This is a genomic window from Tenacibaculum maritimum NCIMB 2154, from assembly GCF_900119795.1.
GTDB classification, from domain to species: Bacteria; Bacteroidota; Bacteroidia; order Flavobacteriales; family Flavobacteriaceae; genus Polaribacter; species Polaribacter maritimus.
Map to the genome: position 1 here is coordinate 3,005,687 of NZ_LT634361.1, position 230,686 is coordinate 3,236,372.

Consider the following 230,686-nt stretch of genomic DNA (forward strand, 5'->3'; position numbering starts at 1 on the left):
TTAAACGAAGTGGTGCTGGTACAATTAATATTCGCGTTGATGAAAGTTATGTAAAAAAACTATTAGGCTATTTCAAGCATAAAGGATAAAACCCTATCCATTACAACTCCAATTAACCTAGCAGTAAAAAATGAAAAAACAAATAATATACATATTCTTATTAATCACTAGCATGGGTTTTTCACAAACCCCAATAATAAAAGCTAAAATTGATACTACAAACATCCGAATAGGAGAACAATTTTTATATCAAATTTCTGTTGACAAAACGAAGCATGTAATTCTTCCTAAATTAGAAAACTTAAAAGGACTAGAAGTTGTTTCTGAAAGTAAAACAGATACCATCAAAAATAGTCTTATCAAAAAGTATATTTTAACAGGATTTGACAGCGGTGCTTTTTATATTCCTCAACAACAAGTATTTGTTAAGAACCAAGCATACTTAACCGATTCTCTATTAATTAATATAGCAACCATACCTATTGATACTACTAAAATTAAAAAATTCCCTATAAAAGGTATCAAGGGAGAACCTTATGAGTTTATTGACTTTCAGCAATATTTATGGTGGCTTATTTTTGCTATTATTTGCATTGGAGGTATTTTATACTATTTCATTATCAAAAAGAAAAAAGGTGCTGAAGAAATCGTTATTGAACCGAGTATCCCTCCTTATGAAGAAGCTATCCAAAAACTGCATCAACTAGATCAAAAACTTTTATGGCAAAATAATAAAGTTAAAAGATATTATAGTGAGTTAACAGAAATCGTTAGGGCTTATATTGAAAGAGAACTTAAAATACCTGCTTTAGAAAGTACTACTGATGAGCTAATTAATGTTTTAATAGATTTTAATACAACTAAATCAATTGAAACAACTGAAGAAACCATCCAAAAGCTCAAAAAATTACTACAAGAAGCTGACTTAGTGAAGTTTGCAAAATCAAAACCGCTAGCTCATGAAATTGAAGATGATCGAAAAAATGCAGAAAATATTGTAAATTATTTAAAACCTAAACCTATTGTAGTAGAAGATGAAGTGGAATAATTTTGAATTTTATAGTCCAGAGTTTTTATGGTTATTAATACTAATTCCTTTATTAGGGACTTGGTTTTTCTTTACTCGTAAAAAAGACACTGCTACCTTAACGGTTCCTAGTATTAAAGGCTTTACTCCCGCTAATGCAATCTTACCAAAGCTAAAACCTCTTTTATATTTGCTACGATTACTTGCTTTAAGTTTGCTGATTGTGGCTTTAGCACGCCCTAGAAACGTGGCTGTAAGTAAAAAGACAAAAAGTAACAGAGGAATTGACATTGTTATGGCTATAGATGTTTCTGCGAGTATGCTTGCCAAAGATTTAAAACCAAATCGTTTAGAAGCGTTAAAAAAAGTTGCCAATAATTTTGTAAACCGTCGCCCCAATGATAGAATTGGAGTTGTTGTTTATGCAGGAGAAAGTTTTACACAAACTCCTATTACAAGTGATAAATCTATCGTAAAAAGAACAATATCAGAAATTAAATGGGGACAGCTAGAAGGAGGAACTGCTATTGGAATGGGCTTGGGCTCTGCTGTAAATAGATTAAAAGGTAGTAAAGCAAAAAGCAAAGTTATTATCTTATTAACAGATGGGGTAAACAACGCTGGATTCATTGATCCTAAAACGGCAACAGAACTTGCTAAGGAACTAGATATTAAAGTATATACTATTGGGATAGGTACAAATGGAATGGCTCCTTTTCCTTGGGCAAAAGATCCTAGAACAGGTAAATTATCTTTTAGAAATCAGCAAGTAGAAATTGATGAAAACTTGCTAAAGCACATTGCTAAAGAAACCCAAGGAAAATACTTTAGAGCCACTAACAATAGTAAATTGGAGGCTATTTACAACGAGATTGACAAATTGGAAAAAACAAAAATAGAAGAATTTAAATACTATAACTATCAAGAAAAATACCGCTTCCTAGTAATGTTAGCTGGCTTATTATTATTGATTGAATTTTTATTAAAAAACACCCTTTTTAGAAGCTTTATATAAATGTACAAATTAGAAGAACCAATATATTTTTACCTTTTCACAATTATACCAGTAGTAGTTGTTGTTTTCCTATTGGTTTTATGGTGGAAAAAAAGTATTCAGAAAAAGTTTGCGGCTCCTGAATTATTAGCCAAATTAGCTCCAGATGCCTCTACTTTTAAACCCATATTAAAGCTCGTTGTTTTTTTACTCGGACTTTCCTTTCTGATTATTTCACTTATAAATCCCAAAATGGGAACAAAATTAAAAACAGTAAAACGCGAGGGAGTTGATGTCGTTTTTGCTTTGGATGTTTCTAAAAGTATGCTTGCTGAAGATGTTGCTCCTACTCGATTAGAGAAAGCGAAACAAATTATTTCTAAAATCATAGATAAACTAGGAAGTGACCGTGTAGGTATCATCATTTACGCAGGAAATGCGTATCCTTTGCTCCCTATTACTACCGATCATGCGTCTGCTAAAATGTTTTTGCAAAATGCTAATCCTGATATGGTTTCAAGTCAAGGAACAGCTATAACGGAAGCTTTAAATCTTGCCAAAACATATTACAACAACGATGAGCAAACCAATCGGTTTTTAATTATGATCTCTGATGGAGAAGATCATCAAGAAGAAACCAAACAAATTGCTCAAAACTTATCTAATGATGGGGTTAAGGTATATACCATTGGTATTGGTACCGAGAAAGGAGCCCCAATACCGATTAAATTAAATGGGGCTTTAATTGGTTATAAAAAAAATAGAAAGGGAGAAACAGTAATCACTCAACGTAAACCCGAAGTTTTACAGGCAATCGCGGATGCTTCTAACGGAAGTTATATTGATGGAAACAAAACAAACAAGCCCGTAAATACCATTGAGAACATTATTGCTAACGCCCAAAAGAGTGAATTTGAAACAACACAGTTTTCTGATTATAAAGATCAATTCCAATGGTTTGTTGGTTTTGGTTTGCTGTTTTTAATCTTAGATATTTTTCTTTTTGATAAGAAAACTAAATGGCTTAAAAAAGTAGATTTGTTTAATGAAGAAAATAAATAATATGAAAGTGCTACAAAAAATACTATTACTATGTTTATTTTTTGCCGCTGCAACGATAAATGCACAGCAAGATACGCTTCAACTACAACGTGAATCTAGAGCATTGCTTCGAGAGGGTAACAAACTCTACAATTTACAGAAATACACAGATGCTTCCGTTGCTTATAAAAAGGCACTAGGAAAAAACAGCAAATATGATAAAGCTAGTTATAACCTCGGAAATGCTTTTTACCAAGAAAAAAACTACAAAGAAGCCATTCCTCAATTTGAACTAACTGCTAAAACAGCCAAAGATAAATTCACAAAAGCAGAGGCTTATCATAATATTGGAAATGCGATGCTAGAGCAAAAAAAGTATCAAGAAGCAGTAGATGCTTATAAAAATGCATTACGAAATAATCCAAATGATGACGAAACCCGCTATAACTTAGCTGTTGCCCAAAAATCTTTGAAAAAAGAAAATCAAAAAAATAAAAACAAGAACAAAGATCAGCAGGATAAACAAGATAAAAATAAAAAAGACAACCAGCAAAAAGAGGAGCAGAAAGATAAAAAAGACCAGCAAAAAGGAGGAAAAGATAAAGATCAACAAAACCAAGACAAAAAAGATGACCAGCAAAAAGAGAATCAGAAAAATAAGAAAGACGAACAGCAACAAAAACCTCAACAGGGAAAAATGTCTCCAGAACAAGTAAAGCAATTGCTAGAAAGTCTTAATAATGAAGAGAAAAAGACCCAGAAAAAAATGAATGTTAAAAAATCAAAAGGTAAAAAAATCAAACAAGAGAAAGATTGGTAGTTTTGACTTTTCTTAAATCTAATTATTTTCACAAACTTTGAAAGCCAATATGACGTTGAAATTTTACATATGCTTATTTATAAGCCTACTTACTTTATCTATACAAGCGCAAGATGCTCAATTAACAGCTACTGTTAGTAAAAACAAATTAGGGTTAAACCAACGATTACGAGTAGAGTTTGCTATTAACAAACAAGGAGCTGATAATTTTACAGCTCCAAATTTCCAAAATTTTAAAGTTGTTGGAGGGCCAAGCCAGTCTGTAAGCCAATCTTGGATTAACGGAAAAGTAAGTTTTTCTCAGTCTTATACTTATATTATTCAGCCTAAAAGAAAGGGAGAACTTAATATTCCTCCCGCTAGTATTGATATAGATGGTAAAACAATTACATCTAAACACATAAAAATTATTGTGCTTGATGCAGTTGAGCTTCCTAAAGACCCTAATGACCCCGAATATGTTGCTCAACAAAACATCCATCTAGTAGCAGAAATTTCAAAAAGAGCTCCATACGTAGGAGAAGGTATTTATGTAGAGTATCGCTTATATTTTAGTAAAAATGTAGGGATTTATGATAATGCCATTACGGAATCACCTCAATACAATGGCTTTTGGAACCAAGAGATTAAAAGAAATGGGACTCCTGTTAAAAAAGGGACTTATAACGGAGAATCTTATCGATATGCAGTATTACATAAAGCTTTATTGATTCCAACAAAATCAGGAAAACTAACTATTGATCCAATGAAAATGGACATTGTGGTAGCAGTACCCACTGGGCGCGGAGATTTCTTTGGAAACCCTATCACAAAACAGGTTCGGAAAGAATTTTCCTCTGCCAAAAAAACAATCAATGTCAAAGCCCTCCCATTGCAAAATAAACCGGAAGGGTTTGCTGGGGCAGTGGGCGAATTTTCATTTGAAGTTACAGCCAATAAGCACACATTAAAAGCAAATGAGTCGGCACAAATTAAAGTAAACATTCATGGAAAAGGTAATTTAAAATTATTTGAATTACCTAAAATTGAAACTCCTAAAGCATTAGAAGTATATCAACCTGAAAGAAAAGAAAAAGTGCAAATTACTTCTACAGGCTTAAAAGGAAGTGTGTATGACCAATATACCATTGTACCTGAATACCAAGGAAAATATAAAATACCTAAACTTTCCTTTTCTTATTTCAACCCTAAAGAAGAACAGTACCAAACAATTAGCAGTGAAGACCTCTATATTGAGGTGTTAGAAGGTAAAAAATTACCCTCTAACTCTGATAAAAATACCGTTATAAAAGAAACTGTATCTAGCACAGGTAAAAACTTCAGGTACATACAAACAACCAGTAATTTTACACCGATAAAAACAACTCCTTTTTTCAAATCTAATTTATTTTACGCATTGCTAATATTACCGTTAATCTCTATTCCTATAGGAATATTTATTGCGAAGAAAAAAGAAGAAATAGCTGGAGATATCAATAGTAACAAAGCTAAAAAAGCTGATAAACTAGCTAAGAAATATTTATCTGAAGCTCAAAAACAATTAGGAAAAAAAGAAGCTTTCTATGAATCTTTGGAACGTGCTCTTCACAATTACCTAAAAGCCAAATTAGGCATAGAAACCTCGGATATTTCTAGAGAAAAAATTACAACTATTTTAGAAAGCAAAAAGGTTAAAACCAATACAATCACCCAATTTATCGAAGTTTTAAAAGATTGTGACTTTGCTAGATATACCCCTATAACCAATGTTGAAATGGAAGAAGAATACGAAAAAGCAAAACAAATAATTACCAAATTGGATAAGCAATTATAATATGAAAAAACTATTTTTCTTTTTATGTATCATCTCACAGACTCTTCTTGCTCAAAGTAGTAATGAGCTATTTAACGATGCTAATATTTTATATAAGCAAGGAAATTATGAAGAAGCTATTGATCTCTATAAAAAAATAGAAAGCCAAAAAGAAATTTCTTCTGCTTTATACTATAACCTAGGAAACTGCTATTACAAACTTAATAAAGTAGCACCTACTATTTATAACTACGAAAAAGCATTACAACTAGATCCTTTAAATGAAGATGCTTTAAACAATTTGGCTTTTGCCAAACGCTTAACATTAGATAAAATAGAACGGCTTCCTAAATCTTTCTTCCAAAGATTTAATAAAAATTATTTACAAAAACTAACCTATGACCAATGGGCTATTTTTTCAGTGCTTTTCTCTATCTTGACATCTTTGCTTTTCTTTTTCTTCTTTTTTGCACAACAATCAAGTAAGAAAAGGCTTTTTTTCACGACTTCTATGACCAGTTTATTACTATTAACAATTACACTAGCAATTAGCTACAATCAGTATAATTTTTTCAAAAGTAATAAAGAAGCCATCATTTACAGTGAAAAGGTAGCTATTAAAAATGCTCCCACGTTAAACTCAAATGATGTTTTTACCTTACATGAAGGCACAAAAGTAAATGTTCTTGATAGTGTTGATAACTGGAAAAAGATTAAATTAGCTGATGGAAAAATTGGGTGGATAACCACCAATGATTTAAAAGAATTATAATACCGTTGATTACACCATTGAAACATATCATTTTTAAATACCTACTTCTAGTGTTTTTATCACTAAAGGTAGGTATTTTAATTTCTGATAATATTACCTGCTTTAATAACTGTACTCACGAAACCAGTGTCTGCTGTGAAACTGATTTAGACGATTTCGAAAATGAAAATGACAAAAAGGAGTTTGATGAAAACCAACAAATCTATCAAATGGTTACATTACCTCTTTTTTATAAATCTGATATCCCTTTGAAAAACCATTTTTCAATTGTAAAAAACTATCGAGATTTTCATTTTGAATTCACCCCTCCTCCTCCTCAGGTAGTGTAGATATTCCCCTAAATCAAAACCTATTATTATTATCATACATTTCTCTCATTTAACTATAAATGAGACCCAATTAAACACATCTATATGAAAAATTTATTTAGTAATCTTAAAGGAGATTTATTCGGTGGTATTACCGCCGGAATAGTAGCTTTGCCGCTAGCACTTGCTTTTGGTGTTTCTTCTGGACTAGGACCTAGTGCAGGACTATATGGAGCTATTTTTATTAGCTTTTTTGCTGCTTTGTTTGGAGGAACAAGCACTCAAATATCGGGCCCCACTGCTCCTATGACCGCAGTAAGTATGGTTGTTATCGCATCTATCATAGCTACTAATGATGGAGATGTATCTAAAGCATTACCTGCTATTTTAACTGTTTTTTTACTTGCTGGATTCTTCCAAATTGGACTTGGAGTTATTGGACTTGGTAAATACATTCGCTATATTCCATACCCTGTTGTTTCTGGATTTATGACTGCTATTGGTGTGATCATCTTAATCACTCAAGTATTACCTTCTTTAGGTTATTACCCAAAAGAGGATACGGATTTTGTTGCTAATTTTAAGCCACAGGCAGAAGAGGTAATTCTTGAGAATATTTTAAAAGAAGAAGCTGGAGAAGGTATTTTAGTTTTAGAAAACTTTAAAGAAACAATTAATAGAGCTGAAAAAATTACTGATGCCGATATTTTAAAAGAATCTAAAACATTGGCTGGAAAAGAAGCTTCTGGAGTTTTAGGAGCTATAAAAGTATTGCCTAGAGCTTTAAAAAACATCAATCTTTTAGAACTTCTTTTAGCCTTAGGTACTATCATCATCATTTATGGTTTTAAACGAATTACAACTGCTATCCCTAGTACTTTAGTGGCATTGGTAGTGATGACTGGAATAGCACTGGGCTTTGGCTTAAATTACCGACCTATTGAAGAAATTCCTGGAGGATTGCCAATACCTAATATGGGTATTTTTGCAAACTTCAGCATTAGCGGACTTACTCCCTATATTTTTACTGCTTTAACATTGGCTTTATTAGGAGCTATTGACTCTTTATTAACATCTGTTGTGGCAGATAATATGACAAAAACAAAACACAAACCTAATCAAGAGTTAATTGGTCAAGGAATTGGGAATAGTATTGCTGCTTTATTTGGAGGAATTCCTGGAGCGGGAGCTACAATTCGTACTGTTGTAAATATCAATTCTGGGGGAAAAACAAAACTTTCAGGTATGATTGCAGGTATCATGTTATTGGTTATTCTATTAGGCTTAGGACCTATCGCTTCTAAAATACCCGCTGCTGTTTTGGCTGGAATTTTAATTACTGTTGGTATTGGAGTAATGGATTATAAAGGGCTACGTGCAATACCTAGTTTGCCTCGCGATATAAAATTAGGTCCTATTAAGTTAAGCTCTGAAGTATTAATCATGCTTGTTGTTTTATTTCTTTCTACTTTTTGGAATTTAGTATATGCCGTTGGTATTGGATTGGTTATTGCTTCTTTAATGTTTATGAAAAAAATAGGAGATTTAACTGCTACAAACTCAAATGTAAAGCCTCTAAATGAAGAAGCATGGCCTGATGAAATCAATTTTCCTAAAAATCTTGTAGAGGAAGTTTTTATTAAACATATTAAGGGACCTCTATTTTTTGGATCAACTAGCGATTTCCAACAAATTATAAAACAAATTCCTAATACTGCTTCAACCATCATCATCCGTATGGATAGAATGCAGTACATAGATCAATCAGGGTTATATGCCTTAGAGGATACTCTTGTTGATTTAAAAAAGGAAAACAAAAATGTATTATTAGTAGATGTACAGCAACAACCTCGCTATATGATGGAACGTATTGATATTATTCCTGATTTAATAGAAGAAAAGTTTATTTTTAATACCTTTAATGAGTGCCTAACTTGGGTACAACAAAACGTAAAAGAAAATCTTTAAAATTATACAAAATGAGAAACACAGCTATTACAAAAGATATACAAACAGCATTAACTCCTAATGCTGTATTGCAAGACTTATTAGCAGGAAATACTCGTTATACGAGTAATAACCTAACGGCTTCTAATGTGAATGATTTAGTAACGCAAACTACGGGAGGACAATTTCCTAAAGCAGTAATATTATCATGTATTGACTCACGTGTGCCTGTAGAAATGGTGTTTGACCAAACTATTGGCGATGTTTTTGTAGCACGTGTGGCAGGAAATTTTGAAAATGTAGATATTTTAGGTAGTATGGAATATTCTTGCGCTGTTGCTGGAAGTAAATTAGTACTTGTTTTAGGACATGAAAGCTGCGGTGCTGTTAAAGCTGCTTGCGATGGCGTAGAACTAGGCAATATTACTTCTATGTTAAATAATATTACTCCTGCTGTAAAATTAGCTTCAGAGCAGGTAGCTGGAGAAAACAATTCTTCTAACAGCGATTTTGTTGCTAAAACTGTTGAAAACAATGTAAAATTAACCATAGATCGGATTCGCGAAAAAAGTAAAATCTTACAAGAAATGGAAGACAATGGTGAAATTGCTATTGTTGGCGGAGTTTACTCTTTAAAAACAGGACAGGTAACTATGTTATAGATACTTAATATTTGTAAAAGATAAAAACCGAGTTTGTATAACTTCGGTTTTTATCTTTTATATCCATTATAATTCAAAAAAGAATGCACTAATTAGTAAACGACCTTACATCAATTACTGTTTTATAAGACTCTGTTAAACCTGAAAATTCTCCTTCTAAAAAAACCTCCCAATAAATAGATACATCTCCTTTTGAAAAAGGCGTTAAGTTTTTAGCATTGGGATACTCAAAATAAACTTCCTCTTCATTATTTTTTGATAACTTGGTAATCGGAGACTTATATAGTTCCTCTGTATAATGACTTCTAGAAGAGCCTCTGGTATCTATAACACTCTCTGTAATTTTATAATATATTTTTGGGTTTTTCAGCTTAAAGTCTTTTTTATAAACTTTACAAATAAAGCCTTTTTCAGCCTCCACTAGCTTAACACTAACCTTTCCTATTAACTTACCTTTATAAAAAGTTATAATAGCTACTATAAAAATTAAAAAAATAACGCATATGAATATATGAAAAAACTGAAGCTCAAAATTAAATATCTTAAAGAGAATTAAATAAATAAAACCTACTAAAAAAAAAGAAGAAATTCCCGTTACACTATTTCCTTCTAAGGTTAAAAAACTTGTTTGGCTAACAACTTTATATCTTTTATTTATATTCTCTTTTAAAAAATACGCTGATTTTTTCACAGAATGCATTGAGTTCATAGTAGATTTCAACCTAGAAAAAAAACTTCTCTCTAACTTTTCTACCTCATTACTAGCAATTCTCAAATCAGCCTCAAAACTATATAGCACCTCAAAGTTTTTTCCCTTATAAGATTCAATACTATTCTTCGGAACTTCAAACCAAAAAGGAATTGTATGCAACGTATTTTTTAAGGCTACCACATTTTCATCAATATTAAAAAAAAACATTTCTTCTTTAAATCCCCCCATTCTACCTCTCAGTTCCATATATACAGTTCCTACAACTTGGGCTATTTTTATAGTCGTAGTGGTGGCTATAGTTATATGCCCTTTTATACAATTATTTTTACGTTCTTCTAAATGTATATTTAATACTAATGTTGACTTTTCCATTGAAATTTTTCATATAAATGATTTATAATACCTCTATAATCATCTCCAAATTTTTTTATTAAGAGGCTTATTTCTCTTTGGGTAAATACTCTTTCATAGCTCCCTTTTTCTCTTTCTGCTACTTTTAGTCTATTTTTTACTATATTTTCAAGAATTTCTATTGAAATTCCCTTAAAATAAATTGTGTGTAATTTTTTCTTAGCAAGCATACATTCTATTTTTTTACTAAAATGAGTTGTATAAATAACTACTTTCTTTTCCTTAAATAATTTATGCCTTTCGCTAAAACTCAAATGCGCAATACCATCTATAAAAACAACCTCCGAATCATCTTCTAAGACACTATTTACCGACACCTTATTTTCCAATAAGAAAATAGGAAATTCAGGTACTTTTTGTTGAAGTGCTATTAAATGAGTGGTCTTTCCTCTCCCCTTTTTACCACTAAACTCAATAGCTAGAGACTCCTTCGTTTTAATTTTGAGAAGTAATTTTTCAAAATTAAATATCGGAACTAAAACATCGTCTAAATCTTCTTCAAAAACACCCGAAAACGGATTGAATTTAAATGCATCTTTCAATAGCTTTATTTTTTTATATTATTATTTATTTTTTTCTACCTCTTCCTCACTTTTTATAATAGAAGGAAAAATAATAGGCGCTATTTTTTTTACTGGTTTATAAAGGATAGATTCTTCCAAATTTTCTTCTGCAACAAATGGAATTGCATCATTCATTTTTCCAAAAAAAATAAAAACCACGCTTAATATCAATCCTATTTTCAATGCACCAAAAACCCCTCCTAAAATCTTATTTAAAATCCCTAATGATGCAAAATCTGCTAATTTTGTAAAAATTTTACCTAGCAAAGCTATTACTAAAATAATAATCACAAAAGTAGCTGCAAAAGCTGCCAAGGAAATATATTTTTCATTCCAGCTTACACTATTTTTTAACCAATCTCCTATAAAATAAGAAAAATGAATCGCTCCATACACCCCGGCAACTAGAGCTACTAAAGAAGCTACCTCTACAAACAATCCTTTCATCAAACCACGGATAAAACCAAATAGCAATAATGCTGCTATTATAATATCAAATGTATTCATTCTTTTAATTTTAGAAACCAAATATACACAACTCATTCGTATCTTTGTTGCTTCGAAAGAGACTTCATATGACTAAAAATACTGAACTAAGAGAAAAATGGACCCTTATAGTAAATCAGCTTTCTAAGCAATTTGCAGATGGTGATGAGCTAAATGTTGACGGAATTATTTATTTAGTTGGCGTACAAGAATTGGGGCAAGGGCATCGAAAATTTAAAAAAGACGAAAAAGTTAATTTGATGCATATTGCTATTTGCAAGCTACTAGAACCTTATGGATATTACGAGTTTGATTTTTTTGATAATGATGGTTGGCCTCATTATAAAATATTAAATGAACTCCCTAGTTTAAAACCAGGAGAGCAATCAGTATTAATCAAAGAAGCCATTATAAATTATTTTGAGTCTATTTCTTTCTTTGATTAAAGTGTTTACCCTGTATAACATTTTTAATTATCATTCATTTTAACTGCTGTAAACATCTAGCTAACCTCTCTCCTATTACCACGCTAAAAAACTCTTTATTAAATACATATAATTATTCAGAGTATATATTTCTTTAACTATTGATTAGCGGATAATTTTCTAATTATTTAGAAAAAAATCTATATGATACCCTCCTTAGAAAGCCTTATTACGAGTCATTCATTCGTATCAGGGGAATCCATCGTTCTCAAATTTATCTTATTTTTAAAATTCATTATTAATAAAATTTGCTACAATGTACTTAAATTAAATAAGAAACATTAATTTTGGTATGTTTCTTGGAATAGACAGGAAAACGATTCGTTTTTGGGTAATAAAAACAATAAAATAAAAACTTATTTAAAATATTATGTTGAAAAAATTACTTTCTTTATTAGTGTTCACAACATCAATGGTTAATGCACAATACATTGTAAAAGGAACCATGACTCCCCCAGGAAAAGGAGATTGGGCAATTTTATATAAATTAGAGGGGGCTAAACAAAAATTCATTACAAACACTACTGTAAAAGTTGACACAGTTAATATCAATGGGGAAACAGAAATCTTAGGCAAATTTCTCTTTACGCTACCTGAGGATGCAAAAACTGGAGCATATCGAGTAAGTTATAGAAATAAAGGAGCTGGATTTGTTGATTTCTTATTCAATAAAGAAAATGTAGAGTTCATTTTCAATCCTCTTTATCCTGATCAATCTGTGGTATTTACCAGCTCTAGAGAAAACAAATTATACAGCCAGTATTTAGAAGCTATTGGACTAAGTCAAAAAAAGGTAGATGAAATTCAAGCTAACTACATAAAAAGCCCTACTAAAGATGCCAAAAAAGCTTATAAAAAGGCCTATAAAGATTTAGAGGATGTTCAAGATATCTATGAAAATAAATCGGAAGGAATGTTGGTTAGTCATTTTATCAAAGCCTCTAAGCGTTATAACACTTCTAATCCTACTGAAGATATTCAAGATTATTTAAACTCAATAGGAAAAAACTTTTTTAATAATATCGATTTTAAAAGTAACGAACTTTACAACTCTTCATTTTTAATAGATAGAGTGACAGATTATATTTTTGGTTTTAACTTTTCAGATGACCAAGTATTACAACAAAAATTGTATAAAGAAGCTATTATCACAGTAATGGATAAAGTTTCTAAAGATAATTTAAGGAAAGAAGTTACCGAATACTTAATTACTACTTTTACAGATAAAAGAAACTCAGAAATTGTGGATTGGGTTTTTGCTGAATATTATAAAAAACTACCTAAGGAGCTTCAAGATTCAAAATTCAAACAGAGTAAATTAGACTTATTAAGAGCTACAGTAGGAAGAGTTGCTCCTGACTTTTCTTGGAAAGAATATGGCACAAGATATGGAAGAACTTATGAAAAAGATTATAAACTTTCTACCCTTAATGATGGCGAAAATTATTTGCTTATATTCTGGAGTACGGGGTGTTCTCACTGCTTAAAAGAAATTCCTGTTTTATACAAGTTCATGAAAAACCACAAAAAAACTTCTGTAGTTGCTTTCGGTATTGAAAATGATGATTTGGATTGGAATGAATATATCAAAAAATTACATGGTTGGCACAATGCAATGGGAACGCATCCAGAAAACAAATGGGACAATAGAATTGTACGCACTTACCAATTAATAGCTACTCCTGCTTATTTTGTACTTGATGCTAATAAAAAGATAATTGCAATGCCAAATACGATTGAAGATGTTGAGAAATATTTCAATAAACTGAACACAAAGAAAAAGGCAAACAAAAAACAAAAAAAATAATTCAATGTAATTCTTAGTGGTTTTTCTACGGTGAATAACCTTGATTGAGAAATATCACTAGCATTTAAATTACAACAATAAAACTCATTTGAACTTTACGGTTTAAATGAGTTTTTTTCTAAAAAGAAAAGTCTTTGTTTATTAGAAAAATAAAAAGGCATCTTTCAAATGCGCTATCTTAAAACCTCCTTGATGTTTAGTAATTGCAACAATATCAAACCGAACATCAACCTCTAAATCTTGCTGAACCACATAAGCATCCATAGCTATTACTAGCAATGCTATTTTTTTAGCGTTTACGAATTCTTGAGGGGCTCCAAAGTAAGTTGTTGTTCTGGTTTTCACCTCTACAGCTATTAAAGTAGCTCCTTTTCTTGCTATAATATCGATCTCAGACTTTTGAAACCGATAATTCTTTTCAAGAATTTTATATCCTTTTTCTAATAAGTATGCTACTGCTAAACCTTCTCCTTCTTTCCCTAATTTATTATGATCTGCCATTACTTCTAAAAATTAATGCAATTAAAAAACCCCTTATGCTTATTGCGATTTGAAATTACCCTAAAAGAAAATAGTAGTTTTTTTCTTACAAATTATAGAAATAAAGCATTCCCTTTATTTTCTTTTTCTTATTAAAAGAATCCTTTTACATGCACCTCAAAGAATTATTACTCTTCAAAGAGTAACAATGCTTTATTTTCTTCAACTTCTAACACAACCTTTCTCCCTAAAATCAATGCCCTATTATCAGAATCATGACCTGCTGGAAAATTGAACATTACAGGTATATTTTCAGGAATGATATCTAAAATTAATTGTTCTATACTACTTCCCCAAGGGGTCGTATTTTTTTTTATTTTAGTCATACCACCAACAATTACTCCTTTTAATTTTCTAAAATACCCTGCTCTTCGCAAACTCTGCAACATTCTATCAATACTATACTTATATTCCCCTATTTCTTCTATAAATAAAATTTTCCCATCGGTATCTAATTGACTTTCTGAACCTAACATAGAAGCCAAAACAGCTATATTTCCTCCTACTAACTCTCCTGATACTTTTCCTTTTCTATTGTATCTAGAAGCTCCCACCTCATATTTTAATTGCTCTCCAAATAATGCCTTTTTAAAAGTAGCTATTGTTTCAGTAATCATCGCAGCTTTATCCTCCAAGCTAACTCCCATCATAGCGTGTAATGTTTCTACCCCTACATTATTTATATGGTTATGAAAGGCTGTAAGGTCTGAATATCCTATGATCCATTTAGGTTGTTTCTTAAAAATAGTAAAATCTAACCTGTCTAAAATACGTACTGAGCCATACCCTCCTCTTGCACTCCATATTGCTTTTATTGTTGGATCGTCCAATGCTTTTTGAAAGTCTTCACACCGTTGCTCATCTGTACCTGCAAAATGATTTCCTTGCTCAAACATATGCTTTCCATACAAAACTTTTAAGCCCCATTTTTCAGCTAGTATCTTTGCTTTATCAATAACCAATGCCCTATTTTTCAAAATTCCTGCCGGCGCAAGAATGATAATAGTATCTCCTTTTTGTAAATAAGGCGGCTTTATTTTTTTTAAAGAAATAGACTGTCCGAGTAATGATGAAGCTATCATAAATAAAATAAGTACTAGTATGTTTTTATTTGTATTCAAAATACTGTTTTTTATTTTAGTAAAGTACTAAAAATATAGATTAAAATAAATATACTTTTGGCTTGTTTAAAAAAACGTCCTTTATTTGCTTTTTAGTATTTTTGCAAGTCAAAAATTAGTCCAAAACTAATAATTAAAAAGAAATTAATGAGTACTCCTAAAAGATATACGATTACTGCAGCATTACCCTACACTAACGGCCCCGTACATATTGGCCATTTGGCAGGTGTATATGTTCCTGCTGATATTTATGCACGCTATTTACGTTTAAAAGGTGAAGATGTTGTTTTTGTTTGTGGTTCTGATGAGCACGGAGTACCAATTACTATCAAAGCTAAGAAGGAGGGAGTTACCCCTCAAGAAATTGTAGATAAATACAACGAAATTATTAAAAATTCATTTGTTGATTTCGGAATTACTTTTGATAATTACTCACGTACCTCTGCTAAAATTCATCATGATACTGCTGCTGATTTTTTCACCAAATTATATAACGACGGTGAATTTGTAGAAGAAGTAACGGCACAGTTATATGATGAAGAAGCCAATCAATATTTAGCCGATCGCTTTGTAATAGGTACCTGTCCGAAATGTGGTAATGAAGAGAGTTACGGAGATCAATGCGAAAAATGTGGTACTAGCCATAACGCAACTGATTTGATCAATCCTAAATCGGCTATCACAGGAAATGTTCCTACTTTAAAAGAAACAAAACATTGGTTTCTTCCCTTAGACAAACACGAAGCTTTTTTAAAAGAATGGATTCTAGAAGGTCATAAAAATGACTGGAAACCCAATGTGTTAGGACAAGTAAAATCTTGGATTGATGATGGTTTAAGACCAAGAGCTGTTACACGTGATTTGAACTGGGGGATTCCTGTTCCTGTTGCAGGTGCAGACGGAAAAGTTTTATACGTTTGGTTTGATGCTCCTATCGGATATATTTCTGCTACCAAGGAATGGGCTGAAAAAACAGGAAAAAACTGGGAACCATATTGGAAAGATAAAAACACTAAATTGATACACTTTATTGGAAAAGATAATATTGTTTTCCACTGTATTATTTTTCCTGCAATGCTAAAAGCTCATGGAAATTATATTTTACCTGAAAATGTACCTGCTAATGAATTTTTAAACTTGGAAGGAAATAAACTATCTACTTCTAAAAATTGGGCTGTTTGGTTACATGAGTACTTGCAAGATTTTCCTAACCAACAAGATGTACTCCGTTATACATTAACAGCCAATGCTCCCGAAACAAAGGATAACGATTTTACTTGGAATGATTTTCAAGCAAAAAACAACAATGAATTGGTTGCTATTTTCGGAAACTTTATCAATAGAGTTGTAGTCTTAACTAATAAATATTATTCAGGTATAGTGCCCCAGCCTAATGAGTTTTCTGAAGTTGATGAAGATACGCTAGCTGCACTTAAGGAGTATCCCAATATCATTGGTAAATCAATAGAACGTTATCGTTTTAGAGAAGCCTCTCAAGAATTAATGAATTTAGCCCGTTTAGGAAACAAATACTTAGCAGATGAGGAGCCTTGGAAAGTGATTAAGCAAAATGAAGAGCGTGTACAAACCATCATGTATGTTGCTTTACAAATAGCCGCAGGGTTATCTGTACTATGTGAACCTTTCTTACCTTTTACTGCTCGTAAATTAAAAGCTATCTTACATATTGACGCCGATTTGAGCTGGGGAGAAATTGCTTCAAAAGAAGTTTTACTACCAGCTGCACATCCAATAAATAAAGCTGCATTACTGTTTGCTAAAATTGAAGATCAAGAAATCACAGCGCAATTAGAAAAACTACAAGCTACCAAACAAGCAAATGAAGCTGAAAACAAAGTTATAGAACCTCAAAAAGAAACTATTGATTTTGAAGATTTCACAAAATTAGACATGAGAGTTGGTACAATCTTAGAGGCTACTAAAGTACCTAAAACTAAAAAACTTTTACAACTAAAAGTTGATGTTGGTATTGATGTACGTACAATTGTTTCTGGTATTGCTGAAACGTTTAAACCAGAAGATATCATAGGGCAACAAGTAACTGTACTTTGTAATTTAGCTCCTCGTAAATTAAGAGGAATTGAAAGTCAAGGAATGATTTTAATGACAGATACGCCTGATGGAAAATTAGCATTTGTAGAGCCTGCACAGCCTGTAAAAAATGGAGAAGCAATCGCTTAAATAAAGAATTTCTTTTATACAATACAAAAGCCTCACAAAATGAAATGTGAGGCTTTTTAGGTTTGTTGTCATAATTTCTTTTGATCTCATTAAAATTCAACAACTAAAAGCTAAACATACTTAAAGTCTATTATTATATTTGAAACCTCATGTAAAAGTGAGGTTTTTCATTTCAAAAATATCCTATGCAACTCATACCTTATATCATTTCTCAAACATCAATTGCAGAAAAATCAATTAAACATACTATTGAACTACTTAATGAAGACTGCACAATTCCTTTTATAGCTCGCTATAGAAAAGAAAAAACAGGAAATTTAGATGAAATTGAAATTGGTCAAATTGTGCAACTAAAAGAACAATTTGAAGCGCTTGAAAAAAGAAAGCTTGCTGTTTTAAAAGCTATTGAAGAGCAAAACCTTTTAACCAAAGATTTAAAAGACAAAATAGAAAAAGTAGAAGATCTTACTGTTTTGGAAGATGTGTACCTTCCTTATAAAAAGAAACGTAAAACCAAGGCTGAAACGGCTCGTAAAAACGGACTGGAACCTTTGGCTAAAATGATAATGAGTCAACGTATGAATGATTTGGAGCATACCGCTTCTAAATACCTTCATAATGGTATTGATTCTAAAGAGAAAGCCTTGGAAGGTGCTCGTTTTATTATTGCAGAGTGGATCAACGAACGTACTGATATTCGCAACTATATACGCCATCAACTAGAGCGTTTTTCATCAATTAACACCAAAGTTGTCAAAACAAAAATAGCTGAAGAAAAAGCGCAGAAATTTAAAGATTATTTTGATTGGTCTGAAAGTCTAAACAACATTCCTTCTCATAGGTTATTAGCCATACTCAGAGCCGAAAAAGAAGGGTTTATTCGTATTAAAATTGAATTAGATAATGAAAGAGTCTTGCAAAGAATGGAAAGTAAGATCATTCGTTCTCATAATGCATGCGCTGACCAAATTACCTTGGCTATAGCTGATGCCTATAAACGATTGCTTTTTCCTTCTTTATCTAATGAAGCTTTAGCCATTGCAAAAGAAAAAGCCGACGCATCGGCTACTAAAGTATTTGCTAAAAACTTACAACAATTACTCTTAGGTGCTCCTTTAGGTGAAAAACGAATTTTAGCAATTGATCCTGGTTTTAGAACTGGCTGTAAAATAGTTTGTTTAAACGAACAAGGTGATTTAATGCATAATGAAACCATATTTCCACATGCTCCACAGAACAAAACTACTGAAGCTATAAAGAAAATTAGTTCTTTAACCGATGCGTATCACATTGAAGCTATTGCCATAGGAAACGGAACTGCTTCTAGAGAAACAGCACAATTTATAAAACGTATCACTTTTAAAAATAAGATTGAAGTTTTTATTGTAAGTGAAGCTGGAGCCTCTATATATTCTGCATCAAAAATAGCGAGAGAGGAGTTTCCTAATTATGATGTAACCGTTCGTGGAGCTATTTCTATTGGCCGTCGTTTGGCTGACCCTCTCGCTGAACTTGTAAAGATTGACCCTAAATCTATTGGAGTAGGACAATACCAACATGATGTAGATCAATCTAAATTAAAAAAATCACTCGATACTACTGTTGCTCACTGTGTAAACAAAGTTGGTGTTAACATCAATACTGCTAGCCCTTCTTTACTTAGTTATGTTTCTGGAATTGGACCTAAATTGGCGGAAAATATTGTTGCTTATAGAAACGAACATGGTGCTTTTCTTAATAGAACTGCTATAAAAAATGTAGCTCGTTTAGGGGGAAAAGCTTTTGAACAAGCTGCTGGTTTTTTACGTATTAAAAATGGCGACAATCCTTTAGACGATTCGGCTGTTCATCCAGAACGCTATAATCTTGTTAAAAAAATAGCGAAAGACCTTCATAAAAATGTTTCTGATTTAATTAACAATGCTGCTCTCATACAACAAATAAACCTGCAAAATTATGTTACAGATACTTTTGGGTTACCTACCTTAAAAGATATCGTAAAAGAATTAGAAAAACCAGGTTTGGATCCTAGAGAAAAAGCAAAGGTATTTACTTTTAATCAAGCTATAAAAACAATCAACGATTTGCATGAAGGGCAACTGTTACCTGGAATTGTAAATAATATTACCAATTTCGGGTGCTTTGTTGATATTGGTATTAAAGAAAGTGGTTTGGTGCATGTTTCTAATTTATCCAATACTTTTGTAAAAGATATTAATGAACATGTTCGTTTACATCAACAAGTTATAGTACAAGTTTTAGAGGTAGATGTTTCAAGAAAACGCATTCAATTAAGTATGAATTTTAATTAAAATTCATACTATTTTTTTTGGATAATATTGCTATTAAGCTTTATTTTAGTTGTGTTATTGCGCTTTTAGTTTTGACTTCCTTTTTATAAATGGCACGGTCATATATTTTTAGCCAATAGTATCGTTATATAAAATTGCTTTGATATGAGTTTAAACACATTAAGTTTTAAAGAGTGTACTACTAACCGAATTAAAAATAGAGCAGGAAGGAGTTTTCTGGATGTGCATACAATGCTTGAACATTTTTGTATTATTTCTTATAAAGTTCCTGTAAAGAAAATAGCGCATTTTATTCCAGAACCTTTTAAACTTTGGACATATATTGACAATGGTGAGGAGTATGCTTTGGTGAGTGCAGTTCCATTTATGGATCAAGATTTTTGTTTTTACAAGATATCAAAACGGCTTACTTTTAGTTTTTTTCAGACTAATTTTAGAACTTATATTATTGACAAGCGCACTCATAATCATGCTGCTTGGTTTTTTGGAACCACATTGGGCTCTATGAGCTCTATTATTCCTAAAAGAATATGGAATATGCCTTGGCAGTATGCTACTTATAATTTTGAATTTGATAGGAAAAATGGGCTATACACAAAATATCAAATGTACTTTACCTCAAAAATGGGTAACGGAACTATTGCTATTAAAAACACAGGAAACAACTCTCCTTTATTAGAGGGTTTTAATACCATTGATGAACAAATTCATATTTTAACTCATCCTGTTATTGGCTACTACAATATATCTGACACAAAATTAGGTACTTATGAAATTTGGCACCCAAAAATGGACTTAAAGGAAGCTTGTTCAGAAAACTTATATTTTGAATTGTTCGAAAAATTAGGCTTCCTAACAAAACAAGAAATGAATAGCCCTCATTCTATTTTAACAACTCCTTTTATTGAGTTTGACATACTACTCCCTCCTAAAACATTAAAAAGGTCTTTGCTAAAAACACCTAATTGAAAACCATTTTACTCCATAAATCATTCTTATAAAATTAATTAACATAAGCTTTATGTTTTACTTAATGGAAGTGGCCATTAAAAGGATCTCTTTATTAATTATATCAGCATTTGCTTTTTCTGTAATGATAGTTCCATGGCTAGCATCCATAATAAACTGTTTTCCTCTAGTGGATAATTCTTTAAGTTCTTTTTGCATTTGCAACCACAATTTAACTTGTGCTTCTGGATCAATACCTTCTCTTCTATATTTTTCCTTTTGAAATGTACTGTACTGCTCTGTAGCCGTAAAAACCAAAACAGGTAATGAATCTAAGTCACTAGCTTGCCCCGATCTAAAAAGAATCTTATCATTGATATCGTTTTCTTTTAAATATCTAGCGTATCCTCTTCCTGAGTAAGAATTTATAGCCCTAGAACGGATATGGCAATCTTTAGGCAAACCGTCATTTCTAAATTTCGAATTAAACATTTTATTATAAATTCCAACAATTCCTACATCAGCAAGTATTGAATTCAATCTTATTGAGTTTATGTATTCCTTAGGAATCAATTCTTTTTGCGCCAATCGTTTCCATTGCTCAGGATGACTAGCATCTAAGAAAACCATTCCTATTACTTCAGTTGGGAATAGCTCTCTAAATATTCTATGGTATGGTCCTCCCATGGAATGTCCTACTAAAATATAAGGGGGTTTCTCTCCATTTCTTTCAAGTAACTCATGTAGCTGGCGCGCATAAAACTCTGGTGTAATACGCTCGCCGCTTGATTCACTAAACCCTTTTCCTTCTCTATCATAACGCACCACTCTCATTTGTGCCTTCAACCCTTCTGCAATCCAATGAAACATATCAGTAGAACCCCCTGCACCTGCTTCTAGTACAAGCGTTGGTAAATTATTTCTTTCTCCCTCTGCTCTTATATGAAGTTTAGTTCCATTAACATCAACAAGCTTACCTGGCGGAATTGGTTTTGAATTTAACAGTCGGTAGCATATTCCAGCTACTAACAATAAAGTAGCAACTCCCGCCAAAAACAGTCCAATCCACTTACATATTTTTATGATTAATTTCATCATAGCCTTCATCAACCCAATGCAATTTTAAATTATTACCAATGTTTTCATTATGAAAAAAATATTTTCAAAAATAACTTTTTTACAATAAAACACATCAAAATACTTTCGTTTTATTTGAAGTAATCCTCCTTTAAACCAGCCTGTTTTTACCTAAAAAAGTTCTTCTCTATATTTTTCTTTAGGATATACCTTCCTTAAAAATAGAGGTTCAGTATTGCATGAAAATTAAAAAAGTCCTTTAAATAAATAGTCTCCAATTTATTAGGTAGTCCACTAATTACCATACTAACATTTTAGTACAATAGCTTCAATAAAAACATGGTATTCCAACCATGCTATCTTTCACTAGCTGATACTTTTACTTTCTGTAAAGGCTCGTTAATTTTTTCATAATCTCCTGCAAGGCTACCTCCTCCTGAGCAGTAGTAATTCAGTATAAATCTATCCTCAAACTTTTCTGTCGTTATTGAAATCCCGTTGCTTTTGAAAGTAAACAAAATTGTTTTTCCATCTACCACGGTTGCAAATGTATTGGCTTTCATTTTTTCTGCAATAGCATCAAACGTACAAGTTTGTTTTTTTATATCAGCACGTGAACAAACGGAAACGGCAATCTCTTTTTCTGAGTTTTGCTTTACAGAAACAGCTATCCAGTCATAACCTTCATTACGTTTCTTATAAGATGCTGTTACATAGTTTCCTGAGAAATCTGTAATAACTACTGGTTCTTTTTCTTGAACAGTATTTTCTTTATCTTTCGGATTATTTTTACATCCTATAACTACCAAGCTCATTATACTTAACAAGGCGATTGCTTTCATTAATTTCATTTTTTGATCTTTTTTAGATTTATTAAAATAGTTTTACATATAATTGTCTGCATAAAGAAACAACTATTTTTTAGTATTCATATCCTATCACCTAGTACTATTTTTTAATTTCTCAACCTCCTTCGTTACCGAAGTTAATTTTGACCTCCAGTACTATAAATATTCACTAAGCTCAGTTTTTTCTTTATTACGTTCACTTAATCATTTTTCATACTCCTCCTTATTTTTCTTGATGCAATTTAAATAATCAACAGAATTTTGTAGCATATACCCTGGTCCACTACCCCACAAGTATGGAATGTTTTTCCTAAAATATGCATACCCTTTACAATATTCCATGCTTTTATCTTCTCTTTCTGAAAAGCTCTAAATTCAATGCCAATCGTATTCATTTCAGCATTACAATCAGAACACTTATATTTTTTTGTTCAGGTACCGCTGTTCAAAACGAGCAATTCGCATTGGGTGATCAGCCTTAAACTTCACCGCTTTTTCAGCATCATAATTTAAATATGTCTTTTTATAAACATCCCAATCGCTATTTTTTACTATAATCGCTTCAAAAGTAAGTTGCTTGAACGTTTTTCTACAATTAAAACAAACATAATGATATATATGTTTTAAGTCCATATCTACACATATTTCCTAATTATAAGATCGTACACTAACAAGAGCTTTGCCTTATTTTTTTTTGACCTTTAAATTTAAAAAAAATTATTACACTAGCTTAAATAGACCTGTTACCTAGAAAAAAGTTTTGCTATTTGCCTTCTATTTTTTTCCACTCTTAATATTCACAACTAATAACCTAGATTTTTTTGATTTTGGCAATTTGCAAAGTTATAGAAGCGCACTAAACTGTTGCAATAACAACGTAGTATTGAATTTAAAAAAGGCAGGTTCCGCTCTAGTTACACTGAGATCCCCCTGATTAACAATACTTATTTTAGAAAAATTCGATGGTAGTTTTTCAATTTACTCAAAAAAAAATAGTTTGAAACTATAGCGTTTCAAACTATTCTAAAGTACAGGCGGAGAGACTCGAACTCTCACACCTCGCGGCACTAGATCCTAAGTCTAGCGTGTCTACCAATTCCACCACGCCTGCAAAACGAGTGCAAATATAAGCAATCTTTCTAAATAGCAAAGAAGTTCTTTATAATTTTTTAGTATTTTTGAATTTTATCAAAAACAACCTAATGCAAAACGTTAAACAATACATACAAAATAATAAAGATCGTTTTATAAACGAGCTTATCAATTTATTAAAAATCCCATCAGTTAGCGCCGACCCTGCCTATAATCAAGACGTATTAAATACTGCTGATGCTATTAAAGAGAGCTTAGAAAAAGCTGGTTGCGATAAGGTGGAACTTTGCGAAACTCCTGGATATCCTATTGTATATGGAGAAAAAATAATTGACCCAAAACTTCCTACAGTTTTAGTGTACGGGCATTATGACGTGCAACCCGCAGATCCTATTCATTTATGGGACGCTCCTCCTTTTGAGCCTGTTATTAAAACAACTCCTATTCATCCTGAAGGTGCCATCTTTGCAAGAGGTGCTTGTGATGATAAGGGACAAATGTATATGCATGTAAAAGCATTAGAATATATGACCACTACAGGAAACTTACCTTGCAATGTAAAATTTATGATTGAAGGTGAAGAAGAAGTTGGTTCCGAAAGCCTTGCTTGGTTTGTTCCTAGAAATAAAGAGAAATTAGCCAATGATGTCATTTTAATTTCTGATACTGGAATGATTGCTAATGATATTCCTTCTATTACTACAGGCTTACGTGGACTAAGTTATGTAGAAGTAGAAGTTACAGGACCTAATAGAGACTTGCACTCTGGTTTATATGGAGGTGCTGTTGCAAACCCTATTAATGTACTAACAAAAATGATTGCTTCTTTACATGATGAAAACAATCGTATTACCATTCCTGGGTTTTATGATAATGTTGAAGAATTATCTCGTGAAGAACGTGATGAAATGGGCAAAGCTCCTTTTTCATTAGAAGCTTATAAAAATGCCTTAGACATAGACGATGTATATGGAGAAGAAGGATATACCACAAATGAGCGAAACGCAATTAGACCTACCTTAGACGTAAATGGTATTTGGGGAGGTTATACTGGAGAGGGTGCAAAAACAGTAATTGCCTCTAAAGCATACGCAAAAATATCTATGCGTTTGGTACCTAACCAAAAATGGGAAGAAATCACAGCCTTATTTAAAAAACACTTTGAAAGTATTGCACCAAAATCAGTAAAAGTAAAAGTCACGCCACATCATGGAGGACAAGGTTATGTTACACCAATAGACCATATAGGTTATAAGGCCGCTAGCAAAGCTTATAACGAAACTTTTGGTGTTACTCCAATACCTCAAAGAAGTGGAGGGAGTATTCCTATCGTAGCTTTATTTGAACAAGAATTAAAAAGTAAAACTATTTTAATGGGATTTGGATTGGATTCGGATGCAATACACTCTCCAAATGAGCATTTTGGAGTTTGGAATTATTTAAAAGGTATTGAAACCATCCCTCATTTTTATCAGTATTTTACAGAGTTATCTAAATGATAATACAACTTATAGTTTAACTATTAAAATCCGTTCCTTCTGAACGGATTTTTTTGTTTATCTCTCAAAAATACTTTTTTAAAAATTCAACTCCGATCCATTTCCTGTATAAACTTTTCAACCACCTCCAAAAAGTTGGTACAAGTTTTCTACCCTTTTTTCTGTACAAACTTTTTAACCACCTCCAAAAAGTTGGTACAAGTTTTCTACCCTTTTTTCTGTACAAACTTTTCAACCACCTCTAAAAAGTTTGTACAAGTTTTCTACCTTTTTTCCTGTACAAACTTTTCAACCACCTCTAAAAAGTTTGTACAAGTTTTCTACCTTTTTTCCTGTACAAACTTTTCAACCACCTCCAAAAAGTTTGTACAAATTTTCTACTCTTTTTTCTGTACAAACTTTTCAACAAATGTAGACACTCCATACTTGGAGAGTATAAAAACTTAAATTTCTATTGAGCTAAACTTAAAAACATTTGATATAGTTCTTCTATTTTTTTATTAACTTCTGGTTGTTTATATGCTTTTAAAACTGGTATTCTATTAGGTTTTATTCTTTGAGTATAACTCTTAAAAGCTTTTTCAACTTCCTCTTTAGATGGAAACGTAACTTTACGTTTGTATGGAGATGAGTCTATAGTTTCTAATTGCTCCTCACAAAAACTTAACAAATCTTCTGTAAGATGTTTTTTTTCCATATTTATCTTATAGCTAACAGCCATTGCATAAGGAATAACCTCCCTGATTTTTGAATATAGATTAATTTCGTTTAATTGGTCTGTAACATCTTTATTTTGTTCTCTTGATTTCGTTAAATTCAAAATTCTTTCGCTCTGTTTCTCGCTTGGCGATAAAATTTGATATTCAATTTTCTCTACTAATTGGCGATAAACAGATTCTTCTATAGATAAATGTTTTTTATAGTCATTATCATAATTTGACTTATCTTCAGAACGAATAGTTTCGATTCTTTTTTTTAGAACTTCCAGTTCCTTTAAAAGGCTATTCATATTAAGGTATATATGTTAATTTGATTACTCTAACTATTGGATCACTTTCAGTAAATCTAGGCTGAAAAGTAAGTTCGTCAACCCTAAATTTAGAGCCTGATTTAAAAAATATTTCGGCTTCATTTGGAGAACAGGATATGTCACAGATATTATACCCTTTAGGGTTTGATATTTCATAAATAACATCACCTCCTCCAGAATTCATAAAACCTTCAGCTATTCCTTCATTAACACTTGAAGATTTGAAATCTTTAAAAGTAATTTCATCTCCAACATTCCAAGTCTTTGCTAATTGAGATTCTGCTTGACCACAACCTCTAAAAACTAAATCGCCATTATGTTGAGTCATTTTACCTAAACCATCATTCAAAAGATGATTAAGACCTTGATTATAATCATCTAAACTACTCGATCTTAATTGACTATTTAATTCTGAGTAAATCTTTACACCATTTCTAACTTCATCACTTGTATAAACCTTTATTGCGGTTAATTCATCTATTGATAAGCTTGGAAACTGAGAAGGTAAAGTTGAATTAACCACTTCTGCTCTCTTGGATAATACAAAAGCATCATCTAAGAAGTGAGATAAATCCTCCCTCTTATTAACCAAATCCTTCCACTTAGCAAACCCACCAGCCTTCTCAATTTCTTCTACAACTGATTCTGGTATTTTTTGAAATTCTTTTAAATGAATACTTAAATATTGTAATTCATCAACATTTGTTCTTAAGGCTGTTTCTCCAACCTCATCCATGATCCACCAACTAGTAATTATATCTGAATTCTCATCGATAGCACTCACTAAAGCTTTACTTGTATCTGTAATTCCATTTACATCTTTGCTAAAACGATCCCAACGAAGTTCACAAGCTGTTTGACCATAAGAAAAAATGGTACTAAATATAGTTAGTAATACTATTAACTTTATTTTTATTTTATTCATTTTCATCTAAACAAATTTTATTATTTCTCAAGAATTCTTTCAAGTATCAAATAACCTTCTTCATTTACAAAACTTTTAATACTTACATCTTTTAAGAATTTCACAAATCTTTCTTGTATTTCATCACTCTTAAAATGAAGTCTAATAATTTCCCTTTCATATTTATCATCATAAAATATATTGCCAAAATTAAATATAGGGGCATCAATTCCTCCATAGAATATTTCTACAACATTAAGTATATCAAATCTATTTATAAACTTTCTCTTCTTTACCCCTTTTTTAATACCCTCTATTGTTGGAGGTGCTTTTTTAGGCAACAATTCTTGCGGAAAAAACAAAGGATGTATCTCTTCAAACCGCTTTGTTTCTTTTTCTATACGAAAAATAGCATGTCTTTCTGGTACAACACGATCATCATGTCCGTTTTCTTATAATTCTTTTGTTGCTCTTATAACATATAAATACTTTTTATATTGGTAAGTATTTCCTATTATATCCCCTTCTATAAAAAAGTCTTTTAATAATATTTTAATTTCTTTATTTGTCATTTTTATCTTTAAGACTGCTCAGGGACTCTTGTTATAACTAACCAACCATCATCTTCTACCTTACATTTTACATTAAGAACTTCTAAAAAGTTTATCATTTTATCTCTAAGCTCATTCTTTTTAAATCGTAAGCTAAGAATCTCTAAATCCTTTTCTAAATCATAAAGTACTTCTCCAAAAGTAAACTTTTCATTTCCTCTATAATTTAACTTTAAAAAATTATATACATCACTTTCATTTACATATTGTCTTTTTTTAATCCCTTTAGCAATATCATCGATGGTAGGTTCAACATAATGTTTTTTATGTAATTCCGAAGGAACATCCATATAATGAACTCTTCTAAACTCTTTCGTTTGTTTGTCAACTACTATTGGACCTGGTCCCCCTAAGATTGCATATCTATCATCATGATCTATACCTCTTAATTTTTCTAACTTGGTAAATACATAGATATAGGTTTCATCTTCAAAGGTTTTATAAATATATTTACCTTCTTCCATGATATCTTTTAATAAGATTTCTAATTCCTCAATGGTCATATTATTTCTTTAAGACTGCTCTGGGACTCTTGTTATAACTAACCAACCATCTTCTTCTACTTTACATTTTACATTAAGAATATCAAAAAAGTTTATCATTTTATCTCTAAGCTCATTATTTCTAAATTGTAAACTTAGAACCTCTTTATCTTCTTTATAATCATAAATAGCTTTCCCGAAATTAAATTCTGAGAAATCACTATTTTCTTCAAATTTTAATTTACAGAAGTTATAAGTATCATTAAAGTTTACATATTGTCTTTTTTTAATCCCTTTAGCAATACTATCTACTGTTCTTTTTTTAGAGTTTCTTTTTCGTAATTCCGAAGGAACATCCATATAATGAACTCTTTTAAACTCTTTCGTTTGTTTGTCAACTACTATAGGACCTGGTCCTCCAACTCTTCCGTATCTATCATCATGATCTATACCTCTTAATTTTTCTAGCTTGGTAAATACATAGATATAGGTTTCATCTTCAAAGGTTTTATAAATATATTTACCTTCTTCCATGATATCTCTTAATAATATTTCTAATTTCTCAATGGTCATATTATTTCTTTAAGACTGCTCCGGGACTCTTGTTATAACTAACCAACCATCTTCTTCTACCTTACATTTTACATTAAGAATATTAAAAAAGTTTATCATCTTATCTCTAAGCTCATTCTTTTTAAACCGTAAGCTAAGAATCTCTAGATCCTTTTCTAAATCATAAAGTACTTTTCCAAAAGTAAACTTTTCATTTCCTCTATAATTTAACTTTAAAAAATTATATACATCACCTTCATTTACATATTGTCTTTTTTTAATCCCTTTAGCAATACTATCTACTGTTCTTTTTTTAGAGTTTCTTTTTCGTAATTCCGAAGGAACATCCATATAATGAACTCTTTTAAACTCTTTCGTTTGCTTGTCAACTACTATTGGACCTAGTCCTCCCAATCTTCCATACCTATCATCATGATCTATACCTCTTAATTTTTCTAACTTGGTAAATACATAGATATAGGTTTCATCTTCAAAGGTTTTATAAATATATTTACCTTCTTCCATGATATCTTTTAATAAGATTTCTAATTTCTCAATGGTCATAATCAAAACTTATTTATTTACATATTACACGTTTTGCATTTTGCAAATTGGTTATTTTAGTTCTAATACTTACAGGTATATTTGGACTTCTTTCCATAGCTTCCCATACCTTAAATAAAAGTGGATCTTTATTAAACTCTGATAATATTACTACTTTATTATCGAACTCTCGTACAAATTGCTGTAATTTTGTATATGGTACTTCTTCTAAAGTATTAAGAAACTCTTTGGGCATTTTATCTACCCATACATGTACCTCTTTAGGTAAATCTCTTTTTAAATTGTTTCTAGAAATGTATGTATGGTCTTTATACAAAACTTCGAACACTTCAATGGAAGTAAACTTATCATCTATATAAGTTTTATCATATTTTGCTCCGTTTTGTATATCGATAATTTCCCACTCTCTATTTGCCACTCTTCTTGCATTAAAAGCATGATGTGATGTAAAGTCTTCTATAAAATCTTCTTCATACTTTCCAACAAGTATAACACTTTCTTGATGAATACCATCTAATTTAATAGTTAAGTTATCAAAATCAAGAGCATTATGAATTTTTACATTATCAAACCCAAATACATCATAAATTAATTTATTTATCTCTTCTGGAGCAACACCTGCATGGTATTTTTTGGCTATTTTTTCAATAACTTCATTCGTCCCTTTTGTAAATTCATTTTGATATTTAATAGCACAGGTAAAACAATTGTGATTAAGTTTATTGGGATTATGAATATTCCTCAACTCCAATAATTCATCTACTTGTAGTTTTATAATGTCTTCTCTAAGTCCTCCGACTAAACTAAGATATATATTCCCATTAGATGAGCTTTCTAAAATTCTAATATCTGAAGCTTTATTTACACCGCTAACATTAGTTATTACGTTAGGAATGATAGCGATTTCTGTAACATCTTCTACTCCTTCTGGTAACCATTTTGAAGATTCTACAAGACTTACAGTTTTATCTTCATTTAATATTATTTTACCTAAACCTAGTCTTTTGTTATTGTAATCTATTGCTAAGGATACTTTATACGGTGTATTTGTTGCATTAACAACGATATTAAACTGTTTTGGTGTACTAAAAATGATATTACATTCCATTTTTAATTCAACCAAAGTTCTATAAAGAATACGTTTCCCTAAATTACTGAGTTCAGCTTCTTTCTTTACCGCTAATGCCAAATCATCCAATCGGAAAATTACATCAAGTTTTTGCTCAACACTTAATTTTTTAAAAGCTTCTAAAAAGTTAGCCTTATTTGTTGGATCAATTATTAATTTTTTAAAATGAGTTTTTGTACCAACTAAATCCGTGGCATATTTAAAAATAGTTTTACTTCTACTACCAACAGTAGAAATCAAAGATGGCAAATGTCTTAAATTATAAACTCCATATATAGCTGTCCAGGTATTGAAAAACTTTTCATTGCCTAAAAGACTTTGATTATCCACATTATTGGCGATGGTAAATACAATATCTGCTGTAGCTAAAGTAGCATCTATTGTTAGAAGTATTGATGATGCTCCTCCTGTTAATGGTATTGCTGCAACTGCTATTACTTCTGTAAATACTCGTAAAAAAGCTTCGTTGTTTTTACCATTAATATTGGTAGCTAACCAATGAACAAATATACTTGGAACTAATAATTGTCCCTTCTTTATTTCTTTTCCATTTATTATAAACCCTTCATTTACATCTAAAACTACACAGTCATAAGGTGAATAAATATTTTTAAATGTTGTACCTGTTATGCTTCCTCCTGACTCGGTTCCTGTCCTAACTGTTATATTAACTAAACCTTCTTTTAAAGAGGTTTTCATTTCATATGGTAAACTATTAGATCCTGCAAAGCCAAACATATTGTTCATTGCTGTAGGAACTACATTGAGTTTGCTATAATTTTCATAATTAAAAGGAATTTCTCTCCATGACTTATATTTTTTTATGGTTTCTATATAAAATTCTTTTGAACTCCTTTTTATTAACCATTTAGAAATATAAGCTATTATCTCTTTAAATTGAGGATTATTATTATCCGCCCAATCATTAGTTATATTAACTACTTTATTTAATAGTCTATAGTTTTCAACTTTTAATATATCTAGAATCTTTTGCTCTCTTTCATAATTACCGTCTGCTAATTTGAAAATTTTCATTAATAAATTTTCGGTCTCATTACCCCAATCGTCAGCATTCGAAAGACTTTTTAAAACTATTTTTAATTTTTCAAAACCTATCTTATCAAAAAAACAGTCCCAATTATCCGAGGTAACATTTTGATAACTAATATTCATTATACTTCTAAATGCCTCTATCAGATCATCATGGTCAGCGTCATCTAATATCTCAAAGTTTTTAACTTGTTCTGCTACTATAGGATAATAATTAAGATCATATTGTTTCCAATGATTAATCAAACTTTTAGCATTATTTGTAAAAGGCACCTCTTCATGTCCTTCATCAAATTGGGGTGTGGTATATGAGGCAGCTCCAGTTCTTTGATTAAAATGAGTTTTTACAATAAGTTTTAATAAGCCCCCTGGAATTCCTCTTTTAAAACACCCTTTTAAAATCCCATGTTTTTCAAGTTGCGTAGCATGTATAAATACATAGGCATCATTATCATATTCCTTTTTACCATCGAAACCACTCTTATCAATATTATCTATTATGAATTGTTGCACCTCTTGACTTAATGAGGGTTCAAAAGTTGCTACGGAAACTTCATTGAACTTTGTTACCTCTTTAAGACGTTGCGATAAAAAATCATATTCTTGATAATCTCCCTGAGAAGTGTAATTGTTCCCTCCCTCCTCAGGAGTTATAGAAAGTTTTCCAACCTTAAATATTATTGCACTATTAGCTACTGCCGGAAATCCAACAATAGCACTATCAATTGATTTATTAGTTTTAGTATCAATATAAGGTTCATCTTCGGAAGTCATGTATCCCATAAATTTCTTTGAAACACATTTCCATGCAGCAGTATAGGTTTTATCCTTTAATTTAAATCTAGTTAGGGTTCCAAATGGTTTAATTCTAAAAGGATCTTTTGTATCCGCGGAACATATTTCAGAATCACCTGTGCTAAAAATAACCTCTGTAATATCTCCAGAAACTGTAATAGGTTTTCCTGATCTCGATATAAAAGTATAAGTACCATCAGCATTAGCGAATTCTTTTAACTCACTTATATCAGTTATTGTAACTTGCTCCCCCTCCTGATCACCATCAAAAATCCCTATACGTAATTTAGGGTTATGTATAGCTTGCCAGTGTACAAAAGGAAGTTTTGTTCCTTCTTTATAATCTAACAACCAATTGGTCGCTTTTTCAGGATACTGGTAACTATGGGTAGAAAATGGATGCTTTAACTGGAAAACTCCATGTCCTAACTCGTGAGCAGCTGTAAGTGGTATGCAATTAGCAGTATTACAGTTGGCAGTGTATATGTATCCAAACTGCCTACCAAGTGGCATGAGTCCTCTTTCTGCTGTCGAAGTAGGTTGCTTATTTGTTAAAATAAGGTAATATGCATCATTTTTATATTGTGGATGTTCTTTTAACTTATTGTTTATAGCTCTTTGTTGCTCAGTATATTGTGCTGCAAAGCCACTTTCTTCACTTTGTATAACTGCATCAGGAACTATAACATCTAAATCCTCCTTAAAATCGTTAATTTCGGTAATGGTAAGATTTACCATTGCCTGTTTATAGATGTCTTGTAGTTCTTCTTTTATTTTATCAGTGTTAGTTTCAGCCGTATTTACTAAAACTACGTTTACATTTTTTGGACTGGCTTGGTATTGTATAAATGCCCCCGCAACTTCATATTTAGCTCCTTGTTTTACTAAGGCTTGGGTTTCTATTGCTGCATCATCAAAAACTCCTTTTAATTGTAGGGTATATGAAGTAGCTGTACTGTCTATTTTAGTAATTGCTATTCCGTCTTTTGTTTTAAAAACTAAATCTTGCGGCTTAATCTCACTATCTGTAATAGACAAATTAGCTACTATGGTTTCAGTATCATGTTTAGCAACAGCCTTGTAAGATATGTAATAATCCTTTCCTAGTTTTCTGTATAAGTTTTTGGTAGCACTATAACTATTTTCATAAGTATCAAATCCATATTTACTATTAGACGCTTTCTTAAAAGTTACCTCTACTCCTTTTGCCGATATCGCAGTAGCTTCACCTTGGCTGTTTACTCCATTCGTATTTTCTGAATTACTAGCCCCACCTTCAGCTACTGCTCCTTCGTTGCTAACATTTCCTTCTTCATCAACTGTCCAAACCTGTCCATTACTGTCCGTAATTACCATATCTTCTCCTCCTGGCAATTCTAGTACCTCTCCGTTTTCTCCTACTACCAGAACATCTCCATTAGAATCTATTTGTACCTCTGAAACCACAAAATCCACATTCGAAGATGCTGTATTTCCAACACCTCCATGTGTCCAATCATTGACATCTTCCACATCACCCCAAGTAGTATCATACGTCGTACTTACTACCCCCTCTATCAATTGATAATCTGTATTGATACGAATATTAGTAAAACTTACCGCTAATTTTGTATCTGCTAAATAAGGCACTACAATATAACCAACTCCTCTAAAACGACCATTACTCCCTGATACTTGCTTGATCGTTACTGGAAAATCACCCGCTGTAAAAGTTTCATTAATCCCTATATTTTGCAAAGGCTGGGTATTGCTTATTTCTATTTCTGGTACAATACCACAAGTATAGCTGCTACTCTTTTCATTTTTAGCGGGCAGACTAAACTCATTAATGGCACTATAAGCATACAAAGGGTTAAAATCATTCAGCTCATTACAACTACCTCCGACTCGAAAAACATAGGTTTTGCCTGCTCGTAAATTGCTAATTTGCACCTGTGTATTGTAAGTATATACCTCAAACCATTCCGCATCAGGAATGTCTGCTCTTTTATACTGAACATGGTATCTTTTATGTTCAGGCATCCCTTGCCAACGTATTTGAACACGCGCTTTACCTACTGCTTCTGAAAGTACATATCTAGGTGGGTAACAAGCCGTATTATAGGTAAAATAATAGATCTCACTATACCCATCATTTTTAAAAACCGAGTTCTTACTTAGCCCTGTTCTTGATACCGCTCTTACCCGCCAACCATATCGTTTGTTCGGCAATAATGTTGGCTTACCAATATGGTATAATAGTGTAGTAGTAGCTGTGGTTTCTGTATAATAATTAGGGGACGTTAAAAAAGCTGCTTCCGGAGCTATTTGAGTGTCCCATAATTCTCGTAATTCAAATTCATATGATACATTGCTCGCATTGGCATGTCTGGGTGTCCATTGAAAAATAATATTCATTGGATCTTGTGCCACGACTTGGTCGCCTTTATAAGGAACGTTTAAAAAAGGAGGATCGTTTAAAAGCAAATAAATATTAGAACAGCCTAATGTTGGGTGATTCAATTGTTCGTTGGTAAACGCATCATATACTTCCCAACAAAAGGTATATACTCCCTCGGGCAAAGATTTCTGGTATTGCCGTGGGGTGATTCCTATTAAATTATTGGGTTCAAAATAGGAACTTAAATCGATGTTTGTATATTGATTTGAAACACCTCCATTTAAAAATATAGGACTTGCACCATGTACAAAATCTACAGAACGTATATCAAGTCCATTACCTTGGATACGTAATTTTAGACGTACTTGCTTATTATTGGCTACCACATCGGTTAACAATAGATGTAAGCGTAGTTTGACATCGCTGGCACTGGTGTAATCACTCAGTTTGGTCGTATAAGGAGGAATGATTGTTTGCGTTACTTGTACTGGATAGCGTTGGGCATGGGTCAGCGATATGCATAGTAAAAAGTAAACCGTAAGCAATAGGCTATTTTGTAGAAAGTGCCTTTTTAAGAATTGATCGATGGTACCTTGTCTTTTTGCCATGAAATTACCTATGGTTTCTTTGCATACTGCGTATGGCTTCTCAACACACCATACCATGGCCATCATATATTGAATCCTCTTTTTCATCTTTATTTATTTTTTTTTAGAAGGTTATATCATTGAAGTGATTTAAACCTTCCTTATCTGATTAATGTTGGATATACTTCTTTTTTGATTGCTGGATCACCTAGCAAATTTGACAATCCATTAGCTCCCAAAATACCACCATCAATACCTGCTGCTAAGGTAAATTAATTATTCCTATTTTAAAAAGAATCGTTTGTTTTTTGCTTCCTCTTTCCTGTACAAACTTTTCCATCACCTCTAAATAGTTTGTACAAGTTTTCTACTCTTTTTTCTGTACAAACTTTTCAACCACCTCCAAAAAGTTTGTACAAGTTTTCTATCCATTTTCCTGTACAAACTTTTCAACCACCTCTAAAAAGTTTGTACAAGTTTTCTACTCTTTTTCCTGTACAAACTTTTCAACCACCTCTAAAAAGCTTGTACATATTATCACTGTATATCAATAGGTTATGTTTTTTTAACTAAAATAATTCTCTCTTTTTTTTATAAGAAGTTTTTGGAGTTTTATAGAGGGATTCGAATTTAATCATGGATTTTTTAGATTGATAAGATGAATTTCTCTGCATTTTTTTGAGAATAAAAATGGAGGAAGTATGGTCTATTTTAACCAACAGTTTTTTACCAAACTTACCAAAGCCAACTATCGCCTTTTATAATGTTGCTAGTATTTTCTGCAATGCTTTAAAAGTAGCGGAGGTGATTTTTCCTGTTTTTAAAAATCGTCACAACAAAACTAGACATTCCACAAACTTTTCAACCACTCCTAAAAAGTTTGTACAAGGGTTAGTGATTAAATAGCGATTATTACTGAAAAATGCGGGTAATATAGTAAGTAAATAGGCTTGCTAGGCAGTTTATAAATACTCTTTCTTTAGCTTCTCAAGAATCTCTTTATACACTTGCTCAAACTCCATTTTATCATCTTTTACATAGTTATTTAAATAATCATAAACTATTTTTGATTTTTTCGGTTGATGATTTATTTCATCTTCACCAACTCTTTGCCCATAGTTTAATTCCAATATTTTGGCTGTAATTCCACGAACCATAATTTCATCAATATCACAATATTCATTTTTAAACTTCTCCTGATGTATCAAAGAGTCAAACTCCTTATCATAATACTTTTTAAACAATTCACCTGTATAAATATGACTATTCTCGTGAATAACAATTCTTCTATAATCTTCATTCCATTCCAACTTTAAAGGCTTTATAGCATCATTAGCTCCTTCACATAAATAAGTCATCAGAAACAATCTTTCATTTTTAGGGGTATCGGTAAATGTTATCGCTTTATTAGTAATTCTATTCAATGGGTCAAACAATATCTTCAAGCTTGTTTTTTTATTCGTTCTATAAAATTGATTCAGTTTTTCTGAAATTCGACTTGAATTTATAGCTTCTAAAAAAGGTTTAAAATTCACATGATAGTCATTTTTAAATTGAATTGTTTTCTTGAAATCAATTAATAGTTTTGAAAGAGTATCAATATTTTTTCCATACCAGCCAAACTGCTTAGAAATTTCTTTCTCATTTAAATTTTCTTTGGGTTTTAAATTTTCATCAAAACAAAGTGCAATAGTTGGTAAGTCAGCATTCCATTCATCTCCACTTCCAATTTTTTGAACCAATGGATGATTTTTGAATTTTTTATAGCCCTCAAAATTTGCTTTATAGAAATCCGTCTTACAAGGTTTTAGAGATACCTCAATACTATCTTCAAGCGCCAAAAAGTACGCTACTCTCAATAACTCTATCCGATCATCTATTCCTATTGAAATGGTATTTTTACTTTTTTCAATCTGAGGCTTATTTGGGTTACAACTTAGTAAACAAAAACCTAAAACTAATACTATATATATTTTCACCTCTGTAATTAGCTTAATCATAAAAAATAACACTATAACTTAATGACTGTAGCATTTTTAACTTCACCAATTGTAAAGATACTATGCGTACTTCCAATATGCTTTAATGCCGTTAATTTATCAACCATAAACTCTCTATAAGCTGTCATGTCTTTCATATAAATTTTTAAAATATAATCATAATCACCACTCACATGAAAACACTCCGTCACCTCCTCTAATCTATTAATTTCTTTTTCAAAAACAGCAATATACTCTTTAGTATGCTTTTCTAACTTTATATGGCAAAAAACCAAAAAAGATCTTTCAATCTTATCCTTATTAACCAAAGCCACATAATCTTTTATAATTTTTTCTTTCTCTAATTTTTTAATTCGCTCATAAACAGCAGTTACTGAAAGCCCTAATTGTAAAGACAATTGCTTTGTTGTTTGCTTACTATTTATTTGAAGTAAATTAATGAGTCTTTTATCGAGTGCATCTAATTTCATTACTTAAAAAATATTATATTCCTTTCATTCTTCTCCAAAGTTGTTGCATAACCTCTAAATACGTTACCTCTCTTACCATATCATCTACATATTTACGATTTTCCCATCGTGTTCCTTTTTTTTCCAATTCAAAACTAAATACAGAAGAATTTACATTTTTTGGATCTAATAAAGGATACCTCAAGTCATTATATCTAATATTTTTTGAAGCATGTATAGGCATTAAATTATAATACCCATTACTAAACCATGCTAATTTTTTTAAATCAGGAGCTTGCATATTTAATAAATCATGATTTTTAGGCAAAACCACAAGCTGCTCAGCCCTATTCTCTCTATCAAATAGCGAATAAAAAGCAACTTGATACGTTTCCTCTGTTTCTGCAATCCCATACCATAAAATATTATTTAATAACGTAGGTTGTACACTAAATCTATGAAAAGGAACGCCTGCTTTTTGAAACGATTTTTCAAAAACACTATCCATATACAACTTATTTCCAATTGTAAATACTATATAAATACTACTCATATAAATACCCATCTTAGTCCACCAAACTCTCTTTACATTACTTCTATTATAAAAAAGTGTCGCTATTAAACACACTAAAAAAGGCAGTGTATATAGAGGATCAACTACTGAAATAGTATTCAATGCAATTCTATGGTTAGAAAAAGGCAATAACATTTGCGTTCCGTAAGGCGTAAAGCTATCCAATATAGGATGCGTAAAAATAGACCAGAAAAATAACCAAGTCCAATCGTTCCGCGTTGTAGTTCCTCTCCTTCTCTTAGTATCATACAGTTTGTACACCAAAGCACCTATAACAAATGAAGCCAAAATAGCAAAAACAATAGAATGCATAAATCCTCTATGAAAAGCCAGCCTATCAATTCCATTTGAATAAAAAAGGGTTCCTAAAATCACATCTAAATCAGGAATTGTTCCTCCAATAGCACCAAAAAGCATTGCTTTATTTCCAATTTTCTTTCCAAGAACTACCTCTCCACAAGCAGCTCCTAAAACAATCTGTGTTAATGAATCCATAAATAATGCAACAGTATGTTTTAAAAAATTAATGAATATGCGAACTTAAGTGAAATAAAATGAATAATCAAAAGTCATACAAAAAATCAAATTTGCATAAAACTTACTAAAATCGTAACATTACAAACCGAAAAATACCATAAAATGCAAAACGACAACAATTTAACCGAAATAGAAATTGAAGATCAGAAAATAATAAACAATAGTGAATTAAATATATGGGAAGCTTTAATTCCTGTATTCATTTTAATGTCTTTATTAGCTTATAATATTTTCGTTGCCAAAGGCGAATGGTTCGGAACTTACTCTAACCAATATATTTTATTATTAGGAGGAGTAGCAGCCGGAATCATTGGTTTTGTAAATAATGTACCTCTCAAAAAGATGGTTGCTGAGGTATGGGAAAATTGGAAGAGCGTTTTTATTCCTATTACTATTTTATTTTTAGTAGGAGCTTTAGCAGGTACATGGTTAGTAAGCGGTATTATTCCAGCCATGGTATATTATGGACTACAAGTATTAAGTCCTGAAATATTTTTACCTGCTTCCGTAATTATTGCTGCTATTATTTCATTAGCTACAGGAAGTTCTTGGACTACCTCAGCAACAGTAGGAATTGCTTTAGTGGGGATTGGTAGTGCATTAGGTATTCCTACTGGAATGATTGCTGGGGCTGTTATTTCAGGGGCTTATTTTGGTGATAAAATGTCTCCTCTTTCAGATACTACTAATTTAGCACCTGCAATGGCTGGAACAGATTTATTTACACATATAAAATACATGACATACACTACAGTGCCTAGCATTATTGTTACACTAATTATTTTTACCCTTTTAAGTAGTACCATAGACACTTCTGGAACGGCTGATATCAGCAATTTACTCGCTTCTATAAAAAAAACATTTCATATTTCTCCATGGCTATTCATTGTTCCTGGAGTTGTAATTGCTATGATTTTAATGAAAACTAAACCTTTAATAGCTTTAAGTATAGGTGTTTTTTTAGCAGCTATCTTTGCCTTTATTTTTCAAGGTGATGTTTTACAAGGTTTATCGGAATCAAACTTTAAATCAATTATTACCGCTGTTTTAACCGATACTCAAATTAAAACAGATAATGAAAAACTAACCAAACTTTTTAGTGCTGGTGGAATGAATGGAATGATTTGGACCATTTTATTAATTGTTTGTGCTATGGTATTTGGTGGTATCATGGATGCAATTGGCGCTTTATCTAAAATTACAAAGTCATTACTATCTATAGCTACTTCTGTATTTGGTTTATTTGCTAGTACTGTAATTAGTTGCCTTGGACTAAATGCAATAGCTTCTGACCAATACTTAGCATTGGTAATTCCTGGAAAAATGTTTAAGAAAGCTTTTGAAGATAAAAATTTAGCTCCTGAAAACTTAAGTAGAACCCTAGAAGATAGTGGAACTGTTACTTCTGTTTTAATTCCATGGAATACTTGTGGAGCGTACCAATCAGGTGTTTTAGGAGTTAGTGTTAGTGAATACGCTATTTACGCAATCTTTAATTATTTAAGCCCATTTACAACCTTGTTATTTGCTGCTTTTAGCATCAAAATCAGAACATTAGTAAAAAAGCAATAAAAGAGAAAGCAAGTTAGTTCGTTAACCATTGTCAATGGTACTTTATATCATTTGGAACTACCGAAATAAAAAATTATGTTTTTTGTTTCGGTAATTTATATGTAGTTACATAATATTTTTTTATAGACATCTATTTTTCTAGCAATGAAAAATGACACCATGCTTTTAGTAAGTACATAAAAGAATTACGTGCTCAAAAACTATAGCATTACTCTCACACCCTCTATTAAATAAACCAATTCCACACCAAGCCAAAACGAATTACAAAATCACGATATGGGTAATTAGGCGCTGAAAAATAGTTCTTCTTAGTAAGGCGAGAAGTAGCGTTATCCACCTTAAAATAAATACGTGTTCTACGCACCCTAGCATTAAAAAATAAATCAACCGTCGGATATCCTATTTCAGTAGTATCTTGTAAAGTAAACTCCGCCAATAATGGATTATAAGCATTTGCCTTATACTTCGTAAAATACTTAAAAGTTGCTCCTATTTGAACATACACAGGATCTCCTTTAAACCAACTGTCGGCATAATACAATGTGTTTCTAGTTACGAATTCAGGAACCCTCAAAACAGTACTATTTTTTACCTTTTGATACATCAATGTATTGTCTAACGAAAACTTTCCGAAAGTAAATTCTTTTGCTATTTTAGCTTTCAAGTAAGTTAAATTTGACGAAGCCTGCTTAGCAATACCTGCTGTATCAAAATAAGTATAGTTATCAATATTAGCTAAATCAACAGAAGCACTTCCCCATTTAGAGGTTATTGTTCCTCCTATATTACGAGTATCTATTGTTTTAAAATCATGCTGCCAATTGTATTTATCATAGGTACTTTGATGTAACAAAAAGTTAAAATTAGGCGATTTAGAACTAATGGCAAGCCTTCCTTTAATAGTAAATAAGCTGTCTTTTTTATAAAATGCTTCTCCATAAAAATCATTTCCAGACAAACGCCCACTTCCTGGGGTTAAATTAGCCGCTGCATTAATGTGGAAATTTCCAATTCTTCCATTCCAATCAGCTCCCATAGAAACTGCCTGTCCTTTTAATTTACTTTTAGAAACCGCAGCAACCGCATTTATATTTAATAAATTATCATACCCATAATTATATGTTGTATAATTTGCTTTTACACGAAAACGCCCCAGTATATATTTTGAATTAAAATCTAAAAACAGTTGATTATTATATAGCAGGTATGTTGTTTTATCATTGATGCTATTATTTTCATTTGCACTTCCAAAAATAGCTGTTGTAAATGTTGATTGATTAAATCGATAAAATTTTGAGTTTCTTAAAAAAGAATGACCTAATTTTAAATTTGAAAAGTCCTTTTGATGCAAACTATCTTTTGATCCGACAATTTTAAAAGTATGCTCAAAAAACAATCGCTTCCCTTCTAAATTATTCTCTGCATCATTCAACGCAACATCCAACCTTCCTCTATCATTAGAAAAATTAGGATTATCATTTATAAAATTAGCCAATGAAATTTCACTAAGCCCTCCGTTTTCTTGGTTAAATATATCTTGATTTACAATTTGTCCTCTGATACCATACTGTCCTTTTGGAGATTCGTAATGAAAACTCATTCTAAAATTTCCACTGCTCGCTAAAGCTCTACGATATTTCCCTAATGATCGAATTCCTTTATAAGCAATACCTACATTAAATCGTTTCGAAAAATTCAATGTAAAAAAAACATCCAATACTTGACCTTGCTCTAAACCTGTACGATACATTATTTCGGTAGTAGGTGTCGGAACCTGATAATAATTGACATCCTCCAATCTATAATAATTAAATTGCTTTGCTCTAAATCCCATATCAGGAAATGGAGATATGCCACTGAAATCGTACCCTAAATTATTAAATGTTTGTCCTTGATTATGAAAAGCTAACAATTCAAAATTATCTTTTCTTAAAAAATTGAATTGATATTGCTTTTGAATTGTTAAGGTAGTATCTACAACAGTGGTATCATTCTTAAAAGAAATAATTTTATAATCAGTGTACTTTGTTTTTCCACTTAGCTTAACATTTATTTCATTAGTAGGTAAAGAGTCTACATGTTGATTACCTCTAGTGCCAAGCCTTTCAAAACCATTACCAAGTCCTTTAATTTGAGCAAACGTAATTGGAGTTCCAAGCAACAAATAAAAACTTATCAAAATAAATTTCTTCATAACGACAAATGTAAATAATTAAACAAGAAAAAAGAGGATTAATTTATTTGAAAACTGTTAATTTGTGCCATGTTGAAATTGAATTACAGTGGCTTTTCCTTAGAAGCAGGAACCGATGAAGCTGGCAGAGGGTGTTTAGCCGGCCCCGTAGTTGCCGCAGCAGTTATTTTACCAAAAAACTTCTACCACAACATTTTAAATGACTCCAAGCAACTTTCTGAAAAAAAAAGAAAAGAATTGCGTCCTTTTATAGAAAAAGAAGCAATTGCCTTTGCCGTTTCTTTTATTCATGAAAAAGAAGTAGATTCTTTAAACGTACTCCAAGCTTCTATTACAGGAATGCATCGTGCCATTAGTGACTTACAAATCTCTCCTGAGTTTATTATTGTTGATGGAAATAAGTTCAAGCCCTATAAAGAAATCCCACACGAAACCATTGTTAAAGGAGATGCTAAATACCTAAGCATAGCTGCCGCTTCTATCTTAGCAAAAACATATAGAGATGACTATATGGAGCAACTTCATGAAGAATTTCCTCAGTATAACTGGAAACAAAATAAAGGTTACCCTACAAAGCAGCATCGAAACGCTATTCGAGAATTTGGAATTACCCAATACCATAGAAAAACCTTTAAACTACTACCAGAGCAACTAAATTTAAAACTATAATGAAAAAAAATGTTGTTTTAAATGAATGCTTAAAAACAACATTTTTTTCCATAAACTTATTTAGATTTCTCTCCCACAAAATTATCTGACTTTAACTTAAACAGTACGTTAAACGTAGTCAAACTTCCATAAATACGCGTTATATATTGCTGTAAATCTATTTTATCTTGATCGTCAATTTTCTTATTCGAATTTATCTTTTGCTCCATAACACGAATACGATCACGTACCATTACTATTTTATGAAAAAAGGTATCAATAGGAATTTCTTTTGATGCTAAATTAGCATCCGCTGGAGCTATTATCAACTTTCCTCCTTTAAATTTATCTGCTATGGGAACCACCTCACTAACATCACTCCATTGTTTTAAAATTTTTCTTAAAGAACTCTCTATTTCATAAAAACTTACTGAATCAACTTCTTGATCAACTGCTTCAATAATTTCAAAAGTATCATTTAACGCAATCGTTTCTAAACCTTTTTCCTGAAAAGTAACCCAATAATGCCTGCTATCTACATTGGTTACAACACCAAATCCTAATTCTGGATGATTAATTCTTGATCCAATTCCTAATAATTTCATCTTCTATTATTTTTAACGATACTAAAATACTTATTTTTGTGAACCAAAATTTATAAAATGATTAAAAGAACACGCGCTGAACTTAATAAATGTATTATTCATAAAGTTGCTAATAAATACAATAGTGGACAAAATACGTTATCAGAAAATTTAGTTCGTTTTGATGAAGAAAGCTACGAACTACTAATGCCTTTCTTGTTAAAACCTTTTGCTAATGTAACACAGAGTTACCGTTTTAATCATCATGCTGACGTTCGATTAAATGAAATAAATAATTATACTTCTGAAATTTTTGAAGACGAAGCGTCATTTATAGAGCATTCTAAAAATATTGTCAATCATTTATATGAACAATCAAACTCCGCTCAAATAAAAAAAGGGGATGTGCTGGTTGCTTATTTCGAAGGACTTGAGTATAAAGATGTACTTACAGAGGCCGTTGGTATTTTTAAAATTGAAAGTAAAGTAGATTTTTTTCAAACCTATTTGGAAGATGATAGCTTTGATGTGGTTGTTCAAAAAGGAATCAGTACCAAAAAACTAGACAAAGGCTGTCTTATCTTAAACTCTTCTGACACTGAAGGGCCTGTTATTTTAAGCGTTGATAATAATAATTACGATGCGCAATATTGGATTAAAAATTTCTTAAATGTAAAGTATGCAGATGATCGAAATTTACACACGCAACATTATTTAGAAATGTGTAAAGATTTTTCCGAAAACATCATACAACCAGAATTCGGAAAGCAAGAGCAAAGTAATTTTTTAGCCAATACCGTTGATTATTTTAAAGAACATGAAAGTGTAGATTATCATGATTTTAAACAGGAAGTTTTTCAAGAAGATAAACATAAAGATTTATTTGAAGATTATAAAAAACACTTTGAAAAATTAAATGATGTATTAATACGAAATAATTTTGATGTATCTGATGCTGTTTTAAAGAAAGAAAAAAGTAAATTTAAAACAGAAATTAAATTAGACACCAATATCCAAATTAAAATAGATATTGACGCACCTGATGCTTCTTCTGAATATCTTGAAAAAGGATATGATGAGGATAAAAAAATGAAATTTTACAAGGTCTATTTTAACGATGAAAAATAAGTAAAAAAGGTTCCGTAGTTAATTACGGAACCTTTTTTATTAAATTTATTCCTTTTCTGCCATTTTCTTTACATAATCCGTAACAATCACAATTTGCGTAGCACCTACCTTTCCTTCAATATATTTTGCATTCTCACGATCTAAAGATATTCTACGAACTGCGGTTCCTTGCTTTGCCACCATACTAGAACCTTTTACCTTTAAATCTTTAATTAGCACAACCGAATCTCCTGCTTGCAAAATAGCTCCATTAGCATCTCTATGAATTACCTTCTCGCTTTCATCCAGCCCTTCTCCTGTAGCAGCTGCAAAACGCAAATCAGCATCTTCTAAATACAACATATCTAACAAGTCTTGTGGCCACCCTTCCTTTTTTAATCGAGATAGCATCCTCCAAGCAATAATCTTTACGGCTCTAAATTCACTCCACATACTATCATTTAAACACCTCCAATGATTTGCATCTGTTTTATCTGCATCATTAATTTGCGCCACGCATACCTCACAAGCTAATAAACTGCCATCTACCCCTCCTGTCGAAATTGGAGGAACTTCATATATATTCAAATTCGTAGTAGCAGCACATAATTCACACTTTTTACCGCTTCTATCTTGCAATTCTTCTAGTAAACTCATTTCTTAAAATTTAAGTCTTACAAAAATACCATTTTAAATTGACCTACTTATTCCTATAAAATTATTTTGTAAAGAAAACAACAGCTTAATTAATACCAACGGTCATTTGTAAATTTCACGATATAAAATAAGTCTTCCTATTTTTTACACTGGTTGTAAAAAACAAATACAGCCTTTTGCAAGCTCAAACGGAAAGCTTCCAAGTTTCTTTTTACAATGTTAATTTTAAATAAGTTACGAACACAAGAAAAATCTTATGCTCTTAAAAAAGTAAGAGATAGCCTTATAAAGTTACACCTATTCTTGCATGTATAAATCTATCAATCCTTCGGGAGTTTCTACTTCAATAATACGACGATCTCTATCAACTTTCTTAATAAAGTTATCTATCATTGGTATAAAAATTTCATGATTCCCCTTTTCTATTTCAAATAAAGGTTGTGCTGCTTTATCATTAATATGAACTATTGTTCCTACCTCTCCGTAAGCAACATCTATAATAGTAAAACCAATAACTTCATGGTAATAAAATTTATTTCCTGTTAACTTTGGCAATAAAGACATCGGTAAATACACTCCTGCTTTCAATATCGCTTCTGCGTCTTCTTCTGTAGAAACATCATCAAACTTAACACGTAATAAAGTTCCTTTACTCAAAGAACTCTTTGTAATAAAAAATGGAATCAGATTATTGCCTAAATCGACAAAAACTGATTCCATATTTCTATAGAGTTCAGGCTCGTCAGTATCTAACTTGATAACGACTTCCCCTTTAAAACTGTGTTTTTTAACGATGTTGCCTAAATAAAAACAATCTTCTTTACGCATAATCGTTATATTTTTTACTCCTCGCTTTTAGCTGCTGCTTCAGGAGCTTCCTCTGTAGTAGCTTCGCTTTCTTCTTCTACAGCAGGAACAGCCGCTGCAATTCTAGCTTCATTAACTGCTTTTTCAGCTTCTAATGCTTTTGCTTTAGCTGCTTCTTTGGCTTTAGCTAAATCAGCTTCTTTAGTTGATACCTTACCTTCTTTTTCTTCTAACCAAGCTTCAAATTTAGCTGCTGCTTGCTCTTCAGTTAAAGCGCCTTTTCTTACTCCTCCAGCTAAGTGGTTTTTCAATAAAGCTCCTTTGTAAGATAATAATGCTCTTGCCGTATCAGTAGGCTGAGCTCCGTTTTGCAACCATTTCACAGCACTATCCACATCTAACTCAATAGTTGCAGGATTAGTGTTTGGGTTATAAGTTCCAATCTTTTCTAAAAAACGACCGTCTCTTTTAGCTCTTGAATCAGCAGCTACTACCCAATAAAATGGTTTTCCTTTTTTACCGTGTCTTTGTAATCTAATTTTTACAGGCATAATTCTTAATTTTTAAGGTTCGCGACCTTGATTATTAATATAAGGCTGCAAATGTATTAAAAAATTCCTTATCACACAGGAATAATGCACACAAAAAAAGAGCTTGATAATCAAGCTCTTTCTTAAAATTAAATGATGTTGTATATTAAATTACTCTAACGTCTACAGCGTTTAATCCTTTTCTTCCTTCTTTTAAGTCAAATTCAACAGTATCACCTTCTCTAACCTCATCGATTAGTCCTGATACGTGCACAAAGTATTCTGTGTTTGATCCTGACTCAGTAACGAATCCAAAACCTTTAGATTCATTAAAGAACTTTATTGTTCCTTGTTTCATTGTAAAAAATATTATATTAAAACACAAATGTAGCTTATATATTCGAGTTACCTCCTCTAAAAAAAATATATTTTACACCTAGTTTTATTTTTATTTCAAGAAGCGCTAAAGCCGTTAATATCTTTTCACCAGACATCCACCTTATTTTTGTAATTTTACCTCCAATTTTTGACACTTTTTTTCACGAAAACTGCTTATTATGTATTTGATTTTTGACACGGAAACAACTGGTTTACCAAAAAGTTGGAATGCTCCTATTACTGATACAGACAACTGGCCTAGATGTATTCAAATAGCATGGCAATTGCATGATGAATTAGGAAATTTAATTGAGCATAATGATTTTTTAATTCGCCCAGATGGATTTAATATTCCTTTTGATGCAGAACGTATTCATGGTATTTCTACAAATCTAGCAGAAGAACAGGGTATTTCTTTAACAGAAGGGCTAGAATTATTCAACGCGGTTTTAAAAAAAGCGAAATTTATTGTAGGGCAAAATGTAGGCTTTGATGTAAACATTATGGGCTGTGAATTTCATCGTTTAGGAGTTTCTAATAACTTAACGGAACTACCTGTATTGGATACTTGTACGGAACATACCGCTCAAATGTGTCAAATACCTGGAGGACGTGGAGGAAAATTTAAGCTTCCTACACTTACGGAATTACATCATCATCTTTTTGGCGTAGGGTTTGGAGAGGCACATAATGCCACAGCAGATGTTGAAGCTACTACAAGGTGTTTCCTTGAACTTATTCGTTTAAGACAATATACAGAAGAAGCACTAGATGTTCCTTCTGATTATTTCGAGAAATACACTGAAGCAAACCCCATGCCTATTAAGGTTATTGGTTTAAAGCACCTGAATTTAAAAAAGGAGAGTGAAAAAATTCGCCAAAGGATAACTCAAGAAAAAGGTGGAGAAACTACTATTAATACTTCTGAAGGACTTGCTAAACTAAAAGATGTTCAGTTTGCCCACCTGCACAACCATACACAATATTCAGTATTACAATCTACCATACAAATAGGAAACATTGTAAAAGCAGCTGCCAAAGATCATATGTCCGCTGTTGCTATGACAGATACTGGAAATATGATGGCTGCCTTCCATTTCGTACAAGAAGTATTGAGTCATAATAAAGCTGCAGAAGCTGCCAATAAAGAAGCTATTGAAAAAGGAGAAACTCCTAATGCTCAAATTTTAAAACCTATTATTGGTTGCGAACTAAATGTTTGTCAAAATCATACTGATAAAAGTCAAAAAGATAATGGATATCAAATTGTTTTATTAGCTAAAAATAAAAATGGATACCACAACTTAGCAAAAATGTCTTCTATTGCGTTTGTTGATGGATTTTATTACATCCCTAGAATTGATAAAGAAATTATAAAAAAATATAAAGAAGATATTATTGTTTTAACAGGAAATTTATACGGAGAAATTCCTAGTAAAATATTAAATGTAGGAGAAACGCAAGCAGAAGAAGCACTTCTTTGGTGGAAACAAGAATTTGGCGATGATCTGTATATTGAATTAATGCGTCATGATCAAGAAGATGAAAGGGTCGTAAATGAAACGCTCTTAAAGTTTGCAACAAAACACAAGATAAAAACCGTTGCTACAAACAATACCTTTTATCTTGAAAAAGAAGATGCTAATGCGCATGATATTTTACTTTGCGTTAAAGATGGTGAAAAACAAGCAACTCCAAAAGGAAGAGGAAGGGGATACCGATACGGACTTCCTAATGATGAGTATTATTTCAAATCTTCAGAAGAAATGAAAACACTCTTTGCCGACCTTCCTGAAGCAATCATCAATATTCAAGAAATTGTAGATAAAATAGCACCTTTCACATTAGCTCGCGACGTACTATTGCCTGCTTTTGATATCCCACAAGAATTTAGAGATGAAAAAGATAATGAAGATGGCGGTAAGCGGGGAGAGAACAACTTCTTACGCCATCTAACTTATGAAGGTGCTAAAAAACGCTATGGAGAAATTACGGAAAGTATTAGAGAACGTTTGGACTTTGAACTTGAAGTAATTGAAAAAACAGGATATCCGGGATATTTCTTAATTGTAGAAGATTTTATTCGCGAAGCACGAAATATGGATGTTTCTGTGGGACCAGGAAGGGGATCTGCTGCTGGTAGTGTAGTAGCATACTGCTTATGGATTACGAATATTGATCCTATTAAATATGATCTTCTTTTTGAGCGCTTCCTAAACCCTGAACGTGTATCCATGCCCGATATTGATATTGATTTTGATGATGAAGGACGTGGACGTGTTATGGATTATGTAATTAAAAAGTATGGAGCCAATCAGGTAGCACAAATTATTACTTATGGTACTATGGCTGCTAAATCTTCTATTAGAGATACTGCGCGTGTATTAGACCTTCCTCTTTTTGAGGCTGATCGAATTGCTAAATTAATTCCTGGGATGAAATTAAAAAAGATTTTTTCTCTGGATGAAAGCGGCCTAAAAGAAAAGCTTCGTTCTGAAGAAATTGAGCTCGTTAATGAACTTAAACGCCTATCTAGCGGAGCTGACTTAACAGCAGAAACAATTAATAAAGCTAGAATATTAGAAGGGTCTGTTAGAAACACAGGAATTCATGCTTGTGGGGTTATTATTACTCCTGATGATATTACTAAATTCGTACCTGTTTCTCTTGCCAAAGACTCTGATATGTATGTTACTCAGTTTGACAATTCTGTTGTAGAAAGCGCTGGGTTATTAAAAATGGATTTCTTAGGATTAAAAACATTAACCCTAATTAAAGATACCGTTAAAATTGTCAAAGCAAGACATAATATTGATTTAGACCCTGAGAATTTCCCTATTGATGATCTTAAAACGTATGAGTTGTTCCAGAGAGGAGAAACCGTTGGTATATTTCAATATGAATCTCCAGGAATGCAAAAATATATGCGAGAACTAAAACCTACTGTTTTCGCTGATTTAATCGCCATGAATGCTTTATATAGACCTGGTCCTTTAGAATACATTCCTTCATTTATTAGAAGAAAGCATGGAGATGAAGAAATTGAGTATGACTTACCTGCTATGGAGGAATACTTAAAAGAAACCTATGGCATTACAGTATATCAAGAGCAAGTAATGCTTCTGTCTCAAAAACTAGCTGATTTTACTAAGGGAGAAGCCGATGTATTGCGTAAAGCTATGGGTAAAAAGCAAATTGCAGTCTTGGCTAAAATGAAACCTAAATTTGTAGATCAAGCAAGTGCTAATGGGCATGATCCTGAAAAATTAGAAAAAATATGGACAGACTGGGAAGCTTTTGCTTCATATGCCTTTAATAAGTCTCACTCTACTTGTTATGCTTGGATTGCTTATCAAACAGCCTATTTAAAGGCGCACTATCCTGCTGAATATATGGCTGCTGTTCTTTCTAATAATATGAATGACATTAAATCTGTTTCGTTTTTTATGGAAGAATCAAAACGCATGGGACTCGATGTATTGGGCCCAGATGTGAATGAATCTTATTTAAAATTTTCAGTAAATGACCAAGGAGCTGTTCGCTTTGGAATGGCAGCTATTAAAGGAGTAGGGTCTGGAGCTGTAAAGGCAATTATTGATGAACGACAAGAAAATGGCCCCTATAAATCTATCTTTGATGTTGCAAAACGTATTGATCTACGAGCTGCTAATAAAAAAGCTTTCGAAGGACTCGTACTTGCCGGAGGGTTTGATTCGTTTACAAATACACATCGAGCACAATATTATGTAACTGATGAAAAAGGACAAACTTTCCTGGAAAAAGCAATTCGTTATGGTAACAAATTCCAAGAAAGTCAAAATTCATCACAGGTTTCTTTATTTGGAGAAGCTTCTGAAATAGAATTGCCTGAACCTATAATTCCTGTTTGTGATACTTGGGGTACAATGGAACTACTTGGTAAAGAAAAGGAAGTAATTGGAATGTATATCTCTGCACATCCTTTAGATGATTTTAAAAATGAACTAAAATTTTGCAATGCTGTCATCTCCAATTTTAAAGATGATTTAAAAAAGTATGAAGGACTAAACCTCTCTTTTGCTGGTATTTTATCAGATGTACAACACCGCGTATCTAAAATGGGAAAAGGCTGGGCCATGTTTACTATAGAAGACTATAATGATAGCTACGAGTTTAGAGTGTTTGGAGAAGATTACTTAAAATTTAAGCACTATTTGGTTCCAAATTCTTTCTTATTTATAAAAACTACCGTACAACCAGGGTGGGTTAATAAAGATGGGGTACGGGGAGAACCTCGATTAAAATTTACTGATTTTAAGTTATTACATGACATCATGGATGAAATGTGTAAAAAACTAACCCTAAAAATTCCACTGCACCAATTGAAAGAAAATTTTATCAAAGACTTGCAGCACTTAATTGTTTTAAACAGAGGAACTCAAAACTTGTATTTTACCATTTGGGATGCTGACGAAAAAATTGAATTGAACCTCCCCAGTAGAAATACTAAAGTTAAAATTTCAAATGAATTTTTAAAAGCCCTAGATGAGCAGTTTATTAATTATAAATTAAATTAACTTTTAACAATGAACCTATAAAGAAAAGTAAGTGGCGTCTAAATTGCTTTTATTTGCTTAAAAAAATACCAAAAGCCTTAAGAAAACTTATTTTCCTAAGGCTTTTCTCATACTATTTACTTATTTCAGAATACTTTGAAGTTAAAATTTCCCTTTTAAACTATCTATTTTCCCTCTTATTAAACATTTATCTTCCTAAACAACTACATAGTGCTTTATTTGTGTTCAAATTTATAACTTAATAAAATCAAGTATTATGAAAAAAAAAATTTCTACAATCCGTTTTTTTATTGTAACCCTTCTAATTACATTAACAATTAGCTGCTCTTCATCTGATGAAGATATCAATAACAACACCCATGAAATGAACCATGAACTTTTAGAAGGAAAAATAAGGCATATTGTATTATTTAAATTCAAAGAAAGCATTACCACTTCTGAGCGAAATGAAGTTATAAAAAGATTTACAGATTTAAGAAATGCTACCAAGAATGGAAAGAAATACATCCATTCCATTGAATATGGAAATCAAAATAGTAAGGAAGGCGTTGATAAAGACTATGAAATTGCTTTTCTTGTGACTTTTAATTCTCTTGCAGATAGAGATTATTATGTAGGGAAGCCTTTTTTAACAGCTCCTGGTACCTTTGACCCTCAACATGACGCTTTTAAAAATTTCGTGGGACCATTTTTAGATCTTGAAAATGCCAATGGAGGTGTCTTAGTTTTTGACTATGTTTTAAAATATTAATCAGGTATAGCTATTCATTTTTAAGAACTCTAACAGTTAAGAATAATATATAGCGCTGATTTGCAATAACACTATTAAAAACACCCCCGAACAAGTTCGGGGGTTTGTAAAAGTTCGGTTAGTTAGAACTTTAATGTTGCACTTAATAAAAAGTTTCTTGTTGCCTGTGGGTAATAACCAGCTCCATCACCTGTTGCTTCCCCTATAATATTTCCTAAGTCGTCTTCAACATCGTATTCGTAGGTATAATAATACCCTCTATCAACATATTTCTTATTAAAAATATTATTAACTAGCCCCGTTAATACAATAGATTTAAAAATTTTATTCGTTTTAATTTCATAAACGATATTAAAATCACTTGTAAAATAATCTTCAAGCTTGTCTGAATCAGAAATTCTGCCTTGCAAATTCCCCATATATTGATCTCCTACATATTTAGATAAAAAAGCCAATTGTAAATTAGAAGTTGGTTGATATACAAACGTATTTCCAAAAACCATACTAGGCGAATTTGAAATAGTAGTGTTCCCTAAATTTTCCAAAGTTCCATTTACAAGAGCGTAGAAGTTTCTATTTTTATTCTGACTAAATGCAATATTAGGTTGCATTTTTACTTGTGTTGATAGCATAATATCTGCATCAACCTCTAGCCCTAAGCGATAACTCTCACCACTAGTTGCCCTAATAAACCCTCCCACATCATCAATAGCTCCAGTTAAAACCAATTGATTCTGATAATCCATCAAATAAACATTGGTACTTAATTTAACAACATCATTCTTCAATCTCCAACCTAACTCATAATCATGTAAACTTTCATGTTGTGTAGTTCCTCCTTCAAAATCATTTCTATTAGGCTCTCTATTAGCCCTAGCATAAGAAAGGTAAAAGCTATTTTGATTATCTAAGTCATACGTAATTCCTGCTTTGGGATTGAAAAAATTAAAATTAGTATCCACATTAATTGGCTTTCGCTTAGAGGTCAATCCAACAGTTTTATAATTAACAAATCTCCCTTGCATATCTATATATGCTTTTACACGATCTGAAAGGTTAAAAATAACCTTCGAAAAAATATTCCAATCTGTTTTTTTTGAACTACTTTCATAATAGCGATCCCTAATCCTTGTATTAGCAGCCAAATCACTTCCCCAGATTACCTCTCCATAATGATCGTTCTTATAATTACTATACGAGAGTCCTGATACAAATTCAACCTTCTCACTTTTATAGGTTGAAGTTCCATTAGCAACATAAAAATGATTATCTAGCCAACGGTTCACAATAACATCACTATCATCAACAATTAAATTATTAAAAGTTTCAGCCTTTTCTTTTTCCTTAAACTGCTCGAAGTAGCCTTTTCCTCTAGTATAATTCAAACTGACATTAGTACTCCATTTGCTATTCAATTTTTCATTCCAATGCACTTGATAATGATCTTGCTGATAATTATCTGTTTCGTTCTCATACGTATAAGGATTCTGGCGACGATTTTCTTTCAATTGAGTAGCGTTTAATCCAGCCCAAGCTTGGTAAGTTTGCTCTTTCCCTCCAAAAACCAGTGCTTTAACTAAGGTATTATCATCCGTATAATTTCCCTGCAAGAAGTACGATTTCAAATCAGTAAAAGCCCTATCCACATAACCATCAGAATAAATATTAGAAAACCTTCCTGATAATTCGAAATGATCATTCAGTTTACCTGTAGTGTATTTTACAGTATGTTTTCGAGTACCATACGAACCAAAAGCATTTGAAATTTCTCCACCAGATTTTTCAGAAATAGCATCTGTTAGTATATTTAAACTAGCCCCGAAAGCTCCTGAGCCATTAGTAGAAGTACCTACCCCCCTTTGCAATTGTAAGCTTTGCGTAGAGGAAGCAAAATCTCCCATATTTACCCAAAAAGTTCCTTGACTTTCGGCATCATTATAAGGAATTCCATTTACAGTAACATTTATTCTAGAGGCATCAGATCCACGCACACGCATATATGTATAACCAATACCCGCCCCAGCGTCTGAAGACGAAATAACATTGGGCAAGTATTTCATCAAAATAGGAATATCCTGTCCCAAGTTACGCTTAGCTATTTCTTTTTTTGTGAGATTGGAATGACTAACAGGGGCATCAGCCTTTACACGAACAGCAGAAACCAAAACTTCATCTAAAAAATTTTGATTAGGAGCTAACACAATATTTATTCGCATATCTCGACTCACAGTTACTATTTTATCAATTGTCTTAAAGCCTATATAAGACACTTTTAGCGCATAAGTTCCTTTATGAAGCGCTAATTGAAAATTACCATCAAAACCCGTTGCACCTCCTCTACCTAAATCTTCAATAAGTATAGAAGCTCCTACTAAAGGTGTTCCTGATTCATTAACGACTTTTCCTGAGAGCATAAAAGTTTGCGCATTGACTTCCAATACAGCAAATAATAAAACTAAAAAAGTTACTATCTTCACTTTTTTAATAAAAGACATCGGTCTCATTTCTAATAAAATAAAAGCGAATAAAAAGAGGTAATTATCCTATTGTTTGAATAATTAGTTTTTACAACTGATTAAAAACACCTATGTATGGTATTTATAAACGTTTACATTCCCTTGGCAGCATTACTTGCCCAGGTTCATTGGGTATGATCTCAGCCTTGTCTAAATAGTATATTTATAAAAGCACCCCTTTATGAGAACGCAGCAAATGTATAACGGATTTTTGATATAATAAGCAAAGAAACCATAAATTTAATCAATTCTTGGTTTTTGACGCAACTGCTTTTTTAAAGAAGTGGTTTGCTTCTTTTGTAATCTTTTTCTTACAGAAGCTTTAGTTGGCTTGGTTGCTTTTCTTCTTTTTGTTGCAGTAAGTGCTATTTTTATAAGCGCTATAAAACGTTGTATAACAATTTCTTTATTTCGATACTGACTGCGGGTTTCACCACATTCCAACACAATACAACTACTTTTAGTAAGTCTATTTTTTAAGCGCCTTGATATTAATTCTTTTTCCTCTGACGATAATGACAGACTACTGTGCAAATCAAAAGACAGTACTACTTTAGAAGATACCTTGTTAACATGCTGCCCCCCTGCTCCAGAGCTTCTAACAGCTTTGAATTGAAGTTCTCTTATAAGGTTCTCAATATTCATTATACTCTTTATATGTTAGTGCTCACAAAAATACCTTTAATAATCTAAATTAAAAGGATTTATCCCCTGATGCAAGAAATGCATATCTACATCTATTAGCGTATCAGAAAATGAATGCAGGTTTTTAGAAGACTCCAAAATAACATCAATAGCCTTTGTTGCTTTTTTTAAACGAGTTTCCTTATCTCCTTTTAACAGAATATAATTTTTATGATGTTTCTTTAAGGCTGTTTCAAAAGCCTCAAACATTTCCAATCGTTGTTCAGGTCTATCTCGCAAATCATCTTCTTCCCAAGGAGTATCTATATAAGTTAATAAATACAAATCATATTCATTTTCTCGGGCTGCTTCATCCAGTCTAGGATCAACGAATCCGCCATAAAATTCTTCCGAATACACTTTAGTTTCTAGTAGATCCGTATCACAAATCAAAATTTTATCAGCTTTTTCTGCTAGCTCATTTTCTAATCTCATTTGCCCTTCAGCAATAGGAATCAAATCATCTTGCTCACATGTTTTCCGTTCATTATTCCATTTATTTTGTAAATACTCCCGAGCATATTCAGGAGCCCAAACAGTATTGTAATAGCGAGCTAATTGCCTAGATAATGTTGTTTTTCCAGTTGATTCTGGACCAAATAAAACAACTTTTATAATATGGACTGGTTTTTGTTTAAGATTTTTCTCCATGATAAATATCCTGAAATTGCTATGAACGTAAATATTAAATATTGAAAGCTTGTAAATGTAAACCCTTTGTAAAAATAAAGAGGAATGGAAATAAGATCACCTATGATCCAGTAAGTCCAATTTTCTATTTTTCGCTTTGCCATCAACCACATTCCTACAAAAAATATAGCAGTAGTAACGGTATCTATATAAGCTATTAAACCATTCCATTTATCAAAAAAACGATAGATCATGAATACAAAAAACAAGGTTCCTATAAAAATCAAAATACTCATTTTTTGCTCTCTAACAGTCGTTCTACTTATTGGGGTTACGTGAGTTTCATCTACTTTTTGGGTCCAAATATACCATCCATAAATACTCATTATAAAATAGTACGCATTAATCATCATATCTCCTAAAAGCCCCCATTTTAACAATAAATAAACGAAAATAGAAGTGCTAATTAGCCCCGTAGGAAACACCCAAATCTTGTTTTTTTTAGAAAACCAAACAGATAAAAGTCCGAAGATAATTGCAATAACTTCCAAAGAAATATCAATTACCGAAGAACTTGCATACTGGGCAAATAAGTAATTAAAAATCGAGTTCATATAATTTGGTAAAGACTCCAAATGTAGTGAGTTCTATTCATATACCAACTTTATAATAAAAAAACCTACTATGCTAATACGCATATACACAAGTAAAACCATCAAATTCTAAAAAATGGACATCATAAACTGTGCACCTGCCATCAAACCTAACTTCTCCAGTTGTTTTAGCATCAGAAAATTTAAAATCTTCAATATAGATGTGCTCTAAAAAAAGTAATTTCTTTTTGCCATATATTTTATATAGACTCTCCTTAGCTCCCCAAACAATGGTCAACTTACTAATCAAAGCACTAGCATTGGCAATGGTTCTATATTCTTCAATAGGGGTAAATTTAGGCGCTATTCTTAAAATTTTATCGCGTTGTTTTTCAATATCGATACCAACAGGTTTTTCGTCAGAAATTATAATTCCTGAAAAAATAAAAGAGTGCGTTATAGAAATAAATTTTCCATCTTTTAGGTGCGGTTTTCCAAAATCATCATAAATTAAATCTGCGTCATTATACCCTGCTTCTTTGAGCAAATGGCGTACACTTAGAAAAGCTCTCTGATGCAACTCTGACTTCATTTTGTCTAAACGGACTTGACTTTCGCTACCTAAAACGACCTCCTTACATAATGCCTCAAAAGATTCTTCAATCTTCCAAATCAATACTTTAGTAGTAGTGTTAATCGTTAATCTTTTATAAACAGGCATAGACTTATAAAGTTATTTTGTACTTTTGCGACTCTAAATTTAGAAGAATAAATATACAAAAAGATGAGCACAAAATCGACTACATACGTACCTTTTAAAGTTAAAGATATTTCTTTAGCTGATTGGGGTAGAAAAGAAATTGAACTAGCAGAAGCTGAGATGCCTGGTTTAATGAGTCTTAGAGAAGAATATAAAGATGAGCAGCCTTTAAAAGGGGCTAGAATTGCAGGCTGTTTACACATGACAATCCAAACAGCTGTTTTGATTGAAACTTTACAAGCTTTAGGTGCTGAGGTTACTTGGAGCTCTTGTAACATATTTTCTACCCAAGATCAAGCTGCCGCTGCAATTGCTGCTACTGGAACTCCTGTATATGCATGGAAAGACATGACAGAAGAAGAATTTGACTGGTGTATTGAACAAACATTGTTTTTTGGAGAAGACAAAAAGCCTTTAAATATGATTTTAGATGATGGTGGAGATTTAACAAACATGGTTTTAGATAGATATCCAGAGCTAGCAGAAGGAATCAATGGTTTGTCTGAAGAAACTACTACGGGAGTACATCGTTTATATGAACGTGTAAAGAATGGAACACTACCTATGCCTGCCATTAACGTAAATGATTCCGTAACAAAATCTAAATTTGACAACAAATACGGATGTAAAGAATCTGCTGTAGATGCCATTCGTAGAGCTACAGATGTAATGTTAGCAGGTAAACGTGTTACTGTTTGTGGATATGGCGATGTTGGTAAAGGTACGGCCGCTTCTTTTAAAGGTGCTGGAAGTATTGTTACCGTAACAGAAATAGACCCTATCTGTGCGTTACAAGCTGCCATGGATGGGTTTGAAGTTAAAAAACTTGAAACAGTAGTAGCTAATAGTGATATTATTATTACAACTACTGGAAATAAGGATATCGTTCAAGGACGTCATTTCGAAGCGATGAAAGATAAAACAATCGTTTGTAATATTGGTCACTTTGATAATGAAATTGACATGGCTTGGTTAAATAGTAATTTTGGAGATACAAAAGATACCATCAAACCTCAAGTAGATAAATATAATGTAAACGGAAACGATATTATTATTCTAGCGGAAGGGCGTTTAGTTAACCTAGGCTGCGCAACAGGACATCCTAGCTTTGTAATGTCTAACTCATTTACCAACCAAACATTAGCTCAAATTGAATTATGGAATAACAAGGAGGCTTACGGAAATGAAGTATATATGCTACCTAAACACTTAGATGAAAAGGTGGCTAAGTTACATTTAGCTAAAATTGGAGTTGAATTAACGGAACTACGCGAAGAACAAGCTTCTTATATCGGCGTAACTGTTGAGGGTCCTTTTAAGCCTGAACATTATAGATACTAAGAAACATAAATAAAAGCATTTAATTTATTTATAGTTAGTTGATTTATCAATTTCTAATTCCCTCTTGTAAAAATTACAAGAGGTTTTTTTATTGAAATTGAATTTTATAAAAAAGAAACTGTTGTTCCGAACAGTTTCTTTTAATATTTTAATTGATGATAGTTTTAAGACTGATGAATATGATCTTAAATACTCAATGAATCAAATAATTTAACCAAATTAGGATCAGAAGGTCTTGGAGCACTCGCATCTACGATATTTCCTTCTGGATCTAATAAAATAAATCTTGGTATTCCAGAAACTCTATATGCATTCATAAATGACCTATCTCCCTTTGCATATAATTGAGTACCTGTCATCTTTTTATCTACGATCATTTTTTTCCAAGCATTGTAATCTTTTTCTCTATCTACAGAAATACTGACAAACTCAATATTTTTACCATGATATTTTTCTTCTACTTCTTTTAAATGAGGAATTTCTTGCTTGCATGGATTACACCAAGTAGCCCATAAATCGATATATACATACTTTCCTTTTAAATCATCTAATGATGTCGTTTTTCCATTGTTATTTTCATAATTAACAAACTTAGGAGAAGCCACACCTTTAGCCAATTTTTCATTAATGTAAGCTTTCTCAGCATAAATTTGCTCCATTTCTTTTCTTATATTTTCAATGTTACTTCTTTGCTCTGCAACAAAATCAGCATTCTTAAAATTTTCTTTTTCTATTCTCTGATCAAAATCAGCTACAAAAGTCTTTATTTTCGCATCAAAATCTTTCTTAGGCAACTCAAAAATAGTAGGGTCTGTAAAAAGTCTCATTTCCAATGCTGTTGATTTCACTAAAAATTTACTTTCTTCAGCTCCCTCTCCCGTAAACGAAATTGTTTGATCTAACTTTTTAGCATCTAAAGAAACCTTTATATCAGCTCCTTTTTTAAAATAAACAGCAGTATATTCTTTTCCATCAAAAATAGGATAAGCACCATCTTTTATCTTTAAAGTATCAGTAAAAGTTCCGTCTTCATTAACTGTTATTACTTTTTTATATCCAGTTTCGGGATTCATTACGGTTAATGAATTTGAATTTTTATTCTCAATCTTTCCTGAGAAGGTCGTATAATCTTTTGGCTCTCCTTTACAAGAGGCTAATAGTAATGCAATAAATGGGGCAAAAACTAATTTTTTCATTATTTAAGGTTTTGTAATTTTCGATAAAAATAGGATTTATATTGCATATAAAGTCCTTTTTAAGAATATATTAACTAGCCCAGCCAACCTTCTCTATCTAAGCTTCTATACTGAATTGCTTCTGCAATATGACTTGGTAAAATATCTTTTGAGCTTTCTAAATCAGCAATAGTCCTGGATACCTTAAGTATTCTATCGTATGCTCTGGCTGATAAGTTGAGCTTTTCCATAGCATTTTTTATCAATAGTTGACTTTCTTCAGAAAGCTTACAAAACGCTCTAATTTGTTGCACCCCCATCTGAGCGTTGTAATGGATCGTATTAAAATCAGTAAACCTAGCTGACTGTATAATTCTTGCCGCAGTAACTCGCTTCCTTATCTGGATAGATGACTCCCCCTTTCTTTCTTCTGAAAGCTTTTTAAACGGAACAGGTGTCACCTCAATATGGATATCTATTCTATCTAATAAAGGACCGGATATTTTACTTAAATAACGCTGCATTTCTTGGGGAGAGGATGTCATGGGGGAAGAAGGATCATTAAAATAACCAGAGGGACTCGGATTCATACTTGCTACTAACATAAAACTACAAGGATAAGTAACCGTAAATTTTGCTCTAGAAATAGTTACCTCTCTATCTTCTAATGGTTGCCTCATGACTTCTAAAACAGTTCTTTTAAATTCAGGTAGTTCGTCTAGAAATAATACTCCATTGTGAGATAAGGATATTTCTCCTGGTTGTGGGTATTGCCCTCCTCCAACCAACGCTACATCAGAAATTGTATGATGAGGAGCTCGAAAAGGTCGCTGATGTACCAAACCTTTGCTTTTCGTTTTCCCCATAACGGAATGTATTTTTGTTGTTTCTAAAGCTTCATTTAGAGTCATTGGAGGAAGTATTGAAGGTAGCCGTTTCGCTAACATTGTTTTACCAGCTCCTGGAGGACCTATTAAAATAATGTTATGACCGCCAGCCGCTGCAATTTCCATACAGCGTTTAATAGATTCTTGACCTTTCACATCTGAAAAATCGAATTCAGGAAAATGCAACTGATTATAAAACTCTTCATCAGCATCTACAATTGTAGGCACCAACTTTTTTTTACCATTAAAATGGTTTATTACCTCTGTAATATGCGCTACACCATATACTTCAATATCTTGTACTATAGCAGCTTCCTTTGCATTTTCTTTAGGAAGGATAAGGTATTTAAACCCTTCTTCTTTTGCCTTAATAGCTATTGGAAGCCCTCCTTTTATTGGCTGTAATTCCCCGTCTAAAGAAAGTTCTCCCATTATCATATACGCTCCTATTTTTACAGATTCAATTTGATTGGATGCTGCTAGAATTCCTATTGCAATGGTTAAATCATAAGCTGCTCCTTCTTTACGAATATCTGCAGGAGCCATATTAATAATGATTTTTTTCCCTGGAAGCCTGTATCCATTGTTACGAAGTGCAGCAGAAATGCGATACGAACTTTCCCGTACAGCATTATCTGGCAAGCCTACCAAATGATACCCTATTCCTTTATCTATATTAACCTCAACAGTAATGGTGGTTGCTGCTACTCCGAATAGTGCAGAGCCGTAAACTTTTACTAGCATATTTTTTCTTTTTTGATAAAGATAAAGAAAAATTATCTTTTAAACACATTTCATAATTGATAAAAAAACCTCTTAATCAAACGTAAATTTAACTCAAAAGTTAATAATAATCAACGCTTTACACATATGAAACCTAGAATTAAATATAAAGACTTGATAGCTACTTGTTTTCTGTATTCAAAACATCTATTTATTACTATAGTATCAGTTGTTACAAAAAATAGTTGTTGGCTTTGATTCTTTCAAAAAATTACAAGTCAACACATTCACTCTTCTTCATTACAATTTCTTATATCAAACTGACATAGCATTAAGTTCAAGTAATAATAGAAAGCCTGTGCTATCAGATGTATCATCAGTCCAAGCGATTAAAAAATATTTATGAGAATATTCTAAAAGCCCATGAGCAGGATCTTCAACGTAAATTTATAAGTGTAACTGCAAAATGTTTTTGCTGCTAAGGAACTATAAATGGTATTGGAGCTTACCAAGCTATCTAAAAAATGCGCATTCCAAGTGCCCTCATTTCGGTTGCGTCAGTAGCATCTGCAATTCCAGACATAGTAACACCAAGCATAGTGATTACAAACCTATCTCTTAAAAACTCGCTAGAGAAGTTTTTCCTTTGAAATCTTGCTACCATTCTCAAACAAGTAGGTCCACAATCTCGGTTATCTATAAAAAGGAAACTTTTTTACCACCTTACTTGATATGGATATTTTTCATATACAGAATTTGATTCAGAAAAAGTATATCCATCTAAACCGTTTTTCTTTGCTTGTTGATATAAAGATTTACTTTCATTATACTTTCCCTACCTAGATAAGCACAAAGACTTATAGTACTGAACATCAGAAAAATTAGGATATTGTATTAAACAATTATCAAACTCAATTATAGCTTCTTTCCATTTTCCTTGCTCATATTTACTGATGCCTAAATAAAACAAATCCAAAAGGTGTGCTTCTTTCCATTTTTCTTTTTGCAGCTTAATATCCTCTTTAAGGATTCTTTCAGCTTCTTCGAATTTATTAAGTTGTAATTTGCTTACGGCGATGTAAAACTGGTATGTATGATCCATCTCATAACCATTGCCATATACATCAATACATTTTTCAAAATCTATTATTGCATCCCTATATCTTTTAGCAAAAATACATTTAATAAACGCTCTATAGCTTAACCATCTGCTAGGATTATAATATACGGCTTTATCTAAATATTCCATACCAACTTCATATTTCCTTGCTTTAAAATAAGGCATTGCTTTCTGTTGCCACAGATAAGCTATAGTACTATCAACTTTTAAGCCTTCGTCTAGTGTGTCTTGCCATTCTTTCATTTGGAACTTGTAATTAAATCTTTTTGCACCATTAATAACATATTTATCAATTATTGAATCGTGTTTTTTACTTCTTTCATAAACCAGATGCTTTACTGGTTTTTCTTTACACTCTACAAAACAGAGTCCACAAATAATTAAAAAAATTGCCTTTTTCATTTGGATATTGGATTTAACTAAATAATCTTTTTCATACGTAAAGCTATAAAGCTGATTCGAAACTAAGAATTCTTTCGTTTGGTTATACTTCTTTTCAATTATACTAAATAACGTGAGTTCGACTTAACTTATTCCAAGATTAGGTAAGAACCTTTGTATTTTAATGCTCGGTTTTGATTCAAGAAAAGAGTAAGCAGTCAATCCAGCAATTAGGTTTCCTAAGAAGTTATCAAACGAGCGATGTCTAGAATGTTCCATCTGACAGGTATTTTTTAATACGTCATTTACAGATTCTATAATTGCTCTTTTTCTTAAGTAAACTTTATCCATAAAATCAAGAGCTTTCTTGTTCATGTTCTTTCTTAATTTGGTAACCAAATGGATACCATCCACAAATAATTTATCAAATAGATCTTTGCTTAAATAACCTTTATCACCATATATTTTTCCAAATATCTTATCGTGAAAGCACTTGTTCTTTAAAGGATATCTGTCATCTACACTTGCTTTAGTAATCATAAAATCAACTATTTGTCCTTTATCATTACAGACTAAATGAAGTTTAAAACCGTAGAACCAACCCAATGTCCCGTAACTTTTTTCTGCGATTCCTTTAAATACCTTGTGTTGTTTTTCTCTTTTATAATGACTCACTTTTAGTGCTGTGGAATCAATAAAAGAGATACCAGAACACTTACCTAATCCGTGTAGTTTTAAATACACTGCTAAAGGTGGAATAACTTTCTTTTGTAGTTCTACAAATCGATTATAGGAGACAAGATCAGGAAAGAAATCATCCATGTATTTGCACACGTAATACAAATAAAAGTGTTTTAAATTTCGATAGGATTTTAGATGAAAAATAACCATAATGGTCATTACTTCACTTTTACTCATTTTGGATTTTCTCTTGCGCTTTTTAACTTTAGAACTCTCTGAAATACTGTTTTTTATTAAAACTGTTTCAAATTCTTTCATAAAATCGTCAAGATTACAAAATATTTCAATTATTTTAGTGTCAGAAATCATAAGCAGAATAATTTTAGTTTATTGGAATTCAGTACTTTAATATACTAAATTTTCTGCTTTTTTACTATAGTAAAAATAGATTTCTTACGTCGAACTCACGTTAAATAAATAATCATTTTAAAAACTATTTTACTTTTAGATATCAATATATTATCTAAGTCATTATTATAATCCATTATTTTTCTAAATGGCACCAATCAACACATATAAAAGGGTCGTCTAAAAATTAATTTTTAGACGACCCTTTTATATTTATATGTTGTTTTAGTACTTTATTTCTTGTTGAAACGCTTAAGTCCCTCCTTCAACCAAATTCTATAAGTTTCCTTATCCGTATATTGCTGAGGTAAATTTAAAACCTCTAACTTAGGACTCAAAGATACATAGAAAGGTTGTGAAGCTGTTTTAAAATTTGCTATCTGCAAAGTAGCCCATTTATCTCCATAAGTTCTAATTCTTTTTACCTTACCATTAGGTTTTAAGAAATCAAACTGCTCTTCTTTAGGCAATGTTCTTTGATGATCATCAACATATAAAGAGATTAAAACATAATTTTCTTCTATAATAGGGTATATATCTGGCTGGCTCCAAATATTTTCCTCCATCTTACGACAGTTGACACAAGCCCATCCTGTAAAATCCAATAAAATAGGTTTATTTACAGATTTAGCATGCGCAAGACCTTCTTCAAAATCTTTGAAGCATTCTAAACCTAAAGGACAGTGATTGCTATTGTCTTGCTCATAGATACTATGGAATTGAGGTGGAGCAAATCCACTTAATAAGTTGCTATCCCATGGCTGCTTTTCTTTCTTTAAAACACCTGGTGCTAAATATACTGAAATAGCTAATGTAGCAAGACCTAATAATATTCTAAAGAATGTTATTTTTCCATATTTTTTACCGATAAACCCAAATAAATATATTGATAAAAGGAAAGATAATACGGTCCAAATACCAATAAATACTTCACGCTTTAAGATTCCCCAGTGACCAACTAAATCCGCATTAGATAAGAATTTAAAAGCAAAAGCTAATTCTAAGAATCCTAATACTACTTTTATAGTATTCATCCATCCTCCAGACTTTGGCAAAGAGGTTAACATACTAGGAAACAATGCAAATAAAGCAAAAGGAAGTGCTAATGCCAAACCAAAACCTCCCATCCCTACAGATAGCTGAGTTGCTCCTCCTGTAGAAGTTAAAGAACTCGCTAATAAAGATCCTAAAATAGGTCCTGTACATGAAAAGGAAACAATTGCTAAAGTTAATGCCATAAAGAAAATTCCTATGACACCTCCAATACCAGAAGCATTGTCCATTTTGTTACTCCATGAGCTAGGTAAAGTAATTTCGTAAAAACCAAAAAAGGAACCAGCAAAGAATAATAGTACAATGAAAAAGAATACATTTAACCAAATATTTGTGGAGATACTATTTAATATTTCAGGATCTAATGTATCTAAAAAATGAAAAGGAGCACTTAATAACACATAAATTAAAATAATAAATAATCCATATAAAATAGCATTTCTTATTCCTTTACTTCTATTTTGTGATTGTTTTGTAAAAAATGATACAGTTAATGGCACCATAGGGAATACGCAAGGAGTTAAGAACGCCAAAAGCCCTCCAATAAACCCAAGTAAAAAGACATTTAACAAATTAGTATCTTCTTTATCAGAAGAGTTCTTATTAGCCGAGCTCTCTAATAAAATGGTATTTTTTAAGTTTAGGTTAAGAGATTGAGACAATGCTTTACTCTTTTCATCTACCTCAACAACTACCGTTATTTCTTCTCCTGTTAAGGAAAAAGTAAAATCTTCATCAAAAGGTAAACAATACTCTTTACAAACTTGAGCATCTAAATTCAAAGTAACTGTTTTTAAGTCAGCATTTTCTACGGTAATTCTTTGAACTAACTTTGCTTCGTCAACAAAGAAAACTTCATCTTTTCCCCAAATATCACTAAACTCTGTTTCAGTTTCGCTTTCTTCCGCTTTTCCTACCAACGAGTAACCGGATTCTCCTTCAATTGGAGTAATTGTCATTGGTAAAGAAGCATCTTCAGGATTGTACTGAGAGTATAGATGCCAATCTTCTGCAATTTCTACATCAAGGATTAAGTCGTATTCTGTATCTGAAATTCTATTTACAGAAGTGTTTACTACGATAGGGTTGTCATCCGATTGTGCATAAGTTGCTAAGCCTATGACGAATAAAAATAGAGTAAAGAATTTTTTCATTCTATGTAGTTTATGGGGGTTGTTAAAATACTTATTTTTAATATTCTATTTGTTTCTTTGGATACAGTAAAACGTCTATCCGATCTTTTTCCTATAATCCAAATAATCTCATCTTTAGAAGAACAAAGTAACCAAGTCCGTTCTTTATCGATAAGAGATAATTTCTCATCTTTAAAAAATTTACTTAGCTTTTTTTTACCGGACATTCCTGTTGGATAAAAAAAATCACCTTCTTTCCATTTCCTTAAAATGAGCGGGTAATTTAATAATTTTTTATCAAGATAAACAATATTATTGTTTATTAATGACATTTGTTGAACATTTTCAAAACACAAACGAATTGGGTTTGTAATTTTGGTACTAGACTCTTCAATTTTAATTTTTTTATTTACAATTAAAGAGCTTTCACTAATTGGCAAAAGTAATAAAAATTCTCTGTCTTTTAATAATCTATGCGATTTTGTTAGTATATATTTCCCAGATTGTGCAGATACTAGATTGTAAACATCGTTCCATTCCGTGAAGCCATAGCTCTTTAGGAGTTCAAATAAATACACTTTCGGGCTATTTATTTTTCTTAATTCTGAGATATTTATTTTAAGAAGGTCATTTTCTTTGGTAAGAATTTTTTTTGACATTTCATCAATACTTTCTTTTATAACCCGCTGACTAGATTGGAGATAATCCGTTGTTCTATTAAATGTTTCAATCAGTTGTGGATTGATTGTTTCTAAAACAGGAATTATTTGATGGCGTATCTTATTCCGTGTATATTTTATAGCAGCATTACTTGCATCCTCTCTCCAACTAATTTTTTGATCAACTGCAAAATTTAACAACTCTTTACTCGAAAAAGGAAGTAAAGGTCTTATGATATTTTTATTAACAGAAGGAATTCCTGTAAGCCCCTCTAATCCAGTTCCTCTAGACAAGTTGATTAGAAATGTTTCTAAATTATCATTAGCATGATGAGCTGTTAAAACATACTCAAACAAATACTCTTTAGCTAACTTTTGAAACCACTTATAACGCAAATCTCTAGCTGCAATTTGAGTAGATAGCTTATGCTTAGCGGCATATACATTGGTTTCAAATTTTGTTGTGAATACTTTTAATTCTAACTTCTCCCCTAACCTTTCAACAAACTGTTCGTCTAAATCGCTCTCCTTTCCTCTTAATTGAAAATTACAGTGAGCCAATGAGATATCGTAATTCAATTTATGAAATAGATGAGCAAGTACTACACTATCAACCCCTCCAGAAATAGCTATCAATATTTTTTTTCCTTCTATAAAAGGAAAGTTTTGATTGATATGTCTTCTTAATTTTTGTATCATTCTTTACTTGAAAAAGCACCGCTCTTTGTTATAACTGAGTATTTAACCAATTTATAATATCTTCTAATACCTCTTCCTTACATAAATCATTATGTAATTCATGATATCCTCCTTCATACAAACTTAAAGTAGCTTTTTCAGAAGCTTTAGCAAATAACTCAGACCCTTTATAATCAATGATTTTATCATTAGTTCCATGCGCTAAAAATAGTGGTATCTTCAAAGAAGAAGCATTTTGAATAGCCCATTCTCCTGTTTCTATAAAAGTAAGCGAAAAATTAGGACTCACCTTGTCATGAATCAACTTGTCATCTATATATTTTTGAACTTCTTCGGCATCGCGAGAAATATCTTTAGCAGCTAATTCATTACTCAATGTTACTGAAGGAGCTATTTTTTGCATTAGCTTTCCAAGTGATAATTTCCATGCAGGAGGTTCAAATGCTAAAAGTAAAAAAGCGCTAGTAGCAATTGCCCCTTTTAAGGAGTTTTCTTCTCGAAGCACATAATTAATAACCACATTTCCTCCCATCGAATGCCCGTAAAGAAAAATAGGTTTCTTAGGAAATAACTCCTTAGTCTTTTTTATTGTTTGAGCAACACTTTCTAAAACGGCATTAAAATTAGGATTATGACCTCTTTTACCTGTAGTTTTCCCATGCCCAAATTGATCAAAAGCTACTACGCTAAAATTATTTTCAGTTAGCTTTTTAGCAACGTGTTCATACCTACTAGAATGTTCTCCCATACCATGGACGATAACAACAACTGCTCTTGTTTTTATGGCAGACCAATATTGCCCAAAAAAAGTAGTTTTATGAATGTTGAATTTAAATATTTGATGTTCCATGATTTATTGTTTTTTTAGCCAAGATCGAATCGCTTTTTTTAACGCTTGTTCAGGTTGGGGTAATGGTATTGTTTTTCCAAACTGTTTACTTCTTTTAAATTTAGAAAATGTAATTTTAAGCTGCTTCCAGTCTTCAGGATAAACTTCTAAAAATTTATTAAAAAAATTTTGTTCATTAGGACTCCCCTCTATTCCAGAAAGCACCTCTCTAAACTTTTCTTCTTGTTGTATAATCATTTAGTAAATATAAATAAAACTACCTTGAATGCAACAATACATACTTCATAGCTTTAGCTTTAAGCAAGCACTCTTCATATTCCTTTTCAGGCGTAGATTTTGAAGTAATAGCACTGCCAACAGAGTAAGATACATATTTTACCTCATCATTATACAATATACTTCTTATAATAACATTAAAATCAAAATCGCCATTAGGCGTAAAATACCCAATACTCCCAGAATATAATCCACGCTTAGTCTCCTCTAAATCTTCAATAATTTGCATGGCTGAAATTTTTGGAGCCCCAGTCATACTTCCCATAGGAAAAGTATCCTTAATAACATCTACTGGATGAACTGTATGCGCAACCTCTGAAGTAATTGTTGAAATCATTTGATGCACTTGATTAAAAGAGTACACCTTACACAATTCCTCAACTTGAACACTTCCTTTTTTTGCTGTTTTAGCCAAATCGTTTCTAACCAAATCAACAATCATAATATTTTCAGATCGCTCTTTTTCATCTCTCCCTAAATCAAAAGCTATTTTAGCATCTTCAATCGGATTAACCATTCTCTTTGCCGTTCCTTTTATGGGTTGAGAAATAATCTTTGAACCTTGCTTCCTAATATATCGTTCAGGAGTAGCAGATAATAAATATTGGTGTTCATGCCTAAAAAAAGTAGCAAATGGCGGCGCAGAAATTTTATTCAATTCCCTATAAATCTTATACGGGTTTATGGCTGTATTTTCAGCATAAAATTCTTGGCAAAAATTAGCCTCATAGATATCTCCTCTATGAATATGCTTTAAAACCGTTGCTACCTTCTTATAATATTCATCTTTATGGATACGAAGTTTTATTTTAAGATCCTCTTCTCTAGAAGACGGAGCTACAGCAGTATTCATTTCCATAATTTCATCAAAATCCTCTTCCAATTCATCATCCACCATTTTTAAATAGTGAAACGCTACCGTGTTTCCTTTCAGAAAAATAAGTTTTTGTGGCTGAAAGAAATAAAGATCGGGAAACTTTAATCCATCAAAGTTATTTGAAGATAATTGTTCCGTATCATTTTTAACATCATAAGAAATGTATCCAAAAATATAGTCATCTGTATACGATTGATACTCTTTTAATTTATCAAAAGCTTTGTAATAATCAGTTTTTATAGCAGTGAACTCCTCTATAGCTAAAGCACAATCAAATGAGCTATATTCTTGCTGGCAACTATTAGAATCTAGCCAAACGATAGTTTCAAACTGCTGTGACCAAGTGAAAAGCTTTTCTTTAAACGATATCGGATCATCTATCGAAAAATTACGTTGAGTTCTTAATGACATTCGGCAAAAATAAGAAACCCGATAGAAATACTGCTATCGAGGTAAAAAAATGAACTATAAACTTAAAAAACAACTTTATTCTATTCACTAAAAGAAGGCGCAGTTATCCAACTGGTTATACTTACCAATATTTAAATAATAAATAATGCTATGGATGCAACCACTACAAAAAAGGAAATCAAACAGTAAAGAAAAAACCTTCCAATTAACACTGAAAGGCCTTTGTATTTTATTAAAGTAAATTATACTAAATAGTAAAATCTCCTTTTGCTTTATGATCGCTATTTTCATAACGTTCTATGCATTTATCTAGAATTTCATATGCTTCATTAGCATCTCCCCATTCTCCAATATCTACCTTTTTCTTTTCTAAATCTTTATACACCTGAAAAAAGTGAGTGATCTCTTTTTGGCGGTGTGGATTTAAATCAGATAAGTCATTATAACGATTCCAAATAGGGTCTGATACAGGCACGCACACTATCTTTTCATCAGGACCTTTTTCATCAGCCATATGAAAAACTCCAATAGGCTTTACTTCCATTACACACATTGGAAAGGTTGGTTCTGCTCCTAATACTAATACATCTAAAGGATCTCCATCTAGCGCCAATGTTTTAGGTATAAAACCATAATCTCCTGGGTACATCATTGAAGAAAATAACATTCTATCAAAACGTATTTTTTTCAATTCAAAATCATATTCGTATTTATTTCTGCTTCCTTTTGGTATTTCTATTAGAACATCTACCGTCTTTCTTTCTTTTGCAGTCATATGTTTATTTTTTCATTTTTAAAAATCGGACAGCAAAAGTAAGAATTTATTCTTTCTTGAAGGCTAAAGTTTTGATTATTTTCATGATAGATAATAATTATAGCCCTGGATTTATTGCAATACGTACCGCAAACTTAGGGGTAGGGATTGCTATTGAATTTGTTGGAGGCGTATAATTACTTCTCCAAATAGCATCAATTCTTAAAAAACGAAGATTTCCATATCCAATATTCTCTACGCCAACACTATACTCATAATACAATTTATTTGAAGGAGCATTATGATTAATTGAAGAGTACCCATCATTTATTTCTTTATTACTCTTAGAAATTGTTCCGTAAGCAGCTCTAAAACTAACCAGACTACGTAATTTCAGCTTTTTAAGAAGCGGAATTCTATTTAAAATAAATCCATTAAAATGATGTTCAAAATGAGTTGCCACATAAGCATCTGTCACAAAATCATAATAATTCATTAAAGCAAATGTATTCCTAACCAGCGAAAATGATTGGTTTGCAGGAATTGGGCTCAACAATCCTATCGGCACGGTACCAAATGTTTTCCCGCCTTCTATTGTTGCGTCTAAAAGTCCTAATTTACCTAATAAAATAGGTTGACTGTATAAAAATTGTAGTTTATCATAATCAAAAGAACCATTAAAAGGACCTTTATACCCGTGGCGATAATTTAAAACCAATGTAGGAAAGATATTCCTCCCAAAACGTTGCGCTACTCCTAATCCGTACACAAATCTACCAGGAGTATATGATATATATATATCAGAAGCAACGTCTGTAAGCCCTGTTTGGATTGTTTTACCTCCATCTAAACTATACGCCATAGAAAACTTTTCTGGAGGTGCAGCAGAAGTAATTGTAGCACGCGACCCGTTAATTCCTACATGTAGATTCTCCATTATCCTATAATCAAAATTACCTGCTATTTTTTTTACCTCTGATAAAAAATAGTTATTTCCACGAGAAAGCAAAGCTGTAGATCCAAAAGAACGCCCTAATAGTTGAGACGTATTTAAAAGAGTACTTCCTAGCTGTTCTATATCATCTTGATACGCTACTCCTACAGCTATACGCGGTTTATAAGATAACAGGTACCTTGCCTCAGCTCCAAGCTTTATTTTTTTATCTTTAAATCCATAGGCTGCATAACCAGTTAATCGGAAACGATCATGAATTGATTTAAAAGTTCTAAACCCTAGCCTTGCTCTAAATCCTTCTACTTCATTATTTGCAAAAGCCGTCCAAAAAGGGCCTACTTGAACAGTATTTCCTATTCTTACATAACCACTAGAAAGTGTATTAATTAACCCTGTCAGCTTTTTTATCTTACGCTTTTTCTTTACACTTTGAATAAGCTTATAAGTTGTTTTATCCGCTTCATCTTCATGTTTTTCCCAATAAACTTGCTCTTTAGAAAACTGATTAGGTCTTATTTTGGTTATTTTTTGCGTGTAAAACTCATTAGGCAAAGGCCTACCCAGTAAGTAAGCGCTAAATCTTTCTGTTTTTTTAACCGTTAAACCTTTATTACTTTCATTTTTATCAACAAAAGTAAAATCTCCCTCATAAGCATTTCTTTTAGGTAAGTATATACTATCATTTTTAAATTCAAACTCTCTTTCAAAAGTTAACCCACGAACAAAGTTTAAATTAATTCCTTTGTTCACCTTCATTTTTAAAGTATTAATAGCATAACTCTTATCATCTACCCAAAAATTCCCTTCAAAAGCCAAATCACCATTTCTCAAAGGAAAAAAATAGATGTTATAAAGTTTTTTATTATTTTCAACGATACTATCGTACAATAGATAATCATAAGTAGCAAATCCGTTGGTAGAAATAGGGCTTTCAAAGGATTTATTTAAAAGCTGAAAGCTATTTTTATATATATTTATATCTTGAAAAGTATTTGAAATCCGATCAAAAACAAACCCTTGAGCACTTAACCCTTCTTCTCTTTCTGCCTCTACATCTTCTCTAATAGTTTTTGTTTTATTATTTCCATAGAAATTAGTAACCTTCTCGTTGATATAAATGGGAATATAATAATTAATCCCATCGCTATCGTATTTGATTTCATTAATCGTGCTATTGTACTGCTCCTTAAACAAAGTCTTTAAGAAGGTCGTATCTAAATTATTCAGCCCTATTTCTGTTGAAACATGCTTTTGATATTGATAATGATTGACTAATTTCAACCCATTTTTCTTTTTTCTTTTCCAGATTTCTTTTAAAATCTTGTAAGCCGGATTTTCTTTTTTCTTAAGACGAACTTTAGGTTTAGCAACAATCAAAACCTCCTCTAACTGATTATCTCCTTCTTTTAAAACGATATTTAAAAACTTCGTTTTTGGATTTACTTTGATTGTTTGAGTCTGAAAACCTATAAAGGAAATTTCAAGAGTTCCTCTATTTTTCTTAGCGGTGAAAGAAAAACGTCCGTCATCATCAGTAGTAGTTCCATTACTAGAACCTTGTATATAAACATTTACAAAAGGCATTGGAACCTTTTCTTCATCAACCACTTTTCCTCTTATAGTTAATTGAGCTTGTAAACCAATAGTTACAAACAAAAATAGGATAGCAAGCTTTATTTTCATGGAATTTGTTATTACAATAAAATCCTTTTGAGATTATATCAAAAGGATTTTATAATCTAATTTTATATAAGCGTAAATTACTTACAGATACAATACTTCTTTTACAGCCTTTACAACATCATTCGCATTCGGTAACCACTCCTCTAATAAAACAGGTGAATATGGTGCTGGCGTATCTGCCGTAGTTATTCTTTTAATTGGCGCATCTAAATAATCAAATGCTTCATCTTGTACTCTAAATGTTATTTCAGAAGATACACTTCCAAAAGGCCAAGCCTCTTCTAAGATAACCAATCTATTTGTTTTCTTAACAGATTCTAAAATAGCTTTATGATCCATAGGACGAACTGTACGTAAATCTATGATTTCAGCCGAAATACCTTCTTTAGCTAATGCATCAGCAGCCTTATAAGCTTCCTTTATAATTTTCCCAAAAGAAACAATTGTCACATCATTTCCTTCTCTTTTGATATCAGCAACTCCTATTGGAATGATATACTCTCCTTCTGGTATCTCCATTTTATCTCCATACATTTGCTCTGATTCCATAAAAATAACAGGATCATCATCGCGAATAGCGGCTTTTAATAAACCTTTAGCATCATAAGGATTTGAAGGAACGATTACCTTTAAACCAGGAGTATTTGCAAACCAATTTTCAAAAGCTTGTGAATGGGTAGCAGCTAATTGACCAGCAGAACCTGTTGGACCACGAAAAACGATAGGGCAATTAAACTGCCCACCGCTCATTTGACGAATTTTTGCTGCATTATTTATAATCTGATCAATCCCAACTAGAGAAAAGTTAAAAGTCATGTATTCAACGATAGGGCGATTTCCATTCATTGCTGAACCTACAGCAATACCTCCAAAACCTAATTCGGCAATAGGAGTATCAATAACTCGCTTCTCACCAAACTCATCTAACATTCCTTTAGAAGCTTTATAGGCTCCATTGTACTCGGCTACCTCTTCTCCCATTAAATAAACGCTTTCATCTCTTCGCATTTCTTCACTCATGGCTTCGCAGATAGCTTCTCTAAATTGAACTGTCTTCATTTGTTTCTATTATAGTTGTTTATTTGAACTTGCAAAAATAAGAAATTAATATATAAACAATAAGTTAATTTTTTTAAGTTTGAAATAAAGGAAGTTAGATAAATTTATTATGCACGCATAGTAATTTTAAAAAAAAATTGGTAACTTCGTAGCCGTTAAAATTTTAGACATTACATAAACAGAATAAATATATGAAAATATTAGTATGTATCAGCCATGTGCCTGATACCACTTCAAAAATTAATTTTACCGATAGCGATACCAAATTTGATATTAATGGAGTGCAATTTGTAATCAATCCATATGATGAATTTAGTTTAACTCGCGCAATGTGGTTTAAAGAAAAACAAGGAGCTAGTGTAACAGTTGTTAATGTAGGAAATGCTACTACTGAACCCACTCTACGTAAAGCTCTAGCAATAGGCGCAGATAATGCAATTCGCGTAAATGCAGAAGCTACTGATGGTATGTTTGTAGCTAAACAATTAGCAGAAGTTGTTAAAAGTGGAGGATACGATTTAGTACTAACAGGAAGAGAGTCTATTGATTATAATGGAGGAATGGTTCCAGGAATGTTGGCTTCTTTAGTAGATTTTAACTTTGTAAATGGATGCATAGGAATGGAAATTGAAGGAACTTCAGCTACTGTTGTAAGAGAAATAGATGGAGGACAAGAAACATTAAGCACCTCATTACCATTAGTGATAGCAGGACAAAAAGGAATTGTTGAGGAGAAAGATTTGCGTATTCCAAATATGCGTGGAATTATGATGGCTCGTAAAAAACCTTTAAGTGTTGTAGAAGCTGTAGCTTCTGAAAACGTAACTGCTACAGCATCATTTGAAAAACCAGAAGCAAAAGGAGCAGTTAAATTAGTTGATGCTGATAATATTGATGAATTAATCGATTTATTACACAACGAAGCAAAAGTTATATAAATAAAAAACATCTTCATTATAGAGTAGAAATACAATACATGCTTTCTACAAATAAATAATGTTATAAAATAAAATAAAATATGTCTGTATTAGTTTTTGCCGATTCATCGGAAGGGAAATTTAAAAAAACAGCTTTTGAAGTTGTTTCATACGGAAAAAAAGTGGCGGAGCAATTGGGTACAAATCTTGTTGCATTAACCATTAATGGAGGAGAAACAAGTGAACTATATGCCTATGGAGCTGAAAAAGTAATAGCTGTGAAAGAAGACAGCTTATCTACTTTTAATGCGAAAGCATATACCTCTATCATTAAGCAAGTAGTTGCTAAAGAGGAAACTGATGTTGTTATCCTTGATTCAAGTATTGATGGTTTACATATAGCCCCAATGATAGCAGTGGCCTTAGAAGCTGGCTACGCTTCTAATGTAGTAGCACTTCCTAGTTCAACCGCTCCATTTACCGTAAAACGTAAGGCTTTTTCAAACAAAGCTTTTAATAATACAACCATCTTAACAGATAAAAAAGTAATTGGTCTTGCTAAAAACTCTTACGGGGTTCATGAAAATTCAGTAACAGGAAACACTGAAGCTTTTGATATTAGCTTACCTGAAATAGGAGTAAAATCAGAAAAAATTGAAAAAGCATCTGGTAAAATAACAATTGCAGATGCTGATACTGTTGTTTCTGCTGGTAGAGGGCTAAAAGGCCCTGAAAACTGGGGAATGGTAGAAGAATTAGCAGAAGTGTTAGGTGCTGCAACTGCTTGCTCTAAACCTGTATCTGATTTAGGCTGGAGACCTCATGGCGAGCATGTTGGGCAAACAGGTAAACCTGTTGCTTCTAATTTATACATCGCTATAGGTATTTCTGGAGCAATTCAACATTTAGCAGGAATCAATGCTTCAAAAGTAAAAGTTGTAATTAATTCAGATCCAGAAGCTCCTTTCTTTAAAGCTGCTGACTATGGTATTGTTGGAGATGCCTTTGAAGTAGTTCCTAAATTAATTGAGAAATTAAAAGCTTTTAAACAAGCGTAATATAGCACTCGGTTTGAGTAAATAAAATTTGTTAAAAGAACCTATTAACGCTTTTCGTTGATAGGTTTTTCTATTTTTTTAAGAAATAAGGCTTGAACCCATAATTTTTAGTAAATTGTGCCCACAAAAAAAGTCGTCTAAAACTCTGAAAATAGGCGAAACTTTATTATCACTGAAGATTGATTAATGAGCTTAATAAAACTAACTATCAAAGGTATTTCCTATAGCCAAACACAAAGCGGTGCTTACGCGTTAGTGTTAAGTGAAATAGAAGGAACACGTACCTTGCCTATTATTATAGGAGCATTCGAAGCGCAATCTATTGCTATTGCGCTAGAAAAAGAGATTCGACCTCCAAGACCTTTAACCCATGATTTATTTAAAACATTTGCAGATAGATTTCATATCAATGTAAAACAGGTTATTATTCATAAACTAGTCGATGGTGTTTTCTTTTCGAGTCTAATTTGTGAACAAAATGGAGTTGAAGAAGTAATCGATACTAGAACTTCTGACGCTATTGCTTTAGCTGTTCGATTTTTAGCACCAATATATACATACGAAAATATTTTAGATAAAGCAGGAGTCTATTTAAAACTCGAAGAAGAGCTATCTATTGAAGAAGACTTTGAATCTGATGAAATTGAACTAGAATTTAGTGAAGATTCAGATGCACAAGACGATTTCTCTGCCTTTTCTTTGCAAGAATTGAACGAGCAACTAAACGAAGCTGTTGCTAATGAAAACTATGAGTTAGCCGCTAATATTAGAGATGAGATTAGCAAGCGTTCTTAACTTTTTAACTTATTAAAATGAAAAAACTATACGTTTTACTATTCTATTGTGTTTCTTTTTTTGCAACTGGCCAAAGCATTGAAAAAACATGGAATTTTTCTTCAATAGAAAAAGGAGATACTCTAGATATTGTTGATACAGATGTTCTTATACTAAATAAAGGAAAGTTTACATCTTCATTTGCCACTAAAGACAGTTTAGAAACTAGTGGAAACTACATCCGTCAAAATAATTTATTGATTTTTAACTATAAGGTCCCTAAAGATACTGTTAGATACTACAATATAGTATCATTGACTGATGATAGCTTAGTGCTATCAGAAAACAGCACTATATATAAATTCAAGCTTCCTGTAAAACTCAGTAAAACTGCTCCTCAAAAGCATGAAAAAAAAGAGGCTTCTACCAAAATAATCCCAAGCCAAGGGTTTTCTGTAGAAAGCTTATGGAGAGGAGTTCTAGGAATGATTTCTTTGCTATTTTTAGCCTTTTTATTTAGTTCTGACCGAAGAGGAATTGACTGGGTAACTGTTGGTTTAGGGCTCGCTTTTCAATTATTGATAGCTATTGGGGTACTAAAAGTTCCCTTTGTGCAAAAAGCTTTCGAATTGGTCGGTGGACTATTTGTTAGCGTATTAGACTTTACGAGGGCTGGTAGTGAGTTCTTATTTAGTGGGCTGGTAGCTGATATGGATTCTTTCGGTTTCATTTTTGCGTTTCAGGTATTACCTACTATAATCTTCTTCTCAGCATTAACATCACTATTATTTTATTTAGGATTGATTCAGCAAATTGTAAAAGGCTTAGCTTGGTTACTTTCTAAAGGATTGAAAATATCAGGGGCAGAAAGTTTATCTGTTGCTGGAAATATTTTTTTAGGACAAACTGAAGCTCCTTTATTGATCAAAGCCTATTTAGAAAAGATGAATCGTTCTGAAATTCTATTAGTGATGATTGGTGGTATGGCAACAGTAGCTGGAGCCGTTTTAGCCGCTTATATAGGTTTTCTTGGTGGAGATGATGAAGTTTTACGACTATTATACGCTAAACATTTACTAGCAGCCTCAGTAATGGCAGCACCTGGAGCAATTATCATTTCTAAAATATTACATCCGCAAACAGAAAATGTCAATACAGATGTTCAGGTTTCTTCTGAAAAAATTGGGTCCAATATATTGGATGCTATTGCAAATGGAACTACAGAAGGATTGCAATTAGCCATGAATGTTGCGGCAATGCTATTAGTTTTTATTGCTTTTATAGCAATGATAAATGGTATTTTAGGATGGGTTGGAGATATTACATCATTTAATGCTTGGATTGCAGAAAACACTTCTTATGAAAATTTCTGCCTAGAAGCTATTTTAGGATATGTTTTTGCTCCATTGATGTGGCTAATAGGTGTCGCCCGCCAAGACATGGCTCTTATGGGACAACTTTTGGGAATTAAACTAGCAGCAAGTGAATTTGTCGGGTATATCCAGTTAGCTGAATTAAAAAATATTGCAAATGCTACGCATTTAAGTTATAACAAATCTATTATCATGGCTACTTATATGCTATGCGAATTTGCTAACTTTGCCTCTATAGGTATTCAAATAGGAGGAATAGGATCATTAGCTCCTGGACAGCGAAAAACGTTGTCAGAGTTCGGAATGAAAGCTCTTATAGGAGGAACTATTGCCTCTTTAATGTCAGCTACTATCGCTGGAATGATTATTGGCTAAAAAAACGGTTTTTAAAAATAACAAAAAGACACCCATGCATTCTTTGTATGGGTGTCTTTCTTTACAGTACATTATTTGATACTGATTTACAAACTTTTAACTAGTTAATAACTTATGGATAGAATTACTCCATTTACAAATAAAAAATAATAGTACTTTTTTATTTTTACAAAAGTAAAACGCCTTCTCAAAGGTAAATTAGATGAACTTATGAAACAATATTTAGATTTAGTAAAACACGTTTTAGAGAATGGAAATGAGAAAGGAGATAGAACAGGAACAGGAACAAAAAGTGTTTTTGGTTATCAGATGCGTTTTGATCTAAGTGAGGGGTTTCCTATGGTAACGACTAAAAAGTTACATTTAAAGTCAATTATTTATGAGTTACTTTGGTTTATAAAAGGAGATACTAATGTAAACTATTTGCAAGAAAATGGAGTGAGGATCTGGAATGAATGGGCGGATGAAAAAGGCGATTTAGGCCCTGTATATGGACATCAATGGCGTAATTGGAACAGTGATGAGATTGATCAATTAAAAGAGGTTATAACTACTTTAAAAACCAATCCTAATAGCAGAAGAATGTTGGTTTCTGCATGGAATCCTTCTGTATTACCAGACACTTCGAAAACCTTCTCGGAAAATGTTGCTGACGGAAAAGCGGCCTTACCTCCATGCCATGCATTTTTTCAATTTTATGTAACTGAAGGAAAACTATCTTGCCAGCTTTACCAAAGAAGTGCCGATATCTTTTTAGGGGTTCCATTTAACATTGCTAGTTATGCTCTATTTACAATGATGATAGCCCAAGTTTGCGGCTACGAACCTGGAGAGTTCATCCATACCTTTGGAGATGCTCATATTTATAATAATCATAAAGAGCAATTAAAATTACAGCTATCAAGAACACCTAAATCACTTCCAAAAATAAAAATCAACCCAAACATAAAGGATATCGAAGCTTTTACTTTTGATGACTTTGAATTGATAAACTACAATCCTCACCCGCATATAAAAGGAGTTGTTGCAATTTAATTAAGTAATGAATCTGAAAGGAGCATTTTTAGTTCTTAAATTTACTTTGTCATAATAATTATAAAAATTTAAACAGATTGATGGTAACAATTATAGCAGCTATCGCAGAAAATAATGCACTAGGAAAAAACAACGACTTAATATGGCATTTGCCAGCAGATTTAAAGCGATTTAAAAAGGTTACTTCAGGGCACCATATTTTAATGGGAAGGAATACTTTTGAAAGTATAGGGAAGCCTTTGCCTAACAGAACAACAATTATCATTACTAGAAATAGTGATTACTTTAAAGAAGGGTGCTTAATTGCCAGCTCTATTGAAGAAGCATTAGATTTTGCCAAAGCTGATTCTAATATTTTTATTATCGGAGGAGAACAAATATACAAACAGGCATTAAAAAACGATTTGGTAGATAAATTAGACATCACTATTGTTCATCAATCTTTTGAGGCTGATGTTTTTTTCCCTAAAATAGACCTAAATACATGGAAAGAAACAACTAGAGAGTACTTTAAGGCTGACAAAAACAATGATTATGACTACAGTTTCGTTAGTTATATACGAAAAAGAATAAAAAGATCTTAAAAAAAATTAAGCTTAATCAATTAGAAATATGTCTATACAATTTACAGAAGTAACCAAAGAATATAATCGTGAAACAGCAATAAAAAAACTCTCTTTTTCAGCTACAAAGGGAGAGATCGTTGGCTTTTTAGGTCCTAATGGAGCAGGTAAATCTACGACCATGAAAATATTAGCTGGTTTTATAAAACCTACGGAAGGGAGTATTTTGGTTAACGGAATAAATGTTGCTAAAACCCCTATTGAAGCTCAAAAAAACATTGGTTATCTTCCAGAACATAACCCCTTATATTTAGACTTATACGTTCGAGAGTACCTACAGTTTCAGGCTGATGTTTATAAAATTCATAAAAAAGAAATAGAAAAAGTTTTAGAAAAAGTAGGGTTAAAATCTCAAGCTCATAAAAAAATACAAGAACTTTCAAAAGGGTACCGACAAAGAGTTGGTTTGGCAGCAGCAATATTACATAATCCTGATGTATTGATATTGGATGAACCAACGACTGGGTTAGATCCTAACCAATTAGTTGAAATAAGAGCATTAATAAAAACACTAGGAGCTGATAAAACTGTATTATTATCTACTCATATAATGCAAGAAGTAGAAGCTATTTGTAATCGTGTTATTATTATCAATAAAGGCGAAGTGGTTATTGACAAGTATTTAAATGAGTTAAAAGAGAACAACGAACAAGTAATTAGAGTTACTTTTGATTATAAGTTAGAAGAACAATTTATAAAACGTTTACCGAACATAACCTCTTATGTAAATACCATAGAAAATAACTGGGTACTTACTTTTGAATCTACTGAAGATATGCGACCTATAATTTTTGATTTTGCGCAAGAAAATGGTTTAAAAATTCTTGGTTTAAATACTGAAAATAAAAATTTAGAAAGTTTATTTATAGCACTTACAAACCAATAGTAAAGAATTCCAAAACTTTTAACTAAGCATACTAATCATCTCATTATCGCTACCCAAAGTTATTATGAACTGTATCAATTAAAATAGCACTCTAAAAAATTAGTTTATAAAAAGAAGAACTTTCTCTTCTTCTTATAAACTGCTAACTAATAAAACTACCTCAAGCTTCTTTATTACTCTCCTATCAGCTTACTAAAAAAGGAGCTTTATAATCAAAATCCTAAAAGCTCGAATAGCACCTTATTTTAAAGAACTAATTACCGATTTGCTTTGGAAAAAGAACCCCTTCGATAAGTTTTTTTTAGAATCTGTAAATGATTTCCTGAAGCACCCTTGCCATATTGAACATTCTAAATACTATTCTTCTGATAAGCTCTTACGAAATGTAATTGCATGTCTATTTCTAGGCACAAAACTTAACGTTAAAGCACAAAAATTATCACCTAACACAATTGTAAACTAGGTCAGCCTCACGGCTAAAAGAACAATAATAAACTACGAATTAAGTCGCCCTGTAGCGCAACTTACAAAAGACTTTGCTTTGTGTACAATAGTGTTTTTAGCTCCTTGTTCAGGATACCCTAATTTCGCTAATTTATCTTTTACAATTCCTAAAATATCTGACTCTAAAACAACACTAACCAATGAATTTTCCACAGCTACTTCAACGTTTACTACCTCACTAAGATTCATTAATTCCTTCTTTATAGTATTGGCACAGCCTCCGCATTTTAAGTTTTCTATATATATATCCGCTTTCATCTGTTTGTTTTTAATGATTCGATTTCCAATTAACTATACCTCCTTCTAAACTAAATACTTTTTTAAATCCTTTCTTTTTCAATACTCTAAAAGCGCTACTACTTCTTTTTCCACTTTTACAATATAAGTAAACAGGCTCATTTTTATTTAACTCACGATCTACTAATTCCTCAAAATTTTCATTTTTTATATCTATTAAAACTGAATTTTGAATCCGTTCCTTTTGATACTCTTCTTTAGTCCTTACATCTACCAACTGAACCTTTTCATTTTTGGATGTCAGCACCTTTTTTAAATCTTTTACTGAAATTTCTTTTATTGAATCAGTAATACAAGATAAAGTTACCAATAAAAAAGTACTTATTATAAAATATACCTTCATTTCTAATACATTATAACGTTGACGGACAAATATATGCTGTTCTTTTAATCTCCGTTTCTTTTATCGCTTTATATCCACCAGCAACATCAATCACATTATGAATTCCACGAGATTTTAATATTGATGCTGCAATGACAGATCGATACCCTCCAGCACAATGCACATAAAAATCAACATCTTTCGGATATTCACCTAAAAAGTCATTTAAAAAATCTAGCGGAGTACTTGGAACTCCTTCTATATGCTCACTTAAATACTCTCCAGGTTTCCTTACATCAAAAACAGGAGCTCCTTTTTTAATTTCTTCTTCAAGAACCGTTGCTGAAATAGATTGCAATCTATCTATTTCTTTACCAGCATCTTTCCAAGCGTTAAAACCTCCTTTTAAATATCCTAGTACATTATCAAAACCTACACGAGATAAACGGATAATAACTTCTTCTTCTTTTCCTTCTGGAGTAATCAGTAAAATTGGCTGTTTTATATCCTTTACCAAAGCCCCTACCCATGGTGCAAATCCTCCGTTAATCCCTATAAATATGGAACGAGGAATAAATCCCTTAATGAAATCAAATTGATGCCTTACATCTAATATCAAAGCCTCCGTTTCGTTTGCTACCTGCTCAAAATCTTCTACAGATAATGCTTTAGCTCCTTTCTTTATAACTTCGTCAATAGGTGCATATCCTTCTTTATTCATTTGGACATTTAAAGGAAAATAAGCCGGAGGGGGTAACAAACCTTCCGTTACTTCTTCTATAAATTCTTTTTTAGTCATATCTGAACGAAGCGCATAGTTTGTTGCTTTTTGACTCCCAATAGTTCCAATGGTTTCCTTACTTAAATTTTTACCACAAGCTGACCCCGCTCCATGAGCTGGATATACAATTACATCATCTGCCAAAGTCATAATCTTAGTCCGTAAACTATCATATAATAGTCCTGCCAATTGTTCTTGCGTTAAATTTGTTGCCTTTTGGGCTAGATCTGGGCGACCTACATCTCCTAGAAATAAAGTATCTCCACTAAAAATAGCATGGTCTTTTCCTTTCTCATCCATTAATAAAAAAGTGGTGCTCTCCATAGTATGCCCAGGAGTATGCAAGGCCTTAATGGTAATTTTTCCTAACTGAAAACACTCTCCGTCAGCAGCTATATATGCATCAAATTTAGGATTTGCCGTTGGACCAAAAACTATTTTCGCTCCTGTTTTCTCTGAAAGAGTCACATGGCCACTTACAAAATCAGCATGAAAATGAGTTTCAAAAATATACTTAATTTTTGCATTATCCTTTGTGGCTCTTTCTATATAAGGTTGTACCTCTCTTAACGGATCTATAATTGCTACCTCTCCATTACTTTCAATATAGTAAGCTCCTTGAGCCAAACAACCTGTGTAAATTTGCTCTATTTTCATTTTAAAATTAAATTTTAATGATATGCTTGGTGTATGTACTGAGCATATTTTATTTGATGTTCTCTATCTCCTGTTTTATAAAACTTTACGGCATCATTTGCTCTCATAAAAAAGTGATTGATATTTATAATATCTAAAACCCCTCCCCTAAAAAACTCATCTCTTACAGGACCTTTTACTCCTGCAAAATAAAACGTTATTCCCTTCTTTTTATAAAACCTTATTCTATCTTTTAGCATTTCTAAACCTGTACTATCTGTTCTATTAATACTCTCTGCATCTAGCACAATTAGTTTTAAATTGTTTCCTTTTTCCATTGCCATCTCTTCCAGCTTATCTCTAAAATAACTTGAATTAGCATAAAAAAGCTGCGCATCAAATCGAAATATTAAAATATCTTCTTCTATAATTACTTCTTTGAACCTATTTCTATTTCTGTAAAAATCAGAGTTTGGTACCTTTCCCAATTCTGTTACATAAGGTCTTGATGTTCTATAAATCAATACAATGATAGATAACCCCACTCCTATTAAAATTCCATACTCAATCCCTAAAAATAGAGTTGCTAAAAAAGTAGCAATCAACAGCCAAAAATCTAAATTATTCGCACTCCATAAAAAACGGGCTTCCTTTATATTGATTAAATTAAACACAGCAACGATAATAATAGCTGCTAAAACTGCTTTTGGCAAATGATAAAATACAGGAGTCAGAAACAATAGTGTTATGACAACCATTACCACAGAAATCAAAGCTGACATTCCTGTTTTCCCTCCTGATTCTTGATTTATTGCAGATCTTGAAAAACTAGACGTTGACGGGTATGCCTTAAACAAAGATCCTATCATATTACTCAATCCCAAAGCGACTAGCTCCTGATTTGGGTGTATTCTATATTCATCTTGCTTTTGTTCTAATGACTTTCCTATAGAAATAGTTTCTAAGTACCCAACCATAACCAAAGTAAAGGCAATAGGTAATAATTCTTCAATTTGACTAATATCTAATATAGGCATAGAAAATTCAGGCAATCCAGAAGGAATATCTTTTACGATAGATACATCATTAAAAGAAGTTCCAAAATACCGCATTACAACAATTCCCATTGTTACTACAACTAAAGCGTTGGGTAATTTTTTATTTATTCTTCTAAAAAGGATAATAATTAATGCTGCTACTGTTCCTATGATAGTAGTATGAGTGTTAAAACTAAAAAAACGACTTCCTATATCTTCTAAAAGGAGATGAATTTGATCGCTTTGAATAAAATCAACACCAAGCAAGTTTCTGAATTGGTTTAAACCTATAATTAACGCAACCGCTGAGGTAAAACCGGTAATTACTGGTTTTGACAAAAAATTCACAATAAATCCCAATCTAAAAATCCCCATCAAAAACTGAATAATCCCTACCATAAAAGCTAATAGTATTGCTATTTTTATATAGCTTTCAGAACCTGCTAACGCTAATGTAGAAACCCCTGTGGCTACAATTAAAGAATCCATTGCTACAGGACCTATTGCTACCTGCCTAGAAGAACCAAATATTGCGTAAGTCATTTGTGGAACTAAAGCACAATAAAGCCCATAAATAGGTGGTAAACCTGCTATTAATGCATATGCAATTCCCTGAGGTATCAGTACGATTGCAACTGTAATCCCCGCTATAAAATCTCCTTTAAAATTAGATTTTTTATAATTTGGCAGCCAATCTAAAATTGGTATCAGCTTTTTAATATCCATGTATTTAAAACAGTTCTCCTTGAGTTGTTCCTTTAATCTTTCCTAAATGTTTATATGCTAAATCTGTTACCTCTCTTCCTCTTGGAGTTCTCATTATAAAACCCTGCTGAATTAGAAATGGTTCATATACTTCTTCTATAGTTTCTGAATTTTCGCTAACAGCAGTTGCCAAAGTACTTATTCCTACTGGACCTCCTTTAAACTTATCAATAATGGTTTGCAATATTTTATTATCCATCTCATCTAACCCATGTGCATCAACATTTAGCGCTTTTAAAGCATATCGAGCTATTTCAATAGAAATACTACCATTTCCTTTTATTTGAGCAAAATCGCGTACTCTTCTTAATAATGCATTTGCTATTCTTGGGGTTCCTCTACTTCTTCCTGCAATTTCTATAGCAGCTTCCATTGAAATAGGGACTCCTAAAATACATGCACTACGCTGTATTATTGTTGTTAATAAATCTGTTTTATAATAGTGCAGACGACTGCTTATTCCGAATCGTGCTCTCATAGGCGCTGTCAAAAGCCCTGAGCGAGTTGTAGCTCCTACTAGAGTAAACGGCTCTAAATTGATTTGAACAGTCCTAGCATTAGGCCCAGACTCTATCATGATATCAATCTTATAATCTTCCATTGCAGAATATAAATATTCTTCTACAATCGGGCTCAATCGATGTATTTCATCTATAAACAATACATCTCTTTCGTCTAAGTTAGTTAACAATCCAGCTAAATCACCTGGCTTATCTAAAACGGGGCCCGATGTTACCTTTATTCCTACCCCCAATTCATTAGCCAAAATATGAGCTAAAGTGGTTTTTCCTAATCCTGGAGGGCCATGAAATAAAGCATGGTCTAGAGCTTCTCCTCTTTGGTTAGCTGCTTCAACAAATATTTTAAGATTTTCAATTGCTTGATCTTGCCCTGTAAAATCATCAAAAGACAGCGGACGTAATTTCTTTTCTACGTCTAAATCATCATTTGATAAATTGGTATTCTCAGGGTTTAAATGCTCGTTCATAATTGCAAATATACTCGATTTAAAGTGTCTGTTTTGTGATAAATGTTACTTTTAGTACATCTCTTATTAACGAAAATAAGGAAAGATCATTATATATACTAAAAGCCAAAAGCCTTCCGCAAAAAAGGAAAGGCTTTTGGCTTTATTATATAAAGTAATTATATTTTAAGAAGGTGTTTCTCCTTCTTTTAATGGTACTGTTTGCAATACGAAATCATCGCCATGAAGATATTCGCCATTTTCATCTACCTTACTATAATCATACGCCCAACGATGTACTTCTGGAATTTTTCCTGGCCAGTTACCGTGAACATGCTCTACAGGTGTAGTCCATTCTAATGTATTTGATTTCCATGGGTTCTGTTCTGCCTCTTTACCTCTATATATTGAAATAAAGAAGTTAGCTAAGAAAATTAACTGACCTAAACCTCCTATAATAGCCATAACTGTCATGAAAACATTGATATCTGCTAAATCATCAAACATAGGGAAGTTTGTATTTGTATAATACCTACGCGGTAGTCCTGCCAAACCTATAAAGTGCATTGGGAAAAATACTCCATATGCAGAGATTATGGTAATCCAGAAATGCCAGTATCCCATTGTTTTATTCATCATTTTACCATACATCTTAGGAAACCAGTGATATACTCCTGCAAACATTCCTAAAATTGCTGATACTCCCATCACTAAATGGAAATGGGCCACTACGAAGTAGGTATCATGAACATTAATATCTAAAGCAGAGTCTCCTAAAACTAACCCTGTTAAACCTCCTGTTACGAATGTAGATACTAATCCGATAGAAAATAACATTGCCGGATTCATTTGTAGGTTTCCTTTCCATAAAGTAGTTATATAATTAAATGCCTTTACTGCTGAAGGAATTGCAATCAATAATGTTGTAAACGTAAATACAGAACCTAAAAATGGATTCATTCCTGAAATAAACATGTGGTGCCCCCATACAATTGTCGATAAAAATGCAATTGCCATTATTGATCCAATCATTGCTCTATAACCGAATATTGGTTTACGTGCGTTTGTTGAAATAATCTCAGAAGTTAGTCCTAAAGCTGGTAATAATACAATATATACCTCTGGGTGTCCTAAGAACCAAAATAAGTGCTCAAATAAAACAGGCGATCCTCCTTGGTAATGTAAAACTTCTCCTGATATAAATATATCCGATAAATAGAATGAAGTTCCAAAGCTTCTATCAAAAATTAACAATAATGCTGCCGATAATAACACCGGGAAAGAAACTACTCCTATGATTGCAGTAATAAAGAAAGCCCACATTGTTAAAGGCAATCTCGTCATTTTCATTCCTTTTGTACGTAAATTTAAAACCGTAACAATATAGTTTAATGATCCTATTAAAGAAGATGCAATAAATATAGCCATAGATACTAACCATAACGTCATTCCTGTTCCTGAACCAGGTATTGCTTGAGGTAATGCCGATAATGGTGGATAAATAGTCCATCCTGCTGATGCTGGCCCTGCTTCTACAAATAAAGAAATAACCATAACAATACTTGATAAGAAAAACAGCCAATATGAAACCATATTTAAGAAACCAGAAGCCATATCACGCGCTCCAATCTGTAAAGGAATCAATAAGTTAGAAAAAGTACCACTTAATCCTGCTGTTAATACAAAAAACACCATGATTGTACCATGTATTGTTACCAATGCTAGGTACATATCCGGATTCATTACTCCGTCTGTTTGATGAGGCCCTAAAAACGCCTCTACAATTGAGAATGATTTCTCTGGCCACGCAATTTGTAAACGGAATAACATAGACATTAACACCCCTATGATTCCCATAAAAATACCAGTTACTAAGAACTGTTTAGAAATCATTTTGTGATCTTGACTAAATATGTATTTAGTTACAAATGTTTCTTTGTGATGATGATCTGACATAATCTATATCTTTATATTCTTTTTTTAAAAATATCTTATTTAATAACTTGAGCTAATGTTTTTTGTTCTGACAACCATTTGTTAAAATCTTCTTCAGACTCTACAACTATTTTCATTTGCATGTTGTAGTGAGAAGCTCCACAAATTTTATTACATAGTAGTAAGTAATCAAACGTGTACATTTCTTCTTCGTTATTTGCTTTTCTAATCTTATTAATCCCTTCTGTTTTAGCTATAACTTCAGGCAAGTTTCTCATTTCTTCTGTAGTATATTTTGGTGTAAATCCAAATTGAGTAACCATACCTGGCACACAGTTCATCTGAGCTCTAAAGTGAGGCATATAAGCTGAGTGCATTACATCTTGAGAACGGAATTTAAATAAAACTTTTTTACCTTTTGGCAGGTGTATCTCTGTTACTTGTTTATCATCCTGAGCATTTTTATCAGACATATCAACCCCCATTGTGTTAGTTCCTTTTATGAAATTCACATTTCCTAAACCTAGCGTATTATCAGCTCCTGCGTAACGTGCTTCCCATTGAAATTGCTTAGAATATACTTCAATAACGATGGCTTCATCTTCAACATACATTACGTTGTTCCATTGCCATAATCCATAACCTATCAACCCAACTAAAACAACTGCTGGAGTAACCGTCCATATAAACTCTAATTTATGACTATCTGCATAAAATAATGCTTTATTTTCTTTTTTACCTCTATATTTATAAGAGAAAAAGAATAATAAAAACTGCATTAAAAACTGAACGATTCCTATTAAACAAAATGTAATATTGAAAAGTCTATCATCATGCTCTCCTTCAATAGAAGCTGATTCTGGTAGTAAAACAACATTCATTGCTATCAAACAGTAAATCATCATTGCATATAAAAATGCTAAAAAACCAAGGAATAATTTACCTTGTGTATCGTTGTCTTTGTCAGTAGCTATGACATCTCGAAAATTCATAATACGAGTAATTTGCCAAAAACTAACTCCTATCGCAACTGCTATAAAAATGTAAAATAAAGCGAGCATATTATCTAAACTATTATTGTTTATTAATTCTTTTTATTAATGGTGAGAATCTTCTCCTCTGTGTTCTATATTATAATAGTGAAATTCTTCACTCTCATGCAAATATGGATTTCCTTTAGCTAAAGGACTTGCTTTTGCAAATGCGCTAAATGTAGCCCAAATAAACAATCCTAGGAAAAACAATACTGCTCCTATTTCAGGAATACCTATAAACCATTGTCCTCCAACTGTAGCAGGCATAATCATAACAAACACATCTATATAGTGTCCTGCTAAAATTACGACACCTCCCAGTACTACAAACCAAGGAATACTTTTAAAGTCACTATTGATTAATAATAATACAGGGAATATAAAGTTCATTACAACCATAGCTAAGAATGGTAACTTGTATTCGTTGAATCTTAATAGGTAATACGTAGTTTCTTCTGGCATATCTGCATACCAAATTAACATAAATTGAGCAAACCATAGATACGTCCAAAATACAGAGAACCCAAACATAAATTTAGCTAAATCATGAATATGGCTATCATTCACAAATGGTAAAGCTCCTTTTGAACGTAAATAAATTGTCACAAAAGCGATTGTTGTTAAGGCACTTACTAGTAAAGTAGCCAATACATACCATCCAAATAGTGTAGAGAACCAGTGTGGATCTAGCCCCATGATCCAATCCCAAGACATCATTGATTCCGTAATCATAAAAAATGCCAAAAACCCTACAGACACATTGTAGTTAAGCTTATGCAATTTTAGGTCTCCGTTATCTTGCTTGATAGAGTTCTTTCTAATAAAGAATCTGTAAAAGTTCCAACCAGCTAAATAAATAATACTTCTAATCAACCACCCTGGTGTGTTCAAAAACCATTTTTTACCATAAACTATTGGATCAAAATTATCATGCCCTGGTGTTAAAACACCTTCTCCCATCCATGTGAATAAGTGATTCATATGCATAAAAGTAGCAATTAAGAACAATAACATAATTACACTTACATAGTGTAAGTTTGCTGTAATAGCTTCCATTACTCTAAATAACACTACTGACCAACCTGATTGTGCTACTCTCTGAGATGCATAAAAAGCTAGTACTAATAATGTTACTCCTAAGAAGAAAAATAGGGCTACATAAACTGCTGACCATGGTCTGTTTTGCATTTGATGAAAAACATGTTCTGCATGAGCGTCATCATGATGTTCTTCTCCATGAGCTTCTTCTACTTTCTTATGAGTATCAGCTACAACAGCTTCTTTGTGTTCCACTTCATTAGCATGAGTAGAGTCCGTTTTAACTTCCTCTTTATGTGTTGCCTCATCAGCATGTGCTTCAGCTTTTACTGCTTCAGTATGAGCTTTAGTTTCACCATGTGTTTCTTCAGATTTTGTTTCCTCTTTGTGAACAGCTGGTGTTTCAACATGAGCATCATGTGCAGGAGCAGTGTGTGCTTCTCCATGACCTCCATGGTGTTGACTTGCTATAATTTCTTTAGCTTCTTCTACGGTTTTTGGTGCCGTTAAAAAACCATATCCAATACCCAAAACTCCTAAAATCATTAAGGCTATTGAAAGTGTTTTTAATTTTCCTGAAAATTGATACATATCTTAAATATCTATTATAGACTTATTTTAAATCGTTTCTTAATTTTTCAACATACTGTGTTACTTGCCAACGTTCTTTTGTTGTCAATTGTGATGCATGAGATCCCATTAGGTTTCTTCCATGCATAATAACATAGTATATACTCCCTTCTGTAATTTCTCTATCTTTATAATTAGGAATACCGTTGAATTTATCTCTTTGAGATAAAATACCGTTACCATCTCCTTTCTTACCATGACAAACTGCGCAATAGATATCATACATCTTCTTACCGTTTGCTAAGTTTTCTTCAGTAACCTTTAAAGGGCTTTTCAATTCAGTTTTAGCTAACTCATATCCTTCATTTGTATCAGGATATTCAAATGCTACATAACCTCCTCTTTTAATAGTTCCTGCTACAGGATCTCTATCAACCATTTTACCATTTAAACCATCTGCACCATTCGCTTCATAAGGAACAGCTACATACATATCTGGCATATATTGTACTTGTGGTTTACGTTTGTCTCCACAAGAAATCACACTTGTTATTACAACTAAAGCGACGATTATTTTTACAAAACTCTTCATATCTCTTTATTAGTGCTTATCTACTATGTTAATTTCTACAGCTCCTGTTTCTGCTAACAAGGCTTTTAATTCTTCTTCATTTCCATCAACTGGAATTTCCATTAAGAAATGATCATCAGTAGTTCTTGGATCAGGGTTTTCAGCTTTTTTAAATGGCCAAATTTTACTTCTCATATAAAATGTAATAACCATTAAGTGCGCTGCAAAAAACACGGTCATCTCAAACATAATAGGTACAAATGCTGGCATATTTGTCCACCAAGAAAAATTAGGCTTACCACCAATGTCTTGAGGCCAATCAGCAATCATTGTGTACCAAGTTAACCATATAGCAACTGATAAACCAGTAATACCATAAAAGAAAGCGGTAATTGCTAAACGCGTTGGCGCTAATCCCATTGCTTTGTCTAATCCGTGTACTGGAAATGGACAAAATATTTCTTCAATATGATGATGCTCTGCTTTTACCTTCTTAACGGCATCCATTAAGATATCATCATCATTATATAATGCGTGAATTACTTTATTAGTGCTCATTGTTCTCGTCTCTTAATTTTTTAAAATTCTCTCCTGATGACTTTAAAATGGTCTTAATCTCTGCTGTAGGAATTACAGGGAATGTTCTTGCATATAATAAGAATAATACAAAGAAGAATCCTATAGTTCCAATGAAGATACCAACATCTACAAACGTAGGTTCAAAACGCCACCAAGTAGATGGTAAATGTCCTTTACTTAATACAATTGCAATAATATCGAAACGCTCAAACCACATACCAATATTAATAACGATAGATATAATGAAAGACCAGATAAAACTTCTTCTAATCTTTTTAAACCATAATAATTGTGGTGTAAAAATATTACATATTAATAAAGACCAGAATGCCCATCCATAAGCTCCTGCTTCTGCTCCAAAAGATAAATATGTATAATTTTCATAAGGAGACCCCGTGTACCATGCAATAAAGAATTCAGTTGCATAAGCTACGGCTACAATACCACCTGTTAAAATAATTACAATGTTCATATACTCTACGTGTAAACGTGTAATATATGCTTCCATATTTGTTACCTTACGCATAATACCTAATAAGGTTTGTACCATGGCAAATCCTGAGAAAATTGCTCCTGCTACGAAGTAAGGTGGAAATATTGTTGAGTGCCATCCTGGATTAATAGATGTAGCAAAGTCCATCGATACAATTGTATGTACAGAAAGTACTAATGGTGTTGCTAAACCGGCTAATACTAAAGATACTTCTTCAAAACGTTGCCAATCTTTAGCTCTACCAGACCATCCGAAAGATAACAATGAATATATTTTCTTTTGGAAAGGCTTTACTGCTCTATCACGAATTGTTGCAAAATCAGGTAATAAACCAGTCCACCAGAATACTAATGATACCGATAAATACGTAGAAATTGCGAATACATCCCATAATAAAGGCGAGTTAAAGTTTACCCATAATGATCCGAATTGATTAGGAATTGGTAATACCCAGTATCCATTCCATGGACGTCCCATGTGAATGATTGGGAATAAACCTGCTTGGAATACCGCAAAAATTGTCATTGCTTCAGCAGAACGGTTAATTGCCATTCTCCATTTTTGACGGAATAATAACAGTACAGCAGAAATCAATGTACCAGCATGACCAATACCTACCCACCATACAAAGTTGGTAATATCCCATGCCCAACCAATATTTTTACTTAATCCCCAAACTCCAATACCTGTTCCTACGGTATAAAAAATACATCCAAACCCCCATAGCATTGCTGCTAAGGAGATATAAAATGCGATATACCAATTTTTGTTTGCTTTGCCTTCTATAGGCCTTGCGATGTCTTCAGTGATGTCATGGTAACTTTTATTACCTAACACTAAAGGTTCTCTATAAGATGATTCGTAATGAGACGACATAAATTATATTCTTATTAATTTTATAATTAAGCTTCGTTTGTATTTCTAACTTTTACTTGATATACAACATTTGGTTTTGTTCCGATGTAATCTAGCACATGGAATGCTCTTCTATCTTCTACTAAAGGAGTTACTGGATCTTCTGGATTGTTAATATCTCCAAAGACCATAGAACCTGATGAACAAGCTGCTGAACAAGCACAAGCATCGTTAAACTCATCCTTTCTAACAGGTCGTTTCTCTCTTTTTGCCCTCAAAATAACCTCTTGAGTTGATTGAATACAGAATGAACATTTTTCCATTACTCCACGCGAACGAACAACTACATCTGGATTCAACACCATTTTTCCGTACTCATTATTCATATTAAAGTCAAACTCATCATTTTCAGCGTAGTTAAACCAGTTGAAACGACGAACTCTATACGGACAGTTATTTGCACAATATCTTGTTCCAACACATCTGTTATAGGCCATTTGATTTTGACCTTGGCGTCCATGTGATGTTGCCGCTACTGGACATACTGTTTCACATGGCGCATGATTACAGTGCTGGCACATCATTGGTTGGAAAGCTACCTGTGGGTTCTCAGCAGGATTCTCCAAAGCATCAAACAAGTCACCTTTACTCAACTCTAATACGCGTTCTGTATATTTTCTTTCAATATCTTGATTAGCTATATTTGGATTTTCAGCTTTAAACTGCTCCATAGTCATGGAAGCTTGTTCTTTATCATGCTGTCTATCTTCTACCGTAGAAGAATAATAACGATCAATACGCAGCCAGTGCATATCTCTACCTACACGCACTTCATTTTTACCTACTACGGGCACATTATTATCAGCATGACAAGCAATTACACATGCTCCACATCCTGTACACGAAGTTAAATCAATTGATAAATTAAAATGGTGCCCTATCTCACGATTGTGCTCTTCCCATAAATCTATTTTTTTAGCTTCAACCTCTTGGTGGTCATAAGAAACCATGAATGGCTTATTCCACGTATGTTTAGGATCTAAGTTTTTATTAGTAACTTCTTTTAAAGTAGCTTCCTTTAAAATATCATGACGTCCAGCAATTGTTTTTTGTACTTGAGTACACGCAAACTCATGCCATCCCGAAGTTTTTTCTATAGCTACATTATACTGTATATGATTTCCATTTACATATAGAGGGTAAGCATTTACCCCTACTTGCATTTCCTTTTTTAAGCCTTGCGTTCTACCATATCCTAATGCCAAACCAACAGATCCTTTTGCCTGTCCTGGTTGTATCATTACAGGAACATTTTTAAGAGTAACTCCATTAACTGTTACATTTGCATAGTTACCGTCAATTGCTCCATTATCTCTAACTGGATTTTCAAAACCTAACTCACGAGCATCTGACAATGACATTGTCAAATAATTATCCCAAGTAGCACGTGTTAATGGATCTGGCAACTCCTGTAACCAAGGATTATTTGCTTGTTTCCCATCTCCTAATGCTGTTGTAGTGTATAAATTTAACTCAAATCCTGATGCTATTTTTGCAGAAGCTGCTAATTGAGCTCCTACAGGTGCTAAATCAATTGCACTCTCTATTACATCTTCTAAAACATCATTTTCTACCGTAAAGAAACCATCATGCAATGCTTGATTCCAAGATTTACCTCCTAGAACATTTGTTTTCCAATATTCTTTTAAAGCATCATAATAGTTTACAGAACTTCCTGACCATTTTAACAAAACGTCCTGCAATTGACGCGTATTAAACAATGGCTTTATTGTTGGCTGCATTAAACCATAAGTTCCTTCGGTTTTCATTACATCTCCCCAAGACTCCAAATAATGTGGCGTTGGTAATGCATATTGTGTAGCATTTGCCATATCATCATTTTGCAATGATAAAGCAACTGACAACTTCGTTTTCTTTAATCCTTCAGAGAAACCAGCAGCATCTGCCAAAGTATAAATTGGGTTTACGTTGTATGTAATTACCCCGCTCACTTTTCCTGATTTCATATCTGCAATCAACCTTGCTACTTCTGTATCATTACCTTTTCTCGTGTAATTTACATTTACAGTATCAATTATCTCGCTATCCAATGCCTTATTAATAGCCAGAGCTACTAATTGTGCATTCTTATCATTCAACCCTGTCATTACAACAGCTTTAGAACCTGCTTTTTTCAAAGCAGTTGCTAATTTTTTAATATCAGCATCTATTGGTGTTGCTTTAGAAGGTAAGACACCTCCAGTTATTGCATTATACAAGTTAATCAAAGCAAACACTTGGTCAGAAGGTTTTACAACAATTCTTTTATCAGCATTTGCTCCTGTTAAAGACATATTACTTTCTACCTGAACATGGTAAGACATCTTACCTAATTCTGGCTTCCTACCAGCAACATATGACTTTTCAAAACCTCCATGCCAATCTCCTAAGAAATCAGCCCCGATAGAAGCTATTACTTCTGCTTTACTTAAATCATAGTTAGGCAAAGCTCTCTTACCATGCATTTCCTCAAATGCATCTAAAGCTCCGCTTTCTGAAACAGCATCATAAGACACATGTTTCACATTTGGATATACTTCTATAAAATCAGCTATTATCTTCTCCGTTGAAGGACTGGCTAATGTTCCAGTTAGTAAAACAACTTCTTCATTTGCTTCCTTTAACTGATTTAATTTACCTATAATTTCTTTATCTGCATCAGCCCAAGAAATCGTAGCCTTTCCTTTTTTAGGTTCTTTTAAACGAAGTGCATCATCATACAAAGATAACACAGATGCTTGCGTACGAGCATTGGTTTCTCCATTTGCTTCTTTATTAGGCATAACTAAGATAGGACGCCCTTCTCTTGTTTTCACTAATATATTTGCAAAATCATACCCATCTGCCATCGTTGTAGCATACCAATCTGCTACTCCTACTGTAATATCATCTGGTTTTACAACATAAGGAATAGATTTTCTAACAGGACCTTCACATGCAGCCAATGAAGCCGCAGCAGTTGTAAATCCTACATATTTTAAGAAATCTCTACGAGAGGTAGATGATGATTCCAATGTTTGTTTATCTCCTAAAAATTCATCTGTTGGAATTTCTTCTACAAATTCATTTTTACTTAGCGTTTCAACAATAGAACTATCTTTTAGTTCCTCAACACTTTGCCAGTATTTTTTGTTTGAAGCCATTTATATAAGTTATTTTACTTTCTAATTGATTAATAATGACACTTACCACATTCCTTACCACCTAACTGAGCTACAGTTACTTGGTCTACTCCATATTTCTTAGACAACTCTTCGTGGATTTTCTTGTAATAATCATTACCCTTTAAATCTACTTTAGTCTCCTTGTGACAGTCTATACACCATCCCATAGTTAATGGTGAGTATTGATATACTTCATCCATTTCTTCAACTGGCCCATGACATTTCTGACACTTAACACCTCCAACAGTTACGTGTTGCGAGTGGTTAAAATACGCAAAATCTGGCAAATTATGAACTCTTACCCATTTAACAGGCTTTGTTTTTCCAGTATATTCTAATGTATTAGTATCCCACCCTACAGCAGCATAAATCTTTTGAATCTCTTTATCCAGTTGAGCCTTACCCATACCTTCTATCTTTGTATCTTCTGCTACCTCAGAAATATTTTTATGACAATTCATACAAACGTTTACAGATGGTATCCCAGATGTCTTACTGTGTTTAGCAGAAGAGTGACAATATTGACAATCTATCTTATTATCTCCAGCGTGTATTTTATGAGAAAAAGCAATCGGTTGAATTGGCTGATATCCTTGATCTACTCCTACTTTAAACAAAGTACCAAACAAGAAGTAAGCAGTTATCAACGCTCCAAAGATTACGATTAAAACATGTAAGAATGTATTTTTCTTAATACCTTCCCACAGCTCTCCTAAATTACCGGTAATCCCAGGTGTTTTTGGAGCTCCTTTTAACTCACTTATTGTTTTCAACAAGCTAGCGATTATCAAGAAACCTACAACAACTGCTGCCGCTAATATATTAATCAACCATTTAGGACCACCCCCTTCAGAACCTCCCTCTGTACCAGAAACCACAACCTCTGTTGGCTTCTTAATATCTCCAACGGTAGTATAATACAGAATATCATCAATATTCTTATCTGTTAACTGAGGAAAGGCCGTCATATTAGACCCCTTATACTCATCAAAAACTGCGATTGCATCTGCATCACCCGTCGCTCTTAAAGCCGCATTGTCTTTAATCCAAGCTTTTAGCCATGCATTTTCTCTACGCTCTTCTACGCCTCCAAGTTTAGGCCCTACCAACCTCTTGTTTAACTTATGACAAGATGCACATAAAGATTTAAATAATTTCTTCCCTTCTTTTTGACGAGCTTTATCTATTGAACCTTCTTGCGCTTGCAAAGAAAGACTCAAAGAAAAAACTAATAGGAACGTAAAACTCTTTACGAGTATCTGACTTAGTCTATTGTGTTTATTCACACTTTTCATACTATAAAATATAAATTTTGTATCTATTTTGGTACGATTTTTTCATGAACACAAAAACAAATGTGTTCTATGAACAGTTGCACAAAAGTACTATTTCTGTTCAAATTGTGAAATGTTAAGAGAATCCTAATTTGTAATTTATATCAATTCTAAATAAATAAACTCTACAATCTATTCGATTACAACTCATTACTTTTGTAAAAACATTTTAAACAATGAAAATCAAAGAACTATTTCTAGCTTTATTCATCATTTCATTTGCCAATATAACCAATGCAAATGCACAATCTAACCTCACTGAAAACAAAGACATTAACTCTCTAATTGCAAAAAAAAGAGAATACAATAAAAGTGTTGGTTATGGTTACAGAATACAACTTTATAACGGTACTGAAAAAAGAGCCAAAAGCCTCCGCAATCGCTTTCAATTAACTTTTCCTGATACCTATACAAAATTAAAATACGATGCTCCTGAATGGAAGATCCACGTAGGAAATTACAAAACTCGTTTAGAAGCAGATAAAGCACTTCACAAAATCCAAGAATCTTTTTCTGGAGCAATAGTTATCAACTTATAAATACTGCTAATTTAGAATTAGCAACTAACAAAAAAGACTGAGCTTAATTGCTCAGTCTTTTTTTATTAAGATCTTAATAGATTTTTATTTCAATTTTTTCTTAACAGCAACTTCTTCATAAGCCTCTATAATATCTCCTTGTTTAATATCGTTAAATCCTTTGATTTGAATCCCACAATCATATCCTTTTGCAACCTCTTTTACATCATCTTTAAACCTCTTTAAGGCAGCTAGTACTCCTGTGTGAACTACAATACCATCTCTAATAATTCTTATCAATGAGTTTCTAAAGATTTTACCAGACATTACCATACACCCTGCAATATTTCCTACTTTAGATATTTTATAGATTTCTCTAATTTCAACATTACCTCTCACTTCCTCTTTCATATCTGGAGATAACATTCCTTCCATTGCATCTTTTAATTCATTGATGGCATCATAAATAATAGAGTATGTTCTAATATCTACTTCTTCTCTGTCAGCAATTGCTCTTGCATTACCTTGTGGACGCACATTAAATCCAATAATGATTGCATCTGAAGCAGACGCTAGTAACACATCTGACTCTGTAATAGCTCCAACTCCTTTGTGTAATATATTAACTTGGATTTCTTCTGTTGATAATTTCTGGAACGAATCTGTTAAGGCTTCTACCGATCCATCAACATCTCCTTTCAAGATAATATTTAATTCTTTAAAGTCTCCTAATGCTATACGACGACCAATTTCATCTAGTGTTAAGGTTTTTTGAGTTCTTACAGACTGCTCACGTTGCAATTGAGAACGTTTAGATGCTATTTGCTTCGCCTCTCTTTCATCATCAAATACATTGAACTTATCTCCTGCCTGAGGCGCCCCATCCAATCCTAATATTGATACTGGAGTTGATGGCCCCGCTTCTTTTAAATTCTTCCCTTTATCATCAAACATTGCTCTTACTTTTCCGCTGTGTTTTCCAGCCAATAAGTAATCTCCAATTTTCAATGTTCCTGCCTGTACCAAAATTGTAGATACATACCCTCTACCTTTATCTAACAAAGCTTCTACAACTGCTCCTGTTGCATTTTTATTTGGGTTTGCCTTTAATTCTAATACTTCTGCTTCCAATAATACTTTTTCTAGTAACTCATCAATTCCTTGCCCTGTTTTTGCAGAAATTTCTTGCGACTGAATATTACCTCCCCAATCTTCTACTAATAAATTCATAGCAGATAATTGCGTTTTAATATTATCGGGATTTGCATTTGGCTTATCAATCTTATTTATTGCAAATATAATAGGGACTCCTGCTGCTTGTGCATGAGAAATAGCCTCTTTTGTTTGCGGCATCACATCATCATCAGCTGCCACTACAATAATTACCAAATCTGTTACCTGAGCTCCACGAGCACGCATTGCCGTAAAGGCCTCGTGACCTGGAGTATCTAGAAATGCTATTTTTTGCTCTCCTACATTTACTTCATAAGCACCAATATGCTGTGTAATTCCACCTGATTCACCTTCAATTACATTTGCTTTACGAATATAATCTAACAGAGACGTTTTACCATGATCAACATGCCCCATTACTGTAATGATTGGTGCTCGATGTATTAAATCTTCCGGTCTATCTTCTACTTCTTCTATTGCTTCTTCTACCTCTGCTCCTACAAACTCTACTGTATAGTTAAATTCTTCAGCTACAATTGATAATGTTTCAGCATCTAGACGTTGGTTCATTGTCACCATCATTCCTAACATCATACAAGAAGATATAATATTTGTTACAGGAACATCCATCATAGTAGCTACCTCACTTACGGTAACGAACTCTGTAACCTTTAAAATCTTACTTTCTGCCTGCGCCGCTTGTAACTCTGCTTCATTCTGCTGACGATGCGCATCTCTTTTATCTCTACGATATTTTGCTCCCTTTCCTTTTTTAGATTTACCTTGAAGTTTTTCTAAAGTTTCTCTTACCTGCTTTTGTACTTGTGCTTCTGTTAATTCTTCTTTCTTAACAACAGGACCTCTTCCTCTTTGTCCGCCACGATTTCCGCCACGATTTCCACCACGGTTTTGAAGCGGTCTTCCGACGCCTCCTGATCTTGATCCTCCTGTAGAAGGCTTACTTATCCTCTTACGTTTCTTCTTTGCATCATCATTGCTCTTTGCCTCTGGCTTTTTCTTCTTAGGTCTTTCAAATTGTTTTAAATCAATTTTTTGACCTGTTATCTTAGGTCCATCTAACTTCTTATACTGAGTTTTAATTTTCTCAGCATTTTCAGGAGTGATCTCCACCTTCGGCTTCTTCTTTTCCACCTTAACTTCTTTCTTTACCTCTGGTTTTGTTACTGCTACCTTTTTGGGTTGTTCTTTCACAGGGTTCTTTATTTCAACCTCTTTAGAGACTTCTTTAATAGGCTCTTTTTTAGGTTCTTCTTTCTTTACTGGAGTTCGAACCACCTCTGGCTTTGGTGCCGGTTTTGGTGCTTCTTCTTTAGGCTTTTCAATAACTTTATCTATTATTGGCTTTTCCTCTACTTTAGGTATCTCTTTCACCTCTGGTTTCTCTTCTTTTTTAGAAGTTCCATCGATATCAATCTTACCTACAGTTTTTATTTCTAGCTTTTCTACTTTCGTTCGAAAAACTTCTTTTTTAGCTTCTTCTTCTAAACGTTTCTTTTCTTGCTTGGCCTCTAATTCTAAACGAATTGCTTCCTTTTCTTTTCTTTTTTCTTCCCCAACTTCTTTAGAAGCTACTTTTTTCGATTTATCTGTTTGGAAACCATCAAGCAACACTTGATACTCTGCATCTGAGATTTTTGTAGTAGGACGAGCCTCCACTTCATAACCCTTTTTAGCCAAGTGTTCAATTGCTCTATCTAAAGAAATATTTAATTCTCTTAAAACCTTATTTAGTCTTAATTTTCTAGCTTCAGCCATATATTATTTTTATGCCTTATTACAAAAAACACACTTTATACATTGTATAGTTATGTTCTTCAGTTTGTTGTCAGTATTAAAAATTATCTTGAATGTGCTTGAACTGACATTCCAAACACTATTTCATTATTCTTCAAATTCGTCTTTTAAAATTTGCTGAACATCTATAATCGTTTCCTCTTCTAAATCAGTTCTTTTTACCAATTCAGCTACATTCTGTTCAAGCACACTTTTGGCCGTATCTAAACCAATTTTCTTAAGCTCTTGGATTACCCATGCTTCAATTTCATCAGAGAACTCTGTTAACTCTACATCTTCTTCTTCAATTCCTTCTCTTTGCACATCTATTTCATACCCTGTCAATTGACTAGCTAAACGAATATTAACTCCTCCTCTACCAATTGCTTTAGATACTTCTTCTGGCTTCAAGAAAACATTTACACGTCCTTTTCTTCCGTCTTTCTCTTCTTCATAAGGTTTTATTTCCATTGAGCTTACTTTTGCTGGACTTAAAGCTCTTGCTATAAATAGCTGCTCATTTTTGGTATAATTGATAACATCTATGTTTTCATTTCCTAATTCACGAACAATACCATGGATACGAGACCCTTTTACCCCAACACATGCTCCTACAGGATCAATTCTATCATCATAGGAATCAACAGCTACCTTTGCCTTTTCTCCTGGAATTCTTGCGACCCCTTCAATGGTTATTAACCCATCAAAAACCTCAGGAATTTCTTGTTCAAACAATTTAACTAAAAAGTTTGGTGAGGTTCTTGACAAAATAATAGCAGGTTTATTTCCTCTTAATTCTACTGATTTTATCACCCCTCTCACAGCATCTCCTTTTCTAAAGAAATCAGAACGAATTTGCTCACTTTTTGGCAATACAATTTCATTTCCTTCATCATCTAACAAAATTACTGCATTATGACGAATATGATGTACCTCTGCACTATACAGATCTCCTTCTAACTGCTTAAACTGCTTAAATATATTAGTGCTATCATGCTCATGTATCTTAGATATTAGATTCTGACGCAATGCTAAGATAGCTCTTCTTCCTAAATCTATCAACTTAACTTCTTCAGAAACATCTTCACCTATTTCAAAATCAGGTTCTATCTTTCTTGCTTCTGCTAACTCTATCTCTTCATTATCATCTTCTGAAAAACCATCAGCAACAACCACACGATTTCTCCAAATTTCTAAATCTCCTTTATCTGGATTAATAATAATATCAAAGTTATCATCAGACCCAAACTTACGTTTTAAGGCAGCTCTGAAAACCTCTTCTAAAATAGACATTAACGTAACCCTATCTATACTCTTATTGTCTTTAAAATCTGAAAATGATTCTATTAACTCAATATTTTCCATTTCACTCTCTAGTTAAATATGATTTTCACTTTTGCTTCTTTAATTTCTGTGTACGATAACAATTGTTCTTTTTCTACTGTTACCTTACCTTTCCCTATTGGTTTTGGCTCTCTAGCCTTCCATTTCAACACAATCTCATTTTCATTCACTTCTGCGAGCACCCCTTCAAAAGAGTCGTTCTCTGTTTTAACCTTTAATATCCTTCCCAAATTCTTTTTATATTGTCTTTTCATTACCAAAGAATGAGAGATGTCTGGCGAAGTAACTTCTAAAGAAAAATCTTCCTCTTCTCTATCTAGATTATGCTCTATATTTCTACTAATTCTAATACATTCTTTCAAAGAAACTCCTTCATCTCCATCAACAATAACTTTTATTTTATTATCTGATAAAAAAGACAAATCAATTAAAAATAATGATTCGTTTTCACTCAAGGCTTCTTCTAGTAATTCTTTTACTTTGGACTGGTTCATTGTAGGTATAAAAAGAGGGGACTTTCCGTCCCCTTCATTTTCTTTTACTTTATTTTCAGTGCAAATATAGCAACTTATTCATTAATATACAAATAGGTTATTATTAGTTTTTTCACTATCTTTCAAGAGTTGTATCATATTTTTTAATTTAACCCCTTATAATTATGGAAAAAATACTAGTCCCTGTAGATTTCTCGAAACCATCTGAGTATGCTTCAAAAATCGCTTCAAAGATTGCTAAGAAAGCAAATAGTGAAATTCACTTACTCCACATGATAGAACTCCCTAGTGGAATCATAGACATGGGATCTGGAGCCAACTTCAGTATTCCTCAAAGTATGCTATACATTAGAAAAGTACGTGACCGACTGATCCATTACAAAAGCTTATTTTTTTCAAAAAATAATGATGTAAAACACGCTATACGTTTTCAAAATCCTTATGAAGGAATTCGCGATTACGGCAACAAGATAAATGCCGATTTAATTATCATGGGCTCTAAGGGTCATACAGCCATAGAAGAGATTTTAATTGGTTCTAATACCGAGAAAGTAGTACGAAATTCAGAAAAACCCGTTCTGGTCGCAAAAAGAGATGAAAAGAATTTTAATCCTAAAGATTTAATTTTCGCTTCAAGTTTTGAAGAGGATCAAAAACGAGCTTTTGAAAACTTTTTGGCATTCTCTAGCAAATTTAAAAAGAGTAAAATACACCTATTAAAAATAAACACTCCTCATAAATTTGAAAGTTCTCAATTTTCTAGAAAACGTATAGAGAGTTTTATCAAAGAATATGAGCTCCCTAAATATTCTATAAATGTGTATAATGACGCTTCTGTTGAAGAGGGAATTTTGAATTTTTCTGATGAAATTGATGCGGATATCATTTCTTTAAGCACCCATCAAAGAAGTGGTATATCTCATATTTTTAATGGTAGCGTTAGCAAAAACCTCTCTAAAAAAGCGATTAGACCAATGCTTACTTTTAAAGCTTAGATAAACATACGCTCATAAAACCAACAAATACTTAGGTAGCAGTTTTAAATTGCTACCTTTTATAACTAACATTCTCTCAAAAAATATCAAACCACACTATTAATTTGGACTTTTACAACTGTATATTCATGCATGAATTTTCTAGTATCAACACAAGAGCAATACCTTTTGATTGAAATTCAGTGTTTATTTTATATAAATGCTACTCCATAAAATTAGCACTTTTATGATTCTATTTAATTTTGCATTGAGTAACTTCCCTAAGTAAATCATTATTTTCAGCTTCTTTAAGAATTTACAAAAGCACCTCTTCTTCTTTCTCCTTTTCTACAAGCCTCCTTCTCACTAAAACAATGTATAAATTAACTCTTCAAATCCTTATTATTATTTATAATCCCTTCATCCACCACCAAATTATTTTTTATATCATTTGTAAAGAGTTTAATATAACATCGTCTAAGAACACATATAAAACGAAATACTAATGAAAAATTTATTAACATTTACCTTTGCTTTATTTTTTTTAGCAGCTATACAAGCGCAAACGGAAACATTTGACACTTTATTAAAAACAAATGTTACCAATAGTGGAAATGTAAACTACAAAGGAATAAAAAAAGAGGAAGCTAAATTAGACAACTATCTAGCTTATCTAGCAAAAACAACTCCTGATAAAAGCTGGTCAAAAAACAAAACAAAAGCTTTTTGGATAAACGCTTATAATGCATATACTATTAAATTAATTATAGATAACTACCCTATTAAAAGCATTCTAAAAATAAAAAAGAAAGGAAAAGACGCTTGGAATATTCCTTTTGCTAAAGTGGGTGGTAAAAACTATACATTAAACCATATTGAACACGAAATTCTTCGTAAAGAGTTCAGTGACCCTAGAATTCATGTAGGAGTAAATTGCGCCTCTATTTCTTGTCCAAAATTAGGAAACTTTGCTTATACTGAAAGTAATATCAATACGAAATTAGAAGCATTGATGAAAACATTTATCAACGACACCAGTAGAAATAAAATTTCAGAAAACAAATTACAACTTTCTAAAATCTTTGAATGGTTTAAAGGTGATTTTACAAAAACAGGTTCTTTAGTTGCCTATTTAAACAAATATGCTAATACTAAAATAGCCTCTAAACCTAAAATCAGGTTTTTAGAATACAATTGGAATTTAAACGGAAAATAGTACCTTTATTTTTTATTTGAAACAAAAAATAACATGTCAAAAACGTATTATGATCCTGCCGATTTACGCAAATTCGGAAAAATAACAACATGGAATGAAGAACTTGGAAACAAGTTCTTTGATTATTATGGAAAAGTTTTCGAAGAAGGCGCTTTAACAGCAAGAGAAAAATCTCTAATTGCATTAGCTGTTGCACATACTGAACAATGCCCTTATTGTATAGATGCTTATACAAAAGATGGGTTACAACGCGGAATCACTAAAGAAGAAATGATGGAAGCCATTCATGTTGGCGCTGCTATTAAAAGCGGTGCTACTTTAGTTCACGGAGTCCAAATGATGAACAAAGTGAACAAACTAGAAATGTAAAAAACTAATATTAAACTTATAGTAAGCAGCAAATAAGTTAGATGTCATAATGCTATTTACTATAAGTTTTACACGTACTAAATGAAAAAATCACTTTTAGCAAGGAATAACGATTTAGCAAATACACAACGTCAGCTAGAAATTTTATCGAGTGGAATTTTTGCCAACGGTGAACTACCTACATTCGCTGATAAAATAAAAGAAACAAATCAATTTCCTCTTCGTCCTAAAAAATTAGAAATTTTACAAATTAACCTAGGTTATATGTGCAATCAAGTTTGCGCACACTGCCATGTTGATGCTGGACCCGATCGAAAAGAAATCATGACCACTGAAACCATGCAACAATGCTTGGAGGTTATTAAAAATACAGGAGCTCATACTTTAGATCTAACAGGAGGAGCCCCTGAAATGAATCCTAATTTTCGTTGGTTTGTTGAAGAAGCTTCCAAAGCTGGTATAAAAGATTTTATTGTACGCTCTAACTTAACCATTATTAGAGCAAACAAGAAATATTATGATTTACCTGACTTTTTTAAAAAACATAATGTACACGTAATTTCTTCTATGCCACATTGGACTCGTGGAAAAACAGATAAACAACGTGGAAATGGCGTTTTTGATAAATCTATTAAAGCCTTACAAGAGTTAAATTCCGTGGGATATGGAATGCCTGATAGTAATTTAAAGCTCGATTTAGTGTATAATCCTTCAGGCGCTTTTTTACCTGGAGACCAAATGGCTTTGCAAAATGATTTTAAAAAAGCTTTAAAAGAAGATTTCAACATTGATTTCCACAACTTATTTGCCATTACTAATTTACCTATTAGTCGCTTTTTAGATTACCTAATTGCGTCAGAAAATTATGAAGATTATATGCATGCCTTAATAGAGGTATATAATCCTTTGGCTGTTGAAAATGTAATGTGCACCAATACCATTTCTGTAAGCTGGGACGGATGGCTTTACGACTGTGATTTTAACCAAATGTTAAATCTGAAAGTAGCTAGCAAAATAAAGCACATTTCTAAGTACAACGAAGAAATTTTGCAACATAGAAATATCATCATCAATCAGCACTGCTATGGCTGTACAGCTGGCGCAGGAAGCAGCTGCCAAGGAGTTGTAGCTTAAACCATCATGACAAATTCAAAAACAGCAATCTTAATTTTTGCAAATTCTGCTACTTATGAAGCCATATCAAAACCATTTCATAAGTCGGCTGCTGTATTTGACATACTCAATAAACAAACATTACAAACCGTTCAAAAAACAGGCATTCCTTATTTTTTATTTACTGAAAAAAATCAAAAGGGAATTTCTTTTGGAGAGCGTTATGTGAATGCTATAAAAACCGTTTTTAAATTAGGGTACAACGCTGTAATAACCATAGGAAATGACACTCCTCAATTAAAAACCAGTGATTTACTACACACAATTTGTCAAATAAATACCCCTAAAAACAATACAATTATAGGTCCTTCAACAGATGGCGGTTTCTATTTAATAGGAATTCAAAAAGAGCACTTTGATGAAGCTCGCTTTTTAGCACTTCCTTGGCAAACCAATCAATTGCTAAGCTCCTTAACGCTTTTATTAAAAAACACTACCACAAAAATTTCTTATTTAAAAGCATTAGCAGATATTGATCATATTAAAGATGCTAAACTATTTCTGAATAAATATGCTTTTATTTCCAATTATTTAAGATCTATACTTAGATCAATCTTTCTTTTTGAAAAGAAAATAACTCCCCTCATTACAGAATCAAAAACAACTTGCTTCTCTACCTTTTTTTATAATAAAGGGTCTCCTTTATTCGCCTAACAGCATTTACGAATTAAAATTACTGTACTAAAAATACATTTTTCCTTTCTTTTCACTAACAAAAGAAAATAAACAGGTATTTTTTATTGTACACTAATTCCAAACGTAACTCATTTAAAATTCACCTTATCATTTAATTAATTCATACAATAACAATATATGAAGCCACTGCATGCTTTTATATTATTATTACTTGCTAATAATATATACTCTCAAACTACCATAACAGGTAAAATAACCAGTAACACTGATGGAGCACCCCTCCCTTTTGTTACCATAACTAGCTCCAAAACAAACGGGACTGTCTCTGATGAAAATGGAACCTATCGCATTACTGTTCCTCCAAAAACAAAAGAATTAATTTTTTCTTTTATTGGATATGCTACTCAAAAAATAGCACTTAATAATAGTACTGTCATGAATGTTACTCTTATTGAAGACACTGAAAACTTAGAAGAAGTGGTAATCACGGCATTGGGAGTTCAAAGAGCTGCTAAAAAATTAGGATACGCTATTCAATCTTTAAAATCTGAAGACGTAAACAGCGTTAAATCTGTCAATTTCCTAGATAATTTATCAGGAAAAATAGCTGGAGTTTCCATCACCCAAGGAGCTACTGGAGTAGGCTCTTCTTCTAAAATAACAATTCGAGGTGAATCTTCTTTCTCAAATAATAATCCTCTTTTTGTGGTTGATGGAACTCCTATCAATAACGAAACTGTTTTTAACTTTACCAACGAAGCCGCTGCGGGATTTCAAGAAATTGATTTTGGTAATGGCGCCATGGAAGTAAATCCTGATGATATTGCATCTGTAAGCATATTAAAAGGCCCTAGTGCCGCAGCTTTATACGGTACAAGAGCTTCCAACGGTGTAATTGTTATTAAAACCAAAGGAGGTAAAACCTCCAAAGAACCTCAAGTAAGTATCAACTCCTCATTGTTTATTGATACTGCTTTTAAACTTCCTAAATTTCAAAATGAATACGGACAAGGTAATTCTGGTCAATTCACCTATACAGATGGACTCGGAGGAGGAATCAATGACAACATCACTTATTCATGGGGTCCAAAATTGGATGCTGGAATTTTAATTCCTCAGTTTGACAGCCCTGTTTTACTACCTGACGGAACAATCGTAAGAGGCGGAGATACTTCACTATATAGCGGAGCTAATATTACCCCTACGGAATTCAAGTCTAACCCAAACAATTTAAAAGACTTTTATAAAACAGGAATTACCTCTATTAATAATATTGCTATTGCTAATGGATTTGAAACAGGAAATTACAGATTGTCTTTTACAGACTTAAGAAGTGAATCAATCATTCCTGGAGTAAACTTAAACAGACAAACTGTTGCTACTAAACTAAACTTTAACCTTCATAACAAAACAACTGTTTCGAGTTTTATTAGTTATGCAAATTCTAATAGTGATAACAGACCTGCTAATGGATACGGTAGTGAAAATGTAAATTATTCATTAGTTGCCTGGGGTCCTCGTTCTCTTAACATTAATAACTTGAAAAACTATTGGCAACCTGGTTTAGAAAATATTCAACAGTACTCTTTTAATTATACTTTTTTTGATAATCCTTATTTTATCTTACATGAAAATCGAAATTCTTTTGAACGCGATCGAATTTTCGGAAATATTCAAGTCAAGCATCAATTATCTGATCAATTAAGTATTTCTTTCAGATCTGGAATGGATTATAGTAGTGAAATAAGACAATTGCGCCGTTCTTTCAGTAGCAATCGTTTTAAAAATGGCGGATATGCAGAGCATACTGTTTCTTATAGAGAAGTTAATACTGATTTCTTGATTAATTACCAAAATACATTTGCTAATTTTTCTTTAGATATTTCTTTTGGTGGAAATCGCCTAAATCAAACAGCCTCAACAAAACAATCGCAAACTGTCAATTTAGCACAACCTGGCATTTTTAATCTAAACAATGCTGCTTCTCCTATTGATATTTTTCAATTTAGTAGCAAAAAAAGAATCAATTCTCTATATGGAATCGCTAAACTAGGATATAAAGACGTTTTATTTTTAGACATCACAGGAAGAAATGATTGGTCGAGTGCACTGGCTACTCCTTTTTCTGTAGATGGCACCTCTTTCTTTTACCCTTCCATCTCTTCTAGTTTTATTTTATCGAACACCCTTCAACTTCCTAAAGCTATTTCTTTTGCTAAAATAAGAGCTAGTATTGCCCAAGTAGGTAATGATACTAGCCCCTACCAAACATCAGGTGCTTTTATTTCTCAAACCCCTGTCAATGGCCAACCAACGTTTAGCAATCAAAATTTTATTCCAAATCCTAATTTAAAACCAGAAAGTACAACATCTTATGAATTTGGAGCGGATATCCGTTTTTTTAATGACAGGTTAGGAGTTGATTTCACGTACTACAATTCGAATACAACAGATCAGATCATCTCACTACCTATTGCGGTTTCTTCTGGATACAATCATCAAGTTGTAAATGGCGGAGAAATAAATACGAGCGGATTGGAAATTATAATCAATAGTACACCAATTAAAAACAAAAACTTTAAATGGAATACTTCTTTTAACTTCGCTACAAATCGCGCTATTATTCAAAACCTACCTCAGGCTAATGGCCGTATTACATTGGCATATAGTAGAATTTACGATAGCGCTAATCAAACTGTTTGGTTTCAAGTAGAAGAAGGAGGACGAATTGGTGATTTTTATGGTACAGGTTATTTAAAAAATGAAAATGGCGACTTTATCATTGACTCCAATGGAAGATATATTGCTGACAATACCTTAAAAAAATTAGGAAATTACAATCCAGATTTCACCTTAGGATGGAATACCGATCTTACTTATAAAAACTGGAATTTAAATTTCCTTTTTGACTGGAAACAAGGAGGTAAATTAGTTTCAAGAACGAGTGCCTTAGGAAATGTAGGTGGTCAATTAGCCGAAACTTCGTACCGACCAGACGCTGGTATTATTGCGCAAGGAGTTGTAAATACAGGAACAGCAAACAACCCTATATACAAACCCAATACAAAAGCCATTTCAGCAGAAAGTTATTACCGTCAGTTTTACGATAGAAATCACGAAGAAAATAATACTTATGACGCTTCTTTCTTAAAACTAAGACAATTCGCTCTAAGTCACAGCTTCAATTTAAAAAACGATCGTTTTGGTCTTAAAAACGGAGGTGATTTAACCCTCTCTCTTATCGGAAGAAACCTTTTTTCTATTGCTGAAATACCTCACTTAGATCCAGAGCAATTAGCGGTTCAAGGAAATAGCTTCATCAATGGAGTGGAAGATATGAGCTATGCTACTACAAGAAGTATCGGGTTTAAAATAGGTTTAAATTTTTAAAAAGAAATCATGAAAAACAACAATAATTACATACTCTTTTTAGTACTTATTTTACTATCAAGCTGCACTAAAGATTTTCAAGAAATAAACACCAATACCAACAATCCTGTAAATGTGCAACCTAGCTTTTTATTACGGCAAGTCATTTACAATTTTGGAGAAAACATGAGTTATGAAGGATTTGTTGCTGGCGATTTATTAGCGCAACACAGAACTGCATTAGATTTTAATCTTTTTGACAGGCACGCTTTAAAATCGCCACAATTAGGCGGCAATCCTTGGGCTATCTTCTATAAAAATTTAAGAGATAACGAAATCATTCTAAAACAAGCCAATACCTCTACAGCAAATCTTGTTTATAAAGGACCTGCTTTAATTTTAAAAGCATATATGGCAATGGGGCTTACTGATTTATTTGGAGATGTTCCTTATTTTGACGCCTTTAAAGGTACAGAAGGAGTGGTAACCCCTACTTATGACCAACAGCAACGTATTTACTTAGATCCGAATGGTATTCTTGACAATCTTGACAATGCTATTACTGCATTAAAAAACTACAAGGGCATCACTCCTTTAGAAGGCGATATTTTATATCGTGGAAACCTGCAATCATGGATACAATTTGCAAACTCATTAAAAATCAAAGCGCTCATTCGTATTTCTAGTAAAGTAAATGTCAAAAACGACTTACAAAAGCTATACAATGAAGGCAATTACATAAAAGTCAATACCCAAAATGCAGTATTCGACTTTACCAATAGCGCTCCAAACAGTTTTAGACTCGCTCAATTAAGGGTAGGCGATTTTAACAATTTCGTACTGTCTGAAACAATGGAAGAAATCATGAATCGTTTAAATGATACTAGGCTTGCTACTTTATTCAGACCATATGCCAATGCTACTTCAAATGAATTTAATGGACTTATTAATGGGATTGATGCTTCAAATACTTCTATTGCCCTAGCTGATTACTCCTTAGCAGGCACTATTTTTAGAGAAGATACCGCTACTTTAGACGCTAACTTTTTAACTGCTTGGGAAACTTCTTTATTGCTAGCAGAAGCCGCTGAAAAAGGATTGATCATAGCAGATGCTAAAAAACTATATGAAACAGGAGTTACTTTAGCTTTTGAATATTGGAACACTGAATTACCTGCTAATTACTTAAATGAAAACGCTTCTTATAACGCTATTGGAACAACTCCTTTAGAACAAATTGCTACTCAAAAATGGATTTCAAGTGTTATTAATGGCTATGAAAGCTGGATTGAATATAGACGTACTGGATTTCCTAACTTAAAACCTATTGCTGCAAGTTTAAACAATAACTTAATTCCTATTAGAATGCCATACCCTCCTGAAGAAGAAGCATTGAATAAAAAAAATTACACTATTGCTGCACAAGCAACCAATAACAACAGTATAAACGTACCCGTTTGGTGGGATAATTAAAATATGGAAACAATTTATTGGCAATGGTTGCTAGTTATTATAACGAGCTTGGTATTCTTCTTTTTATCGCCATTAGCAACCTCAACAAAGCAGTTTTACAATGCCATTACTAAAAATAAAGCACCTAGTACCATAGTACTTACAGGAAGCTTAATTATCTCATGGATTTTTGCTAAAAGCATTACTAATGCTGCTAATCTCGGGGCAAAATTTGGCATTTTAGGAGGCATTGCTTATGCAGGATACTATCTTTCTTTTGCAATAGCTGGTATTTTAATTTACCAATTAAGAACTAAAGGCGGTTATCAAAGCATTCACCAATTTTTAACTTCAAAATTTGGAACATATGCAATGGTTCTTTTTTCTGTATTAATTGCTATTCGACTATTCAATGAAGTTTGGAGTAATACCATGGTTATTGGCACCTATTTTGGCCCCTCTAATTCCACCCCCTACTTCACTGCAATCGTAGTATTTACGATACTCACCCTAGCCTATGCTATAAAAGGAGGGCTAAGCAGCTCTATATTTACAGACACCATACAAATGATTTTATTTGCCATTTTGTTAATGGTTATTCTTTGGAATATTTTTTCATCCGAAAACCTCACGATGCAAGAGGTGAACACCTCAAGTGTATGGAGTTTTGAATTCGGACTTAATTTGTTGTTTGCAGCTATTATTCAATCTTTTAGCTACCCCTTTCATGATCCTGTATTAACTGATAGGGCTTTTATAAGCTCTCCAAAAGTTACTTTGAAAAGCTTTCTTTTAGCCAGCTTACTAGGAGGTCTTTGCATTATTCTTTTTAGTATTATTGGAGTATATGCAAAAGTAAATAACCTACAGGGTGATGCCGCTTTTGAAGTTGGCAAAGCATTTGGTATTATAGTACTGCTTATTATCAACTTTATCATGATAACTTCTGCCGCATCAACATTAGATTCTACTTTTTCTTCTTTCTCTAAATTAACCGCTATCGATTTAAGATTGGGAAAAACCATTTCTTTTGGAAGGGCTTCCATGCTCTTTATTGCCATTTTAGGCACTATTCCTGTTTTCTTGAATGCTGAAATTTTATCTGCAACTACTATTTCAGGTACTATGGTTATTGGATTGACCCCCGTTTTTGTATTCTGGAAATCAAAAGCTCCTAAAGAAAGTTTTTACCTAAGTGTTTTATGCGGACTCCTATTTGGTATTTTACTTGTTTTTGGGGCATTTCCTAACGAACTTATTTTTACCAAAGGAAAATATGCCGATTTACTTTGGGTAAATATCTGGGGCGTTTTAAGTTGTTTAATTATTTATATGATTCCAACATGGATAAAAAAATAGAAAATTTAGGAAAATTACATGGAAAAATACTCCTCTTTGGTGGGGCTTATAGCAATTTCCAAGCACTAACCGCATTAAAAGCGATAGCAGAACAATTGCAGATACCTCCTACAAATTGTATTGCTACAGGAGACATTGTGGGCTACTGCGCACAACCCGAAGAAACTATCCAACTTTTAAAAAAATGGAATGCAAAAAGTATTCTAGGAAATGTAGAAATACAACTAATTGATGATGCCGAAGATTGTGGTTGCGATTTTACAGAAGGATCTCGTTGCGATGGTTTTTCTAAACTATGGTATCCATTTGCAAAAACCAAACTCACCAATAACTCGTTGCACTATTTAAAAACACTTCCACACCATATTACTTTCCAAATAGGAACTAGAAAAGCTACCGTAGTACATGGATCTTTTTTCAATACTTCTGAATTCATTTTTAAATCTACTGATTGGTCTAAAAAATCACTTAATTTCTCAGAAACAAACGCTGATATCATTATTGCAGGGCACTGCGGGCTCCCTTTCTATGAGCAACAAAAAGAACGGCATTGGATCAACCCTGGAGTAATTGGTATGCCTGCCAATGATGGAAGCCCTGATGTTTGGTATGCCATCATAGAAGATACAGAAAATGCCTTAAAAGTTAGCTACAAAAAATTGGAATACGATTTTAATCTTGCTAGCAAATTAATGCAAACGCATGGACTTCCTAAAGAATACGCTCAAACATTAGTTACAGGAATTTGGGATAATACAGAAATTCTTCCCCCTAAGGAATCAGCATTACAAGGAAAAAGAATACCATTAATAGATTAAAAATCTACCAATTCTTTTAAAGAAACCTCTAAAGCCTTTGCGATTTCCAAAAGCGAATAAATAGTAGGGTTGACCCTTCCATTCTCTAACTTTTCGAGTGCTTGCCTATCTTTATTACAGGCTCTAGCCAAATCAGATTGACTCCACCCTTTTCGACTTCTTAACGCAATAACACGTTGGCCTACTTTCTTTTTAAGCTGTTCTTTATTCACCAAACAAATGTCAATGAATTATATTATAAATCCGTCATATAATAATTTGACAAGCGATATAAAAATATTATATTTGTCATATAAATAAATGACAAATGAAAAAGTGTAGGTTTTTAAAGATATACAGCAAGTTCCGATATCGTAAATGGGGAAATGATTATTTTGTACCAGAAATTAGACTTGAAGGTCTATGGCTTAAACAACTCGGATTTAAAGAAGGAGATCTTATAAAAATAGATCAAAAAAAGAGAAAACTAATAATAACGGTTAATAAGAAAAAAAACACTTTTCAAAAATAACCTCCCTTTTATTATTAGTAAAAATTAGTAATTTCAATTTGATACCTATTTTTAACAATTCTTATGCAATAAATATCATCATTTGATATCACTAACCCGTTGTGCATTTTAAACAATACTGATTTTAATATTATTGATATTTCTATCAAAAATAAATTTGTTTATATATTGTGTAGTTGTTAAAGCTGTTATTTTTGATAGTATTCGAGTTTTAAACCCTTCAAAAGATTTTGCATAGTTTTGTAAGTTGCCAAATTTCTAAGAAGAGCTCGGAACAAACAAAATCAAAAAACGTTATCTTTGTATTAATAACAAAGAGTTTATATATGGATATTCAATCCGAAAAATACAAATTAATAGAATGGTTGATTCATTTAAAAGATGCGTCAATAATATCCAAACTGAAGAACATCAAAAATGAAGCTTCAATTTCTGATTGGGCTGATGATATTTCAGAAACAGAAAAGTTATTGATTGAAGCTGGACTTAAAGATATTGAGAAAGAAAACACCTATACTCATGAACAAGTAATGAAAGAGATCCACCAAGCTTACGATATTTAATAAATGGAAATCATTTGGACCAGATCGGCTAGACTTACCTATATAGAGGTTCTTGAAAATCTTAAAAAAAGATGGACAAAGAAGGAGATGAAAAACTTTAATAATTTGACCAATCAATTATTAGAAAAAATCAAAAACAAACAAGTTACTCATCCATTTGCAAATGATAAAATAGGAATTCGAAAAGGAATAGTTCATAAAAATGTTTCTCTTTTTTATCAAGAAGATAGAGTAAATAATAAAATATATCTAGTTACCTTTTTTAATAATAGAATGAATCCTAAGTCCTTAAAAAAGCTACTAAAATAAGTACAGAGAATATTAAAAATCAATGGTTAAGAAATCATTGATTTTTTATTTATTAGTGTGAGGTCTGAAAACACACCTAAAAGAGAGGCATTAAAACACTTCAAAAATCACTAACAACAATCATAATACCTAACATACCCACAATTTAAAAAACCCCATACTCACACCAATATCGTGCATATAATTGATTATATCAAAAAGCTATTTTTATTTTTCATACTCACAATAAACTTAATCAAGTTCATATTCCAAAACACCAATCCATAAAATCACCTACCCAATTAAATATCAAAGCATTCCAATTTATAAAACCGATAATTCAACCCTATACCATACCCCCTATAATTTAAAACCACAGTAAAAAAGATTTATTTTCACAAAAAACAAAGCATCATGTTGTTATCATTTCACTTTTCAACGACAAACAAACCAATACCCTTTGTCAAACCAAACAAAATTTTAAATTCCTTAAAAGAAAAAGATTATTCGTAAATTTATATCAATAAAGTGATTGCAACTTTTTGTTTTGATTTGTAGGCATCAGAAAAAGTTGCAACCACTTCAATAAACACATTTTAATTTTTTGAATGATACATAACATCAAATCATGAAAAAACTAATTACGCTCTTATGCCTTGCAACAAGCTTCTCTATATGCGGACAAAAAGACTTATCGAAATTATTAAAGAAGCTAAATAATGAAAGCATTCCTTATATTTCTGTAGATAGCTTACACACAATTTCTAACAACGTCATACTCCTAGACGCAAGAGAACCAAAAGAATTCGACACCAGTCATTTACCCAATGCAATTCCCGTAGGATACAATTTATTTAACATACAACAAACAATACAGCAGCTTCCCGCAGATAAAAACGCTAAAATTGTTGTTTATTGCTCCTTAGGAATCCGATCGGAAGATATTGCCGAACAACTAAAAGCAAAAGGATATACAAACATCTTCAATTTATACGGAGGAATTTTCGAATGGAAAAACAAAGGAAAAACCATAGTCAACTCTAAAAACAACCCTACAAACAACGTCCACACCTTCAATAAAAAATGGAGCAAATGGCTTTTAAAAGGAAACAAAATATATGAATAAAAACCTATTATTAATTTTTACACGAAATCCTGAACTAGGAAAAGTAAAAACACGCTTAGCAAAAGCCGTTGGAAATGAAACCGCTTTAACAATTTACAAGTTTTTGCTCGATAAAACCAAAAAAGTTACACAAAACCTCAATTGCGACAAAGCCGTATATTATTCCGTACAAGTAAGAAACCATGATATTTGGGAGGAAAAAAACTATCAAAAAAAACTTCAAAAAGGAGAAGATTTAGGCATTAGAATGCACAACGCCTTTCAAGAAGCCTTTGAAAACAACTATGAAAAAGTCCTTATCATTGGTAGCGACTTATACGATTTAACCCCTAATCATATCCATGAAGCCTTTGATAAATTAAATTCGAATGAGGTGGTCATAGGCCCTGCAAAAGACGGAGGCTATTACCTTCTTGGTATGAAAAAACTAATACCTTCTATTTTTAAAAATAAAAACTGGGGTACCTCATCTGTAAGAAAAGATACTTTAAAAGATCTAGAAAAAGTAAACGTACATTTGCTAGAACCATTAAATGATGTAGATCTTATTGAAGATATTGAAGACCACCCTGCATTTTATCAATTTTTGAAATAACAACAATTACAATCAACAAATAATAGCAAATACCTTACATAAAACAAAAGGTAAACAATATAATGAAACAACAACAATTACAAGAAACCAAAAACTACTTAGTAGCCAAAGGAATAACCAAACCGAGTATCGGAATTATTCTAGGAACAGGTCTTGGACAACTCGTTCAAGAAATTGAAATAGAGCAAGAAATCCCTTATTCTGAAATTCCTCACTTCCCACAAGCAACTGTAGAATTCCATTCAGGTAAATTAATTTATGGTACCCTATCAGGCAAAAAAGTACTCGTTATGTCTGGAAGATTCCATTTATACGAGGGCTATAACTTATGGGAAGTAACCTATGGAGTACGTACCATGCACCAACTAGGCATTACAACATTACTAGTATCCAATGCTGCTGGAGCCGTTAATCTACAGTATAAAAAAGGCACCTTAATGCTCATAGAAGACCACATAAACCTGCAAGGAGGATCTCCCTTAGCTTTTAAAGGTGCTGGAAACTTTGGAGAGCTATTTGCCGATATGCTAGCTCCTTACTCTAAAAAAATAAACGCACAATTGAAAGGCATTGCTGCTGATCACGACATAGATTTGAAAGAGGGAGTTTACGCCAGTGTTGTAGGACCTCAATTAGAAACAAGAGCAGAATATAGAATGTTGCAAATTTTAGAAGTAGATGCCGTTGGAATGAGTACCGTACCTGAAGTAATTGTAGCCAAACATTTAAACTTACCTTGCGCAGCAATATCAGTACTAACAGACGAATGCGATCCTAAAAATTTGCAACCAGTAAATATCCAAGAAATCATAGAAATTGCTGGAAAAGCAGAACCTAAAATGATTACCTTATTTAAAGAATTGATAAAAATTATTTAATGCAAAAAAACAAACAAATAGCAGTAACTATCATTCGATTAATTCTTGGATTCATCTTCTTTTTTCAAGGCTTTGGAAAAGTTTTTAAATTTGGACTATACAATGTTTATACAAATTTTTTCTTAGCAAGCTACAGAGAAATACTCCCTGATTTTTTATTGCTATTTACCGCCTACTATACTTCAATCATAGAGTTAGTAGCGGGCTTTTTACTAATTATAGGCTTTAAAAGAGATATGGCTCTATACGCACTAGCAAGTGTTTTAGTGATTGTAACTATTGGTCATGGATTAAAAGAACCCGTATGGGATTTATCACACGTAATGTATAGAACCATTTTATTAGTAAGTTTGTTATTATTACCTACAGAATTAGACTTTTTTTCTATAGACAACCGCCTTTATACTAAATCAAAAAAACAAATATGAGTTACTTAGAAACCACACATAATGTATATAAAGAAGCTGCACTAACACCTGATGTTGGCTTATGCTGTACTACAAATCCTATTTGGGAACTACCTGGATTAAAAATTCCACGAATTATGCAAGAAATGAACTACGGATGTGGTTCTACAGTTCATGCACGCGATTTAACCAATAATCCTAAAATGCTATATGTTGGTGTTGGAGGGGGAATGGAATTATTACAATTTTCATATTTTAATAGAACTAAAGGAGGTGTCATTGGCTTAGATGTTGTTGACGAAATGCTAGAGGCTTCCCGTAAAAACTTTATTGCTGCCGAAGCACAAAACGACTGGTTTAAAAGTGAGTTTGTAGATTTACGCAAAGGAGATGCAATGAACCTACCAGTAGCAGACAATTCTATTGATGTAGCTGCTCAAAACTGTTTGTTCAATATTTTTAAATCTGACGATTTAAAAAAAGCAATTGCTGAAATGTACCGCGTACTAAAGCCACACGGCCGCTTAGTAATGAGTGACCCTACCTGCGAGCAAGAAATGAATGAGGAGCTTAGAAATGATGAACGTTTGCGAGCTTTATGTTTGAGTGGTAGCTTACCTATTGCTGAATATGTAAAAGCATTGACGGATGCTGGTTTTGGAACTATTGAAATTAGAGCTAGAAAGCCATATCGAATATTAGACCCTAAAAATTATCCTACTGATGAGTTAATTTATATAGAATCTATTGAAGTAGCTGCTATTAAAGATCCTATGCCTAAAGATGGCCCTTGTATTTTTACTGGAAAAGCTGCTATTTATTATGGAGACGAAGACTTTTTTGATGATGGAAAAGGCCATACTTTATTAAAAAATCAACCATTAGCTATCTGCGATAAAACTGCGGATGCATTAAAAGATTTAGGTAGAGATGACATCTTCATTTCACCAGCTACTTTTCATTATGATGGTGGCGGATGCTGCTAATAATAAACAAGCATACTAAAACCTTTCTAAGTTAACTTGGAAAGGTTTTTTTGTTAAAACTCATTTTTTCCCTATTCATGAAGTAAGCTCTAACAACTTACTGCGTCAAAACCGAAATACAAAAATCTTATTTAATGATCTTATTACTTCTTTTCATTGCTGCTTGCTTTTTAGCTTACAGTAATGGTGCAAATGACAATTTTAAAGGTGTAGCTACCTTATTTGGTGCTGGTATCACCAACTATAAAAAAGCTATAAATTGGGCTACTATTACCACTTTTTCTGGTTCTGTAGCCGCCATTTTTTTAGCCAAAGAACTCGTTAAAAACTTTTCAGGAAAAGGACTGGTTCCTAATGAACTTATACAAACACCCAACTTTGCTATTGCTATTGCCTTAGGAGCTGCACTTACTGTTTTTGCTGCCACTAAAATAGGCATGCCAATTTCTACTACTCATGGTTTAGTAGGAGGGTTATTCGGTGCTGGTGTTATGGCTGTTGGATCTGATTTTAATTTCGGAAAGTTAGGAAATACATTTTTAATGCCGTTGGTTGTTAGTCCGTTAATGGCTGCTATTTTAAGTTTATTGGCCTATCTATTATTTAAGTTTATAAAAAAACAAATTCCCAGCTTACATACAAAAAACCCTACTTTATTTGGTATTAGTGCTCCTAAAATACTTGATCGCTTGCATTACCTTAGTGCTGGTATTGTAAGTTTTGCTAGAGGCTTAAACGATACGCCCAAAATTGTAGGTTTACTAATTATTATCAATACCATTGACATCAAATGGAGTATGATTTCCGTAGCCGTTATCATGTCACTTGGTGGACTTTTAAACGCTAAAAAGGTAGGAGAAACAATGAGTAAAAAAATTACCAAAATGAATTCCGGACAAGGCTTTACTGCCAACATAGTTACTGGTTTATTGGTAACTACCGCTAGTGTTCATGGATTGCCTGTTTCTACAACACACGTTTCTGTTGGCTCTTTGTTTGGAATTGGAACTGCTACAAAAAAAGCAGATTATAAAGTAATTGGAAAAATTATTTTATCTTGGGTACTCACACTACCTATTGCTGCAATTATGAGCGCTGTTATTTTTAAAGTATTACAAGTAGTTGCTTAATTTTATAAAATATCTTTTTACTGTATTTATTTCCTTATTTTTATAAGGAAATAAATACCTCCAATACTTATGGAAAAGTATCTTAATATCATACGTAATTCCTATGCTAACTATTGGAATTACCTCAAACAGTCTGTTTTATTTGAATTGAATTGGGAAAACTATTTTTATGGACTCATACTAATATCACTCGTTGTTTGGTGCTTAGAAATACTATTCCCTTGGCGTAAAAACCAAGCCTTATTTAGAAAAGATTTTTGGTTGGATACCTTTTATATGTTCTTTAATTTCTTTTTACTAAACCTTATTGTTCTAATTGCCTTATCCAATACAGCAGCGGAACTTTTTAATGACCTACTCCATACCATAGGACTTTCTATAAGCCACTTTCAATTATTTGAATTGAATTCCCTTCCTTACCTGATAAAAATTTTAATCTTTTTTATCCTCATAGATTTTGTACAATGGTACACTCATACCCTACTACATAAGTATGATTTTTTATGGAACTTTCATAAAGTACATCACTCTGTAAAAGAAATGGGCTTTGCTGCTCACTTACGGTATCATTGGATGGAACCCGTCATTTATAATTCGATGAAGTACATTCCTTTAGCAATTATAGGCGGATTTAATGCAGAAGATGTTGCTATTGTTCATTTCTTTAACATCTTTATAGGACACTTAAATCATGCCAATGTTGGATGGGATTATGGGGTTTTAAAATACCTACTAAATAACCCTAAAATGCACATTTGGCATCATGCAAAAGAGCTACCTAAAGATAGAGAAAAAGGAGTTAATTTTGGAATCACATTAAGCATCTGGGATTACCTATTTAAAACAAATTACATTCCTTATAATGGAAAAGACATAGCACTAGGTTTTGAAAACGATGCTAGCTTTCCTAAAGATTTTATACATCAAGAAATATATCCACTAGGTAAAAAGGACTTTTAGATACTTTTCAATGTTACCCCACCCTAACAAACTTGTACAACTTTTTACCTCAATTTCTTGTACAAGATTCTTATACCTCTTCCAATAGTTTGTACAACTTTTTAACTCTATTTCTTGTACAAACTTTTTATACCCCTTCCAATAGTTTGTACAACTTTTTAACTCTATTTCTTGTACAAACTTTTTATACCTCTTCCAATAGTTTGTACAACTTTTTAACTCTATTTCTTGTACAAACTTTTTATACCCCTTCCAATAGTTTGTACAACTTTTTAACTCTATTTCTTGTACAAACTTTTTATACCTCCTCCAATAGTTTGTACAACTTTTTAACTCTATTTCTTGTACAAACTTTTTATACCTCCTCCAATAGTTTGTACAACTTTTTAACTCAATTTCTTGTACAAACTTTTTATACCTCCTCCAATAGTTTGTACAACTTTTTAACTCAATTTCTTGTACAAGATTTTTATACCCCTTCCAATAGTTTGTACAACTAAAAGAGGTGTGTTTAATCTTTTTCAAAAAAAACAAAAAACAAATAAAATAAAGAACATTGTTACTTTGTTTTTGGTGCTACGTAATTGTACTTGTATAAGAATACGTAGTTATACGCTATGAATCAAAAGCCGCTCATTTAAAACATACTAGCCTTTGTATTTTTATTTTTAGATTTTTGTTTTTTATTGTTTTTTTAAATACATTTGAAGAAGAAAAACTGTTATTAAAAAGTAAAAGAATGCCTATTGTTGCTAAATTATATATTGGAAATGTAGAAAGAATACTACAACATGTATTGGTAGAATACGAGCGCTATACTCGAAAAACAGGAAGACCAGCTACTGAAACTCTTGGCGGGTATGTTACTGTTTTTTTTACACCCAAAGGAGAGGAAGATCATATTTTAAAATGGATGTTTACACATAGAATGGAGGATAAAACGATTGCGTATCCTTATAATCTATATACTTTAAAAAATGCCGAAGTGGTATTTTATCAAGACGATTTTGATGGGCAAATCCTTTTTAAATATAAGTTAGTTGATTGCTTGCCTATTTATTATAAGGAGTACTTTGATGTACAAAGGGGAATGATTACTGAGCTAACCCTTTCTGCTGCTATACAATATTTTAAAAACCTACCTCCATTAATTAAATCTTGGAATGAGTCTTGGACTCCTAGGCACGAATACAAACCTCAAAGCATGGAGGATACGAGGCCTCGAATGAAGTGTTTTTATACGGACTTAGAAGGTAATACACAAGCCAACCCCACTACAGGAGAGGAAATATATGCAGTAGTAAGCACTCAAAATTTAATAGGACAAATCATAACTATTGACCTTAGCAATCATACCAAAGATTTTATATATAATGGTGAACGAATTGAAGATGATTGTATTAAAAACTTTCATATTACCGCCAATACACATAAAATAAAGCTAAAAGTAGTCGCACAGCAAGAAGAAGATAGAGAAATTTTAACAAATTAAACACTATGAAAAATTTAATAGTACGCCCTAGCAACTCCCTCGATATAAAAGTACAAACGGTAAAAACGGCTTATTTTGCTAAAAAAGAAATTGTAAGTACCGAAAAAACAACAGAGGCTATTTCTTATACTTTTAAGGGAAATAATAACACGGGAACTAAAAAAAGAAAACGTAAAATAGCCAAAATAATTTATAAAAACCTACAAGGAAAACTCATTAATAAACAACAAACAAGCTTAGAACAGGTTGTAGCAGCATTAAGTAAAAGCAATTATACTAAAGGCGACTGTATAGACATTGCTTTGGTAAAGGAAAGTATTAAATTTACCAAACGAACCAGTGCGCAATTAGGAGAGGAGGTATATATTGTTATACAAACACAATATATGCCAGATAGAGAAATAACTTTAAACCTAAAACAAGGAGGAGATACCGATGCACTAACAACAACGAAAGAACCGATATATGTAACTCAAAATAATAAAAAAGTGTTTGCTTTTAAGGCGGTTGTTGGTGAGTTTTCCCAAAAAAGTAATGCGCTCAATGCAGCTGATTTTAAAGATCATGCCATTGCTAAAATCACCTTACAATCTACAGACCAACAAGAAAACAAACAATACAAAGACGCCTTAAACAAAGCCGAAGGAAAAACCAGTCCTTTTTATATAGCTATGGATGCCGAGCCCGCTAATCAAAATTGGTTTGAGGTAAAATATGAAGAGGTTTTTGATAATCGCCCTAACCTTTGGTATTATGGTGAAGGGAATTGGTTTGAGTTGGTAAGAACTAAAATATATCAAAAAGGAGACGAGGGAGATGAAGTTCAAGAAATAAACATTAGATTGGCTGGTTTTGGAGGTAATGTTCCAGATAAAAAGTTTACTAAAAGAACTGAAAAAACTGTAAAGCAGTTTCAAAAAGATTACATGGATATAGATCCTACGGGAGTTGTAGATAGCAAAACGATCAAATCAATAAAAGAATTTGGGAATAAATATAGCATATCTTTTGATAAAACAAAATGCCCTTGTGGAACTTGTGAAGGTTACGGAAAAGGATTGTACCCAGAGCAAAAACAGTCTTCAAGTATTTTAGAAAAAAGAAGAAAGTATGAGTACCCAGGTATTCATAGAACTTTGCTTTGGACATTAAAAGCAGTTAAATTTTATCTTGAATACGATGATTATTCTAGTTATAATTTAAAATTTGGAAAAATATCGTCAGGTTATAGATGTCATAAGGATAATAAGAATCACAAAAGAAAATCGACAAATCACATGGGAAAGGCATTGGATTTACATTTCTACAAAACAAACGATAGTAAATCTTCTGAAAGTAATTGTGACAAAGTAAGAAAAATTTTAAAAGAAAAGTCAGGTGCTAAATTACGTTGGAATAAAAGTAATATCTTTTCTTTAGAACCCAGTAGTAAAGATAGAATAGGGAAAGAATTTATAGCCACTACATGGGTTCATATTGATGTTCGTACTTTCGATCTAAAATATCTCAAGGATAAATTTTTTATAAAAACAAAAAAAAACATTACAAATGAAATCATTTAATCATTTTACTTTTAGCATACTATTAACTCTTTTAATAAGCTGTAAAGGAGTAGAGGAAAAAAAAATCAAAGAGTCTATTGAGGACAATACAATAAAAAAAGAACAACTTTTACAAGACAAACTCTCTTATTATGATATTAATAATGATGATGCGAATCCTATAAATATTAAAAAAATAAAAATTAAATTAGAAAATCACTATTCAGAGAATGAATACAAAACAATTTTTAAAAATGACGTTTTTACCGTAATCGTCCTATTTTCATATTACGAATTAGGCAATTATGATGAATATATAATAACATTGAATAATAAAAATGAAGAGCTTTCTAAACTATTAGTTTATTATAACACGGCACCTGACGGTAATATGGAAAAATATGAGTATTCTAATTATCATCTTTATAAAAAAACTTTAGACTTAAATGTCTTTAAAGTCTCAGTTGTCGAAAATCTAGAAACAAACAAAATTATTAAACAAGATACTCTAAAAACAATGTATAAAATTAACGATCTTGGAAAAATAATAGTTAAATAAATATAACTGATAAATTATTATTATATGTTTTCTTTATTGCTTCCGAAATAAAAGCAAACTTTAGGAAGTAATTGCAAAAAGTATATTTTAAACCATATCATTTTTTTTCAGATACCTATCTAGAAAGCTTTTTTTGGAAAGATCAAAATATTTTGTATCTAAAATTTATTAGCGAAAAAGACAGAAAAAAAGCGAAGTATATATCATTAACCATTTTATCTCAATAAGGTAAAAGTAATGCGCTCAATGCAGTTGATTTTAAAGATCATGCCATTGCTAAAATCACCTTACAATCTACAAACAAACAAGAAAACAAACAATACAAAGACGCCTTAAACAAAGCCGAAGAAAATAACATTCAATTATACTTAGCTATGGATACCGAGCCCGCTAATCAAAATTGGTTTGAGGTAAAATATGAAGAGGTTTTTGATAATCGCCCTAACCTTTGGTATTATGGTGAAGGGAATTGGTTTGAGTTGAAGGTAGATAATATTCTGAATATTTACCATACAGGAGAAATAAGTAAATTGGATTTTAAAGGTTTAAAAGAAGTTAGCTATGTATATCATGATAAAAATGGTGGTAAACATAATTTAGGAACATTTGATATTATTGAGGTTCAAAAATGGTCTTACGGGACAAAGCATAAATGGAAAACAAAGGAAGGTGGGGAATGGAAAACTATAACTATTGGAAGTAAAACTCGTTATTATAAAAAGGATGGTAATAAAAAGAATATTTTGATAACCCCTTTTAGCGGCTCTCCTAAAGTATTCAGATATTCAGACTCTAAAAATATAGATTTCGAATTATATGAAAACACTTCTAGAGAATATTTTAATCCAGAAGCATTCGCAACCGTTATTGGTGCACTAGTAGAAGTTAATTACAAAGATATTGTTTGTAATGGTTCTGTTGGTACAGGGGCTTATAGTGTTTCGCATTTTAATGGGTTTAATATGGATTTTAAATACTTGAGAAAAGATAAGAAAAAAGCGAAAATAGATAAGGATTCCAAAGGAAATAAAATTCCAGTTATTTACGTTGATAGTGAAAAATTAGATATTGTAAGGCAAAATAAATTTTTAGATGCATTAAATAAGTTTGGATGGGGAGTCAATTCTAAAAATCTATCTAATAAAACAAGTGAAAGCAAAGATTTAAATCATTGTAAAACAGATAAACATCATAAAGACCATCTTCATATTCAAGGTTTAAAAATAAAATATAAAGTATAATGAAACATATTTTTTTATTCATATCTATTCTTTTTATAGTTGCTTGTAAAACAAATAAAGAGAATAAATTAAATAGCCCGAGTACTGCAATTAAACAAAAAACAAATAAATTTAAGGGCTTGATAAAGAGCGTCAAAAGAAAAAAACTAACAGAATTCTGTAGTGAAGATCTTGTGTTAAATCAAAAAACAATAAATCGAATTAACAACTACATTAATTTTAGTCTTGATTCACTAAAAGTATTAGATTTCAAAGAGGAAAAGTTATTATATACAACTTCAATTAATATTGTTAATGCAGATACTAAAAACTATCAACCTTCATATTATTATTTTCTATTAGAGAATAAAGATGACGATGTAAATGAAATTTATTTTTCAGAGAATTACTTGTACAAAAAGGTACAATCGAGTTTTTATAATATTGACTTATTAATTTTATTTAATAAAATCATTCAAAAAAGTAATACGGATGAATTAAATACTATAGGGTATAATATGGATATTTTAACGTATGATAATGTTAAAGAAAAATTGATTGATAGAAAGAGGTTAATTACATCAGGCATAGGGTTAGAAGATGTTTCATATCATGAATGTTTTGTTTTAAGCTCAGAGAAGATTACGAGTTACAGTTATAATTCTTTGGAAGACGAAAGTACTTTTGTAAAAAGAGAAATGATGATTCGTAAAGATGGAATTATTATTATCAGAAAACCAACGATTAAGGTCTTCGATTAAATTTAGAAGAACAAGCTTTTATAAACGCTTTGTGGGACTTTGGTTTTAAAACTCATTATGTAGGGGGTAATATGAATTACACTCATGGTACAAAGGATAAATATCATAACGATCATTTACATTCAGGTAATTTTAAACCCAATTATAAACAATGAAAAAATTAATCTTTTTAACTTTAATTATTCTTATTGTTTCATGTAAAAAACACAAAAGAAAAGAACCTTTAAAAGAGGGTATTCATTTAAAAGAATTTCATCAAGAAGATGTTAATAATTTACCTTTTGGAAATAAATTAATAACCCAGCACGACTATTCTAAGGTTGATTGGTTTGAAGAAGATTATTTTAAAGGCTTTGGATATTTTGAGTTAAAAAAACTAAGCTCGAAATCAGATAAAATAAATTTTAACTCTTTTGAAGAAAAAAAAACATTTTATTTACCTAATAATGTTTTAATAAACTATATAGAAAAAAACAAAGTAAATTCTTCTTATGGTTTGTTGTTTTCTAATGAAGTTTATCAACTTTATTTTGTCAAAACAAAAGCAAGAGATTTGTCAGGGAAAGTTTATAAAGAAGATAGCGATGAAACTGAAAGAGGATATTTGGTAACTGTAAAAACTAAAGATAAAAAAGTATTATCACATTTAGAAATTTTAAATATAACGGAGTATTTTACTCAAAATTATAAGGGTACATATTTAGGAGCTATGTTTCTTCGAAATGAAAAAATGTTTTATATAGATGAAAAAATGAACATATATATATATATACATATATGGCTAAGGCTCACGACCTAATTTCACAATATAAACTTTTATCTTTTGATAAATTTAAGATAAATGATAAAGGTTTTTTTCAAAAAAACGCAAAGAATTTTTAAAGCAACCCGAAGAAAATAACATTCAATTATACTTAGCTATGGATGCCGAGCCCGCTAATCAAAATTGGTTTGAGGTAAAATATGAAGAGGTTTTTGATAATCGCCCCAACCTTTGGTATTATGGTGAAGGGAATTGTGGACTACCTAATAAATTTGGGACTAATTTGATCAAGCCGCTTTGTTAAAATTCATTCTTATTTTGACTTCCATTTCTAAAGGGGAAATATACCCTAGGCTAGAGTGAAGTCTTTCGTTATTATACCAATTTATGTAATCTTCAATACTGCTGAATAATTGTTTATAAGAACTATATTTAAAACGGTATAACCATTCGTGTTTAATTGTCTTAAAAAAGGATTCAGCTACTGCATTATCCCAACAGTTTCCCTTTCTACTCATACTCTGTGTTATTTTTCTATTAAAAGAAAATAAGTTAGTTATTTTATTAGAAGCATACTGCACTCCTCTGTCTGAATGAAAGATAAACTTATTTGTAATAGCTCTATTATTACTTGCTAAATTCCACGCCTTCATTATTGTATTTTCAGTGGTCATATCTTTACTTAAAGACCATCCAACTACCCTTTTATCTGCTAAATCTATTATTGTTGTCAAATAATTCCAATGATCATTTACACGTATATAAGTAATATCAGAAACCCATTTTTCTCCTAATTTTAAACTTGTAAAATTTCTATCTAATTCGTTTTTAGCAATCGATAAATTATGATTGGAATTAGTAGTTGCTACATATTTCCTTTTTAGAATACTTTTTAGTCCTAGTTCTTTCATTAGTAGCCCAATGTAAGAACGTGCATAAACTAAACCTTCTCTTTCCAACATTTTTTGAATACGATAGCTTCCGTAAATTTCTCTACTTTGTTCGAAATGAAATTTAATTCTCTTTTTGAGTAAAACCTTAGAGGGTAGTATTTTTATTACATCCTTGTGTTTTAACCAATAGTAATAAGCATTTTTGCTAACTTTCATACATTTACACATCTTCTCAACAGGATATACACTTACATTTTTTAAAATGAATTTATATCTCATTTGTCGCTCTTGGAGAAGATGCTCACTGCCTTTTTTAATATATCGCGTTCTAACTTAACCTCTCTAAGTTCTTTCTTTAGTGCTTTTAATTCTTGCGCTTCTACCGATAACTCACGTTTCTTAGAGAAATCTCCAGATTTAGCTTCATACTCACGTTTCCAACGTCTTATGACTCCGTCATTAACACCGTATTCTTCACTAAGAGATTTTGCTTTTCTTCCTGATTTTAAAAGCTCTACTAGCATTACTTTAAAATCATTATCATACTTTTTTGCCATAATTCAAATATACTATTTATGGACTCAATTAATTCGTCTCAACAAATGTAGACACTCCATTGGTTTGAGTTGGTAAATAACACTGTACTTGAATATACTATTTACCACAATGGTACTATAGAAAAAAATAATATAAAAGAGCCCAAAGAGGTTATTTACAACTATTTTGATTCGAAAGGAGGTAAACATATTTTAGGAGAATCTGAACTAATTGAAGTTGATAAATGGAAGAAAAAAGGAAGGAAAACAAGTCCAGTAACAAAAATTCTTTTGGTTGATGCTAGAAATATTGATAAGTATGCATCAGAAAACATCAAGTTTAAAATCTTAGTTTGGAATACTAAAAAAAGATTTTATATAAGCCCTGATTGCTTTGCGAGCTTACTGGGAGCTATGATTGAGGAAAGTATTGAAGATTTAAGTTTTAATGGGTTTAGTGAAAAAGATGGTAGCCCTGGAGTAAGCTCTACGCACTTAAATGGAGTAGCAGGAGATTTACGATATTTAAGTACTAATAAAAATGGAGAGCTAATTCTTTTAGAACAAAATAATTTTGATTACGATAGACAAGTAAAATTTAATAAAGCTCTGTATAAATTTGGTTGGGGAAGAAGTAAAAAAATGCTATCTGAAAACTTTAATAGGGTAACTGGAACAAAAGAGGTAGTAAACCCAAAAACAAAGAAAAAAGAAATTATAAAAGTTATAACTAAGACATTGTTACCACATACACAACATTATAAGAAAAAGAAGAAAAACGGGAAATGGGTTAGGCATAATAATCATTTACATATTTATGGCTTTAATTTTTCAATAATTAAAAAGAAATAACAAGTATGAAGAGTTTTATTTATTTATTTATTTACTTATTTATTTGTTCTTGTCAATTAAAAGTTCAAAAAGATAAGAAAGAGAATATTAATCATAAAAAATCTATTCAATCACCAATAGACTCTATAAGTATTCGTTTATTAACAAATATACCTTTAAAAACGCTTCCTCTAACATCTAAAAAACTAGATACATTATATTTTTATGATGATAATTTAGGATACGTCGTAAAAAAAAATATTAAGAAAAAAAAAATAGATTCAATATTTTTTAAATTAACAAAAAAGAGAGATAATCTAAATGATAATAAAGGAGACTATTTTTACCATTTTTTTTATGACGATAATAGGCAGTTTTTCCCTGTTTATAGAATAAATAAGGAAGATTATATTATCGTAGGGGTTTTGACATTTTTTTATGGTGAAAATGATATACCGGGCATACAATTTGAATTGCATAGCTTTAATAAAAAAGGAGAACAGTTAGACTGTAGGCTTCCCCTTTTTCGAACTGATTATTAATCCAAATATATGAATTTTACGTTTTAAAACAGGATTGACATTTTTCATTATATTTTTTTATGTCAATCCTGTTTTAAAATGCGCCCAGCGGCAGCGACACAATGTTGTTTCGCATACGGGATTGGAGCCATATCGTCCAAAGCATCATGCGGTCTAAAATTATTGTAATCGTGCATCCATATCTGGGTTTGCTCTCTGACTTGATGAATGTTTTCAAAAATATATTTATTTAAAACCCCTCGTCTATATGAACCGTTAAAACGTTCTATAAAAGCATTTTGTGTGGGTTTTCCTGGTTCTATATATTTAAAATCAATTTCATGCATAGCACTCCAAGTAGCGGTTAAATTAGCTATAAATTCCGGACCATTATCCATACGTATCTTTTGTGGTTTACCTTTACGTTTTAACAGATGATTTAAAACGTAAACTATTCTATTACTAGGTAACGAAAAATCTACTTCTATATGTAAAGCCTCTCTATTAAAATCATCTATGATAGTAAAGCCTCTAAATCTTTTTTTATTCTCTAATACATCTGTTACAAAATCCATACTCCAAGTTTGGTTGAGTTCTGTAGGAACTATTAAAGGTTCTTTTATTCTTGCTGGCAAACGTTTCTTCACCTTCCTTCTCAGTGGTAAACCTAGTGCTACATAAACTCGATGAACTCGCTTGTGATTCCATGGATTCCCTTCATTGCGTAGTCGTTTATAAGCTTTCCAAAATCCTTCCTCACAATGGTCAATAGCCTTTTGTTTTAAGGCTAATTCAATTGGTGTATCGTCTTGTAATTTTGGCTTATAATAATATACGCTTTTACTCATTTTTAAAACCCGACATGCCCTGCTTATGCCGTAATGAGAAAGGTCAATACTTAAGGAGCGCTTAACGCAAGGCTTTAAAGCTTTTTTTCGATAATCTCCTTTGCCATTTGGTGATCTAATGCAAGAGTAGCATACATTTGCTTTAATTTTCGATTTTCTTCCTCTAATTCCTTTAGACGTTTGAGCTCTTTAACATTCATACCTGCGTATTTACTACGCCATTTATAAAATGTTGCCGAACTAACTCCATGTTCTCTGGAAATTGCTTCTACGGTTCTACCGTTTTCGTATTCCTTTAAAATCTTTGCGATTTGCTGGGGGCTAAATTTACTTTTCCTCATAATTACTGTTTAAATTTAATACTTTTTTTTATACTTTTAAACAGTTCGGTTTGTAGGGAAGCTTACAAGACTATCTACTGGTTTATTGCCGGTTTACTTTTGAAATTTCTTATAAAAATAATTTTACAATAGATAAAGATTTTAACATTAGAATAAATAAAGAGATGATTGATTATTTTGATGGAGATCTTGATAATGAAAGAAAAACTCCATTAATAACTAAAAGAGTAGAAAATTACATTTTAAATGATAGAGGTCTATTTGAAGAAGTAAAATAAATTACAGAAAACGCCTTTTTATATTGCTATGGATGCTGAGCCCGTTCATCAAAATTGGTTTGAGGTAAAATATGAAGAGGTTTTTGATAATCGCCCTAACCTTTGGTATTATGGTGAAGGGAATTGGTTTGAGTTGAAAACTTTAGAAAATGCCAATATTTATGAAGTGCATTTGGATAGAAGTAGTTATAAAAAAATAAAAACTGTATCCAATAATAAAGATTTTATCTATAAAATATATGATTCGCAAAAATTAGTTAAAACTTATCAGTTAACAGCAAATTCATATAAGTTATTAGATTTCCCCAAAAAAGGAGATAATTGGGATAGGTATGGGAGTAGAGATAAAGGGGGAGATAATTGGATTGATGAAGCAGCAGCAGCTGGTTTTTTCGGTTTTTTACATACACTCAAAAAAAATGGGATTAACGAAAAAGTATATTACAATGACATATCAGCCAATGATAAAAGGAATATTGGGCATAAAACTCATAAAACAGGACATGATATAGACATAAGGTATCCAGGGGCTGATAATTCAGTGGGGCAAAAATTATGGTCTATTTCTAAAGATTATTATAAAACAGAAGAAAAGTTTGTCAAAGTTTTGGAAGATATATTATCTATCTCTATAGATTGGGGATTTATGAAAAAATATAATTATGCTTATAAAAAAGATATAAAGCACACTAGCGGAAAAGCAATCTCGGTACATCAAGACCATTACCATATAGGATTTAAAAGATAAATTATGACTTATACAAAATTTATATTAGTATTAGTTTTTGCAATCTTTTCTTGCAGAAATAGTAATACAGATAAAAAACGTTCTAATAGAATAGTGGAGCAAAAAAAGGAAGAAGAAAAGAATATACAGACAGGCAATAAATTTTATCAACCGCCAGCATACTTTAATCCTACAACTAAACTTGGTTTAGGGTTATTAAAGCCTAAAAAAGATACAATACTCTTTAAACAGCAAGTAAATCATCCTTCTTTAAAAGAAACTATATATACACCAAAAAAAGTTATACCAATATTTTTTAAACCTGATTACGATATTTTCTATATTGTATGTATTAAAAATACGGATTTAGATTATAAAATTTTATCTGCGAATGGAAAAGAGTTTTTAGCTAATAAGGCAAATTTTGATTTTATACCTTGGGAGAATTTTTTGCTCAAAACTACTGGAATTGAAAATATTAATTGGAAAGAAAACCCTTTAAGAAAAGAGTCTAAAGTTACTTCATTAGAGGTTTTTCCAAAACACAAGGAAAACTTTATTATAAAGCAAGTAAAAAATAATTGGATAAAAGTGAAAAATGAGGAAGATGAAGAGGGCTGGATAAAATGGAAAGAGAAAGAAAAATTTTTAATAGAAATTTATTTGCTGATGTAACGTTTTGTAGTAATAGTATCAAAAACGCCTTTTTATATAGCTATGGATGCCGAGCCCGCTAATCAAAACTGGTTTGAGGTAAAATATGAAGAGGTTTTTGATAATCGCCCTAACCTTTGGTATTATGGTGAAGGAAATTGGTTTGAGTTGAAGAAAGGCTGCGATTGTGGAGAAAGTTTAAACCTGAAATTTGAATGTATTAGATACGGTACAGTATATGGTCCTGTTTACTGGGGAAGTGAAAAATTAGCCGATTACAAATATTGGGGTAATCTAATAAAGGAAAAGAAAGTTACTAAAGAAGAAAAGGACATTTTAATTGGAATGTCTGAAAATGAAGGGAAATTGGATTCCATTCAATCCTATGATAGTGAAATATTAACTATTGGAGCTATGCAAAAAACAATAAATTCCGAAGAAAAAGGAGAGTTTCCTATTCAAGTTCAAGAGTTTAAAGAAAGTAACCTATCTAAATATAAAGAATTATTTGAGGATTGTGGTTGGACAGTTGAAGGAGATACTATGTATTATAAAGATCCTTCGAAATCCGATTCCAGCAAAATAACGGGTAAACAACTTAAGGAAAAAATTAGAGAAGGGTTTAAAAGTACTGAGCTTAAAAAGAAACATAAATGCAAGCTTCTAGAACCTATCGCAAGAGCTTCAAAAGATAAAGATTTTCAAGCGAAACAAGTTGAAGATTTTATCAGTCGCTTAAAAAATAAAGTCCTACCTATAAAACCTCAAAAATATAATTATAAGTTAGAAGATTATTTAAAATCTAAATTAGGTAAAGCAACTGTTCTGGATCATCATATAAATAGACCTGCATATGTAAAGCCTGATTTTGGTAAGGCTTTGGATAATTTCTTTATAAAAAAGGATAAAGAAGTAGAAGAGTTTAATAAAAAAGAAAAAGATAAAACAAAACATAAAAATAAGATGTCTCGAAACCCTAATGATTGGGAAAATAACCATTCGACTTATGAAAAGAGTATATTAGATGATTACGGTGTTAATAGGAGAGGAACTGATATGAAAGGAAGGTACCATAAAATGAAAAATAAATTTTAAATGAAAATTATATACAATGTAAAACTCGTTTTAGCTTTAATAATGTTTGCATCTACTTTTTTATCTTGTAAAAAAAGTAGTAGTGAGATGAGGAATAAAGTTTCTGTTTTAGAGAAAAAAAATAAAAATGATGAGAAGACAATACTACAAACATGTAGTCTTAAGAAGTTAGATACTAAAATATCTTTACTGGAAGATAGTGATAAAGGGCTGTACCTTTTTATTAAGGAAAAAGAAAGAAGCTTAGAAAAAACATTAAACTTAGAAAACTTTAATGAAGTTTCTTCAGTTAAGCTTCAATGTAATAGTGATGAAACTTTCCAAGTAATTTTCTCTGAAAAATTAGGAAACAGTTATCAAAATACAATTCATCATTTTAGAAAAAGTGCGCATTCTATATTTAATTTAAATACGATTTATATTCAAATATCTAATAGAGATAAAGTTACTCTACTTTACACTGAAATAAAACCTGTGAAAATATCCAATTATAATGCATCAATACCAATGGAATCAGAATACAAGAAGATATATACTTTTTCAGGTTTTCAAGAAAATAAAACACCTAGTATTGATGATTTCTTTCAAAAAATAGAGGTGCACAAAGGAGAAAAAAACACTCTAAAAAATATATCAAATGAATTTGTTTTAGACTTTCTTCTTGAAAATATAGCCATAGACAAAAATAATTTATCAAAATATAATAATATAGCCTATTACTTAGAGCAATCAGGGTTATATACAGAAGCCATTTACTTATTAGAAAGAATAATCAAACAATATCCAAACAGAACAGTTGCCTATATCAATTTAGGAGATTCATATTGGGGGGTAGGAAGTTTTGAAAAAGCAAAAAAAACGTATCAGACATATGTAAAACAAATGCAAAAAAAAGGTAAGGAAGTTATAATTCCAAAGCGAGTTTTAGAAAGAATTGTTAAGTAAAAAGTTTTTTATAGGTAGATGCCCATAGCCCAAATAACATAAAAGTAGCTTATAATGGTACGAATCCAGATAAAAATGGTGAATTAGACCAGCGGAGTACTCCAAACTATTGGTTAGATATGGATGGAAATTGGTTTGAGTTGAAGAAAGGCTGCGATTGTAGAGATATTTTAAACCTAAAACAAGGAGGAGATACCGATGCACTAACAACAACGAAAGAACCGATATATGTAACTCAAAATAATAAAAAAGTATTTGCTTTTAAGGCGGTTGTTGGTGAGTTTTCCCAAAAAAGTAATGCGCTCAATGCAGCTGATTTTAAAGATCATGCCATTGCTAAAATCACCTTACAATCTACAGACCAACAAGAAAACAAACAATACAAAGACGCCTTAAACAAAGCCGAAGGAAAAACCAGTCCTTTTTATATAGCTATGGATGCCGAGCCCGTTCATCAAAATTGGTTTGAGGTAAAATATGAAGAGGTTTTTGATAATCGCCCTAACCTTTGGTATTATGGTGAAGGGAATTGGTTTGAGTTAAGAGCTACTCAAAAATTAAATTTACCTACTTTATATATATATGATAATGGAAAAATAGAAAAACGAATTCCTAAAACCATAGAAGAAAAATACAAAAAGAAATATCAGTATTTATTTATTGACAAGAAAAAAAATGAACATGACTTAGGTATTTTTAAATATAAAACCATAAAAAATAAATATGGAGTACTATACGGAGGTAAAACAGTAGATTTAATAAATATTGATCAATTAGAAAATTATAAAAGCGATGATGGTAAAACTAAATTCGAAATAAAAATAAATTCATCTAGAAAATATCTAAATAGTAAAACTCTGGCTAGTTTACTTGGAGCAATGTTATCTTGTGGCTATAAAGACTTTGTTTTTAATGGGTTTAGTCATTCTAATGGAGGCTCTAAACCTAGTGTAAGTCATAAAAATGGATATAATGGAGATTTTAGATATTTAAGGGATAATAAAAAAGGAGGAAAAACAGACCTTTCTGTTGACAATAAATCGATAGGATGGAAAGGGTTAGACGAAATAAGGCAAAACAAGTTTCATGATGAATTATTTAAATTTGGATGGAAAAGCATGATTTCTCAATATTATGGAGAGAGAAATGAAAAAGGGGAATCTACCAAGCTGTTAAATCACTGTAAAAACGATAAGAAAAACAATCACAATGACCATCTACATATTCAATCTTATAAACCCGATTATACAGAAGTAAAAGAATGAAATACTTATTATCAATAATTTCATTGACCGTAATGTTCCTTTCAGCGTGTAAATCGCAAAACTCTGAAAAGAAAATTAGCGTTTATGAATCTATAATTAGCAAAAACGAATTTGATAACAACAATGCATTATCACGATTTCAATTAGAGAAAAAAAATAAAAATGATACGATTACCAATTTATTTTTAAATAATGGAGAAACTATTTTTTTCAAAGATAATTTAGGAACCCCCTATGACGAAAACAGCATCCAATACCGCAAAGTCCAAAGTAAAAAAGCTACTAAGTTTATAATAAGCGTTCAAGAATATGAAAGGGATTATTTTCTTCTACTAGATAAAGACGATAAAAGTATTGATACAATACCAAGCTATCCTTACTTTTCTAAAGACAAAAACATCATATTTGTAGTTGATTATAATCCTTATGAAACATATAATGATATTTTCCCTCCATCGGAAGATGTGTACATATATAAGTATGTAAAAAAACAATTGCAAAAAGTATATTTTAAACCATATCATTTTTTTTCAGATACCTATCTAGAAAGCTTTTTTTGGAAAGATCAAAATATTTTGTATCTAAAATTTATTAGCGAAAAAGACAGAAAAAAAGCGAAGTATATATCATTAACCATTTTATCTCAATAAGGTAAAAGTAATGCGCTCAATGCAGTTGATTTTAAAGATCATGCCATTGCTAAAATCACCTTACAATCTACAAACAAACAAGAAAACAAACAATACAAAGACGCCTTAAACAAAGCCGAAGAAAATAACATTCAATTATACTTAGCTATGGATACCGAGCCCGCTAATCAAAATTGGTTTGAGGTAAAATATGAAGAGGTTTTTGATAATCGCCCTAACCTTTGGTATTATGGTGAAGGGAATTGGTTTGAGTTGAAGGTAGAAGAAGAAAAGAATATACAGACAGGCAATAAATTTTATCAACCGCCAGCATACTTTAATCCTACACCAGTACAGCTGCTCTTGAAAATTCGGACATAGAAAGTCCGGTATTAGCAACTTTCTTTTTTATCAGGGATTTCTCAAGGGAAGTACCTCTAAATTTTAAAAACTTCTTTTTTATGCATCGTGATTTGAAATTTGCGACCATCGAGAGAAAATCAAGATTGTTTTTTTGCTAAGATACAATAAAAGCATATATTTACTACCAGTAAGCAAGCTGAGGGGTAGTTTTAATGCATGCCTCTTCCTTGTTTTCTAAATTGCTGATTTATTTCTAGAATACACAAACAAAGAGAAACTAAAAAAAAGATAAAAGCTATATACCTTTTTTTAGGAGAAAAAAGACTTTTATCTAAAAAAAACTAAATTTTTAATTGCCTTGGGAAATATTACACAAAAAGCTAAAAACATGTATAAAATTGTAGAAGAAAACTACATAACCAAAGTTGGTGGTACATTAACAAAAAGAGCGGAAGAAATAAATATTCACACTACTGAAGAAGATATAAGTCTTTATTCTAACACCTCTATTGATATGAAGGGGGAAGAGGGAATAACATTAGGAGAATATATAGCGCCAATAGACAAAAATTCTAAAATATTAGATGGTTGGTGGACAAAAGAAAGAGAGGGTGTACAAAATCTAAAAAAAGCAAAACTTGGAGATACCGTATTCTTTCATATAGAAACAAAGAATATTAAAGATGGAGAAGAAATTGATTGTAAATTATATGATTTAGATAAATTTATTTGGGACTATTTAAACCCTGATGATGATAAATTTAATAAAGAAGAAGTACATAAAAAAGCAACTGTAAAGAACAATAAAGCTACTATTAAACTTCTTTTAGACCTAGGTTGGGAAAAGAATTTAAAAGATGATACAGCCTACGATATAGAACTCTATTGGAAAGTAAAATATAAGGACATTTCTAAAAACCTACCTAAAAGACAAAATTTATACCTAGAAGTAGAATTTTCAGACCAAACGTTATTTTTTAATTTCCCCCACCCTAGCTATAATTTCCCTGAAATGTTTGCGAATGATGGTAGCCCATTAGTGATTGTTGATTTTGCTAAAGATAAAATTACAGGTGAAATTAAAGGAAAACTAGAAGGGAAGGTAAAAAATGGAGCTATAAAAAGCGTAGATAAATTAAATACATTTATTGCTACAAAAACGGAAAACATTGCGATTGCCAAGTTAGAAAAAGGTTTTTTAGTAGATAGCAAAGGTAAAATACATACTAAAAAAACAAAATTATACGACAAAAATCTTTTTCTAGATGGAAAGATGAAAAGCGTTAAAATCAGAAAGAATTTTGGAAATAAACACATCACTACTAAAAATATAAATCAACTTCAATACTTTGCCAAAAATGGTAAAAAAGTAGAGTTCTTAAATACCTTAAAAATCTCTAAGAGCATGGCAGGTCTTGTTTTTGAAAATTATCAAAACGTATTAGACTTAAATAGTTTAATGAGTAATGGATTAGACCATTCCAAACCATTGTCAATACCAATACTAAAAACAAATATTGCCATTCCTTTTGAACTTTTAAGTCAAATATCTTTTCAAATACATAAAGAAGGAGAAGCATTTATTAAAGAAGTTATAAAACAAGAGCTCGAAGAAGCAAAATTAAAAGGCATTGAAGCCGTTGAAGATTTTGTTGCGATACATGGAGATATCGAAGACATTTCTTTAATAGATATAGCTCCAGGAACGCTTAATAAATTAATAAATGGAGAGTTTAAAACCATTAAAGAGTTAGGCGATTTTAATGAGACTACTCTCTTTAAAGAAAGAACAATAAAATTACTCTTTAAAGAAGTTTTAAACCCTAATCGTGATGAATATATATGCTTTATAGAAACTATCTTTTTAAATTATTAGAAAAATGAAAAAATATATAATTTTAGCTACTTTAATTTTACTTATCAGCTGTAAAGTTAAAACACCTATTGTAAAACTAACTACTTCAGACAAATATGAGATTGTTTTATTGAATGACGGTGAGAAAGATTTTTGGATTATATCAATTCCTTTTGAAATAACTATTACTAATCCTTCATATAAAAAAAGAAGATTATCTTATTATAAATATTATTGTAATAAATCTTCTATAAAGAAAAAAAAATGTTATTCAGCAATAATGTACGGAGAAACTCAAGGAATATTAAATAAAAAATATGTTTGGAACGACAATTTAAAGCCTAAACAAACTAAAAAATACATTATTTATTCTAGACACATTATAGACACTTTAAAATACCCACGTTCTTTTTTTAAAGAATATTACCAAAAATTAAAAGAAAGTAGTTTAAAAGATTCTTTACCAGTCGGTACCTTAGCTGAATTTAAAAAGAAGCACCCTAAAATGATAGCTCATCTATTAAAAAAGGATTCTATTCATTTTAGGTTCCCATTTCCAAAAAGAGATAAAATAAGAGGATTGTCAGAAGGTGTTAGGGTTCCTGTTGTTTATTAGCATTTTTAGTAGAAACCATCTTTTTAAGCTATTAGAAAAATGAAAAAATATATAATTTTAGCTTCTTTAATTTTACTTATCAGTTGTAAAGCTAAAACACCTATTGTAAAATTAACTACTTCAGATAAGTATCCTGTTATTTTATTACCTAGCAAAAAAAACAAAGGAGTTTGGGATATTAGTTTTCCTTTTAATATAGCCATCACTAATCCTTCATATAAAAAAAGAAGATTATCTTATTATAAATATTATTGTAATTATTATTATTTAAAAAAAGAAAAAAAAATATGCGGTAAAGGACTAATGTATAAATTAGATAAAGGAAATTTACTAAAAAAAAGTATATGGGAGGATAAAGACATACCATGGAAAACAACTAAAAAATATATTTTTTATTCAAGACATTATTTAGATACCTTAAAATACCCGCGTTCTTTTTTTAAAGAATATTACCAAAAATTAAAAGAAAGTGGTTTAAAAGATTCTTTACCAGTTGGTACTTTAGCTGAATTTAAAAAGAAACACCCTAAAATACTCGAGGATTTATTAAAAAATGATTCTATTCATTTTAGGTTTCCATTTCCAAAAAGAGATAAAATAAGAGGGTTATCAGAAGGTGTTAGGGTTCCTGTTGTTTATTAGCATTTTTAGTAGAAACCATCTTTTTAAATTATTAGAAAAATGAAAAAATATATAATTTTAACTACTTTAACTTTACTTATCAGTTGTAAAGCTAAAACACCTATTGTAAAACTAACTACTTCAGATAAATATGAGATTGTTTTAAGAAATAGCGAAAAATTAAAAGGCTTTTGGGCTATATGGTTTCCTTTCGAAATAGAAATTACAAACGATTCTTATAAAGATAAAGGGTTTACACATTACAAACATTATTGTAGTCCTTCTTCTAAATGTAGTAATGCTAGATTATACTTAATAGATAAAAATAAATTAATTAAACAAAGTATTGGTCAGATTAAAAAGATAGGAGTCTATAGTAAAAAAAAATATGTTATATATTCAGAATATTATATAGACACTTTAAAATACCCACGTTCTTTTTTTAAAGAATATTACCAAAAATTAAAAGAAAGTGGTTTAAAAGATTCTTTACCAGTCGGTACCTTAGCTGAATTTAAAAAGAAACACCCAAAAATGGTAGCACATTTATTAAAAAAGGATTCTATTTATTTTAGTTTTCCAAGACTAGATAACGGAAATAAGTTTGAAGGACCTACTGTTCCTGTTGTTTATTAGCATTTTTAGTAGAAACCATCTTTTTAAACTATTAGTAAAATGAAAAAATATATAATTTTAGCTTCTTTAATTTTACTTATCAGTTGTAAAGCTAAAACACCTATTGTAAAACTAACTACTTCAAATAAATATGAAGTTGTTTTAATAACAGATGAAAAGTTGAAAAATTTTTGGGCTATTAGTTTTCCTTTTGAAATAGAAATTACAAACGATTCTTATAAAGATAAAGGGTTTACATATTACAAATATTATTATAGCCGCTCTTCTAAATACAATAGAGGAATACTGTATTTAATAGATAAAAATAAATTAATTAAACAAGGTATTGGTCAGATTAAAAAGATAGGAGTCTATAGTAAAAAAAAATATGTCATGTACTCAAAACACATTATAGACACTTTAAAATACCCGCGTTCTTTTTTTAAAGAATATTACCAAAAATTAAAAGAAAGTGGTTTAAAAGACTCTTTACCAGTTGGCACCTTAGCTGAATTTAAAAAGAAACACCCAAAAATGGTAGCTCATCTATTAAAAAAGGATTCTATTTATTTTAGGTTTCCATTTCCAAAAAGAGATAAAGTAAAAGGTTATTCAGAGGGGGTTAAAGTTCCTGTTGTTTATTAGCATTTTTAGCAGAAACCATCTTTTTAAATTATTAGAAAAATGAAAAAATATATAATTTTAGCTACTTTAACTTTACTTATCAGCTGTAAAGTTAAAACACCTATTGTAAAACTAACTACTTCAGATAAGTATCAAGTAGTTTTAAGAAATAGCGAAAAATTAAAAGGATTTTGGGCGATACAATTTCCTTTTGAAATAGAAATTACAAATGATTCTTATAGAAATAGAATGTTACTTCATTTTCAATATTATTGTAATTATTATTATTTAAAAAAAGAAAAAAAAGGGTGTAGTGAGGGGGTAATGTATAAAATAGATAAAGACAAATTAATAAATAAAAGGGTATGGAAAGATAAAGACATAACATGGAAAACGACTAAAAAATATGTTTTTTATTCAAGGCATTATTTAGATACCTTAAAATACCCGCGTTCTTTTTTTAAAGAATATTACCAAAAATTAAAAGAAAGTGGTTTAAAAGATTCTTTACCAGTCGGTACCTTAGCTGAATTTAAAAAGAAACACCCAAAAATGATAGCACATTTATTAAAAAAGGATTCTATTAATTTTATTTTTCCATTTCCAAAAAGAGATAAAATAAGAGGATTGGGAGAAGGGGTTAAAGTTCCTGTTGTTTATTAGTATTTTTAGTAGAAACCATCTTTTTAAGCTATTAGAAAAATGAAAAAATATATAATTTTAGCTTCTTTAATTTTACTTATCAGTTGTAAAGCTAAGACACCTATTGTAAAACTAACTACTTCAGATAAATATGAGATTGTTTTATTGAATGACGGTGAGAAAGATTTTTGGATTATATCAATTCCTTTTGAAATAACTATTACTAATCCTTCATATAAAAAAAGAAGATTATCTTATTATAAATATTATTGTAATAAGTCTTCTATAAAGAAAAAAAAATGTTATTCAGCAATAATGTACGGAGAAACTCAAGGAATATTAAATAAAAAATATGTTTGGAACGACAATTTAAAGCCTAAACAAACTAAAAAATACATTATTTATTCTAGACACATTATAGACACTTTAAAATACCCACGTTCTTTTTTTAAAGAATATTACCAAAAATTAAAAGAAAGTAGTTTAAAAGATTCTTTACCAGTAGGTACTTTAGCTGAATTTAAAAAGAAACACCCTAAAATGGTAGCACATTTATTAAAAAAGGATTCTATTAATTTTATTTTTCCATTTCCAAAAAGAGATAAAATAAGAGGATTGGGAGAGGGTGTTAAAGTTCCTGTTGTTTATTAGCATTTTTAGTAGAAACCATCTTTTTAAGCTATTAGAAAAATGAAAAAATATATAATTTTAGCTTCTTTAATTTCACTTATCAGCTGTAAAGTTAAAACACCTATTGTAAAACTAACTACTTCAGATAAGTATCAAGTAGTTTTAAGAAATAGCGAAAAATTAAAAGGATTTTGGGCGATACAATTTCCTTTTGAAATAGAAATTACAAATGATTCTTATAGAAATAGAATGTTACTTCATTTTCAATATTATTGTAATTATTATTATTTAAAAAAAGAAAAAAAAGGGTGTAGTGAGGGGGTAATGTATAAAATAGATAAAGACAAATTAATAAATAAAAGGGTATGGAAAGATAAAGACATAACATGGAAAACGACTAAAAAATACCTTTTTTACTCAAGACATTATTTAGATACTTTAAAATACCCGCGTTCTTTTTTTAAAGAATATTACCAAAAATTAAAAGAAAGTGGTTTAAAAGATTCTTTACCAGTTGGTACTTTAGCTGAATTTAAAAAGAAACACCCTAAAATGATAGCACATTTATTAAAAAAGGATTCTATTCATTTTAGGTTTCCATTTCCAAAAAGAGACAAAATAAGAGGGTTGTCAGAAGGTGTTAGGGTTCCTGTTATTTATTAGCATTTTTAATAGAAACCATCTTTTTAAGCTATTAGAAAAATGAAAAAATATATAATTTTAACTACTTTAACTTTACTTATCAACTGTAAAGTTAAAACACCCATTGTCAAATTGACTACTTCAGATAAGTATCAAGTAGTTTTAAGAAATAGCGAAAAATTAAAAGGCTTTTGGGCTATATGGTTTCCTTTCGAAATAGAAATTACAAACGATTCTTATAAAGATAAAGGGTTTACATATTACAAACATTATTGTAGTCCTTCTTCTAAATGTAGTAATGCTAGATTATACTTAATAGATAACGATAAATTAACCTGGCAAAGTATTGGAGGAATAAAAAAAATAGGAATCTATAAAAAAAAGAAATATGTTATATATTCAGAATATTATTTAGACACTTTAAAATACCCGCGTTCTTTTTTTAAAGAATATTACCAAAAATTAAAAGAAAGTGGTTTAAAAGATTCTTTACCCGTTGGTACCTTAGCTGAATTTAAAAAGAAACACCCAAAAATGATAGCACATTTATTAAAAAAGGATTCTATTCATTTTAGGTTTCCATTTCCAAAAAGAGATAAAATAAGAGGATTGGGAGAAGGGGTTAAAGTTCCTGTTGTTTATTAGCATTTTTAGCAGAAACCATCTTTTTAAATTATTAGAAAAATGAAAAAATATATAATTTTAACTACTTTAACTTTACTTATCAGCTGTAAAGCTAAAACACCTATTGTAAAACTAACTACTTCAAATAAATATGAAGTTGTTTTAATAACAGATGAAAAGTTGAAAAATTTTTGGGCTATTAGTTTTCCTTTTGAAATAGAAATTACAAACGATTCTTATAAAGATAAAGGGTTTACATATTACAAATATTATTATAGCCGCTCTTCTAAATACAATAGAGGAATACTGTATTTAATAGATAAAAATAAATTAATTAAACAAGGTATTGGTCAGATTAAAAAGATAGGAGTCTATAGTAAAAAAAAATATGTCATGTACTCAAAACACATTATAGACACTTTAAAATACCCGCGTTCTTTTTTTAAAGAATATTACCAAAAATTAAAAGAAAGTGGTTTAAAAGATTCTTTACCAGTTGGTACTTTAGCTGAATTTAAAAAGAAACACCCAAAAATGGTAGCTCATCTATTAAAAAAGGATTCTATTTATTTTAGGTTTCCATTTCCAAAAAGAGATAAAGTAAAAGGTTATTCAGAGGGGGTTAAAGTTCCTGTTGTTTATTAGCATTTTTAGCAGAAACCATCTTTTTAAATTATTAGAAAAATGAAAAAATATATAATTTTAACTACTTTAACTTTACTTATCAACTGTAAAGTTAAAACACCCATTGTCAAATTGACTACTTCAGATAAGTATCAAGTAGTTTTAAGAAATAGCGAAAAATTAAAAGGCTTTTGGGCTATATGGTTTCCTTTCGAAATAGAAATTACAAACGATTCTTATAAAGATAAAGGGTTTACATATTACAAACATTATTGTAGTCCTTCTTCTAAATACAATAGAGGAATACTGTATTTAATAGATAAAAATAAATTAATTAAACAAGGTATTGGTCAGATTAAAAAGATAGGAGTCTATAGTAAAAAAAAATATGTCATGTACTCAAAACACATTATAGACACTTTAAAATACCCGCGTTCTTTTTTTAAAGAATATTACCAAAAATTAAAAGAAAGTGGTTTAAAAGATTCTTTACCAGTTGGTACTTTAGCTGAATTTAAAAAGAAACACCCAAAAATGGTAGCTCATCTATTAAAAAAGGATTCTATTTATTTTAGGTTTCCATTTCCAAAAAGAGATAAAGTAAAAGGTTATTCAGAGGGGGTTAAAGTTCCTGTTGTTTATTAGCATTTTTAGCAGAAACCATCTTTTTAAATTATTAGAAAAATGAAAAAATATATAATTTTAACTACTTTAACTTTACTTATCAACTGTAAAGTTAAAACACCCATTGTCAAATTGACTACTTCAGATAAGTATCAAGTAGTTTTAAGAAATAGCGAAAAATTAAAAGGCTTTTGGGCTATATGGTTTCCTTTCGAAATAGAAATTACAAACGATTCTTATAAAGATAAAGGGTTTACATATTACAAACATTATTGTAGTCCTTCTTCTAAATGTAGTAATGCTAGATTATACTTAATAGATAACGATAAATTAACCTGGCAAAGTATTGGAGGAATAAAAAAAATAGGAATCTATAAAAAAAAGAAATATGTTATATATTCAGAATATTATTTAGACACTTTAAAATACCCGCGTTCTTTTTTTAAAGAATATTACCAAAAATTAAAAGAAAGTGGTTTAAAAGATTCTTTACCAGTTGGTACCTTAGCTGAATTTAAAAAGAAACACCCAAAAATGGTAGCTCATCTATTAAAAAAGGATTCTATTTATTTTAGGTTTCCATTTCCAAAAAGAGATAAAGTAAAAGGTTATTCAGAGGGTGTTAAAGTTCCTGTTGTTTATTAGCATTTTTAGTAGAAACCATATTTTTAAGCTATTAGAAAAATGAAAAAATATATAATTTTAACTACTTTAACTTTACTTATCAGCTGTAAAGCTAAAACACCTATTGTAAAACTAACTACTTCAGATAAGTATCCAGTTATTTTATTACCTAGCAAAAAAAATAAAGGAGTTTGGGATATTAGTTTTCCTTTTAATATAGCTATCACTAATCCTTCATATAAAACAAAAAGATTATCTTATTATAAATATTATTGTAATTATTATTATTTAAAAAAAGAAAAAAAAATATGTGGTAAAGGACTAATGTATAAATTAGATAAAGGAAATTTACTAAAAAAAAGTATATGGGAGGATAAAGACATACCATGGAAAACAACTAAAAAATATGTTTTTTATTCAAGACATTATTTAGATACCTTAAAATACCCGCGTTCTTTTTTTAAAGAATATTACCAAAAATTAAAAGAAAGTGGTTTAAAAGATTCTTTACCAGTTGGTACTTTAGCTGAATTTAAAAAGAAACACCCTAAAATACTCGAGGATTTATTAAAAAAGGATTCTATTTATTTTAGTTTTCCGTTTCCAAAAAGAGATAAAGTAAAAGGTTATTCAGAGGGTGTTAAAGTTCCTGTTGTTTATTAGCATTTTTAGCAGAAACCATCTTTTTAAGCTATTAGAAAAATGAAAAAATATATAATTTTAAAAGGCAGTAACTAAGTAAATTTTTATTTACAACTATTGTAGGTGCATTTGGTAAAAAGAGTAAGCTACTAAACACCAAAGAATTTGAGCATTATACCATTGCTAAAATCACCTTACAATCTACAGACCAACAAGAAAACAAACAATATAAAGACGCCTTAAACAAAGTCGAAGGAAAAACCAGTCCTTTTTATATTGCTATGGATGCCGAGCCCGTTCATCAAAATTGGTTTGAGGTACAATAAACTTACCCCCTAAAAAAACTCTATCCTCTCCAAATACCATGATAAAAATCCCAGTCCCCTCATAAAAAAAGGGATGATTATTTTAACTTAAAAACATAACCCATTGATTTTCAATATAAAACTGTACAAACTTTTTAGTATGGGTTCAAAACCTTGTACAAAAAATGACGTTGAAATCTTGTACAGTGTTTTTACGAGGAAAAAAAACACTGTACAAAAAATGACGTTGAAATCCTGTACAGTGTTTTTACGAGAGAAAAAAACGCTGTACAAAAAATGAAGTTAACATCTTGTACAGCGTTTTTACGAGGGAAAAAAACGCTGTACAAAAAACGAAGTTGAAATCTTGTATAGCGTTTTTACGAGAGAAAAAAATAGGATACAGAAAATTGGATGGAAAAGGCAAAAAGCGTATTATTAAAATAAAAATGATATCACAATAACAAGCCACCAATAAACATAAAGCCCCCAACAATTTCAGTATTCCAGAAGCAAGCTAACAAGTAGCTATTTCAAGTATAAAACCATCCAACCCCTTATCCTAAAATTACTGTAAACCAACCCTATTTCTTCCTGAACATAAAATGAAAAGGGCTTTTTATTTCGGTTATTTCAAAATAGTGATTGGTATTAGTACCTTTACCCCTTAAAAAACAAATAAATGAAATATATTAAAATACTATTCCTGTTCTTGATTGTACAGGTTTCTGCACAACAAGGAGGTATGTGGATTCCTTCCTTATTAGAAGGCATGAACGAAAAAGAAATGACTTCTTTAGGAAGCAAATTATCTGCTAAAGATATTTACGACATCAATAACGCTAGCTTAAAAGATGCCATTGGTCATTTTAATGGAGGTTGTACTAGTGAAGTTATTTCTCCTAAAGGATTAATCTTAACAAATCACCATTGCGGTTTCGCACAAATACAATCACACTCTTCTTTAGAAAACGACTATTTAAAAAATGGTTTCTGGGCTATGAATCTAAATGAAGAACTCCCTAACAAAGGTTTATTTGTGGAGTTTATTGTAAGAATTGAAGATGTAACAGCGCAAGCATTAAAAGGACTTACAAAAGCAATGAACGAGAAAGAAAAACAATCATTAATCAACAAAAATATAAGTCATTTACAAAATATAGCTACAAAAGAAGCTTGGCAAAAGGTAAAAATCAAACCCTTTTATAAAGGAAACCAATATTTTTTGTTTGTAACAGAACGTTTTGAAGATATTCGTTTAGTTGGCGCTCCTCCTAGCAGTATAGGTAAGTTTGGAAGTGATACAGATAACTGGGTTTTCCCAAGACATACAGGTGATTTTTCTTTATTCCGAATTTATGCCGATAAGAATAATCGTCCTGCAAAATATAGTACAGAAAATGTTCCTTACCAACCAAAGCACTTTTTACCTGTTTCTTTAGATGGAATTGAGGAAGGGGATTTTACTATGGTTTTTGGATTTCCTGGGCGTACCAATGAATACTTACCAGCAGTTGCTATAGCGCATATTACTGAAGAATTTAATCCTAGTAATATTGCCATTAGAGAAGCTGCTTTAAAAGTAATTGATGCTAAAATGAAATCAAGTGACGCTATTAGAATTAAATATGCATCCAAGCAAGCTCGCATTGCAAATGCTTGGAAAAAATGGATTGGTGAAAATTTGGGCATTCAAAAAAGTAATGCTATTGCCAATAGAAAAAAATTTGAAGTAACATTTACCAAAGCACTAAAAGAAAATCAATTAGAAGACGAATACGGGCATATTCTAAACAACTTCAATACGCTTTATAAAGACTTTTCTAAAATTAATATTAAACGAAGAAATTTTATAGAAGTTTTCTTAGTTACAAATGAATTAATGAATATGTGCTTCAGGGCATATCAACTAGAACAAACTTTAATAAAAAGACCTGAATTGCTTGAAAAAGCAAAAAAAACCTTTGCTTCAAAGTTGAAGGGGATTCACAAAAACTATGACGTGAGTGTAGATAAAGGGATTTTTACCAATGTAATGCCTTTTTACACAAAAGATGTAAATACTGCTATTTATGACAATACCAATTTGACTTCTTTAAAAAGTGCTTTAGACATCATCAAAGGAAACAATCCTAAACAAATCTTAAAAAAACTGAATAAAGACGCTGCATATGTATATGCTAAACCTATGATTACAGCTTTTTATAAAAACATCCATACGGAGTACTCTCAAAAAAATGAGCAAATAGCTGCTTTACAAAAAGAATATATGAAAGCCCTTATGAAAGCGTTACCTAAAGCTCGTTATTTTCCGGATGCAAATAGTACACTACGCGTAACTTATGGTCAAGTTCGTGGATACTCACCAAGAGATGCCGTATATTACAACCCTGTTAGTTATCTTGACGGAGTTATTGAAAAGTATGTTCCTGGAGATTACGAATTTGATGTTCCGTTAAAACTGCGCGAATTATACCATACAAAAGATTATGGGCAATATGCTGACAAAAATGGAAAAATACCTGTTTGTTTTTTAGGAACTAATCATACTACAGGAGGTAACTCTGGAAGTCCAGCAATTGATGCACATGGAAATTTGGTCGGATTAAATTTTGATCGTGTATGGGAAGGCACCATGAGTGATATTAATTATGATCCAGAAATTTGTAGAAATATTATGGTCGATTTGCGTTATGTACTATTTATTGTAGATAAATTTGCGGGTGCCAAACACTTAATTGACGAGATGAAATTAGTACATCCTAAGAAGAAAAACTAAACCATCTATCCAAACATAATACCAATTCGTATTGGAGCTTTTAGTATTCCAATTGGTAAACATACCCCCTCTTCTAGCAAAAAGAAGAAGGGGTATGTTTTTTAAAAATACTGCCCAATTCCAAAAACAAATCCCTTGGATGAATTCTTCGTCAATCCATATCCGTAATCTATTCTAAAAACAGCATTGTATATTTTTTTATGCATACATCTCAAACCAATTCCTGAATATACTTTTATATTTTCACTCTTAAAGAAATCCTTTAATTCCTCTCCTGGCTCCCTCCACGTTCCTGCATCCATAAAAGCATTTCCTTGCAATATAAACCACCTTTTTTCATACAAAGTATATCTATATTCTGTATTATAAACAATACTACCAGTTCCTCTATCTACCAAAATACCAACCCCTCTTAAGTTAACATTATTGTCTAATGCAAAAGGAGCAAAAGGTGTCTTATTATTTGAAGATAAGCCAACCCTTAAACGATTTGCCCAATTTCCTCTTTCTCCTACCCTTTTAAAATATAACAAATCATTCCATGCTACTAAAAAATCATCTTGATACTTATTCACTGAAGTTACGTACTGCCCATAAAACTCACTCTTAAATCCAGATATATATTGATAAAAATAGTTTAGATCATCAAACGTATATATTAATTTTAAAAGCCTTTTATTCAAATCTAAGGAAAGCGGAACTCCTTGGGGAAGCGCTCCTTTTAAATAATCATATTTTTCATTAAAGAAATTAATTCCTAACTGAAAATGGTTTTTAAAATTCAATTCATACAATCCTAAAATTTCAAAAGAAATATTATTATACAAATAATTTACTGACTGGCCTTTAAAATACAAAGGCTCCTCACTCTTCCAATTCTGGTGATAAAATGCAAGTCCAAAATTTCTAGAAAATAAATTAGGCGCCTTAAAATTGATTCCATAAGTATTAAAGCCATTATTCTGATAAAATCCACCAACAGTAATATTTGATCCAAAAAGATTAAACTCATTTCCTCCCACACGATACGCAAACCTTTTATTCGTAGTTGTCCAAATATTCACATCAGGAATCAATGTAAAATTTTCTTCTATAGCAAATACTATTTTAGATCCTTCTTTTACATACACAGTAGCATTGGCAACAGCCGCCAATCGTTTTAAACGAATCACATCTTTATCCAATAGCTTTCTGTTTACCACCCCTCCCACTTTTGTTTCTATTATCTTAAACAAAAAAGAGGCTTTCGTTTTAGTATTTCCTTGAAATACAATATCAGAAACCCTCTTCTCTTGTCCAAAAATGGATGAAAACACAAAAAATAATATCATTGTTAAGCTTCTCATTAATCTATTTTATTTAAAAGCCTAAAGTTATTAATTACAATTCATTATGCCTATGCATATTCTATACTTTTTACATTTTAAACGTTATTATAGGTAATGTTGAATGATTGGCTAAGTCTTCAGAAACACTTCCTCTAAAAATATGCGACAATCCTTTTCTTCCATGAGTGCTTACCGCTATTAAATTAGCACCAATACTATTTGCAAAATTCAGCACTCCTTTTTCTACGGAATAATCACAAACATAATTCACCTCATCCAACCTTTCCAAATTCCCTTCCGCTTTATTTAAAAAATGAGCTGCCATTTGCTCCATCTCTAAATCATTTTTAAAGTTTTCATTAGGAGTATTTACATACAATAAATGCATTTTAGACTCCAACCCCTTTAAAATTTTTAATGCTTTTTTATATGATGCTACAGACCTCTCACTAAAATCACTAGCAAAAACTACATCATCAAAAGATAAATTTGCATACTCTTTCTTAACAATCAAAACAGGTATTTTAGCATGTCTTACAACCTTTTCTGTATTAGATCCTATAAAAAACTCTTTCATTCCACTTACCCCATGAGACCCCATAATAATTAAATCAGCATCTTCTTTATCCGCTATCTCATTAATTTCACTAAATACCTTAAAATGTTTTATGATAGGAGTAATATGTATCTCCTTTAAAAAATCTTTCTTCAAAAAATCTTTAAACTTTTTTTCTGCTAGCTTTAAAAAGAACGCTGCTTTTTCTTGCTGAAAACGTCCACTATCATTCATAGAAACCTCATGAAGATCTAGCATATGTAAAACATACACCTCAGAATTATTTTTTTTAGCCAATAAAGCTGCTGCTTTTAAAGCATACTCTGAATGTTTTGAAAAATCAACTGGAACAATAATTTTTTTCATAATTAAATCTACTTTATCTTAGTCAAAGCTCCTTCTTTTTTACATCAAAAAACAGAACATTTATCATATTTATATACATTTATTTATCGTATAGTTCCTTTATTTTTACTTCTGCCGGTTTATTTTGAGGAGTAAATCTATTATTATTACTTCCTCCAACCCCATGATGATTGTGAAACCATTTCCATAAAAAACCTCCAGCAAACCAATCTTCTTCCCAAAATTGTTGATGAATTACCTCCAATGCATTTACTTGGTTTTTTAAATTCACATTTCCTGCTATCCTTTCAGAATTCCAAGGTTCTTTAGCCATAAAATCTATACTTCTATAACCGTACTCTGTAAACAATATTTTTTTATTGAATTGCTGCTGAACTTTTTTCACCTCCTCTTTATGAACTTTCCATCCCTCTTTTAACTGAAGTATTGTAGGTGATTTATGATTACTCAAAGGAAAATACGCATCCACCCCTATATAATGCAATTCATTCCAAAACGGCACTCGCTTAAATTCATCCCAATTAGCCGCATAAGTTAATTTTCCTTTATAAATCCTTTTTATTTTACGGATAAGTGCTTTCCAAAAAAGAGGACGATTCACCACAAATTTTTCAAGCTCCGTTCCTATACAAAAAATGTTCACCTTTAAGCTTGCAGCCAATTCTGCATACGTTAAAATAAATTTTTCATAAGAAGACTCTAAAAGCTTCCAATGTTCTTCTGTATCCATTTCAATAGCTCCTGTAAACGCTCCTCTCCAAACCCAAATTTGAGGCTTTAACATTAGCTTTATGCCTTCTTTCTGAAATACTGAAGCGTATTGAGCAACCCCTTCTTTGGTTTCTCCAAACCACTGTTTATTCGAATTATAAATAATTTCTGGAGAGGTTAAACTCTTTATAAAACCAAAAGGCATCAACGCTACATAATTCGTTGATGCCTTTCGTAAAGGGCGTATTTCATTGCGATGAATTGCTTCTGAAGAAGCTACAAAACTAACCCCGTTTATTTTTTCTTTTTGACTTTTACAAGAACCTTGCAAAAGAATTATTACTGCAAGAAAGTATATATATTGGTAGGCTTTCATTTGCCTAATGTAACATTTTATTTTGTAAATAAATATCGTAACCCAATATTAAAACTTTCCCCTAGTCCATTATTATTTCCTCTTACAAAATTGCTATACAGAGCCTCTATATTCAATTCTTTCGTCAATTGATATTTTGCTCCCATTCCTAAGGCTGTATAATCTTGAGTAAAATCTCCAAATCGTTCAGCATGTTGAGCAAATCCTAAAACGGTTATGTTTTCATTTGGAAAGTAACTCATAAATACACTAGGAACTAACAAAAAAGTATTATTAGCAAAACTAGTGTCTTCTCCAAAACCATATTCAGTATTCAATTCTGTAAATAATTGCCACTTATTTCCTTCAAACGTATAATCATAAAAAAACCTGTTTTGAAAGATCCAAGTCGTTTGATCTAGAAAAACGTTATTTTCGGTTTCCTTATTTACCAAAGGAATATGAAGTGCTGATTGTACAGAAAAATTACTCAACTTTTTAAAAGGCTGAAACTTAATTGCTGGTGCTATAGATCCTAAACCTTTTCTTTCGGTAGGAGCTCCTTCTAAACTAAAAACAGAAAAAGCACCTCTTCCTCCAACAGTATTGGAACGGTACTCTGCTAATAAACCTACATTAAATCTACTGCTCTCAGAAACTCCTGTAAATACTTCTAAAGATGAAGTAAAAAAGTTACTTCTGTCAACTTTAGTGGACTTGCCATCTTTTCCTGCCTCCTTTGTTTGTGTGTATAAATTGTTTCCCCATTTTATATCCCATTGACCTTTACTCAATAATTTAGAAGGGGTATATGTTTGAATATTGCTCGTTTCATTTTCTTGTGCAAATGACTGTACACTTGCCATTAGAAGAAGGGCTACTGTAACTATACTTTTTTTCATTTTTTTAGTTTTTATATCGGCATATAAGTCTGCTCAATCATAAAGTACTTACAAATCAAACCTATTTATATTTATTCTAAATTATTTATTAGGTTTAAGTTCTTAACTTTCCATTCGACAGAATAGCCAATACTCTCAATTTATGGAACACATCGTTATTATAGGTAATGGAATATCAGGTGTTACAGCCGCAAGACATATTCGTAAACTTTCCGACAAGCAAATCACTATTGTTTCTGCGGAAACTGACTATTTTTTTTCACGTACTGCCTTAATGTATATATATATGGGGCACTTAAAATTTGAACATACGCAACCTTATGAACCTTGGTTCTGGAAAAAAAACAACATCCATTTAAAGAAAGGGTACGTGTCTGAAATTAATACGGATAAAAAGGAGCTATTTTTTGCGGAAGGAGATGCTCTTTCCTATGATAAGTTAATTATAGCAACAGGATCAAAACCTAATAAATTTGGATGGCCTGGCCAAGATTTAAATGGTGTCATTGGAATGTATCATAAACAAGATTTAGAAAATCTTGAAAAATATGCTCCAGATAATAAAAAATGTAAACGAGCTGTTATTGTTGGAGGAGGCCTAATAGGTATTGAATTAGCAGAAATGCTACATAGTAGAAATATACCCGTTACTTTTTTAGTTAGAGAAAGTAGCTTTTGGAACGGGGTACTTCCTAAACAAGAATCGGCAATGATTAATAAAGAAATTATTGAAAATCATATTGATTTACGTTTAGAAACCAACTTAAAAGAAATCAAATCCGATGAGCATGGTAATGTGAAATCTATTGTTATTGCAGAAACTGGTGAAGAAATTGAATGTAACTTGGTTGGTTTAACCGCAGGAGTTTCTCCTAATATTGATTTTATTAGAGATGCTGACATAGAAACTGGAAGAGGGGTAAAAGTAAATCGCTTTTTAGAAACTAACATGGAAGGGGTCTATGCAATTGGCGATTGTGCTGAACAACATGAAGGTATAGGGCAACGTAGGCCTATTGAAGCGGTTTGGTACACAGGAAGAATGATGGGAGAAACAGTTGCGCAAACTATTTGTGGAAATCGAATTGAATACAAACCTGGACACTGGTTCAATTCTGCAAAATTTATAGATATCGAGTATCAAACCTACGGATGGGTTTGGGCACAACCTAAAGAAAACGAGGCACGTTTTTACTGGGAACATAAACACGGTAAGAAATGTATTCATATAAGTTATGATAAAAATACACGGGAGTTCATCGGTATAAATAATTTTGGAATTCGAATGCGCCATGAGTTTTTTGATAGAGTATTAACAGAAAAACGCTCTGTAGAATATGTTTTGGAGCATCTTGCTGATGCCAACTTCGATCCTGAATTTTATAAGTTACACGAACCTGAAATTGTAGCACAATTTAACAAAGAAAATAATACTAACATTCAATTAAAAAAGAAAAGCTGGAAGCGAATCTTTAGCATAAAAGCATAAGCATGAAAACAATACAAAACATAGGTTTAGGCTTATTTCTAATTGGACTAGCCATTTTTACCACACTTATTTTTATAGGAAAATATGAAGTAACTCCTGAGTTATTTGAGGGTATCGTAAAAAACAAAGGAATAAAAAGCGAACTTTTTATTAATGATATTAAAACAACTGTCGTAGGAAAGGAGTTTACAGGACCATTCTCTTTTTCATCTAAAATAGTATCTGCGCTAGAAAATGCAAATGCTACACATAAAAAGAATAGTGAATGGGATAAGGTTATTTGGAGTAAACCTCATAGCTTTGCTTATGAAATAGCTAAAGAGTCTGGTATTGGTAATATCAGAAATAACAAAGGGTTATTTTGGTTATTAACTTTTGGTTTAGGAATTATTGGTAGCTTACTTTACATCGTCCCTAATGTAATTACTTTAGGACCTCCTGGAATAAAAAATAATGGAATTTGGTTAAATAAAGCAACTAATAGGGGTTGGATTGGCTGGTTTGCTTTTGTTTTTCTGGTCGCTTTTTATATCTTATTGTATTTCAGACCTGATTATATTGTTAACTGGACTTATATCGTAGATCCTATAAGCAAAAGTTTAAGCGGAAATTTAGCAAGTCAATGGTTTTTATATGGATTTCTATATTGTGTTGTTATGACAGTAATGGCAATTAGAATGTATATTAAATATCGTCATAACAAATACCAAATCTTACGTACAACTTCTGTGTTATTCTTTCAAATTGTATTTGCTTTCTTAGTTCCTGAAATATTGGTTCGTTTTGAGAAACCTTGGTATGATTTTAAAAATGCATTTCCACTAGATTATGACTTCTTTTATAGCTGGAATTTAGATCAATTAATTGCTAGTGGTGGCTTTGGTCTTTTTATTTTGGTTTGGGGAATTCTTTTAACCTTAGTAATTGTTCCTTTAATGGTTTATTTCTTTGGTAAAAGATGGTATTGCTCTTGGGTATGTGGTTGTGGTGGTTTGGCTGAAACACTAGGAGATCCTTATCGTCAATTATCTGACAAATCAGTAAAAGCGTGGAAATTTGAACGCTATATTGTTCATGGAGTATTGGTTTTTGCCTTGGTAATGACAGCTGTTACTTTGTATTCTTATTTCTCTGGAGTTCAAGAAGTTTTTGGAATAAAAACGCAAACCATCCAAGATACTTACGGTTTTTTAATAGGTTCAATATTTGCGGGGGTTATCGGAACAGGTTTTTATCCTATCTTTGGAAACAGAGTTTGGTGTCGCTTTGGATGCCCATTGGCTGCTTATATGGGAATCGTACAACGTTTTAAATCTCGTTTTAGAATTACAACCAATGGAGGGCAATGTATTTCTTGCGGAAACTGTTCTACTTATTGTGAACAAGGTATTGACGTGAGAGCCTATGCTCAAAAAGGTGAAAATATTGTACGCGCAAGTTGTGTGGGATGTGGAGTTTGCTCAGCAGTATGCCCACGTGGTGTTTTAAAATTAGAAAATGGTCCTGAAAAAGGACGTATAAACCCTAAAGATGTTTTATTAGGAAACGATGTTGATTTAATGAAACTTGTAAATGATAACTAATAAGTCTAATCTTTCTATCAAGATTTATATTAAAAAAGAAGAAGTACTGTTAATTACATGCTTCTTTCTTTTCTACTGCAACTCTTTTGGGCAAAAAGAATATCAAAAAACGTATTATAATAACGGAAAAATAAAAAAAGAGGGGTGGCTCATTAATGATAAAAAGAATGGATATTGGAAATTTTACCACAATAATGGCGTACTAAAAAAAGAAGGGCGGTTTAAAGATGATTTTCCTATAAAATATTGGTACTTTTACCGAAAAAATTCCTACAAAGAAAAAGAAGGTCATTTTATTGATGGTAAACAAAGTAAGTGGTGGCTCTATTATGACAATGAAGGGTTCGTAAATCATAAATGTCAATTGAAAGACAATAAAAAAAATGGGTATTGCTTACTTTATGATAAAAATAAATTAATCAAAGCTGTTAAATTTAAAAACGGCAAAAAAATAAAAGAATGGACTAGCTTTTCTTCATTTCGAAAAGAAAACAATATGTCTGATTTAAAATAAATGAATCCTCTTATAAAAGTCATTATTCCTGCTTATAACGAGCAAGACTCTATTGCTAATGTTATAAACGATATTCCAAATAATGTACAAGAAATAATCGTAGTTAGCAACAACTCAACAGATCATACAGAAAAAAATGCTTCAAAAGCAGGGGCAACTGTCTTGCGCGAAAATCGCAAAGGATATGGTTATGCTTGTTTGAAGGGGATGGAATATATTTCTACACAAAATGAAAAACCAGATATACTTGTTTTCTTGGATGGAGACTACTCTGATTATCCTGAACAATTAACAAATCTGACTGCTCCAATTATCAAAGATGATATCGATTTTGTAATTGGGTCTCGTGTGAAACCATTACGTGAACAAGGAGCTATGACTCCTCAACAAATATTCGGAAACTGGCTGGCTACTTTTTTAATGAAAGTATTCTTCAACGCTAGATTTACCGATTTAGGACCATTTAGAGCTATCAAATATTCCAAATTAATTGATTTAAAAATGGAAGATAAAACCTATGGATGGACCGTTGAAATGCAGCTAAAGGCATTAAAACATAAACTCTCATATACAGAAATACCCGTAAAATACAGAAATAGAATAGGCGTTTCAAAAGTTTCTGGAACCGTTAAAGGAAGTATTTTAGCAGGTATAAAAATTTTAGGTTGGATTTTTAAATATAGTTTTAAATAAATGATACTAGAATATATCATCATTGCAATTTACACAGTTTCAATACTGCTCATTTTTATGTACTCAGTGGCACAGCTAAACTTACTTTTTAATTATTTAGCTGCACAAAAAAAAGAAGATAATGCTCCTAAGTTTAATTTAAACAACCGTAAAGAGGTTCCTTTTGTTACCATACAACTTCCTGTTTATAACGAATTATACGTTATGGAACGTTTATTAAAAAATATTTCAAAAATCAACTACCCGTTAGATAAATTAGAAATTCAGGTGCTAGATGATTCTACCGATGAATCTGTAAAATCTACCGCTAAATTGGTTCAAGAACTGAAACAAAATGGACTAGATATCCAGCATATAAGGAGAGAAAATAGAGTGGGGTTTAAAGCCGGAGCTCTTAAAGAAGGTCTTAAAATTGCGAAAGGGGAATTTATCGCTATTTTTGATGCTGACTTTTTACCTCAGTCTTCTTGGCTACAAAAAACAGTTCCTTATTTTAAGGACGAAAAAGTAGGGGTTGTACAAACCCGTTGGGCGCATATCAACAGAAACTATTCATTACTCACTAAAATTCAAGCTTTTGCTTTGGATGCTCATTTTACATTAGAACAAGTGGGAAGAAATAGTAAGGGACACTTTATTAATTTTAATGGAACCGCAGGTATTTGGCGTAAGTCTTGCATTTTAGATGCTGGTAACTGGGAAGGGGATACTCTTACTGAAGATATTGATTTAAGTTATAGAGCTCAATTGAAAAAATGGAAATTCAAATACTTGGAAAATGTAGAAACCCCTGCCGAATTACCTGTAATTATAAGTGCAGCTCGCTCTCAACAGTTTAGATGGAATAAAGGAGGTGCTGAAAATTTTCAAAAAATGCTAAGGAGAATCATCTCTAGTAAGAATGTTTCTGCGAAAACTAAGATTCATGGCTTACTACATTTATTAAATAGCTCTATGTTTACTTGCATTTTCTTGGTAGCCATACTGAGCATTCCTATGCTGTACATTAAAAATGAGTACGCGCATTTACAACCTTATTTTTACGTAATGAGCTTTTTTGTTTCTAGTTCTATAATTTTCTTTATTTGTTACTGGTTTATGTATAAGAAAACTCACGGAGGTGGCTTTAAAAATTTTATGAAATACATTGGTGCTTTTTTTACATTTTTCTCTATTGTAATGGGCTTTTCATTGCACAATGCTATTGCTGTTTTAGAAGGTCATATAGGTAAAAAAAGTGAGTTTGTTAGGACTCCTAAGTTTAATATAAGTGCTCTAACAGATAGCTGGAAAAACAATAAATACATTCGTAAAAAACTATCTACAAGTGTCATTTTTGAAGGAATATTGACCTTATATTTTGCCTTTGGAATGTATAGTGCCTTTATTGTGGGAGATCAGGGAGGTGATTTCGGATTGTTTCCTTTTCATTTAATGCTTTTTATTGGTTTTGGCTACGTGTTCTTTAAATCTGTATTTTCAAAAGCGTAATGTCATTCTCTCTAAAAAAATACACTCCTATTGCGCTCCTATTTTTTAGCTGTTTGCTGTATTTTTTAGTTGGATATACTATAGAACGTACCCAATTTAATTACCTAATTTTTCTATGGGGGGCACTCTTTTGTTGTTTTTATTATCTCATAAATAACAAACAGGTTAGCTTTTTAAGCTTAGCTATTGCTTCGGTATTATTTAGGATGATTTTTCTTATTTCGATGCCAAATCTGTCGCAAGATTTTTATCGATTTATATGGGATGGTAGAATGCTCTATGAAGGGCTAAATCCTTATTTATACCTACCTGAAACATTTATTAAAGAACAGAATTACCCGATACATCAGGCTTTGGAATTGTACAATGGCATGGGACCACTTAATGGTAGCCATTACACCAACTACCCTCCTCTGAACCAATTGTGTTTCTTAATTGCTGCCATTTTTGGTAACCACAGCATTTTAGGAAGTGTTATTACTATGAGAGCAATCATCATTCTTGCTGATATTGGCATTATGTATATTGGCAAACAACTCTTGGAGAAGTTACACCTTCCTATAAAAAATATTTTTTGGTATGCTTTAAATCCTTTTATCATTATTGAACTTACAGGTAATTTGCATTTTGAACCTGTAATGTTGTTCTTTTTAATACTCAGTATTTATAAGCTTTATCAAGGTAAATGGGGCTTAGCTGGTATGCTATTGGCTTGCTCAGTTTCTATAAAATTGATTCCATTACTATTTTTACCATTATTTTACCAATGGTTTCTAAATCCTGTTAACAAATCAAAAAAAACTACAGCATTATCTAAACTTCAACAAACTCCTTACAATCTTATAAACTTATTGCTATTTTACAGTATTGTAATAGTAGTAACTATCGCTTTCTTTTTACCTTTTTACTCCTCTCAATTAGTTGAAAACTACTCTAATTCTGTCGGGCTTTGGTTTAGAAATTTCGAATTTAATGCTAGTGGCTATTATATTGCTAGAGAAATAGGTTTTTTATTTAGAGGTTATAATGAAATTGCTATTATTGGAAAAATAATACCTATCCTAGCAATCCTTTTTATACTAGGCATCACTTTTTTTAAGAAAAATACTACCATACAGCAATTAATTGTAGGAATGCTTTTTAGCTTATCTTTCTATTATTTTGTTAGTACTACAGTACATCCATGGTATTTGGCTACTTTGATTATCCTTGCTGTTTTTACCCAATATAGGTTTCCTATTATTTGGAGCTTGGTAATTATTCTTACATATCAAGCTTATTCCAATATTCCTTGGAAAGAGAATTTATGGTTTGTTTTTATAGAATATAGCATTCTCTATGCTTTTTTACTTAAAGAACTTCTTTTTCCTACTCCCAAACCCCAGTATTCTAATTACTACCATATTTAATTCCTATTTAACTTTTGACTCCTAGCTTTTTTGTACTTTAGGAGCCCCATAAAAAACCTTCATTCCCCCTGATTAAAATGAATTATTATTTGCAATAAATAAAATACTATCCATGAAAAGACTTACAATAAAAGACATTGCAAATCACTTTAAAGTATCCATCTCAACGGTTTCAAAAGCTTTAAATGATAGCTATGAAATTAGTGCTGGCACAAAAGAAAAAATTCAAAAGTTTGCTAAAGAGAATAATTACAAGCCCAATTTTAATGCGCTAAGTTTAAAAAACAGAAAAACAAAAACTATTGGTATTATCATTCCTAATATGTTAAATTATTTTTTTGCCCAAGTATTTAAAGGAGTGGAAAAAATAGCTAATAGCAAAGGATATAAAATCATCTCATGCATTTCTAATGAATCTTTTAATAAAGAGGTACAGGCAATGGAAATGCTTTCCAATGGAAGCATTGATGGGTTTATTTTATCAATAGCAGAAGAGACAGAAATAAAAAACAATTTTGATCATTTTGAAAAAACTATAAATGAAGGGACTCCTATTGTAATGTTTGATAGAATTGCTAAAAATATTCATTGTGATAAAGTGATTACTAATGATTATCATGGAGCTATAAACGCCGTAAATCACCTTTCAAAAACAGGTCATAAAAATATTGTGTTTATTTCTACCATGAACCATTTACAAATAGGTCAAAAAAGGCTAAAAGGTTATGTAAAAGGACTTGAAATGGCTGGAATGCCTATTAACGAAGATTTAATTATTAATATCCAAGAAGAAGATTACAAGAAATACGAGAGTATTTTAACTCCTATTTTTGCCAATAGAGCTATTGACAGCGTAATAGCTACTGATGAATCTTCTGCTATTGCTGCAATGAAAGTAGCTATTAGAAAAGGGTATAAAGTTCCTGAAAACTTTTCTGTTATTGCTTTTTCTAATGGAATATTAGCGCGTCACTCAAGCCCGAAACTTACCACAATTAGCCAACATGGAGAATTGATGGGAGCTACTGCTGCTAAAATGCTAATTAACAGATTAGAACAAAAGAAGCCAAAAGAAGATGTAGAAACAGTTATTATAAAAACAGACTTGGTGGAACGAAAATCTACCAAGCCCAGTTTTTTTTAACTTTTAATTGACCGTTATTTTTACAACCAAGCCTTCGTTTCCTCTTATATTAAATACGGTATCATCTTCAAAAATTAAATATTGCCCTTTAATTCCTACCAACTTACCTATATACTCTGGCGTTTTTAGCAAATTTAAACTTTTGGGTTTTTCAGGATACTTATGTACTGGAAACCTAAGTATCGTTTCTGAATTATTTTCAATAAAATATTCCTTGGCCTCCTCTGGAATAAACTCCTTCAAACGCTCTTGCCAATCTACTAAATTAACATCTTCTATATCATTCTTGAGCATTTTCCTCCAATTCGTTTTATCAGCAACATACTCTTTTAATGCAACCTCTGTAATACCCGCTAAATAACGATTAGGAACCTCTACAATTTCAATTGCCTCATGCGCTCCTTGATCTATCCAACGTGTGGGAACTTGTTGTTTTCTTGTTACTCCTACTTTGATAGTACTCGAATTTGCTAGATATACAATATGAGGTTGTAATTGCACCTTTTTTTCATAGGTTAAATCTCTGTCCTCAATTCCTAAATGTGCTTTGCTCAACTCAGGTCTCATAATCCAATCACCAGCATTGGGAGTTTCAAAAAAGCAAGATTTACAAAATCCTTGGCGATAAATTTTTCTTTCTAGATGACAATTTAAGCATTCATATGTTACAAATGCAAGTCCAATTTCTTTATCTAACAATTGGTTCATATTTAAAAAATCAGCCTCCATATCCAAATAGTACTGAATCGTATCCGTATTTTCAGTAATCATCTTCTTTAGAACTCCTTGATATTCCATTTATTTAATTTTATATTAATTAAAAACATAGCAACTTTTCTAAAAGTTTTATCAATAAAAAAACCCACTCTAAAAATTGAGTGGGAAAATTGCTATGAAAAAGAAAAAGATGTGGTCTTTGAACCACGATTCAAATATATAAACTTTTATTCTTTTTTCAAAATATTTTCAAAAAAATCACATCCGATATACCTTACCTCCCTTTAGTTGATATTTATCTTTACTTTCAAAACAAGTAGCCCAACCTTCTTCGTCAAATATAAGTCGATGCCCATATTCACTCACCCATCCTATTTGCTTCGAAGGATTCCCTACTACTAGTGCATAAGGCGGTATTTCTTTTGTAACTACTGCCCCCGCTCCAATAAAAGCATAGTGCCCTATATTATTTCCACATACTATAGTTGCATTAGCTCCAATACTAGCCCCTTTCCTTACAATTGTTTTTTTATATTCACTTTTTCTATTGATAGCACTTCGCGGATTTATAACGTTAGTAAAAACCATAGAAGGACCTAAAAAGACATCATCTTCGCAAACTACTCCTGTATAAATAGATACATTGTTTTGCACCTTTACATTATTTCCTAGAACAACTTCTGGAGAAATGACTACATTTTGCCCTATATTACAATTATCTCCTATCTTACAATTCGGCATGATATGGCTAAAGTGCCATATCTTTGTTTTGTTTCCTATTGTAGCTCCTTCGTCTATCACAGCCGTTTCATGTGCAAAATATTCTTTCATTTTTATCTTGTATAAGTACAAAGATAACTATTAATCATTTCATTATTCTACCAAAAACGTGATTGGCAACCTATACCGTACTTTTACGGGTACTCCTTGCTGCTTTCCTGGTGCAAACTGAGGAATCTTTTTGATGATTCTTTGAGTTTCTTTTTCTAGCCTTTTATGAGGGGCTCTTATTTTTAAATTAACAATAGCTCCTTCTTCATTTATAATAAACTCAGTAGAAATCCTGTGTCTTCTAGGCTCCAAGCCTATATCTTGCGCCAATCCGCTATCAAAATTTCTTTGTATTAACTTAGCTATTTTCTTTTCAAAACATTTCTTATTTTCCTTTGGACTTAATCCTTCGCACCCTTTAAACACAGGAGCTTCTTCTAAGCTAGTAAAATTAATAGGTTCATCATCTTCGCTAATATCATCACCTTCATAAACTGTAACTAAATCATTAGCATTTGCTACAGTTTTATCTTCTTCATTGGGTTCATTTATGATCTTCTCAATTACTTCATGCGTATTATCTACTTTAGTAATTAAAGGCAATCTTATAAAAATCTTCTTCTTTAAAGGTTTGGTTTTTTCTTTTACAATTTCTTTTCTATAAGTTATAAGAGGTTGATCAAATGCATAAGTTCTTGTTGATGGGTCATAAAGATTACTATTAGTAATCACTTCTTTTTCTATTTCATATTCTAAAACTACATAGGTTATAAATAGTACTAAAACTAAGCCTAATTGAGTAAATAGTGTTGAATAATTTTCTAGCTGTTTCTTTGGTGTTTTTTTTACTGTTTTCATAATTGTTATTTTTAATGTTAAAACTTTCTTAAAACAAGAAACGTGCCAATAAAAAAAGGCAGCTCAATGAGCTGCCTTTTTTTATTATTTACTTTTATAGAATAACTACTCTACATTAAATGTAATAGGTAATGTATATCCTACACGTACAGGTTTTCCTCTCTGCTTACCCGGTTTCATCTTTGGTAATTTCTTTGCTATACGAATAGCTTCTTTTTTCAATCTAGGATGCGGAGCTCTAGCATTAATACTTGTAATAGAACCATCTTTATCTATTTTAAACTGAACGTAAATTCTCTTTTTACCAGAAGATAATCCAAGCTCATTAGCTAACTCAGCATCAAAATATCTTTGTACATGCTTACGCATTTTTTTATTTAAACAATCTTTCTTTTGTGCTTTAGTACCTGTACATCCAGGAAATACTGGAACCTCTTCAATAATTGAAAAAGGTACATCTTCAACAACTTCTTCTTCTTCCTCAGCTTCCACTATTTCTTCTACCTCTACCGCTTCTGATTCATCTGTTTCAGTTGACTCTATAATTGTTTCTTCTACCTCCTTTTCATCCTCAACAACCTCTATTTTTTCTGGCGCTGGTGGTGGTGGTGTATTTTGTTTCGGTGGTTCTGGCTGCTGCTGAATAATTAATGTTTCTTCTTCAATACTAGAAGCCATATCCGCTGCGCCTAGGTCAGCATATTCTTTATCATATGTCTTATTTTCAATAGACACATATGTTACAAATAAAGCTAAAACCAAACCTAACTGCATAAACAGTTTGCTATAATTCTCTAGATTTGACTTTGGATTTTTCTTAATTTCCATCCTAAAAAGTTTTTAATAGTTCGCTAATTTAATTAATTTATTTAAACTTTTGCAAACTTGCGCTTTAAATAGCCTATTTTTTCTCAAAAAAAGAGTTAAAAAGCAATAGTGCTAAGAGTATTCCTGCAAAATTTGCGATTATATCTAAATAATCAGGGGTTCTATATGTTGTTATTGTTCCTTGCAATACCTCGATAATAATACCGTAAAGTAAACATCCTACAACAATCCAATACTTTTTATTTTTTTCTACGAAAGCTAATAACCAAAAAAAAGCCAATGTAAAATATGCTATTCCGTGCTCTATCTTATCTAAATAGGATATCTTTATAGGCTGTTTTCCTATTTTTATCAAACTCAAAATTGCTATAAGTATCGCTATTGCTATTGCTATAACTCGTAAAGCACTAAGCTTCAATAAGCGCTGTGTATGCTGCTGCATCTAACAGGTTTTCTATTTGCGCCTCATCTGATAATTTTACTTTTATCATCCATCCTTTTTCATATGAATCTGTATTTACCAATTCTGGCTCATCTTCTAGCGCTTCATTAAAAGCAATTACCTCTCCTGATAATGGCATAAATAAATCAGAAACTGTTTTTACAGCCTCTACTGAACCAAAAACTTCTTCTATTTCTAGTGTATCATCTAAAGTATCTACATCTACATAAACGATGTCTCCTAATTCACTTTGAGCGAAATCTGTAATACCAATAGTGGCAACATCTCCTTCTATTTTAACCCATTCGTGATCTTTTGTGTACTTTAATTCTGATGGAATGTTCATTGTGTAATGTTTTTTATAGTGTTTGTTATTTTAATTTCCTAATTTATATATCAAGTTAATCCCTGCATTAATTGATTGCCTTGGGAATGTTGTTGATATTGCATATCTAAATGTTTGGTGATTATAATAAAATGACGCAGTCAAGCTACGACTTAAGTTATAATCTGCTATAAACTTCAATCCAAATAAATTCTCTCCTCCCGTTATTTGATTATTTTGTTCATCTATACTTCTAATGAGCGTTAAATTATCTCTTAAAGAAATATCTGCTCTTAGGTTTATATCTCCTTTAAGCGTTTCTTTCTTCCCTGTAAATCGGGTTACAAATTTAACATCTCTTATCTTATATCCAAATCCAATTACATATTCTGTTCCTTTAATATCTGTCAATGTATTATTATTAAAGTTCAATGTTAAACTTCTATCTTTTCTTATTTCCCCTTTTAGTGAAAAAGAGTTTTTCATTTTAACATCAAGCCTTACCAAAGGAGAAAATTCATCTATTAATGTTGCTGATGTTATCAATAACTCTGGCTGATAATTCTTAGAAGTATTTGTTTTATTCGGAGCGTCAACATCATATTGTGCATTACTTGTGTAATTTCCTATCGTATAAGAAGATTTATATCCATGTGCTAGTGTAAACGAAGAAAAATTCTTTTTAAACCATTTATATTTCATTAATCCATTATAGCGAAGTGTCCAATTAGGCAATGGTATATTTCTAAAAATCCCTGTACTTACTGAATTTACACTATTTCCTGAATAAGCTGCTAAGAATGCTGGTAGTAATGCTTGTTGTCCATTACTCTTATATCCTGGTCCATCGATTGTATTTGAATTTGGAAGCCCTGTTTCTAATGACAGTCTATTAGATATTATTCCTCTATAACCTAAAAATTTTTGATATAACGCTTCACTATCTTTAAAGGCCGTTCCTAGCATAAAATGGCTAATGCTATAATTACCTGTTTCATTAGGTCTTATATTCGGATTAATTCTTTGATTTTTATACTTTCTTTCTACCTCATCATAATCACCCAAAACATCTAGCTGCTGTGCTATATTTGATGTTTTTATTCTATTTCCTCGCAAATCAATCGTCAAACTTTTTATCGGTTTTACTGAGATCGTATAATCTAGTTTATCATACTTTGTTTTACTATAATTTTTATTAAAGTATTTATCTTCTACATTACTTGCATCACGCGCTACTAACCATCCATTTTGAATAGCTCTATATAAAATATCTGTTTGACTTCCAAAAACAAATCCAAGAGACGGAGCTGTAGTTCCTTCAAAACTATCTCTCCCCAAGAAACCTGCTCCTGGCTTATATCCTTGCAATGAAGTTCCGTTATTTTGACTATAACTCACTTTTGCTTGTTTCACAGAAGTTAATACATCATATACTCCTTTCATTAATTTCTTTCCAAAAGAAGATTTTCTGGTAACTCTGGTTCTCTTAGAAACTCTCCTTCCTCCTACGGTAACCGTTCCTTTTTTAACTACTTTTCTATTACCTCCTTTTAATAATAATTTATCTAAACCTATTGTTTTGTAGAAACGTTTAAAATCAATATTAGTATTCAAATTATGAGTACTTGCATTTTGAATCGTATTACCTACCACATCAACATACCTAAGTCCGTTGGCTTCTGCTGATAAGGGACTTTGAGAAGCTGCCTGCCAATCAAAGTCTGCGGTATATCCATAATCTGCCTTGATAAAACCAAGGAACGGTATTTTATTAATTGGTAACTTATATGTAGTATTTAATTTTTGATGATATTTATTAGCCCTACCTATATTGAAAAACTCATCATATATTTCTAATTGTTCGTCTTTTCCAAAACTATCATAGATATAATTATTAGTAGCATTAAAATTAAGCTGTAGTGATTTTGTTAAATCAAAGCCTATCGTATAATCCCAATTAAACATGAACCTTCTTTGAATTAACCTTGGTTGTGGGCTCAGTCCTATATCACTTATTAAATTTCTAGATTGTTGCTCGTTAAAATTTCTATTAATCCTAGAATTTACAGCCAATGTTTTAGGTAATGGACTAAAGTTTAGATCTCTTATTAGTTTCCAATACTTATTCTTAAACTTTTTAGACTTCTTAAATGGTTCATAAACCCATGGCTTAAAGCTAAAATTATAGTTAGCCCCGGCCATCATATTTTGGTTTACATATCTTTCAATATTATAATCTTTACGAAACTCTTCATTAAAGGAATAAGAAACGGAAATATTTTCTACATCATAAAATTTAGGCTCCTTCTTTGAAGTAGGGTTCCTATTCTTTTTAACATTGATAAAGCTAATACTCTTTCTTCTTCTATAATCTTGAGCATTTTTACTATTAGGATTCACTTCTTTTGCATCTGCCAACTCAATATCTTGATATTGTAGGTCATATTGTGGATCTCTAAATTCCTCTCCATAGCTATAACTCATTGGTATTTGTATTCCCCATTTCTTAGGAGTTACTAATTTTCCTAAACTAACATTAGTAGCCACGCTATATTGTTTTGCCTCTTCAACGCTACGTTCTTGTACTCTATCTTCAACATTCCCGAAACCTATTGTTGACATACTTCCTGCTAAAGACACATTTGCTACATCGGCAAAATTAGCATCCGCATTTAACACTGCTGCCCATCCTCCTTTATTATCAAAACCAACAGCTCTCAATTCATTAAACCATACTTCTGTACTTTTATTTCCTGTAGTAGAAGTATTTTTAACCCCTAGCATTACTGTTCTTACTTGCGCTAATGTAGGATTTCCTTTTACAGTTATTTTCAACCCATTAGAACTCGTTGATGAATACACCGTATTTGCGGGCTCTTTTAGCGCATCCCTTTTTAACTTTAACCTTCCTAACTCTTTTAATAAAACCTCTAAGTTATTTTCTTCGGGCCAAGCGTCTAAGCTTGTAGGGTTAGATAATTTTGTTGATAATTTTAATGGTTTTTCTATTTCATAAAAGTTTTCATTTAAATCTGTTCCTAAGCGAATTACAGCACTTATTTCTCCATCGTTTATTGAACTTGAAACATTAGGTCTTTCTGCATGTAAGAACATTCTTAAATTTTTATATCGTCGCATATCTATACTAATATTTTTATAGATAGCACGTGTACTTCCTTCAGGTAAATCGGTTACTTTTAACGTTACCGATTGCTCATTTTGACGTTGAATTCTGTTTGTTCCTTGTAATCGTTCTCTAATAATTCCTGGTGGCAATTCATAGCGATTCTGATTTTGCTCAATACTCACAACCCCTACTTCAAAATTATTTAGTTGATTTCCATCTAAATCATTTTCTGGCACATTTGGTTTTAATGTTTTCGTATAACGACGCCAATCACTACGTACCAACTCTAATTCTCCCATACGTAATACTACAGGCATTTTAAATTTAGTTACAAACATTCTTATAAATCGAATGCTATTAAAATCTGTAATTCCTCCAAACTTCTGAGAATCGGTTACATTCCTAATCGGAATTCTAAACTGGTACCAAGTAGCCGTTTTTGACGTTCCATTAGGCAATACCACTGGGGTACTTTTAGTATCAACAATAAAATTTCTTCCTTTTACTAAATCAGAACTATTTAATGATATTTTATATTCAAAATAACTATCTACAGGATTCATCGTTTGATCTTTATTAATATCCTCTACATCTGGATAAGTGGTTGATGATGTAGGAAAAGACTCACTCGATTGATTTACTGTAGGCGAATTTCCTTGAGTATTATTATAATTCTTATACCGTGATAGTATGGAAGCATTTGCTGCATCTAATTCTCTACCTCTAAAATATTGAAAATTATCCCCTGCTGGATCTGGTAAATTTGCAAAATTAGGAAACTTAGCTCGCTCTTCTTCATCTGACAAACCGTCTAAGCCTACATCTTGATGAATTCTAGCCTCATCACTTGCATCAAAGGCATATAATATGGATGGATTTCTAGGCAAATCACCCCATATAGATGAGCTATCAATATTAGCTGGTGTTTTTATCCCATCCGCTGGCAATCCATTTTCATATTGTTTACGATCATCTTTTAGAATATCTTCAGAAATATTTCCTAAATTAATATACAATTCTCCTACGTGATTTATAGGATCTCTAGGATTTAATCCTGCTGGCAACCCTTCTTCTTCTGTTATTGAATAATTTTCATAAGGATCTAATAACCAAAATTGCACATACTCTACATTTGCTTGTTCAAAATTATTAGTAGTTAGTGGTCTCATGAGACCTCCCCAACGATCTTCTGGGTTAATTTCATTGGGATTAAAATTATAAGGTCCCCTCTCCAATGGATAATAAGCCAAATCTAACGTCCTAACAATATCCAACTGAGTAATATCTAAGTCGGTATTAGGAAATAACTCTTGGTATCTCACCTGACGAACTTCTGCTCTTGACAACTCACTATCATCTATATTCGAAGGTTTATTAGAGCCCCCTCCGTAAAATAATTGATCTACATTATACCAAGCTATTTTCCCTCTTTTATAATTATATTCTAGCCTTCCTCCTAAATCTCCTCCTAATTGCTGCGAAATTGGAGTACTTGCAGTAAACCATTGCTGAGGTGACGTTAAACTAATTGGTATTTGAGAAGCTTCAAAATCATCAACATATGATGTTGCTGTTCCATTCACATTAATACCGCTCGGCGAACCAGGTAATAGATATGCCATATCTGCTCTAACAGATAAATTAGAAGGTGCTTCTGTTTCTACAAAAGGTAGTTTATTCGCTAGTTTTGTAAAATAAGGAACCTCTGTTGAATAATCAACATTTAATCCAAGCATTGTATTATCAATAGGCTCCGCTCCATAATTTACTTTTGGAGTTATTGGTTTTTCACTAACATTTAAAAACGTACCTCCTACCACAAATTTATCAGAAAAACGATGCTCTACATCAACCCCTATAAAAGTTTTACGCTGCTGGCTAAAAAATGTATTATTTTCTACTCTAGCATTTATAGGTATTCCTGAAGCTTCTAAACCAGGATCTAAAATTTGAACACGCCCTAATTGGTAATCTACAACATAATCCACCCCTTCTACCAACTGCCTTCCTCCCGCAGTTACTATTACAGATCCTCTAGGAATATTAAAGGCTCCTAATGAGATACCTCTACTTGCCTCTGATTTAAAATATCCTTTTAAAAAGAACTTATCTTTATTCTGATATTCATTCTTTGCCTGTGCTTTTGTGGTCAGGTATAAGTTATTAAATACATATTTTTTTCTATCAGAGGTATTGGTTAGTATTTCCTTTAAATCAGTACCAAAAGGCTCGGTTTCTGGAAATATAACATACCCTCTCTCTGAACTCACTGTAATTCCTTCTACATAATCAAAAAAACCATCTCCATTAGGAACAGCAAACTGACTTTGATCTAGTTTATCTAAATTCAAAAGGTTTAACAAGGTTTTATTCCTTATTGCTTCTTCATTGGCATTTTGAAGTGTATTTTGTAAAACACCCGTTTCATCATCACGATATAGTAATTCAAAACGGAATCCTTCTTGCCTTAACGGGAATGCTCCCAAGGCGTAAATATTCTTCATCATTAATTGCCATGTAGGGAAGGGAGTACCTAAACTCTCATTGGTTCTTGTATTTGGACGAACTGTAGTTAAAATTTCACTACGTAACAACTTCACTACTAAGTTCGCTGGCGCTATTACACCATCATTGGAAAATTCACCAACTTTAAAAACTGTTTCTTTATTTGTAGCTCCTACTACCGTGTACTCATAAGCTACCGCCAATACTTCTCCATCATTTAACCTCCTACTTAAAGAAATAAACCCTAATTGCGGATTTAATCTAAATTCATTAGGTTGTAATTTACGAGCATTCTGTAAATAAGAGTATCCTTGCCCTTGCGCTATTTTATAGTTTGGAAAAGTCAAAGCATCTCCTACCGTTGCAATATCCCTTATAGGTCCAGTACCATTTGCGATCAATGCACTTAAATCATTAACTCCATTATAAGGAATCGTATCAGACCCTACCATTACTGGCATTGGAACCGTTTGTACCTCAGCGTTAACCTTATTCTGCCCCTTCGATTCTCCAATATCAGCTAAAGCAACAATACTTCTATAATCTTTTACATTCTGATTTCTATTGGTTACCCAAACCTCTATTCTCGTAATATTTATAGGACTACTAACCAACGGGTATTGCGCTAATGCTTCTTTATAATTTTCTCGAAAATATTGCCCTAAAAAGAAGTGCCTATCATTATCATAATCTGTTGCTCGAAGTTCAAAAGGCTCTATGGTAGCTCCCCCCTTTGCCACTACTGTTTTAGATTGAGAATTTTGCTGAGAGAATACTGTGCTTACATAAGTGTTTCCAAATTTAAGATCAGCTTTTACCCCAAACAAAGCTTGTGCTCCATTAATCAAAGAGTTTTTTATAGACATACTTACATTACCTGCTTCTATATTCTGTAAAATATCATCTTCAGTTGGTGTATATTCTAATTTTATTAAGTTTTGAAAATCAAAAGTAGATTGCGTATCATAGTTTGCAGTGAACTTAAGTCTCTTTCCAACTTTAGCTTGTAAACTAGCGCTTATCTGCTGATCAAAATCAAAGGTAAAACTACTTTGGTTTTCTATAGATATCTGAGGGTTTTTACTATTCTGATAAATCCCTCCCAATTTAATATTTATTTGCCCTGTAGGTATTACTTCTACTTCATTTCCTCCAAAGATACTTTCAAAAAACTTTGAGTTTACATAATACTTAGGAAGCAGGTTCTTTCTTCCGTTCTTACTCCCTTTCTTTTTGGTATTGGTTGCATCAATTTTTTCTTTGTAATAGTCTCTTAAATCATTCTTCAAACGATATTCATCATATTCTCTTGGAGTCATAAAAATAGGGTTCCCGACATAGTAATTTCCTATTTTTTCAACAATAACAAATTTATTTAATGCTTTGTCATATGTAATTTGCCTCTCTACGGGATTATTCAAAAAGAGACTTCCTTTTTGAGTATGTTTAAATCCATATTTAAGAGGAATTATCGAGTCTTTTTTAACCGATAAAACACTATCTTTTTTTATTACTTGTGAAAACGAAACAACACTTACCAAAAAGGCAAGTGCCGTAAGCAGTCTATTCTTCAATTTTATTTCCAATACCACCTATAATTTTTTTAATGCCTGCTTTATCAGTAATTCAACGCTCGCTTCTGGCATTTCTTTCAAAATATTAGTTACCACTTTATCAGCTTGCTTACGTGCAAACCCTAAAACCTCTAAAGCTGATAACGCTTCTTCTTTATTTGTATTGTTTTCAACCACCGAAACTTCATCTAGTTCGAAGGTTTTTAATATCTTATCTTTTAAATCTACAATAACACGTTGTGCTGTTTTTGCACCAATCCCTTTTACGGATTGAATTACAGATACACTCTCAGAAGCAATAGCTTGCTGAACTTCTTTAGACGTCATAGATGACAACATTGTTCTCGCAATACTCGGCCCTACTCCAGATACCGAAACCAATAGTTTAAAAACCTCTCGCTCCGTTTTGTCAAAAAAACCATAAAGGGTATGTGCATCTTCCCTAATAGATAAATGTGTGTACAATTGTACGTTTTCATTTTCAGGAAGCTTGGAAAAAGTATTCAAAGAAATATGCACCAAATAACCTACTCCATTACAATCAACAACAGCATATGTTGGATTTTTTTCTACTAATCTCCCTCTAATTTGTGTAATCATTTTCCTTATTTTTCAAGGTTCTAAAGTAGGAAAATTATTTGTTTTAGGAAACACTAAAAAACCAGCAATTCAAAAAACTAGCAATCCCCTATTTTTTAACAAGAAAAACCAACCTCTTCATTATGCTATTTCTAAAATAATCAACCCCTAACCTTTACAAACGCATTAGCGTAGAATTTAAAAACAAAGTCAAACGAATAGTGCTTTTTTTTCACAAAACACAATACCTATCTATAAAAACTATATTACTAAAAACAAAAAAATCAAACTATAATTTAAATGGAATTATAGTTTGATTTTACACTAAGTTTAATTACACTCATTCTCCTTTAGAAACCAACATGAGCAGCTATACCCTCACTTCTCTTCTCCTTATTTTGGGCATCAACTACTGCCACAGCTGCCATATTTACCATTTCATCTACGCTTGAACCTAATTGCAAAACATGTACAGGCTTACTCAATCCTAAAATGATAGGCCCTATAGACTCTGTTCCATCTATCTGCTTCATTAATTTATATGTAATATTAGCAGCATCTAAATTTGGAAAAATTAGCACATTCACTTTTTCCCCGTTTAACTTAGAAAAGGGAAATTCCTTTGCTAACAGCTCTGGATTCAAGGCAAAGTCTGCCTGCAACTCCCCATCTACAACCACATTTGGAAAATGGCGGTGAATATATGAAACTGCTTCTCTTATTTTTACAGAACTTTCTGATTTTGAAGAACCAAAATTGGAAAAAGACAGCATTGCTACATTAGGCTTCATTCCAAACATCTTTGCTAATCCAGAAGTCAACTGTGTTATTTTTGCCAAATCTTTAGCACTCGGATTGATGTTAATCGTTGTATCTGCTAAAAACATTGGTCCTTGTTTAGTCAACATTAAATTTGTTGCCGCTACACGAGTAATTCCTTTGTCTTTTTCTATAAGCTCTAACATTGGTTTTACAACCGAAGGATATGGTCGAGAATATCCTGTAATTAAAGCATCTGCTTCTCCTTCATTCACCATCATTGCCGCAAAATAATTGCGTTCTCTCATCCATTTTTGAGCTTCTAACAAAGTAATACCTTTTCTTCTTCTCGATTTCCAAAATGCTTCTGCAAAACGATTTCTTCTTTCTTTTTCTTCAGGTATCTTCGGGTCTATAATTGGTATTTCTGCTTCAAAACCTAATTCTTCTTTTAATTCTAAGATTACCTCTTTGTTTCCTAGTAAAATAGGATATCCTATCTTTTCGTCATAAACTCTTTGAGCGGCTTTTAATACATCTAAATGATCCGCTTCCGCAAAAATCACTCGCTTGGGAGATTTTTTTGCTCTATTATGCAGCAATCGAATTTCTTTACTTCCTGTTCCTGATCTATCCATCAATTCTTCTCGGTACTTATTCCAATCTGAAATTGGTTCTTGAGCTACTCCCGAATCCATTGCTGCTTTTGCAATTGCTGGTGGAATTTCATAAATCAACCTAGGATCAAATGGCTTTGGAATTATATATTCTTTTCCAAAAGAAAGACTTACTTCATCATACACAATATTTACTTGTTCTGGCACAGATTGCTTTGCTAGTTCAGCAAGAGCATGCACTGCCGCCATTTTCATCTCTTCATTTATTGTTGTTGCTCGCACATCCAAAGCTCCCCTAAAAATAAATGGAAACCCAAGTACATTGTTTACTTGATTAGGATGATCTGAACGACCAGTTGCCATAATAATATCATCTCGCGTATCAATTGCTAAATCATACGAAATTTCAGGTACTGGATTTGCCATTGCAAATACTATTGGATTTTTAGCCATTGACAATAGCATTTCTGGAGTTACCACATCTCCTTTCGACAACCCTATAAATACATCAGCATTATGCATTGCTTCTTCTAGTGTACGAACATCTTTATCTGTAGCAAATTCAGCCTTTTGAGGAGTTAAACTACCTCTATCTTTTCTAATAACCCCTTTACTATCACACATGATGATATTTTCTCTCTGCACTCCTAGTTTTAAATATAAACGAGTACATGAAATAGCAGCTGCTCCTGCTCCATTGACTACAATTTGAACCTCAGCGGCATTTTTGCCATTAATTTCCAACGCATTTTTCAATGCTGCTGCTGAAATAATAGCCGTTCCATGCTGATCATCATGCATTACTGGAATATCCAACTCTTCTTTCAATCTTCTTTCTATTTCGAAAGCCTCTGGTGCTTTTATATCTTCTAGGTTGATCCCTCCGAAAGTTGGTGAAATTGCCTTTACTGTTTCCACAAACTTATCTACATCTGTAGCATCAACTTCTATATCAAAAACATCTATATCTGCAAAAATCTTAAATAACAATCCTTTTCCTTCCATTACTGGTTTTGATGCTTCAGCACCAATATCTCCTAGCCCTAAAACTGCTGTCCCATTTGAAATTACAGCTACCAAATTTCCTTTAGAAGTATATTTATATACATTCTTTTTGTCTTTCGCTATTTCTAAACAAGGCTCCGCTACTCCTGGTGAATATGCTAAGGACAAATCATGCTGTGTGGCATACTTCTTCGTAGGAGTTACAGCTATTTTCCCTGGCTTCGGTTTTGCATGATACAATAGTGCTTCATGTCTTTTTCGAGAATCATTCATAGGTTATTGTTGTTTGATTAAGCTGACAAATATAGGGTTTTGTTAGCTACTAATTATACGTTAAAAAAAATGAAAAGCTTTTTAAACTGTCTATTTTATTTACTTTTGTTTTAAATTTTAATTTAAAAAACTAAAAAGATGAAAACGCCCCCCAAGACTAAAACTTTAATTGACGAAGAGGTAATATGGGATAAAACCCAAACTATCATCAGCAAAACAGACCCTAACGGAACTATACTATATACTAATGAAGCCTTCTTACAAGCCTCTGAGTATAGTGCTATTGAACTTATTGGTGAACCGCATAATGTGATACGCCATCCTGATATGCCTAAGATTACTTTTAAAATACTATGGGAAGCTTTGAAAAAAGGGAAAAATTTTCATGCGATAGTAAAAAACTTAACTAAAACAGGGAGGTATTATTGGGTTATTACGGACTTCACTACCAATAAAGATGAAAATGGGAATATCATTGGTTACACAGGTAGGAGAAAAGCTGTTCCTGAGGGTGTCGTTGAAAGAATTGAGCCTTTGTATAAAACCTTGCTTGAAATTGAACAACAAAAAGGCGAAAAGGTAAGCGAGCTTTACTTTAAAAATTACCTAGAAGAGGAAGTTGGTAAAGATTACGATACTTTCGTTGTTGATTTATTTGATGAAGAGGTTTCTAAAAATAAAAGCAAAATAAAAAAGGGGCTGAACTGGTTTTTCTTAGGAGAATACAAATAGCTATTACTGCTTTATATTGTTTCGTCATTAAAACAAGCTACACTACTCTTTTTACTTAAACCATAATCATACAAGGTTTTCTTTTTATTTTAAATGATATAATACCCCTATAATACCTTTTTCTTAAAACTATTCAAAGGGGGTATTGTCATTTAACAAAATTCACGCTCCTCTTGGTTTCTTTTTAAGAATAAATAATAATTTAAAACTCCCAAAAAACTATTCAAATAATCTATTTTGTTTATTTTTGTTTCAACTTTTAAAAAATAAATAAAATGAAAACGCCCCCCAAGACTAAACCTATCATTCTTAATGAAGAAGTAAAATGGGATAAAACCCAAACTATTATTAGTAAAACAGATGTACACGGAACTATTCTGTACGCGAACGATGTTTTTTTAGAGGCTTCTGAATACAATGCCATTGAACTTATTGGTGAACCTCATAATATCATACGCCACCCTGATATGCCAAAGGTGACTTTTAAAATATTATGGGATGCTTTGAAAAAAGGAGAGAACTTTCATGCCATAGTTAAAAATTTAACTCGCACAGGAAGGTATTACTGGGTTATTACTGACTTTACCATTGATAAGGACGACGATGGTAATATTATCGGTTATACTGGAAGAAGGAAAGCTGTTCCTGATAGCGTTGTCACTAGAATTGAACCTCTTTATAAAACTTTACTTGAAATTGAACAGCAAAAGGGTGAAAAAGTAAGTGAACTTTACTTTAAAAACTACCTAAAAGAAGAGGCTGGTAAAGATTACGATGCCTTTGTTGTTGATTTGTTCCAGGAAGAAGTTCAGAAAAACAAAAGTAAAATTAAAAAAGGATTGAATTGGTTTTTTATGGGTGAATATAAATAAACAGCCATTATACAATTGAGTAACAATAACTTTGATTGAACTTACTACAAATGTAAATTAACTTTTCGTTAAAAAGTTTTTTTTAACATTCTTAAAAGCAACCCTTTTACATTTTATTCATCTTATTGATAAAACAATAATCATGAAATATTCAATCTTACCAATTTTAATTTTATCTTTAATTCTTAGTAGTTGTAGCGAGAATGATAAAGTAATTACAGGCCAAGAAGATTTTCTTCTTGGGAAAACTTTTTTAACTCCCGCTGGTGTTACTAAAGAAGAATGCGAGCAAATAAAACAGCAAGGTGTTTTTTACAACTGCTTTAGGTCAATGTTTTTTAGTAAAAACGGAGAAAAAAAGGAAGTTAACCTTATTTTCACTGATATTCCTGCTGCATTTGACCAGTACACATTTGAAAATGACACTTTAAAGATAAACACTAAAAATAGTACTTCTGATATTGTTCTGGAAAATCCTATCATATTCGTTTTAAACAAGAATAAAGATGTTTTTACTAGGATTTCTAGCAATAATGAAAGATGGGCTTTAGACCAAGAAGGTAAAGATATTTGGGAATATTTTAAATAATTTTAATTTCCCTAACTTTATGAGTGCTATGCCTTAAAAGAAAAGTGTTGTTTCCTTTTGATATGGAAACAACACTTTTCTTTTATTATTCTTTTAAAAACCGAATATTTCTAGTTAATCCTGAAAACTTTGTTCTTTTAACTGGCGATTTCTTAAATACCTTTCTAAAAGTTTCCTCAGTTACTTCTTCCCAATCTCTTTTAGTCATTTCCAATAAATGCTCTTTTGGCGAAAACAAAGGTTCTGAATGCGCTTTTGAAAAGCGGTTCCAAGGGCAAACATCTTGGCAAATATCACAACCGAACATCCACCCTTCCATCTTATCTTTAAAGGATGCAGGTATCTGATCCTTTAGTTCAATAGTTACATACGAAATGCATTTGCTTCCATCTACAGTACTATTAGGCAAAATGGCATTCGTAGGGCATGCATCTATACATCTTGTACACCTTCCGCAATGATCAGTAACAAACGGATCATCATAAGCCAACTCTAAATCGATGATCAATTCCGCTAGAAAAAAAAAGGACCCTTGTTGCTTTTGAATTAAGAGAGTATTCTTCCCCGTCCAACCCAAACCTGTTTTTTTTGCCCAAGCACGCTCCAAAACAGGAGCCGAATCCACAAAAGCTCTTCCTGACACCTCTCCTATTTCATCATGTATCAATGAAAGCAACTCTCTTAATTTCGTTTTTATTACTTGATGATAATCTTCTCCATAAGCATACTTTGAAATCTTATAAGAATCTTCTTTTTGAACCTTTGGGGGATAATAATTATATGAAAGCGATATTACAGATTTAGCTCCATCAACCAACAATCTAGGATCTAACCGTTTATCAAAATGATTTTCCATATAATGCATTTCTCCATGAAATCCATTTGCCAACCATTGCTCCAAACCAAAAGCTTCTTCTTCTAAAAAAGTAGCTTTAGCAATTCCACAGTCTAAAAAACCTAAACGCTTTGCCTGTTCTTTTATAAATTGAGCGTAATCCTCTTTTTTCAACATTCTATCTTTAACAAGGGCAAAATTACCAAAACTTTTACTTTTATCATTTTATTATGGTTTCTTTACAAAGAAAAGCTGAACTTTGTTTATAATAAAAATTTGTAAAACTCAAACACAATGAAAAAAGCTTATAAGATTGTTATTGGTTTCCTTCTTGTAATTTTTATGTTATTAATTAGCATTCCTTATTTATTTCAAGATAAAATTCTTGGGCTTGTTAAAAAATCTATTAATAATAATATAAACGCACAGGTTGATTTTTCTGATGGCAGCCTCAGTTTATTAAAAAATTTCCCAAACGCTTCCGTACAACTTACAGATGTTTCTGTTATTAACATTGCTCCTTTTAAAGGAGATACTTTATTATACGCCAAGGACATCACTTTAAAATTAAAGCTTACAGAGCTTTTTAAAAGCGCGACCGATCAGTTACGTATCAAATCATTTTCAATTGATAATGCACTTGTAAATATTTTAGTGGATAAAAAAGGAAACACCAATTACGATATTACAAAACCTTCTAACAACAAAGAAAACCCTTCTAAAAGCAGCAGTACTTCTTCTTTTGGCTTGGCAATTAATTCTTATAAGATTTCCAATTCTTCTATAAGATATAATGATCAAAAAGGTAACATACAGCTCTCCTTGATCGATTTAAACCATGCTGGAAGTGGTGATTTTTCTCAAGAAAAATTAAAATTAGCTACTCAAACTTCTTTTATCGTTTCCTTTGGAATGAATGGAACTGCATATGCTAAAAATCAAAATATTTCTTTGGACGCTCTGTTGGACATGGATCTTATTCATAAAAAGTTTTCATTTTTAAAAAACAAAGCTACCCTTAATAATTTACCTTTAATTTTTGACGGATATATTCAATTACATGATAAAAACCAAGAGGTGGCTATTAATTTCAAAACTCCTTCTTCTGATTTTAAAAATTTTTTAAAATTAATCCCTGAAACCTATACCAAAAGTATTTCCGAAGTAAGAACTTCTGGGAATTTTGCTATTAATGGTACTATTAATGGAATTATAGATGACACTACAATTCCTAAATTAGCTATTAGCATTCGTTCTGAAAATGCTTCTCTTAAATACCCTAACCTTCCTAAAGCCGTTGAAAATATTTACATTGATACTCAAATAAAAAACGAGACTGGTAAGGTCAAAAATACGTTTGTTAACATTAATCAATTATCATTTAAAATTGATAAAGACACCTTTTCTGGCAAGGCTAGTATCCATAATTTAACTACAAATCCTACCGTAGATGCCACCTTGAATGGCACCTTAAATTTAGCGAATATCCACCAAGCCTATCCTGTAAATCTTCAAAATGAATTAAGTGGTATTCTAAAAGCTAATTTACATACTAAATTTGACACCAACGCTATTAAAAACAACGTCGTAGAGCGTATTAAAAATGATGGTACCGTAGCACTTAGCGACTTCATCTTTTCTTCAAAAGACATTGTAAATCCTATTGAAATAAAAAGTACAAAGGTAACTTTTACTCCTACTACTATTTCTTTAACAGAGTTTGATGCAAGAACAGGAAAAAGTGACCTGAATGCTACGGGTAAAATAAACAATTTACTAGGTTTTTTACTTTCTAATAAAAAATTACAGGGGAACTTCAATGTCAATTCAACTAATTTCTATGTTAGCGATTTCATGCAAGAGAGCGTTTCTGATACAGAAAACACTCCACAAAAAGAAACTCCTAATTCTCAAAAAACAACAGCTACTGAATCTTTAAAAATTCCTGCTTTTTTAGATTGTACCATACTTGCAGATGCCAAAACAGTGTATTATGACAATCTTACCTTAAAAGATGCTAAAGGATCTTTATTGTTAAAGGATGAAAAAGCAACCTTAAAAGATGTTAACGCTATGCTATTTAATGGTAAAATTGCACTAAATGGAACTATTAATACCAAAGATAAAAAACCAACTTTCAATATGAATCTAGGAATTAAATCTTTTGATATTGCTGATTCTTTTAAGAGTTTAGACTTATTACGTTCATTGAGTCCTATTGCTGGAGCCATGAACGGAAAGTTAAATTCAGAAATTAACCTATCTGGGGGATTAAACAATGATTTTACCCCGAATCTTTCTTCTATTTCAGGAAAAGCTCTTGCTGAATTATTAACTACTAAAATCGATCCTAAAAAAACAAAGGCATTAAGCTTACTAAATGACAAGTTATCTTTTATAGATTTGTCAAAACTTGATTTGTCAGATATCAAAACTCGCCTTTCTTTTAAAAATGGACAAGTAGCTGTTAGCCCTTTTAAAGTGAAGTATAAAGATATTAATATCCTTGTAGGAGGAAGTCATGGATTTGATCAAAGCATGAATTATAATGTTACACTAGACGTTCCTGCAAAATATTTAGGAGGAGAAACCCAAAATCTACTTGCTAAATTAAATAATAAAAACAAAAACATTACTGTTCCGATTTCTGCTACAATCTCTGGTAATATGCAAAGCCCTTCCGTAAAAACGGACATATCCTCTTCTGTTGCAAAACTCAGTCAAAAACTAATCCAAGAACAGAAAAATAATCTTATTAATAATACACTAGGAAATTTATTAGGAAACAAAAAGAAAGATTCTTCTAAAACTAAAAATAATACGGTTAAAAAAGTTACTGATGTTTTAGGGGGCTTATTCGGAAAAAAGAAAAAATAACCCCCTTCTCTAAGCAAAAGAACTGAACTCCCGGGTAAAATAATTTGTTTACTTGGGAGTTTTTAAATACAGAATAAAAGGAATAAATAAAGATGGAGAAATTAGTAGAGTTCCATTGCTAAACAAGTTCTATTTCCACCTAACGACAGGAATTAAGTCTTTGTTTACCACAAACGGAAAGTCCTATACTGAGCTATTTCTAGGGTTTGATAATATTAGGTTTGGAAAATGACGCTTACTACGCATAGATTTTATACGATCTTACCACAAAGGAAAAACAGAAAATATCATTGTATTTAGTATTCAATTATAAAAGTATTTTATCTTTGCATTATGATAAAAATATCTCTTTTATTTTTTGGAATTGCTACCGATTTAGTAGGAAATTCATCCTTAACAATAACGATACCTTCGAATACTTCAGTACAAGAACTACGACAACTTTTAACAACAAAGTTTCCTAATTTAAAACAGATTACCTCTTATGCTGTTGCTGTAAATGAAGAATATGCTTCTAAAGAAACTATATTAACAGCTAATGACACTGTGGCAATCATTCCTCCTGTAAGTGGTGGATAAATCTCCTACTAAAAATACTTATTTAAGGTATTTCCCTACAAAAAAAGTTCCAAAAGGAAGAATAGATAAAAGACAAACAATCCCAAACGTTTTCCCATTCCAATTCAACTCATATTTTAACATAATTGCTAATACGATATAAGCTACAAATAATAATCCATGAGGCATTCCTAACATTTTTACATATTCAGGATTTCCTGCAAAATACTTAATAGGAACTGCTATAAAAAGCAACAATATGTAGGATATTCCTTCTAAAAGACTTACTATTTTAAATATATTATTCATCTGAAATTTTATTAAAAAGTTACCATTAGAGCTAATGAAAAATTACGTCCTGGTGCAGCAACACCAGAAGCAAATTCCTTATAATGCTCATCAAATAAGTTTGTTACACTACCTAAAAGCGCCCAATTTTCATTGAACGTATATTTACTATTAACTCCTATCGTACTCCAACTAGGAGTACCATAGTATTTTTCTAGATCTTTTGTTGCATTTGGATCAACAATGGGAGTTTGCGACTGATTATCAATCCCCTCAACCAAATTATAATCGCTAATATTTTTCTTTGCATTAAACCGAAAACTCGCGCCTGCTTCGAATTTATGATGAACATAATTCAAATCAAAATTACCAAACAAAGGAGGTATTGATGACATCGGATCTCCTGTATCATAAGCTTTTCCTTGGGTATAGGTTACAAAGCCAGATGTTTTCCAGTTTTGATGTAATCTTCCTTCATAACTAGTTGTAAAACCAGCAACATAAGCCGTTCCTTTGTTTATATTAGCAAAAATAGGCAAGTTTTTCACCCCATCGTACTCTATTACACCACTGTCATTTAGCTCAAAACCCTCTCTATAAATATAATTATTCAAAAATGTATAATATACATTTGCCCCTAGCCTAAACTTACGATTATTAAAGTATTTCTGAACCCCTATTTCCGCATTATATGCATGTTCTGGCTTTAAATCCACATTAGGCACAGTAACTTTCCCTCTCTTTTCTCTCACTTTACCTATGTCATCAATATTAGGCGATCGGAATCCTGATGAAATAACTGTATTTAGCTGCCATGTTTTATTAAGTTTATACACATAACCAACAGTTAAGGTTAATGCTGTGTTTTCAGTACTGATATCATTATTAGGCAATTTTATAAAGGTATCATCATTCCATTTTGCCGTTAAATAGGTACTTGTTAAACGTGCCCCTGTATTCAGAGTAGAATTACTACTTATATCTTGCCTATAATCAACATATAATGCAGTACTTAAATAAGTACTTCCCCCATCTGGATAACGAGATTGCACCGGGAAATCTCCAGAAAAACCAGCATATTCACCATCAACTACATTCAGCGTTTTCCCAAAAGAAGTAGAAGCCACATCGTTATAAGCCAATTCAAAACCATAGCCTAAATTTCGCTGTCTTGCCAATGGTACCACAAAATCAGTATTCAAACTATAAACACTTACTGATTCTTTTTTATAAGACCTATCCAAACTTCCAAACTTTCGTTGGATTCTACTTTCTTTAATATTTTGATACGCTAATGTTATGGTTCCTTTATCTAACCATTTTTTCTCCGGACTAATATCCAATTGAGAAGCAGCTAAAAAACGTTGCTGTGGTCCATAATACCATTCTGCAAATTTTAAAGATGACGGATCTGTATCATCTTTAAGCTCAGATAGTTTATCAAACCTAGGAATATCAGAAGATGTAGAATACTGAATATTTACTTTCAAATCTGTTTTCTTTGATAAAGGAACGAATAACTTTTGTAAAAAGTCTGTTTGATCATATCCTGTATTTTTTTGAATATTTGAATCTGAATTCCTTGTTGGATTTTCTTGATAATCTCCATCTAAATTCTCTGAAAAATACGCAATACTTCCCCAATTCTTAAAACCATGAGAGCGGTTTTTCCCCATTTTTAAATCACCAAATTTACTATAAGAAATACTTGTAAAACTTGCCCATTTTTTAAAATTTAACTCTGTTGATATATTTGTTGTGATCTCATTATTTACTGAGGAAAATCTTGAAAAGAGATTCCCTCCAATTTCATTTTCATAAGATATTTTAGGTGTTTTTGTATAATAATGAATAACACCTCCTAGAGCATCGGAACCATAAATTACAGAAGAAGGACCAAATACAACTTCTGTTCTATCTAGTAGATTAGGGCTAATTGTAATTGAATTCTGTAAATGCCCTTTTCTATAAATAGCATTATTCATACGAACTCCATCTACAACAAGTAAAACTCTATTTGACTCCATACCTCTTAACACAGGACTACCTCCTCCAAATTGAGATTTCTGAACCTTTATTCCTGGAATACTTGCCAATAAATCAGCTGATGTTTGCGGAGAAACTCTCTGAATTTCTTTCAAAGAAACTACAGCTATCTGCTCTGCTATTCTATTTAATTTCTCTTTCTTCTTAAAAACAGATAGTACTATTTCATCTAATTGCTCCGATTCTTTTTTTAAGAACACCTGAAATTTGGTTTTCTTTAATATATTTTTTTTAACTTCATACAATGCATAAGAAACATGAGAAAAATAAATCACCTCTGTTCTTTTGAAGTCAGAAATATCCACTACTCCATCTTCATTAGTTACTGTAGATATTGTTTGTAACTTATTAAACAAAACCACTTCTTCAACTGGCTTACCTGTTTCAGCATCTAAAACAGTAACTTTTTGAGCCATCGCAGATAAACTAACAAGAGAAAAAAGGAAAATATAAAAATAGTTCATTTAGCTAAATATAGTTTCTAACACATCTAAAGATTTGGGTTTTCTAAACCCTTCCAAATGTAGTTCAAAATATCGAATTATCATTCGTAATACCTTTTGTCTTTCACTTTTATTAAAAGAGACTTTTCCTATGCTATCAAAATTTATGCCTAATAACTTTTTAAACTGACTTAACTCATCTCCTGATATTATCAATTTTTCATATGCTATATCTGTAAAACTCCCTTCTATAAGGCTAAAATGCTGTTTTTGTTGATTAGAAACATCTGGGTAAAATCCTAAATAACGAGATAAATTTAATAAAAAAAGCAAATGAAAATTGGAGATAGAGTCATGAGTATCTAACCAGATTAGTGCCGCTTCAACATAGCTATATAATTGAATATTTTCTTCTTCTTCTCTAATAACCCCAGATAGCACCTCCGATAAAAATAGCACTATAGACTGCTTAATTATTGATGTATAGATAGTATTATACGGATTAATTATTTGCGCTTCCTTAATGCTATTCAATGTTTTTTTATTGTTATGACTTGCCGTTATTTGAAGTTGAGTTAATGGCTGAAAATAAGCTGCTTTTAATTTGCCTTTTTTAGATTTCAATACTCCTCTAAGCATATAAGATTTCACTCCTTCCTCCTCTGTAAAACACTTTACAATAAGACTAGAATCACTATACTTAAGAGCGCTAAGTACAATTGATTTTGTAGATATAACAGCCATTATTCTATTAATTAACAATTGCTATTTTGGTAGTTGATGTTTCAGTTCCTTCTTTATTAGAAAGTAACACTATATATACACCAGAAGCCACCTGCACTCCTGCTAGATTCCGTTTATCCCAAACAACTTTTCCTCCTTGTAATTCTTGCCCTTCAACCACATTGGTTTCATACACTAAATTTCCTGATATATCTACTATTTTTACATTTGTTCCTTTTGGTAAATGCGTACCATTTCTTCCATCTATGGTTACACTTGAATGTTTACTTAGTACTGGATTTGGATAGGCATATACTTCTTTTAACTCTTCTCCAAAAGAAGCTACCTTACTATTATAAACTACAATTCCCTTGTTGGTAGCGAAATACACTTTTCCTGTAGCAATATCCACTTCAATCTTTAAAATTTTATTAGAAGGTAAAGGCGAATTATCTTTATTAAAACTACTCAGGGTTTTTTGACCATTAGGGTTTGTGTATAGCACTCCTCCATTTTCTGACCCAAACCATTTGTTATCAGCACCATCAACTGCAATTGTGTTAATGGTTTGATCTCCTAGCAATTTCTTAGGAATACCATCATCTAAAATGATTATTGGCTCTGCATCATACCTGTTTGTCTCAAATATATTAGATGCATTATTGTAAACAACCATTCCTGAGAGTGTCCCTAACCAAATTCGGTTATTATGATCTACCGCTACTGTTCTTACATTTAAATTCGGTAAGCTTCCTTTTGTTACCTCAGTAGTTAATGCACGTTTCCTATTTCCTTTTTCATTATAGATGTAAACTCCATTCCTTCGAGTTCCAATCCATAGTGTATTATTTTTATCAATAACTATGTCATTCATTCCAAAGGCATTATTAGCAAACAAACTCTCTAAATCAAAGCTACTCCATTGCCCTGATGCATTTCGCTTATTTAATTTAGTATCTACACCTACATTTGTAACCCATAGATTTCCTCGATCGTCAAAAACAGTCCCACTAACCCTAACAGTTATTCTCCTTGGGTAAGTAGCAGGGATATACTCCAAAGAACTGTTGTTATGATTATAAAAATTGACTATTCTGGTTCCGTTTACTTCTAAAAGACCTCCACTTGCAACAGAATTTTCATTAGTAGTATCTCCCATTGAACTGATAAAAACTTGTTCACTATCATTCGGATTAATAGAAATATGATTTAAATCTGTAACAGGAAACGAAGGATTAAAAGGTGTATTAATCCAATTCCTTCCATCAAAAAAAGAAAAACCTTTTCGATATCCTAATGGTGTATATACCTGATCATAACCTCCATAAACTACCCATAACTTATTGTTTGCACTTGCAATTGAAAAAACATCATTAGATAGTGGTCCTTCTGGATGAATTTCTTCAAATACTTGTGGAGTACTCATAGTACTTTTTAAAAGTCCGTATTCTTTTGTTCCTAAAAAGAAATCATTCTCAATAGTATTTGCACTATTAAGTGTAAAATTAAATTCTGGTATATTCTTAATCTCTGCAACTATATTTAACAACTGATTATAAACTAATACCTTCTTATTTAGAGCTACCGTTAAGAAATCTGAAGAAGCTTTCAAATCCATTATTTCCTCAGAATAATTCGCAATCTGAGTAATTGTTCCATTAGCATTCACCTCGACTAATTTAGACGAATCAGCTGCAAAAATCTTATTCTTAAAAACCATTACCTTTTGGTAATTCCCTACAAAACTTAAATTCCAATTTTGAAAATCAATGAGATTATTACTATTTATAGTAGCTATATAGATACCTTTATTAGATGCCACATATATCTTTTCCTCTAAAAAAGTTGTTTGTTTTACATTGACCTCAGAGGAGCCATTTCCTATAAAATACGTATCTCCAAACTCCAACTTTTTTATATCATACACCACAATAGCGAATGAAGTTGATACGTATAATTTATCATTATATTCTGAAATGTTATTAATTCTTTTTTCTCCTGACTGATTAAAATTTGTTATATCTGGAGAAATAGTAATTCTTCCATCATTATCTACAACTTCTATTAGTCCGTTTTCATAACCAATAACTAAACGTTCATATTTTTTACTATAATACATCGCTGTTATTGTTTCTCCTGATAATCCATTTACAGAAGACAATTTTTCTATGCTCTGGTCTTCGATATGATACACAAATACAGCGTTATCTACAATAGCATAGATCAATTTATCTACCTTTACAAAATCCTTTACATTATTATATGAGTAAAAATCTTCCCATCTATCACTGAAATCAGTTTGAGCTTCAGTAAAAAGAGATATCATAAATGCTAAAAAAAAAATACTTTTTTTCATAATAGAACTCAAAGATATTCAATAATAACGATAAAATCGATACATTCGTGCAAATTTGACATCAACTCTTATGGCTGTAGAAATAGAACGAAAATTCTTAGTAACTTCTAATCATTTCAAAAAAGAAAGCTTTCAAAAAAAATATATAAAACAAGGTTTCTTAAATTCTAATAAAGAACGTGTTGTTAGAGTAAGAATTAATGACAACAAAGGTTTTTTAACGATAAAAGGTGCTTCTAATAAAACAGGAACAACTCGATTTGAATGGGAGAAAGAAATTGATTTACAAGAAGCCAACGATCTTCTTGATTTATGCGAAAAAGGAATTATTGAAAAATATAGGTATCTAGTTTCATCAGCACCTCACCTTTTTGAAGTAGATGAATTTGTTGGTGATAATGCTGGTTTAATTATTGCCGAGATAGAGCTACAGCATGAATCAGAAAACTTTAAAAAGCCTGAATGGTTAGGAAAAGAAGTTACTGGTAAAAAGGAGTATTACAATTCAAATCTTAGTAAATTTCCCTTTAATAAATGGCATTAAAAAAGCTCGGATATAAGTGTCTCCGAGCTTTTTTCTAAATTCAAATCCCCCAAATTTGAACATTTTCGTTTAAAGATTAAGTATATATCCTTACTATATTCTTCTCTTTAACTGAGGCTAAATTAGCCCCTTTATGTCAGAAAAAACAATGTTTTTTATAGTTAGCATTAAATAGTTTATAATTGGGGTGTTTTTTACAATAATCGGCTATCCTCGTATTTTAAAGGAAAAACAATCACAACTTCTGTACCTGTTGTTTCTGAATCAGAAATATCTTGAATACGAATACTTGTCTCTTCATCTGGGTACATTATTTTTAATCGTTCTTCAACAATTTGTATTCCAAAAGACTTTCTTTTTATCAAATTATTCAATTTCCTCCTCTGACTTTCTTCACATCCAATACCATTATCTTTGATTCTCGCTACTACGCTTTTTCCTTCTTTTAATATTTCAAGTTCTAATTTTTTTTCCCCTTTTTTAAGACTTAATCCGTGCCAAATTGAATTTTCTACAAAAGGTTGCAAAAAAAATGGTATTACTGCTAAGTCTTCAGAAGATAAATTTTCATCTACCATTTGACGAAAACTAAAACTATCTTTTAATCTCACTTGCTCTAATTTTATATAGATAGATAATATTTTCAACTCCTCACTCAAGGGGATCGTATTATTATTTGTTGTTTGTAAAACATTTCTGATCAAAGAAGAAAACTTAGCAATATAATCTGATGCTTCTTCTATTTTATTTTGAATTACAAAATTATTAATTGAGTTTAGTGAATTAAATAAAAAATGAGGATTCATTTGACTCTTTAACACTGTCATTTTTAATCGTGCTATCTGATTCCTTTGCTTCAATAAACTTACCTCTACCTCTCTCTTTCTTTCTGCTATTTCATTATAATAATTTCCTATAATCACTGCAAAAATGGTACTTTGAATAATTGCTCCTACAAAATAATAAAACATTCTATGCACAGGAATAGCTACTAGATAAAGATCTCCTTTTATCATTTTAATAGAACTAATATTAGCTAACATTAAAAACAAAATGGATCCCGACAGTAAATAAAAAATTTGCTTTGTTCTTTTTTTAGATAACATATAAAACACATATAACGCGCAAAAAGAAGCAAAAGGGACAGAATAGGCTACTACTTTTTTTTGAGCTTCATACCCCAAAAAGAACTGAGTAACAATTAACAAAAAAGCAATTGCCAAGAAACCCCGCGACAGGTATTTTACCACTAAATATATCTTAGGAAAACTTTCCTTACTATTTATGAGCGTATTAGAAAAACAAACGAAATAAAAATATCCCACATATTGCATTGAAAAGCTAATATATTGGTAATAATACTGAATTGCTTCGTTGGTAAAAACATCTCTAATTAAATAAATTGTCAAACAAAAAAGATAAGCCGTATAGTATTTATGAAGGGCATCTTTATTTTGTATATAAATAATAAGATGATACACAAAAAGCATCAATAATGCACCTCTTATACACGAATAAAAAGCAGAATTAATATCTAGTAACATTTATTTATCAAGATATAACTTTTCCATCAATTCACTTTTCTTGCTTCTACTTACACTAACCCTTGCTCCATCTTTCATTGTAAGCTCATTCACTCCTTTGTTATACTCTATTACAAAATCTAAATTTATTACATACGAATTATGAACTCTAAAAAACTCTGGGAAATTAAATTTCTTTTGAATGTCTTTTAATGTTTTTGTTGCTATTATTTTTTTTCCCGAAGTCAAATAAACAGAAGTATAACTTCCATCTGACTTTAAATACAAAACTGTTTCTTTAGAAATCAAATATATTCTTCCGTCCGCAGAAATATTTATTTTTGTGGCAACATTTCTACTCTCAACTTCTTTTTTTACCTGAACTAAAACCAACGTTAACTCATCTATATCAATAGGCTTCAATAAATAATCGAATGCCTTTGCTTTGATAGCTTTTATACCATACTCATCATAAGCTGTGGTGAAAACCACTTTAAAATTTCTCTCTGAAAACTGACTAATAAATGAAAAACCATCCATTTCGGGCATCTGTATATCCAAAAAAACAATCTCTGGAGCTATTTCCTTTACCAATTTAACTCCTATTACAGGAGAACTACACTTTGTGATGTGAACATCCTCAAAAACTCTCTTTATTTTCCATTCTAACGCTTCTAAAGCATCTCTTTCATCATCAATCAATACTATTTTTAACATCTCTATTATTTATTTTACTCCTCTTCGTTATTACACCGCTATTAAAAATACGGCTATAAAATGACTTAAACTACCTAATAATACAAAAACATGAAAAACGGTATGATTATAGTTCATCTTATTTACTGAATAAAACAAAGCTCCTATAGTATAAAAAACACCTCCTAAAACTAACGAATACAAACTCTCTTGCGAAAGATTGCGGTATAATTCACTTCCAAAAAACACCACCTGCCACCCCATTAATACATATAAAATTGTGGAAATCTTATCAAACCTCCCTGTAAAAAAAAGTTTTGCAATAACTCCTGCTGCAGCTAAAAACCATACGAAAATAAACATATACCAACCTAAAACAGATTTTAATGCTACTAAGCAAAAAGGGCTATAGGTTCCTGCAATAAGCACATAAATTGCAGCATGATCTAAAATATTTAGTTTCCTTCGGATTTTCGGTTCTTTTGAAGCATGATAAAATGTAGAAGCTCCATATAAAACAATAAGACTTAATCCGTAAACAATAAAGCTTGTTGACTGCCAACAACTACTATAGTCCAAGGATTTAAAAATTAAAAAAGGAAAAGCCACAAGGCTTAATAAAAAACCTAAACCATGAGACAGAACATTTAATCTCTCTTCCTTCTGACTATAATGGTGATTTAAATTCTCGTTCATTATTTGGTCTATTCGTATCTTTCATATAAACTTCATCATTTGCCAATTCATTATAAATCACACCAAATGTCTGGTTTTTTAACTCCTCTTTATCATCTTTACTTAGCCCTACCGTTTCAATAGCCTTACACTGCTTTACTCTAAAGATTCCTGGCCCTCCTCTAAGGGGATCCCAAGAAATAAGTCGTTTCGCATCATAATAAACATGAGGTACTACTGGAATTTGATGTTCTATAGCCAAACTAAAAGCTCCATTCTTAAACGGTGCTAAAATAACGTCTTCCGTAGGCACTAGCCCTTCTGGAAAAATGGCAATACTAACGCCATTTTGCAATCTCTTCTTCGCCATTTCATATACTCTCTTTCTACTTTTAGGACTACTTCTATCAACCATAATTACAACTTTTTTATAAAAGAAACCAAAAACCGGGATTTTAACTAGCTCTTTTTTCCCTACAAAAACTATTGGATTTTTACTTAGTGCAACAAGCACCCAACCGTCTATCAAAGAAGTATGATTTGGACAAAACATATAACTCTTAGTAATATCCAGTTTTTCTTCTTCTTCTATTTTCAATCGAAATCCCATTGCATAAATCAAAAAGAAGGACCAAACTCTTATAACTTTCCAAAAAACAGGGTAATATTTTTCTTTAGCAGTAAGAATCAGTAATAGAGGAGACATTAAAATGACTGTTCCTAAAACCAAAACATAAAACCATAGTCTCCAAATAAGTACAAAAGGTATTTTTATTTTTTTCATATACGCCAAATGTAGTAATTTCTTTTGTTTGATTGCTTTTAGTATTAAAAAGTATATTTTTGCTTCCGTTGATGCTTTTATTTGAATTATATAGAACCGTATAAAGTTTAAATTCTTCAACAATAATATAAATTATTTCAAAGAAGAGAAATGTCTAGAATTTTAACAGGAGTACAAAGTACAGGAACCCCTCATTTAGGAAATTTATTAGGAGCTATTTTGCCTGCTATAGAAATGGCTAATAACCCTGAAAATGAATCATTTTTATTTATTGCTGATATGCATTCTTTAACTCAAATTAAAGATGGTCAGCAGCTACGCGAAAATACATACAGCACAGCAGCCACATGGCTAGCTTGCGGCATAGATATCTCTAAAACAGTTTTTTACAGACAAAGTGACATCCCAGAGGTTACTGAACTAACTTGGTACCTGAGCTGTTACTTTCCTTACCAACGTTTAACGCTTGCGCATAGTTTTAAAGATAAAGCAGATAGGCTTTCTGATGTAAATGCTGGGTTATTTACCTACCCTATGCTAATGGCTGCTGATATTTTATTATACGATGCTGAAATAATTCCCGTAGGAAAAGACCAATTGCAACATATAGAAATGACAAGAGATGTTGCCTCTAGATTTAATAATATTGTAGGAGACACTTTGATGTTACCTGAGTCTAAAATTAGAGAAAACACCAAACTAGTACCTGGTACTGACGGAGAAAAAATGAGTAAATCACGCAATAACTATATCAACATATTTCTACCTGACAAAAAATTACGTAAGCAAATTATGAGTATCAAAACAGATAGCTTACCTCTAGAAGCTCCTAAGAATCCAGACGCAGATAATGTTTTTGCCATTTATAAACTACTTGCTTCAGAATCTCAGATTAAAGAAATGAGATCAAATTATGAAGGAGGCAATTATGGATATGGACACGCTAAACAAGCGCTATATGAACTTATTATAGAAAAATTTGCTACTGTACGAGAAAAATACAACCACTATATGGAAAATCGTCACGAAATTGATGAAGCATTAGCCATTGGTGCAGAAAAAGCAAAAAAAGTAGCTCAAGAGGTATTGATTAGAGTACGTGAAAAAGTAGGTTACTAATAAATACGATACTTTGTAAAAGCAGGAAAGTTTTCTTACAAGTAAGAAAACTTTCATTGCTTTGATTAAAAGGTATTCCCCAAAACCTTCTTATTTAATCTTATTTACCGGGCAAATATATAAAGGATCTCTGTATCAACCTTTGCAAAAAGTACAAAACAGATAAATATTTTTTGCATTTTTCACTAAACAACATATAAATATTCATATGTTTGTTTTTGTTTACCATACGTTTTACCCCTAAAAACTAGCTCAATATACAGAAGCATTCAGATCATGAAAAAAAAATTATTTCATTACATAAAAAACAAAATCCCCGACAACAATTCTTTTATTGATGTTGTTTCAGACGTATTAGGTTTAAGTTACGATGCCTCTTATAGAAGAATAAATGGAAAAACTACACTTTCTTTTGAAGAAGGGTTTAAATTAATTAAGCATTTCAATATTCCTTTAAACGATATTTACAACGCTCAAGATAGTAATAAAATTAATATTAATAAAAAAGTAAACCGAGAGGATACTCCTGGGTTACATGAATATTTTAATGAAGTATCTTCTATCATGAATCAATTTAGAAGACTAAAAAATTCTAAATACACTTACGCCTCTAAAGATTTTCCTATATACCATAGTTTAGAAACAAACTTATTAAGAAAATTTAAAATTTATATATATTCCCATTTTTTATCTAAAAATAAAACGGGAGTTCAAAAAACGAAATTTGAAAAGTTTGTTACCCCAAAAGTATTAGATGATGTAGCTCAAAAAGTTACCGATGTTTTTAAAAGAATAAAAAGTGATGAAATCTGGAATGAAAACATCATAAACACCACTCTTTTTCAAATTAAACATTTATTAGAACTCAACCTAATAAGCCCTAAATCAGCTTTATCCATTTGCGATGATTTAACTAAAAATATACAGATCATAGAAAAAAGGGCCATTAACGGTCATATAGAAGAAACAAAAGTTGATTTTAATTTATATTATAACAAAATGATTAATTTAAATAACTCAATTTTAATAACTTCTGATAGCGATAATAAATTTATCATCCCTTATACTCCTTTATCTTTCTTTTCTATTGACGATAAGAACACAACTCGCGAAATAGAAAGCTATTACGAAAAACAGTTACTATATTCTAAAAAAATATCTGGTAATGCTGGAATGGAAAGAGAACTGTTCTTCTCTATTTTATACGGAAAAATAAACTTAATGAAAAAACAAATTAGAATTAAGGAGTCAACAGAAGAATTGCTTTTATAAGCGAATTTTCTCATGGAACTCACCTTTACTTTAAAATAAAAATCCTGAATAAATTAATTTATTCAGGATTTTTATTTTAGCATCATACTATAATAGCAAATGCTATTTCTTTGCTAATAAATCTCTTATCTCTATTAACAACTCTTCTTGAGATGGCCCTTTTGGAGCAGGAGCAGGCTCCTCTTCCTTCTTTCTCATCTTGTTATAAGATTTAATAATGATAAACATCACAAAACCTACAATAATCAAGTTAATTATTGAATCAACCCATGCTCCATACATAATTGCATTTTCTGCTTGAGTTACTTTTCCTGTAGCATCTTTAACTGCTTCCGAAAGAACTATTTTCTTATCTGCAAAACTTACTCCTCCTGTAAACATTCCTACAAAAGGCATTACAATATTACTTACAAAGCCTTTTACAACACCTCCAATTGCCCCAGCCATAATTACAGCTACAGCAAACTCGATAACGTTTCCTCCTGTAATAAATTCTTTAAACTCTTTTAACATGATTCTTTGTTTTTAATAATTAATCAGGGCGTAATTTAAGTAATTTCTAATTCTTTACAAATCTTTTTACACGTTGAGATATCGCTGTAAGCACTTCATATGGTATTGTTTCACAAGCAACTGCTATTTCATGTATCCTTTTTTGACTATCAAAAACAATCACCTGATCACCTTCCTTACAATCAATTTTTGTAACATCTACCATAATCATATCCATACAAACATTACCTATAATAGGCGCTTTTTGATTATGAATAACAACATGACCTTTTCCTGCCCCTAAACTTCTTGGAATTCCATCAGCATGGCCAATTGGAACCGTTGCAGTCCTAGTTTCTTTTTTCGCTACAAAAACCCTATTATAACCTACTGTTTCCCCTGGCATTATTGAATGAATTTGGGAAATAATAGAAGTAAGCCTATGCGTGTTTTTTAGTTGAGTAGTTTCCGAAACATCATTCGCAAAACCATACAATCCAATTCCTAAACGAACCATATCAAATTGAGCTTTAGCATAATTCACAATTCCTGAGGTATTTAGAACATGAATCATTGGCTCATATTCTAAGTATTTATAAACTTGTTGAGCTATATATGCAAAAGTATTAATTTGATTTACTGTGAATTCCTGCTCTTCAACATCTTCACTAGCTGCTAAATGAGAAAAGATAGATGCTACCCTAATATTGTTTGAGTTTTTCAAATTTGCCAGAACAATAGGAATATCTGTATGTAAAAAACCAAGCCTATTCAACCCTGTATTAAATTTGATATGTATAGGATAATTCATTGTTACTTTTTCATCCAACAAAGCTAAAAAAGATTTCAACACTCTAAAGCTATATAAACTAGGCTCTAAATTATATGCTATAATTGCTTCAAAGTTATGTACTTGAGGATGCAACACCAAAATAGGTTTACTTATACCTCCTTCTCTCAATCCAATTCCTTCATTAGCATATGCTACTGCAAAATAATCAACGTCATCTTCCACTAATTTTGCTACTTCTATCGCTTCACTTCCATAACCAAAAGCTTTAACCACTACTAATATTTTAGTTGTTGGCGCTAACTTTTGCTTGAAATAATTAAGATTGTGTTTAATTGCTTTTCCATCAATTTCTAACACCGTAACATGATTATTATTTGTTTTCATTTCCATTTTTTTCTACAATCTTGATGTGCTCCTCTTCCTTATGCGCTCTAAGCGCTTTGTAATAAGCAGCTCTACTCAACGGTTCATATTCTTGCGTTTCTCCCAATAATACTAAATCGTCACTTTGAGCTTTTCGAAAACTATAATGAGCTAAATTACCTGTACGTGTACACACTGCATGTACTTTGGTTACGTATTCTGCTGTAGCCATGAGCGCTGGCATTGGTCCAAAAGGATTTCCTTTAAAATCCATATCTAACCCTGCTACAATAACCCTTACGCCCCTGTTTGCCAAATCATTACAAACAGCCACAATTTCTTCATCAAAGAATTGTGCTTCATCAATACCTACTACATCTACATTATTTGCGAGTAATCGAATATTAGAAGATGCAGGCACAGGTGTTGAGCGAATCCTATTTTCATTATGAGAAACTACCTCTTCATCATCATAACGAGTATCTACCGCTGGTTTAAAAATTTCTACGCGTTGTTTTGCAAATTGAGCACGCTTAAGTCTTCTGATTAACTCCTCTGTTTTCCCAGAAAACATTGAGCCGCAAATTACTTCTATCCACCCAAATTGTTCTGTATGATTTACTGTATTTTCAAGAAACATTTTGTAATTTTAAGGCTTGATTTTTTTATTTTTGTCGATAATTTATCGTTGACAAATTTATCAAATTTTAATATCAAATTTTAAATAGAACTCACAACTTATGCACAAAAAATTAGCCGCTGATTTAACTAGTTTAGCACACAGTATTCTGCAAATGAAAAATAAAGAAGATGTGTTAATTTTAAAAGAGAAAGCTTACTTAGTTTATGAAAAGCTATCTGTTTTAGCTTACGTTGAAGAATATATAAACACAACACCTAATGCGATATATACAAAAGAAGAGCTTCTTACCAAAATAGCAAAAGCTTCTGAAATTCAAGAAAACAAAAAAAATATTGAGCTACAAAACCCTATAACTTCTTCTGAACAGCAAGAAGTAAACACCGCTAAAAAGGAAATCCTTTCAGAAAAACCAACAGTTAATACAATAGCTTCTAAGGAGCATCAAGAAATTATAGAACAGCCTTTCGATGAACTACAAAAAATGTTATTTTCTGACGATGAAGTTAAAAACGATGCAAAAGACATAGGCTTCTCAAAAGTACCTCCAACTCTAGAAGAAGAATTAAAAGACACAATCTCTGTAGATGCAGTAGTTGATTTATTCGAAAAAGCGACTCCTAAAAAATCATTAAATGACCAGTTACAAAGTACCATTCAAATAGGTTTGAACGATCGGATTGCTTTTGTAAAGCACTTATTTGACGGAAATCAAAGCGATTTTAACCGTGTAATTTCTCAATTAAACACTTTTAAAACAGAGAAAGAAGCTAAAAAATTTATTAATAAGATGGTAAAACCAGATTATAATTGGAGCGAGAAAGAAGAGTATGAAACTCGCTTAATAGAAATTATAGAACGTAGATTTATATAAAATCGTTGTATGAATTCTAAACCAATTTTAATTCACACTCATTTTCATAAACGAAGAACAGGAGTTACTAGAAGTATTGAAAATGTATTGCCTTTTTTTCACAATAACTACCAAACATATATATACGGATATAATGTTGCGGGAGAAAAAATTTCATTTTCAAAATTAATATCTCTTTTATTTTCAAATAAAGAGGTGGTCGTTCATTGTCATAGAAATAATGAGATTTTAAGGCTTTTATTATTCAGAATGCTAGGTGCTCGATTTAAGTTAATTGCAACTAGACATGCCGAAACAAGACCTTCCAAGCTTACAAAATTCTTATTAAGAAAATCTGATAAAATTATCACATTAACTAAGAGCATGAGCTCTTCTTTAGGATTGAAAAACACTTATATAGCCCATGGAATTAATACAAGTATTTTTAAGCCTAACCCTAAAAAAGAAGTAAAAGGAATACTCCAATCCAACATCATTCTTTGTGCCGGAAGGGTAAGAAAAGCAAAAGGACAAACAACTTTATTAAAAGCAACCATTCCTATTTTAAAGGAACAACTAAGTTGGGCATTGGTTATTGTTGGTAAAGTGGACAAACCCTCTTTTTTAGAAGAGTTAAAAGATCTTGTTCAAAAAAATAATGTTCAAAAACAAGTATATTTCATCAAAGAAACCACTGATATCATATCTTACTATCAAGCTTCAAAAATAGTTGTTACACCTTCTTTTTCCGAAGGTTTTTCTTTGGTTTGCGCCGAAGCCATGGCTTGTGGTTGTAACACAATCGCTACGAAAAATGTTGGAGTGCACTCTAATTTAATAACGAATCGAAAGAACGGATACTTATTCAAGGCTGGAGACGTGAATTCTTTGAATAAGTTACTTTTAAATAATATCACTGGTAAAACTCCCTTATTAGGAAAAGAAGCTAGAAAAGAAATCATCAATGAATGGAGTGCTCAAAAAGAGGCTAAAAAATTAATGGAGCAATATAACTTCTTTTAAACAATAAAATGATAGCAATAACTAATAAATATATAAGAATAGTTCTTTTATATACTATTCCTTTTATTTTCTTCAATTGTAGAAGTACATATCAAACACAGCCTTTTAATACTAGTCATATCCCTACTCGTCCTAATTATGAAAATGAAAGTACTTGGGCCGTTTTGCCTAATAAATATAACGCAGAGCTAAAAAAATTCTCTCCCAAGGATAGAAAACTTTTAAAAGCAGATGTCTTTTATATTTACCCTACCTTATTAACCGATAAAAAAGACAAACGCTGGAATATTTCTACTTCAGATCCTATCCAACATAAGAAAATCCTAAACCGTGCTGTAAAATATCAGGCTTCTGCTTTTGCTACATCTGGGCAGATTTACGTTCCAATTTATCGCCAAGCTCATGTTCGTTCATACGAATTATACGATGAAGGCGGTCGAGAAGCTTTTGAAATTGCTTACTCTGATATTAAAAAAGCTTTTGAAACCTATCTAAAAAAATACAATGCAGGAAGACCTATAATTATCGCTAGTCATAGCCAAGGAACTACACATTCAAAATGTTTATTAAAAGATTTTTTCGACAAAAAACCGTTACAAAAACAATTAATAGCAGCTTATTTAGTAGGAATGGGCATACAGCCCAATGAATATGAAACTATACTTCCTATGAAAACTCCATCAGAAACAGGTGGTTTTGTATCTTGGAACACTTACAAAAAAGGATACTACCCAAAAAGCAATGATAATTGGTATAAAGGTAGTGTTACTACTAACCCTATTACTTGGGACCACTCAAAAACTACTAAATTATCTCAACACAAAGGATTTTTATATACGAACGATAAAATATACGCAGAATCTCTTAAGATAGAGGTTACGGATGGCTTGATATGGTCTACAACCCCAAAATTTCCACTTCGACTCTTCATGTCTTTCCTAAAAAACTACCATACAGGAGATATCAACTTATTTTGGCAGGATATTCGAGAAAATGCCATGTTAAGAACTAAAGCTTATTTAGAAAAGAATATAGATGATAACTAAGATATTTTCTCTTTCAATCTTTCAACCTCTTTCTTACTATTACCTATAAAAATCTCATCATCTATAATAAAAACAGGACGTTTTAAAAAAGTATATTCTTCTAAAAGATACTGTCTATAATCATCTTCCGATAACTCTTGATCTTTTAGGTTCATTGATTTATAAAGTCTAGCTCTTTTATTAAATAACGCCTCATAACTTTTCGAAAAAGTGTACATTTCCTCTAATTGAGAAATGGTAATAGGATTTGTCTTTATCTCTTGTTTTTCAAATCCTTCTATATTTAATTCTTTTAAAATTCGCCTACAAGTATCACACGTTTGTAAAAAATAAACTTTCTTCATTTTTATATAAATGTTTTAATAATATCTTTGGGCTAAAATAAAGAAAATGAACACACAATTTGAAGTTTTAAAAAAATCACGTGAAATTGTTTTAAGCAAAATAGATAATTTATCATTAGAGCAACTTCATAAAACACCAGAAGGGTTTAAAAACAATATCGCATGGAACCTTGCTCATTTAGTAGTTACTCAACAACTATTACATTACAAACTATCTGGGTTAAATTGCCTAGTTCCTGATGAGTTGATTGAGAAGTACAGAAAAGGAACTGCTCCTTCAGAGACTTTTACTCAAGAAGAACTCAACGAGGTAAAAGAATTATTCTTAGGACTACCACAAACTCTAGAAGAAGATTATAATGCAGCTATATTTAAAAACTATCTTGGCTATACAACAAGTATGGATTTTAACCTAACGTCTATTGAAGACGCAATTGAATTCAACAATTTACATGAAGGAATTCATCTTGGAATTATAATGGCTTTGATAAAATTGGTCTAGCGCTGTAAATTAACAAATAAAGGAGGAATATGAAGTTTAATACAAAGACCATACATGGAGGTCAAATACATGAACCTAGCACTGGTGCTATAATGCCTCCTATATTTCAAACGTCAACATACGCCAAATCTGATCCTGAAAAGCATCAACAATACCAATACTCTCGGGCTTCGAATCCTACAAGAACGGCTTTAGAAAACGCTTTTGCTGCTATAGAAAATGGAACTCACGGGTTTGCTTTTTCATCTGGTTTATCAGCTATTGATGCTGTCTTGCGTTTGCTAAAACCAGGAGATGAAGTAATTACTGGGGATGATTTATATGGTGGAACTTATAGAATTTTCACCAAGATATTTCAAAAATATGGAGTCCGTTTTAAATTTGTAGATACTAGCTGTCCTAAAAATGTTTCAAGTGAAATATCTGACGCTACAAAATTAATTTGGCTAGAAACTCCTACAAATCCATTAATGAAAATTGCTGATATCTCAGCTATTGTTAAATCTGTAAAAGCTATAAACCAAGACATTCTAGTTGCCGTTGACAATACCTTTGCTACTCCTTATTTACAAAGACCTTTAGATTTGGGAGCTGATATCGTTATGCATTCTGCTACAAAATATTTAGCAGGTCATTCCGATTTAATCATGGGAGCTTTGGTTGTTAAAAACAATGAATTAGCTAAAGAATTACATTTTATGCAATTTGCTGCAGGCGCAATTGCTGGTCCAATGGATGCTTTTTTAGCCCTTCGAGGAATAAAAACATTACATATTCGTATGCAGCGCCATTGCGAAAACGGAAAAGCCGTAGCTGATTTTTTGATACAACATCCTAAAGTTAACAAAGTATATTATCCTGGTTTAAAAGAGCATCCCAGTTTTGAAATTGCCAAAAAACAAATGAACGGCTATGGCGGAATGGTTTCCTTTGAATTAAAGGACAATAGCAAAGAAGCTACATTTACCTTTTTAAAAAACACTAAAATTTTCACCTTGGCTGAATCTTTAGGCGGTGTAGAAAGTTTAGTAAACCATCCAGCAACAATGGCGCATGCTTCGATTCCTAAATCAGAACGCTTAAAAATAGGAATTACAAATTCCTTAATAAGATTAAGCGTAGGCATTGAAGATATTGAAGATTTGTTAAGCGATCTTAATCAAGCTTTAGCCAATTAGACTTGCGATATAACATGGTTAAAAGCAAGCTCTTAACCATGTTAATTTTTACATAAATCCTTTAAATAATCTGATAAGTTTAGCTGAAAAAGAGTTCCTGACAACAAATCCTCTATTAATTCTAACTCATTCAAACTTACCGCCATGCTAACTTTTCCAGATGGTGTTTTTAGCAAAATAGATCTACAAAATCTTCCTGCCTCACAAGTACTACACCTCTCCTGTAATTTTGCTTCTAAAATATACTTATTAAAATATTCAATCTCTTGAGTAGTGAGATGAAAACCAATATCTTTAAAAATAATTTGAACTTTTTCCGAATAGTTTCTATCTCTCCAAAAGAAAGAAATTCCTATCTCATTATTATATACTCTTTTAATATTCTCCATAATCAAATTAGTTAGAATCTAAATTAGCTCTTAAAACTTTGCTTCTTTTATGAAGTTTTAAAACCTAAAATAGCACCAAACAAATATATAATTTTATTTAGAATAATTCTAAATAAAATTATATTAAATCTTTCAACACTAATTGAATGGATGTATTGCCATTCCATGTATTTTCATCAAGAGAATATACAATATCAAAATCATTTTCAACATTCTCTATCTTACTTCCCAATCCAAATCCAATCGCATTATATGTTTTCTGATTTGCTCCATAAATAATATTTAATTTTAGATGTGCTTTATCAGCTCCCACCTGTTTTCCATATCCATTATCTCTTACAGAACTCGTTTTAAAAACGGGCTTCATGTTTTGAGGTCCAAATGGAGCCATTTGCTGTAAAATTCTATAAAACTTTGGTGATATTTCAGACAATTCAAGTTCTGAGTCAATTAAAATCTCAGGAATGAGTAATTCTTTATGGATGGTACTTTTCACTACTTCCTCAAATTTCGATTTAAAACCTTCGTATTGCTCTGGTAATAACGTCAAACCAGCAGCATATTTATGTCCTCCAAACTGTTCTATAAACTCAGTACATTGCTCCAACGCATTATACACGTCAAAACCTTTAACCGATCTGGCAGAAGCTGCTAATTTGTTTCCACTTTTCGTAAAAACTAAGGTAGGCCTATAATAAGTTTCTATCAATCTAGAAGCAACAATACCTATCACTCCTTTATGCCAACTCTTATCAAAAACAACTGTTGTAAACTTTTCTTGCTCTTTATTTTCTTTTATTTGTAATAAAGCTTCTTCGGTAATTTTTTTATCTAACTCTTTTCTATCAACATTAAACTTTTCTATAGCAGTAGCAAATTCAATAGCCATTTCAAGATTCATTTCCGTTAATAACTCAACGGCATAATTTCCATGTTTCATTCTTCCAGCTGCATTTATCCTCGGAGCTATCGTAAAAACAACATCTGTAATTGTAAGCTTGCCTCTATTTAATTGTTGAATTATCGCTTTAAAACCATTTCTAGGCGCTGTATTTATAACTTCCAATCCGAAATGAGCAAGCACTCTATTTTCTCCTGTCATAGGAACAATATCTGCTGCTATAGCCGTTGCTACTAAATCTAAATACGGGATTAAATCTTCAATTGATTCCCCTTTATCTTGCCCTAGTGCTTGAATTAACTTAAATCCGACTCCACAACCACATAATTCATTATATGGATAATTACAATCCAATTGCTTCGGATTCAGAACAGCTATTGCTTTAGGTATTTCCTTTCCTGGTTTATGATGGTCACAAATTATAAAATCAATATTCTTTTCACTTGCATATGTTACTTTATCTATTGCTTTGATACCGCAATCTAAAGCTATTATTAATGAAAAACCATTATCATCGGCAAAATCAATCCCTTTATAGGAAACCCCGTAACCTTCTTCGTATCTATCTGGTATGTAAGTAGCTACATTAGGATACGTTGCTCTTAAATATGACGAAAGCAAAGACACCGCAGTGGTTCCATCTACATCATAATCACCATATACCAAAATATTTTCATGGTTCGCTATTGCTCTTTTAATACGCTGAACAGCTACTTCCATATCCTTCATTAAAAAAGGATCATGCAAATCAGTCAAAGAAGGCCTAAAAAAAAGCTTTGCTTCATTAAAATTTGAAATACCACGCTGCACCAATATTGTTGCTAGTGTTTTATCTATAGACAAATCTTTTGCCAATGCTACTACTTTTTCTACATCTGGTTTAGGTTTTAAGGTCCAACGCATAACATTTTATTACTATTTTTCATGAAAATTAACTGTTGTTTTTATTTTAGCAAACTGCCGAAACATTTCCATTACTCCACAATATTTTTCTATAGATAATTTTACTGCTTTATTAATTTTTGATTGCTGTAAATCATTCCCATAAAAATGATAATCAACAGTAACTGTATGATAAAATTTTGGGTGCTCCTCTGTTAACTCTCCTGTGACTTCAATTTTAAAATCATCAATTATAACACGCATTTTTTTTAACAGAGGGATAATATCTAATCCTGAGCATCCTGCCAAAGAGGATAGCATCATTGCCTTGGGTCTTAATCCCATATTATTTCCTCCGTTATCGCCATTTGTATCTATGCTTATTGTATGACCGCTAGGATTATCACTTTCAAATTGCATACCTTGCTTCCAAATGGTGGTCACTGTATTCGTTATCATATTTTAAATATTTTTTGTTTCTTGCAATGTTTAACGACAAATTTACTTAATAAAAATACAATATATGCCACTAGTAGAACCATTATCAGCTGATCATGATAAAGAAACTAAAGAATTAGCAACTTTTTTTAATGAAACATTAGGCTTTTGCCCTAATTCTGTATTGACTATGCAGCACAGGCCTGCTATTTCAAAAGCTTTTATTAATTTAAACAAAGCCGTTATGGCTAATAAAGGACGTGTTTCTTCTTCTTTAAAACGAATGATTGCTTGGGTTTCCAGCAACGCTACAGGATGTAGGTACTGCCAAGCTCATGCTATTCGCGCCGCAGAACGCTATGGAGCAGAACAAGCACAATTAGATAATATTTGGGAATATAGAACTCATCCTTCTTTTTCAGAAGCTGAGCGTGTTGCCTTAGATTTCTCTTTGGCTGCCTCAATGATTCCAAATGCTGTAGATGAAGCATTAAATAAGCGCTTACATACTTATTGGAACGATGGTGAAATTGTTGAAATGCTTGGTGTAATATCTTTATTTGGTTATTTAAACAGATGGAATGACTCTATGGGAACTCGCATTGAGGATGGTGCTGTAGAAAGTGGAGAAGAATATCTCGGTAAACACGGATGGAATAAAGGAAAACACATCTAACCACGATCAAAAAAAAACCGTTAAACTAAATTTGTTTAACGGTTTTTTTATCTTCTTCGAAAGACAACTATTAATCAGCTAAAACAATAACTTTATTGCCTTTCATTTCTAACGTTCCAGATTTTATAGCTAGCGTTAATATCTTGTCATCATCGGCATGTGGAACAATATGCCCACTTAAGTCATCAAATTTACCATGCTCTTGTGTGTGCACATGAATCTTAACAGTTCCTTGGGTTAAAATAGACACGATAGGTGCGTGATTATTCAACATTTGGAATTCTCCATTTATTCCTGGTACAGCCACAGAATCAACTTCTGATGAAAATAATACGGCCTCTGGTGTTACAATTTCTAAAAACATATTTTTTAGTTTTTAATCTTTCGTTTTTAATTATTAAGATAACCCAAAACTTATTTTACGCTTCAGCTAACATTTTTTCTCCCGCATCAATAGCATCTTGAATAGAACCTCTTAAGTTAAATGCCGCTTCTGGGTATTTATCTAACTCTCCATCCATTATCATATTAAATCCTTTAATAGTATCTTTAATATCTACTAGAACTCCTGGGATTCCTGTAAATTGCTCTGCTACGTGGAATGGTTGAGAAAGGAAACGCTGTACACGACGTGCTCTATGTACTACTAATTTATCTTCCTCAGAAAGCTCTTCCATACCTAAGATAGCAATAATGTCTTGTAATTCTTTATATCGTTGTAAAATTTCTTTTACTCTCTGCGCAGTATTATAGTGCTCTTTCCCTAATACTTCTGACGATAAAATTCTAGATGTAGAATCTAGTGGATCTACCGCTGGGTAAATACCTAGCTCTGCAATTTTACGAGAAAGTACTGTAGTTGCATCTAAGTGAGCAAATGTTGTTGCTGGTGCTGGATCCGTTAAATCATCCGCAGGTACATATACCGCTTGCACAGAAGTAATAGATCCTTTTTTAGTAGAAGTAATACGTTCTTGCATTGCTCCCATTTCCGTTGCTAAAGTAGGCTGGTATCCTACCGCTGAAGGCATACGCCCTAATAACGCTGACACCTCAGAACCAGCTTGTGTAAAACGGAAAATATTATCTACGAAAAATAATACATCTTTTCCTTGTGCTTCTCCAGCTCCATCACGGAAATACTCTGCAATAGTTAAACCTGATAAAGCAACACGTGCACGTGCTCCTGGTGGCTCATTCATTTGCCCGAATACAAAAGTAGCCTTAGAATCTCTCATTCCTGACTTATCAACTTTTGTTAAATCCCATCCACCATCTTCCATAGAGTGCATAAAATCATCACCATATTTGATAATTCCAGACTCTAACATCTCTCTTAGTAAATCATTTCCTTCACGAGTTCTTTCTCCAACCCCAGCAAATACAGATAAACCTCCGTGTCCTTTTGCTATATTGTTAATTAACTCCTGAATCAATACCGTTTTTCCTACTCCTGCACCTCCAAATAATCCAATCTTACCTCCTTTTGCATAAGGCTCAATCAAATCAATAACTTTAATACCTGTAAATAAAACTTCTGTTGAAGTTGATAAATCTTCAAATTTCGGTGCAGCTCTATGTATTGGCAATCCATTATTACCTGTTTTTGGCAAATCACCTAATCCATCAATTGCATCTCCAGTTACGTTAAATAAACGCCCATAGATATCGTTACCTATTGGCATTTGAATAGGGTTCCCTGTAGCACGAACTTCAGTACCTCTACTTAATCCATCAGTTGCATCCATAGAGATGGTACGAACTGTGTCTTCACCAATATGTTGTTGAACTTCTAAAACTAATGTAGAACCATCAGCTTTTTTAATTTCTAATGAGTCGTAAATTTTTGGTAATTCAGCATTTTCCGTATTAAATTCAACATCGATTACTGGGCCAATAATTTGAGAAACTTTACCTGTTATTGTAGACATTACTATGTGTAATTAAAGTTATTTATTTTATTGAATGAGTTTTACCTCATCTTTTCAAGGTGCAAAGGTAATTTTTTTATAACAATATAAAAAGTCTTTTAGCTTATTTTTCATTACAGCTCTTTTTCTACTTTTAAATATCTTTTTAACAGAAAAAGCCTCGCAATTAGCGAGGCTTTTATAATATGAATATTTCGGAATTAAATTATTTTTTCTTTACTAATTTAATCTCAACACGTCTATTTTCAGCTCTACCAGCTCTTGTTTTATTAGAAGCAATAGGGTACTCTTCTCCAAATCCAACAGAAGATAATCTGCTTGAAGAAATTCCTCCTTTACCTGTTAAATAATCTAATACTGCTTTAGCTCTTTTATCAGATAATCTTTGATTAGAAGCAGCTGGACCTTGGCTATCAGTATGTCCTTGAATACTGAAGTTAGCATCTGGGTATTCTTTCATGATAGTAGCAATTAAGTCTAATTTACCTTTAACTCCTGGTCTGAATGAATTTCTTCCTGAGTTGAAGTAAATTGCTCTTGCAAAATCATTTAACTTTTTAGTAGCCTCTTCAGTAATTACCTCTACTACTGGACATCCATTGTTTGAAGCAACACCTGCTACTTTTGGACACTTATCAACGTTGTCTAAAACACCATCTTTATCAGCATCTCCCCAAGGGCATCCTCCATTTTCAGCTGGACCAGCTTCTTGTGGACATTTGTCTTTGTTATCAGCGATACCATCTTTGTCCGCATCAGGACATCCATTCATAGCTTTTGTTCCTTTTGCATTTGGACAAGCATCATCTTTATCAGCAATACCATCTCCATCTGTATCAGGACATCCATTTAATGCAGCTAAACCTGCTACTTCTGGACAAGCATCTTCAGAATCCTTAACTCCATCTTTATCAGCATCAGGACACCCATTGAATTCTTTTAAACCTGCTACTTCTGGACAAGCATCTTCTTTATCATAGATTCCATCTCCATCTGTATCTTTACCTCCAAATTTGAATACTAAACCAATTGAATGTTGAAATACATCTCTACCTGTATGTTCAAAACCGTGCTTATATCCTGACTGGAAGTTTAAACCTAAGTTATCATTAAACCAAGTATTAAAACCAGCTGCACCAATTAAAACACCATCACCTTCGCTATCAATAGACTGGTAACCACCACCTAAAGCAACATAAGGATCAAACCATCCTGTTTGCCCTACTAAGTTGTTTAAATCGTACTTTACGATTGCATCGATAGAATAATATAATGCATCTGCATCATTTTTTCTTAATACTGTTTTAACCTTATTTAAAGAACCAGCTAACTGTAAAGAAAATCCAGAATCTAAATATTTATCAACAGTAATTCTAGAAATAGAAGGCAACGTATTGTCTCCCCACTCCGTAGTTCCAACATAATCTTTTAAGATGTCTCCAGCATTGTTTGAGTAAGTTCTTACATCTACTGTGTTAACACCAAAACCTACTACCCAAGGATTATCAGAATCCTGTGCATTTACGCTGCTTACTGTTGCTAACGCAAATAAAGCTATCACAGCTAATTTGATTTGTTTCATTATTAAAAATTTAAATTAAAAGTTCGTTATTTATAATAGGCAAAAGTAACTTCTTAAAACTTATTACCAAAGACAAATCTACAAAAACTTGGTAAATAAGCAAGTTTTTATCATCTTTCTATCTTATCACTCCTAAATCTTTTCCTACAGAGGTAAAGGCTTTTATAGCCTTATCCAAATGCTCTTTTTCATGTGCAGCAGATAATTGTACCCTAATTCTCGCCTTCTCTTTTGGAACAACAGGATAAAAGAACCCTATCACATAAATTCCTTTATCTAATAATTTATTAGCCATGGTTTGTGCCAGTTTAGCATCATATAACATTACTGGAACAATTGCAGCATCTGCTCCAACCAAATCAAAACCTGCCTTTTCCATTTCTGAACGAAAATAAATAGTATTCTGCTCTAACTTATCTCTTAACGAAGTATCTTCTGACAATAAATCAAATACTTTTAACGAGGCTCCCACAATTGCTGGGGCTAGTGAATTTGAAAATAAATATGGACGAGAACGTTGACGTAATATCTCTATAATTTCTTTTTTTCCTGTAGTATAACCTCCCATAGCACCTCCTAGTGCTTTTCCTAAGGTTCCTGTTACAATATCAACACGCCCCATAACATTTTTTAGTTCTAAAGTTCCACGGCCAGTTTTCCCTATAAAACCTGCTGCGTGACATTCATCTACCATCACTAACGCATCATACTTATCTGCTAAATCACATATCTGATCAAGCTTAGCTACAATACCGTCCATAGAAAAAACACCATCTGTAACAATAATTTTAAAACGGTGACCTTCTTTATTAGCTGCAATTAATTGCTTTTCTAATGAAGCCATATCATTATTATCATAACGATAGCGAGCAGCCTTACATAAACGAACACCATCTATAATAGAGGCATGATTTAAACTGTCAGAAATGATGGCATCTTCTTTGGTTAATAGTGGTTCAAAAACGCCCCCATTAGCATCAAAAGCTGCTGCATATAATATAGTATCTTCTGTTTGATAAAAATCAGCTATCTTCCTTTCTAATTTCTTGTGAATATCTTGCGTTCCACAAATAAACCTAACAGATGACATTCCAAAGCCATATGTATCCATTGCATCCTTAGCTGCTTGAATCACTTCTGGATGATTTGATAATCCTAAATAATTATTTGCACAAAAATTAATTACCTCTTCTCCTGTTGAAATTTTTATCACTGCATCTTGTGAAGATGTAATAATCCTTTCTTCTTTATACAATCCTGCATTTTTTATCTCTTGAATCTCTTCTTGCAGCTGTTCTTTTATTTTTCCGTACATATTGCTTATTTTATATAAAAGGTCAAAGTTAATTTTTAAACTTCTTCAACCAAAATTTCTTCATTAATATATACCAATAGTTTCTTATTTACTTTAAAACCCATTGACTTTAATACTCTTTCATATCTTAGTAATTGCTGGTGATAGCTTTTAGAAGTTTTTCCTGTCTTGTAATCTATGATAACAGCTTCTTTTTCTTCATTGAATACCAAACGATCTGGAATCATTATTTGATTATCGACATCAACTATTTCTCTTTCATTAAAAACAGCTACTCCTTCTAAAAAATATTTTTGCAATTCTGAGTGATCTACTATCTTACTTATTATTTCTTCTATTAAAATAAGCTGTTTAAAATCAATAACCCCTTGCTGATAGTATTGATTTACAATTGGAGCTACCTCCTTCTTAAAAGTGATCTTTGACATGATTTCATGTATCAAATTTCCATATTCTATAGCTTTTCCTTTATTAGTATCCCATAATTTCGAAGAACTCGCCAACATATGTATATTATGCTTTTGCCAAGGCGTTGAAATAAATTTCTCTTGAATATCTGTGGTCAAAACAACGGACTCTTGTTTGCTTTTTCGTTCAAAATTTCCAAAGAAGTACTCCAGTTGCTCATCGTTCCAGAGATTTTTCTTTTTTAAGTAGTTTATAAAAACTCCAGAATAAAAATTAGTGTTTTCTTCTCCTTTTTTAGAAAGTTTTTTTTCTGTAATAATATGCAATTGTTCTACTGCTCTTGTTAGCGCTACGTACAATAAATTAAAATTATCTAGCTCCAACTCTTGACGTTGTTGATGATACATCTCATTCCCTCTACTATTTATGAATTGCAAATCTTTGCTAAACGACACTAATAACTCTTCAAAACCTTCAAACCTATCTGGTAATTCATTTAACCAAACTTTAGGGTTTATTTGACGATATATATCTAAATCATAAGGAAAAATGACAACAGGAAATTCTAGTCCTTTGGACTTATGAATGGTCATTACCTGAACAGCATTTGTGTTTTCTGGAGCTATGATACTCAATGTTTCTTTTTTCCTTTCCCAAAAATCTAAAAAATCTTGAATAGCTGTACCCTTTCGTTGCTGCTCTATGACTACATCTAAAAAAAATTGTATATACGCATCAGAAAACTCTATCAAATGAAAAGCTCTTATTATTGCTTCTATCTTTTCATAAAAAGGAAGTTCTTGAAAAGCCGATAATTCAAAAAATATTCCATATTTTTTGAATTGAGAAAAAAGCACCTCTTTCGATTCGTGTATATTTTCTGATAAAAACAAGTGCTTGTCTGTTTCTATTTGTAAATGATTATATAAGAAATAAAGAACTTCAAGCAAGGTTTCTTTATCTTTTGGATGCTGAATTACCTGTAAAACATTAATAATAAAATTAACTTTCGAGCTATTTTTGAGCAGCAAACTATCTGGTGAGATAACTGCTACTCCTGCTTCTGACAAATATTTAGCAATTTCTTGCCCATCCCTTTTCTTCCTTGTTAAAACACATATCTCGCTTAAGTGAAATTCAGACTTTAATTTTTCTATTCTTTCTAAAACACTCTTTGGGAACTTCAAAGAATCTTGATCTTTTTCTTCCTCTTTTTCCAAAAAGGAAAGGGAAACAAGACCTCCTTTTTTAGCATTTTCTAGCTGTTTATTTCCCTCTATAAACAATTGCTTATAAAGTTTATTCTCTAAAAAACTTGAAACATGCTGAAAGAAACTATTATTAAAATTAACAAGTTCTGAATAACTCCTATAGTTAGTTTCCAGTGTTTTCACTTCTTTATTTACTTGAAAGGGATTTTCACTTTCACCTCCTAGTGCTATAAACTGCTCGGCCTTACCACCTCTCCAACGATAAATGGCTTGTTTGCCATCTCCCACCAATAACAAATTGCTACTTTCTTGCGCTAAAGCATTATCTATTAAAGGGATTAAATTTTGCCATTGTAAAACCGAAGTATCTTGCATTTCATCTATAAAATAATGCATAAAACGTTGCCCTATACGTTCATAAATAAATGGTGCTGGTTGCTCTTTTATATTATCTGAAATTAACTGGTTAAATTCAGCATTCAATCTAAGGTTATTTTCTTCTTTTATGGTAGAAAGTTCTGAATTCACATAATTTAAAACAGTTAACGGTATGATACTTTTTAATGCCAAACGATTTAACAATAACTCTCCATAAACTATTTTACTTTCATTAAAGCATTCCACCAACACAGGCAATATATTTTCTATGGATATCTTAACGTCTTCTTTCGCAGATTTTGTGTAAAACTGATGATTTTCAATTGCCTTATCTATTGCTTCACTTCTCTTAAGAAAGTCAAATTTAGCTTCCATTTTACTTAAATCAAGAAAAAATTTAGGAAGTACCCCTCTATAAAAATCTTTTGTTTCTAAGTGTTCTTTTTCTATAGCTTGTATCCCTATTTCCCCTAACTCTTTCAAACGGTTAGTAACGTCTTTAAAATGCTTAGTTATCTTCTGCTGAAGTAAGGCAAAGTCCTCTAATTTTTTCCCTATAAGTTTTCTAAAATGTTTTGTATCATCTTCATTTAATAGAATTCTCGCAAAATCGTTTAATTCTCTAGAAACATCCCAAGATTTATCATCATCTGCCTTATCTAATGAAAAATCTATCAATAACTTTGTTAATGCTTTGTCTGTTCCTATCTTTGAAATAAGTACATCTACTGCTTCATTTAATAAAGAAACAGCGTCCATTTCAACTTCAAAATTTAAGGAAAGTCCTAAATCATAAGCAAAACTCTTAATAATTTTATGCGTAAAACTATCAATCGTTGTAATTGAAAATGCCGTATAATTTTGAAGAATCGCATTTAATATTTTCTGACTCCTTTCTTGAACAAGGGGCTTATCTACCGTTGTTTCTTCTAATATCTTTCCTAATAAATCATTTTCTCCTCCTTCTGAAAAAAATCTTAAATTATGTAATACTCGCTCTTTCATTTCTCCAGCTGCCTTATTGGTAAAAGTTATTGCCAATATCTTTTGGAAACGAAAAACATCACTAGTATTTAGTATTACTTTTAAATATTCTTTTACAAGCGTAAAAGTTTTTCCACTTCCCGCTGACGCATTATATACTTGAAAAGTTGATTGTTTTTGCACAAATTAAATTTAGTGCAAAATACAAAATTACTTAACTTTATAACGCTTTTTGAAACAAAAAGCTACCCTCTAAACAAGAAGAAATCATCTTTAATAAACTCTATTTTAGAATCATCATTCGTGATAATATAATCAATAGCTTTCTCTGTAAAAGTTTTTCCTTTCTCTGTTAAAGAAATGATATCACCTTTTATAACGATCATATTATTTCTTAAAGCCAAATCCACTACTGATTTCGATCGCACTTTTTGCCAATTAATATGCTCATTCAAATGATTTATATGTCGTTCTTCTTTTTCTTTATGATTATTTAGATGCAACAGAAAGGTTAATAAAGAAACTTCTATTCGTTGCTGCTTATTCCTATACAAAACAGCCACCAACCCTCTTTTAGGAGCAAACAAATAAGCTAGTAAAAAAACAATTCCTAGTACCGTTGTCATCGAACCTGAAATAGAAGCATCTAGCCAATGTGCCAACCAATACCCTAAAATTGCTGAAAAAACACCAAAAAAAGCAGCAAAAAACAGCATTTTTTTTAAATCATCCGTTAATAAATAAGCGGTTGCAGCAGGTGCTATCATCAACGCCACAACCAATATAGCTCCTACTGCGTCAAAAGCTCCTACAGTTGTTACAGAAGCAACACTCATCAACCCATAGTGCAGTATTGCTGGAGAAAAACCTAAGGCAGTAGCTAAACCTGCATCAAAAGTACTTATTTTTAATTCTTTAAAAAATGCAAGTAACAAGCCTATTGTTATCAGTAAAATCATTCCTACAATCCATAAAGATTTAGGGCCTAAATCAATTCCATTCACCAACAGTCTATCAAAAGGAGCAAAAGCCAACTCTCCTAATAAAACTACATCGGTATCTAAATGTACATCATTTGCATTTTTCGAAATCAAAATAACCCCAACACTAAATAAGGCTGGAAAAACCAATCCAATTGCTGTGTCCTCTTTCACCAACCTCGTTTTCTGAATAAACTCCACCAACACTACAGTAATGATTCCTGACAAAGCAGCCATTACAATTAACAAAGGAGCTCCCAAATCATGAGTAATAAAAAAGCCTATCACCAAACCTGGCAATATAGAATGACTAATTGCATCACTAATCAAGGCCATCTTTCGCAACACTAAAAAAGTTCCTGGAATTGCACAAGCTATCGCTACCAAACTCGCTATTACTTGTATTTCTATCTGAGCACTAGTCATCTTTATCTTCTTGTTGGTTATATAAGTTTGCAGCAAAATGATACCCTTTCTCTGTCATAGCCCACATCTGCCCATCAATACTGATATACTCTTTATGTTCTAATTTACTTAACGATTTTCTAGTAAATCCATGAAAATTATTTAAAATTTTAATTGTGTGCGGATGGGATATATTTTCGTGATTTTTAGCTATTTCAAACATAAAAGCCAATGTTTTATGCAATTGTAAGTCTTTTCTATTCTGAATAAAACGAATCTGGCGGAATAACAGTCCTCTTGAAGGAGAAAAAACAAACGAAAAAACAACAAAAACAGCTGCTACTAAAACAATAACAGGCCCTGTTGATAAATTATTTTGACTTGCACTAATAGCTGTTCCTAAAACTCCTGAGCTTGCCCCAAAAATTGCTGCCAGAATTACCATTACCCCTAAACTATTTGTCCATTGCCTCGCTGCTGCTGCTGGTGCTAACAACATCGCACTCATTAACACAACCCCTACAGTTTGCAATCCTAGTACAATTGCCAGCACAATAAAAGATGTAATTAAAACATCAATTACTTTGGTATTAAATCCTAAGGTTTTTGCATAATCTGCATCAAAAAGTAAAATTTTAAACTCTTTCCAAAATAGTAATATAGTAAACAAGCAAATTAGCGTTACCAATGCCATGAACCAAACATCTCTAGCTAATAAAGTTGCCGCTTGTCCAAATAAAAATTTATCCAATCCTGATTGATTCGCATTCGGTTGTTTTTGTATATACGTTAATAACAACATTCCAAAACCAAAAAATATAGATAAAATAAGACCTAATGCAGTATCTGACTTTAAGTGCGTATTTCTAGTAATACCTCGAATCCAAAAAGCCCCTATTAAGCCACTAATCAAAGCTCCAACCAACAAAACGTTTGTTTCTTTAGTACCCGTTATTAAAAAAGCTATCGCTATTCCTGGTAATGCGGCGTGAGATATGGCATCTCCTAGCAAGCTTTGCTTTCTTAAAACAGCAAAACTACCCAGCATTCCACAAATAGCTCCCAAAACTGCCGTCCCTAAACTAATTGTACGCAAAGTATAGTCATTTAAAAGCAACTCAAAATACTCTGTAAAGCTCATAACCTCCTCTTTTTACTTTATTATATTATTGCTGTACGCTCACCTTGTAATTAATCCCGTACGTTTTAGTCAAGTTATCATCATTAAAAATTTCCTTAACTGGTCCAGTAGCTATCTTTTTCACATTTAAAAAAGTAACCCAATCAAAATATTCAGGCACCGTTTGCAAATCATGATGAACAACGATTACAGTTTTCCCTGCCTTACGTAATTCCTTTAAAATATTAATAATAGCAACTTCTGTTGTTGCATCAACTCCTTGAAAAGGCTCATCCATAAAATAAATAGCTGCATCTTGTGCTAAAGCTCTTGCTAAAAAAACACGTTGCTGTTGCCCTCCTGAAAGTTGGCTTATTTGCCTGTCTTTAAAAGAAAGCATCCCTACTTTTTCTAGCGCTTCTAGTGCCACCTTTTTTTCTTTCTTGCCCGGCCTTTTAATCCAACCTAAATTCCCATAAGTTCCCATCATAACAACATCCAACGAAGTCGTAGGAAAGTCCCAATCCACACTTCCTTTTTGAGGCACGTAAGCTACCAGTTTCCGTTGCTTATTATAGGGCTTCCCATAAATAGAAACACTTCCCGCAATAGGATCAATTATTCCTAGAACAGCTTTAATCAAAGTAGATTTTCCTGCTCCGTTAGGGCCAACAATCGCCATCATCACCCCTTCTGGAATTGCCAAATCTATATCCCATAATACTGGTTTATAATTATATGCAACCGTTAAATCATCTATCGCAACTGCTAGTGTACAATTCTCCATAATTATTTCTGTAATGAATCTACTATCGTTTTTACATTATGCTTATACATTCCTATATAGGTTCCTTCTACAGTTCCTGAGTCTCCTAAAGCATCTGAAAATAAGGTTCCTCCTATTTCTATTTCATGTCCTTTAGATTTTACCGCCTCTTGCAATGCTTCTACCGTTCTTTTTGGAACCGAAGTTTCAACAAATATTGCGCTAACATCATTTTTCATAATAAAATCTGCCATTTTCTGAACATCTTTCACGCCAGCCTCTGTAGCTGTTGATAAACCTTGCAAACCCACTACGTTAAATTGGAATGCTTTTCCAAAATAGTTAAATGCATCATGAGCTGTAACTAAGATTCTTTTTTCTATAGGTAAGGCATCGATCATTTTTGAAATAGCCACCTTTAATTCCGCTAATTTCGCCAAGTATTCTTTACCATTCTTTGCATAAGTTTCTGCATTTTTACGGTCTAATTCAGATAACTGATTCACTAAATACGTTGTAATTAACTCCCAATTAGAAATATCAAACCAAATATGAGGATCATAATTTGATGCAAAAAATTCCGATGTAATTAGTTTTTTATCGTCAATAGCCTCTGAAACAGCGATTGTTTTTTTATGTTGGTGGCGCATTTTCTCAAACACCTCTTCTAATTTTCCTTCTAAATGAATTCCATTATAAATAACTATATCTGCATTATATAACTTACTCACATCTCCTTCACTAGCCTTATAAAGATGCGGATCAACACCTGCCCCCATCAATCCTCTGACCTCAAGTTTATCTCCACCTATATTCTTTACTAAATCGGTAATCATTGTTGTTGTTGTTACTACCTGTAATTTCTCTTTTTTCTTGCTTTCTTTTTTGCAACTAAGAATTACAAAAACAATGATTATTACTATATAATATTTTTTCATTCTTTCTTTATTTTTGTATGTATAGGTTATTCGCTATCTTATTAGATATCCTGAACTCCTCTTCATTGATTTTAATAAGTAAAGAGTCGTCAAAAGACTCTTTTTCTAACACTTGAATTTTTTGCCCTAATGCTATCCCTTGCTTATCCAAAAACTGTAAAAATTGAGCTGAACTATCATTAACTCCCACGCAAACTCCTTTTTCTCCTATCTTTAAAGTAGCTAATTTCACTTTTACTCTTGTTGTAATATTCCCTTCTTTGTCTGGTATAGGATCTCCATGCGGATCTATAGTTGGAAATTCTAAATAAGCATCCAACTTATCCACTAGTTCTTCTGACTTGATATGCTCTAATTGCTCTGCAATATCATGAACTTTATCCCAATGAAACCCTAATTTATCTACCAAAAAAGATTCCCATAAGCGATGTTTTCTTACTATGGAAATGGCGATAACTTTTCCTTTTTCTGATAAATTTACTCCTTGATATTTTTTATAAATCACCAATTCTTTTTCTGACAATTTTTTAATCATATCAGTAACAGACGATGCTTTTGTTTGCATCTTTTTAGCAATAGCATTTGTGCTAATCCCTTTTGCTTGATGCGTTGCTAGATGGTAAATAGCTTTTAAGTAGTTTTCTTCCGATTGAGATAACATTTACAAATAAATTTTAAACAAATATAAAGCTTTATTTATATTTATTTAATCCTTTTTTTAGACTTAACTAAAAAATATTTTTACATTTGCTGAAAATTTAAAAAAGATATCATGAGATTTTTATTCATTTTTGCATTGCTCCTTAGTATAAATGTGCATGCACAAATAATTATAAAGGGGCAAATCACTGATAAAGACGGAGCATTACCTTTTGCTTCTATAACTATAAAAAACACTTCTCAAGGAGTAACAAGTGACGATAATGGCCGCTATTCTATTTCTACAAAAAAAGAAGGAAAAATAACTATTACAGCTGCTTTTACAGGGTATTTATCTGAACGAAAAACTATTGACGTTTCAAACAAGAACCAAAAGATTATTTTAAATTTTCAGTTAACTGAGCATGCGGAGATATTAGATCAAGTTACTATTACTGGAACAAGGACTGACAAAAGAAGAACCAATAGCCCTGTAATCGTAAATGTGGTGAATAGCGAAACGCTCGCTAATGTTCAAGCATGTACTCTTTCTGAAGGTTTAAAATTTCAAACTGGATTAAGAGTAGAAACTGATTGCCAAACCTGTAACTACACACAATTGCGTATGAATGGTCTTGCAGGAGGTTATTCTCAAATACTTATCAACGGACGTCCCATATTCAGCCCTCTAACGGGTTTATACGGCTTAGAACAAATACCTACCAATATGATTGATAGAATTGAAGTCGTTAGAGGAGGAGGATCTGCATTGTATGGCTCAAGTGCTATTGGAGGTACCGTAAATGTAATTACTAAAATTCCTAAAAAAAACAACTATGAAGTAAGTTATACTTATCAGAATACTAAAGGAATGAATGACCATATCATTACTGGTAATGCTACCATTGTAAATGAAGAAAAAAATGCTGGTGCTTCTTTTTTTATCAATAATAGAAATAGAGGTTTATATGATGCAAATGGCGATAATTTTTCAGAACTTCCTGAGCTAAAAAACAACTCTTTTGGTACTAATATTTTCTTTTTACCTACAGAAAATCAAAAGTTAGAAATTAATTTTAGCAAAATGAACGAATATCGATACGGAGGAGAAATGGTTGATAAAGCTCCACATCTTGCACTACAATCAGAAGAAAGAACTCATGATGTATATATTGGAAATATTGACTATCAAATCAACTTCAATGACAATAAAAGCGCTATTATTACTTATGCTGCTGCACAATACACAGGAAGAGATCATTACACAGGAATATTCCCTGATGATCCAACAGCTATTCAAGAGCACTTAAAAAGACCTCCTTATGGAACTTCTGAAACCACTACCTTTCAAGGAGGAGTTCAATTAAATCATCAGGTTGAAAATTTTTTAAATGGCAATGCCGTTTTCACCGTTGGTTCAGAATACGTACAAGATGATGTTTTTGATGAAATTACTGCTTATGAGTATAAAGTAGATCAACTAACAAAAAACCTAGGTATTTTCTTTCAAAGTGATTGGGAAATTACTAACAAACTAAATTTGCTTGCTGGTATTCGTTTTGACAACCACCAACTAAACACGAAGCCTACCCAAGAAAACATCCCCCAAACCGTTACTAATAATGTTCTTAGCCCTAGAATCTCATTCCTTTTTAAACCATTCGAAAATAGTCAATTGAGAGCTACTTGGGGTACAGGATTTAGAGCTCCTCAAGCTTTTGATACTGACTTGCATATTGCTTTTGCAGGAGGTGGTGTTTCTAGGGTTCAATTAGCACAAGGTTTAAAAAGAGAGCGCTCTAATAGCTATAATGTTTCTTTTAACTATGATAAACCAACGGAACATTATATTTACGGATTTACTGTTGAAAGCTTCTATACACAGCTAAAAGACGCTTTTTTCTTATATCCAATTGGAGAAGATCAATTTGGAGAACGTTTTGAAAAACGAAATGGAGATGGCGCTATAGTCCAAGGAATTACATTGGAAACTAGGTTGAATTATGATCAAATACTCCAATTAGAAACAGGATTTACTTTCCAATCTAGTTTATTTGATACCGCTGTAAAAAATTCAGATGTATTAGAAGCTAAACGTGAATTTCTAAGAACGCCTAATAATTATGGTTATGCCACATTGACCTACCAACCTAGTAAAAGTTTTACTACCGCTTTCAATTATATATATACCGGATCAATGGACATTCTTCATTTAGCTGGTGCTCCTGAATTACCTCAAAACGACACCTATGTAACATCTCCATCATATCATGAATTAAGTGTAAAATCAAGTTATACTTTTAATCTAAATCAGCTAAAAACAGGACTTCAAATTTTTGGAGGAGTTAAAAATATATTTGATGCGTATCAAACTAATTTCGATTCTGGTAAAAATCGTGATAGTAACTTTATTTATGGACCTAGTACCCCTAGAACTATTTTTGTAGGTTTAAAACTTGGTACAGGTTTATAAACCATTCCTTAATTTTCCTAATATCTTTTTATAAAGATTAATTTCCCTCAATGCAAGCCTTTTTCTTAAAGAAAAGGGCTTGCTTATTTTTCAAACTATATTTTATAGAAAAGCACGCAACCTCAGCGAACTCAACTTCAGGATGTCGGTCATCAAAAAACGAATACTTTCTTTGCTGTCAGTTTCGCGAATAACTTTTTCCTAACGCTAGCTTAACCAATCTTCATCTCATTAACCTTTTGGAAACATTCTAATAATACAATTATAATCTGCCTATAACTTTGAGTTTACACCACTGCTCCAATTTTGTCTGTAATAAAAACGCAACTCAAATTATCCTAATGAAAAAAATACTATTAATTGCCCTTACATGTATAAGTCAGGTCATCTTTTCACAAGAAAAAGGAACTATAACTGGTAAGGTAACTGATAAAGAAATGGATGGTGCTCCACTACCCTTCGCAAATGTGTTTATAAAAGGTACTTCTATTGGTGGAACAACAGATATGGACGGAGTATATAAAATTTCTGTTACCCCTGGTAACCATACTCTAATCTTTAGCTTTGTCGGATATCAAACAGTAGAGAAACCTGTTTTAATTAAAGCCAACGAAACCATAACCATACATCAATTAATTGGTGCAAGTGAAGGGGTTGCTTTGGACGAAGTGGAAATAAAAGTTACCACAAACAAAGAAAAGGCAAGCGCTTTATTACTAGAGCAAAAAAAAGCTACTATTATAAAAGAAAGTATTGGTGCACAAGAGCTTGCTAAAAAAGGAGTTAGTAATGCTGCTACCGCAACTACTAAAATTTCTGGTGTTACCAAAAGCGAAAGTAGTGGAAATATTTATATCCGCGGTTTAGGCGATCGCTACTTATCTACCACAATGAATGGACTTCCTATTCCTTCAGATGATGTTAGTAATAAAAATATTGACCTTGGTTTATTTTCTACGAATGTGATAAAGAATGTTGGAATTAGTAAAACCTACTCTACGAATACTTATGCTGACCAAGCTTCTGGAAATGTAGATGTCAGCTCTAAAGATTTTACTAAAAACGAAATTGTAATTGGCTTAAGTGGAGGAACAAACACCAATGCTATTCATAAAGATTTTAGAAGAACCACCATTAGTGACGACGTAAAATTTGGATTTCACAAAAAAAAATACGCTTTACTAAACCAATTGACATTACAAAGTTGGGATACTAAAAGCGGAGAAACACCTATTAACCATGGATTTTCTATATCTGCAGCTAAAAAATTTGAGTTATTTAACAAACAATGGAAAGTTTTAACATCTATAGCACACTCTAAATCTTACAATTATACAAATGGTTTATTTAGAAGCTTTAGAGGCAATGTTCTTGATAAATCTTTTTCTCAAGATACTATTAACCTTGGTCAGCCCAATCAACAAATAAGGCTTTTAAATGATGTTGAAAATTTTATTACAAAAACTAATTCTACTGGATACCTGAGAGTTGATTTACAATTAAATGAGAATAACTCAATAAAATATAACACTTTATTTGTTAATAAAGGAACAGATAACTTATACGAGCAAGGGAGACAAGGAAAAGGTTATGTTTTTGATCAAGATCCACAAGAAAATGGGGCTTTCGTAAGAGATCAGAATTTTAAACAAACCACTATGTTTGTTAATCAATTGATAGGAAAGCATCAATGGAGTACTAATCATACTTTGAATTGGGCTACTGGATATAATTTTGTATTGGCTGAAGAACCTAATAGAATTAGAAATGAAGTGAATATTTTAAATAGTACTAAAAGTCCTTTAATTGAATTTGCTGGTGTTGGAGATTATCAACAAAGAAAAACAAGCCAAAAAATTGAAGATACAGAATACAATGCTTTTATAACAAACAAATGGAATCTTGGAAACACTGATGACGAATATGACACCAAACCTTTTACATTGAACTATGGTGCTAATATTCGTAAAAAAGAAAGAAGTTTTAGATCCGTTTTTAAAGGCTTTAAAGCCAAAGGTTTTAAAGCTCCCTCTATAGATGAACTTTCTTCTATACTACAATTAGGAGAAACTACAGGTCTAGTGTTAAGACAACAAGAACCTGATGCTTATAAGGGAGAACTTCTAGCTATTGGTGTCTTCGCTAATTTCGACTTTAAATTCAATAATAACATCTCTGGTAATGTTGGGCTACGCTATGAAACAGATCAAATAGACGTGTTGTGGAATGTTGGAAACTATATTAGCCCTGAAGGGGTTGATAGATTTGGCGACACTAATAAAACATACACTAGCCTATACCCTAGTATCAATCTAAAGTATGAAATCAATAACAAAAATTTCATCCGACTTGCTTCTAGTGTTACGCAAACACTACCTGAATTTAAAGAGTTAGCTCCTTTTGGGTACGTATCTCCATCTGGTCGTGTAATTGTAGGGAATGAAACATTGGAAAAATCAGACGTTTATAATATCGATTTAAAATGGGAATTTTTTCCTTCAAGAAGTGAGTTAATTTCAGCTACTGCTTTCCATAAACAAATAAAAAACCCTATTAATTTAGTAATGACTAGAGGATCTTCAGGCTATTTTAGTTATTTTAATACTGGTAAAGGAGCTAATGTATTGGGGTTAGAAGTTGAAGCTAAAGTTGAGCTATTAAAAAACAAAGATGAGCAAAGCATCTTAAGTGCAACTACAAACTTAACTAAAATGTGGTTTCACCAAGATTTATCACTTAACTTTCAGTATAAAAACAAATCAAACTCTGATTTACAAGGAGCTTCCGATTTAATTTTTAACGGATCTATAAGTTATAATAATAGAAAAGAAAAGGAATTTATTGCTACACTAACAGGAAATTATTCATCTGATAAAGTTTTCGCTTTAGGAAGCCCCGAAGATTTGGCAGAAAGAGCTACAATTTATAATGACGAAATCATCGAAAAAGGTTTTTTTACACTCGATTTAGTATTGAGTAAAAAAATTACAGAAAGATTATCTCTTAAATTACTAGGTAGAAATCTATTAAACCCTAAAATTGAGCAAACGCAATTGGTAAAAAGCTTAAGTACGGGTGTTGAAACAAATGAAACCGTTAGTTCTTACAAAAAAGGAGAAAGGCTTTCTTTTAGTTTGAACTATACATTCTAATTGATTAACTCAAACTTAACATGCATCTCCTTTAATAACAAACAATTAATATTCCATTAAAAGAAACAAAAAACTAAGTGAGTTTCTTTGCTATTGAAATACAACATAACAAATACAAATAAAATGAAAAAATATTTCGTAAAAATCTTAGGAGTTTCAGTATTAGCTATAGCTGCACTGACTTTTACCGGTTGTGGCAGCGATGATCCTGATATCATTTTTCCTCAAGTATCGGATGTTGTTGCCAAATTAAAAAATGGCGAAATGAACGGTACCTTAAATGAAAGCTATACATTAACAGGTAGCTCTTATAGTTTAACAGGTTCTTTTATTATTGCTGAAGGCGCTTCCTTAACTATTCCTGCAGGAACCAGTATCATTGCTGATAAAAATGGCGCTAATGTATATTTAGCAGTATTAAAAGGTGGTAAAATAAATATCAATGGAACCAACTCTAATCCCGTTGTTATGGCTTCAAAAAACAGTAATCCAGGAGACTGGGGAGGACTAACTATTTGCGGAAAAGCAACCACTACTGCTGGTATTGATGTAACGGCAGAAGTAGGTGGCTTTAAGTATGGAGGAACAGAAGATAATGATAACTCTGGAAGTATTAAAAATTTAGTAATTAAAGGAACTGGCGCTCAAATTAATCTTGACTCTCAATATAACGGACTTTCACTATATGCCGTTGGCTCTGGCACTACCATTGAAAATATTGCTGTTTTTGATGGAGCGGATGATGGTATTGAATTCTTTGGAGGAACTGTTTCTGCTAAAAACATCTATTTAGAAAACCTAGAAGACGATGCTATTGATTGGACAGAAGGATGGAACGGAACACTAGAAAACTCGTATATTGTAAATACCAAAGGTGGATTTTCAACAGTTGTTGAAGCAGATAAGGATAATAAAAACCCTAAGTTAATTAACCTAACCGCTACTTCTATTGTAGGAGGTACTGCTCTTCAATTCAAAAAGCAATCTGGAGCAACAATAACAAATCTATTTTTAAATGGTTACACCAATCAAATTGATATGAAAGATGGAGGTGAATTATCTAATGTTATCATTGATGGAAAGGTTGCTAACAAGATTAATGACTACAATAAGGGCTCTAAAGTTGATATTTCTAACTGGAATTTCATTAGTGGAAAAGCACTAAGCGTTACTCCTTTAAGTGGCGAAGTTTCTGGAAATGTAACTTTGACTTCTGATAAGATTTATAATTTAAAAGGTTCTTATATTGTAAAAGATGGTGCTACTTTAACAATAGAAGCAGGTACAAAAATTATCGTAGATTCTAAAGGGACTGATATATATATCGCTGTTTTAAAAGGTGGTAAAATAAACATCAATGGAACTGCTAACGCTCCAGTTGTTATGGCTTCTGCTTCAGGAAACCCTGGAGATTGGGGAGGATTAACTATTTGCGGAAAAGCAACCACTACTGCAGGAGTCAATGTAACCGCAGAAGTAGGTGGTTTTAAATATGGAGGAACAGAGGATACTGACACTTCAGGTACTATTAACTACCTAGTCATCAAAGGTACTGGTGCTCAAATCAATATAGATTCTCAATACAATGGCATTTCTTTATACGCAGTTGGCTCTGGAACTAAAATTGAAAATGTTTCTGTAATTAATGGAGCGGATGATGGTATTGAATTTTTTGGAGGAACTGTTTCTGTTAAAAATATTTATTTAGAAAATAACGAAGATGATTCCATAGACTGGACTGAAGGATGGAATGGAAAAATCACAAACACTTATATACTTCATACTATCTCTGGTTTTTCTACCGCTATTGAAGGGGATAAAATTAACAACCATCCTGTTTTTGAAAACTTAACAGCAATTTCAACCGTAAATGGCACTGCATTACAATTCAAAAAGCAATCTGGAGCAGTCATTAGTAATCTTTATTTAGATGGCTATACAAAAAATATTGACATGAAAGACGGAGCTTCTTTATCTAATGTCCAAATTGACGGAGCAGACGCTTCTGCTACTGCTAATTACAGCACTGGAACTAAAGTAAATATTTCTAATTGGTCTTGGAAACAAGCAGGACTTTAATAGACCTTTTAATCCCCCAATTACTTTCGTAAGAGCCTCGCTAACACGGGGCTTTTTTATATGCTATTTCAATATAATTTGAAATAGCAAACGACATCAATATGCTTTCAATACTTAGTATTGATTACGAGCATTTAACCATAGAAGTATCCTGTCATAAAATCACCTTTCTTTTAGATAACAAATGACCATATTTGCTAAAAAGTAACCGGTATTTCTACTTTATAGCAAGCTCCCCAAACACCCAAACCACCTGTTATATTCCCCTCTAATGGTACCGTAAAATTATCTTCAAATGCGTATTGCTCTTCTTGCAATTTATAATTGTACATATATTTATAATACTTTGAATCTAAAGATTTTACCCATAAAAAATAATTTACATTATAAGAATCGATAAAGAACTCCTCTACATACATCCGTAATATTTTTGTTGATTTTTTTTCAAGTGGAATAAAAATTCTATCATAAGGAAGTCTTATTTCACTATACTTTACATTATCTGTATTTTCATCAGCAGTACTTACTGGGATCCTCTTATACTTTTTTTCGTTAATTACCGCTCCTATATCGTTTATATAAAATTCCTTAGACAACAAACTTATAATACAAAGAGCTCTATCGTTATTAGGGTTGGTAATTTCTACATCCACTAAAAAGTCTTTTTCCCTTTTTTCTATCTTAATAAGTTTAGAACTTATAGCTAAAGGAATTCTTGCAACAGCAGATAGCTTTTCTCCTTCTGCAACGGCTTTGATTTCATATAATTTTCCTGCTTTAATAGCTGGTAATTTCGTTGCCTTCCATTTTTTTTCAGAATTAATTATAAAATTATTAATTGTTGCACCTGCATCATTAGAAACAGTTAAGCTAGCTTTTTCTATAGGAGTAAAAGGCATTCCACTAATAAGACTCCCCGTACTTGATAGAGAAACTTTAATCGTATCCATTTGATTGATCTCCCCTACCAGCGCTTTTTTTTCTATCACCTCCACCTCTATTCGTGTTACTCTTTTTTCTGTACAAGAAAATAATAAAAGTGATTTTAAGAAAAATAATTTCATAAAGTTTTTCATCCAAATTAAAATTTATAACGAACACTGATGTATGGCAAAAAGTTTATTGGGTTGCTTTTCTCTATTATGATTTTTTTTGTGTTACTATCAATAGAAGTGTTCACAAAAAAAGGGACTGGATTTGCTATCAAATTATGCACTCCTAATCCAAACTCCCAATAATTATATTTTTTTAAATTAGTTCTATACTTTCCTCCCAAATTTAAGTGATAATTATCTGCTAATCGGTATTCATTTGGTTTGTCTATTTGGTAACTATACATCGACTGGTCATTAACAGCATCCACATCTAAAACATCATCTATTTTTATAAATGTTTGTTTTGGAATACTGATACGTCTTCCTGAACTATAATTTCCTGAAATATTAAACGATAAATATTGATTAAACATTACATTAAAAGATATATTTATCATATTCCTTATATCTAATTCAGAAGGAAAAGAAATTCCTTTATTAATAGCATCAAAATAATCTTCTGAATCAGATAGCGCATACGAAATTTCTACACTTCCTTTTTTCATTTTTTTTACAAATTGAAGTTCTACTCCTTTACTGCTTCTTGCTCCTATTAAAACGCGATCCTTTAATTTAGGTGCCAACCATTCTCCTAAAGAACTTTGTCCTGCTCTATATCTTATAATACCATGTAGTTGTTTATAATAAGCTTGAATATTCAAAAAGCTATTTTTATCAAACCTTCGTTGGTATCCTAGTTCAATAATGGTAGATTCCTCTGGCAAAAGCTCTTTTGTGCTAGGTGCTCTAAATTCTGAAGGCAATGAGATTGGTCCTATTGTTATTTCATGATCAAATTGAGATAGCATAG

208 protein-coding genes, 1 tRNA gene and 1 pseudogene (2 of these 210 cut by a window edge) are annotated in these 230,686 nt (G+C 31.7%); 103 read left to right on the plus strand and 107 right to left on the minus strand.

Going from position 1 to position 230,686, the window contains the following annotated elements; all coding sequences use genetic code 11:
• The 10 genes from MARIT_RS13445 to MARIT_RS13490 form a co-directional block, all read left to right on the plus strand.
• A protein-coding gene (locus tag MARIT_RS13445; RefSeq protein ID WP_024740940.1) for a DUF58 domain-containing protein crosses the window boundary here: on the plus strand, window positions 1-89 show its 3' end. The gene continues 778 nt to the left of window position 1, outside the view; 89 of the gene's 867 nt are visible here — the last part of the coding sequence; its start codon lies beyond the left edge, outside the window; it ends in the stop codon at window positions 87-89.
• Between the two features lie 41 nt (window positions 90-130).
• Complete coding sequence (locus MARIT_RS13450) at window positions 131-1,048, plus strand: hypothetical protein (RefSeq protein WP_024740941.1); 918 nt, start codon at window positions 131-133, stop codon at window positions 1,046-1,048.
• On the plus strand, window positions 1,035-2,042 hold the full coding sequence (locus tag MARIT_RS13455) for a vWA domain-containing protein (protein WP_100211779.1): 1,008 nt from the start codon (window positions 1,035-1,037) through the stop codon (window positions 2,040-2,042). The genes MARIT_RS13450 and MARIT_RS13455 overlap by 14 nt, the downstream gene beginning before the upstream one ends.
• Entirely contained in the window at window positions 2,043-3,083 is a 1,041-nt protein-coding gene (locus MARIT_RS13460; RefSeq protein WP_024740943.1) for a VWA domain-containing protein, read from the plus strand.
• A complete protein-coding gene (locus MARIT_RS13465; protein ID WP_231975155.1) occupies window positions 3,067-3,882 on the plus strand; it encodes a tetratricopeptide repeat protein in 816 nt (271 codons plus the stop codon). The genes MARIT_RS13460 and MARIT_RS13465 overlap by 17 nt, the downstream gene beginning before the upstream one ends.
• Before the next feature lie 49 nt (window positions 3,883-3,931).
• The gene (locus MARIT_RS13470; RefSeq protein WP_100211780.1) at window positions 3,932-5,695 is read left to right on the plus strand and encodes a BatD family protein; all 1,764 of its coding nucleotides are present in this window, start codon (window positions 3,932-3,934) and stop codon (window positions 5,693-5,695) included.
• Window position 5,696: 1 nt separating this feature from the next.
• On the plus strand, window positions 5,697-6,446 hold the full coding sequence (locus MARIT_RS13475) for an SH3 domain-containing protein (RefSeq protein ID WP_024740946.1): 750 nt from the start codon (window positions 5,697-5,699) through the stop codon (window positions 6,444-6,446).
• A gap of 50 nt (window positions 6,447-6,496) precedes the next feature.
• Window positions 6,497-6,775, plus strand: a complete 279-nt coding sequence (locus MARIT_RS13480; protein ID WP_024740947.1) for a hypothetical protein — start codon at window positions 6,497-6,499, stop codon at window positions 6,773-6,775.
• Between the two features lie 84 nt (window positions 6,776-6,859).
• On the plus strand, window positions 6,860-8,722 hold the full coding sequence (locus MARIT_RS13485) for a SulP family inorganic anion transporter (protein ID WP_174683271.1): 1,863 nt from the start codon (window positions 6,860-6,862) through the stop codon (window positions 8,720-8,722).
• A gap of 11 nt (window positions 8,723-8,733) precedes the next feature.
• A complete protein-coding gene (locus MARIT_RS13490) occupies window positions 8,734-9,363 on the plus strand; it encodes a carbonic anhydrase family protein (protein WP_024740949.1) in 630 nt (209 codons plus the stop codon).
• Window positions 9,364-9,451: 88 nt separating this feature from the next.
• Here the strand turns inward: MARIT_RS13490 and MARIT_RS13495 are convergent, their stop codons facing one another.
• From MARIT_RS13495 to MARIT_RS13505, 3 genes are read right to left on the minus strand one after another with little or no spacing between them, the layout of a single operon-like run.
• Window positions 9,452-10,447: a hypothetical protein gene (locus tag MARIT_RS13495; RefSeq protein ID WP_100211782.1), complete on the minus strand. Its 996-nt coding sequence runs from the start codon at window positions 10,445-10,447 to the stop codon at window positions 9,452-9,454.
• Window positions 10,429-11,028, minus strand: coding sequence for a hypothetical protein (locus tag MARIT_RS13500; RefSeq protein ID WP_100211783.1), 600 nt, complete (start codon window positions 11,026-11,028; stop codon window positions 10,429-10,431). Before MARIT_RS13500 ends, MARIT_RS13495 begins: the two co-directional genes overlap by 19 nt.
• 21 nt (window positions 11,029-11,049) lie before the next feature.
• A complete protein-coding gene (locus MARIT_RS13505) occupies window positions 11,050-11,556 on the minus strand; it encodes a CvpA family protein (protein ID WP_024740952.1) in 507 nt (168 codons plus the stop codon).
• A gap of 68 nt (window positions 11,557-11,624) precedes the next feature.
• Between MARIT_RS13505 and MARIT_RS13510 the strand changes: the two genes are divergently transcribed.
• Together MARIT_RS13510 and MARIT_RS13515 are read left to right on the plus strand one after the other, a co-directional pair.
• A complete protein-coding gene (locus MARIT_RS13510) occupies window positions 11,625-11,981 on the plus strand; it encodes a hypothetical protein (RefSeq protein ID WP_024740953.1) in 357 nt (118 codons plus the stop codon).
• Window positions 11,982-12,390: 409 nt separating this feature from the next.
• Window positions 12,391-13,827 (plus strand): TlpA family protein disulfide reductase, encoded by a 1,437-nt coding sequence (locus MARIT_RS13515; protein WP_024740954.1) that lies wholly within the window; start codon window positions 12,391-12,393, stop codon window positions 13,825-13,827.
• Window positions 13,828-13,968: 141 nt separating this feature from the next.
• Here the strand turns inward: MARIT_RS13515 and MARIT_RS13520 are convergent, their stop codons facing one another.
• Window positions 13,969-14,328 (minus strand): YraN family protein, encoded by a 360-nt coding sequence (locus MARIT_RS13520; protein ID WP_024740955.1) that lies wholly within the window; start codon window positions 14,326-14,328, stop codon window positions 13,969-13,971.
• A 167-nt stretch (window positions 14,329-14,495) separates the two neighbouring features.
• Complete coding sequence (locus MARIT_RS13525; RefSeq protein WP_231975156.1) at window positions 14,496-15,488, minus strand: S66 peptidase family protein; 993 nt, start codon at window positions 15,486-15,488, stop codon at window positions 14,496-14,498.
• Window positions 15,489-15,635: 147 nt separating this feature from the next.
• On the opposite strand from MARIT_RS13525, the gene metG reads away from it, so the two are divergent.
• The 3 genes from metG (at window position 15,636) to MARIT_RS13540 (ending at window position 20,971) form a co-directional block, all read left to right on the plus strand.
• Window positions 15,636-17,690, plus strand: coding sequence for a methionine--tRNA ligase (gene metG / locus MARIT_RS13530; RefSeq protein ID WP_024740957.1), 2,055 nt, complete (start codon window positions 15,636-15,638; stop codon window positions 17,688-17,690).
• Window positions 17,691-17,875: 185 nt separating this feature from the next.
• Window positions 17,876-20,002: a Tex family protein gene (locus tag MARIT_RS13535; protein ID WP_100211784.1), complete on the plus strand. Its 2,127-nt coding sequence runs from the start codon at window positions 17,876-17,878 to the stop codon at window positions 20,000-20,002.
• 144 nt (window positions 20,003-20,146) lie between these two features.
• Window positions 20,147-20,971 (plus strand): DUF2071 domain-containing protein, encoded by an 825-nt coding sequence (locus MARIT_RS13540; RefSeq protein WP_100211785.1) that lies wholly within the window; start codon window positions 20,147-20,149, stop codon window positions 20,969-20,971.
• Between the two features lie 57 nt (window positions 20,972-21,028).
• On the opposite strand, the gene MARIT_RS13545 is transcribed toward MARIT_RS13540, so the two are convergent.
• From MARIT_RS13545 to MARIT_RS13560, 4 genes are all read right to left on the minus strand, one after another.
• Window positions 21,029-22,048 carry an alpha/beta fold hydrolase gene (locus MARIT_RS13545; protein ID WP_157926292.1) on the minus strand — a complete coding sequence of 340 codons (1,020 nt, stop codon included), beginning with the start codon at window positions 22,046-22,048 and terminating at the stop codon, window positions 21,029-21,031.
• 335 nt (window positions 22,049-22,383) lie between these two features.
• Window positions 22,384-22,878, minus strand: coding sequence for a hypothetical protein (locus MARIT_RS13550; RefSeq protein WP_024740963.1), 495 nt, complete (start codon window positions 22,876-22,878; stop codon window positions 22,384-22,386).
• Window positions 22,879-23,292: 414 nt separating this feature from the next.
• Window positions 23,293-23,508: a hypothetical protein gene (locus MARIT_RS13555; RefSeq protein ID WP_024740964.1), complete on the minus strand. Its 216-nt coding sequence runs from the start codon at window positions 23,506-23,508 to the stop codon at window positions 23,293-23,295.
• Between the two features lie 396 nt (window positions 23,509-23,904).
• Window positions 23,905-23,986: transfer RNA gene (locus MARIT_RS13560), tRNA-Leu, on the minus strand.
• Window positions 23,987-24,077: 91 nt separating this feature from the next.
• Here MARIT_RS13560 and MARIT_RS13565 point away from each other — a divergent pair.
• Window positions 24,078-25,466, plus strand: coding sequence for a dipeptidase (locus MARIT_RS13565; protein ID WP_024740965.1), 1,389 nt, complete (start codon window positions 24,078-24,080; stop codon window positions 25,464-25,466).
• 451 nt (window positions 25,467-25,917) lie between these two features.
• Here the strand turns inward: MARIT_RS13565 and MARIT_RS13570 are convergent, their stop codons facing one another.
• From MARIT_RS13570 to MARIT_RS13620, 10 genes are all read right to left on the minus strand, one after another.
• A complete protein-coding gene (locus MARIT_RS13570; protein ID WP_100211787.1) occupies window positions 25,918-26,475 on the minus strand; it encodes a hypothetical protein in 558 nt (185 codons plus the stop codon).
• Window position 26,476: 1 nt separating this feature from the next.
• Window positions 26,477-27,427 carry an ADP-ribosyltransferase domain-containing protein gene (locus MARIT_RS13575; RefSeq protein ID WP_100211788.1) on the minus strand — a complete coding sequence of 317 codons (951 nt, stop codon included), beginning with the start codon at window positions 27,425-27,427 and terminating at the stop codon, window positions 26,477-26,479.
• Window positions 27,428-27,441: 14 nt separating this feature from the next.
• Window positions 27,442-27,741, minus strand: coding sequence for a hypothetical protein (locus MARIT_RS13580; protein WP_100211789.1), 300 nt, complete (start codon window positions 27,739-27,741; stop codon window positions 27,442-27,444).
• Between the two features lie 239 nt (window positions 27,742-27,980).
• Window positions 27,981-28,514 (minus strand): hypothetical protein, encoded by a 534-nt coding sequence (locus MARIT_RS13585; RefSeq protein ID WP_100211790.1) that lies wholly within the window; start codon window positions 28,512-28,514, stop codon window positions 27,981-27,983.
• Window positions 28,515-28,523: 9 nt separating this feature from the next.
• Window positions 28,524-29,066 (minus strand): hypothetical protein, encoded by a 543-nt coding sequence (locus MARIT_RS13590; protein ID WP_100211791.1) that lies wholly within the window; start codon window positions 29,064-29,066, stop codon window positions 28,524-28,526.
• A 9-nt stretch (window positions 29,067-29,075) separates the two neighbouring features.
• Window positions 29,076-29,609: a hypothetical protein gene (locus tag MARIT_RS13595; protein WP_100211792.1), complete on the minus strand. Its 534-nt coding sequence runs from the start codon at window positions 29,607-29,609 to the stop codon at window positions 29,076-29,078.
• Window positions 29,610-29,622: 13 nt separating this feature from the next.
• Window positions 29,623-35,658: a hypothetical protein gene (locus tag MARIT_RS13600; protein WP_100211793.1), complete on the minus strand. Its 6,036-nt coding sequence runs from the start codon at window positions 35,656-35,658 to the stop codon at window positions 29,623-29,625.
• Window positions 35,659-36,512: 854 nt separating this feature from the next.
• Complete coding sequence (locus tag MARIT_RS13610) at window positions 36,513-37,550, minus strand: hypothetical protein (protein ID WP_100211795.1); 1,038 nt, start codon at window positions 37,548-37,550, stop codon at window positions 36,513-36,515.
• Between the two features lie 11 nt (window positions 37,551-37,561).
• Window positions 37,562-38,020, minus strand: coding sequence for an Lrp/AsnC family transcriptional regulator (locus MARIT_RS13615; protein ID WP_024742205.1), 459 nt, complete (start codon window positions 38,018-38,020; stop codon window positions 37,562-37,564).
• Window positions 38,021-38,033: 13 nt separating this feature from the next.
• Window positions 38,034-39,068 carry a metal-dependent hydrolase gene (locus MARIT_RS13620; RefSeq protein ID WP_100211796.1) on the minus strand — a complete coding sequence of 345 codons (1,035 nt, stop codon included), beginning with the start codon at window positions 39,066-39,068 and terminating at the stop codon, window positions 38,034-38,036.
• Between the two features lie 144 nt (window positions 39,069-39,212).
• On the opposite strand from MARIT_RS13620, the gene nhaC reads away from it, so the two are divergent.
• Window positions 39,213-40,682: a Na+/H+ antiporter NhaC gene (nhaC, locus tag MARIT_RS13625; protein WP_024742207.1), complete on the plus strand. Its 1,470-nt coding sequence runs from the start codon at window positions 39,213-39,215 to the stop codon at window positions 40,680-40,682.
• A gap of 226 nt (window positions 40,683-40,908) precedes the next feature.
• Here the strand turns inward: nhaC and MARIT_RS13630 are convergent, their stop codons facing one another.
• On the minus strand, window positions 40,909-42,876 hold the full coding sequence (locus MARIT_RS13630; protein WP_024742208.1) for a putative porin: 1,968 nt from the start codon (window positions 42,874-42,876) through the stop codon (window positions 40,909-40,911).
• Window positions 42,877-42,945: 69 nt separating this feature from the next.
• Between MARIT_RS13630 and MARIT_RS13635 the strand changes: the two genes are divergently transcribed.
• Window positions 42,946-43,545, plus strand: coding sequence for a ribonuclease HII (locus MARIT_RS13635; RefSeq protein WP_024742209.1), 600 nt, complete (start codon window positions 42,946-42,948; stop codon window positions 43,543-43,545).
• Window positions 43,546-43,601: 56 nt separating this feature from the next.
• Here MARIT_RS13635 and MARIT_RS13640 read toward each other — a convergent pair whose 3' ends face one another.
• Complete coding sequence (locus tag MARIT_RS13640) at window positions 43,602-44,129, minus strand: hypothetical protein (protein WP_024742210.1); 528 nt, start codon at window positions 44,127-44,129, stop codon at window positions 43,602-43,604.
• 57 nt (window positions 44,130-44,186) lie between these two features.
• Between MARIT_RS13640 and MARIT_RS13645 the strand changes: the two genes are divergently transcribed.
• On the plus strand, window positions 44,187-45,236 hold the full coding sequence (locus MARIT_RS13645) for a nucleoid-associated protein (RefSeq protein WP_024742211.1): 1,050 nt from the start codon (window positions 44,187-44,189) through the stop codon (window positions 45,234-45,236).
• Window positions 45,237-45,281: 45 nt separating this feature from the next.
• Here the strand turns inward: MARIT_RS13645 and MARIT_RS13650 are convergent, their stop codons facing one another.
• From MARIT_RS13650 to MARIT_RS15575, 5 genes are all read right to left on the minus strand, one after another.
• A complete protein-coding gene (locus MARIT_RS13650) occupies window positions 45,282-45,872 on the minus strand; it encodes a PhnA domain-containing protein (protein ID WP_024742212.1) in 591 nt (196 codons plus the stop codon).
• 297 nt (window positions 45,873-46,169) lie between these two features.
• Window positions 46,170-46,700, minus strand: a complete 531-nt coding sequence (rimM, locus tag MARIT_RS13655; protein ID WP_024742213.1) for a ribosome maturation factor RimM — start codon at window positions 46,698-46,700, stop codon at window positions 46,170-46,172.
• Window positions 46,701-46,714: 14 nt separating this feature from the next.
• Complete coding sequence (locus tag MARIT_RS13660) at window positions 46,715-47,230, minus strand: 30S ribosomal protein S16 (RefSeq protein WP_024742214.1); 516 nt, start codon at window positions 47,228-47,230, stop codon at window positions 46,715-46,717.
• A gap of 145 nt (window positions 47,231-47,375) precedes the next feature.
• On the minus strand, window positions 47,376-47,567 hold the full coding sequence (locus tag MARIT_RS13665; RefSeq protein ID WP_024742215.1) for a cold-shock protein: 192 nt from the start codon (window positions 47,565-47,567) through the stop codon (window positions 47,376-47,378).
• 34 nt (window positions 47,568-47,601) lie between these two features.
• Window positions 47,602-47,742: a hypothetical protein gene (locus MARIT_RS15575; protein ID WP_157926295.1), complete on the minus strand. Its 141-nt coding sequence runs from the start codon at window positions 47,740-47,742 to the stop codon at window positions 47,602-47,604.
• A 24-nt stretch (window positions 47,743-47,766) separates the two neighbouring features.
• Here MARIT_RS15575 and dnaE point away from each other — a divergent pair, with 24 nt between their 5' ends.
• Entirely contained in the window at window positions 47,767-52,143 is a 4,377-nt protein-coding gene (dnaE, locus tag MARIT_RS13670; protein ID WP_024742217.1) for a DNA polymerase III subunit alpha, read from the plus strand.
• Window positions 52,144-52,399: 256 nt separating this feature from the next.
• Entirely contained in the window at window positions 52,400-52,894 is a 495-nt protein-coding gene (locus MARIT_RS13675; RefSeq protein WP_024742218.1) for a Dabb family protein, read from the plus strand.
• A gap of 122 nt (window positions 52,895-53,016) precedes the next feature.
• On the opposite strand, the gene MARIT_RS13680 is transcribed toward MARIT_RS13675, so the two are convergent.
• From MARIT_RS13680 to MARIT_RS13700, 5 genes are all read right to left on the minus strand, one after another.
• A complete protein-coding gene (locus tag MARIT_RS13680) occupies window positions 53,017-55,389 on the minus strand; it encodes a TonB-dependent receptor (RefSeq protein ID WP_231975157.1) in 2,373 nt (790 codons plus the stop codon).
• A gap of 261 nt (window positions 55,390-55,650) precedes the next feature.
• Window positions 55,651-56,055 (minus strand): alternative ribosome rescue aminoacyl-tRNA hydrolase ArfB, encoded by a 405-nt coding sequence (gene arfB, locus MARIT_RS13685; protein ID WP_024742220.1) that lies wholly within the window; start codon window positions 56,053-56,055, stop codon window positions 55,651-55,653.
• A gap of 36 nt (window positions 56,056-56,091) precedes the next feature.
• A complete protein-coding gene (locus MARIT_RS13690) occupies window positions 56,092-56,745 on the minus strand; it encodes an AAA family ATPase (RefSeq protein WP_024742221.1) in 654 nt (217 codons plus the stop codon).
• Window positions 56,706-57,338 (minus strand): nicotinamide riboside transporter PnuC, encoded by a 633-nt coding sequence (gene pnuC, locus MARIT_RS13695; RefSeq protein WP_024742222.1) that lies wholly within the window; start codon window positions 57,336-57,338, stop codon window positions 56,706-56,708. Before pnuC ends, MARIT_RS13690 begins: the two co-directional genes overlap by 40 nt.
• 73 nt (window positions 57,339-57,411) lie before the next feature.
• Window positions 57,412-58,038, minus strand: a complete 627-nt coding sequence (locus MARIT_RS13700) for a 4'-phosphopantetheinyl transferase family protein (protein WP_024742223.1) — start codon at window positions 58,036-58,038, stop codon at window positions 57,412-57,414.
• Between the two features lie 63 nt (window positions 58,039-58,101).
• Between MARIT_RS13700 and ahcY the strand changes: the two genes are divergently transcribed.
• The gene (gene ahcY / locus MARIT_RS13705) at window positions 58,102-59,418 is read left to right on the plus strand and encodes an adenosylhomocysteinase (RefSeq protein WP_024742224.1); all 1,317 of its coding nucleotides are present in this window, start codon (window positions 58,102-58,104) and stop codon (window positions 59,416-59,418) included.
• A gap of 185 nt (window positions 59,419-59,603) precedes the next feature.
• On the opposite strand, the gene MARIT_RS13710 is transcribed toward ahcY, so the two are convergent.
• From MARIT_RS13710 to MARIT_RS13770, 13 genes are all read right to left on the minus strand, one after another.
• Complete coding sequence (locus tag MARIT_RS13710; protein ID WP_024742225.1) at window positions 59,604-60,614, minus strand: TlpA family protein disulfide reductase; 1,011 nt, start codon at window positions 60,612-60,614, stop codon at window positions 59,604-59,606.
• A 74-nt stretch (window positions 60,615-60,688) separates the two neighbouring features.
• The gene (locus MARIT_RS13715; protein WP_024742226.1) at window positions 60,689-62,224 is read right to left on the minus strand and encodes a YifB family Mg chelatase-like AAA ATPase; all 1,536 of its coding nucleotides are present in this window, start codon (window positions 62,222-62,224) and stop codon (window positions 60,689-60,691) included.
• 496 nt (window positions 62,225-62,720) lie between these two features.
• On the minus strand, window positions 62,721-62,867 hold the full coding sequence (locus tag MARIT_RS13720) for a hypothetical protein (RefSeq protein ID WP_100211797.1): 147 nt from the start codon (window positions 62,865-62,867) through the stop codon (window positions 62,721-62,723).
• A 171-nt stretch (window positions 62,868-63,038) separates the two neighbouring features.
• Window positions 63,039-63,725, minus strand: a complete 687-nt coding sequence (locus MARIT_RS13725; protein ID WP_231975158.1) for a tetratricopeptide repeat protein — start codon at window positions 63,723-63,725, stop codon at window positions 63,039-63,041.
• 123 nt (window positions 63,726-63,848) lie between these two features.
• Window positions 63,849-64,754, minus strand: coding sequence for an IS982 family transposase (locus MARIT_RS13730; RefSeq protein ID WP_100211798.1), 906 nt, complete (start codon window positions 64,752-64,754; stop codon window positions 63,849-63,851).
• 272 nt (window positions 64,755-65,026) lie between these two features.
• Window positions 65,027-67,000, minus strand: coding sequence for a protein-disulfide reductase DsbD family protein (locus MARIT_RS13735; RefSeq protein WP_024741540.1), 1,974 nt, complete (start codon window positions 66,998-67,000; stop codon window positions 65,027-65,029).
• Window positions 66,997-68,337 (minus strand): tRNA lysidine(34) synthetase TilS, encoded by a 1,341-nt coding sequence (tilS, locus tag MARIT_RS13740; RefSeq protein ID WP_024741539.1) that lies wholly within the window; start codon window positions 68,335-68,337, stop codon window positions 66,997-66,999. Before tilS ends, MARIT_RS13735 begins: the two co-directional genes overlap by 4 nt.
• 28 nt (window positions 68,338-68,365) lie before the next feature.
• Window positions 68,366-69,187: an alpha/beta hydrolase gene (locus MARIT_RS13745; RefSeq protein ID WP_100211799.1), complete on the minus strand. Its 822-nt coding sequence runs from the start codon at window positions 69,185-69,187 to the stop codon at window positions 68,366-68,368.
• 3 nt (window positions 69,188-69,190) lie between these two features.
• Window positions 69,191-69,424 (minus strand): hypothetical protein, encoded by a 234-nt coding sequence (locus tag MARIT_RS13750; RefSeq protein WP_024741537.1) that lies wholly within the window; start codon window positions 69,422-69,424, stop codon window positions 69,191-69,193.
• A 19-nt stretch (window positions 69,425-69,443) separates the two neighbouring features.
• Window positions 69,444-70,751 carry an anthranilate synthase component I family protein gene (locus MARIT_RS13755; protein WP_100211800.1) on the minus strand — a complete coding sequence of 436 codons (1,308 nt, stop codon included), beginning with the start codon at window positions 70,749-70,751 and terminating at the stop codon, window positions 69,444-69,446.
• Window positions 70,752-70,998: 247 nt separating this feature from the next.
• Complete coding sequence (locus MARIT_RS13760) at window positions 70,999-71,526, minus strand: inorganic diphosphatase (protein WP_024741535.1); 528 nt, start codon at window positions 71,524-71,526, stop codon at window positions 70,999-71,001.
• Between the two features lie 97 nt (window positions 71,527-71,623).
• Entirely contained in the window at window positions 71,624-74,143 is a 2,520-nt protein-coding gene (locus MARIT_RS13765; protein WP_100211801.1) for a DUF5686 family protein, read from the minus strand.
• 81 nt (window positions 74,144-74,224) lie between these two features.
• Window positions 74,225-75,202: a pyruvate dehydrogenase complex E1 component subunit beta gene (locus tag MARIT_RS13770; RefSeq protein ID WP_100211802.1), complete on the minus strand. Its 978-nt coding sequence runs from the start codon at window positions 75,200-75,202 to the stop codon at window positions 74,225-74,227.
• 191 nt (window positions 75,203-75,393) lie between these two features.
• Here MARIT_RS13770 and MARIT_RS13775 point away from each other — a divergent pair, with 191 nt between their 5' ends.
• From MARIT_RS13775 to gldA, 7 genes are all read left to right on the plus strand, one after another.
• A complete protein-coding gene (locus tag MARIT_RS13775; RefSeq protein WP_024741532.1) occupies window positions 75,394-76,140 on the plus strand; it encodes an electron transfer flavoprotein subunit beta/FixA family protein in 747 nt (248 codons plus the stop codon).
• A gap of 80 nt (window positions 76,141-76,220) precedes the next feature.
• Window positions 76,221-77,177 (plus strand): electron transfer flavoprotein subunit alpha/FixB family protein, encoded by a 957-nt coding sequence (locus MARIT_RS13780; RefSeq protein ID WP_024741531.1) that lies wholly within the window; start codon window positions 76,221-76,223, stop codon window positions 77,175-77,177.
• Window positions 77,178-77,363: 186 nt separating this feature from the next.
• Entirely contained in the window at window positions 77,364-77,972 is a 609-nt protein-coding gene (locus MARIT_RS13785) for a bifunctional nuclease family protein (protein WP_024741530.1), read from the plus strand.
• A 17-nt stretch (window positions 77,973-77,989) separates the two neighbouring features.
• On the plus strand, window positions 77,990-79,699 hold the full coding sequence (locus MARIT_RS13790; RefSeq protein ID WP_100211803.1) for a nucleoside transporter C-terminal domain-containing protein: 1,710 nt from the start codon (window positions 77,990-77,992) through the stop codon (window positions 79,697-79,699).
• 210 nt (window positions 79,700-79,909) lie between these two features.
• Window positions 79,910-80,734, plus strand: a complete 825-nt coding sequence (locus tag MARIT_RS13795) for a thymidylate synthase (protein ID WP_024741528.1) — start codon at window positions 79,910-79,912, stop codon at window positions 80,732-80,734.
• Window positions 80,735-80,814: 80 nt separating this feature from the next.
• Window positions 80,815-81,318 (plus strand): dihydrofolate reductase, encoded by a 504-nt coding sequence (locus MARIT_RS13800; RefSeq protein ID WP_024741527.1) that lies wholly within the window; start codon window positions 80,815-80,817, stop codon window positions 81,316-81,318.
• 28 nt (window positions 81,319-81,346) lie between these two features.
• The gene (gldA, locus tag MARIT_RS13805; protein ID WP_024741526.1) at window positions 81,347-82,243 is read left to right on the plus strand and encodes a gliding motility-associated ABC transporter ATP-binding subunit GldA; all 897 of its coding nucleotides are present in this window, start codon (window positions 81,347-81,349) and stop codon (window positions 82,241-82,243) included.
• Window positions 82,244-82,738: 495 nt separating this feature from the next.
• On the opposite strand, the gene MARIT_RS13810 is transcribed toward gldA, so the two are convergent.
• From MARIT_RS13810 to MARIT_RS13870, 13 genes are all read right to left on the minus strand, one after another.
• Complete coding sequence (locus MARIT_RS13810) at window positions 82,739-83,005, minus strand: heavy-metal-associated domain-containing protein (RefSeq protein WP_024741525.1); 267 nt, start codon at window positions 83,003-83,005, stop codon at window positions 82,739-82,741.
• Between the two features lie 10 nt (window positions 83,006-83,015).
• Window positions 83,016-83,387 (minus strand): rhodanese-like domain-containing protein, encoded by a 372-nt coding sequence (locus MARIT_RS13815; RefSeq protein ID WP_024741524.1) that lies wholly within the window; start codon window positions 83,385-83,387, stop codon window positions 83,016-83,018.
• Window positions 83,388-83,397: 10 nt separating this feature from the next.
• Window positions 83,398-84,804, minus strand: coding sequence for an MBL fold metallo-hydrolase (locus MARIT_RS13820; RefSeq protein WP_100211804.1), 1,407 nt, complete (start codon window positions 84,802-84,804; stop codon window positions 83,398-83,400).
• 14 nt (window positions 84,805-84,818) lie between these two features.
• Entirely contained in the window at window positions 84,819-86,546 is a 1,728-nt protein-coding gene (locus MARIT_RS13825) for a SulP family inorganic anion transporter (protein ID WP_100211805.1), read from the minus strand.
• Window positions 86,547-86,550: 4 nt separating this feature from the next.
• A complete protein-coding gene (ruvB, locus tag MARIT_RS13830; RefSeq protein ID WP_100211806.1) occupies window positions 86,551-87,573 on the minus strand; it encodes a Holliday junction branch migration DNA helicase RuvB in 1,023 nt (340 codons plus the stop codon).
• 165 nt (window positions 87,574-87,738) lie between these two features.
• On the minus strand, window positions 87,739-89,508 hold the full coding sequence (locus MARIT_RS13835) for a cytochrome c oxidase subunit I (protein WP_024741520.1): 1,770 nt from the start codon (window positions 89,506-89,508) through the stop codon (window positions 87,739-87,741).
• Window positions 89,509-89,543: 35 nt separating this feature from the next.
• Complete coding sequence (locus tag MARIT_RS13840; protein WP_024741519.1) at window positions 89,544-90,548, minus strand: cytochrome c oxidase subunit II; 1,005 nt, start codon at window positions 90,546-90,548, stop codon at window positions 89,544-89,546.
• A gap of 36 nt (window positions 90,549-90,584) precedes the next feature.
• The gene (locus MARIT_RS13845) at window positions 90,585-92,150 is read right to left on the minus strand and encodes a quinol:cytochrome C oxidoreductase (RefSeq protein WP_100211807.1); all 1,566 of its coding nucleotides are present in this window, start codon (window positions 92,148-92,150) and stop codon (window positions 90,585-90,587) included.
• A gap of 22 nt (window positions 92,151-92,172) precedes the next feature.
• The gene (locus tag MARIT_RS13850) at window positions 92,173-92,721 is read right to left on the minus strand and encodes a c-type cytochrome (protein ID WP_024741517.1); all 549 of its coding nucleotides are present in this window, start codon (window positions 92,719-92,721) and stop codon (window positions 92,173-92,175) included.
• Between the two features lie 9 nt (window positions 92,722-92,730).
• Window positions 92,731-93,258, minus strand: coding sequence for a DUF3341 domain-containing protein (locus MARIT_RS13855; RefSeq protein ID WP_024741516.1), 528 nt, complete (start codon window positions 93,256-93,258; stop codon window positions 92,731-92,733).
• The gene (nrfD, locus tag MARIT_RS13860) at window positions 93,248-94,648 is read right to left on the minus strand and encodes an NrfD/PsrC family molybdoenzyme membrane anchor subunit (protein ID WP_024741515.1); all 1,401 of its coding nucleotides are present in this window, start codon (window positions 94,646-94,648) and stop codon (window positions 93,248-93,250) included. Before nrfD ends, MARIT_RS13855 begins: the two co-directional genes overlap by 11 nt.
• A 26-nt stretch (window positions 94,649-94,674) precedes the next feature.
• Complete coding sequence (locus tag MARIT_RS13865) at window positions 94,675-97,830, minus strand: TAT-variant-translocated molybdopterin oxidoreductase (RefSeq protein WP_100211808.1); 3,156 nt, start codon at window positions 97,828-97,830, stop codon at window positions 94,675-94,677.
• A 29-nt stretch (window positions 97,831-97,859) separates the two neighbouring features.
• Window positions 97,860-99,146, minus strand: coding sequence for a c-type cytochrome (locus MARIT_RS13870; protein WP_100211809.1), 1,287 nt, complete (start codon window positions 99,144-99,146; stop codon window positions 97,860-97,862).
• Between the two features lie 215 nt (window positions 99,147-99,361).
• Between MARIT_RS13870 and MARIT_RS13875 the strand changes: the two genes are divergently transcribed.
• Entirely contained in the window at window positions 99,362-99,724 is a 363-nt protein-coding gene (locus MARIT_RS13875) for an SPOR domain-containing protein (protein ID WP_100211810.1), read from the plus strand.
• An 84-nt stretch (window positions 99,725-99,808) separates the two neighbouring features.
• On the opposite strand, the gene infB is transcribed toward MARIT_RS13875, so the two are convergent.
• The 3 genes from infB to rimP form a co-directional block, all read right to left on the minus strand.
• A complete protein-coding gene (infB, locus tag MARIT_RS13880) occupies window positions 99,809-102,652 on the minus strand; it encodes a translation initiation factor IF-2 (protein WP_100211811.1) in 2,844 nt (947 codons plus the stop codon).
• A 126-nt stretch (window positions 102,653-102,778) separates the two neighbouring features.
• Window positions 102,779-104,035, minus strand: coding sequence for a transcription termination factor NusA (nusA, locus tag MARIT_RS13885; protein WP_100211812.1), 1,257 nt, complete (start codon window positions 104,033-104,035; stop codon window positions 102,779-102,781).
• Window positions 104,036-104,043: 8 nt separating this feature from the next.
• Entirely contained in the window at window positions 104,044-104,508 is a 465-nt protein-coding gene (rimP, locus tag MARIT_RS13890) for a ribosome assembly cofactor RimP (protein ID WP_024741509.1), read from the minus strand.
• A 164-nt stretch (window positions 104,509-104,672) separates the two neighbouring features.
• Between rimP and MARIT_RS13895 the strand changes: the two genes are divergently transcribed.
• The 9 genes from MARIT_RS13895 to MARIT_RS13935 all read left to right on the plus strand — a co-directional run bounded on the left by MARIT_RS13895 (window position 104,673) and on the right by MARIT_RS13935 (window position 115,874).
• On the plus strand, window positions 104,673-105,503 hold the full coding sequence (locus tag MARIT_RS13895) for a universal stress protein (protein ID WP_024741508.1): 831 nt from the start codon (window positions 104,673-104,675) through the stop codon (window positions 105,501-105,503).
• Between the two features lie 484 nt (window positions 105,504-105,987).
• Entirely contained in the window at window positions 105,988-106,698 is a 711-nt protein-coding gene (locus MARIT_RS13900) for a DUF547 domain-containing protein (RefSeq protein ID WP_100211813.1), read from the plus strand.
• A gap of 33 nt (window positions 106,699-106,731) precedes the next feature.
• Entirely contained in the window at window positions 106,732-107,067 is a 336-nt protein-coding gene (locus MARIT_RS13905) for an arsenosugar biosynthesis-associated peroxidase-like protein (protein WP_024741506.1), read from the plus strand.
• An 81-nt stretch (window positions 107,068-107,148) separates the two neighbouring features.
• Window positions 107,149-108,201, plus strand: coding sequence for an arsenosugar biosynthesis radical SAM (seleno)protein ArsS (gene arsS, locus MARIT_RS13910; RefSeq protein WP_024741505.1), 1,053 nt, complete (start codon window positions 107,149-107,151; stop codon window positions 108,199-108,201).
• Between the two features lie 6 nt (window positions 108,202-108,207).
• Entirely contained in the window at window positions 108,208-108,894 is a 687-nt protein-coding gene (locus tag MARIT_RS13915) for a DUF2064 domain-containing protein (RefSeq protein WP_100211814.1), read from the plus strand.
• A 159-nt stretch (window positions 108,895-109,053) separates the two neighbouring features.
• On the plus strand, window positions 109,054-112,266 hold the full coding sequence (locus MARIT_RS13920) for a SusC/RagA family TonB-linked outer membrane protein (RefSeq protein WP_100211815.1): 3,213 nt from the start codon (window positions 109,054-109,056) through the stop codon (window positions 112,264-112,266).
• A gap of 9 nt (window positions 112,267-112,275) precedes the next feature.
• Complete coding sequence (locus MARIT_RS13925) at window positions 112,276-113,718, plus strand: SusD/RagB family nutrient-binding outer membrane lipoprotein (protein WP_100211816.1); 1,443 nt, start codon at window positions 112,276-112,278, stop codon at window positions 113,716-113,718.
• A gap of 3 nt (window positions 113,719-113,721) precedes the next feature.
• Window positions 113,722-115,056: an SLC5/6 family protein gene (locus MARIT_RS13930; RefSeq protein ID WP_100211817.1), complete on the plus strand. Its 1,335-nt coding sequence runs from the start codon at window positions 113,722-113,724 to the stop codon at window positions 115,054-115,056.
• A complete protein-coding gene (locus tag MARIT_RS13935; protein WP_100212050.1) occupies window positions 115,041-115,874 on the plus strand; it encodes a metallophosphoesterase family protein in 834 nt (277 codons plus the stop codon). The genes MARIT_RS13930 and MARIT_RS13935 overlap by 16 nt, the downstream gene beginning before the upstream one ends.
• Here the strand turns inward: MARIT_RS13935 and MARIT_RS13940 are convergent.
• Entirely contained in the window at window positions 115,871-116,086 is a 216-nt protein-coding gene (locus tag MARIT_RS13940) for a helix-turn-helix domain-containing protein (protein WP_100211818.1), read from the minus strand. The genes MARIT_RS13935 and MARIT_RS13940 overlap by 4 nt on opposite strands.
• Before the next feature lie 95 nt (window positions 116,087-116,181).
• Between MARIT_RS13940 and MARIT_RS13945 the strand changes: the two genes are divergently transcribed.
• Window positions 116,182-116,385: a SymE family type I addiction module toxin gene (locus tag MARIT_RS13945; RefSeq protein ID WP_100211819.1), complete on the plus strand. Its 204-nt coding sequence runs from the start codon at window positions 116,182-116,184 to the stop codon at window positions 116,383-116,385.
• Window positions 116,386-116,493: 108 nt separating this feature from the next.
• Here MARIT_RS13945 and MARIT_RS13950 read toward each other — a convergent pair.
• A pseudogene (locus MARIT_RS13950) lies at window positions 116,494-116,628 on the minus strand (IS982 family transposase); the annotation flags it as partial.
• A gap of 83 nt (window positions 116,629-116,711) precedes the next feature.
• Here MARIT_RS13950 and MARIT_RS13955 point away from each other — a divergent pair.
• From MARIT_RS13955 to MARIT_RS13995, 9 genes are all read left to right on the plus strand, one after another.
• A complete protein-coding gene (locus MARIT_RS13955) occupies window positions 116,712-116,948 on the plus strand; it encodes a hypothetical protein (RefSeq protein ID WP_100211820.1) in 237 nt (78 codons plus the stop codon).
• 3 nt (window positions 116,949-116,951) lie between these two features.
• Window positions 116,952-117,257, plus strand: a complete 306-nt coding sequence (locus MARIT_RS13960) for a hypothetical protein (RefSeq protein WP_100211821.1) — start codon at window positions 116,952-116,954, stop codon at window positions 117,255-117,257.
• Between the two features lie 607 nt (window positions 117,258-117,864).
• Window positions 117,865-118,362: a rhodanese-like domain-containing protein gene (locus MARIT_RS13965; protein WP_024741497.1), complete on the plus strand. Its 498-nt coding sequence runs from the start codon at window positions 117,865-117,867 to the stop codon at window positions 118,360-118,362.
• The gene (locus MARIT_RS13970; RefSeq protein ID WP_024741496.1) at window positions 118,355-118,957 is read left to right on the plus strand and encodes a TIGR04282 family arsenosugar biosynthesis glycosyltransferase; all 603 of its coding nucleotides are present in this window, start codon (window positions 118,355-118,357) and stop codon (window positions 118,955-118,957) included. Before MARIT_RS13965 ends, MARIT_RS13970 begins: the two co-directional genes overlap by 8 nt.
• 62 nt (window positions 118,958-119,019) lie before the next feature.
• Complete coding sequence (locus MARIT_RS13975; RefSeq protein ID WP_024741495.1) at window positions 119,020-119,835, plus strand: purine-nucleoside phosphorylase; 816 nt, start codon at window positions 119,020-119,022, stop codon at window positions 119,833-119,835.
• Entirely contained in the window at window positions 119,835-120,263 is a 429-nt protein-coding gene (locus MARIT_RS13980) for a DoxX family membrane protein (protein WP_024741494.1), read from the plus strand. The genes MARIT_RS13975 and MARIT_RS13980 overlap by 1 nt, the downstream gene beginning before the upstream one ends.
• A complete protein-coding gene (gene arsM / locus MARIT_RS13985) occupies window positions 120,260-121,228 on the plus strand; it encodes an arsenosugar biosynthesis arsenite methyltransferase ArsM (RefSeq protein ID WP_100211822.1) in 969 nt (322 codons plus the stop codon). Before MARIT_RS13980 ends, arsM begins: the two co-directional genes overlap by 4 nt.
• 134 nt (window positions 121,229-121,362) lie before the next feature.
• Window positions 121,363-122,358: an inorganic phosphate transporter gene (locus MARIT_RS13990; RefSeq protein ID WP_100211823.1), complete on the plus strand. Its 996-nt coding sequence runs from the start codon at window positions 121,363-121,365 to the stop codon at window positions 122,356-122,358.
• 69 nt (window positions 122,359-122,427) lie between these two features.
• Window positions 122,428-123,318: a sterol desaturase family protein gene (locus tag MARIT_RS13995; RefSeq protein ID WP_024741491.1), complete on the plus strand. Its 891-nt coding sequence runs from the start codon at window positions 122,428-122,430 to the stop codon at window positions 123,316-123,318.
• Here the strand turns inward: MARIT_RS13995 and MARIT_RS14000 are convergent.
• Window positions 123,298-123,843 carry a hypothetical protein gene (locus tag MARIT_RS14000; protein ID WP_157926296.1) on the minus strand — a complete coding sequence of 182 codons (546 nt, stop codon included), beginning with the start codon at window positions 123,841-123,843 and terminating at the stop codon, window positions 123,298-123,300. The two genes, MARIT_RS13995 and MARIT_RS14000, sit on opposite strands and share 21 nt — an antisense overlap.
• Before the next feature lie 214 nt (window positions 123,844-124,057).
• Between MARIT_RS14000 and tssD the strand changes: the two genes are divergently transcribed.
• From tssD to MARIT_RS15580, 7 genes are all read left to right on the plus strand, one after another.
• The gene (gene tssD / locus MARIT_RS14005) at window positions 124,058-124,810 is read left to right on the plus strand and encodes a type VI secretion system tube protein TssD (RefSeq protein WP_157926240.1); all 753 of its coding nucleotides are present in this window, start codon (window positions 124,058-124,060) and stop codon (window positions 124,808-124,810) included.
• Window positions 124,811-124,815: 5 nt separating this feature from the next.
• Window positions 124,816-126,372: a peptidoglycan-binding domain-containing protein gene (locus MARIT_RS14010; RefSeq protein WP_100211825.1), complete on the plus strand. Its 1,557-nt coding sequence runs from the start codon at window positions 124,816-124,818 to the stop codon at window positions 126,370-126,372.
• Window positions 126,359-126,910, plus strand: coding sequence for a hypothetical protein (locus tag MARIT_RS14015; RefSeq protein ID WP_100211826.1), 552 nt, complete (start codon window positions 126,359-126,361; stop codon window positions 126,908-126,910). Before MARIT_RS14010 ends, MARIT_RS14015 begins: the two co-directional genes overlap by 14 nt.
• A 374-nt stretch (window positions 126,911-127,284) precedes the next feature.
• Entirely contained in the window at window positions 127,285-128,151 is an 867-nt protein-coding gene (locus tag MARIT_RS14020) for a hypothetical protein (RefSeq protein WP_100211827.1), read from the plus strand.
• Window positions 128,151-128,891, plus strand: a complete 741-nt coding sequence (locus MARIT_RS14025; protein WP_100211828.1) for a hypothetical protein — start codon at window positions 128,151-128,153, stop codon at window positions 128,889-128,891. The genes MARIT_RS14020 and MARIT_RS14025 overlap by 1 nt, the downstream gene beginning before the upstream one ends.
• Window positions 128,892-129,042: 151 nt before the next feature.
• Window positions 129,043-129,690 carry a hypothetical protein gene (locus MARIT_RS14030; RefSeq protein WP_100211829.1) on the plus strand — a complete coding sequence of 216 codons (648 nt, stop codon included), beginning with the start codon at window positions 129,043-129,045 and terminating at the stop codon, window positions 129,688-129,690.
• A 121-nt stretch (window positions 129,691-129,811) separates the two neighbouring features.
• Window positions 129,812-129,958: a hypothetical protein gene (locus MARIT_RS15580; RefSeq protein ID WP_157926297.1), complete on the plus strand. Its 147-nt coding sequence runs from the start codon at window positions 129,812-129,814 to the stop codon at window positions 129,956-129,958.
• On the opposite strand, the gene MARIT_RS14035 is transcribed toward MARIT_RS15580, so the two are convergent.
• Window positions 129,942-131,104, minus strand: a protein-coding gene (locus MARIT_RS14035; protein WP_100211384.1) for an IS3 family transposase whose coding sequence is annotated in 2 segments (ribosomal slippage) — window positions 129,942-130,864 and window positions 130,864-131,104 — 1,164 coding nt in all. Because the reading frame shifts where the segments join, the coding sequence is not laid out codon by codon here. The genes MARIT_RS15580 and MARIT_RS14035 overlap by 17 nt on opposite strands.
• A 69-nt stretch (window positions 131,105-131,173) precedes the next feature.
• On the opposite strand from MARIT_RS14035, the gene MARIT_RS14040 reads away from it, so the two are divergent.
• Window positions 131,174-131,935 (plus strand): hypothetical protein, encoded by a 762-nt coding sequence (locus MARIT_RS14040; protein WP_038026481.1) that lies wholly within the window; start codon window positions 131,174-131,176, stop codon window positions 131,933-131,935.
• A 5-nt stretch (window positions 131,936-131,940) separates the two neighbouring features.
• On the plus strand, window positions 131,941-132,456 hold the full coding sequence (locus MARIT_RS14045; RefSeq protein WP_100211830.1) for a hypothetical protein: 516 nt from the start codon (window positions 131,941-131,943) through the stop codon (window positions 132,454-132,456).
• Window positions 132,457-132,518: 62 nt separating this feature from the next.
• Here MARIT_RS14045 and MARIT_RS14050 read toward each other — a convergent pair.
• A protein-coding gene (locus MARIT_RS14050; protein ID WP_100211389.1) for an IS3 family transposase occupies window positions 132,519-133,624 on the minus strand; the annotation gives its coding sequence in 2 pieces (ribosomal slippage) (window positions 132,519-133,363 and window positions 133,363-133,624; 1,107 coding nt in all).
• A gap of 306 nt (window positions 133,625-133,930) precedes the next feature.
• Between MARIT_RS14050 and MARIT_RS14055 the strand changes: the two genes are divergently transcribed.
• The 7 genes from MARIT_RS14055 (at window position 133,931) to MARIT_RS14085 (ending at window position 139,598) form a co-directional block, all read left to right on the plus strand.
• Window positions 133,931-134,650, plus strand: a complete 720-nt coding sequence (locus MARIT_RS14055; RefSeq protein WP_100211831.1) for a hypothetical protein — start codon at window positions 133,931-133,933, stop codon at window positions 134,648-134,650.
• Window positions 134,651-134,653: 3 nt separating this feature from the next.
• On the plus strand, window positions 134,654-135,304 hold the full coding sequence (locus MARIT_RS14060) for a hypothetical protein (protein ID WP_024742584.1): 651 nt from the start codon (window positions 134,654-134,656) through the stop codon (window positions 135,302-135,304).
• Window positions 135,305-135,346: 42 nt separating this feature from the next.
• Window positions 135,347-136,378: a calcium-binding protein gene (locus MARIT_RS14065; RefSeq protein ID WP_100211832.1), complete on the plus strand. Its 1,032-nt coding sequence runs from the start codon at window positions 135,347-135,349 to the stop codon at window positions 136,376-136,378.
• Window positions 136,379-137,323 (plus strand): tetratricopeptide repeat protein, encoded by a 945-nt coding sequence (locus MARIT_RS14070; protein WP_100211833.1) that lies wholly within the window; start codon window positions 136,379-136,381, stop codon window positions 137,321-137,323. It abuts the gene before it with no gap.
• Between the two features lie 119 nt (window positions 137,324-137,442).
• Window positions 137,443-138,588, plus strand: a complete 1,146-nt coding sequence (locus MARIT_RS14075; RefSeq protein WP_100211834.1) for a hypothetical protein — start codon at window positions 137,443-137,445, stop codon at window positions 138,586-138,588.
• Complete coding sequence (locus MARIT_RS14080; RefSeq protein ID WP_157926239.1) at window positions 138,585-139,238, plus strand: hypothetical protein; 654 nt, start codon at window positions 138,585-138,587, stop codon at window positions 139,236-139,238. The genes MARIT_RS14075 and MARIT_RS14080 overlap by 4 nt, the downstream gene beginning before the upstream one ends.
• 147 nt (window positions 139,239-139,385) lie before the next feature.
• Window positions 139,386-139,598: a hypothetical protein gene (locus tag MARIT_RS14085; protein ID WP_100211835.1), complete on the plus strand. Its 213-nt coding sequence runs from the start codon at window positions 139,386-139,388 to the stop codon at window positions 139,596-139,598.
• On the opposite strand, the gene MARIT_RS16205 is transcribed toward MARIT_RS14085, so the two are convergent.
• Window positions 139,561-139,707, minus strand: coding sequence for a plasmid mobilization protein (locus MARIT_RS16205; protein WP_373852622.1), 147 nt, complete (start codon window positions 139,705-139,707; stop codon window positions 139,561-139,563). The genes MARIT_RS14085 and MARIT_RS16205 overlap by 38 nt on opposite strands.
• Before the next feature lie 261 nt (window positions 139,708-139,968).
• On the opposite strand from MARIT_RS16205, the gene MARIT_RS14090 reads away from it, so the two are divergent.
• The 14 genes from MARIT_RS14090 (at window position 139,969) to MARIT_RS14155 (ending at window position 152,047) form a co-directional block, all read left to right on the plus strand.
• Complete coding sequence (locus tag MARIT_RS14090; protein WP_157926298.1) at window positions 139,969-141,456, plus strand: hypothetical protein; 1,488 nt, start codon at window positions 139,969-139,971, stop codon at window positions 141,454-141,456.
• A 4-nt stretch (window positions 141,457-141,460) separates the two neighbouring features.
• On the plus strand, window positions 141,461-142,051 hold the full coding sequence (locus MARIT_RS14095) for a hypothetical protein (RefSeq protein WP_100211837.1): 591 nt from the start codon (window positions 141,461-141,463) through the stop codon (window positions 142,049-142,051).
• Window positions 142,052-142,090: 39 nt separating this feature from the next.
• Complete coding sequence (locus tag MARIT_RS14100; protein ID WP_100211838.1) at window positions 142,091-142,693, plus strand: hypothetical protein; 603 nt, start codon at window positions 142,091-142,093, stop codon at window positions 142,691-142,693.
• A gap of 39 nt (window positions 142,694-142,732) precedes the next feature.
• Window positions 142,733-143,308: a hypothetical protein gene (locus MARIT_RS14105; protein ID WP_100211839.1), complete on the plus strand. Its 576-nt coding sequence runs from the start codon at window positions 142,733-142,735 to the stop codon at window positions 143,306-143,308.
• A gap of 39 nt (window positions 143,309-143,347) precedes the next feature.
• Window positions 143,348-143,932, plus strand: coding sequence for a hypothetical protein (locus MARIT_RS14110; RefSeq protein ID WP_100211840.1), 585 nt, complete (start codon window positions 143,348-143,350; stop codon window positions 143,930-143,932).
• A 39-nt stretch (window positions 143,933-143,971) separates the two neighbouring features.
• Window positions 143,972-144,574 carry a hypothetical protein gene (locus MARIT_RS14115; protein WP_100211841.1) on the plus strand — a complete coding sequence of 201 codons (603 nt, stop codon included), beginning with the start codon at window positions 143,972-143,974 and terminating at the stop codon, window positions 144,572-144,574.
• 39 nt (window positions 144,575-144,613) lie between these two features.
• Window positions 144,614-145,204: a hypothetical protein gene (locus MARIT_RS14120; RefSeq protein WP_100211842.1), complete on the plus strand. Its 591-nt coding sequence runs from the start codon at window positions 144,614-144,616 to the stop codon at window positions 145,202-145,204.
• A 39-nt stretch (window positions 145,205-145,243) separates the two neighbouring features.
• Window positions 145,244-145,846, plus strand: coding sequence for a hypothetical protein (locus MARIT_RS14125; protein ID WP_100211843.1), 603 nt, complete (start codon window positions 145,244-145,246; stop codon window positions 145,844-145,846).
• 39 nt (window positions 145,847-145,885) lie between these two features.
• On the plus strand, window positions 145,886-146,470 hold the full coding sequence (locus MARIT_RS14130) for a hypothetical protein (RefSeq protein ID WP_100211844.1): 585 nt from the start codon (window positions 145,886-145,888) through the stop codon (window positions 146,468-146,470).
• A gap of 39 nt (window positions 146,471-146,509) precedes the next feature.
• On the plus strand, window positions 146,510-147,094 hold the full coding sequence (locus MARIT_RS14135; RefSeq protein WP_100211845.1) for a hypothetical protein: 585 nt from the start codon (window positions 146,510-146,512) through the stop codon (window positions 147,092-147,094).
• 39 nt (window positions 147,095-147,133) lie between these two features.
• Entirely contained in the window at window positions 147,134-147,718 is a 585-nt protein-coding gene (locus MARIT_RS14140; protein ID WP_100211846.1) for a hypothetical protein, read from the plus strand.
• 39 nt (window positions 147,719-147,757) lie between these two features.
• A complete protein-coding gene (locus MARIT_RS14145; protein ID WP_100211847.1) occupies window positions 147,758-148,342 on the plus strand; it encodes a hypothetical protein in 585 nt (194 codons plus the stop codon).
• Between the two features lie 39 nt (window positions 148,343-148,381).
• Window positions 148,382-148,984, plus strand: coding sequence for a hypothetical protein (locus MARIT_RS14150; RefSeq protein WP_100211848.1), 603 nt, complete (start codon window positions 148,382-148,384; stop codon window positions 148,982-148,984).
• A gap of 966 nt (window positions 148,985-149,950) precedes the next feature.
• Complete coding sequence (locus MARIT_RS14155; RefSeq protein WP_100211849.1) at window positions 149,951-152,047, plus strand: S46 family peptidase; 2,097 nt, start codon at window positions 149,951-149,953, stop codon at window positions 152,045-152,047.
• 101 nt (window positions 152,048-152,148) lie between these two features.
• Here MARIT_RS14155 and MARIT_RS14160 read toward each other — a convergent pair whose 3' ends face one another.
• From MARIT_RS14160 to MARIT_RS14175, 4 genes are all read right to left on the minus strand, one after another.
• The gene (locus MARIT_RS14160) at window positions 152,149-153,378 is read right to left on the minus strand and encodes a POTRA domain-containing protein (RefSeq protein WP_231975159.1); all 1,230 of its coding nucleotides are present in this window, start codon (window positions 153,376-153,378) and stop codon (window positions 152,149-152,151) included.
• An 85-nt stretch (window positions 153,379-153,463) separates the two neighbouring features.
• Window positions 153,464-154,297, minus strand: coding sequence for a universal stress protein (locus MARIT_RS14165; protein ID WP_100211851.1), 834 nt, complete (start codon window positions 154,295-154,297; stop codon window positions 153,464-153,466).
• A gap of 79 nt (window positions 154,298-154,376) precedes the next feature.
• Window positions 154,377-155,384, minus strand: coding sequence for a glycoside hydrolase family 113 (locus MARIT_RS14170; RefSeq protein WP_024740144.1), 1,008 nt, complete (start codon window positions 155,382-155,384; stop codon window positions 154,377-154,379).
• Between the two features lie 17 nt (window positions 155,385-155,401).
• Window positions 155,402-156,265 (minus strand): transporter, encoded by an 864-nt coding sequence (locus MARIT_RS14175; RefSeq protein WP_024740145.1) that lies wholly within the window; start codon window positions 156,263-156,265, stop codon window positions 155,402-155,404.
• A gap of 142 nt (window positions 156,266-156,407) precedes the next feature.
• Between MARIT_RS14175 and MARIT_RS14180 the strand changes: the two genes are divergently transcribed.
• The 7 genes from MARIT_RS14180 (at window position 156,408) to MARIT_RS14210 (ending at window position 164,588) form a co-directional block, all read left to right on the plus strand.
• Window positions 156,408-157,754 carry an NAD(P)/FAD-dependent oxidoreductase gene (locus tag MARIT_RS14180; protein ID WP_024740146.1) on the plus strand — a complete coding sequence of 449 codons (1,347 nt, stop codon included), beginning with the start codon at window positions 156,408-156,410 and terminating at the stop codon, window positions 157,752-157,754.
• Between the two features lie 2 nt (window positions 157,755-157,756).
• Window positions 157,757-159,337 carry a 4Fe-4S binding protein gene (locus MARIT_RS14185; RefSeq protein WP_100211852.1) on the plus strand — a complete coding sequence of 527 codons (1,581 nt, stop codon included), beginning with the start codon at window positions 157,757-157,759 and terminating at the stop codon, window positions 159,335-159,337.
• Window positions 159,327-159,851: a toxin-antitoxin system YwqK family antitoxin gene (locus tag MARIT_RS14190; protein ID WP_024740148.1), complete on the plus strand. Its 525-nt coding sequence runs from the start codon at window positions 159,327-159,329 to the stop codon at window positions 159,849-159,851. The genes MARIT_RS14185 and MARIT_RS14190 overlap by 11 nt, the downstream gene beginning before the upstream one ends.
• Window positions 159,852-160,544 carry a glycosyltransferase family 2 protein gene (locus MARIT_RS14195; protein WP_100211853.1) on the plus strand — a complete coding sequence of 231 codons (693 nt, stop codon included), beginning with the start codon at window positions 159,852-159,854 and terminating at the stop codon, window positions 160,542-160,544.
• Window positions 160,545-162,035 (plus strand): cellulose synthase family protein, encoded by a 1,491-nt coding sequence (locus MARIT_RS14200; RefSeq protein ID WP_100211854.1) that lies wholly within the window; start codon window positions 160,545-160,547, stop codon window positions 162,033-162,035. It begins immediately after the preceding gene.
• Between the two features lie 224 nt (window positions 162,036-162,259).
• The gene (locus tag MARIT_RS14205; RefSeq protein WP_306301119.1) at window positions 162,260-163,444 is read left to right on the plus strand and encodes a mannosyltransferase; all 1,185 of its coding nucleotides are present in this window, start codon (window positions 162,260-162,262) and stop codon (window positions 163,442-163,444) included.
• A 112-nt stretch (window positions 163,445-163,556) separates the two neighbouring features.
• Entirely contained in the window at window positions 163,557-164,588 is a 1,032-nt protein-coding gene (locus tag MARIT_RS14210; protein ID WP_024740152.1) for a LacI family DNA-binding transcriptional regulator, read from the plus strand.
• A gap of 3 nt (window positions 164,589-164,591) precedes the next feature.
• Here MARIT_RS14210 and MARIT_RS14215 read toward each other — a convergent pair whose 3' ends face one another.
• From MARIT_RS14215 to MARIT_RS14255, 9 genes are all read right to left on the minus strand, one after another.
• The gene (locus MARIT_RS14215; RefSeq protein ID WP_024740153.1) at window positions 164,592-165,386 is read right to left on the minus strand and encodes a DUF2797 domain-containing protein; all 795 of its coding nucleotides are present in this window, start codon (window positions 165,384-165,386) and stop codon (window positions 164,592-164,594) included.
• A gap of 177 nt (window positions 165,387-165,563) precedes the next feature.
• Window positions 165,564-166,136, minus strand: coding sequence for an acyltransferase (locus MARIT_RS14220; RefSeq protein WP_100211855.1), 573 nt, complete (start codon window positions 166,134-166,136; stop codon window positions 165,564-165,566).
• Window positions 166,137-166,178: 42 nt separating this feature from the next.
• On the minus strand, window positions 166,179-166,934 hold the full coding sequence (locus MARIT_RS14225) for an energy transducer TonB (RefSeq protein ID WP_100211856.1): 756 nt from the start codon (window positions 166,932-166,934) through the stop codon (window positions 166,179-166,181).
• A 105-nt stretch (window positions 166,935-167,039) separates the two neighbouring features.
• The gene (locus tag MARIT_RS14230; RefSeq protein WP_024740156.1) at window positions 167,040-167,762 is read right to left on the minus strand and encodes an energy transducer TonB; all 723 of its coding nucleotides are present in this window, start codon (window positions 167,760-167,762) and stop codon (window positions 167,040-167,042) included.
• A 73-nt stretch (window positions 167,763-167,835) separates the two neighbouring features.
• On the minus strand, window positions 167,836-168,204 hold the full coding sequence (locus MARIT_RS14235) for a VanZ family protein (protein WP_051398804.1): 369 nt from the start codon (window positions 168,202-168,204) through the stop codon (window positions 167,836-167,838).
• Window positions 168,170-168,550: a glycine cleavage system protein GcvH gene (gcvH, locus tag MARIT_RS14240; RefSeq protein ID WP_100211857.1), complete on the minus strand. Its 381-nt coding sequence runs from the start codon at window positions 168,548-168,550 to the stop codon at window positions 168,170-168,172. Before gcvH ends, MARIT_RS14235 begins: the two co-directional genes overlap by 35 nt.
• 30 nt (window positions 168,551-168,580) lie before the next feature.
• Window positions 168,581-175,735, minus strand: a complete 7,155-nt coding sequence (gene sov, locus MARIT_RS14245; RefSeq protein WP_231975160.1) for a T9SS outer membrane translocon Sov/SprA — start codon at window positions 175,733-175,735, stop codon at window positions 168,581-168,583.
• A gap of 18 nt (window positions 175,736-175,753) precedes the next feature.
• Window positions 175,754-176,335, minus strand: coding sequence for a Holliday junction branch migration protein RuvA (gene ruvA, locus MARIT_RS14250; protein WP_024740160.1), 582 nt, complete (start codon window positions 176,333-176,335; stop codon window positions 175,754-175,756).
• 329 nt (window positions 176,336-176,664) lie between these two features.
• Window positions 176,665-178,968 carry an NADP-dependent malic enzyme gene (locus tag MARIT_RS14255; RefSeq protein WP_100211858.1) on the minus strand — a complete coding sequence of 768 codons (2,304 nt, stop codon included), beginning with the start codon at window positions 178,966-178,968 and terminating at the stop codon, window positions 176,665-176,667.
• A gap of 138 nt (window positions 178,969-179,106) precedes the next feature.
• On the opposite strand from MARIT_RS14255, the gene MARIT_RS14260 reads away from it, so the two are divergent.
• The 3 genes from MARIT_RS14260 to MARIT_RS14270 all read left to right on the plus strand — a co-directional run bounded on the left by MARIT_RS14260 (window position 179,107) and on the right by MARIT_RS14270 (window position 181,161).
• Window positions 179,107-179,700, plus strand: a complete 594-nt coding sequence (locus MARIT_RS14260; RefSeq protein ID WP_024740162.1) for a PAS domain-containing protein — start codon at window positions 179,107-179,109, stop codon at window positions 179,698-179,700.
• A 275-nt stretch (window positions 179,701-179,975) separates the two neighbouring features.
• The gene (locus MARIT_RS14265) at window positions 179,976-180,572 is read left to right on the plus strand and encodes a PAS domain-containing protein (RefSeq protein ID WP_024740163.1); all 597 of its coding nucleotides are present in this window, start codon (window positions 179,976-179,978) and stop codon (window positions 180,570-180,572) included.
• Between the two features lie 142 nt (window positions 180,573-180,714).
• Complete coding sequence (locus tag MARIT_RS14270; RefSeq protein ID WP_100211859.1) at window positions 180,715-181,161, plus strand: hypothetical protein; 447 nt, start codon at window positions 180,715-180,717, stop codon at window positions 181,159-181,161.
• An 85-nt stretch (window positions 181,162-181,246) separates the two neighbouring features.
• On the opposite strand, the gene queG is transcribed toward MARIT_RS14270, so the two are convergent.
• Entirely contained in the window at window positions 181,247-182,173 is a 927-nt protein-coding gene (queG, locus tag MARIT_RS14275; protein WP_100211860.1) for a tRNA epoxyqueuosine(34) reductase QueG, read from the minus strand.
• 117 nt (window positions 182,174-182,290) lie between these two features.
• Here queG and MARIT_RS14280 point away from each other — a divergent pair, with 117 nt between their 5' ends.
• Together MARIT_RS14280 and moaD are read left to right on the plus strand one after the other, a co-directional pair.
• Window positions 182,291-184,873 (plus strand): AsmA family protein, encoded by a 2,583-nt coding sequence (locus MARIT_RS14280; protein ID WP_100211861.1) that lies wholly within the window; start codon window positions 182,291-182,293, stop codon window positions 184,871-184,873.
• A gap of 333 nt (window positions 184,874-185,206) precedes the next feature.
• Window positions 185,207-185,452, plus strand: coding sequence for a molybdopterin converting factor subunit 1 (gene moaD, locus MARIT_RS14290; protein ID WP_231975161.1), 246 nt, complete (start codon window positions 185,207-185,209; stop codon window positions 185,450-185,452).
• An 18-nt stretch (window positions 185,453-185,470) separates the two neighbouring features.
• Here the strand turns inward: moaD and MARIT_RS14295 are convergent, their stop codons facing one another.
• From MARIT_RS14295 to porZ, 4 genes are read right to left on the minus strand one after another with little or no spacing between them, the layout of a single operon-like run.
• A complete protein-coding gene (locus tag MARIT_RS14295; RefSeq protein ID WP_024740169.1) occupies window positions 185,471-185,740 on the minus strand; it encodes a DUF3817 domain-containing protein in 270 nt (89 codons plus the stop codon).
• Window positions 185,741-185,751: 11 nt separating this feature from the next.
• Window positions 185,752-188,229 carry a TonB-dependent receptor gene (locus tag MARIT_RS14300; RefSeq protein ID WP_100211862.1) on the minus strand — a complete coding sequence of 826 codons (2,478 nt, stop codon included), beginning with the start codon at window positions 188,227-188,229 and terminating at the stop codon, window positions 185,752-185,754.
• On the minus strand, window positions 188,230-188,952 hold the full coding sequence (recO, locus tag MARIT_RS14305; protein ID WP_024740171.1) for a DNA repair protein RecO: 723 nt from the start codon (window positions 188,950-188,952) through the stop codon (window positions 188,230-188,232).
• Window positions 188,953-188,959: 7 nt separating this feature from the next.
• Entirely contained in the window at window positions 188,960-191,287 is a 2,328-nt protein-coding gene (porZ, locus tag MARIT_RS14310) for a type IX secretion system anionic LPS delivery protein PorZ (RefSeq protein ID WP_100211863.1), read from the minus strand.
• Window positions 191,288-191,357: 70 nt separating this feature from the next.
• Here porZ and MARIT_RS14315 point away from each other — a divergent pair, with 70 nt between their 5' ends.
• Window positions 191,358-191,831, plus strand: a complete 474-nt coding sequence (locus MARIT_RS14315) for a CYTH domain-containing protein (protein ID WP_024740173.1) — start codon at window positions 191,358-191,360, stop codon at window positions 191,829-191,831.
• 194 nt (window positions 191,832-192,025) lie between these two features.
• Here the strand turns inward: MARIT_RS14315 and MARIT_RS14320 are convergent, their stop codons facing one another.
• From MARIT_RS14320 to MARIT_RS14335, 4 genes are read right to left on the minus strand one after another with little or no spacing between them, the layout of a single operon-like run.
• On the minus strand, window positions 192,026-193,375 hold the full coding sequence (locus MARIT_RS14320; RefSeq protein ID WP_024740174.1) for a sensor histidine kinase: 1,350 nt from the start codon (window positions 193,373-193,375) through the stop codon (window positions 192,026-192,028).
• Entirely contained in the window at window positions 193,376-194,071 is a 696-nt protein-coding gene (locus tag MARIT_RS14325; protein WP_024740175.1) for a LytR/AlgR family response regulator transcription factor, read from the minus strand.
• 30 nt (window positions 194,072-194,101) lie between these two features.
• Entirely contained in the window at window positions 194,102-194,746 is a 645-nt protein-coding gene (trhA, locus tag MARIT_RS14330; RefSeq protein ID WP_024740176.1) for a PAQR family membrane homeostasis protein TrhA, read from the minus strand.
• On the minus strand, window positions 194,718-195,509 hold the full coding sequence (locus tag MARIT_RS14335) for a lysophospholipid acyltransferase family protein (RefSeq protein WP_024740177.1): 792 nt from the start codon (window positions 195,507-195,509) through the stop codon (window positions 194,718-194,720). Before MARIT_RS14335 ends, trhA begins: the two co-directional genes overlap by 29 nt.
• 150 nt (window positions 195,510-195,659) lie before the next feature.
• Between MARIT_RS14335 and trpS the strand changes: the two genes are divergently transcribed.
• Together trpS and MARIT_RS14345 are read left to right on the plus strand one after the other, a co-directional pair.
• Window positions 195,660-196,628, plus strand: coding sequence for a tryptophan--tRNA ligase (trpS, locus tag MARIT_RS14340; protein WP_024740178.1), 969 nt, complete (start codon window positions 195,660-195,662; stop codon window positions 196,626-196,628).
• Window positions 196,629-196,904: 276 nt separating this feature from the next.
• Entirely contained in the window at window positions 196,905-197,900 is a 996-nt protein-coding gene (locus MARIT_RS14345; protein WP_024740179.1) for a hypothetical protein, read from the plus strand.
• Window positions 197,901-198,002: 102 nt separating this feature from the next.
• Here the strand turns inward: MARIT_RS14345 and mscL are convergent, their stop codons facing one another.
• From mscL to MARIT_RS14360, 3 genes are read right to left on the minus strand one after another with little or no spacing between them, the layout of a single operon-like run.
• Window positions 198,003-198,413 (minus strand): large conductance mechanosensitive channel protein MscL, encoded by a 411-nt coding sequence (gene mscL, locus MARIT_RS14350; RefSeq protein WP_024740180.1) that lies wholly within the window; start codon window positions 198,411-198,413, stop codon window positions 198,003-198,005.
• 46 nt (window positions 198,414-198,459) lie between these two features.
• Window positions 198,460-199,569, minus strand: coding sequence for an alanine racemase (gene alr / locus MARIT_RS14355; protein WP_100212052.1), 1,110 nt, complete (start codon window positions 199,567-199,569; stop codon window positions 198,460-198,462).
• Window positions 199,556-200,188 (minus strand): thymidine kinase, encoded by a 633-nt coding sequence (locus tag MARIT_RS14360; protein WP_100211864.1) that lies wholly within the window; start codon window positions 200,186-200,188, stop codon window positions 199,556-199,558. Before MARIT_RS14360 ends, alr begins: the two co-directional genes overlap by 14 nt.
• A 100-nt stretch (window positions 200,189-200,288) precedes the next feature.
• Between MARIT_RS14360 and MARIT_RS14365 the strand changes: the two genes are divergently transcribed.
• From MARIT_RS14365 to MARIT_RS14375, 3 genes are read left to right on the plus strand one after another with little or no spacing between them, the layout of a single operon-like run.
• Window positions 200,289-201,062, plus strand: coding sequence for a hypothetical protein (locus MARIT_RS14365; protein ID WP_024740183.1), 774 nt, complete (start codon window positions 200,289-200,291; stop codon window positions 201,060-201,062).
• 9 nt (window positions 201,063-201,071) lie between these two features.
• Window positions 201,072-202,064 carry a glycosyltransferase family 4 protein gene (locus tag MARIT_RS14370; RefSeq protein ID WP_100211865.1) on the plus strand — a complete coding sequence of 331 codons (993 nt, stop codon included), beginning with the start codon at window positions 201,072-201,074 and terminating at the stop codon, window positions 202,062-202,064.
• Between the two features lie 8 nt (window positions 202,065-202,072).
• Complete coding sequence (locus MARIT_RS14375) at window positions 202,073-203,110, plus strand: DUF3089 domain-containing protein (RefSeq protein WP_100211866.1); 1,038 nt, start codon at window positions 202,073-202,075, stop codon at window positions 203,108-203,110.
• Here the strand turns inward: MARIT_RS14375 and MARIT_RS14380 are convergent.
• Window positions 203,107-203,454 carry an arsenate reductase family protein gene (locus tag MARIT_RS14380; protein WP_024740186.1) on the minus strand — a complete coding sequence of 116 codons (348 nt, stop codon included), beginning with the start codon at window positions 203,452-203,454 and terminating at the stop codon, window positions 203,107-203,109. The genes MARIT_RS14375 and MARIT_RS14380 overlap by 4 nt on opposite strands.
• Before the next feature lie 46 nt (window positions 203,455-203,500).
• Between MARIT_RS14380 and MARIT_RS14385 the strand changes: the two genes are divergently transcribed.
• Both MARIT_RS14385 and MARIT_RS14390 read left to right on the plus strand, forming a co-directional pair.
• A complete protein-coding gene (locus MARIT_RS14385; protein WP_100211867.1) occupies window positions 203,501-203,956 on the plus strand; it encodes a DinB family protein in 456 nt (151 codons plus the stop codon).
• A gap of 29 nt (window positions 203,957-203,985) precedes the next feature.
• Window positions 203,986-205,134 carry a cystathionine gamma-synthase gene (locus MARIT_RS14390; RefSeq protein WP_024740188.1) on the plus strand — a complete coding sequence of 383 codons (1,149 nt, stop codon included), beginning with the start codon at window positions 203,986-203,988 and terminating at the stop codon, window positions 205,132-205,134.
• A 41-nt stretch (window positions 205,135-205,175) separates the two neighbouring features.
• Here MARIT_RS14390 and MARIT_RS14395 read toward each other — a convergent pair whose 3' ends face one another.
• The 3 genes from MARIT_RS14395 to MARIT_RS14405 form a co-directional block, all read right to left on the minus strand.
• A complete protein-coding gene (locus MARIT_RS14395) occupies window positions 205,176-205,523 on the minus strand; it encodes a DUF6686 family protein (RefSeq protein WP_024740189.1) in 348 nt (115 codons plus the stop codon).
• 118 nt (window positions 205,524-205,641) lie between these two features.
• On the minus strand, window positions 205,642-207,327 hold the full coding sequence (gene recJ / locus MARIT_RS14400; protein ID WP_100211868.1) for a single-stranded-DNA-specific exonuclease RecJ: 1,686 nt from the start codon (window positions 207,325-207,327) through the stop codon (window positions 205,642-205,644).
• 12 nt (window positions 207,328-207,339) lie between these two features.
• Entirely contained in the window at window positions 207,340-207,762 is a 423-nt protein-coding gene (locus tag MARIT_RS14405) for an OsmC family protein (protein WP_024740191.1), read from the minus strand.
• A gap of 67 nt (window positions 207,763-207,829) precedes the next feature.
• Here MARIT_RS14405 and MARIT_RS14410 point away from each other — a divergent pair, with 67 nt between their 5' ends.
• Entirely contained in the window at window positions 207,830-208,420 is a 591-nt protein-coding gene (locus tag MARIT_RS14410) for a carboxymuconolactone decarboxylase family protein (protein ID WP_100211869.1), read from the plus strand.
• A gap of 70 nt (window positions 208,421-208,490) precedes the next feature.
• Here the strand turns inward: MARIT_RS14410 and MARIT_RS14415 are convergent, their stop codons facing one another.
• The 10 genes from MARIT_RS14415 to MARIT_RS14460 all read right to left on the minus strand — a co-directional run bounded on the left by MARIT_RS14415 (window position 208,491) and on the right by MARIT_RS14460 (window position 221,099).
• Complete coding sequence (locus tag MARIT_RS14415) at window positions 208,491-208,784, minus strand: FoF1 ATP synthase subunit delta/epsilon (RefSeq protein WP_024740193.1); 294 nt, start codon at window positions 208,782-208,784, stop codon at window positions 208,491-208,493.
• 55 nt (window positions 208,785-208,839) lie between these two features.
• Window positions 208,840-210,351, minus strand: a complete 1,512-nt coding sequence (gene atpD, locus MARIT_RS14420; RefSeq protein WP_100211870.1) for a F0F1 ATP synthase subunit beta — start codon at window positions 210,349-210,351, stop codon at window positions 208,840-208,842.
• A gap of 205 nt (window positions 210,352-210,556) precedes the next feature.
• Window positions 210,557-211,933 (minus strand): OmpA family protein, encoded by a 1,377-nt coding sequence (locus tag MARIT_RS14425; protein WP_024740195.1) that lies wholly within the window; start codon window positions 211,931-211,933, stop codon window positions 210,557-210,559.
• A gap of 118 nt (window positions 211,934-212,051) precedes the next feature.
• A complete protein-coding gene (gene kbl, locus MARIT_RS14430) occupies window positions 212,052-213,248 on the minus strand; it encodes a glycine C-acetyltransferase (protein WP_100211871.1) in 1,197 nt (398 codons plus the stop codon).
• 35 nt (window positions 213,249-213,283) lie between these two features.
• Window positions 213,284-216,412: a UvrD-helicase domain-containing protein gene (locus MARIT_RS14435; protein WP_100211872.1), complete on the minus strand. Its 3,129-nt coding sequence runs from the start codon at window positions 216,410-216,412 to the stop codon at window positions 213,284-213,286.
• 62 nt (window positions 216,413-216,474) lie between these two features.
• Window positions 216,475-217,635, minus strand: coding sequence for a metal ABC transporter permease (locus MARIT_RS14440; protein ID WP_100211873.1), 1,161 nt, complete (start codon window positions 217,633-217,635; stop codon window positions 216,475-216,477).
• Window positions 217,628-218,755, minus strand: a complete 1,128-nt coding sequence (locus tag MARIT_RS14445) for a metal ABC transporter permease (protein WP_024740199.1) — start codon at window positions 218,753-218,755, stop codon at window positions 217,628-217,630. Before MARIT_RS14445 ends, MARIT_RS14440 begins: the two co-directional genes overlap by 8 nt.
• A gap of 25 nt (window positions 218,756-218,780) precedes the next feature.
• A complete protein-coding gene (locus MARIT_RS14450) occupies window positions 218,781-219,521 on the minus strand; it encodes a metal ABC transporter ATP-binding protein (protein ID WP_024740200.1) in 741 nt (246 codons plus the stop codon).
• A gap of 2 nt (window positions 219,522-219,523) precedes the next feature.
• On the minus strand, window positions 219,524-220,438 hold the full coding sequence (locus MARIT_RS14455) for a metal ABC transporter solute-binding protein, Zn/Mn family (protein ID WP_100211874.1): 915 nt from the start codon (window positions 220,436-220,438) through the stop codon (window positions 219,524-219,526).
• Between the two features lie 7 nt (window positions 220,439-220,445).
• Entirely contained in the window at window positions 220,446-221,099 is a 654-nt protein-coding gene (locus MARIT_RS14460) for a metal-dependent transcriptional regulator (RefSeq protein WP_024740202.1), read from the minus strand.
• Between the two features lie 111 nt (window positions 221,100-221,210).
• Here MARIT_RS14460 and MARIT_RS16105 point away from each other — a divergent pair, with 111 nt between their 5' ends.
• The 3 genes from MARIT_RS16105 (at window position 221,211) to MARIT_RS14475 (ending at window position 228,781) form a co-directional block, all read left to right on the plus strand.
• Window positions 221,211-223,550 (plus strand): TonB-dependent receptor, encoded by a 2,340-nt coding sequence (locus MARIT_RS16105; protein WP_100211875.1) that lies wholly within the window; start codon window positions 221,211-221,213, stop codon window positions 223,548-223,550.
• A 341-nt stretch (window positions 223,551-223,891) separates the two neighbouring features.
• The gene (locus MARIT_RS14470; protein WP_100211876.1) at window positions 223,892-226,702 is read left to right on the plus strand and encodes a TonB-dependent receptor; all 2,811 of its coding nucleotides are present in this window, start codon (window positions 223,892-223,894) and stop codon (window positions 226,700-226,702) included.
• A gap of 123 nt (window positions 226,703-226,825) precedes the next feature.
• A complete protein-coding gene (locus MARIT_RS14475) occupies window positions 226,826-228,781 on the plus strand; it encodes a hypothetical protein (protein WP_100211877.1) in 1,956 nt (651 codons plus the stop codon).
• Between the two features lie 197 nt (window positions 228,782-228,978).
• Here MARIT_RS14475 and MARIT_RS14480 read toward each other — a convergent pair whose 3' ends face one another.
• On the minus strand, window positions 228,979-229,857 hold the full coding sequence (locus tag MARIT_RS14480; protein WP_100211878.1) for a DUF4249 family protein: 879 nt from the start codon (window positions 229,855-229,857) through the stop codon (window positions 228,979-228,981).
• 5 nt (window positions 229,858-229,862) lie between these two features.
• A protein-coding gene (locus MARIT_RS14485) for a TonB-dependent receptor (protein ID WP_162288618.1) crosses the window boundary here: on the minus strand, window positions 229,863-230,686 show its end. The gene runs 1,600 nt beyond the window's last position; the window shows 824 of its 2,424 coding nt (coding positions 1,601-2,424); the start codon falls outside the window, past its right edge; its stop codon occupies window positions 229,863-229,865.

What these genes read in the sequence shown, in the direction of transcription:
- MARIT_RS13450 (WP_024740941.1), top strand. Translation starts at nt 131, where the DNA reads ATGAAAAAACAAATAATATACATATTCTTATTAATCACTAGCATGGGT.
- MARIT_RS13455 (WP_100211779.1), top strand. Translation starts at nt 1,035, where the DNA reads ATGAAGTGGAATAATTTTGAATTTTATAGTCCAGAGTTTTTATGGTTA.
- MARIT_RS13460 (WP_024740943.1), top strand. Translation starts at nt 2,043, where the DNA reads ATGTACAAATTAGAAGAACCAATATATTTTTACCTTTTCACAATTATA.
- MARIT_RS13465 (WP_231975155.1), top strand. Translation starts at nt 3,067, where the DNA reads ATGAAGAAAATAAATAATATGAAAGTGCTACAAAAAATACTATTACTA.
- MARIT_RS13470 (WP_100211780.1), top strand. Translation starts at nt 3,932, where the DNA reads ATGACGTTGAAATTTTACATATGCTTATTTATAAGCCTACTTACTTTA.
- MARIT_RS13475 (WP_024740946.1), top strand. Translation starts at nt 5,697, where the DNA reads ATGAAAAAACTATTTTTCTTTTTATGTATCATCTCACAGACTCTTCTT.
- MARIT_RS13485 (WP_174683271.1), top strand. Translation starts at nt 6,860, where the DNA reads ATGAAAAATTTATTTAGTAATCTTAAAGGAGATTTATTCGGTGGTATT.
- MARIT_RS13490 (WP_024740949.1), top strand. Translation starts at nt 8,734, where the DNA reads ATGAGAAACACAGCTATTACAAAAGATATACAAACAGCATTAACTCCT.
- MARIT_RS13495 (WP_100211782.1), bottom strand. Translation starts at nt 10,447, where the DNA reads ATGGAAAAGTCAACATTAGTATTAAATATACATTTAGAAGAACGTAAA.
- MARIT_RS13505 (WP_024740952.1), bottom strand. Translation starts at nt 11,556, where the DNA reads ATGAATACATTTGATATTATAATAGCAGCATTATTGCTATTTGGTTTT.
- MARIT_RS13510 (WP_024740953.1), top strand. Translation starts at nt 11,625, where the DNA reads ATGACTAAAAATACTGAACTAAGAGAAAAATGGACCCTTATAGTAAAT.
- MARIT_RS13515 (WP_024740954.1), top strand. Translation starts at nt 12,391, where the DNA reads ATGTTGAAAAAATTACTTTCTTTATTAGTGTTCACAACATCAATGGTT.
- MARIT_RS13520 (WP_024740955.1), bottom strand. Translation starts at nt 14,328, where the DNA reads ATGGCAGATCATAATAAATTAGGGAAAGAAGGAGAAGGTTTAGCAGTA.
- metG (WP_024740957.1), top strand. Translation starts at nt 15,636, where the DNA reads ATGAGTACTCCTAAAAGATATACGATTACTGCAGCATTACCCTACACT.
- MARIT_RS13535 (WP_100211784.1), top strand. Translation starts at nt 17,876, where the DNA reads ATGCAACTCATACCTTATATCATTTCTCAAACATCAATTGCAGAAAAA.
- MARIT_RS13540 (WP_100211785.1), top strand. Translation starts at nt 20,147, where the DNA reads ATGAGTTTAAACACATTAAGTTTTAAAGAGTGTACTACTAACCGAATT.
- MARIT_RS13545 (WP_157926292.1), bottom strand. Translation starts at nt 22,048, where the DNA reads ATGATGAAATTAATCATAAAAATATGTAAGTGGATTGGACTGTTTTTG.
- MARIT_RS13550 (WP_024740963.1), bottom strand. Translation starts at nt 22,878, where the DNA reads ATGAAATTAATGAAAGCAATCGCCTTGTTAAGTATAATGAGCTTGGTA.
- MARIT_RS13555 (WP_024740964.1), bottom strand. Translation starts at nt 23,508, where the DNA reads ATGGACTTAAAACATATATATCATTATGTTTGTTTTAATTGTAGAAAA.
- MARIT_RS13565 (WP_024740965.1), top strand. Translation starts at nt 24,078, where the DNA reads ATGCAAAACGTTAAACAATACATACAAAATAATAAAGATCGTTTTATA.
- MARIT_RS13570 (WP_100211787.1), bottom strand. Translation starts at nt 26,475, where the DNA reads ATGAATAGCCTTTTAAAGGAACTGGAAGTTCTAAAAAAAAGAATCGAA.
- MARIT_RS13575 (WP_100211788.1), bottom strand. Translation starts at nt 27,427, where the DNA reads ATGAAAATGAATAAAATAAAAATAAAGTTAATAGTATTACTAACTATA.
- MARIT_RS13585 (WP_100211790.1), bottom strand. Translation starts at nt 28,514, where the DNA reads ATGACCATTGAGGAATTAGAAATCTTATTAAAAGATATCATGGAAGAA.
- MARIT_RS13590 (WP_100211791.1), bottom strand. Translation starts at nt 29,066, where the DNA reads ATGACCATTGAGAAATTAGAAATATTATTAAGAGATATCATGGAAGAA.
- MARIT_RS13595 (WP_100211792.1), bottom strand. Translation starts at nt 29,609, where the DNA reads ATGACCATTGAGAAATTAGAAATCTTATTAAAAGATATCATGGAAGAA.
- MARIT_RS13600 (WP_100211793.1), bottom strand. Translation starts at nt 35,658, where the DNA reads ATGAAAAAGAGGATTCAATATATGATGGCCATGGTATGGTGTGTTGAG.
- MARIT_RS13610 (WP_100211795.1), bottom strand. Translation starts at nt 37,550, where the DNA reads ATGATTAAGCTAATTACAGAGGTGAAAATATATATAGTATTAGTTTTA.
- MARIT_RS13615 (WP_024742205.1), bottom strand. Translation starts at nt 38,020, where the DNA reads ATGAAATTAGATGCACTCGATAAAAGACTCATTAATTTACTTCAAATA.
- MARIT_RS13620 (WP_100211796.1), bottom strand. Translation starts at nt 39,068, where the DNA reads ATGGATTCATTAACACAGATTGTTTTAGGAGCTGCTTGTGGAGAGGTA.
- nhaC (WP_024742207.1), top strand. Translation starts at nt 39,213, where the DNA reads ATGCAAAACGACAACAATTTAACCGAAATAGAAATTGAAGATCAGAAA.
- MARIT_RS13630 (WP_024742208.1), bottom strand. Translation starts at nt 42,876, where the DNA reads ATGAAGAAATTTATTTTGATAAGTTTTTATTTGTTGCTTGGAACTCCA.
- MARIT_RS13635 (WP_024742209.1), top strand. Translation starts at nt 42,946, where the DNA reads ATGTTGAAATTGAATTACAGTGGCTTTTCCTTAGAAGCAGGAACCGAT.
- MARIT_RS13640 (WP_024742210.1), bottom strand. Translation starts at nt 44,129, where the DNA reads ATGAAATTATTAGGAATTGGATCAAGAATTAATCATCCAGAATTAGGA.
- MARIT_RS13645 (WP_024742211.1), top strand. Translation starts at nt 44,187, where the DNA reads ATGATTAAAAGAACACGCGCTGAACTTAATAAATGTATTATTCATAAA.
- MARIT_RS13650 (WP_024742212.1), bottom strand. Translation starts at nt 45,872, where the DNA reads ATGAGTTTACTAGAAGAATTGCAAGATAGAAGCGGTAAAAAGTGTGAA.
- rimM (WP_024742213.1), bottom strand. Translation starts at nt 46,700, where the DNA reads ATGCGTAAAGAAGATTGTTTTTATTTAGGCAACATCGTTAAAAAACAC.
- MARIT_RS13660 (WP_024742214.1), bottom strand. Translation starts at nt 47,230, where the DNA reads ATGCCTGTAAAAATTAGATTACAAAGACACGGTAAAAAAGGAAAACCA.
- MARIT_RS13665 (WP_024742215.1), bottom strand. Translation starts at nt 47,567, where the DNA reads ATGAAACAAGGAACAATAAAGTTCTTTAATGAATCTAAAGGTTTTGGA.
- dnaE (WP_024742217.1), top strand. Translation starts at nt 47,767, where the DNA reads ATGTATTTGATTTTTGACACGGAAACAACTGGTTTACCAAAAAGTTGG.
- MARIT_RS13675 (WP_024742218.1), top strand. Translation starts at nt 52,400, where the DNA reads ATGAAAAAAAAAATTTCTACAATCCGTTTTTTTATTGTAACCCTTCTA.
- MARIT_RS13680 (WP_231975157.1), bottom strand. Translation starts at nt 55,389, where the DNA reads ATGTCTTTTATTAAAAAAGTGAAGATAGTAACTTTTTTAGTTTTATTA.
- arfB (WP_024742220.1), bottom strand. Translation starts at nt 56,055, where the DNA reads ATGAATATTGAGAACCTTATAAGAGAACTTCAATTCAAAGCTGTTAGA.
- MARIT_RS13690 (WP_024742221.1), bottom strand. Translation starts at nt 56,745, where the DNA reads ATGGAGAAAAATCTTAAACAAAAACCAGTCCATATTATAAAAGTTGTT.
- pnuC (WP_024742222.1), bottom strand. Translation starts at nt 57,338, where the DNA reads ATGAACTCGATTTTTAATTACTTATTTGCCCAGTATGCAAGTTCTTCG.
- MARIT_RS13700 (WP_024742223.1), bottom strand. Translation starts at nt 58,038, where the DNA reads ATGCCTGTTTATAAAAGATTAACGATTAACACTACTACTAAAGTATTG.
- ahcY (WP_024742224.1), top strand. Translation starts at nt 58,102, where the DNA reads ATGAGCACAAAATCGACTACATACGTACCTTTTAAAGTTAAAGATATT.
- MARIT_RS13710 (WP_024742225.1), bottom strand. Translation starts at nt 60,614, where the DNA reads ATGAAAAAATTAGTTTTTGCCCCATTTATTGCATTACTATTAGCCTCT.
- MARIT_RS13715 (WP_024742226.1), bottom strand. Translation starts at nt 62,224, where the DNA reads ATGCTAGTAAAAGTTTACGGCTCTGCACTATTCGGAGTAGCAGCAACC.
- MARIT_RS13720 (WP_100211797.1), bottom strand. Translation starts at nt 62,867, where the DNA reads ATGGTAGCAAGATTTCAAAGGAAAAACTTCTCTAGCGAGTTTTTAAGA.
- MARIT_RS13725 (WP_231975158.1), bottom strand. Translation starts at nt 63,725, where the DNA reads ATGAAAAAGGCAATTTTTTTAATTATTTGTGGACTCTGTTTTGTAGAG.
- MARIT_RS13730 (WP_100211798.1), bottom strand. Translation starts at nt 64,754, where the DNA reads ATGATTTCTGACACTAAAATAATTGAAATATTTTGTAATCTTGACGAT.
- MARIT_RS13735 (WP_024741540.1), bottom strand. Translation starts at nt 67,000, where the DNA reads ATGAAAAAATTCTTTACTCTATTTTTATTCGTCATAGGCTTAGCAACT.
- tilS (WP_024741539.1), bottom strand. Translation starts at nt 68,337, where the DNA reads ATGATACAAAAATTAAGAAGACATATCAATCAAAACTTTCCTTTTATA.
- MARIT_RS13745 (WP_100211799.1), bottom strand. Translation starts at nt 69,187, where the DNA reads ATGGAACATCAAATATTTAAATTCAACATTCATAAAACTACTTTTTTT.
- MARIT_RS13750 (WP_024741537.1), bottom strand. Translation starts at nt 69,424, where the DNA reads ATGATTATACAACAAGAAGAAAAGTTTAGAGAGGTGCTTTCTGGAATA.
- MARIT_RS13755 (WP_100211800.1), bottom strand. Translation starts at nt 70,751, where the DNA reads ATGTCATTAAGAACTCAACGTAATTTTTCGATAGATGATCCGATATCG.
- MARIT_RS13760 (WP_024741535.1), bottom strand. Translation starts at nt 71,526, where the DNA reads ATGACTGCAAAAGAAAGAAAGACGGTAGATGTTCTAATAGAAATACCA.
- MARIT_RS13765 (WP_100211801.1), bottom strand. Translation starts at nt 74,143, where the DNA reads ATGAAAATAAAGCTTGCTATCCTATTTTTGTTTGTAACTATTGGTTTA.
- MARIT_RS13770 (WP_100211802.1), bottom strand. Translation starts at nt 75,202, where the DNA reads ATGAAGACAGTTCAATTTAGAGAAGCTATCTGCGAAGCCATGAGTGAA.
- MARIT_RS13775 (WP_024741532.1), top strand. Translation starts at nt 75,394, where the DNA reads ATGAAAATATTAGTATGTATCAGCCATGTGCCTGATACCACTTCAAAA.
- MARIT_RS13780 (WP_024741531.1), top strand. Translation starts at nt 76,221, where the DNA reads ATGTCTGTATTAGTTTTTGCCGATTCATCGGAAGGGAAATTTAAAAAA.
- MARIT_RS13785 (WP_024741530.1), top strand. Translation starts at nt 77,364, where the DNA reads ATGAGCTTAATAAAACTAACTATCAAAGGTATTTCCTATAGCCAAACA.
- MARIT_RS13790 (WP_100211803.1), top strand. Translation starts at nt 77,990, where the DNA reads ATGAAAAAACTATACGTTTTACTATTCTATTGTGTTTCTTTTTTTGCA.
- MARIT_RS13795 (WP_024741528.1), top strand. Translation starts at nt 79,910, where the DNA reads ATGAAACAATATTTAGATTTAGTAAAACACGTTTTAGAGAATGGAAAT.
- MARIT_RS13800 (WP_024741527.1), top strand. Translation starts at nt 80,815, where the DNA reads ATGGTAACAATTATAGCAGCTATCGCAGAAAATAATGCACTAGGAAAA.
- gldA (WP_024741526.1), top strand. Translation starts at nt 81,347, where the DNA reads ATGTCTATACAATTTACAGAAGTAACCAAAGAATATAATCGTGAAACA.
- MARIT_RS13810 (WP_024741525.1), bottom strand. Translation starts at nt 83,005, where the DNA reads ATGAAAGCGGATATATATATAGAAAACTTAAAATGCGGAGGCTGTGCC.
- MARIT_RS13815 (WP_024741524.1), bottom strand. Translation starts at nt 83,387, where the DNA reads ATGAAGGTATATTTTATAATAAGTACTTTTTTATTGGTAACTTTATCT.
- MARIT_RS13820 (WP_100211804.1), bottom strand. Translation starts at nt 84,804, where the DNA reads ATGAAAATAGAGCAAATTTACACAGGTTGTTTGGCTCAAGGAGCTTAC.
- MARIT_RS13825 (WP_100211805.1), bottom strand. Translation starts at nt 86,546, where the DNA reads ATGGATATTAAAAAGCTGATACCAATTTTAGATTGGCTGCCAAATTAT.
- ruvB (WP_100211806.1), bottom strand. Translation starts at nt 87,573, where the DNA reads ATGAACGAGCATTTAAACCCTGAGAATACCAATTTATCAAATGATGAT.
- MARIT_RS13835 (WP_024741520.1), bottom strand. Translation starts at nt 89,508, where the DNA reads ATGTCAGATCATCATCACAAAGAAACATTTGTAACTAAATACATATTT.
- MARIT_RS13840 (WP_024741519.1), bottom strand. Translation starts at nt 90,548, where the DNA reads ATGCTCGCTTTATTTTACATTTTTATAGCAGTTGCGATAGGAGTTAGT.
- MARIT_RS13845 (WP_100211807.1), bottom strand. Translation starts at nt 92,150, where the DNA reads ATGTATCAATTTTCAGGAAAATTAAAAACACTTTCAATAGCCTTAATG.
- MARIT_RS13850 (WP_024741517.1), bottom strand. Translation starts at nt 92,721, where the DNA reads ATGAAGAGTTTTGTAAAAATAATCGTCGCTTTAGTTGTAATAACAAGT.
- MARIT_RS13855 (WP_024741516.1), bottom strand. Translation starts at nt 93,258, where the DNA reads ATGAGCACTAATAAAGTAATTCACGCATTATATAATGATGATGATATC.
- nrfD (WP_024741515.1), bottom strand. Translation starts at nt 94,648, where the DNA reads ATGTCGTCTCATTACGAATCATCTTATAGAGAACCTTTAGTGTTAGGT.
- MARIT_RS13865 (WP_100211808.1), bottom strand. Translation starts at nt 97,830, where the DNA reads ATGGCTTCAAACAAAAAATACTGGCAAAGTGTTGAGGAACTAAAAGAT.
- MARIT_RS13870 (WP_100211809.1), bottom strand. Translation starts at nt 99,146, where the DNA reads ATGAAAAGTGTGAATAAACACAATAGACTAAGTCAGATACTCGTAAAG.
- MARIT_RS13875 (WP_100211810.1), top strand. Translation starts at nt 99,362, where the DNA reads ATGAAAATCAAAGAACTATTTCTAGCTTTATTCATCATTTCATTTGCC.
- infB (WP_100211811.1), bottom strand. Translation starts at nt 102,652, where the DNA reads ATGGCTGAAGCTAGAAAATTAAGACTAAATAAGGTTTTAAGAGAATTA.
- nusA (WP_100211812.1), bottom strand. Translation starts at nt 104,035, where the DNA reads ATGGAAAATATTGAGTTAATAGAATCATTTTCAGATTTTAAAGACAAT.
- rimP (WP_024741509.1), bottom strand. Translation starts at nt 104,508, where the DNA reads ATGAACCAGTCCAAAGTAAAAGAATTACTAGAAGAAGCCTTGAGTGAA.
- MARIT_RS13895 (WP_024741508.1), top strand. Translation starts at nt 104,673, where the DNA reads ATGGAAAAAATACTAGTCCCTGTAGATTTCTCGAAACCATCTGAGTAT.
- MARIT_RS13900 (WP_100211813.1), top strand. Translation starts at nt 105,988, where the DNA reads ATGAAAAATTTATTAACATTTACCTTTGCTTTATTTTTTTTAGCAGCT.
- MARIT_RS13905 (WP_024741506.1), top strand. Translation starts at nt 106,732, where the DNA reads ATGTCAAAAACGTATTATGATCCTGCCGATTTACGCAAATTCGGAAAA.
- arsS (WP_024741505.1), top strand. Translation starts at nt 107,149, where the DNA reads ATGAAAAAATCACTTTTAGCAAGGAATAACGATTTAGCAAATACACAA.
- MARIT_RS13915 (WP_100211814.1), top strand. Translation starts at nt 108,208, where the DNA reads ATGACAAATTCAAAAACAGCAATCTTAATTTTTGCAAATTCTGCTACT.
- MARIT_RS13920 (WP_100211815.1), top strand. Translation starts at nt 109,054, where the DNA reads ATGAAGCCACTGCATGCTTTTATATTATTATTACTTGCTAATAATATA.
- MARIT_RS13925 (WP_100211816.1), top strand. Translation starts at nt 112,276, where the DNA reads ATGAAAAACAACAATAATTACATACTCTTTTTAGTACTTATTTTACTA.
- MARIT_RS13930 (WP_100211817.1), top strand. Translation starts at nt 113,722, where the DNA reads ATGGAAACAATTTATTGGCAATGGTTGCTAGTTATTATAACGAGCTTG.
- MARIT_RS13935 (WP_100212050.1), top strand. Translation starts at nt 115,041, where the DNA reads ATGGATAAAAAAATAGAAAATTTAGGAAAATTACATGGAAAAATACTC.
- MARIT_RS13945 (WP_100211819.1), top strand. Translation starts at nt 116,182, where the DNA reads ATGAAAAAGTGTAGGTTTTTAAAGATATACAGCAAGTTCCGATATCGT.
- MARIT_RS13955 (WP_100211820.1), top strand. Translation starts at nt 116,712, where the DNA reads ATGGATATTCAATCCGAAAAATACAAATTAATAGAATGGTTGATTCAT.
- MARIT_RS13960 (WP_100211821.1), top strand. Translation starts at nt 116,952, where the DNA reads ATGGAAATCATTTGGACCAGATCGGCTAGACTTACCTATATAGAGGTT.
- MARIT_RS13965 (WP_024741497.1), top strand. Translation starts at nt 117,865, where the DNA reads ATGAAAAAACTAATTACGCTCTTATGCCTTGCAACAAGCTTCTCTATA.
- MARIT_RS13970 (WP_024741496.1), top strand. Translation starts at nt 118,355, where the DNA reads ATGAATAAAAACCTATTATTAATTTTTACACGAAATCCTGAACTAGGA.
- MARIT_RS13975 (WP_024741495.1), top strand. Translation starts at nt 119,020, where the DNA reads ATGAAACAACAACAATTACAAGAAACCAAAAACTACTTAGTAGCCAAA.
- MARIT_RS13980 (WP_024741494.1), top strand. Translation starts at nt 119,835, where the DNA reads ATGCAAAAAAACAAACAAATAGCAGTAACTATCATTCGATTAATTCTT.
- arsM (WP_100211822.1), top strand. Translation starts at nt 120,260, where the DNA reads ATGAGTTACTTAGAAACCACACATAATGTATATAAAGAAGCTGCACTA.
- MARIT_RS13990 (WP_100211823.1), top strand. Translation starts at nt 121,363, where the DNA reads ATGATCTTATTACTTCTTTTCATTGCTGCTTGCTTTTTAGCTTACAGT.
- MARIT_RS13995 (WP_024741491.1), top strand. Translation starts at nt 122,428, where the DNA reads ATGGAAAAGTATCTTAATATCATACGTAATTCCTATGCTAACTATTGG.
- tssD (WP_157926240.1), top strand. Translation starts at nt 124,058, where the DNA reads ATGCCTATTGTTGCTAAATTATATATTGGAAATGTAGAAAGAATACTA.
- MARIT_RS14010 (WP_100211825.1), top strand. Translation starts at nt 124,816, where the DNA reads ATGAAAAATTTAATAGTACGCCCTAGCAACTCCCTCGATATAAAAGTA.
- MARIT_RS14015 (WP_100211826.1), top strand. Translation starts at nt 126,359, where the DNA reads ATGAAATCATTTAATCATTTTACTTTTAGCATACTATTAACTCTTTTA.
- MARIT_RS14020 (WP_100211827.1), top strand. Translation starts at nt 127,285, where the DNA reads ATGGATACCGAGCCCGCTAATCAAAATTGGTTTGAGGTAAAATATGAA.
- MARIT_RS14025 (WP_100211828.1), top strand. Translation starts at nt 128,151, where the DNA reads ATGAAACATATTTTTTTATTCATATCTATTCTTTTTATAGTTGCTTGT.
- MARIT_RS14030 (WP_100211829.1), top strand. Translation starts at nt 129,043, where the DNA reads ATGAAAAAATTAATCTTTTTAACTTTAATTATTCTTATTGTTTCATGT.
- MARIT_RS15580 (WP_157926297.1), top strand. Translation starts at nt 129,812, where the DNA reads ATGGATGCCGAGCCCGCTAATCAAAATTGGTTTGAGGTAAAATATGAA.
- MARIT_RS14045 (WP_100211830.1), top strand. Translation starts at nt 131,941, where the DNA reads ATGAAGAGTTTTATTTATTTATTTATTTACTTATTTATTTGTTCTTGT.
- MARIT_RS14055 (WP_100211831.1), top strand. Translation starts at nt 133,931, where the DNA reads ATGGATGCTGAGCCCGTTCATCAAAATTGGTTTGAGGTAAAATATGAA.
- MARIT_RS14060 (WP_024742584.1), top strand. Translation starts at nt 134,654, where the DNA reads ATGACTTATACAAAATTTATATTAGTATTAGTTTTTGCAATCTTTTCT.
- MARIT_RS14065 (WP_100211832.1), top strand. Translation starts at nt 135,347, where the DNA reads ATGGATGCCGAGCCCGCTAATCAAAACTGGTTTGAGGTAAAATATGAA.
- MARIT_RS14070 (WP_100211833.1), top strand. Translation starts at nt 136,379, where the DNA reads ATGAAAATTATATACAATGTAAAACTCGTTTTAGCTTTAATAATGTTT.
- MARIT_RS14075 (WP_100211834.1), top strand. Translation starts at nt 137,443, where the DNA reads ATGGATGGAAATTGGTTTGAGTTGAAGAAAGGCTGCGATTGTAGAGAT.
- MARIT_RS14080 (WP_157926239.1), top strand. Translation starts at nt 138,585, where the DNA reads ATGAAATACTTATTATCAATAATTTCATTGACCGTAATGTTCCTTTCA.
- MARIT_RS14085 (WP_100211835.1), top strand. Translation starts at nt 139,386, where the DNA reads ATGGATACCGAGCCCGCTAATCAAAATTGGTTTGAGGTAAAATATGAA.
- MARIT_RS16205 (WP_373852622.1), bottom strand. Translation starts at nt 139,707, where the DNA reads ATGGTCGCAAATTTCAAATCACGATGCATAAAAAAGAAGTTTTTAAAA.
- MARIT_RS14090 (WP_157926298.1), top strand. Translation starts at nt 139,969, where the DNA reads ATGTATAAAATTGTAGAAGAAAACTACATAACCAAAGTTGGTGGTACA.
- MARIT_RS14095 (WP_100211837.1), top strand. Translation starts at nt 141,461, where the DNA reads ATGAAAAAATATATAATTTTAGCTACTTTAATTTTACTTATCAGCTGT.
- MARIT_RS14100 (WP_100211838.1), top strand. Translation starts at nt 142,091, where the DNA reads ATGAAAAAATATATAATTTTAGCTTCTTTAATTTTACTTATCAGTTGT.
- MARIT_RS14105 (WP_100211839.1), top strand. Translation starts at nt 142,733, where the DNA reads ATGAAAAAATATATAATTTTAACTACTTTAACTTTACTTATCAGTTGT.
- MARIT_RS14110 (WP_100211840.1), top strand. Translation starts at nt 143,348, where the DNA reads ATGAAAAAATATATAATTTTAGCTTCTTTAATTTTACTTATCAGTTGT.
- MARIT_RS14115 (WP_100211841.1), top strand. Translation starts at nt 143,972, where the DNA reads ATGAAAAAATATATAATTTTAGCTACTTTAACTTTACTTATCAGCTGT.
- MARIT_RS14120 (WP_100211842.1), top strand. Translation starts at nt 144,614, where the DNA reads ATGAAAAAATATATAATTTTAGCTTCTTTAATTTTACTTATCAGTTGT.
- MARIT_RS14125 (WP_100211843.1), top strand. Translation starts at nt 145,244, where the DNA reads ATGAAAAAATATATAATTTTAGCTTCTTTAATTTCACTTATCAGCTGT.
- MARIT_RS14130 (WP_100211844.1), top strand. Translation starts at nt 145,886, where the DNA reads ATGAAAAAATATATAATTTTAACTACTTTAACTTTACTTATCAACTGT.
- MARIT_RS14135 (WP_100211845.1), top strand. Translation starts at nt 146,510, where the DNA reads ATGAAAAAATATATAATTTTAACTACTTTAACTTTACTTATCAGCTGT.
- MARIT_RS14140 (WP_100211846.1), top strand. Translation starts at nt 147,134, where the DNA reads ATGAAAAAATATATAATTTTAACTACTTTAACTTTACTTATCAACTGT.
- MARIT_RS14145 (WP_100211847.1), top strand. Translation starts at nt 147,758, where the DNA reads ATGAAAAAATATATAATTTTAACTACTTTAACTTTACTTATCAACTGT.
- MARIT_RS14150 (WP_100211848.1), top strand. Translation starts at nt 148,382, where the DNA reads ATGAAAAAATATATAATTTTAACTACTTTAACTTTACTTATCAGCTGT.
- MARIT_RS14155 (WP_100211849.1), top strand. Translation starts at nt 149,951, where the DNA reads ATGAAATATATTAAAATACTATTCCTGTTCTTGATTGTACAGGTTTCT.
- MARIT_RS14160 (WP_231975159.1), bottom strand. Translation starts at nt 153,378, where the DNA reads ATGATATTATTTTTTGTGTTTTCATCCATTTTTGGACAAGAGAAGAGG.
- MARIT_RS14165 (WP_100211851.1), bottom strand. Translation starts at nt 154,297, where the DNA reads ATGAAAAAAATTATTGTTCCAGTTGATTTTTCAAAACATTCAGAGTAT.
- MARIT_RS14170 (WP_024740144.1), bottom strand. Translation starts at nt 155,384, where the DNA reads ATGAAAGCCTACCAATATATATACTTTCTTGCAGTAATAATTCTTTTG.
- MARIT_RS14175 (WP_024740145.1), bottom strand. Translation starts at nt 156,265, where the DNA reads ATGAAAAAAAGTATAGTTACAGTAGCCCTTCTTCTAATGGCAAGTGTA.
- MARIT_RS14180 (WP_024740146.1), top strand. Translation starts at nt 156,408, where the DNA reads ATGGAACACATCGTTATTATAGGTAATGGAATATCAGGTGTTACAGCC.
- MARIT_RS14185 (WP_100211852.1), top strand. Translation starts at nt 157,757, where the DNA reads ATGAAAACAATACAAAACATAGGTTTAGGCTTATTTCTAATTGGACTA.
- MARIT_RS14190 (WP_024740148.1), top strand. Translation starts at nt 159,327, where the DNA reads ATGATAACTAATAAGTCTAATCTTTCTATCAAGATTTATATTAAAAAA.
- MARIT_RS14195 (WP_100211853.1), top strand. Translation starts at nt 159,852, where the DNA reads ATGAATCCTCTTATAAAAGTCATTATTCCTGCTTATAACGAGCAAGAC.
- MARIT_RS14200 (WP_100211854.1), top strand. Translation starts at nt 160,545, where the DNA reads ATGATACTAGAATATATCATCATTGCAATTTACACAGTTTCAATACTG.
- MARIT_RS14205 (WP_306301119.1), top strand. Translation starts at nt 162,260, where the DNA reads ATGCCAAATCTGTCGCAAGATTTTTATCGATTTATATGGGATGGTAGA.
- MARIT_RS14210 (WP_024740152.1), top strand. Translation starts at nt 163,557, where the DNA reads ATGAAAAGACTTACAATAAAAGACATTGCAAATCACTTTAAAGTATCC.
- MARIT_RS14215 (WP_024740153.1), bottom strand. Translation starts at nt 165,386, where the DNA reads ATGGAATATCAAGGAGTTCTAAAGAAGATGATTACTGAAAATACGGAT.
- MARIT_RS14220 (WP_100211855.1), bottom strand. Translation starts at nt 166,136, where the DNA reads ATGAAAGAATATTTTGCACATGAAACGGCTGTGATAGACGAAGGAGCT.
- MARIT_RS14225 (WP_100211856.1), bottom strand. Translation starts at nt 166,934, where the DNA reads ATGAAAACAGTAAAAAAAACACCAAAGAAACAGCTAGAAAATTATTCA.
- MARIT_RS14230 (WP_024740156.1), bottom strand. Translation starts at nt 167,762, where the DNA reads ATGGAAATTAAGAAAAATCCAAAGTCAAATCTAGAGAATTATAGCAAA.
- MARIT_RS14235 (WP_051398804.1), bottom strand. Translation starts at nt 168,204, where the DNA reads ATGCAGCAGCATACACAGCGCTTATTGAAGCTTAGTGCTTTACGAGTT.
- gcvH (WP_100211857.1), bottom strand. Translation starts at nt 168,550, where the DNA reads ATGAACATTCCATCAGAATTAAAGTACACAAAAGATCACGAATGGGTT.
- ruvA (WP_024740160.1), bottom strand. Translation starts at nt 176,335, where the DNA reads ATGATTACACAAATTAGAGGGAGATTAGTAGAAAAAAATCCAACATAT.
- MARIT_RS14255 (WP_100211858.1), bottom strand. Translation starts at nt 178,968, where the DNA reads ATGAATGATTCTCGAAAAAGACATGAAGCACTATTGTATCATGCAAAA.
- MARIT_RS14260 (WP_024740162.1), top strand. Translation starts at nt 179,107, where the DNA reads ATGAAAACGCCCCCCAAGACTAAAACTTTAATTGACGAAGAGGTAATA.
- MARIT_RS14265 (WP_024740163.1), top strand. Translation starts at nt 179,976, where the DNA reads ATGAAAACGCCCCCCAAGACTAAACCTATCATTCTTAATGAAGAAGTA.
- MARIT_RS14270 (WP_100211859.1), top strand. Translation starts at nt 180,715, where the DNA reads ATGAAATATTCAATCTTACCAATTTTAATTTTATCTTTAATTCTTAGT.
- queG (WP_100211860.1), bottom strand. Translation starts at nt 182,173, where the DNA reads ATGTTGAAAAAAGAGGATTACGCTCAATTTATAAAAGAACAGGCAAAG.
- MARIT_RS14280 (WP_100211861.1), top strand. Translation starts at nt 182,291, where the DNA reads ATGAAAAAAGCTTATAAGATTGTTATTGGTTTCCTTCTTGTAATTTTT.
- moaD (WP_231975161.1), top strand. Translation starts at nt 185,207, where the DNA reads ATGATAAAAATATCTCTTTTATTTTTTGGAATTGCTACCGATTTAGTA.
- MARIT_RS14295 (WP_024740169.1), bottom strand. Translation starts at nt 185,740, where the DNA reads ATGAATAATATATTTAAAATAGTAAGTCTTTTAGAAGGAATATCCTAC.
- MARIT_RS14300 (WP_100211862.1), bottom strand. Translation starts at nt 188,229, where the DNA reads ATGAACTATTTTTATATTTTCCTTTTTTCTCTTGTTAGTTTATCTGCG.
- recO (WP_024740171.1), bottom strand. Translation starts at nt 188,952, where the DNA reads ATGGCTGTTATATCTACAAAATCAATTGTACTTAGCGCTCTTAAGTAT.
- porZ (WP_100211863.1), bottom strand. Translation starts at nt 191,287, where the DNA reads ATGAAAAAAAGTATTTTTTTTTTAGCATTTATGATATCTCTTTTTACT.
- MARIT_RS14315 (WP_024740173.1), top strand. Translation starts at nt 191,358, where the DNA reads ATGGCTGTAGAAATAGAACGAAAATTCTTAGTAACTTCTAATCATTTC.
- MARIT_RS14320 (WP_024740174.1), bottom strand. Translation starts at nt 193,375, where the DNA reads ATGTTACTAGATATTAATTCTGCTTTTTATTCGTGTATAAGAGGTGCA.
- MARIT_RS14325 (WP_024740175.1), bottom strand. Translation starts at nt 194,071, where the DNA reads ATGTTAAAAATAGTATTGATTGATGATGAAAGAGATGCTTTAGAAGCG.
- trhA (WP_024740176.1), bottom strand. Translation starts at nt 194,746, where the DNA reads ATGAACGAGAATTTAAATCACCATTATAGTCAGAAGGAAGAGAGATTA.
- MARIT_RS14335 (WP_024740177.1), bottom strand. Translation starts at nt 195,509, where the DNA reads ATGAAAAAAATAAAAATACCTTTTGTACTTATTTGGAGACTATGGTTT.
- trpS (WP_024740178.1), top strand. Translation starts at nt 195,660, where the DNA reads ATGTCTAGAATTTTAACAGGAGTACAAAGTACAGGAACCCCTCATTTA.
- MARIT_RS14345 (WP_024740179.1), top strand. Translation starts at nt 196,905, where the DNA reads ATGAAAAAAAAATTATTTCATTACATAAAAAACAAAATCCCCGACAAC.
- mscL (WP_024740180.1), bottom strand. Translation starts at nt 198,413, where the DNA reads ATGTTAAAAGAGTTTAAAGAATTTATTACAGGAGGAAACGTTATCGAG.
- alr (WP_100212052.1), bottom strand. Translation starts at nt 199,569, where the DNA reads ATGAAAACAAATAATAATCATGTTACGGTGTTAGAAATTGATGGAAAA.
- MARIT_RS14360 (WP_100211864.1), bottom strand. Translation starts at nt 200,188, where the DNA reads ATGTTTCTTGAAAATACAGTAAATCATACAGAACAATTTGGGTGGATA.
- MARIT_RS14365 (WP_024740183.1), top strand. Translation starts at nt 200,289, where the DNA reads ATGCACAAAAAATTAGCCGCTGATTTAACTAGTTTAGCACACAGTATT.
- MARIT_RS14370 (WP_100211865.1), top strand. Translation starts at nt 201,072, where the DNA reads ATGAATTCTAAACCAATTTTAATTCACACTCATTTTCATAAACGAAGA.
- MARIT_RS14375 (WP_100211866.1), top strand. Translation starts at nt 202,073, where the DNA reads ATGATAGCAATAACTAATAAATATATAAGAATAGTTCTTTTATATACT.
- MARIT_RS14380 (WP_024740186.1), bottom strand. Translation starts at nt 203,454, where the DNA reads ATGAAGAAAGTTTATTTTTTACAAACGTGTGATACTTGTAGGCGAATT.
- MARIT_RS14385 (WP_100211867.1), top strand. Translation starts at nt 203,501, where the DNA reads ATGAACACACAATTTGAAGTTTTAAAAAAATCACGTGAAATTGTTTTA.
- MARIT_RS14390 (WP_024740188.1), top strand. Translation starts at nt 203,986, where the DNA reads ATGAAGTTTAATACAAAGACCATACATGGAGGTCAAATACATGAACCT.
- MARIT_RS14395 (WP_024740189.1), bottom strand. Translation starts at nt 205,523, where the DNA reads ATGGAGAATATTAAAAGAGTATATAATAATGAGATAGGAATTTCTTTC.
- recJ (WP_100211868.1), bottom strand. Translation starts at nt 207,327, where the DNA reads ATGCGTTGGACCTTAAAACCTAAACCAGATGTAGAAAAAGTAGTAGCA.
- MARIT_RS14410 (WP_100211869.1), top strand. Translation starts at nt 207,830, where the DNA reads ATGCCACTAGTAGAACCATTATCAGCTGATCATGATAAAGAAACTAAA.
- MARIT_RS14415 (WP_024740193.1), bottom strand. Translation starts at nt 208,784, where the DNA reads ATGTTTTTAGAAATTGTAACACCAGAGGCCGTATTATTTTCATCAGAA.
- atpD (WP_100211870.1), bottom strand. Translation starts at nt 210,351, where the DNA reads ATGTCTACAATAACAGGTAAAGTTTCTCAAATTATTGGCCCAGTAATC.
- MARIT_RS14425 (WP_024740195.1), bottom strand. Translation starts at nt 211,933, where the DNA reads ATGAAACAAATCAAATTAGCTGTGATAGCTTTATTTGCGTTAGCAACA.
- kbl (WP_100211871.1), bottom strand. Translation starts at nt 213,248, where the DNA reads ATGTACGGAAAAATAAAAGAACAGCTGCAAGAAGAGATTCAAGAGATA.
- MARIT_RS14440 (WP_100211873.1), bottom strand. Translation starts at nt 217,635, where the DNA reads ATGACTAGTGCTCAGATAGAAATACAAGTAATAGCGAGTTTGGTAGCG.
- MARIT_RS14445 (WP_024740199.1), bottom strand. Translation starts at nt 218,755, where the DNA reads ATGAGCTTTACAGAGTATTTTGAGTTGCTTTTAAATGACTATACTTTG.
- MARIT_RS14450 (WP_024740200.1), bottom strand. Translation starts at nt 219,521, where the DNA reads ATGGAGAATTGTACACTAGCAGTTGCGATAGATGATTTAACGGTTGCA.
- MARIT_RS14455 (WP_100211874.1), bottom strand. Translation starts at nt 220,438, where the DNA reads ATGAAAAAATATTATATAGTAATAATCATTGTTTTTGTAATTCTTAGT.
- MARIT_RS14460 (WP_024740202.1), bottom strand. Translation starts at nt 221,099, where the DNA reads ATGTTATCTCAATCGGAAGAAAACTACTTAAAAGCTATTTACCATCTA.
- MARIT_RS16105 (WP_100211875.1), top strand. Translation starts at nt 221,211, where the DNA reads ATGAGATTTTTATTCATTTTTGCATTGCTCCTTAGTATAAATGTGCAT.
- MARIT_RS14470 (WP_100211876.1), top strand. Translation starts at nt 223,892, where the DNA reads ATGAAAAAAATACTATTAATTGCCCTTACATGTATAAGTCAGGTCATC.
- MARIT_RS14475 (WP_100211877.1), top strand. Translation starts at nt 226,826, where the DNA reads ATGAAAAAATATTTCGTAAAAATCTTAGGAGTTTCAGTATTAGCTATA.
- MARIT_RS14480 (WP_100211878.1), bottom strand. Translation starts at nt 229,857, where the DNA reads ATGAAAAACTTTATGAAATTATTTTTCTTAAAATCACTTTTATTATTT.